This window comes from Pseudomonas sp. TTU2014-080ASC, assembly GCF_001446935.1.
Classification (GTDB): Bacteria; Pseudomonadota; Gammaproteobacteria; order Pseudomonadales; family Pseudomonadaceae; genus Aquipseudomonas.
On record NZ_LKKK01000011.1, the window covers coordinates 1 to 230,686 of the forward strand.

Annotated in this window: 210 protein-coding genes, 7 tRNA genes, 1 rRNA gene and 2 pseudogenes (1 of these 220 cut by a window edge); 132 read left to right on the top strand and 88 right to left on the bottom strand. The window is 57.0% G+C overall.

The window, feature by feature from the left end:
• Positions 1-158: 158 nt before the first annotated feature.
• From rrf to AO726_RS10340, 4 genes are all read left to right on the top strand, one after another.
• Positions 159-274: ribosomal RNA gene (gene rrf / locus AO726_RS10325) — 5S ribosomal RNA — on the top strand.
• Positions 275-505: 231 nt separating this feature from the next.
• Complete coding sequence (locus AO726_RS10330) at positions 506-1,165, top strand: paraquat-inducible protein A (protein WP_058068013.1); 660 nt, start codon at positions 506-508, stop codon at positions 1,163-1,165.
• Positions 1,152-1,775: a paraquat-inducible protein A gene (locus tag AO726_RS10335; protein ID WP_058068014.1), complete on the top strand. Its 624-nt coding sequence runs from the start codon at positions 1,152-1,154 to the stop codon at positions 1,773-1,775. The genes AO726_RS10330 and AO726_RS10335 overlap by 14 nt, the downstream gene beginning before the upstream one ends.
• Positions 1,768-4,071, top strand: coding sequence for a PqiB family protein (locus AO726_RS10340; protein WP_058068015.1), 2,304 nt, complete (start codon positions 1,768-1,770; stop codon positions 4,069-4,071). Before AO726_RS10335 ends, AO726_RS10340 begins: the two co-directional genes overlap by 8 nt.
• Positions 4,072-4,133: 62 nt before the next feature.
• Here AO726_RS10340 and mksF read toward each other — a convergent pair whose 3' ends face one another.
• From mksF to mksB, 3 genes are read right to left on the bottom strand one after another with little or no spacing between them, the layout of a single operon-like run.
• Positions 4,134-6,962: an Mks condensin complex protein MksF gene (gene mksF / locus AO726_RS10345; RefSeq protein ID WP_058068016.1), complete on the bottom strand. Its 2,829-nt coding sequence runs from the start codon at positions 6,960-6,962 to the stop codon at positions 4,134-4,136.
• On the bottom strand, positions 6,959-7,651 hold the full coding sequence (gene mksE / locus AO726_RS10350; protein WP_058068017.1) for an Mks condensin complex protein MksE: 693 nt from the start codon (positions 7,649-7,651) through the stop codon (positions 6,959-6,961). The genes mksF and mksE overlap by 4 nt, the downstream gene beginning before the upstream one ends.
• Positions 7,648-8,898 carry an Mks condensin complex protein MksB gene (mksB, locus tag AO726_RS10355; protein ID WP_058068018.1) on the bottom strand — a complete coding sequence of 417 codons (1,251 nt, stop codon included), beginning with the start codon at positions 8,896-8,898 and terminating at the stop codon, positions 7,648-7,650. The genes mksE and mksB overlap by 4 nt, the downstream gene beginning before the upstream one ends.
• Before the next feature lie 340 nt (positions 8,899-9,238).
• Between mksB and AO726_RS10360 the strand changes: the two genes are divergently transcribed.
• From AO726_RS10360 to AO726_RS10405, 10 genes are all read left to right on the top strand, one after another.
• Positions 9,239-10,333, top strand: coding sequence for a DUF6160 family protein (locus tag AO726_RS10360; RefSeq protein ID WP_058068019.1), 1,095 nt, complete (start codon positions 9,239-9,241; stop codon positions 10,331-10,333).
• A gap of 2 nt (positions 10,334-10,335) precedes the next feature.
• The gene (locus AO726_RS10365) at positions 10,336-11,985 is read left to right on the top strand and encodes a hypothetical protein (protein ID WP_082629138.1); all 1,650 of its coding nucleotides are present in this window, start codon (positions 10,336-10,338) and stop codon (positions 11,983-11,985) included.
• Between the two features lie 10 nt (positions 11,986-11,995).
• Positions 11,996-12,493: a DUF6160 family protein gene (locus AO726_RS10370; protein ID WP_342633118.1), complete on the top strand. Its 498-nt coding sequence runs from the start codon at positions 11,996-11,998 to the stop codon at positions 12,491-12,493.
• Positions 12,494-12,726: 233 nt separating this feature from the next.
• Complete coding sequence (locus tag AO726_RS10375) at positions 12,727-13,824, top strand: carboxynorspermidine decarboxylase (protein WP_058068022.1); 1,098 nt, start codon at positions 12,727-12,729, stop codon at positions 13,822-13,824.
• A 27-nt stretch (positions 13,825-13,851) separates the two neighbouring features.
• The gene (locus AO726_RS10380; RefSeq protein ID WP_058068023.1) at positions 13,852-15,096 is read left to right on the top strand and encodes a saccharopine dehydrogenase family protein; all 1,245 of its coding nucleotides are present in this window, start codon (positions 13,852-13,854) and stop codon (positions 15,094-15,096) included.
• Positions 15,097-15,453: 357 nt separating this feature from the next.
• Positions 15,454-16,287 (top strand): hypothetical protein, encoded by an 834-nt coding sequence (locus tag AO726_RS10385; protein ID WP_058068024.1) that lies wholly within the window; start codon positions 15,454-15,456, stop codon positions 16,285-16,287.
• On the top strand, positions 16,284-16,736 hold the full coding sequence (rimI, locus tag AO726_RS10390) for a ribosomal protein S18-alanine N-acetyltransferase (RefSeq protein WP_058068025.1): 453 nt from the start codon (positions 16,284-16,286) through the stop codon (positions 16,734-16,736). The genes AO726_RS10385 and rimI overlap by 4 nt, the downstream gene beginning before the upstream one ends.
• 87 nt (positions 16,737-16,823) lie before the next feature.
• Positions 16,824-17,456 (top strand): carbonate dehydratase, encoded by a 633-nt coding sequence (gene can, locus AO726_RS10395; protein ID WP_058068026.1) that lies wholly within the window; start codon positions 16,824-16,826, stop codon positions 17,454-17,456.
• An 18-nt stretch (positions 17,457-17,474) separates the two neighbouring features.
• Positions 17,475-18,383 carry a DMT family transporter gene (locus AO726_RS10400; protein ID WP_058068027.1) on the top strand — a complete coding sequence of 303 codons (909 nt, stop codon included), beginning with the start codon at positions 17,475-17,477 and terminating at the stop codon, positions 18,381-18,383.
• 106 nt (positions 18,384-18,489) lie between these two features.
• Positions 18,490-18,852, top strand: a complete 363-nt coding sequence (locus tag AO726_RS10405) for an excalibur calcium-binding domain-containing protein (RefSeq protein WP_058068797.1) — start codon at positions 18,490-18,492, stop codon at positions 18,850-18,852.
• 68 nt (positions 18,853-18,920) lie between these two features.
• On the opposite strand, the gene AO726_RS10410 is transcribed toward AO726_RS10405, so the two are convergent.
• The 4 genes from AO726_RS10410 to AO726_RS10425 form a co-directional block, all read right to left on the bottom strand.
• On the bottom strand, positions 18,921-19,490 hold the full coding sequence (locus AO726_RS10410) for a hypothetical protein (RefSeq protein WP_058068028.1): 570 nt from the start codon (positions 19,488-19,490) through the stop codon (positions 18,921-18,923).
• A 333-nt stretch (positions 19,491-19,823) separates the two neighbouring features.
• Positions 19,824-20,027, bottom strand: a complete 204-nt coding sequence (locus AO726_RS10415; RefSeq protein WP_058068029.1) for a hypothetical protein — start codon at positions 20,025-20,027, stop codon at positions 19,824-19,826.
• A gap of 472 nt (positions 20,028-20,499) precedes the next feature.
• Positions 20,500-21,027: a hypothetical protein gene (locus AO726_RS10420; protein ID WP_058068030.1), complete on the bottom strand. Its 528-nt coding sequence runs from the start codon at positions 21,025-21,027 to the stop codon at positions 20,500-20,502.
• Positions 21,024-21,473 (bottom strand): hypothetical protein, encoded by a 450-nt coding sequence (locus tag AO726_RS10425; RefSeq protein WP_058068031.1) that lies wholly within the window; start codon positions 21,471-21,473, stop codon positions 21,024-21,026. Before AO726_RS10425 ends, AO726_RS10420 begins: the two co-directional genes overlap by 4 nt.
• 229 nt (positions 21,474-21,702) lie before the next feature.
• Between AO726_RS10425 and AO726_RS10430 the strand changes: the two genes are divergently transcribed.
• Together AO726_RS10430 and AO726_RS10435 are read left to right on the top strand one after the other, a co-directional pair.
• Positions 21,703-21,948: a FitA-like ribbon-helix-helix domain-containing protein gene (locus AO726_RS10430; RefSeq protein WP_058068032.1), complete on the top strand. Its 246-nt coding sequence runs from the start codon at positions 21,703-21,705 to the stop codon at positions 21,946-21,948.
• A complete protein-coding gene (locus AO726_RS10435) occupies positions 21,945-22,364 on the top strand; it encodes a type II toxin-antitoxin system VapC family toxin (protein ID WP_058068033.1) in 420 nt (139 codons plus the stop codon). Before AO726_RS10430 ends, AO726_RS10435 begins: the two co-directional genes overlap by 4 nt.
• 84 nt (positions 22,365-22,448) lie before the next feature.
• Here the strand turns inward: AO726_RS10435 and AO726_RS10440 are convergent.
• Positions 22,449-22,525: transfer RNA gene (locus tag AO726_RS10440), tRNA-Met, on the bottom strand.
• Positions 22,526-22,746: 221 nt separating this feature from the next.
• Here AO726_RS10440 and AO726_RS10445 point away from each other — a divergent pair.
• Positions 22,747-24,171 carry an NAD(P)/FAD-dependent oxidoreductase gene (locus AO726_RS10445; RefSeq protein WP_058068034.1) on the top strand — a complete coding sequence of 475 codons (1,425 nt, stop codon included), beginning with the start codon at positions 22,747-22,749 and terminating at the stop codon, positions 24,169-24,171.
• A gap of 3 nt (positions 24,172-24,174) precedes the next feature.
• Here AO726_RS10445 and AO726_RS10450 read toward each other — a convergent pair whose 3' ends face one another.
• From AO726_RS10450 to AO726_RS10570, 24 genes are all read right to left on the bottom strand, one after another.
• Complete coding sequence (locus AO726_RS10450) at positions 24,175-24,474, bottom strand: DUF2845 domain-containing protein (RefSeq protein ID WP_058068035.1); 300 nt, start codon at positions 24,472-24,474, stop codon at positions 24,175-24,177.
• A gap of 18 nt (positions 24,475-24,492) precedes the next feature.
• Positions 24,493-24,786 (bottom strand): DUF2845 domain-containing protein, encoded by a 294-nt coding sequence (locus tag AO726_RS10455; RefSeq protein ID WP_446737424.1) that lies wholly within the window; start codon positions 24,784-24,786, stop codon positions 24,493-24,495.
• Positions 24,779-27,772, bottom strand: coding sequence for a DUF748 domain-containing protein (locus AO726_RS10460; protein ID WP_058068037.1), 2,994 nt, complete (start codon positions 27,770-27,772; stop codon positions 24,779-24,781). Before AO726_RS10460 ends, AO726_RS10455 begins: the two co-directional genes overlap by 8 nt.
• Before the next feature lie 98 nt (positions 27,773-27,870).
• Positions 27,871-28,887, bottom strand: a complete 1,017-nt coding sequence (locus AO726_RS10465) for a class I SAM-dependent rRNA methyltransferase (RefSeq protein ID WP_058068038.1) — start codon at positions 28,885-28,887, stop codon at positions 27,871-27,873.
• Positions 28,888-29,065: 178 nt separating this feature from the next.
• Complete coding sequence (locus tag AO726_RS10470) at positions 29,066-30,244, bottom strand: acetyl-CoA C-acetyltransferase (RefSeq protein ID WP_058068039.1); 1,179 nt, start codon at positions 30,242-30,244, stop codon at positions 29,066-29,068.
• A 93-nt stretch (positions 30,245-30,337) separates the two neighbouring features.
• Positions 30,338-31,216, bottom strand: coding sequence for an oxygenase MpaB family protein (locus AO726_RS10475; RefSeq protein WP_058068040.1), 879 nt, complete (start codon positions 31,214-31,216; stop codon positions 30,338-30,340).
• Between the two features lie 45 nt (positions 31,217-31,261).
• Positions 31,262-33,199: an acetate--CoA ligase gene (gene acs / locus AO726_RS10480; RefSeq protein ID WP_058068798.1), complete on the bottom strand. Its 1,938-nt coding sequence runs from the start codon at positions 33,197-33,199 to the stop codon at positions 31,262-31,264.
• Between the two features lie 102 nt (positions 33,200-33,301).
• Complete coding sequence (gene pgi, locus AO726_RS10485; protein ID WP_058068041.1) at positions 33,302-34,966, bottom strand: glucose-6-phosphate isomerase; 1,665 nt, start codon at positions 34,964-34,966, stop codon at positions 33,302-33,304.
• 112 nt (positions 34,967-35,078) lie between these two features.
• Complete coding sequence (gene panC / locus AO726_RS10490; RefSeq protein ID WP_058068042.1) at positions 35,079-35,942, bottom strand: pantoate--beta-alanine ligase; 864 nt, start codon at positions 35,940-35,942, stop codon at positions 35,079-35,081.
• Positions 35,939-36,739 carry a 3-methyl-2-oxobutanoate hydroxymethyltransferase gene (gene panB / locus AO726_RS10495; RefSeq protein ID WP_058068043.1) on the bottom strand — a complete coding sequence of 267 codons (801 nt, stop codon included), beginning with the start codon at positions 36,737-36,739 and terminating at the stop codon, positions 35,939-35,941. The genes panC and panB overlap by 4 nt, the downstream gene beginning before the upstream one ends.
• Before the next feature lie 256 nt (positions 36,740-36,995).
• Entirely contained in the window at positions 36,996-37,490 is a 495-nt protein-coding gene (gene folK / locus AO726_RS10500; protein WP_058068044.1) for a 2-amino-4-hydroxy-6-hydroxymethyldihydropteridine diphosphokinase, read from the bottom strand.
• Positions 37,487-38,884, bottom strand: coding sequence for a polynucleotide adenylyltransferase PcnB (locus AO726_RS10505; RefSeq protein WP_058068045.1), 1,398 nt, complete (start codon positions 38,882-38,884; stop codon positions 37,487-37,489). Before AO726_RS10505 ends, folK begins: the two co-directional genes overlap by 4 nt.
• A 701-nt stretch (positions 38,885-39,585) precedes the next feature.
• Positions 39,586-41,007, bottom strand: a complete 1,422-nt coding sequence (locus AO726_RS10515) for a sigma-54-dependent transcriptional regulator (RefSeq protein ID WP_058068047.1) — start codon at positions 41,005-41,007, stop codon at positions 39,586-39,588.
• Between the two features lie 73 nt (positions 41,008-41,080).
• Positions 41,081-44,035, bottom strand: coding sequence for a sensor histidine kinase (locus tag AO726_RS10520; RefSeq protein WP_058068048.1), 2,955 nt, complete (start codon positions 44,033-44,035; stop codon positions 41,081-41,083).
• A gap of 56 nt (positions 44,036-44,091) precedes the next feature.
• The gene (locus AO726_RS21170) at positions 44,092-44,268 is read right to left on the bottom strand and encodes a hypothetical protein (RefSeq protein ID WP_058068049.1); all 177 of its coding nucleotides are present in this window, start codon (positions 44,266-44,268) and stop codon (positions 44,092-44,094) included.
• A gap of 129 nt (positions 44,269-44,397) precedes the next feature.
• Positions 44,398-45,354 carry a DUF808 domain-containing protein gene (locus AO726_RS10530; RefSeq protein WP_058068050.1) on the bottom strand — a complete coding sequence of 319 codons (957 nt, stop codon included), beginning with the start codon at positions 45,352-45,354 and terminating at the stop codon, positions 44,398-44,400.
• A 956-nt stretch (positions 45,355-46,310) separates the two neighbouring features.
• Entirely contained in the window at positions 46,311-46,883 is a 573-nt protein-coding gene (locus tag AO726_RS10535; protein WP_058068051.1) for a HupE/UreJ family protein, read from the bottom strand.
• Positions 46,884-46,917: 34 nt separating this feature from the next.
• On the bottom strand, positions 46,918-47,532 hold the full coding sequence (gene ureG / locus AO726_RS10540) for an urease accessory protein UreG (RefSeq protein WP_058068052.1): 615 nt from the start codon (positions 47,530-47,532) through the stop codon (positions 46,918-46,920).
• A 17-nt stretch (positions 47,533-47,549) separates the two neighbouring features.
• Positions 47,550-48,224, bottom strand: a complete 675-nt coding sequence (locus tag AO726_RS10545; RefSeq protein WP_058068799.1) for an urease accessory protein UreF — start codon at positions 48,222-48,224, stop codon at positions 47,550-47,552.
• Positions 48,225-48,229: 5 nt separating this feature from the next.
• The gene (gene ureE / locus AO726_RS10550) at positions 48,230-48,730 is read right to left on the bottom strand and encodes an urease accessory protein UreE (protein WP_058068053.1); all 501 of its coding nucleotides are present in this window, start codon (positions 48,728-48,730) and stop codon (positions 48,230-48,232) included.
• 139 nt (positions 48,731-48,869) lie between these two features.
• On the bottom strand, positions 48,870-49,484 hold the full coding sequence (locus AO726_RS10555) for a TetR family transcriptional regulator (protein WP_058068800.1): 615 nt from the start codon (positions 49,482-49,484) through the stop codon (positions 48,870-48,872).
• Between the two features lie 129 nt (positions 49,485-49,613).
• Positions 49,614-50,336: a class I SAM-dependent methyltransferase gene (locus AO726_RS10560; RefSeq protein WP_058068054.1), complete on the bottom strand. Its 723-nt coding sequence runs from the start codon at positions 50,334-50,336 to the stop codon at positions 49,614-49,616.
• Between the two features lie 117 nt (positions 50,337-50,453).
• Positions 50,454-50,771, bottom strand: coding sequence for a Rieske (2Fe-2S) protein (locus AO726_RS10565; protein WP_058068055.1), 318 nt, complete (start codon positions 50,769-50,771; stop codon positions 50,454-50,456).
• A 58-nt stretch (positions 50,772-50,829) separates the two neighbouring features.
• Positions 50,830-53,130, bottom strand: a complete 2,301-nt coding sequence (locus AO726_RS10570; protein WP_058068056.1) for a TonB-dependent hemoglobin/transferrin/lactoferrin family receptor — start codon at positions 53,128-53,130, stop codon at positions 50,830-50,832.
• A gap of 244 nt (positions 53,131-53,374) precedes the next feature.
• On the opposite strand from AO726_RS10570, the gene AO726_RS10575 reads away from it, so the two are divergent.
• From AO726_RS10575 to AO726_RS10600, 6 genes and pseudogenes are all read left to right on the top strand, one after another.
• Entirely contained in the window at positions 53,375-54,445 is a 1,071-nt protein-coding gene (locus AO726_RS10575; RefSeq protein WP_058068057.1) for a hemin-degrading factor, read from the top strand.
• A 58-nt stretch (positions 54,446-54,503) separates the two neighbouring features.
• Positions 54,504-55,403 (top strand): heme/hemin ABC transporter substrate-binding protein, encoded by a 900-nt coding sequence (locus tag AO726_RS10580; protein WP_058068058.1) that lies wholly within the window; start codon positions 54,504-54,506, stop codon positions 55,401-55,403.
• Between the two features lie 50 nt (positions 55,404-55,453).
• A complete protein-coding gene (locus AO726_RS10585) occupies positions 55,454-56,440 on the top strand; it encodes a FecCD family ABC transporter permease (protein ID WP_162491584.1) in 987 nt (328 codons plus the stop codon).
• A 47-nt stretch (positions 56,441-56,487) separates the two neighbouring features.
• Positions 56,488-57,207: pseudogene (locus AO726_RS10590) on the top strand (heme ABC transporter ATP-binding protein); the annotation flags it as partial.
• A gap of 55 nt (positions 57,208-57,262) precedes the next feature.
• Entirely contained in the window at positions 57,263-58,144 is an 882-nt protein-coding gene (locus AO726_RS10595; RefSeq protein ID WP_058068061.1) for a ChaN family lipoprotein, read from the top strand.
• 233 nt (positions 58,145-58,377) lie between these two features.
• Positions 58,378-59,328 (top strand): alpha/beta hydrolase, encoded by a 951-nt coding sequence (locus tag AO726_RS10600; RefSeq protein WP_058068062.1) that lies wholly within the window; start codon positions 58,378-58,380, stop codon positions 59,326-59,328.
• A 182-nt stretch (positions 59,329-59,510) separates the two neighbouring features.
• On the opposite strand, the gene AO726_RS10605 is transcribed toward AO726_RS10600, so the two are convergent.
• Positions 59,511-59,595: transfer RNA gene (locus AO726_RS10605), tRNA-Leu, on the bottom strand.
• A gap of 113 nt (positions 59,596-59,708) precedes the next feature.
• Between AO726_RS10605 and queA the strand changes: the two genes are divergently transcribed.
• The 6 genes from queA to AO726_RS10635 all read left to right on the top strand — a co-directional run bounded on the left by queA (position 59,709) and on the right by AO726_RS10635 (position 65,774).
• A complete protein-coding gene (gene queA / locus AO726_RS10610) occupies positions 59,709-60,758 on the top strand; it encodes a tRNA preQ1(34) S-adenosylmethionine ribosyltransferase-isomerase QueA (RefSeq protein WP_058068801.1) in 1,050 nt (349 codons plus the stop codon).
• Between the two features lie 14 nt (positions 60,759-60,772).
• Positions 60,773-61,888 carry a tRNA guanosine(34) transglycosylase Tgt gene (gene tgt, locus AO726_RS10615; RefSeq protein WP_162491585.1) on the top strand — a complete coding sequence of 372 codons (1,116 nt, stop codon included), beginning with the start codon at positions 60,773-60,775 and terminating at the stop codon, positions 61,886-61,888.
• Positions 61,889-61,927: 39 nt separating this feature from the next.
• A complete protein-coding gene (yajC, locus tag AO726_RS10620) occupies positions 61,928-62,263 on the top strand; it encodes a preprotein translocase subunit YajC (RefSeq protein ID WP_058068064.1) in 336 nt (111 codons plus the stop codon).
• A 61-nt stretch (positions 62,264-62,324) separates the two neighbouring features.
• Entirely contained in the window at positions 62,325-64,187 is a 1,863-nt protein-coding gene (gene secD, locus AO726_RS10625) for a protein translocase subunit SecD (RefSeq protein WP_058068065.1), read from the top strand.
• A 3-nt stretch (positions 64,188-64,190) separates the two neighbouring features.
• Positions 64,191-65,108 carry a protein translocase subunit SecF gene (gene secF, locus AO726_RS10630; protein ID WP_177330550.1) on the top strand — a complete coding sequence of 306 codons (918 nt, stop codon included), beginning with the start codon at positions 64,191-64,193 and terminating at the stop codon, positions 65,106-65,108.
• A 111-nt stretch (positions 65,109-65,219) separates the two neighbouring features.
• Entirely contained in the window at positions 65,220-65,774 is a 555-nt protein-coding gene (locus AO726_RS10635; RefSeq protein ID WP_058068066.1) for a glycine zipper 2TM domain-containing protein, read from the top strand.
• 57 nt (positions 65,775-65,831) lie between these two features.
• Here AO726_RS10635 and suhB read toward each other — a convergent pair whose 3' ends face one another.
• Entirely contained in the window at positions 65,832-66,647 is an 816-nt protein-coding gene (gene suhB, locus AO726_RS10640) for a type III secretion system regulator SuhB (protein ID WP_058068067.1), read from the bottom strand.
• A 144-nt stretch (positions 66,648-66,791) separates the two neighbouring features.
• Here suhB and trmJ point away from each other — a divergent pair, with 144 nt between their 5' ends.
• From trmJ to AO726_RS10750, 22 genes are all read left to right on the top strand, one after another.
• A complete protein-coding gene (gene trmJ / locus AO726_RS10645) occupies positions 66,792-67,571 on the top strand; it encodes a tRNA (cytosine(32)/uridine(32)-2'-O)-methyltransferase TrmJ (RefSeq protein WP_058068068.1) in 780 nt (259 codons plus the stop codon).
• Entirely contained in the window at positions 67,564-68,340 is a 777-nt protein-coding gene (cysE, locus tag AO726_RS10650) for a serine O-acetyltransferase (protein WP_058068069.1), read from the top strand. The genes trmJ and cysE overlap by 8 nt, the downstream gene beginning before the upstream one ends.
• Before the next feature lie 139 nt (positions 68,341-68,479).
• Positions 68,480-68,971, top strand: coding sequence for a Fe-S cluster assembly transcriptional regulator IscR (iscR, locus tag AO726_RS10655; RefSeq protein WP_058068070.1), 492 nt, complete (start codon positions 68,480-68,482; stop codon positions 68,969-68,971).
• Positions 68,972-69,017: 46 nt separating this feature from the next.
• Positions 69,018-70,232, top strand: coding sequence for an IscS subfamily cysteine desulfurase (locus tag AO726_RS10660; RefSeq protein WP_058068071.1), 1,215 nt, complete (start codon positions 69,018-69,020; stop codon positions 70,230-70,232).
• Between the two features lie 41 nt (positions 70,233-70,273).
• Positions 70,274-70,660, top strand: a complete 387-nt coding sequence (gene iscU / locus AO726_RS10665; RefSeq protein ID WP_058068072.1) for a Fe-S cluster assembly scaffold IscU — start codon at positions 70,274-70,276, stop codon at positions 70,658-70,660.
• Between the two features lie 11 nt (positions 70,661-70,671).
• Positions 70,672-70,995 carry an iron-sulfur cluster assembly protein IscA gene (gene iscA, locus AO726_RS10670; RefSeq protein ID WP_058068073.1) on the top strand — a complete coding sequence of 108 codons (324 nt, stop codon included), beginning with the start codon at positions 70,672-70,674 and terminating at the stop codon, positions 70,993-70,995.
• Positions 70,988-71,524, top strand: coding sequence for a co-chaperone HscB (hscB, locus tag AO726_RS10675; RefSeq protein WP_058068074.1), 537 nt, complete (start codon positions 70,988-70,990; stop codon positions 71,522-71,524). The genes iscA and hscB overlap by 8 nt, the downstream gene beginning before the upstream one ends.
• A gap of 45 nt (positions 71,525-71,569) precedes the next feature.
• Positions 71,570-73,435 (top strand): Fe-S protein assembly chaperone HscA, encoded by a 1,866-nt coding sequence (hscA, locus tag AO726_RS10680; protein ID WP_058068075.1) that lies wholly within the window; start codon positions 71,570-71,572, stop codon positions 73,433-73,435.
• A gap of 2 nt (positions 73,436-73,437) precedes the next feature.
• On the top strand, positions 73,438-73,779 hold the full coding sequence (gene fdx / locus AO726_RS10685; RefSeq protein ID WP_058068076.1) for an ISC system 2Fe-2S type ferredoxin: 342 nt from the start codon (positions 73,438-73,440) through the stop codon (positions 73,777-73,779).
• A gap of 14 nt (positions 73,780-73,793) precedes the next feature.
• On the top strand, positions 73,794-73,994 hold the full coding sequence (gene iscX, locus AO726_RS10690) for a Fe-S cluster assembly protein IscX (RefSeq protein WP_058068077.1): 201 nt from the start codon (positions 73,794-73,796) through the stop codon (positions 73,992-73,994).
• Between the two features lie 93 nt (positions 73,995-74,087).
• Positions 74,088-74,519, top strand: a complete 432-nt coding sequence (gene ndk, locus AO726_RS10695) for a nucleoside-diphosphate kinase (protein ID WP_058068078.1) — start codon at positions 74,088-74,090, stop codon at positions 74,517-74,519.
• A 23-nt stretch (positions 74,520-74,542) separates the two neighbouring features.
• Positions 74,543-75,691 (top strand): 23S rRNA (adenine(2503)-C(2))-methyltransferase RlmN, encoded by a 1,149-nt coding sequence (gene rlmN, locus AO726_RS10700; RefSeq protein WP_058068803.1) that lies wholly within the window; start codon positions 74,543-74,545, stop codon positions 75,689-75,691.
• Positions 75,692-75,702: 11 nt separating this feature from the next.
• A complete protein-coding gene (pilW, locus tag AO726_RS10705; RefSeq protein ID WP_058068079.1) occupies positions 75,703-76,464 on the top strand; it encodes a type IV pilus biogenesis/stability protein PilW in 762 nt (253 codons plus the stop codon).
• Positions 76,464-77,462, top strand: a complete 999-nt coding sequence (locus tag AO726_RS10710) for a RodZ domain-containing protein (protein ID WP_058068080.1) — start codon at positions 76,464-76,466, stop codon at positions 77,460-77,462. Before pilW ends, AO726_RS10710 begins: the two co-directional genes overlap by 1 nt.
• 1 nt (position 77,463) lies before the next feature.
• Positions 77,464-78,573, top strand: a complete 1,110-nt coding sequence (ispG, locus tag AO726_RS10715) for a flavodoxin-dependent (E)-4-hydroxy-3-methylbut-2-enyl-diphosphate synthase (RefSeq protein WP_058068081.1) — start codon at positions 77,464-77,466, stop codon at positions 78,571-78,573.
• 19 nt (positions 78,574-78,592) lie between these two features.
• Complete coding sequence (gene hisS / locus AO726_RS10720; RefSeq protein ID WP_058068082.1) at positions 78,593-79,882, top strand: histidine--tRNA ligase; 1,290 nt, start codon at positions 78,593-78,595, stop codon at positions 79,880-79,882.
• Positions 79,883-79,920: 38 nt separating this feature from the next.
• A complete protein-coding gene (locus tag AO726_RS10725) occupies positions 79,921-80,565 on the top strand; it encodes a YfgM family protein (RefSeq protein ID WP_058068083.1) in 645 nt (214 codons plus the stop codon).
• The gene (gene bamB, locus AO726_RS10730; RefSeq protein WP_058068084.1) at positions 80,558-81,712 is read left to right on the top strand and encodes an outer membrane protein assembly factor BamB; all 1,155 of its coding nucleotides are present in this window, start codon (positions 80,558-80,560) and stop codon (positions 81,710-81,712) included. The genes AO726_RS10725 and bamB overlap by 8 nt, the downstream gene beginning before the upstream one ends.
• Before the next feature lie 102 nt (positions 81,713-81,814).
• Complete coding sequence (der, locus tag AO726_RS10735; RefSeq protein ID WP_058068085.1) at positions 81,815-83,290, top strand: ribosome biogenesis GTPase Der; 1,476 nt, start codon at positions 81,815-81,817, stop codon at positions 83,288-83,290.
• Between the two features lie 126 nt (positions 83,291-83,416).
• Positions 83,417-84,565, top strand: coding sequence for a pyridoxal phosphate-dependent aminotransferase (locus AO726_RS10740; protein WP_058068086.1), 1,149 nt, complete (start codon positions 83,417-83,419; stop codon positions 84,563-84,565).
• Positions 84,553-85,353 (top strand): amidohydrolase, encoded by an 801-nt coding sequence (locus tag AO726_RS10745; RefSeq protein ID WP_058068087.1) that lies wholly within the window; start codon positions 84,553-84,555, stop codon positions 85,351-85,353. The genes AO726_RS10740 and AO726_RS10745 overlap by 13 nt, the downstream gene beginning before the upstream one ends.
• 194 nt (positions 85,354-85,547) lie before the next feature.
• Positions 85,548-85,988 carry a hypothetical protein gene (locus AO726_RS10750; protein WP_152987278.1) on the top strand — a complete coding sequence of 147 codons (441 nt, stop codon included), beginning with the start codon at positions 85,548-85,550 and terminating at the stop codon, positions 85,986-85,988.
• A gap of 76 nt (positions 85,989-86,064) precedes the next feature.
• Here AO726_RS10750 and AO726_RS10755 read toward each other — a convergent pair whose 3' ends face one another.
• The 5 genes from AO726_RS10755 to xseA form a co-directional block, all read right to left on the bottom strand.
• Complete coding sequence (locus tag AO726_RS10755) at positions 86,065-87,120, bottom strand: NAD(P)-dependent alcohol dehydrogenase (RefSeq protein WP_058068089.1); 1,056 nt, start codon at positions 87,118-87,120, stop codon at positions 86,065-86,067.
• Between the two features lie 146 nt (positions 87,121-87,266).
• Positions 87,267-88,922 carry a 2-isopropylmalate synthase gene (gene leuA, locus AO726_RS10760; protein ID WP_058068090.1) on the bottom strand — a complete coding sequence of 552 codons (1,656 nt, stop codon included), beginning with the start codon at positions 88,920-88,922 and terminating at the stop codon, positions 87,267-87,269.
• Between the two features lie 314 nt (positions 88,923-89,236).
• Entirely contained in the window at positions 89,237-90,493 is a 1,257-nt protein-coding gene (locus AO726_RS10765) for a mechanosensitive ion channel family protein (protein ID WP_058068091.1), read from the bottom strand.
• A gap of 166 nt (positions 90,494-90,659) precedes the next feature.
• A complete protein-coding gene (locus AO726_RS10770) occupies positions 90,660-91,484 on the bottom strand; it encodes a peptidoglycan DD-metalloendopeptidase family protein (RefSeq protein WP_058068092.1) in 825 nt (274 codons plus the stop codon).
• 38 nt (positions 91,485-91,522) lie between these two features.
• A complete protein-coding gene (gene xseA, locus AO726_RS10775; RefSeq protein ID WP_058068093.1) occupies positions 91,523-92,902 on the bottom strand; it encodes an exodeoxyribonuclease VII large subunit in 1,380 nt (459 codons plus the stop codon).
• 114 nt (positions 92,903-93,016) lie between these two features.
• On the opposite strand from xseA, the gene AO726_RS10780 reads away from it, so the two are divergent.
• From AO726_RS10780 to guaA, 3 genes are all read left to right on the top strand, one after another.
• Complete coding sequence (locus AO726_RS10780) at positions 93,017-93,568, top strand: hypothetical protein (RefSeq protein ID WP_058068094.1); 552 nt, start codon at positions 93,017-93,019, stop codon at positions 93,566-93,568.
• Between the two features lie 116 nt (positions 93,569-93,684).
• Complete coding sequence (gene guaB / locus AO726_RS10785; protein ID WP_058068095.1) at positions 93,685-95,154, top strand: IMP dehydrogenase; 1,470 nt, start codon at positions 93,685-93,687, stop codon at positions 95,152-95,154.
• A gap of 127 nt (positions 95,155-95,281) precedes the next feature.
• Positions 95,282-96,862 (top strand): glutamine-hydrolyzing GMP synthase, encoded by a 1,581-nt coding sequence (guaA, locus tag AO726_RS10790; protein ID WP_058068096.1) that lies wholly within the window; start codon positions 95,282-95,284, stop codon positions 96,860-96,862.
• An 89-nt stretch (positions 96,863-96,951) separates the two neighbouring features.
• Here guaA and AO726_RS10795 read toward each other — a convergent pair whose 3' ends face one another.
• Positions 96,952-98,445 (bottom strand): GH1 family beta-glucosidase, encoded by a 1,494-nt coding sequence (locus AO726_RS10795; RefSeq protein WP_082629115.1) that lies wholly within the window; start codon positions 98,443-98,445, stop codon positions 96,952-96,954.
• A 460-nt stretch (positions 98,446-98,905) separates the two neighbouring features.
• Between AO726_RS10795 and cfa the strand changes: the two genes are divergently transcribed.
• Positions 98,906-100,021 (top strand): cyclopropane fatty acyl phospholipid synthase, encoded by a 1,116-nt coding sequence (gene cfa / locus AO726_RS10800; protein WP_058068097.1) that lies wholly within the window; start codon positions 98,906-98,908, stop codon positions 100,019-100,021.
• 95 nt (positions 100,022-100,116) lie between these two features.
• Here the strand turns inward: cfa and AO726_RS10805 are convergent, their stop codons facing one another.
• Positions 100,117-100,728, bottom strand: coding sequence for a LysE family translocator (locus AO726_RS10805; RefSeq protein WP_058068098.1), 612 nt, complete (start codon positions 100,726-100,728; stop codon positions 100,117-100,119).
• Between the two features lie 163 nt (positions 100,729-100,891).
• Between AO726_RS10805 and AO726_RS10810 the strand changes: the two genes are divergently transcribed.
• Together AO726_RS10810 and tadA are read left to right on the top strand one after the other, a co-directional pair.
• Complete coding sequence (locus AO726_RS10810) at positions 100,892-102,262, top strand: multicopper oxidase family protein (RefSeq protein WP_058068805.1); 1,371 nt, start codon at positions 100,892-100,894, stop codon at positions 102,260-102,262.
• 2 nt (positions 102,263-102,264) lie between these two features.
• Complete coding sequence (gene tadA, locus AO726_RS10815; protein WP_058068806.1) at positions 102,265-102,747, top strand: tRNA adenosine(34) deaminase TadA; 483 nt, start codon at positions 102,265-102,267, stop codon at positions 102,745-102,747.
• Position 102,748: 1 nt separating this feature from the next.
• On the opposite strand, the gene mltF is transcribed toward tadA, so the two are convergent.
• The gene (gene mltF, locus AO726_RS10820; RefSeq protein WP_058068099.1) at positions 102,749-104,212 is read right to left on the bottom strand and encodes a membrane-bound lytic murein transglycosylase MltF; all 1,464 of its coding nucleotides are present in this window, start codon (positions 104,210-104,212) and stop codon (positions 102,749-102,751) included.
• A 165-nt stretch (positions 104,213-104,377) separates the two neighbouring features.
• Here mltF and purL point away from each other — a divergent pair, with 165 nt between their 5' ends.
• Positions 104,378-108,274 (top strand): phosphoribosylformylglycinamidine synthase, encoded by a 3,897-nt coding sequence (gene purL, locus AO726_RS10825; RefSeq protein WP_058068100.1) that lies wholly within the window; start codon positions 104,378-104,380, stop codon positions 108,272-108,274.
• A 46-nt stretch (positions 108,275-108,320) separates the two neighbouring features.
• Positions 108,321-108,557: a CDGSH iron-sulfur domain-containing protein gene (locus AO726_RS20960; protein ID WP_241492120.1), complete on the top strand. Its 237-nt coding sequence runs from the start codon at positions 108,321-108,323 to the stop codon at positions 108,555-108,557.
• 7 nt (positions 108,558-108,564) lie between these two features.
• On the opposite strand, the gene AO726_RS10830 is transcribed toward AO726_RS20960, so the two are convergent.
• Complete coding sequence (locus tag AO726_RS10830; protein ID WP_058068101.1) at positions 108,565-108,768, bottom strand: tautomerase family protein; 204 nt, start codon at positions 108,766-108,768, stop codon at positions 108,565-108,567.
• A gap of 130 nt (positions 108,769-108,898) precedes the next feature.
• Between AO726_RS10830 and AO726_RS10835 the strand changes: the two genes are divergently transcribed.
• Positions 108,899-109,216: a Nif3-like dinuclear metal center hexameric protein gene (locus tag AO726_RS10835; RefSeq protein ID WP_058068102.1), complete on the top strand. Its 318-nt coding sequence runs from the start codon at positions 108,899-108,901 to the stop codon at positions 109,214-109,216.
• A 44-nt stretch (positions 109,217-109,260) separates the two neighbouring features.
• On the opposite strand, the gene nagE is transcribed toward AO726_RS10835, so the two are convergent.
• The 7 genes from nagE to AO726_RS10870 all read right to left on the bottom strand — a co-directional run bounded on the left by nagE (position 109,261) and on the right by AO726_RS10870 (position 117,710).
• Positions 109,261-110,967 carry an N-acetylglucosamine-specific PTS transporter subunit IIBC gene (gene nagE, locus AO726_RS10840; RefSeq protein ID WP_058068103.1) on the bottom strand — a complete coding sequence of 569 codons (1,707 nt, stop codon included), beginning with the start codon at positions 110,965-110,967 and terminating at the stop codon, positions 109,261-109,263.
• 18 nt (positions 110,968-110,985) lie between these two features.
• Positions 110,986-113,508 (bottom strand): phosphoenolpyruvate--protein phosphotransferase, encoded by a 2,523-nt coding sequence (gene ptsP / locus AO726_RS10845; protein WP_058068104.1) that lies wholly within the window; start codon positions 113,506-113,508, stop codon positions 110,986-110,988.
• Between the two features lie 9 nt (positions 113,509-113,517).
• Positions 113,518-114,540, bottom strand: a complete 1,023-nt coding sequence (locus tag AO726_RS10850; RefSeq protein ID WP_152987280.1) for an SIS domain-containing protein — start codon at positions 114,538-114,540, stop codon at positions 113,518-113,520.
• On the bottom strand, positions 114,537-115,628 hold the full coding sequence (gene nagA / locus AO726_RS10855) for an N-acetylglucosamine-6-phosphate deacetylase (RefSeq protein WP_058068106.1): 1,092 nt from the start codon (positions 115,626-115,628) through the stop codon (positions 114,537-114,539). Before nagA ends, AO726_RS10850 begins: the two co-directional genes overlap by 4 nt.
• 17 nt (positions 115,629-115,645) lie before the next feature.
• Complete coding sequence (locus AO726_RS10860; RefSeq protein ID WP_152987281.1) at positions 115,646-116,389, bottom strand: GntR family transcriptional regulator; 744 nt, start codon at positions 116,387-116,389, stop codon at positions 115,646-115,648.
• 244 nt (positions 116,390-116,633) lie between these two features.
• Positions 116,634-117,137 (bottom strand): L,D-transpeptidase family protein, encoded by a 504-nt coding sequence (locus AO726_RS10865; RefSeq protein ID WP_058068107.1) that lies wholly within the window; start codon positions 117,135-117,137, stop codon positions 116,634-116,636.
• A gap of 15 nt (positions 117,138-117,152) precedes the next feature.
• Entirely contained in the window at positions 117,153-117,710 is a 558-nt protein-coding gene (locus tag AO726_RS10870; RefSeq protein ID WP_058068108.1) for an NUDIX hydrolase, read from the bottom strand.
• A gap of 159 nt (positions 117,711-117,869) precedes the next feature.
• On the opposite strand from AO726_RS10870, the gene AO726_RS10875 reads away from it, so the two are divergent.
• The 5 genes from AO726_RS10875 to AO726_RS10895 are packed head-to-tail and all read left to right on the top strand — an operon-like array spanning position 117,870 to position 121,158.
• Complete coding sequence (locus AO726_RS10875; protein WP_058068109.1) at positions 117,870-118,475, top strand: CoA pyrophosphatase; 606 nt, start codon at positions 117,870-117,872, stop codon at positions 118,473-118,475.
• A gap of 19 nt (positions 118,476-118,494) precedes the next feature.
• A complete protein-coding gene (locus AO726_RS10880) occupies positions 118,495-119,019 on the top strand; it encodes a gamma carbonic anhydrase family protein (protein ID WP_058068110.1) in 525 nt (174 codons plus the stop codon).
• Positions 119,019-119,207, top strand: a complete 189-nt coding sequence (locus AO726_RS10885; protein WP_058068111.1) for a DUF1289 domain-containing protein — start codon at positions 119,019-119,021, stop codon at positions 119,205-119,207. Before AO726_RS10880 ends, AO726_RS10885 begins: the two co-directional genes overlap by 1 nt.
• A gap of 32 nt (positions 119,208-119,239) precedes the next feature.
• Positions 119,240-120,421 (top strand): formate-dependent phosphoribosylglycinamide formyltransferase, encoded by a 1,182-nt coding sequence (gene purT, locus AO726_RS10890; RefSeq protein WP_058068112.1) that lies wholly within the window; start codon positions 119,240-119,242, stop codon positions 120,419-120,421.
• 17 nt (positions 120,422-120,438) lie between these two features.
• Complete coding sequence (locus AO726_RS10895) at positions 120,439-121,158, top strand: SGNH/GDSL hydrolase family protein (protein ID WP_058068113.1); 720 nt, start codon at positions 120,439-120,441, stop codon at positions 121,156-121,158.
• A 33-nt stretch (positions 121,159-121,191) separates the two neighbouring features.
• Here the strand turns inward: AO726_RS10895 and AO726_RS10900 are convergent, their stop codons facing one another.
• Positions 121,192-121,992 carry a cytochrome C assembly family protein gene (locus AO726_RS10900; RefSeq protein WP_058068114.1) on the bottom strand — a complete coding sequence of 267 codons (801 nt, stop codon included), beginning with the start codon at positions 121,990-121,992 and terminating at the stop codon, positions 121,192-121,194.
• A 156-nt stretch (positions 121,993-122,148) separates the two neighbouring features.
• Between AO726_RS10900 and ffh the strand changes: the two genes are divergently transcribed.
• The 6 genes from ffh to AO726_RS10930 all read left to right on the top strand — a co-directional run bounded on the left by ffh (position 122,149) and on the right by AO726_RS10930 (position 126,195).
• Positions 122,149-123,522 carry a signal recognition particle protein gene (ffh, locus tag AO726_RS10905; protein WP_058068115.1) on the top strand — a complete coding sequence of 458 codons (1,374 nt, stop codon included), beginning with the start codon at positions 122,149-122,151 and terminating at the stop codon, positions 123,520-123,522.
• 188 nt (positions 123,523-123,710) lie between these two features.
• Positions 123,711-123,962 carry a 30S ribosomal protein S16 gene (gene rpsP / locus AO726_RS10910; protein WP_009867795.1) on the top strand — a complete coding sequence of 84 codons (252 nt, stop codon included), beginning with the start codon at positions 123,711-123,713 and terminating at the stop codon, positions 123,960-123,962.
• 5 nt (positions 123,963-123,967) lie between these two features.
• Positions 123,968-124,504 carry a ribosome maturation factor RimM gene (gene rimM, locus AO726_RS10915; protein ID WP_058068116.1) on the top strand — a complete coding sequence of 179 codons (537 nt, stop codon included), beginning with the start codon at positions 123,968-123,970 and terminating at the stop codon, positions 124,502-124,504.
• A 5-nt stretch (positions 124,505-124,509) separates the two neighbouring features.
• Positions 124,510-125,262: a tRNA (guanosine(37)-N1)-methyltransferase TrmD gene (gene trmD, locus AO726_RS10920; RefSeq protein WP_058068117.1), complete on the top strand. Its 753-nt coding sequence runs from the start codon at positions 124,510-124,512 to the stop codon at positions 125,260-125,262.
• Positions 125,263-125,302: 40 nt separating this feature from the next.
• Positions 125,303-125,653 (top strand): 50S ribosomal protein L19, encoded by a 351-nt coding sequence (rplS, locus tag AO726_RS10925; protein ID WP_058068118.1) that lies wholly within the window; start codon positions 125,303-125,305, stop codon positions 125,651-125,653.
• A 137-nt stretch (positions 125,654-125,790) separates the two neighbouring features.
• Positions 125,791-126,195: an acyl-CoA thioesterase gene (locus AO726_RS10930; protein WP_058068119.1), complete on the top strand. Its 405-nt coding sequence runs from the start codon at positions 125,791-125,793 to the stop codon at positions 126,193-126,195.
• 13 nt (positions 126,196-126,208) lie between these two features.
• On the opposite strand, the gene AO726_RS10935 is transcribed toward AO726_RS10930, so the two are convergent.
• Positions 126,209-126,883: a hypothetical protein gene (locus tag AO726_RS10935; protein ID WP_058068808.1), complete on the bottom strand. Its 675-nt coding sequence runs from the start codon at positions 126,881-126,883 to the stop codon at positions 126,209-126,211.
• Positions 126,884-127,091: 208 nt separating this feature from the next.
• Between AO726_RS10935 and xerD the strand changes: the two genes are divergently transcribed.
• The 4 genes from xerD (at position 127,092) to thrC (ending at position 131,699) form a co-directional block, all read left to right on the top strand.
• Positions 127,092-127,988 (top strand): site-specific tyrosine recombinase XerD, encoded by an 897-nt coding sequence (gene xerD / locus AO726_RS10940; RefSeq protein ID WP_058068120.1) that lies wholly within the window; start codon positions 127,092-127,094, stop codon positions 127,986-127,988.
• 92 nt (positions 127,989-128,080) lie between these two features.
• Positions 128,081-128,809 (top strand): thioredoxin fold domain-containing protein, encoded by a 729-nt coding sequence (locus AO726_RS10945; protein WP_058068121.1) that lies wholly within the window; start codon positions 128,081-128,083, stop codon positions 128,807-128,809.
• Between the two features lie 112 nt (positions 128,810-128,921).
• Positions 128,922-130,226 carry a homoserine dehydrogenase gene (locus AO726_RS10950; RefSeq protein ID WP_058068122.1) on the top strand — a complete coding sequence of 435 codons (1,305 nt, stop codon included), beginning with the start codon at positions 128,922-128,924 and terminating at the stop codon, positions 130,224-130,226.
• Between the two features lie 63 nt (positions 130,227-130,289).
• Entirely contained in the window at positions 130,290-131,699 is a 1,410-nt protein-coding gene (thrC, locus tag AO726_RS10955) for a threonine synthase (RefSeq protein WP_058068123.1), read from the top strand.
• Between the two features lie 62 nt (positions 131,700-131,761).
• On the opposite strand, the gene AO726_RS10960 is transcribed toward thrC, so the two are convergent.
• The 3 genes from AO726_RS10960 to AO726_RS10970 all read right to left on the bottom strand — a co-directional run bounded on the left by AO726_RS10960 (position 131,762) and on the right by AO726_RS10970 (position 136,612).
• Entirely contained in the window at positions 131,762-132,388 is a 627-nt protein-coding gene (locus AO726_RS10960; RefSeq protein ID WP_058068124.1) for a 2'-5' RNA ligase family protein, read from the bottom strand.
• Positions 132,388-133,587, bottom strand: a complete 1,200-nt coding sequence (locus tag AO726_RS10965) for a CaiB/BaiF CoA transferase family protein (RefSeq protein ID WP_058068125.1) — start codon at positions 133,585-133,587, stop codon at positions 132,388-132,390. The genes AO726_RS10960 and AO726_RS10965 overlap by 1 nt, the downstream gene beginning before the upstream one ends.
• A gap of 136 nt (positions 133,588-133,723) precedes the next feature.
• On the bottom strand, positions 133,724-136,612 hold the full coding sequence (locus AO726_RS10970; RefSeq protein ID WP_058068126.1) for a discoidin domain-containing protein: 2,889 nt from the start codon (positions 136,610-136,612) through the stop codon (positions 133,724-133,726).
• A gap of 243 nt (positions 136,613-136,855) precedes the next feature.
• Here AO726_RS10970 and AO726_RS10975 point away from each other — a divergent pair, with 243 nt between their 5' ends.
• The 3 genes from AO726_RS10975 (at position 136,856) to AO726_RS10985 (ending at position 140,062) form a co-directional block, all read left to right on the top strand.
• A complete protein-coding gene (locus AO726_RS10975) occupies positions 136,856-137,395 on the top strand; it encodes a YaeQ family protein (protein ID WP_058068127.1) in 540 nt (179 codons plus the stop codon).
• A gap of 77 nt (positions 137,396-137,472) precedes the next feature.
• Positions 137,473-139,185, top strand: coding sequence for a single-stranded-DNA-specific exonuclease RecJ (gene recJ, locus AO726_RS10980; protein ID WP_058068128.1), 1,713 nt, complete (start codon positions 137,473-137,475; stop codon positions 139,183-139,185).
• Between the two features lie 130 nt (positions 139,186-139,315).
• A complete protein-coding gene (locus AO726_RS10985) occupies positions 139,316-140,062 on the top strand; it encodes a tellurite resistance TerB family protein (protein ID WP_058068129.1) in 747 nt (248 codons plus the stop codon).
• A gap of 40 nt (positions 140,063-140,102) precedes the next feature.
• Here the strand turns inward: AO726_RS10985 and AO726_RS10990 are convergent, their stop codons facing one another.
• Positions 140,103-141,740 carry a sensor domain-containing diguanylate cyclase gene (locus AO726_RS10990; protein ID WP_058068130.1) on the bottom strand — a complete coding sequence of 546 codons (1,638 nt, stop codon included), beginning with the start codon at positions 141,738-141,740 and terminating at the stop codon, positions 140,103-140,105.
• 159 nt (positions 141,741-141,899) lie between these two features.
• On the opposite strand from AO726_RS10990, the gene prfB reads away from it, so the two are divergent.
• The 11 genes from prfB to AO726_RS11045 all read left to right on the top strand — a co-directional run bounded on the left by prfB (position 141,900) and on the right by AO726_RS11045 (position 151,914).
• Positions 141,900-142,995 (top strand): peptide chain release factor 2 gene (gene prfB / locus AO726_RS10995; protein ID WP_152987283.1). Its coding sequence is split into 2 segments (ribosomal slippage): positions 141,900-141,971 and positions 141,973-142,995, totalling 1,095 coding nucleotides; the frame shifts between segments, so codons are not numbered across the junction.
• Between the two features lie 92 nt (positions 142,996-143,087).
• Complete coding sequence (gene lysS, locus AO726_RS11000; protein ID WP_058068131.1) at positions 143,088-144,602, top strand: lysine--tRNA ligase; 1,515 nt, start codon at positions 143,088-143,090, stop codon at positions 144,600-144,602.
• Between the two features lie 115 nt (positions 144,603-144,717).
• Positions 144,718-145,428, top strand: a complete 711-nt coding sequence (locus tag AO726_RS11005; RefSeq protein ID WP_058068132.1) for a TetR/AcrR family transcriptional regulator — start codon at positions 144,718-144,720, stop codon at positions 145,426-145,428.
• 26 nt (positions 145,429-145,454) lie between these two features.
• Entirely contained in the window at positions 145,455-146,006 is a 552-nt protein-coding gene (locus AO726_RS11010; protein ID WP_058068133.1) for a hypothetical protein, read from the top strand.
• Between the two features lie 17 nt (positions 146,007-146,023).
• On the top strand, positions 146,024-147,319 hold the full coding sequence (locus tag AO726_RS11015) for a flavohemoglobin expression-modulating QEGLA motif protein (RefSeq protein WP_177330551.1): 1,296 nt from the start codon (positions 146,024-146,026) through the stop codon (positions 147,317-147,319).
• Between the two features lie 70 nt (positions 147,320-147,389).
• Positions 147,390-148,136: a TIGR00266 family protein gene (locus tag AO726_RS11020; protein WP_058068134.1), complete on the top strand. Its 747-nt coding sequence runs from the start codon at positions 147,390-147,392 to the stop codon at positions 148,134-148,136.
• Between the two features lie 78 nt (positions 148,137-148,214).
• Entirely contained in the window at positions 148,215-148,511 is a 297-nt protein-coding gene (locus tag AO726_RS11025; RefSeq protein WP_058068135.1) for a hypothetical protein, read from the top strand.
• Between the two features lie 576 nt (positions 148,512-149,087).
• Positions 149,088-149,735, top strand: a complete 648-nt coding sequence (gene adk / locus AO726_RS11030; protein WP_058068136.1) for an adenylate kinase — start codon at positions 149,088-149,090, stop codon at positions 149,733-149,735.
• Positions 149,736-149,879: 144 nt separating this feature from the next.
• Entirely contained in the window at positions 149,880-150,560 is a 681-nt protein-coding gene (tsaB, locus tag AO726_RS11035; protein ID WP_058068137.1) for a tRNA (adenosine(37)-N6)-threonylcarbamoyltransferase complex dimerization subunit type 1 TsaB, read from the top strand.
• A 98-nt stretch (positions 150,561-150,658) separates the two neighbouring features.
• Positions 150,659-151,000, top strand: a complete 342-nt coding sequence (locus AO726_RS11040; protein WP_058068138.1) for a hypothetical protein — start codon at positions 150,659-150,661, stop codon at positions 150,998-151,000.
• A 50-nt stretch (positions 151,001-151,050) separates the two neighbouring features.
• Positions 151,051-151,914 carry a DUF72 domain-containing protein gene (locus AO726_RS11045; protein WP_058068139.1) on the top strand — a complete coding sequence of 288 codons (864 nt, stop codon included), beginning with the start codon at positions 151,051-151,053 and terminating at the stop codon, positions 151,912-151,914.
• Between the two features lie 3 nt (positions 151,915-151,917).
• Here AO726_RS11045 and AO726_RS11050 read toward each other — a convergent pair whose 3' ends face one another.
• Positions 151,918-152,673 carry a hypothetical protein gene (locus tag AO726_RS11050; protein ID WP_058068140.1) on the bottom strand — a complete coding sequence of 252 codons (756 nt, stop codon included), beginning with the start codon at positions 152,671-152,673 and terminating at the stop codon, positions 151,918-151,920.
• A gap of 96 nt (positions 152,674-152,769) precedes the next feature.
• Here AO726_RS11050 and AO726_RS11055 point away from each other — a divergent pair, with 96 nt between their 5' ends.
• Entirely contained in the window at positions 152,770-153,546 is a 777-nt protein-coding gene (locus AO726_RS11055; protein WP_058068811.1) for a class I SAM-dependent methyltransferase, read from the top strand.
• Here AO726_RS11055 and AO726_RS11060 read toward each other — a convergent pair.
• Positions 153,543-154,181 carry a TetR/AcrR family transcriptional regulator gene (locus AO726_RS11060; protein ID WP_058068812.1) on the bottom strand — a complete coding sequence of 213 codons (639 nt, stop codon included), beginning with the start codon at positions 154,179-154,181 and terminating at the stop codon, positions 153,543-153,545. The genes AO726_RS11055 and AO726_RS11060 overlap by 4 nt on opposite strands.
• A gap of 91 nt (positions 154,182-154,272) precedes the next feature.
• Between AO726_RS11060 and AO726_RS11065 the strand changes: the two genes are divergently transcribed.
• Positions 154,273-155,376 (top strand): efflux RND transporter periplasmic adaptor subunit, encoded by a 1,104-nt coding sequence (locus AO726_RS11065; RefSeq protein ID WP_058068141.1) that lies wholly within the window; start codon positions 154,273-154,275, stop codon positions 155,374-155,376.
• Positions 155,377-155,381: 5 nt separating this feature from the next.
• Positions 155,382-158,453, top strand: a complete 3,072-nt coding sequence (locus tag AO726_RS11070; RefSeq protein ID WP_058068142.1) for an efflux RND transporter permease subunit — start codon at positions 155,382-155,384, stop codon at positions 158,451-158,453.
• Between the two features lie 64 nt (positions 158,454-158,517).
• Here AO726_RS11070 and AO726_RS11075 read toward each other — a convergent pair whose 3' ends face one another.
• The 3 genes from AO726_RS11075 to plsB form a co-directional block, all read right to left on the bottom strand.
• Positions 158,518-159,453, bottom strand: a complete 936-nt coding sequence (locus AO726_RS11075) for a LysR substrate-binding domain-containing protein (RefSeq protein WP_058068143.1) — start codon at positions 159,451-159,453, stop codon at positions 158,518-158,520.
• A gap of 400 nt (positions 159,454-159,853) precedes the next feature.
• Positions 159,854-160,063 carry a hypothetical protein gene (locus AO726_RS11080; RefSeq protein ID WP_058068144.1) on the bottom strand — a complete coding sequence of 70 codons (210 nt, stop codon included), beginning with the start codon at positions 160,061-160,063 and terminating at the stop codon, positions 159,854-159,856.
• Positions 160,064-160,067: 4 nt separating this feature from the next.
• The gene (plsB, locus tag AO726_RS11085; protein ID WP_058068145.1) at positions 160,068-162,563 is read right to left on the bottom strand and encodes a glycerol-3-phosphate 1-O-acyltransferase PlsB; all 2,496 of its coding nucleotides are present in this window, start codon (positions 162,561-162,563) and stop codon (positions 160,068-160,070) included.
• 402 nt (positions 162,564-162,965) lie between these two features.
• On the opposite strand from plsB, the gene AO726_RS11090 reads away from it, so the two are divergent.
• Positions 162,966-164,276: an OprO/OprP family phosphate-selective porin gene (locus AO726_RS11090; RefSeq protein ID WP_058068146.1), complete on the top strand. Its 1,311-nt coding sequence runs from the start codon at positions 162,966-162,968 to the stop codon at positions 164,274-164,276.
• A gap of 474 nt (positions 164,277-164,750) precedes the next feature.
• Here the strand turns inward: AO726_RS11090 and AO726_RS11095 are convergent, their stop codons facing one another.
• Positions 164,751-165,305, bottom strand: a complete 555-nt coding sequence (locus AO726_RS11095) for a hypothetical protein (protein ID WP_152987284.1) — start codon at positions 165,303-165,305, stop codon at positions 164,751-164,753.
• Between the two features lie 421 nt (positions 165,306-165,726).
• On the opposite strand from AO726_RS11095, the pseudogene AO726_RS11100 reads away from it, so the two are divergent.
• Together AO726_RS11100 and AO726_RS11105 are read left to right on the top strand one after the other, a co-directional pair.
• Positions 165,727-166,465, top strand: a pseudogene (locus AO726_RS11100) (carbonic anhydrase).
• A 159-nt stretch (positions 166,466-166,624) separates the two neighbouring features.
• Positions 166,625-168,157 (top strand): SulP family inorganic anion transporter, encoded by a 1,533-nt coding sequence (locus tag AO726_RS11105; protein WP_058068148.1) that lies wholly within the window; start codon positions 166,625-166,627, stop codon positions 168,155-168,157.
• Between the two features lie 310 nt (positions 168,158-168,467).
• On the opposite strand, the gene AO726_RS11110 is transcribed toward AO726_RS11105, so the two are convergent.
• Positions 168,468-169,073, bottom strand: a complete 606-nt coding sequence (locus AO726_RS11110; RefSeq protein ID WP_058068149.1) for an inorganic diphosphatase — start codon at positions 169,071-169,073, stop codon at positions 168,468-168,470.
• Between the two features lie 115 nt (positions 169,074-169,188).
• Between AO726_RS11110 and AO726_RS11115 the strand changes: the two genes are divergently transcribed.
• A complete protein-coding gene (locus AO726_RS11115; protein ID WP_058068150.1) occupies positions 169,189-170,316 on the top strand; it encodes a GNAT family N-acetyltransferase in 1,128 nt (375 codons plus the stop codon).
• 121 nt (positions 170,317-170,437) lie between these two features.
• Here the strand turns inward: AO726_RS11115 and AO726_RS11120 are convergent, their stop codons facing one another.
• The 4 genes from AO726_RS11120 to AO726_RS11135 form a co-directional block, all read right to left on the bottom strand.
• Complete coding sequence (locus AO726_RS11120; RefSeq protein ID WP_058068151.1) at positions 170,438-170,968, bottom strand: REP-associated tyrosine transposase; 531 nt, start codon at positions 170,966-170,968, stop codon at positions 170,438-170,440.
• A gap of 269 nt (positions 170,969-171,237) precedes the next feature.
• A complete protein-coding gene (locus tag AO726_RS11125) occupies positions 171,238-172,107 on the bottom strand; it encodes a hypothetical protein (RefSeq protein ID WP_058068152.1) in 870 nt (289 codons plus the stop codon).
• Between the two features lie 207 nt (positions 172,108-172,314).
• Positions 172,315-173,562, bottom strand: a complete 1,248-nt coding sequence (locus AO726_RS11130; protein WP_058068153.1) for a ribonucleotide-diphosphate reductase subunit beta — start codon at positions 173,560-173,562, stop codon at positions 172,315-172,317.
• A 428-nt stretch (positions 173,563-173,990) separates the two neighbouring features.
• A complete protein-coding gene (locus tag AO726_RS11135; protein ID WP_058068154.1) occupies positions 173,991-176,903 on the bottom strand; it encodes a ribonucleoside-diphosphate reductase subunit alpha in 2,913 nt (970 codons plus the stop codon).
• 708 nt (positions 176,904-177,611) lie between these two features.
• Here AO726_RS11135 and AO726_RS11140 point away from each other — a divergent pair.
• Positions 177,612-178,337, top strand: coding sequence for a response regulator (locus AO726_RS11140; protein WP_058068155.1), 726 nt, complete (start codon positions 177,612-177,614; stop codon positions 178,335-178,337).
• Between the two features lie 99 nt (positions 178,338-178,436).
• Positions 178,437-180,044: an ATP-binding protein gene (locus AO726_RS11145; RefSeq protein ID WP_058068156.1), complete on the top strand. Its 1,608-nt coding sequence runs from the start codon at positions 178,437-178,439 to the stop codon at positions 180,042-180,044.
• 5 nt (positions 180,045-180,049) lie between these two features.
• Here the strand turns inward: AO726_RS11145 and AO726_RS11150 are convergent, their stop codons facing one another.
• From AO726_RS11150 to minC, 4 genes are all read right to left on the bottom strand, one after another.
• Positions 180,050-180,685, bottom strand: coding sequence for an RluA family pseudouridine synthase (locus tag AO726_RS11150; protein WP_058068157.1), 636 nt, complete (start codon positions 180,683-180,685; stop codon positions 180,050-180,052).
• A gap of 96 nt (positions 180,686-180,781) precedes the next feature.
• A complete protein-coding gene (gene minE, locus AO726_RS11155) occupies positions 180,782-181,036 on the bottom strand; it encodes a cell division topological specificity factor MinE (protein ID WP_058068158.1) in 255 nt (84 codons plus the stop codon).
• Positions 181,033-181,848 carry a septum site-determining protein MinD gene (minD, locus tag AO726_RS11160; protein ID WP_058068159.1) on the bottom strand — a complete coding sequence of 272 codons (816 nt, stop codon included), beginning with the start codon at positions 181,846-181,848 and terminating at the stop codon, positions 181,033-181,035. Before minD ends, minE begins: the two co-directional genes overlap by 4 nt.
• Before the next feature lie 99 nt (positions 181,849-181,947).
• On the bottom strand, positions 181,948-182,679 hold the full coding sequence (gene minC, locus AO726_RS11165; RefSeq protein ID WP_058068160.1) for a septum site-determining protein MinC: 732 nt from the start codon (positions 182,677-182,679) through the stop codon (positions 181,948-181,950).
• Positions 182,680-182,824: 145 nt separating this feature from the next.
• Here minC and AO726_RS11170 point away from each other — a divergent pair, with 145 nt between their 5' ends.
• The 17 genes from AO726_RS11170 to AO726_RS11250 all read left to right on the top strand — a co-directional run bounded on the left by AO726_RS11170 (position 182,825) and on the right by AO726_RS11250 (position 199,025).
• Entirely contained in the window at positions 182,825-183,751 is a 927-nt protein-coding gene (locus AO726_RS11170; protein WP_058068813.1) for a lipid A biosynthesis lauroyl acyltransferase, read from the top strand.
• A 48-nt stretch (positions 183,752-183,799) separates the two neighbouring features.
• The gene (locus tag AO726_RS11175; protein ID WP_058068161.1) at positions 183,800-184,981 is read left to right on the top strand and encodes a patatin-like phospholipase family protein; all 1,182 of its coding nucleotides are present in this window, start codon (positions 183,800-183,802) and stop codon (positions 184,979-184,981) included.
• 285 nt (positions 184,982-185,266) lie between these two features.
• On the top strand, positions 185,267-186,487 hold the full coding sequence (locus tag AO726_RS11180) for an aspartate aminotransferase family protein (RefSeq protein ID WP_058068162.1): 1,221 nt from the start codon (positions 185,267-185,269) through the stop codon (positions 186,485-186,487).
• Positions 186,488-186,618: 131 nt separating this feature from the next.
• Positions 186,619-187,635 (top strand): arginine/ornithine succinyltransferase subunit alpha, encoded by a 1,017-nt coding sequence (aruF, locus tag AO726_RS11185; protein ID WP_058068163.1) that lies wholly within the window; start codon positions 186,619-186,621, stop codon positions 187,633-187,635.
• Positions 187,636-187,645: 10 nt separating this feature from the next.
• Entirely contained in the window at positions 187,646-188,662 is a 1,017-nt protein-coding gene (astA, locus tag AO726_RS11190) for an arginine N-succinyltransferase (protein ID WP_058068164.1), read from the top strand.
• An 86-nt stretch (positions 188,663-188,748) separates the two neighbouring features.
• Positions 188,749-190,212, top strand: coding sequence for a succinylglutamate-semialdehyde dehydrogenase (gene astD / locus AO726_RS11195; RefSeq protein WP_058068165.1), 1,464 nt, complete (start codon positions 188,749-188,751; stop codon positions 190,210-190,212).
• Positions 190,209-191,558, top strand: coding sequence for an N-succinylarginine dihydrolase (astB, locus tag AO726_RS11200; RefSeq protein ID WP_241492098.1), 1,350 nt, complete (start codon positions 190,209-190,211; stop codon positions 191,556-191,558). Before astD ends, astB begins: the two co-directional genes overlap by 4 nt.
• A gap of 14 nt (positions 191,559-191,572) precedes the next feature.
• On the top strand, positions 191,573-191,860 hold the full coding sequence (locus AO726_RS11205; protein WP_058068167.1) for a hypothetical protein: 288 nt from the start codon (positions 191,573-191,575) through the stop codon (positions 191,858-191,860).
• Positions 191,861-191,870: 10 nt separating this feature from the next.
• On the top strand, positions 191,871-192,866 hold the full coding sequence (astE, locus tag AO726_RS11210) for a succinylglutamate desuccinylase (RefSeq protein WP_058068168.1): 996 nt from the start codon (positions 191,871-191,873) through the stop codon (positions 192,864-192,866).
• Positions 192,867-192,954: 88 nt separating this feature from the next.
• Complete coding sequence (gene ltaE / locus AO726_RS11215) at positions 192,955-193,953, top strand: low-specificity L-threonine aldolase (protein WP_058068169.1); 999 nt, start codon at positions 192,955-192,957, stop codon at positions 193,951-193,953.
• Positions 193,954-194,080: 127 nt separating this feature from the next.
• Positions 194,081-196,705, top strand: a complete 2,625-nt coding sequence (gene alaS, locus AO726_RS11220; protein ID WP_058068170.1) for an alanine--tRNA ligase — start codon at positions 194,081-194,083, stop codon at positions 196,703-196,705.
• Between the two features lie 112 nt (positions 196,706-196,817).
• Complete coding sequence (locus AO726_RS11225) at positions 196,818-198,056, top strand: aspartate kinase (protein ID WP_058068171.1); 1,239 nt, start codon at positions 196,818-196,820, stop codon at positions 198,054-198,056.
• Positions 198,057-198,229: 173 nt separating this feature from the next.
• Positions 198,230-198,415 carry a carbon storage regulator CsrA gene (gene csrA, locus AO726_RS11230; RefSeq protein WP_058068172.1) on the top strand — a complete coding sequence of 62 codons (186 nt, stop codon included), beginning with the start codon at positions 198,230-198,232 and terminating at the stop codon, positions 198,413-198,415.
• A gap of 70 nt (positions 198,416-198,485) precedes the next feature.
• Positions 198,486-198,576: transfer RNA gene (locus AO726_RS11235), tRNA-Ser, on the top strand.
• Positions 198,577-198,658: 82 nt separating this feature from the next.
• Positions 198,659-198,735: transfer RNA gene (locus tag AO726_RS11240), tRNA-Arg, on the top strand.
• Positions 198,736-198,803: 68 nt separating this feature from the next.
• Positions 198,804-198,880, top strand: a tRNA-Arg gene (locus tag AO726_RS11245).
• A 68-nt stretch (positions 198,881-198,948) separates the two neighbouring features.
• Positions 198,949-199,025: transfer RNA gene (locus tag AO726_RS11250), tRNA-Arg, on the top strand.
• A gap of 57 nt (positions 199,026-199,082) precedes the next feature.
• On the opposite strand, the gene bamE is transcribed toward AO726_RS11250, so the two are convergent.
• Entirely contained in the window at positions 199,083-199,607 is a 525-nt protein-coding gene (bamE, locus tag AO726_RS11255; RefSeq protein ID WP_082629116.1) for an outer membrane protein assembly factor BamE domain-containing protein, read from the bottom strand.
• Between the two features lie 319 nt (positions 199,608-199,926).
• Here bamE and mgtE point away from each other — a divergent pair, with 319 nt between their 5' ends.
• Positions 199,927-201,369: a magnesium transporter gene (mgtE, locus tag AO726_RS11260; RefSeq protein WP_058068174.1), complete on the top strand. Its 1,443-nt coding sequence runs from the start codon at positions 199,927-199,929 to the stop codon at positions 201,367-201,369.
• Positions 201,370-201,477: 108 nt separating this feature from the next.
• On the opposite strand, the gene AO726_RS11265 is transcribed toward mgtE, so the two are convergent.
• The gene (locus tag AO726_RS11265; protein ID WP_058068175.1) at positions 201,478-201,798 is read right to left on the bottom strand and encodes an Arc family DNA-binding protein; all 321 of its coding nucleotides are present in this window, start codon (positions 201,796-201,798) and stop codon (positions 201,478-201,480) included.
• Between the two features lie 381 nt (positions 201,799-202,179).
• Here AO726_RS11265 and phnC point away from each other — a divergent pair, with 381 nt between their 5' ends.
• From phnC to phnP, 13 genes are all read left to right on the top strand, one after another.
• On the top strand, positions 202,180-202,998 hold the full coding sequence (gene phnC, locus AO726_RS11270) for a phosphonate ABC transporter ATP-binding protein (RefSeq protein WP_058068176.1): 819 nt from the start codon (positions 202,180-202,182) through the stop codon (positions 202,996-202,998).
• Between the two features lie 74 nt (positions 202,999-203,072).
• Positions 203,073-204,068 carry a phosphonate ABC transporter substrate-binding protein gene (gene phnD, locus AO726_RS11275; RefSeq protein WP_058068177.1) on the top strand — a complete coding sequence of 332 codons (996 nt, stop codon included), beginning with the start codon at positions 203,073-203,075 and terminating at the stop codon, positions 204,066-204,068.
• A gap of 60 nt (positions 204,069-204,128) precedes the next feature.
• Positions 204,129-204,923: a phosphonate ABC transporter, permease protein PhnE gene (phnE, locus tag AO726_RS11280; RefSeq protein WP_058068178.1), complete on the top strand. Its 795-nt coding sequence runs from the start codon at positions 204,129-204,131 to the stop codon at positions 204,921-204,923.
• Between the two features lie 36 nt (positions 204,924-204,959).
• Positions 204,960-205,664 carry a phosphonate metabolism transcriptional regulator PhnF gene (gene phnF, locus AO726_RS11285; RefSeq protein WP_058068179.1) on the top strand — a complete coding sequence of 235 codons (705 nt, stop codon included), beginning with the start codon at positions 204,960-204,962 and terminating at the stop codon, positions 205,662-205,664.
• A gap of 28 nt (positions 205,665-205,692) precedes the next feature.
• Positions 205,693-206,139, top strand: coding sequence for a phosphonate C-P lyase system protein PhnG (gene phnG / locus AO726_RS11290; RefSeq protein ID WP_241492121.1), 447 nt, complete (start codon positions 205,693-205,695; stop codon positions 206,137-206,139).
• Complete coding sequence (gene phnH, locus AO726_RS11295) at positions 206,139-206,750, top strand: phosphonate C-P lyase system protein PhnH (protein ID WP_058068181.1); 612 nt, start codon at positions 206,139-206,141, stop codon at positions 206,748-206,750. The genes phnG and phnH overlap by 1 nt, the downstream gene beginning before the upstream one ends.
• Entirely contained in the window at positions 206,750-207,826 is a 1,077-nt protein-coding gene (locus AO726_RS11300) for a carbon-phosphorus lyase complex subunit PhnI (RefSeq protein WP_058068182.1), read from the top strand. Before phnH ends, AO726_RS11300 begins: the two co-directional genes overlap by 1 nt.
• Positions 207,823-208,707, top strand: a complete 885-nt coding sequence (locus AO726_RS11305) for an alpha-D-ribose 1-methylphosphonate 5-phosphate C-P-lyase PhnJ (RefSeq protein ID WP_058068183.1) — start codon at positions 207,823-207,825, stop codon at positions 208,705-208,707. The genes AO726_RS11300 and AO726_RS11305 overlap by 4 nt, the downstream gene beginning before the upstream one ends.
• Positions 208,704-209,513 (top strand): phosphonate C-P lyase system protein PhnK, encoded by an 810-nt coding sequence (gene phnK / locus AO726_RS11310; RefSeq protein WP_058068184.1) that lies wholly within the window; start codon positions 208,704-208,706, stop codon positions 209,511-209,513. The genes AO726_RS11305 and phnK overlap by 4 nt, the downstream gene beginning before the upstream one ends.
• A gap of 103 nt (positions 209,514-209,616) precedes the next feature.
• Positions 209,617-210,336 carry a phosphonate C-P lyase system protein PhnL gene (phnL, locus tag AO726_RS11315; protein WP_058068185.1) on the top strand — a complete coding sequence of 240 codons (720 nt, stop codon included), beginning with the start codon at positions 209,617-209,619 and terminating at the stop codon, positions 210,334-210,336.
• Complete coding sequence (locus AO726_RS11320; protein ID WP_058068186.1) at positions 210,326-211,471, top strand: alpha-D-ribose 1-methylphosphonate 5-triphosphate diphosphatase; 1,146 nt, start codon at positions 210,326-210,328, stop codon at positions 211,469-211,471. Before phnL ends, AO726_RS11320 begins: the two co-directional genes overlap by 11 nt.
• Positions 211,471-212,034, top strand: coding sequence for a phosphonate metabolism protein/1,5-bisphosphokinase (PRPP-forming) PhnN (gene phnN, locus AO726_RS11325; protein ID WP_058068187.1), 564 nt, complete (start codon positions 211,471-211,473; stop codon positions 212,032-212,034). The genes AO726_RS11320 and phnN overlap by 1 nt, the downstream gene beginning before the upstream one ends.
• Positions 212,025-212,774 (top strand): phosphonate metabolism protein PhnP, encoded by a 750-nt coding sequence (gene phnP, locus AO726_RS11330; protein ID WP_058068188.1) that lies wholly within the window; start codon positions 212,025-212,027, stop codon positions 212,772-212,774. The genes phnN and phnP overlap by 10 nt, the downstream gene beginning before the upstream one ends.
• Before the next feature lie 12 nt (positions 212,775-212,786).
• Here phnP and AO726_RS11335 read toward each other — a convergent pair whose 3' ends face one another.
• The gene (locus tag AO726_RS11335; protein ID WP_058068189.1) at positions 212,787-213,254 is read right to left on the bottom strand and encodes an Lrp/AsnC family transcriptional regulator; all 468 of its coding nucleotides are present in this window, start codon (positions 213,252-213,254) and stop codon (positions 212,787-212,789) included.
• A 247-nt stretch (positions 213,255-213,501) separates the two neighbouring features.
• On the opposite strand from AO726_RS11335, the gene AO726_RS11340 reads away from it, so the two are divergent.
• On the top strand, positions 213,502-216,969 hold the full coding sequence (locus AO726_RS11340) for an indolepyruvate ferredoxin oxidoreductase family protein (RefSeq protein ID WP_058068190.1): 3,468 nt from the start codon (positions 213,502-213,504) through the stop codon (positions 216,967-216,969).
• A 50-nt stretch (positions 216,970-217,019) separates the two neighbouring features.
• Here the strand turns inward: AO726_RS11340 and AO726_RS11345 are convergent, their stop codons facing one another.
• The gene (locus tag AO726_RS11345; RefSeq protein ID WP_241492099.1) at positions 217,020-217,499 is read right to left on the bottom strand and encodes a GNAT family N-acetyltransferase; all 480 of its coding nucleotides are present in this window, start codon (positions 217,497-217,499) and stop codon (positions 217,020-217,022) included.
• A 114-nt stretch (positions 217,500-217,613) separates the two neighbouring features.
• On the opposite strand from AO726_RS11345, the gene AO726_RS11350 reads away from it, so the two are divergent.
• Together AO726_RS11350 and gdhA are read left to right on the top strand one after the other, a co-directional pair.
• A tRNA-Arg gene (locus AO726_RS11350) sits at positions 217,614-217,688 on the top strand.
• A 345-nt stretch (positions 217,689-218,033) separates the two neighbouring features.
• Complete coding sequence (gene gdhA, locus AO726_RS11355; protein ID WP_058068191.1) at positions 218,034-219,374, top strand: NADP-specific glutamate dehydrogenase; 1,341 nt, start codon at positions 218,034-218,036, stop codon at positions 219,372-219,374.
• A gap of 1,153 nt (positions 219,375-220,527) precedes the next feature.
• On the opposite strand, the gene gspM is transcribed toward gdhA, so the two are convergent.
• The 13 genes in view from gspM to gbpA are tightly spaced (at most 60 nt apart) and all read right to left on the bottom strand, a layout consistent with a single transcriptional unit that may run on beyond the window.
• Positions 220,528-221,013 carry a type II secretion system protein GspM gene (gene gspM / locus AO726_RS11360; protein WP_058068192.1) on the bottom strand — a complete coding sequence of 162 codons (486 nt, stop codon included), beginning with the start codon at positions 221,011-221,013 and terminating at the stop codon, positions 220,528-220,530.
• Between the two features lie 3 nt (positions 221,014-221,016).
• Entirely contained in the window at positions 221,017-222,147 is a 1,131-nt protein-coding gene (gspL, locus tag AO726_RS11365; protein WP_058068193.1) for a type II secretion system protein GspL, read from the bottom strand.
• Positions 222,144-223,040, bottom strand: a complete 897-nt coding sequence (gene gspK / locus AO726_RS11370; RefSeq protein ID WP_058068194.1) for a type II secretion system minor pseudopilin GspK — start codon at positions 223,038-223,040, stop codon at positions 222,144-222,146. Before gspK ends, gspL begins: the two co-directional genes overlap by 4 nt.
• Positions 223,033-223,644 (bottom strand): type II secretion system minor pseudopilin GspJ, encoded by a 612-nt coding sequence (gene gspJ / locus AO726_RS11375; RefSeq protein ID WP_058068195.1) that lies wholly within the window; start codon positions 223,642-223,644, stop codon positions 223,033-223,035. The genes gspK and gspJ overlap by 8 nt, the downstream gene beginning before the upstream one ends.
• On the bottom strand, positions 223,641-224,027 hold the full coding sequence (gene gspI / locus AO726_RS11380) for a type II secretion system minor pseudopilin GspI (RefSeq protein WP_275044098.1): 387 nt from the start codon (positions 224,025-224,027) through the stop codon (positions 223,641-223,643). The genes gspJ and gspI overlap by 4 nt, the downstream gene beginning before the upstream one ends.
• Positions 224,011-224,505 carry a type II secretion system minor pseudopilin GspH gene (gspH, locus tag AO726_RS11385; RefSeq protein WP_058068197.1) on the bottom strand — a complete coding sequence of 165 codons (495 nt, stop codon included), beginning with the start codon at positions 224,503-224,505 and terminating at the stop codon, positions 224,011-224,013. Before gspH ends, gspI begins: the two co-directional genes overlap by 17 nt.
• A gap of 2 nt (positions 224,506-224,507) precedes the next feature.
• Positions 224,508-224,942, bottom strand: a complete 435-nt coding sequence (gene gspG / locus AO726_RS11390; RefSeq protein ID WP_082629120.1) for a type II secretion system major pseudopilin GspG — start codon at positions 224,940-224,942, stop codon at positions 224,508-224,510.
• 16 nt (positions 224,943-224,958) lie between these two features.
• On the bottom strand, positions 224,959-226,170 hold the full coding sequence (gspF, locus tag AO726_RS11395) for a type II secretion system inner membrane protein GspF (RefSeq protein WP_058068198.1): 1,212 nt from the start codon (positions 226,168-226,170) through the stop codon (positions 224,959-224,961).
• 2 nt (positions 226,171-226,172) lie between these two features.
• Positions 226,173-227,663, bottom strand: coding sequence for a type II secretion system ATPase GspE (gene gspE / locus AO726_RS11400; RefSeq protein ID WP_058068199.1), 1,491 nt, complete (start codon positions 227,661-227,663; stop codon positions 226,173-226,175).
• Positions 227,660-229,576, bottom strand: coding sequence for a type II secretion system secretin GspD (gene gspD, locus AO726_RS11405; RefSeq protein ID WP_058068200.1), 1,917 nt, complete (start codon positions 229,574-229,576; stop codon positions 227,660-227,662). The genes gspE and gspD overlap by 4 nt, the downstream gene beginning before the upstream one ends.
• A 13-nt stretch (positions 229,577-229,589) precedes the next feature.
• The gene (locus AO726_RS11410) at positions 229,590-230,105 is read right to left on the bottom strand and encodes a type II secretion system protein N (RefSeq protein ID WP_058068201.1); all 516 of its coding nucleotides are present in this window, start codon (positions 230,103-230,105) and stop codon (positions 229,590-229,592) included.
• A 2-nt stretch (positions 230,106-230,107) separates the two neighbouring features.
• The gene (locus tag AO726_RS11415; RefSeq protein ID WP_058068816.1) at positions 230,108-230,614 is read right to left on the bottom strand and encodes a cytochrome b; all 507 of its coding nucleotides are present in this window, start codon (positions 230,612-230,614) and stop codon (positions 230,108-230,110) included.
• 60 nt (positions 230,615-230,674) lie between these two features.
• A protein-coding gene (gbpA, locus tag AO726_RS11420; protein WP_058068202.1) for an N-acetylglucosamine-binding protein GbpA crosses the window boundary here: on the bottom strand, positions 230,675-230,686 show its final stretch. 1,533 nt of this gene lie beyond the right edge of the window; 12 of the gene's 1,545 nt are visible here — the last part of the coding sequence; the start codon falls outside the window, past its right edge; it ends in the stop codon at positions 230,675-230,677.

Consider the following 230,686-nt stretch of genomic DNA (forward strand, 5'->3'; position numbering starts at 1 on the left):
AGTACTAATTGCCCGTGAGGCTTGACCATATAACACCCAAACAATTTGTGGTGTCAGACCGTTGAAGTCGACAACAATCCGAAAATTTGCAGCAACTACAAAGCAATCACATACCCAATTCGGGATAACGCCTTAACCGCGATATCCCAGCTGAATCGCTTGACGACCATAGAGCATTGGAACCACCTGATCCCATCCCGAACTCAGAAGTGAAACGATGCATCGCCGATGGTAGTGTGGGGTTTCCCCATGTGAGAGTAGGTCATCGTCAAGCACCTATACCAAAACCCCCGATCAGGTAACTGATCGGGGGTTTTTCTTTGTCTGGAATAAAATAAGCTTCTGGGCTTGCATGACGAAGTTGCTTTAATGCGATATAGAACAGCCTGCGCTCATTCAGGCTGTATTAAATAGGATGTTTGTCTGCTGCTATGTCCAGGTCCTACGGGTAATCTGGTTAGTTCGCAGCTATGATAGGGAGCACGCCGTCATTAGAGTTTCTTCTATGGCTGAACAGGCATCTTCTGGGCCTATTTCAGAACTTGATCTAAAAACGCTGATTGCTTGCCATGAGTGCGACTTGTTATTGCGCAAGCCGCCTTTTGAGCCGGGCCAGCGGGTCGAGTGCCCGCGTTGTGGGTATGAGCTGTACACACACCGGATTCAGGTGATTAAGCGCAGCATGGCCCTTGTGCTGGCTGCTCTGCTTCTTTATATCCCCGCCAATTTCTTGCCGATCATGCAACTTAGCCTGCTTGGTCAGGCCACCGAGGACACTATTTGGTCAGGTGTCGTGGGGCTGTATGACAGTGGGATGCGGGAAATTGCTGTGCTGGTTTTTCTCTGCAGCATGGCTATCCCATTGCTAAAACTGTTATGTCAGTTCGCTGTGTTGCTGAGTATTCAGCTGGATTTTGGCCGCAGTTATGGCTTGCTGTGTTACCGGATTTATCACCAGTTGCGTGAGTGGGGGATGCTGGAGGTCTATCTGATGGGGATTCTGGTGGCCATTGTTAAACTGGTGGACCTTGCCCAACTGAGTATCGGTCTCGGCCTTGGCTGCTTTGTAGCCTTGTTACTGGTCCAGGTTTGGCTTGAGGTGACAATGTCGCCGCATCAAATCTGGGAAGCCCTGGCAGGGGAGGACGTTCATGAGGGCCATTGATGCAGGCTTGCTGATCTGCCACGAATGTCATCAGATAAACCGCTATGACGTGAACGCTCATAAGCAGTTTTGCAGCCGTTGTGGTGCCCACGTGCATGCGCGTCGCCCGAACAGCTTGGTGCGAACCTGGGCGCTGTTGCTGACTGCAGCGGTGCTTTATATCCCCGCTAACCTCCTGCCCATCATGACAGTCAATTCGCTTGGCAGCGGTCAGTCGGACACGATTATGTCGGGTGTGGTGGAATTGATTCATCTCGGTATGTTTCCGATTGCTGCGGTGGTGTTTATCGCCAGCATTCTGGTGCCGACCTTCAAGCTCGTAGGCATTGCTCTTCTGCTTTATTCGGTACAGCGTCACCAGCCAATGTCGGCACGCCAGCGTATTCTGATGTACCGATTTATTGAGTGGATCGGGCGCTGGTCGATGTTGGATATTTTCGTGATCGCGATTTTGGTTGCCGTGGTCAATTTCGGCAGCCTAGCCAGTATTCTGCCTGGTTACGGGGCTACTGCTTTTGCCAGTGTGGTGGTTCTTACCATGCTGGCTGCTCTTACATTCGACCCACGACTGATTTGGGATAACACGGATCTGGATGACCAGTATGAATGACTTACCAATGGCAAAAGCCCGTCCTGCTTCCAATTGGTCGGCAATCTGGATATTGCCGCTGATTGCCCTTGTGATTGGTGGTTGGTTGGGGTGGCGCGCCTATAACGATGCCGGGATTTTGATCGAGGTGACGTTCCCCAGCGGTGAAGGCCTGCAGGCAGGTAAAACCGAAGTCATCTACAAAGGGATGTCTGTTGGTAAGGTTGTTGAGCTTGAGCTGGACGAGAATGGCAGTCGCCAAGGCGTACGCGCTACGTTGGAAATGAGTAAGAGTAGTGAGCCACATTTGCGCTCCAACACTCAGTTTTGGTTGGTAAAACCTAAGGTGTCGCTGGCTGGTATCAGTGGGATAGAGACTCTGATGTCCGGTAATTACATTGCCGTTACCCCGGGGGATGGTGAGCCTAAGCGCAAGTTTGTTGCCTTGACTGATGAGCCGCCACTGGCAGATACCGAGCCAGGGTTGCACCTGATACTGAAGGCCGACAAGCTCGGCTCGCTTAACCGTGACAGTCCTGTGTTTTATAAACAGATACAGGTTGGGCGGGTGAAGAGTTACAAGCTGATGGATGATCATCAGCAAGTTGAGGTGAAGATATTCATCCAGCCGGAGTTCGCCTCACTTGTGCGCAAACACACGCGATTCTGGAATGCCAGCGGTGTGACGGTACAAGCTGGGCTTTCAGGCGTGTCGATTCGTACTGAGTCTCTGGCGACGATTGTTGCCGGTGGTATAGCGTTTGCCACACCGGAAAACCGCAAAGACAGCCCTCCTACTGATCCGCAGTTTCCGTTCCGTTTGTATGACGACTTCGAGGCCGCTCAAGCGGGGATTAAGGTATCGCTGCAATTAAATGACTTCGACGGACTGGAGCCGGGGCGCACGCCGGTTGTCTACAAGGGGATTCAAGTCGGCTACATGAAGACCTTTAAGATCGGTGACGATCTGACCAGTGCCCATGTCGAATTACTGCTGGACCCCCGCACGGAAGATTACGTGATTGAGGGCACCGAGTTCTGGATGGTCAAACCGTCGATTTCTCTGGCCGGTATTACGGGGCTGGAGGCCTTGGTTAAAGGTAACTACATCGCGGTCAGGCCCGGTAAGAAAGGTGGCGCACCTAAGCGTGAGTTTGTTGCCAGAGCTAAGGCACCACCACTGGATCTTTCTGCTCCGGGTATGCATCTGGCGCTCTACAGTGAAAGTCGTGGTTCATTAGAGGTCGGCAGCCCGATTCTGTATAGGCAGATCAAAGTCGGTTCTGTGCAGAGTATTCAGCTCTCCCGTAATAGCCAGCAGGTGGCCTTTGGCGTACATATCGAGCCAGAGTACGTGCACCTGATCAATATGAGCACGCGGTTCTGGAACTCCAGTGGCATTACGCTTAAAGGTGGGCTTTCAGGCGTTGAGGTTAAGGCAGAGTCTCTGCAGACCTTGCTGGCTGGTGGGATTACCTTTGATACGCCGGATGCCAGTGCGGCGAAAATTACCAAGCGGGTACAGCGCTTCAACCTGTATGAAAGCCAGGACAAAGCTCAAGAGAAGGGCACCATGGTGACCATCCGCGTTCCGACTGGTGATGGCCTGCGCCCGGGTACAGCCATTCGCTACAAGGGGCTGGATGTCGGCAAAGTCGATCAGGTGGAGTTCACCGATGATTTGCAGGCAGTGCTGCTGCATGCCCGCATTACTCAGGTCGAGAAACAGATTGCGCAGGCCGGGACTCAGTTCTGGGTGGTTAAGCCTGAAGTCAGCCTCACCCGTGCAGCTAACTTAGGCACATTGGTGACAGGTCAGTATCTAGAGGTGCGTCCTGCAGCACGGCAGGGCCAGGTGCAGACTAAATTTATCGCTTTGGATGCAGCTCCGACTGAGAGCGTTCGTGAAGAAGGTTTGCGTCTGGTGTTGAGCACGGACCGTCGTGGCTCGATCAAGCCGGGTGTTCAGGTCAGCTACCGTGAGATCCCTGTGGGTAAAGTGACGGGCTACGAGCTTGGCCCAACCTCGGACCGGGTACTGATTCATATCCTGATTGAGCCACGTTATGCGCCGCTGGTTAGGACCGGTAGCCGTTTCTGGAATGCCAGTGGCATTGGTGTTGATGCAGGCCTGTTTAAGGGCGTGAAGGTGCGTACTGAGTCTCTAGAAGCGCTGATCGAAGGTGGAATTGCCTTTGCCTCACCGGATAACCCGGATATGGGCGCGCCAGCATTGCCGGGCCAGACATTCGCCTTGCATGAGGATGTAAATGAGGAGTGGCTGAAGTGGGCTCCGAAGATCAAGCTGGATCAATAATGTCTGCATAAACAAACAGGGCCGCAATTGCGGCCCTGTTTGTTTTTAGCGGTAACACCGGATCAGGCAGGTTCTGCCTCAGCGGTTTGCTCCTGAGTGGCCACGTCGTCGCGGCGGCGAATGTATTTCCAGTCCGCTTCGTCGATGTAGATGCCATTCGGGCCGCTGCCGCCTTCAAGGTCGATGGCGACGTGGGCAGAAACCTGCGGTTTCACCGAGGCCAGAATCGGCACGAAGCCCAACTGCAGACTGGTTTCGATCAGTGCTTGCTGGTTCTTCTCGTCGATATCCGCCGCTTCGTCCAGGTAGTACGGCAGGCGTACTTTACCGGCTTGGTCGCGGTCCATCAGGTGCAGCAACAGGTACATGTTGGTCAGCGCCTTGATGGTCATGGTGGTGCCGTTGGAAGCCGCGCCGTCGATGTCGGTGTGGATAACCGGCTGACCGTGGACCTTAGTGATTTCGAAGGCCAGTTCAAACAGGTCTTTCAGGCCCAGCTGGTTGTGGTTAGCGGCCACAAGGCGGGCCAGATACTCTTTGGCTTCCTCGTTCTTGCTGTCCTGCTCGCTGCTCTGTTGCAGGTCGAACACGGAGAGGGTTTCGCCTTCTTCGTACTGACCGGCGCTGTGGATGATCTGGTCGATATGACGCAGGGCATCTTTGTTTGGCGCGAGGACGATACGGAAGCTCTCCAGGTTGGAAACCTGACGCTTGTTGATCTCGCGGTTGAACAGGGCCAGTTGGTGTTCCAGGTTGTCGTAGTCGCTGCGGATGTTGCGCAGGGTGCGGGCAATGTCGGTCACGGCTGCACGGCGAGCTTTGGCCAGTGTCAGAGCTTCGTCCTGACGGTGAGCGTAGGCGTTGACCAGCAGTTGCAGGCGGCGCTCGACGTCGTCTTCGCTGTCGAACTTGGCCACGCCTTTGAGGCGGATTTGCGCGTAGAGCGCTTCGATCTGGCCGTCGATACGCTGCAGGCCTTGCCACGAGTCCTGGTAGTCATTGAGCAGCGGCAGCAGGTTGTCGAGGCTGTCGTCGACCGGGTCCATATACGGCGTACCGAATGGCAGGTCTTGCGGCAGCAGCTGGCGGCGGCGCAGGGCGTCTTCCAGTGTGCGTTCTTTGGCTTCCAGATCGGCCAGTTGGCGCCCTACCAGTTGCAGCTTGGCGGACAGCTGCTGGACGCGCTCGGTAAAGGCATCGGAGGAGCGTTTGAGTTCGTCTTGAGCGGCTTCCAGCTCAGCCAGCTGGGCCAGTTTTGATGGCTCTTCGGCTGTTAGGGTCTGGCTCTTGCGGAAGTCTTCCAGCGCCTTCTGTGCATCCAGCACGGCCTGATACAGCTGCTCGGCTTGGGCCTTGCTGGCGGCACGGTCGGCGGCGACGCTTTGCTGAGTCTTCAGCTGCTTCAGTTCGCGTTCCAGGCGGTCTTTCTGATCGCGCAGGGCGGCGCGGTCGGCAAGTGCTTGCAGGGTTGGTGGTTCGATCTGCGAGAGGTTGATGGACAGACCCGGCACTTCAAATTGGTCGCCGTTGAAGCTGTCGAGAATCTGCTCCAGCGATTTAACCCAAGCGCCGTGCTCATCCATCTGGATGCCTTTCTCGCCCAGCGGCAGGCTGAACAGCTGACCGTTGAACAAACGCATCAGGCGATCCACATCCTGCTGGCTGAACTCTTCGCGCAGGCGCGAGTAGCTGTTGTTGTCTGCGTGGTCCAGCTGCTGCTTGACCGACTTGAGGCGTTTTTCCAGATCGCGCAGACGCTCATCGAGGTCTTCGGCAGAGAACTGGCGAGATTGGGCCAGAGCACCGGCGAGTTCGTCGTGAGCATCTTTGGCGGCGAGCAGCTGGGCTTCGAGAACCTTGGCGTCCTCAACCAGCGCGAAGCGGTTTTTCAGCACGGCCAGTTCACCCAGCCAGCGCTGGATGTCGCTGATTTCGCGCTCCATGCGCATCAGCTCTTGGGTGCCGCCGCGCTGCTCGTTTTGCAGGCTGTCCTGTTCGTTGCGGTAGTGCTCAGCTTGGATCACCAGCTCTTCGCGACGGGCTCCGGCGTAGTCGTGCCAGGTGCCGAGCAGGGAGTCGAGCAGCGGTGACAGGCGATGCAGTTTGCCGCGCAGCAGATCGCGTTGAGCAACGCCGGAGGACAGCGCCTCAATCAGTGGCCCTGCGGTAACCAGTGCCTGGTAGTCCTGCTCCATGCGGCGTACATCACGGAAGGCCTCTTCGGTGGCGGCGATGTAGTCGACGCTGCCGGAGCGCAGGCTGTGTTCGAAGGCATCAAGGAACAGCTGCTTGAGCTTGGCCGCGGTGATTTCGCGCATGTGCAGCAGGTTGATGAACAGGGCGCGGAAAGTCTTCAGGCTCTGCTCACTGGTGGAGCGCAGCGGAATCAGGGTCAGGTCCAGCGGGATGCTAGTGTGACCGCCGACCAGCAGGCGGCGCAGTTCTTCAGGCTTCAACTCGTAGGCTTTGATGCCTTCGCGTTCAAGGTTGTTGAACAGCTCGCGCTGACGCAAGCAGGTGCCGTTCTTCTGGTAATGATCTAGATCCAGTGTGCCCTGATAGGCGAAGAACTGGTGACCGAAACCGCCGCCGGGGCCGCGACCGGCTACACCGATCACGTGAGGGCCGTGGGGCAGGGCGACTTCAACAAGGATGTAGCTGGTGTCGCTGGCGAAGTAGAACTTACGCGACTGCTCAAGACTGTATTTGCCGAAGCTCATGTCCGACATGCGCGCCAGAATCGGGAATTGCAGGGCGTTGATCGAGGCGGATTTACCCAGGTTGTTGGCGCCGTACACCGACAGCGGGTTTTCCAGCGGGAACAGGCCGAGGCTGTAGCCGGCGGTGTTCAACAGGGCAAAGCGGCGAATGCCAAAGCGTTCCTGGCTCATACATCATCCTCTTGGGCGGCACGTTCTTCGGCCATGGCGCGGGCCAGTGCGTCTTCTTCGGAATCATCCTCCGGGTTTTCCAGGCGGATGATCTCGTCTTCATCGTCTTCGGTTTGCAGTGCGGGTGTCGGCAGCGGCAGGCTGCTGTGCAGGCTGGCGGCCAAGTCGCGGTCTTGCTGCACGCTCAGGCACACATCAAGGAAACGGTGCATGGGGGCGAGGAAACGGTACACGCCGTTTTCTTCACCGGCAAAACCGAGCTGGGTCAGGCGGCGCATGACTTTTTCTTCCAGCTCGTCTTGGGTAGTGACTTCGGCCTGCAGGAACAAGTCGCGGTATTTCTCCAGCAGCGGAGGCAGTTCGTCGCGACCAAGGCTGCCGCCATCCAGTACAGACAGCGGGTCGCGGCCCTGATCGGCCAGGTGCTCCACCAGAATGAAGGTAAACAGGGCCAGACGCTGAGCGGTCTTGTTGACCTGAGCACCCATTTGTTCCGGGATGAAGTAATAAAAACCACGGCTGTCGCAGGTCAGTTCATAACCCAGGGCTTTGAACAGCGCTCGGTACTGGTCTTGAAAATTGGTCAGCTGGGTGTACAGCTCGGGGGTGTTACGGCTGATGTGATAGCCCTTGAACAACTCGCGGAAGATGGGGGCGAGGTGGGAGAGTTCTTTCAGGTCGATATTCATGGTGCGGTGTTCCCGGCCGGCTTGATCAGGGCGTAGGAGCTCAGGCTGACCTGATGCTCGCGGGTTAGGTAGGTCTTGCGCTCAAGGCGGTCACGCTGGAAGCGACCGTCGCGGGACAGGCGCGAGAACCAGTAGAGCAATTCGTCGGTAGCGCCTTCCGGCTCCTGTTCCAGCAGCCAGGTCATCAAATCCGGTAGCGGCAGGGCCTGTTCGCAGCGTTCGATCATCTCCCGTGCCGTGCGTGGTGCGCGTGGCCCTGGCCCCTTGCGGCTGCCGTGGGATTTGGGGAACTGCGCCGGTTTCGGCTCAAAGCGGGCCAAGGCATAGACGTAAGCTTCTACTTGCGAGGCAGTGCCGAGGAAGGTGCTTTGTGGTCGGGTAAACAACGGCATGGCCGCTTGCGGTACGGCATCCAGACCTTTTTTGCGGATCACCGACAGGGCCAGAGCCGCGCCACGGGTTACGGCGTTGTGCCGGCGCGCTTCTTCACGCAGCGGCAGAAGCAGTTCTCGGGCGCGGCGCAGGGTAAGCTGGGCGGTGGTCTGCATTTCCAGAATGCGCGCGTGGGTGCGCAGCAGCAGGTCGTCGTCGACCAGTTGGCCGAGGCGCTGTTGTTCACTGAGCAGGCGCAGCAGGACGTGCTCTACACGGTAAACGCCTTGTTCGAAGGCACCGTCGGCGGCCACCAGTTGGATCATCGGCTCGACGTATTCGTCCCAAGTGGCCAGCACTTCAGCGTAGCGCTGACGCAGTGGAATCTGCCGGTCGGAGGTCTTGGCACGCTCGGCGACGGCGATCAGGGCCTGTTCGTCGTTGTTGAGCTTTTTCAGCACGTCACGCACGCGCATATCAAGCAGGCGTAGTTGTCGGGCCAGATCGGCCGGGTCGCGGACTTCGAAGGCTTCACGGATGTATTCGGCCAGGCGCTCAAGGTGGCGCAGGTAAGCTTCGATCTCCAGGCACAGGCCCAGGCGGTGTTCGCGGCGTAGATAGGAGAGGAAGTCGTGAATCTGCGCGTTCAGCTCGAAGCGGTTCGGGCTTTTGGCGACCGGCACCAAAATATCCAGACGGATCCACTGGTCGAGCAGGCTGGTGATGTCGGTGGGCGTGCCATCCGGAAGCTGGGCGCTCAACTGGCTGCGCAGCTCGATCAGGCTCAGCGTGCCTGTGTCGAAGTGCTCGCAGAGCGGCTCCAGTAACGTCCAGTGTTCGGCAAGGGCGCGCAAAACGCGCTTGGGCTCAATCATTGAATTGGCAGGTTCCAGGCCAGTTAAAGGGAGCGATTGTACTGCATGAAGCGAAGCGTTTTTATGCTTGTATCGATTGATGGTGAATTGAGCCCATATGCAAAGAAAAGGGTGTTTCCTGTGTGTTGTAAGGCAACACGTCTGGCACAAGGGCTGGCGGATGCTGGCAAAGCAGTGTTACCCAGGGTCTGTTGCGATGGGTAACGCGCTCGGGGTGATGCAGCTAAGTGGTTACTGCTGACTCGACTATGGGCGGGGCGGCGAGCGTCGGAGGGATCCTTATAGTGAAGGCACTCTGAGTAGGAGCTCTCAGCCTATAACCTTGGGAAAGGTCTCGCATATGTCCATATCCGCCCGTTTAGGCAAATTTGTCCTGCCATTTTGCGCCGCTGCTGGCCTTTCCTTCAGCGCTCATGCTGCGTTGCAGGAGCTGACTGACGAAGAGCTATCGGAAGTCTCAGGTCAGGCGCTGCTGACGCTGGATGCCCTGACATACGGCGGCTTTGAGTACACGCGGGTCAATCTGGGGGCTGATATTGACCTGCTGATGAATATGGACGAACTGCGCCTGGGCAATTACACCCGCACCGGTGGTGGGGTGGCTTCTGATCAGCCAGCGGACATTCTGATTAACAACTTTGCCCTTGGCCGGGTGCGTAATGCCAACTCGTCAAATGCCTCGATTGAGGCGTTCAAAGTGCGTGATCCCTACATCGAGCTGGCCTTTAAAAACAACAGCCAGGGTGTACGTGAAGTAGCGGGTATCCGACTTGGGTTCGGCCGCTCACAGGGCTATTTGTCGGGTGACATCCTGTCTCTGACCGGTGTGATGGAAGGGAAAATCTATGGTCCGGCTTCGCTGGCCTACGATTTTTATCGCCAGACAGCAGGTTGCGGTATTGCCAACCTGATCAACTGCACGGCGCTGTTGCTGGCGGGGAATACCGAGGTGTATGCAGGTGTTGAGCTGATCCAGAGCGGTACGGGATACAACCTGATTAACGGCCAGAAGATCAGCCGTGCCACACACATCGGTGTGCCTTCGGGGGGCTCCCTGCAAACGGATGAAAGCGGTTTGATCGCTTCGCTGATTCCGACTTTATCCCAAGTCAGTAACTGCCAGGCGCTGGGCCTTGTGACCTGTTTCCCGATTGCCAACTACAAATCCATTTATGTGGGCGATCCGACTAAGACTGACATTGTTCAGGGCGGTGCGCAGGGCGTGTTCTTCTCGCTGCAGAACCAGAACGTACCCTGGCAAGATCTGGCCAATGCCGGAAAATTTGTCGAAACCCAAAGTGGTGCCTTTGCTAACTTCGCCAAGAAAGGTGAAGGTGCGGCTGCTGTTTATCCCTTCTTGCTTAACTTGTATGACGCCTTGCGTGGCACACCTCGTCAGCCTACCTGCATGGGCGCAGCAGGTTCGGGGTGCTGAGCATGGTTAAGGCGCATGGGCTGTGGCTGTTGCTGACGCTGTGTCCTTTGGTGCAGGCCATGCAGGTGCTGGATGACGAGGAAATGTCTGAAGTCAGCGGTGCTGGCATCGGTTTTTTTGCTGATGAGTTTCTCTATGACCAGAGCCAGGCAACCGCTCGGGTTAGCGGACTGCGCGACAGCCAGAACCGTGATCTGACCATTGAGTTTGAGAACCTGTATATCAAAGGCCAGGGCAGTCAGCGTGGGGCCGTGGATACGACGGCGCAGATTGGCTCACCGCTGCATCCGTTCACACTGAAAGTAGTCGGTCAGCAGCAGGCGGCAACCTTGCCTGCGGCCACGCAGGCCATGCAGCTGAAAACGCCGCATTATACCGATCCGCTGAATGACACCCGGACGTACGGCATCTGGTCCCTGTATCAGGGCTGCCTGTTCGGTACTGCTGGCTGTACCGACCCGACCCGTGCGGTTACGCAGGTCAATCAGGAACTGACACGTCTTAATCAGACGCGCACAGAGATATGGAACCTTTACGGTGGTCAGTTTGCCAACTTGAAGGCGGGGATCGACGCCGATATGCCGCTGGTGCTTCAACGCCAGGCCGAGCTGGATGTGAAACTGGTGGAAACTCAGGCGGCTGTCACTCTTTATAAACAGCGACAGCAAGAGTTTGCTCAGGCTGGCAATACGCGTAGTACGGCCTATGCTGCCGCACCGGATTTTTATATGGAGGACGGCTGGTTAACCGTCTATAAGCCCTCGCTGGGGTCGAAGTATCTCTGCGTCAATGCATGCAGTAACCCAGCCGCTCAGGCCTATAACCAGTCCGTTGATGCCTACAACGCTGCTCAGGCTGCTGACACAGCTGCGCTGAACGCCTACAACACCAAAGCCGCTGAATTGCTTAGCGCGCAACAAGCCGTCGGTGCTGCCTGGGAGGTGACACGTAACGGTCAGACACTTACCAAGCGGCAGGCGGATTACAACACCTTCTCCGGCCTGTGTGGCACGCCCACGCAAAACTCACCTACCTGCGTTGGTGGCCGTATCGGTAAAACTAATGCTGACCGGGACACCATCATGATCGTGGTCGGTGCCTTGCAGCAGGGTGGTACTCGGGTCAAAGGTATGGATATCGGCCTGAAGACTCGCTTTAGTTTGCCGTCAACGGCTTACAGCAAGAACAGCAGCGGCAATATCGTTCCGGGGGCAACCACAACCCGGACCGACTTCTTCGCGCTGGAGTTTGAAGGTTTCACCCTGCACAACAGCTACCTGAATATGTGGGGTGCCAATGGCAAGCTGAATCTGGAAACGAGTTTGCAACTGTACGCGGACCGTCTGGTGCTAAGCGCCTGCCGTACCTGTACAGACACCAGTCGTCTGGTGGCCAGCAACGTGTATCTGGATGTCAACCTCGGTCATGGGCGTCTGCAGCCCTTGCAACTGGGGTCGTTGGCCAACGGTGAAATTGAATTGACTCTGCCCTCAGTAACCTGGGCAAATCACGTTGAGTTCTACCGTGACGTGCCGAAAAGCAACATCAGTCTGGGTAACGTGAAAATCGGCAATGTGGATATCGGCTCACAGTCCATTCGCGGTCTGCGGCTGGACTACATGAAAATGACTACCGTGAAATTGCCACGCTGAGGAGATGGACATGTTGAGACAGATTGTCCTGCCTGCTTTATTGCTGCTGGCCATGCCGCTCAGGGCTGAAATGCAAGCCCTGGCAGAAGAGGAAATGCAGGCCGTAAGCGGGCAAGCGGGTGTCAGTCTCAGTGTCAGCCTCAATATTGCCCGTAATCCCTCGCAGACTCGCTGTGCAGGCGGCTGTGGTGCTCGGCTGGCGTTTAAGCCGGGGCTCAGTAATGGCTACATCGTGTTGGACAATATTCAGGGCAGGTTCAGCTTTGATGGCGTCACCCTGGATATCCAGCGCATTAACAGTGGCTATAACGGCGAGGGGGCGCTGTTTAATAAAGATGTGCTGAAAATCGGTCTACGCTCGGCGACTTTTCAAAACGCCCAGTTCACCCTGGCTGGAGCCAACCAAGCGGTGCCGGGGGCCGGGTTTGATCAGCATCACCTGTTCACTTATCAGACTAACGGTAATGTCCGCATGCAGGGCAACCTGTACATCTTTGCTGCACCGTAAGCTCTGCCCTCCAGCAGCCCGGCAGTTTGGGGCTGAGCTGTCATTCTTCCTTCATCTTTATTGGCCCATCCTTGCAGCCCAGCGCATGGGGTGATTACCTCTTGAAAGGGCAGAAGGACAAATTGAGCCATTAAGGCTTTCGATAATCGCCCGGCATAGGCACAATTCGCCTCCATTTTTCAGAGGGGTCAGCTTGCTGATTCCTGTCTGCTTACTTTTGAACGGGCACGCAGATGATCAAAACGCCGTACTACCTCATCGACAAACAGAAACTGCTGGTCAATCTGGAGAAGATCGCCTACGTGCGCGAGAACTCCGGAGCCAAGGCGCTGCTGGCGCTGAAGTGCTTTGCCACCTGGTCGGTATTCGACCTGATGCAGCAATACATGGACGGCACTACGTCCTCGTCACTGTATGAACTCAAACTTGGCCGCCAGAAGTTTGTCGGTGAGACCCACGCCTACAGCGTGGCCTGGGCAGATGATGAAATTGAAGAAATGGTCGAGAACTGCGACAAGATCATCTTCAACTCCATCGGCCAGTTGGAGCGTTTTGCTGACAAGACCGAAGGCAAGATTCGTGGTCTGCGTGTTAACCCGCAGGTGAGCAGCTCCGACTACCTGCTGGCTGACCCGGCCCGCCCGTTCAGCCGTCTGGGCGAGTGGGACCCGGCGAAGATTGAAGCAGTGATGGATAAGATCACCGGCTTCATGTTCCACAACAACTGTGAGAACAGCAGCTTTGAGCTGTTCGACAAGATGCTCACCACCATTGAAGAACGCTTCGGCCACCTGCTGGCCCGTGTTGATTGGGTGAGCCTTGGCGGTGGCATTCACTTTACCGGTGAGGGCTATCCGATTGATCAGTTCTGCGCGCGCCTGAAAGCCTTCTCCGAGCGCTTTGGTGTGCAGGTCTATCTGGAGCCGGGCGAAGCCGCGATCACCCTCAGCTCGTCGCTGGAAGTGACTGTGCTCGATACCCTGTACAACGGTAAGAATCTGGCCGTAGTCGACAGCTCTATCGAAGCGCACATGCTCGATCTTCTGATCTACCGCCTCAACGCCAAGATGGAACCGTGCAACGGCGAGCACACCTACATGGTGTGTGGTAAGTCGTGTCTGGCCGGGGACATCTTCGGTGAGTACCAATTTGATCGTCCGCTGGCCATCGGCGATCGACTGTCGTTTATCGACGCAGCAGGCTACACCATGGTCAAGAAAAACTGGTTCAACGGACTAAAAATGCCAGCCATTGCAGTGCGTCAACTCGACGGGAATGTCGAGCTGGTGCGGGAATTTGGCTTCGACGACTACCTGTCCAGCTTGTCCTGAGCTGGCGGATAAGGAGAGATAGAGAAATTGAAGAAGAACGTTCTTATCATTGGTGCAGGAGGTGTCGCCAAGGTGGTGGCCCACAAGTGTGCGCAACACAACGACGAACTTGGTCGTATCAGTATTGCGTCGCGCAACATCTCCAAATGCCAGGCCATCATCGACAGCGTGCAAGCTAAAGGCAGCCTTAAGCAGCCTGCAGAAATCAAGGCATACGCCCTCAACGCGCTGGATATCGAAGCGACCAAAGCTTTGATCCGTGAAACTGAATCGCAGATCGTGATTAACGTCGGTTCAGCCTTCCTGAATATGTCCGTACTGCGTGCTTGCCTGGATACCGGCGCTGCGTACCTGGACACCGCCATCCATGAAGAACCGGGCAAGATTTGTGAAACGCCGCCATGGTATGGCAACTACGAGTGGAAACACCTGGAAGAGTGTAAGGACAAAGGCGTGACTGCCATTCTTGGCGTCGGCTTTGATCCGGGCGTGGTGAATGCCTATGCCGCACTGGCCCAGCAGAAGTATTTCGACAGCATCGAGTCGATCGACATCCTCGACGTTAACGCCGGCAGCCACGGCAAATACTTCGCCACCAACTTCGACCCGGAAATCAACTTCCGCGAATTTACCGGCCAAGTCTGGAGCTGGCAGAACAGCCAGTGGACCAGCAACAAAATGTTTGAAGTCAAGCGCACCGACGATTTGCCGGTGGTCGGCCAACAGAATTTGTACCTGACAGGGCATGACGAAGTGCACTCCCTGTCGAAACACCTGAACGTACCGAATGTGCGTTTCTGGATGAGCTTTGGTGAGCACTACATCAACGTGTTCACTGTGCTGAAAAATCTGGGCCTGCTCTCTGAGCAGCCAGTTAGAACTGCCGAAGGCCTGGAAGTAGTGCCGCTGAAAGTGGTTAAGGCCGTACTGCCTGATCCGGCTTCGCTGGCACCGGGTTATACCGGCAAAACCTGCATCGGTGATGTGGTCAAAGGCACTAAAGATGGCCAACCGACTGAGCTGTTCATCTACAACGTGGCGGACCACGAAGAGGCCTACGCTGAAACCGACAGCCAGGGCATCTCCTACACCGCAGGTGTACCTCCTGTCGCGGCTGCGCTGCTGGTCGCCCGTGGTGACTGGGATGTGGCACACATGGCCAACGTTGAGCAACTGCCTGCTGAGCCGTTCCTCAAACTGCTGGACGTGATGGGACTGCCAACCCGGATCAAGGACGCCAACGGCGACCGTCCGTGGGATCAAGCTGTCTGATCGGTCGGCGTCATGCGTTCGCGTGACGCTACATGATCCACAACGCCCGCCACTTCGGCGGGCGTTGTCGTTTATGCAGTAGAGGGTATGGCTAGGTGGATGGACGATGCCGTCCATTAAACCCTTTGGCACACATGTCGTCGTTTTATTCACAGTCTGTGGCCGGGCTTGAAGCCGTTGGTGGATAAACCGCTTTGCGGTCTTAGGCCAACCACATGAGTGCATCAATACGACGGTTATCTCTGTTCAGCGCTTCCCGCACGGCGCAAATAACGCGACAATCGCCGACTCATTTACCGTATCGGGCCTTGTTTGCCTTATGAATCGAAACCACTGCCTCAACAAGGTGAGTCCGGTTTGATCAGCGAATTACGCCGCCGCGCCTACCTCAGTGCCATGCAGGTCGCCAGTTGGCTGCCGCGCGTGGAACTGCCGTTTGCTGCGCCGTCCCGCCCAGAACTGCTGCAGCCGATGCCTGAGCCGGAAGCGCCGGCTGTTAATGAGCCGGTTGCCGCTACGGCTAGGCCGTCTGCTGGTGCTACCAACGACAGCCCGGCAAACGGCGAAAACCCGCAAGGGCGCGCGTCGGTTATCGCTGAAGTGCGGGCTAAGATTGAACCGCCCAAGCCCGCTGCAGCGTTGCGCGAAGTGGCTGCTGAACAGCCTGAAGAATCGCCAGCCAAACCAGAGCGCGTCGTACCTGTTCCGCCGCCGCGCTTCGCCCTGCAACTGATGCGTGTCGGCACCTGTGCCGTGTTGGTCGAGTTGCCTACTGGCGAGCCGCTGCAAGGGCGTGATCCTGCCTTCCTGCTGCTTAAGGACATGCTCCGCGCTGCCGGATTACAAGACACTCCGAAGCCCATCGGCGAGCCAGTCCGCTGGCCATTACTGGCGCGTGGTCAGCTGGATCAGGGGCCGCAAGCTGCATTGGACTACGTGCAGACCTTCGTCACGGCGCGACTTGAAGAGCAAGAGCCTTGCATCTGCCTGTGGCTGGTTGGTCTGCCTGCGATGCGCTTCTGTGGCGATGTAAATGAAGACCACTACAACCGCGAGTTGCAGATCGAAGGCCTGGGCGCTGCCTGGGCGTTACCCGGTCTGGAACTGCTGATGGAAGAACCTGAGCGTAAACGCGAGCTGTGGCACGCCATGCAGCGAGTGCGCCAGCGTTGGATGAGCCAAACCGAATGAGTGATGCAATCAGTTTCCGCCCCATGACCGAGGCGGATCTAGACGCTGTACTGAAGATTGAATACGCCGCTTTCAGCCACCCCTGGACGAGGGGCATCTTCACCGACAGCCTCAGCTCATACAGCTGCTGGGTGATGTTTGAAGGCAGCCAGCAAGTGGGGCACGGCGTGATTCAAGTGATCATGGATGAAGCCCATCTGCTCAACATCACGGTTAAAGTCGAAAGCCAGGGTCGCGGCCTTGGCTACAAATTGCTTGAACACCTGATGAGCCAGGCCAAAGCCCAAGGTGCTAAAGACTGCTTTCTGGAAGTGCGCGACAGCAACCAGACCGCCTACCGTCTGTATGAGCGTTACGGCTTTAATGAAGTCGGCCGTCGCCGCGGTTATTACCCGGCAGTCGGTGGCCGTGAAGATGCCTTGGTGATGGTCTGCCCGTTGTTTGACTGACACTGCGCAGCAACATGCGCTGGCGGAAATTTTCTTGTCAAAGCCCGGCGCTGTTTTTATCGTGCCCAGCCAAAAAAGGAGCCGGATATGAGCGATCTGCAACATCTGTTCGACAACAACGCACGCTGGGCTGAATCGATCAAAGAAGAAGATCCCGAGTTCTTTACCAAGCTGGCCCAACAGCAAGTGCCGGAATATTTGTGGATCGGCTGTTCCGATGCCCGGGTGCCAGCCAATGAAATCGTTGGCCTGCTGCCAGGGGATCTGTTTGTACACCGCAACGTTGCCAACGTAGTGCTGCACACTGATCTGAACTGCTTGTCAGTGATCCAGTACGCCGTCGATGCGCTTAAGGTCAAACACATCCTCGTCACCGGCCATTACGGCTGTGGCGGCGTGCGCGCTTCCATGCAGAACAACCAGCTTGGCCTGATCGATGGCTGGCTGCGCAGCATCCGTGATCTGGCTTACGAGCACCGTGAACACCTGGCCACGTTTGAGACGGAAGAGGAGCGTGTCGACCGCCTTTGCGAGCTCAACGTTATCCAGCAGGTGGCGAATGTCAGCCACACCAGCATTGTGCAAAACGCCTGGCACCGAGGTCAGGACTTATCGGTGCATGGCTGTATCTACGGCATCAAGGATGGCCGCTGGAAAAACCTCAATGTAACCGTCTCAGGGATCGAGCAGTTGCCCCCGCAATACCGCTTACTGCCGTAATAAAAAATCGAGACTTACATGAATCATTCGCGCTCGCTGGCGCTGGCGGGCCTGCTGGTCGCCATCTTGTGTTGGGCAGGTAATGCTCTGTTGGCCCGGGCTTTTATGGACGATATTCCGCCGCTGGCGCTGGCTTTTTGGCGGTGGAACCTTGCCTTGCTGATCTTGCTACCTGTGGTCGCAGTGCCGTTGTGGCAGCACCGTCATCAGGTAAGGGCTGCCGGTTGGCGATTGCTCGTCGTGGCTGCATTGGGGATCACCGGTTACAACTCATTTTTGTACACGGCGGCGCACACCACCGAAGCCCTCAATATCACCTTGGTTAACACCTGCATCCCATTGATGACGGTGGTTGCAGCAGGTCTCATCCTTAAAGAGTGGCCCACTCGGCTAGCCTGGCTGGGGATGCTGATTGCTGTACTGGGGCTGCTGATTCTGATCAGCCGCGGCGAGATGAACCGCCTGTTGGCGCTGCGATTTGCCAAGGGCGATTTGATCATGTTGATTGCGGTGGCTGACTGGGCATTGTATTCGGTGTTGTTGCGGTGTTGGTCGAGTCATCTCTATGCGATTCCGCCGTTGGCACTGTTAGGGGTGATGATCTTGCTTGGCGTGGTGCTGCTCGCACCAATTTACCTCTATGAATACAGCCAAGGGGCACGGTTTGTTGTCACTCCCGCCAACCTTGGTGCAGTAGCCTATGCGGCGGTGTTTGCCTCACTGGTGGCTTACCTGTGTTGGAATCATGGCGTGAAGATCATCGGTGCGGGCAAAGCTGCGCTGACCAGTTACTTAATGCCTGTATTCACCGCGATATTGGCTTGGTTGCTGTTGGATGAAGGCCTTAAAAGCTACCACTTGATGGGGGGCGCGCTGATCTTTAGTGGGCTGATGCTGGCTGCGCGCCAGAAGACTGTAAAGTCGTAATCCGTGCAGCTGGGCCTACGCCCAGTTGCACCTGCATTACCCAGATACTGATGGCACGCTGAAAGCTCTTCACGCATTCGCCTATAACAACGACAAAGGGTATTTGATGAAAACGTTACTGATTTTGCTGGTGCTGGGAGGATTGGCTTGGCAGTTCTATTTCAAGCCACCAAAAAGCCCGGTGATCACCAATATCAATGTCGACGGCTCGCAGATGAACCAGCCGCTCATACAGACATCCACCTCATTTTTCAGTGATGCGAGTGCAAAGCTCCGCTCGGGCGTGCAGCGACTCACGGCTTCCTCGCAGCCCACTAGCGAGGCTGCTAGCCGTTATCGCTGTGATGGGCGTAAGCACTGTTCACAGATGCACTCCTGCGAAGAGGCGACTTTCTTTTTGCGTAACTGTCCTAGCGTACAAATGGATGGCGATCACGATGGCGTCCCTTGTGAAAGCCAGTGGTGCTGATCGTCAGAGCGCGTGACAGAAGTGCCTCTAGTACCTAAAGGCACTTCTGCAAAGGCGTGATTAACGCATCAGAACCCCGGCTGTGCGATGCACTCGCCGACCAGTACCACCTCCCCCCATTTAGGATCAATCTCGGTGTCGGAGTACGGCAGCGGCATCACCGCAAAGGTGTCGCTCATCTCCTGCTGACCCAGCACCATGCCGGTGACTTTCCAGATTTCAGCCTGAATCGGCAGGTGGTTCATATTCGGGTTGAGGATCAGCGCCACCAGCCCACCACGTTTGATCTGCCCCTGACGCACGCGCTCAGCCTTATGCACGCGGTAGTTAACTGAGAGATCTTCCGCGTTCGGGTCCAGGCCCCACTGGCGGGTCCAGCCAGCGGCAAACTCGGCAACATCGGGCTGCACCAGAATGTCTTCTGCTTCGACACCGCTGGCCAGATGCATAAAGTCAAAGTGCGTCCAGTTCACCTGTTGGCTGGAGGGTGGGGTGACTTTCCAGTTGCCGTAGTGCGCAATCTTCTTCACTGAGTTGAAAAACGGCGTGTCGATTTCACGCAGCCAAGGGTTATAGCCACGGCTCTCAGAGTCGGCGCGGGGCGTGTAGGTGAGCATCAACATTTTTTCACTGAACATTCGTTTTCTTCCTTATAGCTATGCGAATGCTGGGGAGTGGGAAGCAATGCTTCGCGCGTGGCGGTTTGGCTCAAGTGCAGAGCCAAGCGCGCAAAATACCTAGAGCAAGACCTAGGCCAGACCAGGGTGGTTTTCTAAGTGACTGAAATAGTTTGGATTTTATAAATGCGGCTAGCCCGGCGCTTTTCAGAAAACAACGCGGGTTTGCAATGTGAAAGTCGCAGCGTGTGAATGCGCGACCAAGGTGACAGCGCAAATCTGCTAAAACGACTGCGCTGTAGATTGGAGAGAATTAAGTGAGCAAACCATCCAACTGGCAAAACAACTAGCGTATTAAGGCAGATTAAAAGACAGCCCGCTCGACATAACCTGCACGGCAATAAACCAGCCAATAACGCTCAGCAGCCCCAGTGCGCAGTAACCAACCACGATGCCCAAGGCTATCTGCTTCCACAGACCTGCATATTGCTTGGTCTCTTGCTTATAGCGGAAAGGCCGGTCCCGCTCAGCCCTGATTTCTTCAAAGTCGTCTTTCATCAAAACTGTCCTGATGTGTTGCGGCTTACACCACGAATCGGGCGAGAGAATAGGCCTGCGGTAAAGCGCTATCAAGGGCAGGGATGCGATTTATAGGTGGTTGGAGAGGTTGCGTAGGTAAAGGATTAGGTGGGGGGGAGGCGCTTGTTATAAGTCCTAGATTGAGAGTGGGGACTAAGAGGGCGCTATGCATTTTTCGAGACAAACAAAAAAGGGCTTAGCTTTCGCTAAACCCTTGTTTTGTGTACGCAGTCATTTGAGCTCGATCTATAACCCACTGTTTTAACAGTCTTTACGCTTATCAAATTTCAGCAGGCGTACACGCTGGCATTCAAGCTGCCGGATGCTGGGGTTGTGCCTGAGGCTTTTGAAGGGGGTGGTTACTGAGCGTTTTTAGCGGCATTTACCAGCGTTAAAAAACGACAAACGGTTTATGCCGAAGCTCAGTTTCAAGGCTGTGGGCCTGAGGCGGTCAGTCCATCCGTGCGTAGAACTCAGCGCATATCTTGCCGTCTCGGAGCAGGGCGTAGCCTTCAACAATGCCATAGCGTTTGTCGTAGTCCAGCCCCTCGTCCTGCCTGGCGTCAATTCGGAATGCCCAGAGCTGGTCGTCTTCCTGCAACTGTTGGCAGAAACGCAGCCAGGCATCGTGCAGATGTCCGAAGGGGGCGGCAGGTACGGCGTTGAAAGGGTCTCTGTAAGTCTCCAGCTGCTCGATGCTTTCCTTTGTGAATTGCCGGGTCAGGCTGGCGGGTGTTGCGACCCACTCACGGTATTCAGGTGCGGGCGGGCGGCGGCTGAACACGCCTTCGTAAACCAATATGGAAAACATCAGAGGCCAAAGCATCAGCACGGCTAAAAAACAAGCGGTATTTTCCCACCTGCTCATGGCGTTGACGCTGGGCTCCCGCTTGATCAGCCGTGTATGGCAGTACGCACCACACATCAGCAGCAGACCGGTGAGCACATAAGCACCCAGCCAATACCAGAAAGTGCTCATGCCCCAGCTCCTTTGCGGTTATCAATGCTGTGCTGGCTGCGCACCACGCCGCGCTCTATGTTGAACACCAGTGTTTCGGCATAGCGGCTGGCGAAGCCGGCGTGCACATACTCCATTAGCTCACCTGCGGGGCAGTGCAGCTCACCGCTGAACCAGTGCGCAAATACCCGCTCCGGGTAGCCGGGAAAGAAGTCGTTGAGGGTCGCCTTTGTGCCGTCCTCATACGTGGCATTGATCGCCATCAGATACAGGTGATCCTGCTCAATCCTCCAGTGAGCGGTATAGCGTCGCCAACACCAGGTGCCCATATCAGCAAAGCGGCGTGCGTTGCCGGCCGCACCGGTTTGCCCTGAGCCATTCATGACCCAGAAGCCGCCTAACGGCAGACTGGTCAGCGCCAGCGTGGTGCCTGCATATTCAAGGCTGTCAGTCAGTTGAGCCGTCATTCGCAACTCCTTTTATCCATCAGGCATTCAAATCACATCAACCGCTGTTAGTGCAAACCTACTGCCGGCATAGTAGTAAGTGTTCATCGCCTTTGCAGCTTTGGTCCCGTGCCCAGCCCAACTGTTGTGGCTCAGAGTGGGCATTTGTAGTTCGTCAGTCTGTAAGAGATTAGCTTTGCGTATTGTGTATACTGCAATCAATGATTTCACTGATTGCTTTGGAGGATTTATGGCGAGCATCACTATTCGGAATCTCGATGATGATCTTAAAGCTCAACTGCGCATTGCAGCTGCCAACCATGGCCGCTCCATGGAAGAAGAGGTGCGTGTGATTTTGCGTAGCGTTTTGACTAAGCCGAACCAAGAGGGTGGTTTGGGCAGTCGTATCAATGCACGTTTTGCTGCATTGGGCGGTGTTGATCTGGAAATTCCAGCACGTACGGCTAAGGCCCGGGCCGCGAGTTTTGACGAATGATTTTATTGGATACAAACGTCCTTTCTGAACTGATGCGGGCAAAGCCTGAATCTGCGGTGCTCGATTGGATCAATGCCCAGCCTGTGAGTGAGTTGTTTATCAGTTCGATCAGTGTTGCTGAGGTGCTGTATGGAATCGCCCGGATGCCTGAAGGCAAGCGTAAACAGGGCTTTTTCAATATGGCTAAGTTGATGTTCGATCAGGACTTTGCCGGACGGATCGTTTCATTCGATGCGGATGCGGCGGTTTATTACGCGAGCTTGGCAGCAGACAGTGAGGCGAAAGGAAAGGTGGTCGGAATGGCTGACGGACAAATAGCGGCGATTGCTGCTTTGCATGATGCGCGAGTTTGTACGCGCAATGTCCGTCACTTCGACTATTTAGGTGTCCAGGTGATGAACCCCTGGAACACATAAGGCCCGGTAGACAGGCTGTAGTCACTTTGTAGTCACCGGGACAAATAAAAAAGGGCTTACCTTTCGGTAAACCCTTGTTTTATTTGGTGGCTACGCAGGGACTTGAACCCCGGACCCCAGCATTATGAATGCTATGCTCTAACCAACTGAGCTACGTAGCCGAGTGGCGCGCATTTTCCTTATCTGGAGGGGGGCTGTCAACACTCTTTTGCGATTTTTTTTACGGCTAATCAAATGCTTAGCAAATCAGGTGGTTGGAAGAGGCTATAAGCCAGCCTTCAGGAACATCTGTTACCGATGAAGGATTCCATCCGGGCCCGGACGTAAGACTGTGCTGTGGCCCTTTATTAAATTGGCTCCAAACAATTATGGAGCCATCACTATGCTAGCCCCTGCTGTCAGCCTCTGGATGGATCAGACCGAGCACCTGCGTGTGAGCCGTGAGTCTGTGCGTGCGCCACTGGATGTGGATGTCGCCATCATCGGTGCCGGTTACACCGGCCTGTGGACGGCCTGGTATCTCAAACAGCATGCCCCTGAGTTGAATATTGCGATTTTTGAGGCGCAGCATGTTGGCTATGGCGCATCGGGGCGTAATGGCGGTTGGTTGCTGGGGCGGATTCTCGGTGAAGAGAAGATGCTTGCAGGCTGGCCGGAGCCTGAGCGCGGTGCCTTGATGGCGGAGTTGAAGGGCATTCCGGACAGCGTGGAGCAGGTGCTGGTGCAGGAGGGCATCGACTGTGGCTACCGCAAGGGCGGTGTATTGACCTGTGCCGCGCGTTACCCCGAGCAGCAGCAATGGCTGTTGGATGAACTGAAAGCCCTTTATGCCCATGGCCACAGCGAAGAAGATTACCGCCTGCTCAGCGCCCATGAGTTGAGCCAGCAGTTGCGTATGCATCAGGCATACGGCGCGATTTATTCCCCGCATTGCGCGACGATTCACCCAGCTCAGCTGGCGCTTGGCCTCGCAACGAGTCTGGAGCGCAAGGGGGTGCGTATTTATGAAGACAGCCGGGTTCAGGCGTGGCGTAAGGGCGTACTGACGGTTGCCGGACATCCGGTTTGCGCTCAGTGGGTCGTGCCGTGCGTGGAGGGCTATGCGACTGAGACTAAGGCGCTGCGTGACTATCAACTGACGGTGCAAAGTTTGCAGATCGCCACCGAGCCGCTAAGTGTTTCGCAGTGGGATGAAATCGGCCTGCACAACGGTCAGGCTGCCCATGAGAGTAGTCGGCAGGTTACCTACTTTCACCGCACCCGTGATGACCGGCTGGTGTTTGGGGCGCGGGGCAGTTATCGCTTTGGCGGCAAGTTGCGGGAGCAGTTCCGTCTAACAGAGGACGAAGTAAAGCTGCGCCGTGATCTGATGTTGGACTTGTTCCCGCAACTGGCGAAAACCCCGATCAGTCATGGTTGGGGTGGCAACTTGGGAATGACCCGGCACTTCAGGCCTTACATGCTGTGTGACGAAGCTGGCGGTGTGGCTTGTGCCGGTGGTTATGGCGGCGAGGGCGTTGGGGCTAGCTATCTGGCCGGGCGTACGCTGGCTGATTTGATCCTCAAGCGCGATACGCTGCTCAGCCGTGCACCGTGGGTTGTACGTAACCAGAGCCTGCGCAAAGCGTTGCGGCGTTGGGAGCCTGAACCGTTGCGCTGGCTCGGGTACAGCGCGGTGATTGCGGCGTTTAGCTATGAGGATGCCGTGTTGGCTAATCCGCGCAGTTCGGCGTTGCGGCGTAAGCTGAGCAGCAAGGCAGCGGCTGGTATCAGCCGGTTGATGTCACCGGAGTTCAAGGTGGGATGAGGCTCAGTTGCCGCGTTTGCTGCTGATTTTGCTGAGGCGGCCGCCCTCGAATTTGAGGAAGTAGTACATACCGTTGCGGGGGCCGTAGGTCCACTCTTCGACTTTGACTTCATTTCGAAAGCCATACTCGTCGCCGACTTCTTTGAAGCCAATAAAGTCCTGGCTGACCGGCTCGCCGCATTGGTTGAAGACTTTAGCGCTGGAGTCGCCAAGGCTGACCAAGCCGCTCTCACAGCGCAGGGTAGAGGAGGCGTGGGCTGCCAGTGGCAGGCATAAGGCAAGAGGCAGGAGCAGGGCTTTCATCTGGGGCGTCCTTGGCGGTTAGCGGCTGCGCTTGCGCTCGATTTTGCGCAGCTGTGAGCCTTCAAAAGTGAGGATGGTGAGCATGCCGTTGTCCGGACCATAGACCCATTCTTCAATCGGTGATTCACGGCGTTCGTATTGGCCCAGCGTAAATCCGACCAGATCACGATAGGCGGGTTCGCCGCATTTTTGTTCGACCTCAAAGCGACGGTCACCCACGCTGATTAAAGCGCTGCCGCAGCGCAGGGTGTCGGCTTGTACCGGTGCTGCACTGGCACAAGCCAGCAGCACCAGAAGGCTGGATTTACTCACTGTCCAAGTGCAGCGAAGTGGAAACACTGCCATCGCTGTTGGCCTCGGTTTGGCTGGACTCAATGATCAGCAGGCGGGTGTCCGGCAAGCCGCCGCGCTCGACCAGGTAATCCTTGATTGCGGAGGATCGGGCCACGCCCAGCTGCCGTAGCAGGGTCTGGTTTTGGGCCCAGGACTGAATCACGGCATCGCGCATTTTGCTGATACGTTCTTCATCCGGCAGCTCCTTCCACTCTGCAGGCGGCTGTTGCTTCAGGCGGGTTCGGTAGATGCCTTCGATCAGCACTTCCTTGTCATCTTCATCGACCACCAGTTCGCTGGCATCCGCCGGGACTTTATCGCCGCGGCGCTGAAGGATCTTGTACCAGTTGTTCTGGTACTCACGCTCAAGGCGAGCGGCAGCGACCAGCGGGCCATCGCTGCTGGCGGAGCTTTTACCTTCAATCTCAAGACGCAGCGCCGGGCGCTCTTTAAGGGCGCTGGCCAGGGTGTCCAGGGACTTCTGCGCGGAACCGTTCAGTTCATCGCTGCCTGCAGCAAAGGTAACGCTGCCGAGGTCGACATCATTGCCTCCAGCGACCAAGCCGCCAATGAACTTGAATGGCGCTTGAGCGGCGCGCAGCACCAAGTTACGCAGGGTCTGCCAGACAATCGGCATGACGCTGAACTCAGGGTTGTTGAGGTCGCCTGTGACCGGCAGGGAGATTTCGATATTGCCTTTGGTGTCTTTAAGCAGGGCCACGGCCAGGCGGATCGGCAGGTCCATGGCGTCCTTACTTTCGATTTTGTCGCCGAGCTGGAGGTTTTCCAGCAGCAGTTTGTTCTCGGCGTTCAGTTTGCCTTGCTCGATCTGGTAGTGCAGGTCCAGATTTAAACGGCCCTTGCGGATGCTCAGTCCGGCGAATTTGCCCGAGTAGGGCGTCAGGTTAGCTAGTTCGACGTTTTTGAAGCTGGTGGCGATATCCAGGCTGTTCATCGGATCAAACGGTGTCAGTTTGCCTTTGATGGTCACTGGCGCGTACTTGTCGACCTTACCTTTGATATCCACCGCCGCCGCTTTCGGGCTTTGGTTATCCAGCGTGCCGATCTGTCCGTTCATCTGGCCGATGGCGGTGGCGAAGTTAGGTTGCAGGCTGAAGTCGGCGAAGTTGGCCGAACCGTCCTGAATGCTGATGCCACCAATGCGGATCGGCATGGGCTTCTCTGCGGCGGCCTTGCTGTTGGTGGGGGCCTGAGCAGTACCGGAGCCTTTTTGCTCAATCACCAGTTCGCTGATGTTGGTGCTCATGTCTTCATTGATGATGAAGCGCACATAGGGCTGTTGCAGTTTGATCTGGTTGATCGCCAAGCCTTTGCCGTGCTGATAGTTAATGCCATCCACCTGCACTTGGCGCCACTTCAGCAGGTCGCGGTCTTTGATGGTGTCGAGGGTGTGCAGTTGATTGATCTGCGCCTGGCCGTCGACGCTGAAGGCTAGCGGTTCGGTGCTTTGTAGGTTGGCGTTGAGGTCACTGCTGAGCATGCCGCTGCGCAGCTCCAAGCGCACAAACGGGCTGATATAGGACTGGGCAACGCGCAGGTCGATGTCGCGGGTGCTGACTTTTAGCTTGGCTGTGGTGGGTGTGAGTTGTACCTGGCCTTCGGCCTTGAGTGTGCCGCTCTTGTTTACGCCGGTGTCTATTTTGAGGTCGAAAGGCGAGGTGCCGAGGCTGTCGAAGTCGGTGATGTCGATGTTCAGCGGGGCCAGATCGACAGTGGTTTTGGCTCCGTCAGCACGATCCGCCAGGTGCACGTTGTAGTCGCGCATCTGCACGTCACGCAGGATGACTTGCCAAGGTTTGGCTGGCTCGTTAGCGGCTGGCTCTGTCGCGGCTTGGGCGGCTGCAGGTTCTGCGTTGTCTGCAGTTTCTGTGGTGGCTGGCGCTGCTGCTTGGGCGGTGCTTGGCTCGGTTATAGCGGCCGCTTTGGGCTCTGCTTTGGCGGGTTGGCTGGCGAACAGTTTCTGCCAGTCGAGCTGGCCGTCGGCTTCGCGGGCTGCCCAGGTTTCCAGCTTGTTGCTGCGGATTTTGCCGACTACCACCTGCTGTTTGGCGAGGTCGACGCTGGTTTCGCTGACCTCAAGGCTTTGCACGCGTATCAGCGGTTTGTCCGCCGGGGTCTTGATCGCCAGTGAGGTAACGGCGACCTGAGCGTTGTTGAGCAGCAGCTCAGTGCCTTTGGACAGGTCCACGGTGTAGTCGCTGCTGAGGTTTACCGAGCCGTCTTCCAGTACCAATGGCACGGCGTCGCGCACATATGGCCACACCGCCTTAAGTTTGCCGTCGGTGATTTTCAGACTGCCGCTGGATTTGAACGGGATCAGGCTCAGGGTGCCGGTCCAGTCGATACGCCCGCCGTAAGGGCCGAGCGCCACCAGGTTCATTTCGGCGTTGTCGTCAGGCAGGGTGCTGAGGTTGAACAGTTCGAAGCTCAGGTCGTCGTATAGGAACTCAATCGGCTCGCTTGGACGTAGATCTTGAAAGTGCACATTGCCGGTCGTGAGCTTGATGCGCTCGATCAGCATAGGGAATGGTTCGCTCGGCTCTGCTGGTTCCGGGGCATTGCTGGGCGGAATATTGAATAGCTGGGCGAGGTTGAGGTTGCCCTCTTTATCGAACAGCACCTCGGTTTTCGGGCTGTCCAGTTCGACGTTGGCCAGATGCAGGTAGCGCTTCCAGGCACTGTCGAGTTGCAGGTCGGCGTACAGACGTTCAAAGCCGACTTGTTGTTTGTCAGCCTCGCCAATATTCAGCCCCCAGACGCTCAGCTCAAGGGTGAAAGGATTGAGTTGGATGCGTTGCAGTGAGGCTGGCACTGCTGCGTAGTTCGCAAGCTGCTGATTGGCTACACGCAAAGCAATACCGGGCAGAATCAGAAACCCCAGCAGGCTGTATAAACCCACTGCGATGGCAAGGGCGCTAGCTGCGCGTTTCAATCCTTTTGGCATAAGACGTCGTCACTCCTGTACTAAACCTGCACGGAGTATGGCACGACCTTTGTGTGATGTGATGCACCAATTTGGTCGTGTATTCGGAGCAGATGTATTCAGAATTTCAGAACCAGGGTTTTCAGTGGCGGTTGTTCGTCTTGAGACGGGAAGTCCTTAGCTGGCGTGATTATCTGGCAGTCGCGCACCGGCCGGCCGAGTTTTTCCGCACAGCGCAGGACTTGCGTGCGCCAGTCATCCATCACCACTTTGGCCAGGTTGTTACAGCAGATCAGGGTGCCATCATCGGCTGTGGCCAGAATCGCTGGTTTGAGCAGGCTTTGGTAATCGCGCAGCAGGTCAACCGTGCCAAATGCGCTCTTGGCCCAGGCGGGCGGATCGAGGAACACTAGGTCGAACTGGCGCGCTTCCAGTCGCGGGTAATGCGGCAGTTTTTGTCCGCGTCTCGCGTTAATCGGCAGCCCGGCGAGTTGGCGAATCGCTGGGAAATAATCGGACTGGATGAACTGCATGACAGGTAACTCTGGATTGAGCTGGCCGTTCTCGCGGCCGACGGCCAGATTACCTTCGGCGAAGTCCAGATTGACCACTTCCCGCGCTCCACCTGCAGCTGCACTCAGGCCAACACCGCAGGTATAGGCGAACAGGTTGAGTACGCTTTTACCTGCACTGTGCTGTTTTACCCAGCCGCGCGCGTTACGCAGGTCGAGGAAAAGCAGCGGGTCTTGCCCTGCATGACGGCCGCGCACCCGGTAGTTAAGGCCCCATTCGTGGCCAATCATGTCTTCCAGAGCGGCGGCTTCCGGTTGATAGATGCTGTCTGTACGGTCGATGCGGGAGTTGCTTCGGGAGCGGTCGTTGTAGACCAGTTGCAGCGGCTGTTCGAGGTGTTGACGGACTTCGTCCGCAATCAGTGCAAGATCGTCACTGGAGATGCTGGTGTGAAAACTCTGCACCATCAGCTGCGGGCCGTAACGGTCGACGGTCAGGCCGCTGGCACCTTCCTGGCTGCCGTGGAACAGGCGGTAGCAGTCTGTGCCTTGTGCGTGCAGTTCGCCCAGCAGGTTGTCACGGTTACGCAGGGCGGCGCGCAGCGCCTGATTCAAGGAAGACATGCGAAGCGCCTTGGAATGCAAAAGGAGAAGCGGGCAAGTTTATCAGAGTCGTTTCGCGCTGGTCGGCTGAGTCGGGCCGATTGGGATTGGCCAGATTTGCGGCTGATGCCGAGGCCTGAGTCAAAAGCGGGAATAAAAATGCCGGCACTAAGGCCGGCATTTTCATTGCGCGGAGGTATTAGCGCTCAATAGCCAGCGCTACGCCCTGACCGCCACCGATGCACAGGGTTGCGAGGCCTTTCTTGGCGTCACGTTTGATCATCTCGTGCAGCAGGGTGACCAGCACGCGGCAGCCCGAGCCGCCAATCGGGTGGCCCAGTGCAATGGCGCCGCCGTTGACGTTGACTTTGCTGCTATCCCAGTTCAGCTCTTTGCCCACAGCCAGAGCCTGGGCTGCGAAGGCTTCGTTGGCTTCGATCAGGTCCAGATCAGCCAACTGCCAACCCGCTTTGCTCAGGCAGCGCTGGGTTGCGCCAACTGGGCCGATGCCCATGATTGCCGGGTCTACACCTGCGTTGGCGTAGCTGGCGATTTTTGCCAGAACCGGAAGGCCCAGTTCGGCAGCCTTGCTGGCGCTCATCAGCAGAACAGCAGCCGCGCCGTCGTTAAGGCTGGAGGCGTTACCGGCGGTCACGGTGCCGTCTTTCTTGAAGGCTGGTTTGAGTTTGGCCAGGGACTCGGCCGTGGTACCGGCACGTGGCTGCTCGTCAGTGGCGAAGGCGATTGGGTCACCTTTGCGCTGCGGGATCATGATCGGGGTGATTTCGTCAGCAAAGCGTCCTGCCTCAATGGCGGCGACAGCTTTCTGTTGGGAGGCGGCGGCGAAGGCGTCTTGCTCTTCACGGCTGATGTTGTATTTGTCCACCAGATTCTCGGCGGTGATGCCCATGTGGTAGTCGTTGAAGGCATCCCACAGGCCGTCGGTGATCATGGTATCGATCACTTTGCTGTGGCCCATGCGCAGACCGGTACGGGCACCTGGCATGACGTACGGGGACAGGCTCATGTTCTCCATGCCGCCAGCGATGATCACCTCGGCATCACCACAGCGGATGGCTTGAGCAGCCAAATGCAGGGCTTTCAGGCCGGAGCCGCAGACTTTGTTCAAGGTCAGGGCCGGCACCGCGTGAGGCAGGCCAGCGAGGATTGCGGCCTGACGAGCCGGGTTTTGCCCGGAACCTGCGGTCAGCACCTGGCCGAGGATCACTTCGTCGACCTGAGCTCCGTCCAGTTTTGTTTGTTCCAGCAGGCGGCGGATCACGGCAGCGCCCAGCTCCGGAGCCGGGATATTCGCCAGAGAACCTTGGAAGCTACCAATGGCAGTACGGGTGGCAGCAACGATAACAACGTCTTGCATAACGCGATCCTTACAGTGATAAGCGCCGCCAGGCGCGAAAGAGGGCTATGTTGGCATATCGGGTTGGCGTGCGAACAGCGTCACAAGGGCGACTTAAGTCGCAATTGGCAGCCCCATGCGCCTGCGCGCCCGGTGAACTGCGCCGCTGCGTACGGCCCAGCGTAGGAGTGGGGCAAACTTGTTCACAGAGGCTTGAATCAGGCGGCTGCGTGTCGGGCTGATCTGTTGGCCGAGCATGGATTGTGCCCAGTCCGGTAACAGGTCGATACCCGCCTGCATAAACAGTTTGCCCATCGGTGCAGCCAGTGCACTGGGCGCTGGTGCTGCGAGCAGAATACGAAGAATTTCCAGCGAGCGTTCATCGCACAGTAGTTCTGCTTTCATGGTGTGCAGGTAGGCATTAACTTCACTGCGTGAGCGCGGAACACTTGAGGCCCCTAAACGCTCGGCAACCAGCGCTATCTCATCGTAGTAGCGATCCTGATCGGCACCAGACAAGTGCGGGTTGCGGTAGCGCAAGTGCGCCTGCAGGAAGCTGTAAACCTCCGCCACATGCACCCAGGTCAGCAGATCCGGGTCACTCGCTGCATAAGGGCGGCCATCCGGCGCAGTGCCGGTAACGCGCAGGTGGATGGTTTTGACTTTATCGATGAGCCAGTCGGCATCGGCGCGAGAGGCGAAGGTTGTGCCGGAGACGAACTGGCCGGTGCGGCGCAGGCGGCCGAGCAGGTCTTCGCGGAAGTTGGAGTGGTCCCACACGCCGGCTAGAGCCAGCGGATGCAGGGCTTGCAAGAGCAGGGCGCTGATGCCGCCGATCAGCATGCTGGAGAAGTCGCCGTGGACTTTCCAGCATACTGAGTCCGGCCCGAACAGACCCGGATCGCCTTTGGGGTTTTCGTAATCAATCTGCCCAAGTGCTACGCCGCTGAGGCTTAGCACTTGGCTTTCGATACGGCGGCGCAGCACTTCCATTACACAACAAACTCAATCGGCTGCCGGAGCTGACTCCGGCGTGGTTCAGCGGTTCAGGCGTTGCTCAATCAGGCTGTCGACAACGCTTGGGTCAGCCAGGGTCGAGGTGTCGCCCATGTTTTCCAGCTCGTTGCAGGCGATCTTACGCAGAATGCGGCGCATGATCTTGCCCGAGCGGGTTTTCGGTAGACCGGGCGCCCACTGGATCAGTTCAGGTTTAGCGAAGCTGCCGATTTCCTTGCCTACCAGCGTCAGCAGGTCTTTCTTCAGTTCTTCGCTCAGCTCGATGCCCTTCATCGGGGTGATGAAGGCATAAATGCCCTGACCTTTAACGTCATGGGGATAACCCACGACTGCGGCCTCTGCGACAGCGTCATGAAGCACCAGGGCGCTCTCCACTTCGGCGGTGCCGATGCGGTGGCCGGAGACGTTGATAACGTCATCGACGCGGCCGGTGATCCAGTAGTAGCCGTCTTCATCGCGACGCGCACCGTCGCCGCTGAAGTAGTAGCCCGGGTATGGCTTGAGGTAGGTGTCGATCATCCGCTGGTGATCACCGAAGACGCTGCGAATCTGGCTCGGCCAGCTGCTCTTAATCGCCAGCACGCCTGAGCCCGGACCGTCGATCTCTTTGCCTTGCTCATCCAGCAGCACTGGCTGCACGCCGAAGAATGGGCGGGTCGCCGATCCTGGCTTGAGGTCGGTTGCGCCGGGCAGCGGGGTAATCAGAATCGCGCCGGTTTCGGTCTGCCACCAGGTGTCCACAATAGGGCAGCGGCACTCGCCGACCACGTGGTAATACCATTCCCAGGCTTCCGGGTTGATAGGTTCACCCACGCTACCAAGCAGGCGCAGGCTCTTGCGCGAGGTACTTTCGACCGGGCCAGTGCCTTCGCGCATCAGCGCGCGCAGGGCGGTTGGCGCGGTGTAGAAGATGTTGACCTGGTGTTTGTCGATGACTTCCCAGAAGCGTGAAGCCGTCGGGTAGTTCGGCACGCCCTCGAAGATCAGGCTGGTCGCACCGTTGGCCAGCGGGCCATAGACGATATAGCTGTGTCCGGTTACCCAGCCCACGTCTGCGGTGCACCAGTAGACGTCGCCTTCGTGGTAATCGAAGACATATTTATGGGTCATGGCCGCCATCAGCAGGTAGCCGCCGGTGGTGTGCAGTACGCCTTTGGGCTTACCGGTGGAGCCGGAGGTGTAGAGGATAAACAGCGGGTCTTCCGCATCCATCGGCTCCGGCGGGCAGTCGGCCGACGCTTCACTCAGCGCCTGGTGGTACCAGATGTCGCGGCCTTCCACCCAATTGATCTCGCCCTGCGTACGCTCCACCACAACCACGGTGGAAACATCCGGGCAGCTTTGCAGGGCTTTGTCGATGTTGGCCTTGAGCGGGATGTATTTGCCGCCACGCACGCCTTCATCAGCAGTGATTACGGTGCGGCAGTCGGCGTCGAGAATACGGTCGCGCAGGGCGTCCGGGGAGAAGCCACCGAAGACGACCGAGTGCACCGCGCCGATGCGGGCGCAGGCGAGCATGGCGTAGGTGGCTTCAGGAATCATCGGCATGTAGATGCAAACACGGTCACCTTTTTTCACGCCACGGCTTTTCAGCACATTGGCCAGGCGGCTGACGTTGTGGTGCAGCTTGTTGTAGGTGATGTGGGCGGATTCGCTGGGGTCGTCACCTTCCCAGATAAAGGCGATTTGCTCGCCGCGTTTTTCCAGGTGACGGTCGATGCAGTTGTAGCTGACGTTCAGCTGACCACCTTTGAACCAGGCACCGTTGCCTTGCAGCAAATCGCCGCTGCGTACGCTGTCCCAAGGTTTGTACCAGTCCAGAAAACGTGTGGCTTGCTCGGCCCAGAACGTGTCGGGCTGGTCGATGGACTGCTGATAGAGGTGCAGGTAATCATCATTATTCAGATGAGCACGCTGGCGCACGGCATCTGTTACCGGATGACGGGTAATTTCGAACATGGCGGTGTCCTTGTTTTTGTGTTCCGCGATGTTCATAAGGGTGAACCAAGCAGTTGCTTGGTTCAAGCCCTGTTTGAGATTTTACTGCTTCACTTTCTGGGTTTAACCACGATGACGATCGCGGAAATGGGCAATCAGACCTTGGGTCGAGGAGTCGCTGGCAGGTTCGTCTAACTGGCCAGTTAGACGCTGATAAACGCCTTTGCCCAGCTCTTTGCCCAGCTCAACGCCCCATTGGTCAAAGGCGTTAATGCCCCAGATCGCGCTTTGTACGAACACTTTGTGCTCATACAGCGCTACCAGTGCGCCGAGGTTGGTCGGGTCGATGCGGTTCAGTACCAGCATATTGCTTGGACGATTGCCCGGAATCACCTTGTGCGGTGCCAGACGCTGCACATCGGCTTCATTCAGGCCCTGGTCACGCAGCTCCTGCTCGGCTTCTTCGCGGGTTTTGCCGTGCATCAGTGCCTGACTCTGCGACAGGCAGTTGGCGAACAGCCACTGATGATGGTCAGCCAGCGGGCTGAAGCTGTTGACCGGAACCAGGAAATCAGCCGGGATCAGCTCAGTACCTTGGTGTAGCAGTTGATGGTAAGCATGCTGGCCGTTACAGCCCACGCCGCCCCAGATCACCGGGCCGGTGCTGAAATCGACTGGTGTGCCGTCCTGACGGACTGACTTGCCGTTGGATTCCATATCCAGCTGTTGCAGGTGCTTGGTGAAGTTACGCAGGTAATGGTCGTAGGGCAGAATTGCCTGGCTTTTCGCACCCCAGAAATTGCCGTACCAGATCCCCAGCAATGCCATTAGCACTGGCATGTTCTGTTCCAGCGGCGTCTGGGTGAAGTGCTGGTCCATGGCATACGCGCCGGCCAACAGTTCTTTGAAGTTGGCAATGCCAATGGTCAGAGCAATCGGTAAACCGATGGCCGACCATAGTGAATAGCGTCCGCCAACCCAGTCCCACATCGGGAAGATGTTTTTGGCTTTGATGCCGAACTTGATAGCGGCCTCAGGGTTACTGGTAACGGCAATAAAGTGCTTGTACAGCTCGTTTTCTGGCGCGCCCAAGGCTAAGAACCAGTCTCGTGCAGCTAACGCGTTCTTCAGGGTTTCCAGGGTGCCAAAGGACTTGGATGAGACAATAAACAGCGTGGTTTGCGGATTCAGGCGCGCGGTCAGTTCGCGGAACTCGCTGCCGTCGATATTCGCCAGGTAGTGGCAGCGCACGCCGCGTTGAGTAAACGGGCGCAGGGCTTCGGAAACCAGCTGTGGGCCGAGAAAGGAGCCGCCGATGCCAATATTGACCACGTCGGTGATGGGCTTGTCGGTGTAGCCACGCCACAAGCCGCTGTGAATCTGGGTGACCAGCTCGGTCATCTGATTAAGAACACGGTGGACCTGAGGGATCAAGTCGACGCCGTCGAGCTTCAGGGTGCGTCCGATCGGGCTGCGCAGGGCTGTGTGCAGGGCTGCGCGATCTTCAGTGCTGTTGACCTTGTCACCGTTGAACAACTGCACAATCGACTCATTCAGGTGGGCCTGCTCGGCCAGCTCGATCAACAGTTTTACAGTGGTGTCGTCGATCAGGTTCTTCGAATAGTCCAGCAACAAACCGCACTTGTTCAAAGAAAACCGGGCGAAGCGTTGGGCGTCACTGGCAAATGCTTCCCGCATGTTGAACGTGTTCATCCGTTCACGGTGTTCACGCAGCGCTTGCCAGGCCGGTAAGCGGGTAACGTCATGCGGCTGTTGGTAATAAGCCATGGGGCGGGTTCCTTGTCCTGGCGTGACAATATCTGCAAAAAAGCCCGGTTTTTTAGACCGGGCCTGCGAGTGTAACTGTAGCTGAGAACCTGTAATAGCCTGCCAGTTTCACCTATTGATCGGGATGGCTCAGGTCAATTGTCAAGTTATCAATCAGACGTGTATTGCCCAGATAGGCAGCCAGCAGGATTACCAGATTGCGATCTTCCGGTGTTGCCGGGCGCAGGGTGGTGGCGTCGCAGACCTGCAGATAGTCTGCACGGAAACCGGCGGCACTGTGTTGTGCTTGGGCTGCTGCGATTAGCTTGGCATAGTCGCGTTCACCAGCTTGGATGGCGTCGGCCATTTCCGTCAGGGTACGGTACAGCAGTGGCGCTTTCTCCCGCTCTTCCGGGGAGAGGTAGCCGTTGCGTGAAGACAGCGCCAGGCCGTCCGCAGCACGCACGGTTGCTTCGCCAAAAATCTGAATCGGCATGTTCATGTCACGCACCAGCGTGCGAATCACTGCCAGCTGTTGGAAATCCTTCTGGCCGAAAAACGCCAAGTCGGGCTGGACCATGTTGAACAGCTTGCTGACCACGGTCGCAACGCCCTCAAAGTGACCTGGGCGGCTCTGGCCGCACAAGCCTTCGGATACACCCGGCACGCTTACGCGGGTTTGGCTGTCCATGCCTTGCGGATACATTTCTTCCACGTCTGGCGTGAACAGCAGATGGCAACCGGCATTGACCAGTTTCTCCTGATCTGCAATCAAGGTGCGCGGGTAGGCATCCAGGTCTTCGCTGGGGCCAAACTGCAGTGGATTTACAAAGATGCTGGCGACAACAAAATCGGCGCGTTGTACAGCCTTCTCAACCAAGGCGATGTGCCCTTCGTGCAGATTGCCCATGGTCGGAACCAGAGCGATCTGTTTGCCCTCAGCGCGTGCCTGGGCGACAGCGGCGCGTAACTCACGCACGCTTTTTACTGTGTTCATGCAGAAAACCCGTGTTCGGCTGCAGGGAAACTTTGATCTTTTACAGCTTTGACATAAGCGCTGATTGCCGCACCAATGCTGCCTTGGCCATGCATAAAGTTCTTCACGAACTTCGGCGTGCGACCGCTCAGCGACAGGCCAAGCATGTCGTGCAGGACCAGCACCTGGCCGTCGGTGCCGCTACCGGCACCAATGCCGATGACAGGGATTTTCACCGCTTGGCTGATTTCGGCAGCCAGCTCACTGGGCACGCATTCCAGCAGCAGCATGGCAGCGCCTGCTTGCTCTAGGGCCATCGCGTCAGCGCGCATCTGGCGGGCCTGGGCCTCTTGGCGACCTTGAACCTTGTAACCACCAAGAATATTCACCGACTGAGGCGTCAGACCCAGGTGGGCGCAGACTGGAATGCCACGTTCTGCCAGTTGACGGATCGGCTCTGCCAGCCAGGCTGCACCCTCAAGCTTGACCATGTGAGCACCTGCACGCATTAGTGCTGCGCTGTTGTTCAGGGCTTGTTCCAGGGTTGCGTAGGCCATAAAAGGCAGATCGGTAATGATCAGTGCACCTTTGTTGCCGCGTTTAACGCTGGCAGTGTGGTACGCCATGTCATCAACGCTTACTGGCAGTGTGCTGTCATGGCCTTGCAAGACCATGCCGAGAGAATCACCCACCAGCAGAACGTCCACACCCGCCTCACAGGCTGCATGGGCGAACGTAGCGTCATAGCAGGTCAGCATGGCGATTTTTTCGCCGCTCTGCTTGAGGCTCTGCAGGGTGGTCAGGGTTACATCAGGCATGAAAACTGTCCTCGCTCAGGCGTTTAGTCAGCAGTCGTTATGCTTCGAATCGGCCTGCTTTGGCCTCTTATTGTGCCAGTCGTGTGCAACGGGACGCCTATAGTCCAGATGGGGCGACTGTAAGTCAATCGCATGTGTTACCGCTTTGTTACTTCGTTACCCGCTGCCTGACAGGGCATTTAGCTAGTGAATAGTGGGATGGTGAGTGCCGCTAATCCAAGCGCAACGCACGGTATTAGCGGGGCTTCGGTTGTGCTCAGGGCGCGTTATGCAGACGCTCGAGGCCCTCGAAAGGGCAGGCCGCAAGAAGCTGTATTAACGGCCGGCCATCTGGCAGTACCAGATCGGCGGCCAGCTCTGCCAGTGGATAAAGAACGAAGGCGCGGGCATGTATATGGTAATGCGGTACCACCAAGCGTGGCTCATTCAGCTGACGCTCGCCGAATAACAGGATATCCAGATCCAGTGTGCGCGGCCCCCAGCGTTCAGCTTTGCGGACGCGGCCTTGGTTCTGCTCAATGGTTTGTAAGGCGTCCAGCAGCTGCAGTGGGCTCAGCTCTGTATCTAGTGCGGCTACGGCATTCACGTAGCGCGGCTGGTCGGCCGGGCCCAGTGGGTCACTGATATAGAAGGAGGATTGCCCGCTCAGTTGGGTCTGCGGCAGTTCAGCCAAAGCAGACAGTGCACTGCGCAGCTGCTCAAGCGGAGTTTCGAGATTGCTGCCCAGGCCGATATAAACACGTTCCATCATTCACCGCTGCCGGTGTCGTTACCACTGTCAGCGGTGCGCTTACGTTTGGAGCCGCTGCGTTTACGCTTGCGCGGGCCGCTGGCGGACTCTTCCTTACTGCTCAGCTCGCGGATCATGGCGCGGCGCTCGCTGTCACTGACATCTTGATAGCGCGTCCACCAGTCACCCAGCCCGCCGGTGTTTTCCCCGGCGCTTTCGCGCAGCAGCAGGAAGTCGTAGCCGGCACGGAAGCGCGGATTTTCCAGAAGCAGGTCAGCTCGCTTGCCGGAACGGCGCGGCAAGCGCTCCTGCATGTCCCAGATTTCGCGAATCGGGATGGTGAAGCGTTTCGGGACCGCCAGGCGCTTGCACTGCTCGTTGATCAGATCGTGTGCTGCTTCTTGCATGGCCGGAATCGGCGGCATGCCGCGTTCCTGCAGTTTCAGCACGCGTGCGGGCAGGGCGGGCCACAGCAGTGCCGCCAGCAGGAATGCAGGTGTCACCGTTTTACCTTGCTCAATGCGCAAATCGGTGTTGTCCAGCGCATTTCGGATCAGGCGGTCCGCGTATTCAGGGTTGTGCCGTAGCGCTTCGGCGCTGGCTGGGAACAGTTGGCCAAACAGTCCGTAATCCACCAGCAGGTCGTAGGTGTATACGGCGTAACCGGCCAAAAACAGTTTCAGTACTTCGTCAAACAGGCGGGCGGCAGGGATTTCACCAAGCATGGGGGCCAGTTTGTAGATTGGGGCTGCGGTGTGTTTCTCGATATCGAAATCCAGCTTGGCAGCAAAGCGCACCGCCCGCAGCATGCGTACTGGGTCTTCTTGATAGCGCTGGGTTGGGTCACCGATCAGGCGGATCAGGTGATTACGAATGTCATGCACGCCGTTGGCGTAATCGAGAATCCGCTCGGTGGAGGGATCGTAATACAGAGCATTGATGGTGAAGTCACGGCGCTGTGCGTCATCTTCCAGGGTGCCGTAGACGTTGTCGCGCAAGATGCGTCCGTTTTCGTTGCGCTGTGCCTGGTTGCTGTTCTCTTCTTCGTCATCGTGGTTGGCGCGGAATGTGGCCACTTCAATGATTTCACGGCCGAAATGCACATGCACCAAGCGGAAACGACGGCCAATGATGCGGGCGTTGCGAAATTCGGCGCGGACTTGTTCGGGCGTTGCGCTGGTGGCGACGTCGAAGTCTTTCGGATCAAGGTCCAGCAGCAAGTCGCGGACGCAACCGCCAACCAAATAAGCCTGATAACCGGCATTTTGCAGGCGTTCCACCACACTGATGGCGTAGCGGCTGATTTCTCCACGCTCTATTGGATGCTGGCTGCGGTTCAGTACTTCAGGCGTACTGTGGCCGGCTTTGCCGCGGCGCAAAGGGGTACGAAAGGATTTGAACAGCTTTTTCAGCATGAGAGGCACTGTTTGACGGATTGACTGGCCAGAGTATACGTCGGCCGCATGAATGGCGCGGATTCTAGCATTGAGTCGGGGATTGATACAGGAAACGGCTGGAGAGTGCTGCAGGAGGGGAGATTCTGGAAGCTACTGGGGGAGCCGAAGCTCCCCCCCAAATTGGTGCGTGCTCTTTTTTTATTGTTATTTCGGGCTTGTTGTTTTTGTTTGGTTACCCGTTCCATCCGGTCAAGGATGTTTATAAAAATTCCCAAGTTGGGAATCAGGAGCAAACGGATTGCTTTGGACGCTGATATTGCATTGATCACAGAGTGATCCAACCGGTTCTGGCGCTGCATTAGTGCAGTTTTATTGTTCTCTGCCCGGTTTCGGGGCGAACCCCAAACACACATCCTTTCCAAAAGAATCAGTTAGCTGCGCCTCCGCGTTATTGTTTTTATTGGGCTGGAGCCGATGAATCTTATTTTTATTATTTTATGTGCTGCTTGTTATTGTTGTTGTGCCAGAGATAAAGCAGATCCCATGCCAACTTTTTAAAAGCCTTTAAAAACAAGGGTTTGGAGTTTTTGCTGGTAGGCGCTAGGCATAAAAAAACCGGGCTCTCGTTACCATTAGACCCGGTTTTTGTTACTAAACCTGTATTGGGTAACAGTTTGTGGAACCTCCCTGTGGGGGAGCTGTCACCCGGTGTCACCGTTTCAGTCGGCGGTAACGGTAGGTTTACGCCGTGGAATGCCCAGGCGCTGACGACGTTCCCACAGGCATTTACGGCTGATACCCAGTTTGCGTGCCAGCTCAGTCTCGGTCATGTGGTCTTGGTGCTCGAGGACGAAGTGCTGGAAGTAGTCTTCCAGAGACAGGTCTTCGGTTGGCTCGTTGGCGTCACTGACCATCGAGTTACTTTGTGAAGACGGTGCGGCAAAGTCGTACTCCAGCTCGTCGAGCTCGATATCGATCCCCAGCAGTTCAGCAGAGATGAGGTCGCCTTCGCACAGAATCACTGAGCGTTCGATGGCGTTTTCCAGCTCGCGCACGTTACCCGGCCAGGGGTAGTGGCGGATGGCTTGTTCGGCGCTGGGGGAGAAGGTCATGTTATTGCGACCCTGGCGGGCACTCTGGCGCTGCAGGAATACACGGGCGATTTCCAGAACGTCATCGTCGCGCTCGCGCAGGGCAGGGAGTTTCAGGGCAATGACATGGAGACGGTAATAAAGGTCTTCACGGAACTGGCCGGTTTTCGACAGTGTTTTCAGATCGCGGTGGGTGGCGGCAATCAGGCGTACATCCACTTTCTGCGATTGCACGGAGCCCACGCGGCGGATTTCGCCTTCTTGCAGGACGCGCAGCAGGCGGGCCTGGGCTTCGAGCGGCAGTTCGCCGATTTCATCGAGGAACAGGGTGCCGCCATCGGCGGCTTCAACCAAGCCTGTACGGCTGGCGCTGGCCCCGGTAAAGGCCCCTTTTTCGTGGCCGAACAGTTCGGACTCGATCAGCGTTTCCGGAATGGCTGCACAGTTCACTGAAATCAGCGGCGCTTTGGCGCGGCGGGACAGGTTGTGTAGGGCGCGGGCAACCAGTTCTTTACCGGTCCCGGACTCGCCCTGAATCAAGACATTTGAGTCAGTCGGCGCGACTTTACGGATTTTGCTGTACAGGTCCTGCATGGCGGGGCAGGAGCCGATGATGCCGATTTCGCCCTGAGCGCTTTCCGTGGGTTTATCAGCTGTCGGCTTGGTACTGACGGTGGTGGCAGGGGCTGATTGTGCCTGCTGGTGATCGCGCAGGATGCGGGCAACAGCCTGGAGCATCTCGTCATGATCAAACGGTTTAGCGATGTAATCGACGGCGCCCATTTTCATGGAGTCGACCGCAGAGCGCAGACTGGCGTAGCTGGTCATGATCAGCACCGGGGTGCCTTGAGCGAGCTTGATCATTTCCGTGCCGGGCGCGCCGGGCAGGCGCAAGTCGCTGACGATCAGGTCGAAGCTGGGAATGCTGAAACGCTCCTGAGCTTCCTGAACGGAGCCGGCTTCGCTGACTTCATACTGGTTGCGCTCAAGCAGCCGACGCAAAGCGGAGCGGATGATGGTTTCGTCTTCGACGATCAGAATATGGGGCATCAATACGGTCTCTCGACTTTCTCAAGCACGCCGCCACACAAGTCGTGCATGCAGGCAGGCTTTTCAGTAACAGTTAAGTCGCTAAGGACGTTGCCTCGTTATGTCGCGGTAATGTAACCCTAATCCGGGTCCCGCGTTCCAGTTCGAGGTCTATCGGGCTGTCGATTGTTATTTGTCCATAATGCTCTTCCACAATGGAATAGACCAGTGCCAGGCCCAATCCTGTCCCTTTGCCGGGGTCCTTAGTGGTTAGGAAAGGCTCGAAAACACGGCTCTGGATTGCCTTTGGTATACCACTGCCTTCGTCTTCAACAATCAGATCAACGGTATGTTCGCTGGCCTCACTGCGTACGCGCACTGCGCCATTGGCCTGCGAAGCATCCCGCGAGTTGGAGAGCAGGTTGATCAGGACTTGAGCCAGCCGCTGTGGGTCGCCGATTACCCAATGTTCTGGGTCGCAGAGGTTATAGAACTGCACTTCCAGGCTGCGTCGGTTGAGCGACAGCAGGCCGATGGCATCTTGCGCAACTTGGGCCAGGTTGACAGGGTCTTCTACGTTCTGGTGGCTACCGGAGTGGGCGAAGCTCATCAGGGACTGAACAATACGCGTTACACGTTTGGTCTGTTCAAGGATCTGCTGGCTGATTTCGGTCAGTTCGCTGTCTTCCTCCCGTTCTTCGCGCAGGTTTTGCGCAAGGCAGGCGATGCCGGTAATCGGGTTGCCGATCTCGTGGGCCACACCGGCAGCCAGGCGACCAATTGAAGCAAGGCGCTCGGAGTGGATTAGCTTGTCTTCCAGCAGCTGGGTTTCGGTGAGGTCTTCCACCAGCAGTACCAGGCCACTGTTACCGGGAGCCAGAGGCTCATCAATGGCGGCTTTGTGCAAGTTGAGCCAGCGGGTCTGTCCGGCCAGCGGCAGACTCTGCTTGTGCAGATGCTCGTCAGGGATTTCGATAAACCGCTCAAGCAGGCCGCGCCAGGGTTCGCTAAGAGTGCTCAAGCGGGAGCCTACTACGCGTACCGCCGGGATTTCGGTGAGCTCTTCCATGGCCCGGTTCCACATCAGAATCTCTTGGTCCTTGGCCAGGGAGCAGACGCCCATAGGCAGTTCCTGCAGGGTTTGACGGTGGTAGCGGCGCAGGGTGTCGAGCTCAGCGGCGAGGCCGGTGAGGCGTGATTGATAATCTTCGAGGCGGCTTTCTATAAAGTGGATGTCTTCACTGACGTAGGTTTCGCTGGTGGCTTTGTAGGGCAGGAAGGTTTCGACAATTTCCTGCGCTACGCTCGGGCCCATCAAGCCGGACAGGTTGGCTTCAATGCGATCACGCAGGCGGCGCAGGGCATAGGGGCGGCTTTCATCGAATGGCAGGTGTAGATCGCGCAGCGCTTGTTCCACTTCGCGTTGTGCGGTTTTTGCACCCAGAGGCTTGGCCAGCTGTTCGGCAAATTCTTGCGGAGACACTGCGACCAATTCGCGACGCTGTGGGCGGCGGACGTTATCCACAGCACAGGCTTCGGCGGCGCTTTTTTCTTCCGGGCTGACATCGGTAAACAGCGACACCAAGGTAAAGACCAGTACGTTAGCGGCCAGTGAGCCGATAGCCGCTAGGTGCCAGCTGCTGTCGTCCATCACATAGACGAGGTTCAGCCATGGGACGTAAATACCCTGCAGGTTTCCGAGCATCGGTAACAACATGGTAACGATCCACACTGTTACCCCAGCCAGCAGGCCGGCGATATAGCCACGGCGGTTGGCGTTTGGCCAATACAGTACCGAGAGCACACCCGGGAGGAATTGCAGGGTGGCGACGAAGGCGACAATACCCAGGTTGGCCAGGTCCTGTTCGGCACCCAGGACCAGATAGAAGCCGTAACCGGCCATGATGATCAGAATGATCAGAGCGCGGCGTGTCCACTTCAGCCAGCGGTAGATATTGCCTTGAGCCGGGGGCTGATAAAGCGGCAGGACCACATGGTTGAGGACCATGCCTGACAGCGCCAGAGTGGTCACAATGATCAGACCGCTTGAGGCCGAGAGGCCGCCGACATACGCCAGTAGTGCCAGTGTCGGGCTTTCCAGCGCAATACCGAGGCCCAGCGTGTAGTACTCAGGGTTCGTGGTAGCACCGATTTTCAGGCTGGCCCAGAGAATCAGCGGAATGGCCAGGCTCATCAACAGCAGGAACAACGGCAGGCCCCAGCTGGCGCTGACCATTGCACGCGGGTTGAGGTTCTCGGTAAAGGTCATGTGGTACATGTGCGGCATCACCACCGCAGCGGCGAAAAACACCAGTAGCAGTGTGCGCCATGGGCCTTCCTGCAGCGGCGTGTGCAGGCCGCTGAGCGAGGCTTGGTTTTGTACCAGCCAGCGTTGCAAATCCTGTGGGCCATCGAAGACGACATACAGCGCGTAGATGCCGATGATGCCGATGGCGACCAATTTCACCACTGACTCGAATGCCATGGCGAACACCAGGCCTTCGTGTTTCTCGCGTGTGGCGACATGCCGGGAGCCGAAGAGGATGGTGAAGAGGATGATCAGTCCGCAAAACGCAAGCGCGACCCGTTCCTGAATCGGCTCGCGAGTAAGGATGCCGATGCTGTCGGCAACCGACTGAATCTGCAGGGCCAACAGCGGCAGTACGCCAACCAGCATGAAAATAGTGGTGAGCGCTCCGGCCCAGGTACTGCGGAAGCGGAAGGCGAACAGGTCGGCCAGCGAGGACAGCTGATAGGCGCGGGTGATGCGCAAAATCGGGTAGAGCAAAACGGGCGCGAGCAAAAACGCACCGGAGACGCCGAGGAAACAGGCCAGAAATCCATAGCCATATTGGTAGGCCAGACCAACCGTGCCGTAGAACGCCCAGGCACTGGCGTAGACGCCCAGAGACAGGGTGTAAGTCAGCGGGTGGCGAACCACCCAGCGCGGGATCAGATTACGCTCACTGATCCAGGCAACACCGAACAAGACCAGAAGATAGGCGGCACTGATGGGAATCAGTTGGCTGAGGGTAAAGCTCGTCAGCATTAGGTCAGCTCGGCATGTGGTTATTGGAGTGGGCCGGGGCGATCCGGTTGTATGGCTCAGATTTCATCGGTGTCACGCTGACTTTGCAGAATAAATGTCACCACGATGAGGATCAGCCACAGCAAATAAGGGCGGTACCAGGCGCCGTTGGGATCAACCCACCAGTCCATGATGGCCGGGGAGAACAAATAAATGCCCACGACCAGGATCAGCACCAATCGATAGATATACATGCCGCTTCTCGCAATCAAAGTGTGTCGATGGTAACGGAAGCGAACCGCTCTGCGTAGATTGACAAAACCTGTCGTTGGAACGGTTGAGCCTGCGGGAGGTGCGGGCCGGTGCATCCGGCCCGGTAAACATCAGTCGTGAGATTTAGCTGGTTTCAGCGCGCGCCAGATACGGCTGAAAACGCTCACCACTATTAAAGCCAGCGCACCTGCAATGATGCCGGCAACCAGGTTCAGCAGTGTCGGTGTGAACAGTGCAAGTAGTTCACTGCTTTGCGCGACATGTTGGGTAACGCCGTCAATCCACTGCTGAGCAACCGGAATGCCGTGAGTAAGGATGCCGCCGCCCACCATAAACATTGCGGCGGTACCGACCACAGATAGGGTTTTCATCAGATACGGTGCTGTACGCAACAGGCCTCGGCCGAACGCGCGCAGTGCGCTGGTTGTGACGCCTTCGCCCTGGCGTTGCGAGAGATACAGGCCTGCGTCATCAAGTTTTACGATTCCTGCGACAAGACCGTAGACGCCAATGGTCATGACGATGGCTATGCCAGAGATGACCACAACTTGCTGAGTAAAGCTGGCAGCGGCAACGGTGCCGAGGGTGATGGCAATGATTTCAGCGGAGAGAATGAAGTCGGTACGGATCGCGCCTTTCACTTTCTCTTTTTCAAACGCGACGATATCCACATCCGGGTTGGCTACCGCCTGCAGGCGTTCTTCATGGCGGCTGGCGTCTTCGTCTTTGGAATGCAGGAATTTGTGGGCGAGTTTTTCGAAGCCTTCAAAACACAGATACAGGCCGCCGAGCATAAGCAGTGGAGTCACCGCCCACGGTATAAACGCGCTGATCAGCAAAGCTGCCGGCACCAGAAACAGTTTATTTTTGAACGAGCCTTTGGCTACCGCCCAGACAACTGGCAGCTCCCGGTCCGCTCTGACACCACTGACTTGCTGTGCATTAAGGGCAAGATCATCTCCCAGCACGCCGGCAGTTTTTTTGGCGGCAACTTTGGTCATTGCTGCAACGTCGTCAAGAACGGCAGCAATGTCATCTAGCAATGTGAGCAGGCTCGCTCCGGCCATCGTGGATATCCTTAAAGGCTGTACAGGCAATAGACATACATCTCGGATCATCAAGACCCAAGTGAAGTTTTGCCGGTTTTATACGTGAGTCAACACGTATCAGCCAGAGCCAGGATGGCGCTGGAGCGTGGCGATGCAGCTGGTCAGGGGCTACGTATAAACGTATGTACGCAGGCGGGCCCGTTAGTCAGACGCCCGTAAGGTAGATGAGAGGTTTTACGCAGCGGCCAGATCAGTCGTTGCCTTTACCTGCACCGCTGGTATAAGCGGCAAGGAGGCTACGTAACAGATCCAGGAAAGACATGATGGTGTATCTCAAATTTCAGGAGCGCAAATCATACGCCTGTTCGGCTAGTGAAGGTTTCTTTTTCTGCCAGTCGGGGCATGAAGATTGTCTGAAAAATCCCTGTGCTTCAGCAAAACCTTTGTCGGGACGCCGGTTTTACACAAAGATTGTGGAGTGAGATGTGGATAACTTGGTTGCAAACAGCTGAAGGCTTAGTGCCATAAGCGATAGCGCCGATTGTACGGTTTTTGATCGATTTTGTTTTTTCCACAGAGGCCCCGGATTTCGCGGGGGGCGGAGGTTAAAACTACCCACAGAAAACTTGTCCACGGGAGTTGTGGGTATTCCTGTTGATAAAAGCTGTATGGCTGTCTGAGGGTAAGAAAAAACCTACATTACAGCGAATTGAATAAAAAATGATCAGCTCTCTGGAATGCCCAAAGGGCTCAGTAACTGACGGATACGTCAAGACTAAATCCAGCAAATTCAGGGTATTACACAGGTGGTCAGGGAGGCAGTGGTGCGTTTATCCCTGAATTCTGTGGAGCGCTCTGTGGATAAGCTGAGTGGCACTGTCTGTAAGCACCGAATGGCGGGGGATGCGGGGTGTTGGTTGGTTTTTGTCCAGTGAGCCGGTCCGGGCCACTTTGCGGCGGCCTGGACCTAGGTTTTAGTTAGCGAGCAGCCAAGCTCCGCTGAGGGCAGAGGCTGCGCCCAGAACCCGTACCAGCGGCGCGGCAGCCTGAGGCAGAAGGCGTACCAACAGGTAACCACAGGCATGCAGGGCTGCTGTGGCGACGACAAAACCGATGGCATAGCCCCATGGGCCGCTGGCGACCGGCAGTTCCAGGCCGTGAGCCACGCCGTGGGTCAGGGCAAATAGCGCCGTCAGCAGCAGCGCAATCAACATGGGCAGGCGAATGGCGACTGCAACCAGCAAGCCGAAGGCCAGAACGGAAGCCGCAATGCCGGTTTCCATCAGCGGGATTTCCACCCCGGCAAAGCCCAGCAGACCGCCGATCAGCATGCTGCCGACAAACGTCAGCGGTAGCGCCCAGCGCGCTGCGCCGCTTTGCTGGGCTGCCCACAGGCCGACCGCGAGCATGGCCAGCAAATGGTCAAGGCCAAATACAGGATGGGCCAGGCCTGCCAGCAGGCCTGCATGTTCGTGTCCGGGATGGGCGAAGGCCAATGCAGGGCTAAGCAACAGGGTTAAGCCGAGGATAGATGTGCTGCGCTTCATAAATGTGCTCCTTGAGAGAATGGGGGCTGGTGCTTCAGGCGGCGCTTAACATGCCGTGGCGTTCGATAAAAGCGATGATTTGGTCCAGGCCCTGACCGACTTTCTGATTACTGAACACGAACGGCTTGTCGCCACGCATCTTCAGGGTGTCGCGCTCCATCACTTCCAGTGAAGCTCCGACCATGGGGGCCAAATCGACTTTGTTGATAACCAGTAAATCGGATTTGCAGATGCCGGGGCCGCCTTTGCGTGGCAGCTTGTCACCGGCGGATACGTCAATCACGTAGATGGTCAGGTCGGATAACTCGGGGCTGAAGGTGGCAGAGAGGTTGTCCCCGCCAGACTCGACGATGATCAGGTCTAACCCCGGAAAACGACGGTTGAGTTGATCGACAGCTTCCAGATTGATCGACGCATCTTCGCGGATGGCAGTGTGCGGGCAGCCGCCGGTTTCTACGCCGATGATGCGCTCCGGGGCGAGGGCTTCGTTACGCACCAGAAACTGGGCGTCTTCTTGGGTGTAAATGTCGTTGGTGACCACGGCCAGGTTGTAGCGGTCACGCAGGGCCAGGCACAGGGCCAAGGTCAGGGCTGTCTTGCCTGAGCCGACCGGGCCACCGATGCCGACGCGCAGAGGTTGGCTGTTCATGGGGGAGTCTTCCTTTATCAAGAGCGGAATAAACGGCTGTATTGACGCTCGTGCGCCATACTGGCCAGGGCCAGGCCGAAAGCGGCGCTGCCCCAGTGCGTTTCAGGTAATGTGCTGGCCTGCTGGCGGGCTTGATCGAGCAGGGGAATCAGTTGTGACGTCAGCACCTGCGCCGCCTGCTGGCCCAGCGGCAGGGTTTTCATCAGCACCGCCAATTGGTTTTCCAGCCAGCCCCACAGCCAGGCGGCCAGGGCGTTTGGCGGGCTGATCTGCCAAGCCCGGGCGGCCAGCGCCCAGGCCACGGCCTGGCCTGGTTCTGGCAGTTGGGCGAGCAGTGTGCGGGCGGCTTCATCGAGTTCTGGCAGGCCGCGCAGCAGTTGTTCCAGTGAATAGCCGATCTGCCGGCTTTCCTGATGCAGCTCGCGGGTTTCGCGGCTTGCCCGGTGCTGTTCGGCGAGTTGTTGTAGGCGCGGCCAGTCTTGATCCGCTGCTGCCTGACAATGGGCCAGCAGCAGAGGCGCTTCAAAGCGGGCGAGGTTGAGCAGTAACTGATCGCTGATCCAACGCCGGGCGCTGTCAGTGTCGCTGACCAAGCTGTTATCCACAGCCATTTCCAGCCCTTGCGAGTAGCTGTAGCCGCCAATCGGCAGCTGCGGGCTGGCTAGCCGTAGCAATTGCCAGGCACTGTGCAGATCGCTCACTTACGTGCCCCGAACTTATGCAGGCGTGGGGCATAGCTGAATTCGGCGTCACCGGCGTGGGAGTGGTGATGGCCGCCACCATATGCACCTTGTTCGGGCTGGTAGGGCGCGTCGATCAGTTCGACGTTTGCGCCGAGCTGTTCGAGCATGGCCTTGAGCACGTAATCATCCGGCAGGCGCAGCCAGCCGTCGCCGAGTTGCAAGGCGACGTGGCGGTTACCCAAGTGATAGGCCGCGCGCATCAGTTCAAAAGGGCTGGCGCAGGTGACATGCAGCAGGGTTTCCGGGCGGGCGATGACTTTGACGATACGGCCGTCTTCGGCTTGCAGGCATTCGCCGTCATTCAGGGCAGGCTGACCGCGCTCGAGGAACAAACCGACATCTTCACCGGTGCGGGTGAAGCAGCGCAGTCGGCTTTTGCTGCGGGCTTCAAAGGTCAGTTCGAGTTCGGCATCCCAGTGCGACTGGGGTTCTATTCGTTTGTGTATCACCAACATGGGGCACGTATCCGGCAGGTTAATACCGGTTACAGAGCAAGGGCCTTGCCAAACTAGCGGGGAGTCAGCACTGACGGGCTATGGGGCGGTGTAGAGCGGTTGCATCATGCTGGTGCATGGTTCAAGGTTGTGCACTGTTTTAACTTTTGCTCTGTTTTGGTGCGCTCGCGGCGTCAGGGGCCAGGCCCTGCCAGTGCTTGGCCCCAATAAAGATGAAGCGCAGCTGTTCGATCATCTTGGTTTCAGGATCGGCATAACGAGCCAGTGGGCTACTGGGGGGATCGATCAGCTCCGGTAAGGTGGCAAATACGCTTTTCACCACAAGGTCAGACAGCATGATTTGCGCAGCCTGATCGAGGTGCTCCAGTTTGGCCATGGTGGACAGATCAGCGGCCAAATCAAGAGCGATACGCTCGCGCAGGGTGGCCAGTGCCTTGCGGATCACCAGCGAGCCGCCGAACTGTTCCCGGGCTAGAAACAGGAACTGTGAGCGGTTTGCTGCAACCGCATCGAGAAAAATACGCACCGAGGCGTCGATCACACCGTTGAGTTCGAAACGGTGGTGACGCACCTGGCGAATCGTCTCGCTGAAGGTTTCGCCGACTTCCGCCACCAGCGCCAGGCCCAGTTCGTCCATGTCGGTAAAGTGGCGGTAGAAACCAGTCGGCACGATTCCGGCAGTGCGCGTCACTTCGCGCAGGCTCAGGCTGCAGAAGCCCCGGCCGCTGTCCATGAGGGTGTGCGCCGCGTCCATCAGTGCGTGGCGGGTTTGCAGTTTTTGGCGGGCGCGGGGCAGGTCGGTGTTCAAACTTCCTGACTCATTGGCGTGTGCACGGCCGGGCACTCTAGCAAAGGCACTTCGTCGGCGTCGAACCTGTGTACTTCAGCGATTGAACACGCAGGTCAGGTAACGGTTACTGAAACCATGGCAGAGCATGGAGAAAAGGCGCTTGAACAGGTACAGCGGGTTGCGCAGGTAGTACTGCATAACGGCGTTGCCAACACCTTCTGAGCGGTGCTGTTTCTGTTGGTCCGGTTTTTTCGAAAACAGTCCTTTGAACTGCCACCACTGAATTTGCTCCAGCTGTTCGCCGGGTTGCAGACCGTGCGGACGGAACAGGGCATGGAAGCTGCGCTTACTGAAGTCATGCAGATGGTGCGGGTTACCGTCGAGTGTCGGGGTGATCGGCACAGATGCGATGACGCGGCCATCGCGGGCCAGCAGGCGGTTGATGTTGGCGGCCAGGGCTTGCGGATCAGGCAGGTGTTCGATGGTTTCCAGGCTGACGATGCTGTCGAACGGTTGCTCGCTGCTGAACTGCTCGGCGTTGGCACATATATAAGTCAGGTTCGGCAGTTGATAGTGGGCGCGGGCATAAGCGATGGCGTCCGGGTCGATATCCACACCGGTGATCTGTTTGTCCGGGTTCAGTTCGGCCAGTCGCGCGCTGCCGTAACCGCAGCCGCAGGCCATATCCAGAATGTGCTGGCCGCGAAGATGACGGGAAGCAAACTCATAGCGCTGCATATGAATGAGCAGGCTGTTTTGATCATCCGTGTTCTGCAGGTCCAGGTCTTTGGGATAAATGCGTTCGATGGTGTGCATGGTGCGGTCACTGACAATAAGTCCTGTGACTATATGTCAGTGTTTCGCTGATTCCCATCGTGACGGTACTTTTGTGCTTAATCTGCCGTGCGACTCGGCGCAGAGCGGTTGCGTGCGTCAGGCATCAACCCAGAGGCAGTCGTCCTTTATCTGCACGTCCAGTTTTTGCAGAGCATCGCCTTCGCAGGGGCCGGCGATGCAGTCACCGGTCTCAATCAGAAACAGTGCGCCGTGGCTGGCGCAGCGGATGAGATTGCCGCTGTCATCGAGGAACTGATCCGATTGCCATTCCAAGGGGATTTCCCGGTGCGGGCACCAGTTGCGGTAAGCGTAAAACTGGCCCTGTTTACGCACCACAAAGACTTTGACCCCCGCGACGGTAAACGCGCGGCTCTGACCTTCATTCAGCTCAGCAAGAGCACATACCCGGAACATGACATCCACCTCCACAACAGGCCGGCATTATGCCGGTCTGCTGCGCAAGTGGAAGGGCTTAGTACTGCCAGGATGCAGACACGCGGAAGTTGCGTCCCACTTCGCTGTAGTAGTCATCCGGCTGAGCGAGGTTGCCGGTTGGTACGTCCAGCGCGTTCCAGTACTTCTTGTCGAAGGCGTTGAACAAACCCGCCTGCAGCTTCACGCCGTCCAGCTCCTTGGGCTGCCAGTAAGCCGTCAGATCGACCACGCCGTAGCCCGGTGCCTGGAAGTCGTTGTCGTTCTCGACCTTATTGCGTGCCGCTGCTGTACGCAGCATCAGGTCGCCACCAAACTGTTCCTGCTCGTAGCTAAGGCCGAACAAGCCGGTAATCGGCGCAACAGTGTTCAGACGCTGATTGGTGTTGCGGTCTTCACCGTTAGCCCAGGCAACGGAGCCCCATAGCTTCCAGTTCGGCATAAAGGCCCAGTGAGCGGCCAGTTCGGCACCGTAAATCTGGACCTTGGCGCGGTTACCGGTGCGGGTAACACCCATCGGATAATCCGAGGCGTTCAGACCCAGGCTGGCCAGTTCCTCGGGAGAGGCCGTCAGGTTGCTGTCGATGAAGTTTTTGTAGTGGTTGTCAAACAGGCTGATCGAGCCGCCCAGTTGTTTGTCCCCCAGTTCGGCACCGATCTCGTAGCCGTTGCTTTCTTCCGGCTTGAGGTCGGCGTTACCAAGTCGCAGGTAGCTGCCTTCGGCACCGTAGTTCATGTACAGCTCGGTGGCGTCCGGTGCACGGAAACCTTGTGACCACTGCGCGTAGAGCTTGGCTTTTTCGGCAACTTGCCAGGTCGCCAGCAGGCTGCCGGAAAGCTTGCTATCCGAGGAGCTGCTCAAGGTCTGGTTGTTGTTCGGGTTGGCGTTGTTGTTGAAAGCGCCAGTGGCTTTAGGGTCTTGCTTGTAGTGGTCGTAACGCAGCCCAGGAGTGAGTGTTACTGCACCATCGAGGAAGCTGATTTGGTTATTGGCGAACAGCGCCCACTGTGTTGCTTCGGCCTTCGGCATATCGGCTTGGTTGGTATGCAGGAAGTCACACGAGGCAGGGCCCATGTACATGGGGTTCGATGCGCTGATGGAGAAGCCCGGGCAGTTGTCATAGCCCTTGGAGTTCTGTTCGGTGTTGATGCGATACAGCTCGCCACCCAGGGTCAGCGTGTTGTCCAGCCCGGCAAAGTTATGGCCAATACCGACATTGCCGGATACACCGTAGAGCTCTTTTTCGATCTGGTTGTTACGGCCATAAGGACCGCTTGGGTATTTGTATGGGTTGCCGGGCAGGCCGAAGCGCTGGAAGAGTCGATCCGGCGCACGACCACGGGCATCCATGCTGCGCACGCCATCCTGATCATCCTTACGTTCGAGTTTCTGCCAGTAGGCGATGAGGTTGGCGGTGTCGATCAGGCTATTTTCATCTTCGCTGACAAACCCGTAATCCACCGAAATACGCTGGCGGCGGCTGAGTTCGTTGGTGCCGTTCTGGCCGATCAGGTACGTGCTGCCTTGGCCTGTGCGGGTGTCGATGTCGCGGTTACGCTCAAAGAACTCACCGGTAAAGCCGACTTTGTGGCCACCGTCAAAACGCTGTTGCAGCTTGAACAAGAAGTTTTTTTGGTCGTTATCGGCTGGGTTGGCCTCCGTGCGTTGGCTGCCGTAGAGATTGTCATTGCCGGCGGTTTCCAGCTCATTCCCCTGACGCTTACCGGCTTGCAGCAACCAGTAGGTGTTTTGCACGCGTCCAGCGACAGCGGCATTCAGTCCCCAGCTTTCATCGCCGCTGTCGTAGTCGGTTTTCACAAGACTGCCGAAGTCTTTGCCCGGCTCTAACAGGTCCTCCGGATTAAGGGTGAATAGTTGGACGGAGCCACCCAGTGCGCCGGAGCCGATCTGGCTGGAGTTGCTACCGCGCACGATATCCACCGCTGACAGGGTGTTGAAATCGAAGGTGTCCAAGCCGCCCTGAGCACCACCGGTAGGCCCCTGACTGCGCGCCCCATCGGTCATCCAGGGCACGCGGATGCCGTCGATGGTGGTCAGCACCCGGTCTTTCTCCAGACCACGGATGTTGATGCTTTCACTATTGCGGTTGAACGCAACACCGGGCTCGCTGCGCCGACCCAGATCCTCAAAGCTGCGGATAAAGCGCTTATCCAGTGTTTCTGCGTTGGTGGTTGTTCTTGTCGGAACCGGAGTTTCCACAGCCGAGGCAGAAACCTTTGTGGGAGGGAGCGTTGCGGCATCCTCAGCCAGAGCCAGTGATGGGCTCAGCAACAGCAAAGCCATCCATGGGCGAAGTGCATAAGGCGGGCGGTTAAGCATGTGAGTACTCCATTGCATGCAAGGTTTGGCGATGAAAATCGCGCCAAACAGTAATGGGATTGACATGCATATGCAAACGATTATCAAATAGATTTGCGCTGCGGCTCATTCCCGTCCGCCAGCGTCCGATGTGCTCGGGCATGACCTCCCCGGTCCTTGAAAAAGGGCTGGGGTGGCGTGTGTCAGAAATTCAGGTGGGCTGCATTTGCTGGCCCGTCAATCCGTGATTGAGAAGGAGCTATACATGGAACATTCCCCATCGCTGAGCCGCTCAGGCAGCGCTCTGTACCAAGCTTGGCAGGCGTTGCGTGTCGAAAAACCGCGCCTGCGGGCCCGTGATGCCGCTGCGCATCTGGCTGTCAGCGAAGGTGAGCTGGTAGCCAGCCGCCTGGGGGTAGACACCCTGCGTTTGCGCCCGGAATGGGCTCAGCTGTTACCGGCGCTGGGTGAGTTGGGTTACATCATGGCGCTGACCCGTAACGAACATTGCGTACATGAGCGCAAAGGCTATTACCGCGAAGTGACCGTGACACCCAATGGGCAAATGGGTCTGGTGGTCAGCCCGGATATCGACTTGCGGCTGTTCCTCGGTGGCTGGAGCAGCGTGTTTGCGGTGGATGAAAAAACTGAGAAGGGCGCACAGCGCAGCATTCAGATTTTTGATCGTCAGGGCACTGCGGTGCACAAGGTCTTCCTGACTGAGCAGAGCAATCTGCAGGCGTGGGATTCGCTGGTTGAGCGTTTCAAAGCGGAACAGCAAAGCGATCTGCTGGATCTGCAGCCGTTACCGCAAAAACCAGCGGTTCAGGCCGATGAGTCCATTGATGCAGACAGTCTGCGCAGCGGCTGGGCCAGCCTGAAAGACACCCACCATTTCTTCGCGCTGCTGAAAAAGCACGGCGTGGCCCGGACTCAGGCACTGCGCTTGGCTGGCCGTGAATGGGCCGAGCCTCTGGCGCTGGCTGAGCTGCCAAAAGTCATGGAGCAAGCGGGCGAGCGCCAGGTACCGATCATGGTGTTCGTTGGCAACCAGCATTGCATTCAGATCCACACCGGCACTGTCAGCAACCTGCGCTGGCTGGACAGTTGGTTCAACGTGCTGGACCCGGAATTCAACCTGCACCTGCAAACCGCCGGTGTTACCGAACTGTGGCGCGTGCGTAAGCCCAGCACTGACGGCGTGATCACCAGTTGGGAAGCCTTCGATGTGGATGGCGAGTTGGTGCTGCAACTGTTCGGTGCACGTAAGCCCGGTGTGCCGGAGCTGGAGGCTTGGCGTGAGCTGGCAGAAGAAGCGCCCGCACTCAACGCATGAGTGAAACCGGCTGTGATTCGCTCACAGCCGCTTGCCCATCCTAATCCTGAGAACATCAATGAAAGCGTTGAATGCAGTTATCGCAGCGTGCGCGAGCATCATCTTTAGCGGCTCAGTCCAAGCCGATGAGCCATTGCCCCAGCGTTGGATCACTTCCGGTGGTTCGTTGAGCGAGTGGGTGGTTGAGTTGGGCGGTGAGAGCCGCCTTGTCGGTGTGGATAGCACCAGTCGCCATCCAGAGACCCTGACAAAACTGCCAAGCGTGGGCTATCAACGCCAGCTGGCGGCAGAGGGCATTCTGGCGCTGCGCCCGGATGTCGTGCTCGGCACTGAAGAAATGGGGCCGCCGCCTGTATTGGCACAATTGCGCAGTGCCGGGGTGAAGGTTGAGTCGCTGTCTTCGCAACCTGACCTGCCCAGCCTGCACGGCACATTGCAGCATGTGGGCGAACTGCTGGGCGACAAAGCCCGTGCAGAGCAGGTGTTTGCCGCTTACGAGCAGCGTTTGAAGCAGCAAGAACACTGGGTCGCTGATGTGCAGCAGAAGCAGTCCGCTCCCGGTGTTGTGATTCTGATCGGACACGCTGGCGCCAGCCCGATGGCAGGCGGTAAGAACACTGTCGGCGATTGGCTGGTGGCCCGTGCCGGCGGCCGCAATCTGGCAACCCATGAAGGCTACAAGTCGCTGTCCACCGAAGCGTTGTTGGGTTTGAACCCGGATGTGGTGCTGATTGCAGACCGTCAACTGGCCGGCGAAGCGGCGCAGAAGGCCTTGCTTAGTCAGAATCCGGCATTGGCGGCGACCAAGGCTGCAACAGAAGGGCGCTTGCTGGTGATTGATCCGACCTTGCTGGTCGGCGGCCTCGGTCCGCGCTTGCCGGCTGCCCTGAGTGAAATCTCTGCCGTCTTTTATCCCGGTAGCGAGCCGCTGAAGACAGACACCAAGCCTGCCTTATGAGTCCGCTTATTCGGCCGCGATTGTTGTTTTTCGCGTTAGCGCTACTGCTGTTGGCGTCGCTGTGGGCGTCATTGGCGTTTGGCCCGATCAACCTGCCTCTGCTGGATACGCTCAAAGCTGGCTTGAGGCTGATCGGACTGCCGCTGGCGGGTGACGGGCTGGCTCAGGCCGAACTGATTCTGGGCGAGATTCGTCTGCCCAGAACGCTGCTGGGCGTGCTGGTCGGTGCCGTGCTGGCGCTGTGCGGCGTGGCGATGCAGGGCCTGTTCCGCAATCCACTGGCGGACCCCGGCCTGATCGGTGTGGCCAGCGGTGCAGCGCTGGGCGCATCGCTGGCGATTGTCGGCGGTACCGCGCTCGTTGGCGGATTGCCCAAAGTGTTCGAGCCTTATGTTCTGTCGCTATTCGCCTTTATCGGTGGCCTCGGTGTAACCGCGCTGGTTTACAGCCTTGGTCGCCGTAATGGCGAAACTAATGTGGCCACCATGTTGCTGGCGGGCATTGCCTTCACGGCGCTGTCCGGTGCTGTTATTGGCCTGTTCACCTATCTGGCTGACGACGCCACGTTGCGCAGCCTCACCTCTTGGGGACTAGGCAGCTTGAACGGCGCGAGCTACGCCGGACTGTGGCCGCTACTGATCGTCACGGCTGCGGTTGCGTTGTGGCTGCCGCGTCGGGCAAGGGCGCTGAATGCGCTGTTGCTGGGGGAATCTGAGGCGCGACATCTGGGGTTTTCAGTTGAGCGCGTCAAAGCCGAGCTGGTGTTCTGCACCGCGCTGGGTGTCGGCGCTGCGGTGGCGGCAGCGGGGATGATCGGCTTTATCGGTCTGGTGATCCCTCATCTGGTGCGCCTGATGGTTGGCCCTGATCACCGTGTCCTTTTGCCTGCCTCTGCGCTTGCCGGCGCTTGCTTGTTGCTGCTGGCGGACTTGATTTCACGTTTGGCACTGGCGCCTGCTGAGTTGCCGATTGGCATCGTGACGGCACTAATTGGAGCGCCGTTCTTCCTTTACTTACTCGTGCGGGGGCGAACCTGATGTTACGGGCAGAAAACCTGGCCGTGCAGCGTGGCTCGACTACGGTGCTGGCGGATATCAATTTGGCGCTGCGTCCCGGCGAAGTCTTGGGCGTGCTAGGTCCTAACGGTGCTGGGAAAAGCACGTTACTGGGAGCATTGTGTGGCGAGTTGAAACCGAGCCATGGCCAGGTCTTGCTTGACCATCGTCCAGTGAATGACTGGGTGGGTGCCGAGCGGGCCAAATGCTTGGCGGTGTTACCGCAGACCTCTACGCTGAACTTTGCATTCCGCGTAGAGGAAGTGGTGGGTATGGGCCGCCTACCGCACGCCAGTGGCCAGGCACAGGACGCAGAAATCATCCGGCATGCGCTGGAGGCCGCTGATATTTTGCATCTGCTCGGGCGCAGTTATCTGGCCCTGTCTGGCGGTGAGCGTCAGCGTGTGCACCTGGCGCGGGTGTTAGCGCAACTTTGGCCGGCGGGTACCGAACAGGTGTTACTGCTGGATGAGCCTACTTCAATGCTTGATCCACTCCATCAGCACACAACCTTGCAGGCCACCCGCGCATTTGTTGCTAATGGCGCAAGCGCGTTGGTGATACTGCATGACCTGAATCTGGCCGCCCGTTACTGTGACCGCCTGCTGCTGCTCCATAATGGCCGTCCTCATGCCCTCGGCCGTCCGCAAGAGGTGCTGACGGTGGCCTCCCTGCAGGACTTATTCGGGCTTGAGGTGCTGGTACAACAGCATCCCGAGCGGGGCCATCCATTGATTGTGGCGCGCTGATCCAGCCAATATCCAGCCCATGCGAATGGGCTGTTTCATTAAACAAGGGCTAAGTATGCGTATTGCTTTATTGATGGTGCTGGCGCTGTTAACAGCTTGCCAGGCGTCACTGCCGGCTTTACCTCAGTGGCAGGGACGTGAAGCCTTGCAGCATGAGCAGTTAGGGAAAATCGTTGAACTGCGCACAGGCAAAGAGTTGACCCCGGAGCAGCTGCTGCAACGCTTGGTCGCCGCACCTAAAGTGCTGGTGGGGGAACGCCACGACAATCCAGACCACCACGCGTTGCAGCTCTGGCTGCTGAGGGCATTGGCTACGCAGCGGGAGCAGGGCAGCTTGCTGCTGGAAATGCTTACGCCGGATCAGCAAGCCAAGGTTGATGATGTCCGTGCACTGGCGGCACAAGGCAAAGCACCGCAAGACATGATCGGCGCACTGAACTGGCAGTCTGGTTGGCCTTGGTCGCTCTACGGCCCGCTGGTGCAATACGCGGTGAGCCAACCGTATCCGCTGCTGGCGGCCAACCTTGAGCGCCGCGAAGTGATGGATATTTATAAAAATATCCCGACGCTCACAGGCGAGCATTCGGTGGGTGCTGACGTGCAGGAAGGGCTGTTCGAGCAAATCCGCACATCCCACTGCAACCTCCTGCCAGAAAGCCAGCTGCCGGCCATGCTCGCCGTCCAGCAACAGCGCGACCGCCGCATGGCAAACGCTGTGATCGCAGCGCCACAACCCAGCATCCTCTTTGCTGGTGCCTACCACGTGCGCCGCGACCTCGGCGTACCGCTGCACCTACGCGATTTGCAGGCGGATGAAGGGTTACAGGTACTGATCCTGGCGGATGCGGGCAGCAAGGTCGCGCCTGAGTCGGCAGACTACGTTTGGTACACGGCTGCGCAGCCGGAGCAGGATCATTGCGCGAAGTTTCGGCGTTGAGATTGAGGTAGCAGGATGTATTAGCGATGACTTTAATGACGCCCGGCTTTGGCAGGGGGCAAGACTAAGGCGAGATGCCGCCTTTCAATGGAAGCAGCCTCGGCTGGGTGGGGACACGCCCTTGGCAATATTGCCAATAGGTGGGGGCGTCCAGGCCAATCTTGAATTGCATTTCAGAGTGCTAGGTTGCACTTCAAATGTGATCAAGACCACTTTCCCCTGGAGCTGCAACCATGGAACGACTGAGACATAGCCCCGACAGCCTTACATGCCGCAGCGAACGGACCGGCTTCTATTCGCAGGGCGTCTGGTGTGCTGCTACTTTGCATTGGCCTGCTAAGCCCAGCCCGCATGAATTGCCTGCCATTCTCATGGTTCACGGATGGGGCGGCATTCAGAACGCACTCACAGTGCCCTTCTATGAAGAGTTCACCCGCGCCGGGTATATGGTGATGACCTTCGATTACAGAGGGTGGGGGGACAGTGCAGGGCTTCCCCGTCAGGTTATTTCCGTGCGTGAACGCATGCGCGATGCAGACGCGGCGCTTGCGTTCTTAAAGTCCCAAGCAGGTATCGCCCCAGACAAAATTGTCATCTGGGGTTCTTCCTTCGGTGGCGGCCATGCGGTGGAGCTTGCAGCAGATCATCCCGAGTTGGCCGGAGTGATCGCTCAGGTCCCGATGTTGGATGGCTTGGCGACAGTGTTAGCAGTGCCGGTTCTTCGGCTACTCAGGTTTGGGTTATACATCTTGGGCGATCTGATCAAGCCCGGCCGCCCGGTTTACCTTCCGGTTGTGAGTAAGCTCGGGGATTTTTCATCAATGGACCGGGATGATGCCAACACAGCATTGCTACTGGCCGAGAAGAGTTTGCAGCGCAAGTACGACAATCGTGTCGCAGCGCGATCTTTGATGACCATGGGGCCTTACCGACCGATCAGGCGATTGAAAGATATTAAGGTTCCAACTTTATTGCTGGGTGCCACTGAGGACACAGTGGCGCCATTCGTAGAGTCCGCAATCCGCAGGATTAATAATCCCCAGATCACGGTGGAGACAGTCAAAGCTAACCATTTTGAACCTTATTTTGAACCCGCGTTTAGCGAGGTCATCTGCAAGGAACTGAGGTTTTTGAAAAGCCTTAACCTGTTGAAAGAGCAGAACTGGCAGGAGAGTGTCGCATAGTTAATGCGGGACTTAACTGCAGAGGACGGCAGTGGCGTATTACTAGAATGTCAGCGGATCGTTGTTTAGAAGATGGTCTGAAAGGACAAGGCTAAGTAAGTCCTGCGTGTTCCCGCTGCATGTTTTCAGATTACGTCAGACGAAAAAAAGGCCTTGCAATGCAAGGCCTTTCTTCAATTTCGTGGTGCCCCGGGGGAGACTCGAACTCCCACTCCTTTCGAAAACGGATTTTGAATCCGCCGCGTCTACCGATTCCGCCACCGGGGCACGATGGCGGCGCAGTATAGGGATGCCTTACGGGTTGGTCAATGCATTACGTGGCTAGATTTTACGTTTTCCGGTAAGCTTCGCGACCCTGCTAGATGACCTCCTGCCTGATCATGCGCGTTGCCGACTTCCATTTCGAACTACCAGACTCCCTGATTGCCCGCCATCCGCTTGCCGAACGGCGGGCTAGCCGCTTGCTGGTGTTGGATGGTCCGACGGGTGAGCTGGCCCATAAACATTTTGGCGACCTGCTGGAATACCTGCGTCCCGGTGATCTGATGGTGTTCAACAACACCCGTGTGATACCGGCACGCCTGTTCGGGCAGAAGGCTTCGGGCGGTAAGTTGGAAGTGCTGGTTGAGCGTGTGCTGGATACGCATCGCGTATTGGCTCATGTGCGGGCGAGCAAGTCTCCCAAGCCAGGCTCGGTCATTCTGATTGATGGCGGTGGTGAGGCGGAGATGGTGGCCCGACACGATTCGCTGTTCGAGCTGCGCTTCACTGAGGAGGTCCTGCCGCTGCTGGATCGTGTCGGTCATATGCCGCTGCCCCCCTATATAGATCGTCCAGATGAAAACGCTGACCGTGAGCGTTATCAGACTGTCTATGCCGAGCGTGCCGGTGCGGTTGCCGCGCCAACAGCCGGCTTGCACTTTGATGCTGAATTGTTGGCTGCGCTTGAAGCCAAGGGCGTTCAGCGCGCATTTGTGACATTGCACGTAGGCGCGGGTACGTTCCAGCCGGTGCGCGTGGAGCGTATCGAAGATCACCATATGCACAGCGAGTGGCTCGAAGTGAGCCAGGACGTTGTGGATGCCGTCGCCGCCTGTCGCGCGCGTGGTGGCCGGGTGATCGCCGTGGGTACAACCAGTGTGCGCTCGTTGGAAACAGCTGCCCGTGACGGCGAGCTGAAAGCGTTCAGTGGTGATACCGATATCTTCATCTACCCCGGACGTCCGCTGCATGTCGTCGATGCACTGGTGACTAACTTCCATTTGCCGGAGTCCACTTTGCTGATGCTGGTTTCAGCATTCGCGGGCTACCCGGAAACCATGGCGGCCTACAACGCTGCAGTGGATAACCAATACCGATTTTTCAGCTACGGTGATGCCATGTTCATCACCCGTAATCCCGCGCCACGCGGGCCAGAGGAACAGCTATGACACGCACCTGTCGCATGTCTTTTGAATTGTTGGCGACTGACGGCAAGGCCCGTCGTGGTCGTCTGACCTTTCCCCGCGGCGTGGTCGAAACCCCGGCCTTTATGCCGGTCGGCACCTATGGCACGGTCAAAGGCATGCTGCCCCGTGATATAGAAGGCATCGGTGCGCAGATCATTCTGGGCAACACCTTCCACCTGTGGCTGCGCCCGGGAACGGAGGTGATTAAACGCCACGGTGATCTGCATGATTTTATGCAGTGGCAAGGCCCGATCCTGACGGACTCCGGCGGTTTCCAGGTGTTCAGCCTCGGCGCGATGCGCAAGATTAAGGAGGAGGGGGTTTACTTCGCCTCCCCGGTAGACGGCGCCAAAGTGTTTATGGGGCCGGAAGAGTCGATGCAGGTTCAGCGTGATCTGGGCTCTGACATAGTGATGATTTTTGACGAGTGCACACCGTACCCGGCCGAGTTCGACGTGGCCAAACGCTCCATGGAGCTGTCGCTGCGTTGGGCCAAACGCTCTAAAGAAGCCCATGCGGATAACACTGCTGCGCTTTTCGGGATTGTTCAGGGCGGTATGCATGAAGAGTTGCGCATGCGTTCCCTGGAAGGGCTGAACGAAATTGGTTTTGACGGCTATGCCATTGGCGGTTTGTCAGTGGGCGAGCCGAAAGAAGAAATGATCAAGGTGCTGGATTACCTGCCGCCGCGTCTGCCGAGCGACAAGCCGCGTTACCTGATGGGCGTCGGTAAGCCGGAAGATCTGGTGGAAGGGGTGCGCCGCGGTGTGGATATGTTTGACTGCGTGATGCCAACCCGTAATGCCCGAAATGGTCACCTATTTATTGACACTGGCGTGCTGAAGATCCGCAATGCTGTGCACAAGCATGATGATTCGCCGCTGGATCCGACCTGTGATTGTTACACCTGCAAACATTTCTCCCGGGCATATCTGCATCACTTGGATAAATGTGGCGAAATGCTCGGTAGCATGCTCAACACCATCCATAACTTGCGCCATTATCAGGTGCTGATGGCTGGTTTGCGTGAGGCAATTCAACAGGGTACATTGGCCGCCTTTGTCGATGCCTTCTACGCCAAGCGTGGGCTTCCAACCCCTCCGCTGGATTGAACTCCAATCGAATCAAGACCCTTATAACAGGAGTGTTACATGAGCTTTTTTATTCCCGCGGCATACGCTGAAGGTGCTGCTCCGGCTGCTGGTGCTGCCGGTACTGGTTTTGAGTGGGTATTCCTGCTCGGCTTTCTGGTCATCTTCTACCTGATGATCTGGCGTCCGCAGGCTAAGCGTGCGAAAGAGCACAAATCCCTGATCGGCGGCCTGCAAAAGGGCGACGAGGTTGTTACCAGCGGCGGCATCGCCGGTAAAGTTTCCAAGGTTTCCGATGACTTCGTAGTAATCGAAGTGTCTGACACCGTTGAACTGAAAATCCAGAAAGTAGCCATTGCAGCATCTCTGCCGAAAGGCACGCTGAAGGCTATCTAAGCGACAGACTTTTACCATCGACGGGGCGCTATTTGCGCCCCGCTTCATAACGGGCGGTTCCATGCTGAACAAATACCCATTGTGGAAATACATTCTGATTCTTGCCGTACTGGCGATCGGTCTGATTTATTCCGCACCCAACCTCTATCCGGATGATCCTGCCATTCAGGTCAGTGGTGCCAGCACCGCGCTGAAAGTTGATGACACTGCATTGAGCAAGGCCAGTAACGCCCTTGAAGCAGCTGGCATCGCTGTTAAAGGCAGTGAGGTGAGCGACCGGGGCGGCCTGCTGCGTCTGACGCGCATGGCTGACCAGCTGCCGGCCAAGGACATTGTCCGCAAGGCCATGGGCGACGATTACGTCGTGGCATTGAACCTTGCGCCGACCACGCCGGACTGGCTGCGCTCCGTTGGCGCAAGTCCGATGAAGCTGGGCCTGGACCTTTCCGGTGGTGTGCACTTCCTGCTGGAAGTGGATATGGAAAAGGCCATTACTGCACGCTTGAAAGTGTATGAAAGTGAAGTAAAAACCCTGCTGCGTAAAGAGCGCATCCGCTACCGTACCCTGCCTGCGCAGGAGAACGGCTTCCAGCTGGGATTCGCCGACAGCGATGCGCTGGATAAGGCCCAGGTGCTGATTCGCAAAGAATTTACCGATTTCGATATGACCACTGCTGCTCGCGGTGGCCAGCAAGTACTGAGTCTTGCTCTGACTCAGGCTCGCCTCAGTGAGATTCGCGAATACTCGATCAAGCAGAACCTGACCACCGTTCGTAACCGTGTGAACGAACTGGGCGTGGCTGAACCGCTGGTTCAGCGTCAGGGTGCCAACCGTATTGTGGTTGAGCTGCCAGGCGTACAGGACACCGCAGAAGCCAAGCGTATTCTGGGTAAAACCGCGAGCCTGGAGTTCCGTCTCGAGGCTGAGATTGATGCCTCACGCGCCACCACAGAATCCTTTGGTTTCCGCCAGGAAGGCCGCCCGCCGGTTGCACTGGAGCGTAGTGTGATCATCACGGGGGATCAGGTAACTGACGCCCAGGCCAGCTACGACGAAAATGGCCGCCCGCAGGTGAACATCCGTCTGGATGGTCACGGTGGTGAGCTAATGTCCCGTGCTACGCGCAACAACGTGGGCCGCAGCATGGCGGTAATCTTCATTGAGCAGAAGCCGGTTACTCAGTACACCAAGCAGGTTGTTGACGGCGTTGAGCAGGAAGTAGCAGTTCAGTCGTTCAAAGAAGAGAAGCAGATCATCAGCCTGGCAACTATCCAGTCGCCGCTGGGTAGCCAGTTCCGTATCACCGGTCTGGATGGGCAGGGCGAGTCTTCTGAGCTGGCGCTGTTGCTGCGTGCTGGTGGCCTAGCTGCGCCGATGTACTTCGCTGAAGAGCGCACCATTGGCCCTAGCCTGGGGGCTGAGAACATCAGCAAGGGTATCGAGTCCACCTGGTGGGCGATGGTGTTCGTGTCGGTGTTCATCCTAGTTATCTACAAGTTCTTCGGCTTGCTGGCTACCGTCGCATTGGCATTCAACCTGGTGTTGTTGGTTGGACTGATGTCGGTGATCGGTGCCACGCTGACCTTGCCGGGCATCGCCGGTATCGTGCTAACGCTGGGTATGGCGGTGGACGCCAACGTGCTGATCTATTCGCGTATCCGTGAAGAACTGAACAATGGTTTGTCGGTGCAGCGCGCGCTCCATGAAGGTTTCGACCGTGCTTACTCCGCGATTATCGACAGTAACCTCACCACTCTGTTGGTGGGCGGCATTTTGTTTGCGCTGGGGTCCGGGCCGATCAAGGGCTTTGCCGTGACAATGTCGTTGGGGATTCTGACATCCATGTTTACGGCGATCATGTTCACTCGCGGCATGGTTAACCTGATCTTCGGTGGTCGTAACTTCAAGAAACTGTGGATCTGACCTATGGCCATTATCAAATCAACCATTCGTTTCATGGCGATTCGCAACGTTGCGTTCGCCATTACCCTGGTGCTCAGCGTAATCGGCTTGGGGGCATTGTTTGCCAAGGGGCTGAACTTCGGCCTCGACTTTACCGGCGGTACGCTAATTGAGTTGAAGTACGAGCAGGCAGCTGACCTGGAGCTGATCAAGCGCGAGCTGGGGCAGTCGGGTTATGAGGCTGTGGTGCAAAGCTTTGGTGCGACCACTGATGTACTGGTGCGTATGGCGGGCGATGATCCGCAGCTTGGCACCAAGGTGGCTGAGGCGCTGCGCAAGATTGATCCGGACACCCGCTTTGAGGTTAAACGCGTCGAGTTCGTTGGTCCGCAGGTTGGTGAAGAGCTGCGCGATCAGGGTGGTTTGGCTGCGTTGCTGGCTTTGGGCGGGATCATGCTGTATCTGGCTTTCCGCTTTCAGTGGAAGTTCGGCGTCGGAGCGGTGGCCTCGTTGGCGCACGATACGATCATTACTCTTGGAATCCTGGCGTTCTTTGAGATTCCGTTCGACCTCACGGTGCTTGCTGCTGTGCTGGCGATGATCGGTTACTCGCTGAACGACACCATCATCATCTATGACCGTATCCGTGAAAACTTCCGCGTACTGCGCAAGGCTGATCTGATCGAGAATATTGATGTCTCGGTCACTCAGACACTGCTGCGTACCATGGCGACTTCGTTTTCCACTGCGCTGGCACTGATTGCGCTGTTGGTCTTTGGTGGCGATACCCTAGCTAACTTTGCGCTGGCGCTGCTGGTTGGTGTTGTTGTGGGTACGTACTCCTCGGTTTATATCGGTGCAACCGTGCTGATTTGGCTGAAGCTGCGGGTAGAAGACCTGATTCCGCCAGTTGCTACCGAAGAGGTGGATGAGCTTCCTTGACTTAGTACGCTTAGTCCGTTTGTCGGCAAGGGGCCGGGTAAGTTGTGAACTTGCCCGGCTTTTTTATGCTCAAAGCTGGGCAAGGCAACTTTGTAGTTCAAGGAGCTTGAGATGAATAAATCAATGTTGGCGGGTGCTGTGTTGGGTGCTGTGGGTGTTACAGCTGGCGGCGCTGTAGCCACATACAACATTGTCAAGGCGCCTGAATATGCGCAAGTGCTGGCAGTGAAGCCGGTTATGGAAACCATCAAGACTCCCCGTGAGGTGTGCAAGGATGTCCCTGTTACGCGGCAGGCGCCGGTGAAGGATCAACATCAGATTGCCGGCACTGCAATCGGTGCTGTGGTGGGAGGTTTGTTAGGGAATCAGGTGGGTGGAGGCTCAGGTAAGAAGATCGCTACAGTGGCCGGTGCAGTCGGCGGTGGTTACGCCGGTAACAAGGCCCAGGAGCATCTGCAGCAGAAAGATACTTATACAACCACCGAAACCCGTTGCAGCACCGTTACCGATACCAGTGAGAAGTTGGTCGGGTATGACGTGAAGTACGAGCTGGACGGTAAGGTCAGTCAGGTGCGTATGGCGCAGGATCCGGGGAGGCAGATCCCGGTGCGCAATGGCCAGCTGGTACTGGCGGAAGAAACCTCGGCAGCAGCACCTGCGCAGTGAGAGCTTAGATGTCAGACATAAAAAAGCGCCCGTACGGGCGCTTTTTTATTGGGTTTCTCAGCGCTTCAGCGAAGCTGAAAGATGTGGCTGAATCGCTGTCAGTACCGCTTTGAAGCATTTGGTGTTGCCTGCAACGATCTGGCCTTTCTCAAGGAATTCGTGACCGCCACTGAAGTCGCTAACCAAGCCGCCTGCTTCCTGAATCAGAAGGGCGCCTGCACCCATGTCCCACTCGGACAGGCCAAACTCCCAGAATGCATCAAAACGGCCAGCTGCTACGTAGGCCAGATCTAGGCTGGCTGCGCCTGCGCGACGGATGCCCGCGGTCTGGCCAACCAAGGCGCGGAACATGCCCAAATAGTTTTCCAGGTTGTTCATCTGGCTGTCGCGGAACGGGAAGCCGGTACCCAGCAGGGCGCCTTCAAGGCTCTTGCGGTTGCCTACGCGCAAGCGGCGGCCGTTCAGGGCTGCGCCACGGCCACGGCTGGCGGTGAACTCTTCCTGGCGAACCGGATCCAGCACAACCGCGTGCTCCAGGCGGCCACGGTATTTGCAGGCGATGCTTACTGCGTAATGAGGAATGCCGCGCAGGAAGTTGGTGGTACCGTCCAGCGGATCAATGATCCACAGGTAGTCAGCGCCGTCGCCAGAGCCTTCGCTCAGGCCGCTTTCTTCACCAAGAATGCCGTGGTTTGGGTAGGCCTTGCGCAGAGCCTGGATAATCAACTGCTCAGCAGAACGGTCGATTTCGCTGACATAATCCTTCGCTTCTTTCTCGTCTACCGAAATAACGTCCAAGCGTTCGGTTGAGCGAAAGATCATTTCGCCGGCGCTACGGGCCGCGCGCAGCGCGATATTCAGCATAGGCTGCATGGAGGTTCACCTGGGGCTTTAAAGAAAGCCGATCATTCTATCAGAAAAGATAGATTTATGAAGTGCTGGGGATGGGCTGAATAGCGCAAGATGAACTGCTTCTGTAAGATTTGTGCCCCTGAACCCTGTTTGTGAGCGTCTGCGGTGCTGGAAAATATTCGTGTCGTCCTGGTTAATACCAGTCATCCGGGAAATATCGGCGGTGCTGCCCGTGCTATGAAGAACATGGGGCTGTCGCGTCTGGTGTTGGTTGATCCGGTTGAATTTCCCAGTTCTGAAGCCGTAGCGCGTGCCTCGGGGGCTACTGATGTGCTGGATTCGGCGCAGGTTGTGGCAACCCTTGAAGAGGCCTTGGTGGGCTGTAATCTGGTGTTGGGCACCAGTGCCCGTGATCGTCGCATTCCCTGGCCATTGCTGGATCCGCGTGAGTGTGGTGTCGCCACCTGTGAGCAAGCTGCGCAAGGCGGTGAGGTGGCGCTGGTGTTTGGTCGTGAGTACGCCGGGCTGACCAATGAAGAGCTGCAGCGTTGCCATTTTCACGTGCATATCCCGTCTGACCCTGAATTCAGTTCGCTGAATCTGGCTGCTGCGGTTCAGGTGTTGGCCTATGAGGTGCGCATGGCTTGGCTGGCAGCCAATAATCAGCCGAGTAAGCAGCAAAAATTTGAGGCAACCGCAGTGCACAGTTCGCAGCCGGTGACGGCGGATGAGCTGGAATCTTTTTATGCTCACTTGGAGCAGGCGTTGGTGGAGATTCGTTTTCTTGACCCGGCCAAGCCGCGCCATCTGATGACGCGGCTGCGGCGTCTATATGGGCGCAGTCAGGTGAGTAAATTGGAAATGAATATATTGCGCGGGATTCTGACCGAAACCATAAAAGCCGTGCGTGGCGAATTGCCGGGGCAGGAGAAAGCAGATGTTTGAGCGTATGCGTGAAGATATTCGCAGCGTATTTCACCGTGATCCGGCGGCGCGTAATGCCTTTGAAGTGGTGACCTGCTACCCAGGTTTGCATGCGGTTTGGCTGCATCGCATTGCTCATTCGTTGTGGGGGCGTGGCTGGAAGTGGCTGGCGCGACTGGTGTCCAACTTCGGTCGCTGGCTGACAGGTATTGAAATTCATCCTGGGGCCAAAATTGGCCGTCGTTTCTTTATCGATCATGGAATGGGCATCGTCATTGGCGAAACGGCCGAGATTGGTAATGACGTTACCCTGTATCAGGGCGTGACGCTGGGTGGTACCAGTTGGAATAAAGGCAAGCGCCATCCGACGCTTGAAGATGGTGTTGTGGTCGGTGCTGGGGCCAAGGTGCTGGGGCCCTTCACTGTAGGGGCTGGGGCAAAAATCGGTTCCAATGCGGTAGTCACCAAGGCGGTTCCGGCGGGTGCGACGGCAGTCGGGATTCCGGGGCGTATCATTGTTAAGTCGGATGATGAGCAAGAGGCCAAGCGCCAGGCTATTGCTGAGAAGTTTGGCTTTGATGCCTATGGTGTGGGGCAGGATATGCCAGACCCGGTTGCTCGGGCCATTGGTCAGCTGTTGGATCACCTGCAGGTAGTAGATGAGCGTCTTGAAGGCATGTGCGGGGCGCTTAAGGGGCTTGGTAGCGACTACTGCGCCGGTGAGTTACCGCAGTTGCGCAACGAGGATTTTGAAGGTGTTGTCAAAGAGGTTGCCAAGCCACAAGGCTGATGACGTGTGGGCGCACGTCTTGTTATGATATGCGCCCTTCATGCAGTCTAATCCCGACTAACGCAAAGGGTCTTATAGTTGACTTAAATGCTCGGGAATTGCATAATCGCAGCCTGTTGCGATCACGCGGTAATCCCTCATGCGATTAACCACTAAAGGCCGTTACGCCGTCACTGCCATGCTTGATCTGGCGCTGCATGCTCAGCGCGGGCCGGTTTCCCTGGCAGATATTTCCGAGCGACAGGGTATTTCTCTTTCCTACCTTGAACAGCTCTTCGCCAAGCTGCGCCGTGGCAACCTTGTTTCTAGTGTGCGTGGGCCGGGCGGCGGTTATCAGCTCTCCCGCGATATGCGCCGAATTCAGGTGGCTGAAGTGATTGATGCCGTCAATGAGTCGGTGGATGCCACGCGTTGTCAGGGGCAGGGTGACTGCCATGCTGGCGATACCTGTCTGACTCACCATTTGTGGTGTGATTTGAGTCAGCGGATTCATGAGTTTCTGAGTGGCATTAGCCTGGCTGATCTGGTTACTCGCAGTGAAGTGCAGGAAGTTGCCCTACGTCAGGATCAGCGCCGTTGCAATACTGCAATGCCGAACCTGGACAAGATTCAAACGTCCGCCGTTGATTAAGAGCTGGACGTAGGCCGATGGCCTGTACCTGATTAGGAGAAAGTTGATGAAATTGCCGATTTATCTCGATTACTCCGCGACCACACCGGTTGATCCGCGAGTGGCCCAAAAGATGAGTGACTGCCTGCTGGTTGACGGTAATTTCGGTAACCCGGCTTCCCGTTCCCACGTTTTTGGCTGGAAAGCGGAAGAAGCGGTTGAGAATGCACGTCGCCAGGTCGCCGAGCTGGTCAATGCGGACCCGCGTGAAATTGTCTGGACATCTGGTGCTACCGAGTCTGACAACCTTGCGATCAAGGGTGTTGCTGAGTTCTACAAGTCCAAGGGTAAGCACCTGATTACCTCCAAGATTGAGCACAAGGCTGTCCTCGACACCATGCGCCAGCTTGAGCGTGAAGGCTTTGAAGTGACCTACCTGGATCCGACCGAAGACGGTTTGATCACTCCTGCAATGATCGAAGCTGCATTGCGAGAAGACACCATTCTGGTGTCCGTTATGCACGTAAATAACGAAATTGGCACCATCAACGATATCGCTGCGATTGGTGAGCTGACTCGCTCCCGTGGCGTGTTTTTCCATGTTGATGCTGCACAGTCCACCGGTAAGGTTGAGATTGACCTGAACACGCTGAAGGTTGATCTGATGTCGTTCTCCGCGCACAAAACCTACGGCCCGAAAGGTATTGGTGCGCTGTATGTACGCCGTAAACCGCGTGTTCGTCTGGAAGCCCAGATGCACGGCGGTGGTCACGAGCGCGGTATGCGCTCCGGCACCTTGGCTACTCACCAGATCGTGGGTATCGGCGAGGCTTTCCGCATCGCCAAAGAAGAGATGGCGCAGGAAAACCAGCGCATCAAAGCGCTTAATGAGCGTTTCTTCAAACAGCTGGAAGATATGGAAGAGCTGTACGTCAATGGCAGCATGACTGCCCGCGTGCCGCACAACCTGAACCTCAGCTTTAACTATGTCGAAGGTGAGTCTCTTATCATGGCGCTCAAGGACCTCGCAGTTTCTTCCGGCTCGGCCTGTACTTCGGCCTCGCTGGAGCCTTCCTACGTGCTGCGCGCGCTGGGTCGTAACGACGAGCTGGCACACAGCTCGATCCGTTTCACCTTCGGCCGTTTCACCACTGAAGAAGAAGTTGATTACGCCGCGCAGAAAGTGCGCGAGGCGGTTACCAAGCTGCGTGAACTGTCGCCGCTGTGGGATATGTTTAAAGAAGGTGTGGACCTGTCCAAAGTCGAGTGGGCTGCACACTAAGGCTGCCGGTGAGCAGCCCCTGATGAGAGAGGAATACCAGCATGGCTTACAGTGACAAGGTCATTGACCACTACGAAAACCCGCGCAACGTCGGCAAGATGGACGCGGCTGATCCGGACGTCGGTACCGGCATGGTCGGCGCTCCGGCGTGTGGCGACGTAATGCGTCTGCAGATCAAGGTTAACGAGCAGGGTGTGATTGAAGACGCCAAGTTCAAAACCTATGGCTGCGGTTCTGCAATCGCTTCCAGCTCCCTCGCCACCGAGTGGATGAAGGGCAAAACCCTGGATGAGGCGGAAACCATTAAGAACACTGAGCTGGCTGAAGAACTGGCTCTGCCGCCGGTGAAGATTCACTGCTCCGTGCTCGCAGAAGATGCCATCAAGGCAGCTGTTCGCGATTACAAGCAGAAGAAAGGCCTGCTCTGAGGAGGTAGTCGATGGCTATCAGCATGACTGAAGCGGCTGCTGCCCATGTGCGTCGTTCCCTTGAGGGGCGCGGTAAGGGTGTAGGCATTCGTTTGGGTGTTCGCACAACGGGCTGTTCCGGTTTGGCCTATGTGCTTGAGTTCGTTGACGAAGCCGCCAGCGAAGATCAGGTATACGAAGCCCATGGCGTGAAAGTCGTCATCGACCCGAAGAGCCTGGTTTATCTGGATGGTACGGAGCTTGATTTCGTCAAAGAGGGGTTGAACGAAGGTTTCAAGTTCAATAACCCGAACGTGCGTGGCGAGTGCGGTTGCGGCGAAAGCTTCAATGTCTGATCTTCGTACCGGCAGCCCCTGCCATTTCGCCTTGTTTGACCTGCAGCCGTCGTTTCTGCTGGATTTGGATCAGCTCGGTACGCGTTATCGTGAGCTAGCGCGTCAAGTGCATCCCGATCGTTTCGCCGATGCTTCTGAGCGTGAGCAGCGCCTGGCGCTGGAGCGTTCGGCCAGCCTGAATGAAGCTTACCAAGTGCTGAAAAGTGCCCCTCAGCGTGCCCGCTATCTACTCGCCTTGAAAGGCGGTGAGTTGCCGCTGGAAGTAACGGTGCATGATCCGGACTTCCTGCTGCAGCAGATGCAGTGGCGCGAGGAGCTGGAAGACCTTCAGGAAAGTGCCGATATCGCCGGTGTCAGCCAGTTCAAGCGTCGGCTCAAGCAGGCGCAGGAAGCGCTCAATGAAAGTTTTGCGGCTTGCTGGGAAGATGCAGCGCAACGTGAAGAGGCCGAGCGCCTGATGCGTCGCATGCAGTTTCTGGACAAGCTTTCCCACGAGGTGCGCCAGCTGGAAGAGCGCCTCGACGATTAATGCCCCCGCGCCACGCTGCGCCCCTGATTTAAGCACTGAATCAACATGGCCTTACTGCAGATCGCTGAGCCCGGACAAAGCCCACAACCCCACCAGCGCAAGCTGGCGGTCGGGATTGATCTGGGTACTACCAATTCCCTTGTTGCCGCTGTCCGAAGCGGCCTGAGCGAACCGCTTGCTGATGCCGAGGGGCGGGTTATTCTGCCGTCCGCTGTGCGTTATCACGCCGATCGCATCGAAGTCGGGGCGAGCGCCAAGGCTGCGGCCTCCAGTGATCCGCTCAATACTGTGTTGTCGGTCAAGCGTCTGGTCGGACGTGGGCTGGCGGACGTGAAACAGCTGGGCGAGCAGTTGCCTTACCGGTTTGTTGAAGGTGAGTCGCACATGCCCTTTATCGAAACCGTGCAGGGGCCGAAAAGCCCGGTGGAGGTTTCGGCGGAAATCTTAAAGTCGCTGCGCTTGCGCGGCGAAGCTGTGTTGGGCGGTGAGTTGGTGGGGGCGGTCATTACAGTGCCCGCCTATTTCGATGATGCTCAGCGTCAAGCCACTAAGGATGCTGCACGACTAGCGGGGCTGAATGTATTGCGCCTGCTCAATGAGCCGACTGCTGCTGCGGTGGCTTACGGTCTGGATCAGAAAGCCGAAGGGGTGGTGGCAATTTACGACCTTGGTGGCGGCACCTTTGATATCTCCATTCTGCGTCTGACTGGCGGTGTGTTTGAGGTTTTAGCTACTGGAGGCGATACCGCGCTGGGTGGTGATGACTTTGATCACTTAGTTGCGAGCTGGATCGTCGAGCAGGCTGGTCTGTCTACCGATTTAAGCCCTAGTGAGCAGCGTGCTTTGCTGGCTGTGGCTTGTGCTGCAAAAGAAGCGCTGACCGCCGCAAATAGTACCGACGTTGCTTATGCGGGTTGGAGCGGTGTGTTGACTCGCGAAGGTTTCGATCAACTGATCGATCCACTTGTTAGTCGCAGCCTGAAAGCCTGTCGCCGTGCCGTGCGAGATGCAGGTATAGATCTGGAAGACGTTAAAGCCGTGGTCATGGTCGGCGGTTCGACCCGTGTGCCACGTGTGCGCCAAGCGGTGGGCGAGCTGTTTGAGCGTGAGCCGCTGACCGATATCGATCCGGATCAGGTGGTAGCTGTCGGTGCTGCGATCCAGGCTGATGCTCTGGCTGGCAATCGCCGTGGTGAAGGCGAAGAATTGTTGCTTCTCGATGTGATCCCGCTGTCCCTTGGTCTTGAGACCATGGGGGGGCTGATGGAGAAGGTCATTCCGCGCAACACCACTATTCCGGTAGCGCGAGCTCAGGATTTCACCACGTATAAAGATGGCCAAACCGCCATGATGATTCACGTCCTGCAAGGTGAGCGTGAGTTGATCAGTGACTGCCGCTCTCTGGCGCGTTTTGAACTGCGCGGCATTCCGCCGATGGTGGCGGGTGCAGCTAAAATCCGTGTGACCTTCCAGGTGGATGCGGATGGTCTGTTAAGTGTATCCGCGCGTGAGCTGACATCTGGCGTAGAGTCCAGTATTCAGGTTAAGCCGTCTTATGGTCTGACCGATGGTGAGATTGCCCGCATGTTGCAGGACTCATTCAGTAATGCCGGAGAAGACAAGGCGGCGCGCGTACTGCGTGAGCAGCAGGTCGATGCCCAGCGCCTTTTGGAGGCAGTCGAGGCAGCATTGCTGGCTGACGGTGAGCGCTTGTTGAGTGAGGAGGAGCTTGTGGCGATCCACGCACAGGTGGAGGCGTTACGCGACCTGATGGGTGGTACTGATGGTCTGGCCATTGAGCAGCAGACCAAGCGACTGACTCAGGTTACCGATGCCTTTGCTGCGCGCCGTCTGGATGCCACCGTGAAGGCGGCCCTGGCTGGTCGTAATCTAAACGAGATAGAGGAATAAGCATGCCCCAGGTCATTTTTCTGCCTCACGCAGTGTTGTGTCCGGAAGGGCTGGTCGTTGAAGTTGAACCAGGTACTTCTATTCTTGAGGTGGCCCACGATAACCACATCGAGATTGAAAGTGCCTGTGGTGGTGTGTGTGCCTGCACCACCTGTCATTGCATCGTTCGCGAAGGTTTTGATTCGCTAAGCGAGCTGGATGAGCTGGAAGAAGACATGCTCGATAAGGCGTGGGGGCTTGAGGCTCAGTCCCGCCTGTCCTGTCAGGCGATTGTCGGGGACGAAGACCTGACCGTTGAGATTCCCAAGTATTCCCTCAATCACGCTGCTGAAGCGCCCCATTGAGTCGAGGAGTTGTAATGAGTCTGAAGTGGGTTGATGTGCTGGAAATTGCCATTCAATTGGCTGACTCGAAACCGGACGTGGATCCGCGTTACGTCAATTTCGTCGATCTGCATAAGTGGGTGGTGGCTTTACCTGGGTTTGATGACGACCCTCAACGATCAGGTGAGAAGGTGCTAGAGGCGATTCAGGCAGCTTGGATCGAAGAAGCTGACTGAAGGCTATTAGGCCACCCACCTACGCTTTTGACCTGAACCCGCGTATAATTCGCGGGTTTAATTTTTGCTAAATCACTGTTTTTGGAGTTTTCCATGGCTGTTCAACGTACTTTCTCCATCATCAAGCCGGATGCCGTTGCTAAAAACGTTATCGGTGAGATCACCAGCCGTTTCGAAAAAGCCGGCCTGCGTATCGTTGCTTCCAAAATGGTACAGCTGTCCGAGCGCGAAGCTGCTGGCTTCTACGCTGAGCACAGCGAGCGTGGCTTCTTCAAGGATCTGGTTGCATTCATGACTTCCGGTCCGGTTATCGTTCAGGTTCTGGAAGGCGAGAACGCAGTTCTGGCTAACCGCGAACTGATGGGCGCTACCAACCCGAAAGAAGCTGCCCCGGGCACCATCCGTGCTGATTTCGCCGTTTCCATCGACGAAAACGCTGTTCACGGTTCCGACTCCGAAGCTTCTGCTGCTCGCGAAATCGCTTACTTCTTCTCTGCAACTGAAGTTTGCGCACGCATTCGCTAAGCGAAATGGGTGAGGGTGAGGCCATGACACAATCGACCGGTAAGACCAACCTGCTGGGTTTAACCCAGGAAGAGCTGGAGCAATTCTTCGAACAGATCGGGGAAAAGCGCTTCCGTGCCGGTCAGATCATGAAGTGGATTCACCATTTTGGCGTGGATGATTTTGATGCCATGACCAATATCGGCAAAGCCTTGCGCGAAAAGCTCAAGGCTTCTGCCGAGATTCGCGGCCCGGAAGTGGTCAGTGAAGATATTTCTTCTGATGGCACGCGCAAGTGGGTTGTGCGGGTGGCATCGGGCAGCTGCGTGGAAACCGTGTACATCCCGCAAGGATCACGGGGCACTCTGTGTGTTTCATCCCAAGCAGGCTGTGCTCTGGACTGTAGCTTCTGCTCCACGGGCAAACAGGGCTTCAACAGTGATCTGACTGCCGCCGAGATCATCGGCCAGGTGTGGATCGCGAATAAGTCCTTCGGCACCATCCCGGCTAAGATCGACCGCGCCATCACCAACGTGGTGATGATGGGGATGGGCGAGCCACTGCTGAACTTCGATAATGTCGTCGCCGCCATGAAAATCATGATGGATGACCTCGGTTACGGCATTTCCAAGCGTAAAGTCACGCTGTCTACTTCGGGCGTTGTACCGATGATCGATAAGCTGGCTGAGGTGATCGACGTATCTCTCGCTCTGTCGCTGCATGCGCCGAATGATGAGTTGCGTAACAAACTGGTACCGATCAATAAGAAGTATCCGCTGGAAATGTTGCTCGCGGCTTGCAAGCGCTATATCTCGCGTCTGGGTGAAAAGCGGGTGCTGACCATTGAGTATACCTTGCTCAAAGACGTTAACGATACGCCGCAGCATGCCGACGAAATGATCGCCTTGCTTAAAGACGTACCCTGCAAGATCAACCTGATTCCATTTAATCCGTTCCCTCATTCCGGTTACGAGCGGCCGAGCAATAATGCGATCCGCCGTTTTCAGGACTTGTTACACAAAGCAGGGCACAATGTCACAGTCCGTACCACACGCGGCGAAGATATTGATGCAGCATGTGGGCAACTGGTCGGGCAGGTCATGGACCGTACCCGCCGTAGCGAGCGTTATATTGCTGTTCGTCAACTGAATAGCGAAACTGACGCCGCGAGTTCTGCTGCCAATCGAACCTGAGGGAGTGCGCCATGACTTTGCGACCTGCATTAATGCTGTTGGCCGCCAGTCTGTTGGCCGGTTGTGTCTCAACCGGTACAAATCTTGATCCGTTAAAAACCGACAAGGGTCGCCAGGAAGCCCGGGATGCTTTCATGCAGCTTGGCTTGGGTTATTTGCGCAATGGCGATACCGAGCGGGCAAAAGTGCCGCTCAAGCAAGCGCTGGATCTAGATCCGTCCAGTGCCGATGTTCATGCAACATTGGGCTTTGTGTTCCAGACAGAAATGGAACCAGCACTGGCCGAGAGCCATTTCCGCAAGGCGATATCGCTCAGTGGTGGTGAAGCCCGCATGCTTAATAATTATGGTGGTTTTCTATATGAGCAGAAGCGCTATAAAGAGGCGTTTGATGCTTATCTGAAAGCCTCCGAAGACACGCTGTACCCCGAGCGTTCGCGGGTGTTTGAAAATCTTGGTCTTACCGCGTTGCAGCTTAATCAGCGGGATCAAGCTAAGGTTTACTTCGAACGGTCGTTGCGTCTCAATTCGCGCCAGCCACGGGCTTTGCTTGAAATGGCTCAACTGTCCTATCTGGATAAAGAGTATGTGCCTGCGCGAGGCTACTATCAGGGCTATGTCGCATTAGCTCCGCATAGTGCAGCCAGTCTTTTACTTGGAATTCGCCTGGCAAAGGTTTTTGAAGAGCGCGATGACGCCGCGAGTCTCGGTCTACAGTTAAAACGACTCTATCCGGCTACCCCGGAATATCAGCAATACCTGTCGGAGCAATAATGAAAACGGCGCAACCAGAAACTGTGGCTGTTTCCCGGGTGAATCCTGGCGAGACCTTGCGCAAAGCGCGTGAGGCTCGGGGATGGGCGGTTGCTGAAGTCGCCGCTCAACTGAATTTGACTGTACAGCGCCTGAATGAAATCGAGCAGGGCGCGTTTGAGAAAGTCCCGGGTCTGACATTCGCCCGTGGCTATGTGCGCACCTACGCCAAGCTGTTGGGACTTGATCAGGCTGAGCTCGTTCGCGAGTTTGATGCATTCACCGGATCCTCAGCTGTTGAGAGCAGTGTGCACAGCCTTGATCGCATTGAAGAGCCGCGCAACATTTCTCAGCGTGTGCTCAAGGTGGTCAGTGTTATTGCACTGGTTGGCCTGGGGGGGCTTAGTTTTTACTGGTGGCAAGATCAGGCTGAACGACGTGAGCAGAGCATGGCCACAACCAGCTTGGAGCACGTCGAAGTAGAGGGAGCCGACGGCACGACTCAGATTCATCCGCTCGATGAACCGGAAGATCAGGCTGTCGAAGAGGCTCAACAAGAAGCTGAACAAGAGCAAGTGCTAGCCGATCCTGATGTCGAAGCGGGCAGTGAGACCAATACAGATGCCACTGACCCCGCGGTAGCTATAACAGCTCCAGAGGTGTCAGCTCCAGCAGCAGTATCGACAGTCGCTGAACAATCCAACAGTGTTCCCGCCGCCGCTCAGGCAACAGCTCCTGTGACCACTCCTGCACCTCCAGTACAACTGGCAGCAGGTGAGGCATTGATCGATCTGGCGTTTACCGCTGATTGCTGGATTCAGGTAAAAGATGCGACTGGCAAGATTCTCCATGCGTCCCTTAAGCGCAACGGTGAGAGCTTTCAGATCGCCGGTCAGGCACCGCTCGAGTTGCGCCTTGGCTATGCTCGCGGTGTCAGTGTTCGTTTGAATGGTGCAGAAGTGGATGTTGCGCCCTTTATCTCTGGTGAGACTGCACGTCTGAAATTGGGTGGGCAATAACATGCACGGTGAGTCACCGATCAAGCGCCGCGTTTCGCGCAAAATCTGGGTGGGTTCAGTACCAGTAGGTGGTGATGCACCGATCTCGGTTCAGAGTATGACCAACAGCGACACGCATGATGTTGCTGCCACCGTCGCTCAGATCCGTCGTCTGGAAGCAGCAGGTGCCGACATCGTCCGGGTTTCTGTACCGGATATGGATGCTGCTGAGGCCTTTGGCCTGATCAAACAGCAGGTCAATGTGCCGCTGGTGGCCGATATTCACTTCGATTACCAGATTGCCCTGCGCGTGGCGGAATTGGGTGTGGATTGCCTGCGTATCAATCCGGGCAACATCGGTCGTGAGGACCGCGTACGCGCTGTGGTCGAGGCGGCTCGTGACAAAGGCATTCCGATTCGAATTGGGGTCAATGCCGGCTCGCTCGAAAAGGATTTGCAGAAGAAATACGGTGAGCCTACGCCGCAAGCGCTGGTTGAGTCAGCGTTGCGACATGTTGAACATCTGGATCGCCTGAACTTCCCGGACTTTAAGGTCAGCGTAAAGGCTTCTGACGTGTTTATGGCTGTTGAGGCTTATCGTCTGCTGGCCAAGCAAATTGAGCAGCCACTGCACTTGGGAATTACCGAGGCGGGCGGTCTGCGTTCCGGTACCGTTAAATCCGCTGTAGGTCTTGGTATGTTGCTGGCTGAAGGGATTGGCGACACGATCCGCATTTCGCTGGCTGCAGACCCGGTGGAAGAGGTTAAAGTCGGCTTCGATATTCTCAAGTCACTGCGCCTGCGTTCCCGTGGCATTAACTTCATTGCCTGCCCAAGCTGCTCGCGGCAGAACTTTGATGTGGTTAAGACCATGAATGAGCTGGAGCAACGAGTTGAAGACCTGCTGGTGCCAATGGATGTGGCCGTCATTGGCTGCGTGGTGAACGGACCAGGTGAGGCCAAAGAGGCCCATATCGGCCTTACAGGCGGCCAGCCCAACCTGATTTACATTGATGGCAAACCGGCTCAAAAGCTGACCAACGAAAACCTGGTCGATGAGCTGGAAAAACTGATTCGTGAAAAAGCAGCGGCCAAAGCGGCTGCTGACGCTGCTGTTATTGCGCGCAGCTAAGACGCGTTAAGGAATTTAAGTGAGCAAGCCTTTGCAAGCCATTCGTGGCATGAACGATATCCTGCCTGATCAGACGCCACTGTGGCGCTATTTTGAGGGCACTGTGGCTGGTCTGCTGGATGGCTATGGTTATCAGCAGATTCGCATGCCTATCGTCGAGTTCACTGAGCTATTCAAGCGCTCCATTGGTGAAGTGACCGATATTGTCGAAAAGGAAATGTATACCTTCGAGGATCGCAATGGCGATTCTCTGACCCTGCGCCCGGAAGGGACCGCAGCATGCGTGCGCGCGGTGCTGGAGCATGGCCTGGCCGGCGCTGGCCAACAGCAAAAATTGTGGTACATCGGCCCGATGTTCCGCCACGAGCGCCCTCAAAAGGGCCGTTATCGTCAGTTCCATCAGATCGGGGTCGAAGTATTCAATATCGACGGCCCGGATATTGATGCCGAGTTGATCCTGCTGACTTGGCGTCTGTGGGGTTTGTTGGGTATTCGCGACTCGGTCAAGCTGGAGCTGAACAGCTTGGGTACCAGCGCTGCCCGCGCGGTTTACCGTGACGCACTCGTCGAGTTTCTGACTGCCAATGCGGATCAGCTGGATGAAGACAGCCGTCGCCGTATGCTCACCAATCCGCTGCGTGTACTGGACAGCAAGTCGGCGCAAACCCAGGCCATTCTGGTCAACGCACCGAAGCTGGCAGACTACCTGGATGAAGATTCCCGCAACCATTTCGAAGGACTTAAAGCGCGCTTGGATGCAGCAGGTGTGCCTTATGTGGTCAACCCGAAACTGGTTCGTGGCTTGGATTACTACAGCAAAACCGTGTTTGAGTGGGTGACTGATCAGCTCGGCTCACAGGGCACTGTCTGTGCTGGTGGCCGCTACGATGGCCTGGTTGAGCAGATGGGCGGCAAGCCGACTACCGGTGTTGGTTTTGCAATGGGTATCGAACGATTGGTGCTCTTGCTCGAAACCTTGGGTAAAGTGCCGGCTGAAATCGCTCGCTCAGTTGATGTATATATGTGTGCCTTTGGTGAGCCTGCTGAACTCGCAGCGTTGGCTCTGAGCGAGAAGTTGCGTGACCAGTTGCCGGGGCTGCGTTTGCAGGTCAACGCCGGTGGTGGGAGTTTTAAAAGTCAGTTTAAGAAAGCCGACAAGAGCGCAGCGCTGTACGCACTGATCCTCGGTGAAGATGAACTGGCTCAGCAAGTAGTAGGTTGCAAGCCGCTACGTGGACAGGGCGAGCAACAAAATATTGCCTGGTCGGATTTGGCCGATCATCTGGCGGCTTGTGCCAAACAGGTCTGAGCACCTGCTATAGAGATACAGCGAATAGGAGTGTTGGGGTGGTTTCGCGTACTGACGATGAAGAGTTGGCGGTAATCAAGGATTGGTGGCAGCGTAACGGCAAGCCATTGCTGACAGGTGTGATCATTGCACTGGCGGCAGTACTTGGCTGGAACGCTTGGCAGTCATACCAGGCCAATCATGCTTATGGAGCCTCAGCACTCTATCAGCAACTGCTGGAAGCTGCGCTTGACCCTAGTGGCAAGCCAGACGCCGGTAAAGTTGCAGAACTGGCCAATACCCTGAAGAAGGATTACGCCGGTACAGCTTATGCCCAGTACGGCAGCCTGTTCGTAGCCAAGGTTGCTGTTGATGCAGGAAAGCTGGATGACGCAGCGACTGAGTTGAAGACAATTGTCGATAAGCCAGCTGACAAGAGTCTGGGCGAGATGGCGCGTCAGCGCCTTGCTCGTGTACTGGCCGCGCAGGAGAAGGCCGAAGATGGCCTGAAGCTGTTAGATGGTGAGGCCATCTCGGCGTTTGTGGCCAGCCGTGAAGAGCTGAAAGGTGACCTGTTAGTGCAACTGGGCCGTGCTGACGAAGCCCGCGCTGCGTATGAAAAAGCCAAGGCTGCACTGGCTGATGATGCAGCTGTGGGTGGTCTGCAAATGAAGCTAGACGACCTGGCCAAAGGGGATGCATAACGTGATGCGTTGGAAGAATGCCGCACTGCTGGCCCTGGCCGTAATGGCTGTGGGTTGCAGCAGCAATAGCAATAAGGAGCTGCCCCCAGCCGAGCTGCCTAAATTCACCGAAGAAGTGCGTCTGGATAAAGTCTGGAGCCGCTCGATTGGTGAAGGCCAGGGCGAAACGTTCAACATGCTGGTTCCGGCCATCGATGGCGAGCAGATTTATGCTGCTGACGTAGAAGGCCTGGTTGTGGCAATGAACCGCACCACCGGTAAGGTGCTGTGGAAGCAAGATTTGGAGCTGCCTGTATCTGGTGCTGTAGGTGCAGGGTATGGTCTGGTCGTGGTCGGTACCCTCAAGGGTGAGATCATCGCGCTGGACAGTGCAACCGGTGAGGAAAAGTGGCGTTCTCGTGTAACGAGCGAGGTTCTCGCTGCTCCAGCGCTTAATGGTGATGTTGTTCTGGTTCAGACTCAGGATGACCGCCTTATTGCGCTCGATATGTATACCGGCAATCAGCGCTGGATTTTTGAGAACACTCCGGCTGTGTTGACGTTGCGCGGCACTGGCAGTCCAGTTCTGACTAACCGTCTGGCGATTGCCGGCCTCTCAACCGGTAAGGTTATCGCTCTGGATGCTGAGCGTGGCGTTCCGGTTTGGGAGCAGCGTGTTGCTATCCCGCAAGGCCGCTCCGAGCTTGAGCGTGTTGTGGATATCGACGGCGGTCTTCTGCTGTCTGCCGGTACTCTGTATGCCGTCAGCTATCAGGGCCGCGTAGCGGCGCTGGACTTCGAAAGCGGTCAGATTCTCTGGCAGCGTGAGGCTTCCAGCTCGGTGGGTGTCGCTCAGGGTTATGGCAGCGTTTACGTAAGCCTGGCCAACGGCACTGTAGAAGGCATTGATGAACGCTCTGCGTCTGCTCTGTGGAGCAACGATGCGTTGGCCCGTCGTCAGCTGTCTGCCCCGGAAGTATTTTCCAGTTATGTAGCGTTCGGTGATCTGGAAGGCTATCTGCATTTGGTCAGTCAGGTAGATGGCCGCTTTGTGGGGCGTACCCGGATCGACAGCGATGGCCTGCGTGCCCGCCCGCTGGTAGTGGGTGACATGCTGTATGCCTTTAGTAACAGCGGCAAACTGGTGGCGTTGACCATCAAGCATTAATTCGCTGAAGCCCGTTGAGGGTACTTCAACGGGCGTTGAGTCATGGCCGCTGCCGCAAGCAGCGGCTTTTGTATTTTCTGAAATAACGAAGTGGAGAGCCTGATGGTTCCCGTAATTGCCCTGGTGGGTCGCCCGAATGTGGGCAAATCCACCCTGTTTAACCGCTTGACCAAGTCCCGTGACGCTATTGTCGGCGACCTGTCTGGTCTGACCCGAGATCGCCAATACGGTGAGGCCAAGTGGCAGGGTCGAACCTACATCGTCATCGATACCGGTGGTATTTCCGGGGATGAAGAGGGTATTGACGCCAAGATGGCTGAGCAGTCGCTGCAAGCTATCGAAGAGGCTGATGCTGTTCTGTTTCTGGTGGATGCACGTGCCGGTCTCTCGGCCTCTGATCAAATGATCGGAGAACACCTGCGTCGCCGTAACAAGCGCAGTTTCCTGGTGATCAACAAGGTCGATAACCTCGATCCTGATCTGGCTCGTGCTGAGTTCGCCAGCATGGGCATGGGTGAGTCCCTGGCGATTGCCGGTGCCCATGGCCGTGGTATCACCCAAATGCTTGAGACGGTTCTGGGTTCTTTCCCGAAAGATGCTGAAGAGCCGGAAGAGGGTGAGGAAGAGGATGAAGTTCTCGAAGGTCAGGAAGCCAAGCGTATTCCGGGGCCGAGCGAGAAAGACGGGATCAAGCTGGCGATTATCGGGCGTCCTAATGTCGGTAAGTCGACGCTGGTCAACCGCATGCTGGGCGAAGAGCGGGTCATTGTGTATGACCAGGCCGGTACAACCCGTGACAGTATCTACATTCCGTTCGAGCGTGACGGTGAGAAGTACACCTTCATCGACACGGCCGGTGTGCGCCGTCGTGGCAAGATTTTCGAGGCAGTGGAAAAGTTCTCAGTGGTGAAAACCCTGCAGGCTATTCAAGACTCGAACGTCGTGGTCTTCGTTATGGATGCCCGCGAAGGGGTGGTTGATCACGATTTGAACCTGCTGGGCTTTGTTCTGGAGAGTGGCCGTGCGCTGGTAATTGCCCTGAACAAGTGGGATGGCATGGAGCCGAGCGAGCGTGACTATGTGAAGACTGAGCTGGAGCGCCGGCTGTTCTTTGTCGATTTCGCCGACATTCACTTTATCTCCGCTTTGCATGGCACAGGTGTCGGCAATCTTTACAAGTCGGTACAGGCCTCGTTCAAGTCTGCGATTACCCGCTGGCCGACCAGTCGTCTGACGCAAATTCTTGAGGATGCGGTCAGTGATCACGCTCCACCTATGGTCAATAACCGCCGTATCAAGCTGCGTTATGCCCACTTGGGCGGTGCTAACCCACCGCTGATCGTGATTCACGGTAACCAGGTGGATGCAGTACCGAAGTCGTACGTTCGTTACCTGGAGAACACCTACCGACGTGTTCTGAAGCTGGTGGGTACGCCTATCCGTATTGAGTTCAAAGGCAGTGACAACCCGTACGAGGGTAACAAGAACACGCTGACAGACCGTCAGGTGAACAAGAAGCGCCGTTTGATGAGCCACCACAAGAAGGCTGAGAAAAAACGTAAGGACAAGCGTAAGTAAGCCGACAGGCCACTACACGCAGCGCTCTATAAAGGCACCTTCGGGTGCCTTTTGTGCATCTGGTGGATGGGCTATTCTGCGGGCTTGTCAGTATTCAGCGCAGAGACGCTTCAGGGATTAGCCGTAATGATCACCAGTAAGTTGCCTAATGTCGGCACCACTATTTTTACCCGTATGTCGCAGCTCGCTGTGGAAACTGGCGCGCTGAACCTGTCTCAGGGCTTTCCGGATTTTGATGGCCCGCAAGGGCTGCGTGACGCGGTCGCTGCGCACATTTCTGCCGGGCACAACCAGTACGCACCGATGACAGGTTTACCTGCCCTGCGTGAGCAGGTCGCAGCGAAAATCGCCCGTTGCTACGGTGCGAAAGTTAGCGCCGATACTGAGATCACCATCACGCCGGGGGCGACTGAGGCGATTTTCTGTGCGATCCAGGCAGTGATTCACCCCGGCGATGAAGTGATCGTTTTCGATCCCAGCTATGACAGTTACGAACCGTCCGTTGAACTGGCGGGCGGTCGCTGTGTGCATGTGCCAATGACGTTGCCGGATTTTCGTATCGACTGGCAGAAACTGCAGGATGCGCTCAGCAGCAAAACCCGCATGATCATTATCAACAGCCCACACAACCCCAGTGGTTCGCTGATCACCCGCGAAGAGCTGGACCAGCTGGCAGCACTGATCCGTGGGCGTGAAATCTATCTGATCAGTGATGAGGTCTATGAGCACTTGCTGTTTGACGGTCGCAAGCATGCCAGTGTGTTGGCCCATGAAGAGCTGTACCAGCGCGCCTTTGTAGTCAGCTCATTCGGCAAAACCTATCACGTCACCGGCTGGAAAACCGGCTATGTGGTTGCGCCGCCTGCGTTGAGTGGTGAACTGCGCAAGGTGCATCAGTACGTCAATTTCTGTGGTGTTACTCCGCTGCAGTGGGGGCTGGCGGACTATATGGCGGCTCATCCTGAGCATGTGGACGAGCTTCCGGGTTTTTATCAGGCCAAGCGCGATGTGTTCTGCGACCTGCTTGAGGGCTCCCGTTTCACCTTTAGCCGCGCGCCTGGCACTTATTTCCAGGTGGTGGATTATTCCGCCATTCGTGACGATCTCAATGATGTCGACATGGCTGAATGGATGACCCGTGAACACGGCGTTGCTGTCATTCCGGTATCGGTTTTTTATCAACAGCCGCCAGAGAATATGCGTCTGGTGCGTTTGTGCTTTGCCAAACGTGAGGAAACCTTGCGACAAGCAGCGGAGAAGCTATGCGCGATTTAAAGGAATTGAGCCAGTTGCCTGATCTTGAGGTGGCACTGCTCCAGACTGAGCTGGCGTGGCATGACCCGCAGGCTAACCGTGAGCACTTTGAGGCGTTATTCGCTCAGGCTAAAGGCGCTGACTTGATACTATTGCCAGAGATGTTCACCACTGGTTTTAGCATGGAGTCCGCAGCTCTGGCTGAGCCGGAAGACGGTCCGAGCGTGCAATGGCTGCAGCAGCAGGCTCAGGCTGTTAATGCAGTGATTATGGGCAGCCTGATTATTCAGGCCGCCGATGGTAGTTACCGCAATCGTCTGATCTGGGCACGCCCGGAAGGCACCTATGCGCAATACGACAAGCGCCACCTGTTCCGCATGGCTGGCGAACACAAGTATTACAGCGCGGGTGATGAGCAAGTGGTGGTCGAGCTCAAGGGTTGGAAGGTGCGCCCGTTGATCTGCTACGACCTGCGCTTCCCAGTGTGGAGTCGCAGTGCCGGTGATACCGATCTGCTGATTTACACCGCCAACTGGCCCGCAGCCCGGCGTAATCACTGGAACCGCCTGTTGCCAGCCCGTGCCATCGAAAACCTGTGTTACGTCGCTGCGGTGAACCGGGTAGGAACTGACGGCAAGGGTTATCCCTACAGCGGCGACAGCCAGTTGTTGGACTTCCAGGGTGATTACCTGATTGCGCCGGATACTACTGATGGGGTTCTGCGCCACACCCTGAGTGCCAAAGCGTTGGCTGATTACCGAGAACGCTTCCCGGCATATCTGGATGCTGACATATTTGAACTTCGTTAACAGAGTTAGCTGAGTTGGGCGGTGTTGTAAGGCTGTAGAGAGTTGAGAAAGGGGGCGGATCTGAGTGCAACACGGTTATTGAATTGAGATAGTTTCAGTTTTGTAGTGACAGTATCAAATTGCGAGCTGCTGCAAATTACTCTGTATTTAGTTACATCTATAATAGCTGTTGACTATTATCTAGGGTTATCGACATGGAACGTCATCAAGAAACTGGCGAGGCACTGGAGTCTACTGATATTTCAGACTCTCCCAGCTTGTATCGAACTTCGGCTGTACTCATAGCTAGTATTCTTGGAGGGCCATTAGCTGGGGCTTGGATCATTGCACATAATTTGCAGTCAATGGGGCAGGCTCATCGAGTTTCTTCTGTTTGGTGGACTGCCTTAGGGTTGATAGCAGTGGGGTTGGGCCTGGCTTTTATTGTCCCTGAAGAAGTACCAGGGGTTGCGTTTGCCATTGCGATTGCCTTCGGTATGCATGAGTTGTCCAAGTTTTACATGCAGGAGTATTTAAGATTGCATATGGAGCGGGAGGGGGCATTTGTGAGCAACTGGTGGGCTGTTCCTGTAGGTATATGTGGTATTTTGCTTCAGTTGGCGGTAATTGGTGCACTTGTATTGTTGGATATATAACTACTTATATTGAGCGCTATCGTGATCAATAAAGAAGCCCGCTCATGGCGGGCTTCTTTGTGTCTGCGATAAGTAATCAGGCAGACTGCTTCAGCGTCGCCATATCAATCACAAAGCGATACTTCACATCACTCTTGAGCATGCGCTCGTAAGCCTGGTTTATGGACTGCATCGGGATCATCTCGATATCCGAAACAATGTTGTGCTCGGCACAGAAGTCCAGCATTTCCTGGGTTTCGGCAATGCCGCCAATCAACGATCCGGCAATACGGCGGCGTTTGAAAATCAGGCCGAAGACATTGGGTGAAGGATGGGGAGAGTCCGGCGCGCCGACTAGGGTCATGGTTGCATCCAGTTTTAGCAAATTCAGGAACTGGTTGAGATCATGTGGGGCCGCCACGGTGTTGAGGATAAAGTCGAAGCTGTTGGCGTGTGCTGCCATTTCCTGCGGGTTCTTCGATACGACCACTTCTGCTGCGCCCAAGCGCAGTGCATCTTCCCGCTTGTTTGGGGAGGTGGTGAACAGGACAACATACGCGCCCATCGCTGCAGCGATTTTAACGCCCATATGGCCGAGGCCGCCCAGACCGACAATACCGACTTTCTGGCCCGGGCCGACTTTCCATTGGCGCAGTGGCGAGTAGGTGGTGATGCCTGCGCATAGCAGCGGGGCCACAGCGGCCAGGTTGTCTTTATGGCGGATATGCAGCACGAACTTCTGATTCACCACGATGCTGCTGGAGTAGCCGCCGAGGGTGTTTTCTCCCCCAAACACCGGGCCGTTGTAGGTGCCGGTGAAGCCGTTCTCGCAGTATTGTTCAATGCCTTCTGCGCAGGGCGAGCAGTGCTGGCAGCTGTCGACCATACAGCCAACACCGGCGATATCACCCACTTTGAAGTGTTTGACGTTGCGGCCAATGGCCGTCACGGTGCCAACAATCTCGTGGCCAGGAACGGATGGGTACAGGGTGTTCTTCCATTCATTGCGGGCCGTGTGCAAGTCCGAGTGACATACACCGCAGTAAAGAATATCGATCGCTACGTCATCTGGTCCGACTTCGCGTCGCTGAATTTCAAGGAGCGCCAGTGGAGTATCCGGTGATTGAGCGGCGTAAGCGAGGGTCTTGCTCATAAGTGTCTCCTTGGCAAATTGACAGGAATGAAAAGGCTAGCACCTGGACTTATGCAATACCGATTGGCCCGCATATTTTTTGGTTATCCCACGTACGAAAAAGGGGACCGAAGTCCCCTTTCATAGGTATCACTAAAGCGCTTTGCTTAGGCCTGAGCCAGCGCTCGGTTCAGTGCGCTGAACAGTGCGCGGAAGCTGGCTGTGGTGATGTTTTCATCAATACCCACGCCATGCAGAGCGCGGCCACCGTTCACGCGCAGTTCAATGTAGGCTGCGGCTTTAGCGTTAGTGCCTGCACCAATGGCGTGCTCGGAATAGTCCATGATCTCAACGCTGACTGGCAGGCCTGCTACCAATGCTTCCAGCGGGCCTTTACCGGTGCCGTGCCACTTCTGTGTTTCGCCGTTGCTGAGCACTTCAACATCAACCGTGCTGTTGCCGTTTTCTTCCTGGAGGCGATGACTCTTCAGGGTGTACGGTGTTTCAGCCTTCAAGTACTCGTTGACCAACAGCTCATAGATTTGGCCTGCGGTCATTTCAAGGCCAAGGCGGTCGGTTTCTTTCTGCACAACCTGGCTGAACTCGATCTGCATGCGACGCGGCAAGCTGATGCCATATTCCTGCTCAAGCAGGAAGGTGATACCGCCTTTACCTGACTGGCTGTTGACGCGGATAACCGCTTCGTAATCGCGGCCGATATCAGCTGGATCGATTGGCAAGTACGGCACTTCCCAGATGGCATCCGGCTTCTGTTGAGCAAAGCCTTTGCGGATCGCATCCTGGTGCGAGCCGGAGAATGCTGTGTGGACCAGGTCGCCAACGTACGGGTGACGTGGGTGAACCGGCAACTGGTTGCAGTCCTCGACCACTTTGCGCACGGCGTCGATGTCGGAGAAGTCCAGCTCAGGGTTCACGCCTTGGGTGTAGAGGTTGAGCGCCAAAGTCACCAAGCAGACGTTGCCAGTGCGCTCACCGTTACCGAACAGGCAGCCTTCAACGCGGTCAGCGCCGGCCATTACTGCAAGTTCGGAAGCCGCTACGCCAGTGCCACGGTCGTTGTGGGTGTGCACGCTGATCAACACGCTGTCGCGCTTGTCGACGTTACGGCCGAACCACTCAACCTGGTCGGCATAGTTGTTCGGTGTGGCGCACTCGATGGTGGCTGGCAGGTTGAGGATCAACTTATTGGCCGGAGTCGGCTGGAATACGTCGATCACAGCGTTGCACACTTCCACTGCAAAGTCGGTCTCGGTGGAGCTGAACACCTCAGGCGAGTACTCAAAGCCCCATTGGGTTTCCGGTGCAGCTTCGGCCAGGCGCTTGATGGTCTTGGCAGCAGCGATGGCAATCGCTTTCACACCGGCTTTGTCTTGGTTAAAGACGATTTTGCGGAAGGCCGGGGCGCAGGCGTTGTAATAGTGAACGATGGCTTTTTTCGCGCCTTTGAGGGATTCGAAGGTACGTTCAATAAGGTCGTCACGGGCCTGGGTCAGTACCTGAATGGTGACGTCATCCGGGATGTGGCCGCCTTCGATCAATTCGCGGACGAAGTCGAAATCAGTCTGCGAAGCGGACGGGAAGCCTACTTCGATCTCTTTCAGACCCACTTGAACCAGGCACTTGAAGAAACGCATTTTCTTCTCGGCGTCCATGGGTTCGATCAGCGACTGGTTACCGTCACGCAGGTCGGTGGACAACCAGATCGGCGCTTTAGTGATGATCTGATCAGGCCAAGTGCGATCCGGGAGGCTGATCTGAGTAAACGGACGGTATTTGCTGGATGGATCTTTAAGCATGCTCATGGCTAATCCTTAAAACTCGGCGCTTGTGGCAGCCGCTAAACAATTCGGGAAATCGGATAGATCTGGGGCTGAGAGTTAGCCACGCAGTCGCTGGCTTACCAAACATAGATTGGCATGTTGGCGCAGCAGAAAGAGGGTATGAGTGTTTTTCATGGCGCTAACCCTAAACTTTGGGGTTAAAGCTGGCAAGCAATGCTTGAAAATTGGTAATTAATATCCTGAAAGCGAATTTTTAGCGATATTAATGGCGCTTCGGTGCGGGTTGCTTGTGAAAAATTGCGGGCGACTTATAAGGTTGTCGCCCGCAATGCATATTAACCTTGGGAAGTTGGAGCCATGGAGGCTTTCAGTTCGCGCATATCTGCCCCGCTCGGGGACTGGAAAACGCGCAGGCCAAACTCTGGAAGGATGGCCAGCAGGTGATCAAAGATATCCGACTGGATGGCTTCATAGGGGCCCCAGGCTACTGTCGAGGTAAAGCAGTACAGCTCAAGCGGCAAACCCTCTGCAGTAGGCTGCATCTGGCGGACGAGCTGAGTCATGCCCTGATGGATGCCTGGGTGTTGGCGCAGATAGTGCTCAACATAAGCACGGAAAGTACCAATGTTGGTCACGCGGCGGGTATTTGCTGGTTCTTGTGCTGCTTCAGCTAACTGGCTGTTCCAGCTTTCCAGCTCGCTTTTTTTGTTGCTCAGGTATTGCCCCAGTAGCAGGAATTTCTGCAAGTGGGCGATTTCGTCCGGGCTGAGAAAGCGCACGCTGGTCTGATCCAGATAAAGGCTGCGTTTGATTCGGCGGCCACCGGACTCCTGCATGCCGCGCCAGTTTTTGAACGGATCGGTAATCAGGCGCTTAGTTGGAATGGTGGTGATGGTCTTATCCCAGTTCTGCACCTTGACGGTGTGCAGGGCGATATCAATCACATCGCCATCTGCATTGAGCTGTGGCATTTCAATCCAGTCACCGACACGCACCATGTCGCTGGATGAAATCTGCACGCTGGCCACCAATGACAGCAAGGTGTCTTGGAAGATCAACATCAGCACCGCAGCCATCGCACCCAAACCGGACAGCAGGATCAGTGGTGAGCGGTCGATCAGGCTGGCGATCATCAGAATCGCGGCGATCGCGAAGACCACAATCTTGATGACCTGAACGTAACCTTTAATAGGCTTCAGATGTGCGTTGGGGCGGCGGTCGTACAGTGAATTAATGATGGTCAGTACAGCGCTGATCGCCAGTGCGATAGACAGCACAATGAAGGCACTGCAGACGTTTTCAGTAACCGTGACAACGACTTTTGGCAGGTTGGGGATCAGGTTTATGCCGCCAGTGATGATCAGGGCCGGAACAATATTGGCCAGACGCGCGATGACCCGCGAATCGTAGATCAGTTGATCCTGGCCGATCGGTGTGCTTCTGAGGGCGCGGTAAAAACCTCGAACCAGAATGCGCTTGACGATGAAGTTGCCGATCCAGGCGGCCAGCAGCAACAAAGTCAGTGTGGTCAGGGTGTAGAGCTCCGGATATTGCTGAAGCCATGTCAGGGATTCGTTGTACAGTTCTTTCATGCTGCTCGTGTCGCTCCTGTAAGCAGGGTCCATTAATTCACATGCCGCTCAGGCCAGGCAGCCATAGAGTCAATTGGTCTGTCAGGGTGGTCTGCATGTTTCAACAGGCCACCATAACAAACCCGGCAAGGTTATAGGCTCGGAGTGTCAGTTGTCTGACAGAGTGCTAGGGCTTAAAGGCGCCGATAAAAATCGCCGGATCAACCCGCGCATCATTCAGGCTTACGTTCCAGTGCAGATGTGGGCCGGTGGCTCGACCTGTGGAGCCAACTTTGCCGACAACTCCGCCGCGGGCAACGTCGTCACCGACTTTCACATCAATGGCCGACAAATGGCAGAACATGCTAATCAGTCCCTGGCCGTGGTCGAGAAACACCGTGCGGCCATTGAAGAAATAGTCGCCTACCAGAATCACCTTGCCAGCTGCCGGTGCTTTGATCGGTGTGCCTTTACTGGCTGCGAAATCCAGACCGGAATGCGGGTTACGTTCCTCTCCATTAAAGAAGCGGCGCAGGCCGAAGGGGCTGGAAAGCGGACCGTTGACCGGGCGATCAAACAGCAAGTTGCTGGGTTGGCGCGGGCTGAATTGCTGATAAGCGCGTGTTTGCTCGGCCAGCTCGCGCTCAATGCGGCGCAGGTTGTCCTGATTGGGGGTGACCTGCTGCTGGTTCTTAATGGTGATGCGTTGTTCGCTGTAGTGCTTGCCGGCGACCTGAAAGCTCAATTGCTGACCATTGTTCACGCTGATTTGCTGTACGCCGGGCTTCACGCTCAGGGGGATACCGACAATGGCGATCCAGCGCTGCTGATCTTCATGAATAACAAGCACCGGCTTACCCTGATAAGTGACTGAGGGGGCGCTGGCTGCCGGGCCCAGATCAACAACTGCCACACCTCCGGGAACCGGCTTGTTAAGCAGGCGGCTGATGAAACCATCAGCATGGGCGGGTAGGGCGAGTAACAAGGCAACGGCTAAAACACAAAAACGCATACATCATCCTGTGCGGCTGACTTAGCAGCCGGTTTCGATCAATCCAGCAGCGACAAATTGGCGGGCTGCAGGTGGTTGTCTTCGACGCGAACATCCAGTTCGCCCTTGCTGAGGCGGGCTTTTAGGCGCTGCCCGGGTTGGGTGTCCGCTGCGTCGCGGATAGCCCGGCCTTTGTCGTCCAGCAAAATGCTGTAGCCACGTCCCAGTGTCGCCAACGGACTGACCGCATGCAGGGTCTGAACCTGGCTGTTGAGACGCAGCTGCCGCGCCCGCAGACCTTCGAACATGCTGCGGTACATTCGTTCCGTAAGAGTGTCCAGACGTTGCCCGAGTAGCTTCAGATCCCGCTGCGGGTGCAGGCTGAGCAGGCGGGTTTGCAGGTTGTGCAGGCGTTCCCTGCGTTTGCCTGATTGCATCTGCATGGCGCGGATCAGGCGCATGTCCAGATCATCCACACGCTGAGCGTGTTGGCGCAGGCGCTCGCCGGGATGGCGCAGGCGCCGTTGCAGACCGTCCAGGCGCATGCGTTCCCGCTCCAGGCGGTGTTGCATGCGCATGTGCAGGCGGCGCTGCAGGGTATAGAGGCGCTGTACCAGCTCGCTGTTATCCGGGGCCAGCAGTTCCGCAGCGGCGGAGGGCGTCGGCGCGCGGACATCGGCAACAAAGTCGGCAATCGACACATCGGTCTCATGGCCGACAGCGCTGACAATTGGCGTGACACATGCGGCAATGGCACGAGCCACAGGCTCTTCATTGAAGCACCAAAGGTCTTCCAGCGAACCACCGCCACGGGCCAGGATCAGGGCGTCGAAGCCCTGTTTGTCCGCCAGCTCGAGTGCCCGGACGATCTGAGCGGTGGCCTCCCGGCCTTGCACCGCGGTCGGAACCAGATTCAGTTCTACTTGCGGGGCTCGGCGGCGGAACACGCTAATAATGTCGCGAATCACCGCGCCGGTCGGTGAGCTGATAATGCCGATGCGCTTAGGATGCGTCGGCAGGGCAATCTTGTTCTCGGCAGCAAACAGACCTTCTGCGCTGAGCTTTTCTTTCAGCGCTTCGAATGCCAGGCGCAAGGCGCCGTCACCCGCTGGCTCGACCGTATCCAGAATCAGCTGGTAATCGCCACGGCCTTCAAACAGTGACACCTTGCCGCGCACCTTGACTGCCAACCCGTCGCGCAGGGCCTGGCGCACACGCAGGGCGTTTTGCCGGAACAACGCACAACGCACCTGTGCCTGACTGTCTTTTAAGGTGAAGTAGATGTGCCCGGAAGCCGGTTTGGCCAGGTTGGAAATTTCGCCTTCAACCCAGATGTTGGTGAATACGTCTTCCAGCAGCAGGCGCGCGCGGCTGTTGAGTTGGCTGACGCTGAGCACCTCGCGGTCGAGGTTCAGGCGTTGGAATGGGTCTTTGATCATCCGTGCATAGTAATGACTTTGCGAATGCGGCCAAAGGGTTCAAATTGATTCCTTGTCTTGACCGGGCGATTCAGCGGATTAAGCTGCGCGCTCTTTACCCGAGCAGAACGCGTCATGAATCAGCAGCAAGCCATCATCGTTCCGCAGATTTCCAGCTTTCCCAGCCATGAGGCTGCGGCGCTGAAACTGGTGCGTTGGCTCACCCGGCAAAACATCATTGAAGCTGAGTTGAGCACATGTGGGCGCACTGGCCGGCATATGGGATACGGGATTGCTGCCGGGGCGCGCAAGGTGGTTGAGCGACCTGAGCTGCTGCCATTCGGCCAGGCAGTTCATGGGCTAGAGGTCATCTACCGGCGTTGTATCTATACACCGACCCGTGATTTTCACGAAGAAGCGGGGTGTCCTGAGTGCCGTCAGGAAGTGGGTGAGGCCTTGTTTGAAAGCCTGGATGAGTGGTTTCCGGGGCATACGGACAACTTTATCTGCCCACTGTGTGGGCACGAAGATGACATTAACGGGTTTCTGTTCCTGCAGTCCTGCGCTTTCTCGAACCTCGGTTTTATCTTCAATAACTGGGCAGATGCCGTCTTTAAACCGAACTTTTTGCAGCAGATCGCCTCAGTGTTAGGATTTTCGGTGAGGGTTGTTCGGGTCGATCTCTAAGTAACTGGACGAACGTAAGCGATTTTTCCTATGTAAATCGACACTTTGCGTTGAGTGAAGCGAGAGGTCTGGTTATAATGGCGCGCTTCCAATTTTCCCGTCTGGGAGCCCCCGCCATGCTGCGAATCAGTCAAGAAGCACTAACCTTCGACGACGTTTTACTTATCCCTGGTTATTCCGAAGTTCTGCCGAAGGATGTCAGCCTCAAAACGCGCCTGACCCGTGGCATCGAACTGAATATCCCTCTTCTATCTGCTGCAATGGACACCGTTACTGAAGCCCGTCTGGCTATCGCCATGGCTCAGGAAGGTGGCATCGGCATCATCCACAAGAACATGACCATTGATCAGCAGGCTGCCGAAGTCCGCAAGGTCAAGCGTTTTGAGTCTGGTGTGGTGAAAGACCCGATCACCATTGAAGCAGACGCAACTGTCAGTGATCTTTTCGACCTGACTCGCCAGAACAACATCTCCGGCGTTCCGGTTCTGCACCACGGTGATCTGGTAGGTATCGTTACCTCCCGTGACGTGCGTTTCGAAAGCAACATGAACGCCAAAGTGCGCGACGTGATGACGCCGAAAGAGCGTCTGGTCACCGTCAAAGAAGGCGAAGACAAGCAAGTCGTGCGCAAACTGCTGCACAAGCACCGCATTGAGCGAGTGCTGATCGTTGACGATCAATTCCGCCTCAAAGGCATGATGACCGTTAACGATATCGAAAAAGCCAAAGCCTACCCGCTGGCCAGCAAAGACGAGCATGGCCGTCTGCGTGTTGGTGCTGCCGTTGGTACTGGTGCTGACACTGGTGATCGGGTTTCCGCACTGGTAGCCGCTGGTGTTGACGTGATCATTGTTGATACCGCGCACGGTCACTCCAAAGGCGTAATTGACCGCGTTCGCTGGGTTAAGCAGAACTTCCCTGAGGTTCAGGTGATCGGCGGCAACATCGCTACCGGCGCTGCTGCCCGTGCACTGGCTGAAGCCGGTGCGGACGGCGTTAAAGTCGGTATCGGTCCAGGCTCCATCTGCACCACCCGTATCGTTGCCGGTGTTGGCGTGCCGCAGATCAGCGCTGTTGCCAATGTTGCAGCTGCACTGGCCGGTACAGGCGTTCCGCTGATTGCGGACGGCGGTATCCGTTTCTCCGGTGACCTGTCCAAGGCCATCGCTGCCGGTGCTTCGGCTGTGATGATCGGCTCTATGCTGGCCGGTACTGAAGAAGCTCCGGGCGAAGTCGAACTGTTCCAGGGGCGTTCCTATAAGGCTTACCGCGGTATGGGTTCGCTGGGCGCAATGGCTCAGGCGCAAGGCTCGTCTGACCGTTACTTCCAGGACTCTTCTGCTGGTGCCGAGAAACTGGTTCCGGAAGGCATCGAAGGTCGCGTGCCGTACAAAGGCGCAATGGGTGCCATCGTGCATCAGCTGATGGGTGGCCTGCGTGCCTCTATGGGCTACACCGGCTGTGCCACCATCGAAGAGATGCGCACCAAGCCTGAGTTTGTACGTATTACCGGCGCGGGTATGGCCGAGTCCCACGTACACGATGTGCAGATCACCAAAGAAGCGCCGAACTACCGCGTCGGCTGAAAAAGCGCCGGATAGTGGGTTCGGTTTACTGCCGAAGCCTCTATCTGGCGACATACAGAATATTGAGTACTCGGGGCTGTCTGATTCAGCCCCGTGTCATTTGTGAATCCCGCTACGAGAGACGGCCATGGCTCATCAAGACATTCACGCTCACCGTATCCTGATTCTGGATTTCGGTTCCCAGTACTCCCAACTGATTGCCCGCCGTGTGCGTGAAATCGGTGTGTATTGCGAACTGCACCCTTGGGATATGAGGGACGCGGACATTCGTGCTTTCGCACCGCGCGGCATCATCCTGGCCGGTGGCCCAGAGTCGGTGCACGAAGCCAACAGCCCTCGCGCACCGCAGGCCGTGTTTGACCTTAATGTGCCTGTGCTGGGCATCTGCTACGGCATGCAGACCATGTCCGAGCAGCTGGGTGGCAAGGTTGAAGGTTCTGACCTGCGCGAATTTGGCTACGCCCGTGTGGATGTTGTTGGTAAGAGCAAGCTGCTCGATGGCATTGAAGACCATGTAGACACCGATGGCGTTCTGGGCCTGGATGTGTGGATGAGCCACGGTGACAAAGTCACCAAGATACCGGAAGGCTTCCATATTCTGGCCAGCACCCCGAGCTGCCCGATTGCTGCCATGGCTGACGATTCTCGCCAGTACTACGGCGTGCAGTTCCACCCGGAGGTGACCCACACCAAACAAGGCGGCCGTATCCTGTCCCGCTTTGTGCTGGAAATCAGCGGCTGTGAAGCTCTGTGGACACCGTCCAACATCGTTGAAGACGCCATTCGCCAAGTGCGCGAGCAAGTAGGCGATGCCAACGTCCTGCTGGGCCTCTCCGGTGGTGTGGATTCCTCCGTTGTAGCCGCACTGCTGCACAAAGCGATCGGCAGCCAACTGACCTGTGTATTTGTGGATAACGGCCTGCTGCGCCTGCACGAAGGTGATCAGGTTATGGCCATGTTCGCTGAAAACATGGGCGTAAAAGTGATCCGTGCCAATGCTGAAGAGAAGTTCCTAAGCGCCCTGGCTGGTGTCAGCGATCCAGAGCAGAAGCGCAAGATTATCGGTGCCAAGTTCATCGAAGTGTTTGATGAAGAGTCGAGCAAGCTGGAAAACATCCAGTTCCTCGCTCAAGGCACCATCTACCCGGACGTGATCGAGTCCGCCGGCGCCAAAACTGGCAAGGCCCACGTGATCAAGAGCCACCACAACGTCGGTGGCCTGCCGGAAGACATGAAGCTCAAGCTGGTCGAGCCGCTGCGTGAACTGTTCAAAGACGAAGTGCGCAAGATTGGTCTGGAACTGGGCCTGCCGTACGACATGGTTTACCGTCACCCGTTCCCGGGGCCGGGCTTGGGAGTGCGCATCCTCGGCGAAGTGAAGAAAGAGTACGCCGACCTGCTGCGTCGTGCGGATCACATCTTCATCGAAGAGCTGCGCAACTTCGATTGGTACCACAAAACCAGCCAGGCCTTTGTGGTCTTCCAGCCGGTTAAGTCTGTGGGTGTAGTAGGTGATGGCCGCCGTTACGCCTGGGTTGTTGCCCTGCGTGCAGTGGAAACCATCGACTTCATGACCGCTCGCTGGGCGCACCTGCCGTATGAGCTGCTGGAGAAGGTGTCTAACCGCATCATCAACGAAATCGAAGGCATCTCCCGCGTCACCTACGACGTGTCGAGCAAGCCGCCAGCGACTATTGAGTGGGAGTGAGTATTTGGCCTGGGCCATCACTCATTAACGAGTAGTACAAAAATGCCCGCGCTAATGCGGGCATTTTTGTTTCTGTGCAGCTGGGAACGCTAAACCACGGCATTCATCTGCGCCGCGCGGCGATACCATTCGGCGCTGAGTTTTGGCGTACGTTTTTGAGTCGCGAAATCGACATGTACAAGGCCGAAACGCACGCCGTAGCCGCCTGTCCATTCCAGATTGTCGAAGGCACTCCAGGCGAAGTTGCCTTTGACGGGCGCGCCTTCAGCAATGGCTCGCTGCAGGTTGGTCATGACTGCACGCAGGTACATCAGGCGATCTGTATCCAAGACACGGCCATCTGCGGTGAGTGTGTCGTCGGCGGCGCAGCCGCTTTCGGTGATGTAGATGGCTTTTGGATTCCAGATAGCATTCACCAGTCTTGGGCCCCAATACATGACTTCTGGAGAGAAGCTATGCCACCGCGAACCCATGCGCGGGTGTGACAGGGATGTGGGGATCTCGATAAAGCCTTGTTGGTTGTCGGCGGTTTCGATGTAGTACTTCGGGACGTAAATATTCACCCCGACAAAGTCCAGAGGGCTGCCAATGGCTCGCATGTCCTCATCGGTAAAGCTGGGGGCGTCGGCCCCTGCGCTGGCCAGATAGTGGTCGTCGTATCGGCCGCTGAGCATGACGTCGAGGAAACGGTCGTTGTAGCGTTTGGTGGCGATTTCAGCGGCGCGCACGTTCGCCGGTGTGTCGCTGACCGGCACTCCGGCGAACAATACGTCCGCTGGGCCAATTTGGATGTCTTTGGGGCCTGCTGCGCGCATAGCTTGTACGCTTAAACCGTGAGCCAGCACTGCATGGTGGGCGACCTGATTAAGCTCGCGGTTAGAGAGTTTGAGGCCCGGCGCGAGTTCGATGCGCTGTTCCTTGCCCTGAACCAGGATTGAGGTGCCCTGATGGCCCATGTCCACGAAGTTCTGCAGCTCGTTCAGGGTGAAGAAGTGCTTAACCCGATCTCCCAAGCGGCTCGCCACAACGGCGGCGTAGTCCGCAAAGGCTTTGGCGGTATCCCGCGATTGCCAGCCACCCTTGTCTTGCAGGGCTTGCGGTAAGTCCCAGTGGTAAAGCGTGGCAAAAGGTTCAATGCCTGCTTCCAGTTGGGCATCGACCAAGCGCGAATAAAAGTCCAGTCCGGCTTCATTCAGTTTGCCAGTGCCGTTAGGAAACAAGCGTGGCCAGGCGATAGAGAAGCGGTAGGCGTTGGCCCCTAGCTCGCGGATGATCTGGATGTCTTCCCGGTAGCGGTGGTAATGGTCAATGGCGACGTCTCCGGTGTCTCCGTTGGCCATTTTTCCGGGCGTATGAGCATAAACATCCCAGATGGATTGCCCTTTGCCGTCAGCAGTGGCGGCTCCTTCAATCTGATAGGCCGCAGTGGCTACACCCCAGCGAAAGCCTGTCGGAAAGCCCCGCCGGTTTAGGGCGGGTGTCGGCGCGGCCTGCGCGGGTGATGTGTTACGCGTTTGGGCGCTGGCCAGACCCGCAGCGCTGGCGCCTGCAAGGAAAACAAATGCGCGTCTGTTCAAGGTCATCATTGCGTCCTTATTCACAGTAAACGTGTCGATGTAAAAGATACGTTGGTGCTAATGCAGTCGTACAGCAGTGGAAATGGGCGAATTTGACTTAACTCAAACAGTGCTTTGGTCGGTGTGTGCAAATCTGGAACGAAGTTGCTCAACGGCCTCAGCCCCATGCTAGTAGGGGCAACAGCTCACGCTGTGGGGGCACGGGAATCCTGAGATGGTGTGGCGGTCTACACCTCACGTGGGGTTACGCACTTTAATCAGCTATATATCGTGAACTGTGTCTGAGGCGCGGGAGTGTATTGCAAGCGTCCCTGACTGAACGCACACAGATGAGTCCAACCACTGTTTAGAAGGGGAAGTAGTTGGACAGTGCTGGCCTTGGCGTGAGGCATTAGTTCACCCGACTCTGCTGTTATCACATTGTTCAAGTCGTGCCTGAGCACGCCTTTTCAGGAGGGTAACGAAGATGGAAGCAAGGCTGCAAAAACGAGTAGAGGAGTTGTTTACGGAAGCAGACGTTGTGGTGGGTGGTGAACGCCCGCAAGACATCCAAGTTCACGATCCGCACTTCTATTCTCGGGTTCTGGCGCAAGGTTCGCTTGGGCTGGGCGAGAGCTATATGGATGGCTGGTGGGATGCAAACCAGCTTGATGTCTTTCTATATCACTTAGTCCGTGCCCGGCTGGATGAGCGCGTGCATGGCACTGGCGAGGTCTGGGATGCGCTCAAGGCCAAACTGCTCAACTTGCAGGCCGGCAAGGGCAGCTATGAGGTCGGCAAGCGACATTACGATTTGGGTAACGACCTTTACCAAGCCATGCTTGGCAAACGTTTGGTCTATAGCTGCGGTTACTGGCGCAATAGCAATGATCTGGATGCTGCGCAGGAGGCCAAGCTCGATCTGATCTGTCGCAAATTGCAGCTTAAGCCCGGTATGCGCGTGCTGGATATTGGTTGTGGCTGGGGTGAGGCACTCAAGTTTGCTGCCGAGCGATACGGTGTTGAAGGCGTAGGCATCACCATTTCTCAGGAGCAGGCTGTGTTTGCTCAGGAGCTGTGCCAAGGCTTGCCGGTAGAAATCCGCTTGCAGGATTACCGCGACCTTAACGAGCAGTTTGATGCGATTTTTTCTATTGGCATGTTTGAGCATGTCGGGGTCAAGAATTACCGGGACTACTTCGAGGTCGCCCGGCGCTGTCTGCCTGAGCATGGGTTGTTTGTCTTGCACAGCATCGGAAGTAACGTGAGTAGTGATCACACTGATCCCTGGATTGCCCGCTACATTTTTCCTAACTCCATGTTGCCTTCAGCTGCGCAGATCACATCAGCAATGGAAGGCTTGTTTGTACTGGAGGACTGGCACAACTTTGGCACAGATTACGATCTGACTCTGCAAGCCTGGCGAAACAACATTGATGCGGCGTGGAACACGCTCGATGCCAGTTACGATGAGCGCTTTCAGCGTATGTGGCATTTCTACTTGGCCGGTTCCATGGCCGCGTTCCGTACACGACACGCGCAGTTGTGGCAGTTAGTGCTTTCACCTGAGGGTGTTCCGGGCGGGTATCAGGCTCCGCGCTGAAACGCCGCGCTGGGGATAAAGTCGTGAAAATGCAGCGCGATCTGCTGGAGGATGTTGATGTGATTACTACGGGCTGAATTGAGTGATCCGGCCTGCTAGACCTGCCATGCCATGTAGCAGGCCAGTCCGATAAAGATCACTCCCACTGTAATGTTGAAAGCAATGTTGTGTTTCCTGAGCCAGTTGCTGACCAGCTTCATTCCGAATGCGTACAGCAGATGCGCCAGCAGTGTGCACGCCAGCAGGAGCACCAGTAGTAGAGCCATTTGAGGGGCAATGTCACGGCTCGGATCGATAAATATTGGGAAGAATGAGGTAAAAAACAGCAGCGTTTTAGGGCTGGCGAAGGTTACCAGTGCACCATGTCTGAATGCGCGGAGCCCATGTTTGCTGTGCTGGCTATTCTCAATCTGCATTTCAGTGTGGGCATGTTTCAGGCTGAGATAGCCGAGGTAGCCGATGTAAAGCGCACCCACATATTGAAGAGCCCTGAACAGATGCGGGGATGCACTCAGAGTGGCGCTGAGTCCGCCAAGGGCCAGAGCTGCCATGGCCAGCATGCCGAGTTGGATGCCGAAGATCACCGGTAAGGTTCGCCGCCAGCCAAAGTAAACGCTGTACGTGATGACGCTGAGTGTTCCGGGGCCGGGTGTCGCAGCAGCAATTGTGCAGGTGAGCAGGTAGGTAAAAAGGGTCGCTGTATCCATTAGCTTCTCCGGAGGCTTCCAGCGTGCCTGGAAGACTAATTGATTTGTCTCTTATGCGACATCCTGCTGGGTCGTCATGCGCGCTGCTAAATGAGATCATGTTGCAATTGTCAGGCTACTGGTGGCCTTGACCCTTGCTGAACAGATCGGATTTCGGACCTTTATGCACGTTACTCGCAGACAAATGCTGGTTGGGCTCGCCGGACTTGGTGTTATCGGGTTGGGGGGCGGCGGTGTGCGCTATTGGTTGGGGCGGCCAGAGAATGTCGCAACCCATGATTACGAGCTGATCGCAGCTCCGTTGGATATGGAGCTGGTGCCAGGGCATGTAACTCAGGCGTGGGCTTATGGTGGAAAAGCGCCTGGTGTTGAACTGCGTTGCCGTCAGGGTGAGCGGCTGCGGGTGCGTTTTATCAACAAGCTTGATGTTGAAACCACCATTCACTGGCATGGTATCCGCTTGCCGTTGGCGATGGATGGGGTGCCCTATGTCTCACAGGCACCGGTCAAGCCGGGTGAGTATTTTGATTACGACTTCATTACCCCGGACGCCGGTAGTTACTGGTATCACCCGCACACTGCCAGTGGTGAACAACTCGGTCGCGGATTGGTAGGAGCGCTGATTGTTGAGGAGCGCGAGCCTACAGGTTTCACCTATGAGCGCACGCTGAATCTGAAAAGCTGGCATGTGGATGAGCAGGGCGCATTCACCGATTTCAGCGTTCCCCGAGAAGCTGCGCGGGGCGGTACACCGGGGCGTTTGAGCAGTGTAAATGGTGTGCATGCTCCGACTCTGGAGTTGCCTGCCGGGCAGGTGGTGCGCCTGCGCATACTGAATCTGGATAACACCCTCACTTATCGTCTCAATCTGCCGGGGGCCGAGGCCCGCGTGTATGCACTTGACGGTAATCCGGTCGAACCGCATAGCTTTCCGAAGGAGTACTGGATCGGGCCGGGGATGCGTATTGATATCGGGCTGAAGGTGCCAGAAGCCGGAACTGAATTGCCGCTGCGTAATGGGCCGCTGCGTTTGGCTACGCTGAAGTCGGTCGCCTCCACTGATCCCGTGGCTGACTGGCCGCCTGCGCTACCGGCTAACCCGATAGCCGAGCCTGATCTGGCAACGGCGCAAACACTGCGTTTCAATTTCGAATGGGCTGGTGCCGTATCGGTTGGGTTGGAGCAGGGCGCTGCGCATAGTTTCTGGCAGATCAATGGTCAGGCTTGGGATATCAACGATAAGACCTGCGCTGACCGCCCCATCGCCCGTCTTGAACTGGGCAAAAGTTACATCTTTGAGCTGCGTAATCTGTCCCAGTATCAGCACCCAATTCATTTGCACGGTATGACGTTCAAAGTGCTCAGCTCAGATCGCAAACGCATCACGCCGTACTTTACCGACACCTACCTACTGGGCAAGAACGAGCGTGCGAAGGTGGCTTTGGTGGCGGATAATCCGGGCGTCTGGATGTTCCATTGTCATGTCATTGACCATATGGAAACCGGTCTGATGGCATCCATTGAGGTCGCTTGATTGTGCGTCAACCCCTGATTATTGATCGTAGTCGTGATGCGTTTTTCATGGCTGAGGCTCTGGCGCTGGCTGCCAAAGGTGCCGAGCTGGGCGAGGTGCCTGTCGGGGCGGTGCTGGTGCAGGAGGGCGAGATCATTGGGCGTGGCTTTAATTGCCCAATTTCGACAAGTGATCCCAGTGCACACGCCGAGATGGTGGCAATCCGTGATGCGGCTACACATTTGCAGAATTACCGACTGCCTGGTTGCACCCTGTATGTGACGTTAGAGCCCTGCAGCATGTGCGCTGGATTGATTGTGCATGCGCGGGTGCAACGGGTGGTTTACGGTGCCACCGAACCCAAGGCAGGGGTGGTGCAGAGCCGTGGCGAGTTCTTTCAGCAGGGGTTCCTCAATCACCGGGTGCTGGTTGAGGGCGGGCTGATGGCAGAGGAGTGTGGGGCGATTCTCAGCGCTTTCTTCAAGCGCCGTCGCGAGCAGCGCTGATTCAGAGTGGCGTGGTCTGGGTGGCCGGTGGGCGCTTATCGATGCCCGGCACGTGCAGGGTACCTTCTGCGACTTGCGAACCCTCAAGCTGCGGCTGAGTAACCCAGGTCAGAATGTCGTAATAACGGCGGATGTTGCGTACGAAATGCACAGGCTCACCGCCCCGGGCATAGCCGTAGCGGGTTTTGCTGTACCACTGTTTTTGCGATAGACGTGGCAGGATTTTCTGCACGTCCAGCCACTTGTCCGGATCAAGGCCTTCGGCCTTAGTCAGTTTGCGCGCGTCATCCAGATGCCCGCTGCCGATGTTGTACGCCGCCAGAGCAAACCAGGTGCGGTCCGGCTCTTGAATGCTTTCCGGCAGTTGATCTCTGACCACTTTGATGTACTTGGCACCGCCGTTGATGCTCTGCTTCGGGTCCAGGCGATTGGAGACGCCCATGGCCTGCGCGGTACGCAATGTCAGCATCATCAATCCGCGAACCCCGGTTTTGGAGGTGGCGGTGGGTTCCCAGAGGGATTCCTGATATCCCATGGCCGCCAGCATGCGCCAGTCGATGCCGTGAGTGGCACCGGCTTCCTTAAAGTACTTCTCATACCGGGGTAAACGCTGCTGCAGGTGTTGGGCAAAGGTATAGGCACCGACGTATCCCAAAACATCCACGTGGCCGTAGTAACGGTCCTTGAGACGTTGCAGGCTGCCATTGGCAATTGCGCGCTCAATGAAGGCGTTCATCTCATCCAGCAGACTGGTGTCTTCCCCCGGTGCGGTGGCCCAGGCCAGATTGAGTGCATCGCCGAGGTCGAAGGCGACGCGCACGTTGGGGAAATAGACCTGATTCATGGCCAGCTCGTTGGAGTTGATGAGGGTCAGATCGATTTGTCCCTCATCAACCATGCGCAGCAGGTCGACGACCTCTACGGCTGACGATTCTTCGTAGTTCAGTTCGGGGAATTGCAGTTTGAGGTTGGCCAGTTGTTCGGCGTGTACGCTGCCCTTGAGCACCATGATGCGCTTACTGATGAGATCTTCGGGGCGTGTGGGGCGGCGTTGGCCCTGACGGTAGATGATCTGTGGTGTCACTTCCATATAAGGCAGTGAGAACCGCGCTTTCCCAAGGCGGGCCGGGCTAGCGACTAAGCCAGCGGTGGCCAAATCGGCACCTTTTTCCCGGTTCAGGCTGCTGAAAATGTCATCCAGATTATCGGCGCTCTCGATTTTCAGCTCGACGCCCAAATCGTCGGCAAAACGCTTAACCAGCTCGTATTCGAAGCCGGTTTCACCGTTGCGGTCCTGGAAATAAGTCGATGGGCTGTTCCGGGTGATCACCCGCAGCACACCTTCCTCCTTTATACGCTCAAGCGTGCTGGGTGGAGGTTCAGCACAGCCCTGAAGCAGTAGGAGGATCCCGATCGCTGACAGCCAGCTGGCACAGCGCGTACGGAATACAGATTGGGAAAACATCAGTGCAGTATACGCAAAGGATGTGACACGCCATATCTCGACAGTAATCCGTATCTCTGCTACGCAGCAGGACACGATCCCTTGTCTTCACAGGTGCCATCAGCGTTGCATTTTAGGCTAGAATGCACGGCCTCAAAGTACACCCCTTCCCAGAGGCTGTCCCCGATGTTGATCCTGCGCGGCGCTCCCGCCCTTTCTGCTTTCCGTCACGGCAAACTGCTTGAGCAGCTGACCAGCAAAGTCCCTGCCGTTACCGGCCTGTATGCCGAATTCGTGCATTTTGCCGATGTTACAGGCGTGCTGACTGCCGACGAAGAGCGGGTTCTGGCCCGTTTGCTGAAGTACGGCCCAAGTGTTCCGGTTCAGGAGCCGACTGGCCGCCTGTTCCTGACCATTCCCCGTTTCGGCACCATTTCTCCGTGGTCGAGCAAGGCCAGCGATATTGCCCGCAACTGTGGTCTGGCAAAAATTGAGCGCATTGAGCGTGGTCTGGCTTATTACGTCAGCGGCGAGCTGAGCGAAGCAGATGCTCAATTGGTCACTGAATTGCTGCATGATCGCATGACTCAGGTTGTACTGAGCAATATGGAAGGTGCTGCTGCACTGTTCAGTCACGCGCAACCTAAGCCGCTGACGGCTGTGGATGTGTTGGGTGGTGGTCGTGCTGCGTTAGAGAAGGCCAACGCAGATTTGGGGTTGGCACTGGCTGAAGATGAGATCGACTATCTGCTGACCAGCTTCCAGGGGCTGGGGCGTAATCCTCACGACATCGAGCTGATGATGTTTGCGCAGGCCAACTCTGAGCACTGCCGCCACAAGATTTTCAATGCCAGTTGGGATATTGACGGCGAAAGCCAGGAAAAATCCCTGTTCGGTATGATCAAAAACACCTACGAGATGAACCGCGAAGGTGTTCTGTCGGCCTATAAAGACAACGCCTCGGTTATCGTTGGCCACGTCGCCGGTCGCTTCTTCCCGAACCCTGAGACCCGTGAATACGGTGCTACTCAGGAGCCGGTACATATCCTGATGAAGGTGGAAACCCACAACCACCCAACCGCCATTGCACCGTTCCCCGGCGCCTCCACTGGCTCAGGCGGCGAAATCCGCGATGAAGGTGCAACCGGTCGTGGTTCCAAGCCAAAGGCAGGTCTGACCGGTTTTACCGTATCCAATTTGCAGATTCCGGGCTTCGAGCAGCCTTGGGAAGTGCCGTACGGCAAGCCTGAGCGCATTGTGACCCCGCTGGACATCATGATTGAAGGCCCGCTGGGTGGCGCAGCATTCAACAACGAATTCGGTCGTCCGGCACTGACCGGCTACTTCCGTACGTTCGAGCAGGCGATCCAGACCCCGCGTGGTGAAGAAGTCCGTGGCTACCACAAGCCGATCATGTTGGCTGGTGGTCTGGGCAACATCCGTGAAGAGCACGTTCAGAAGGGCGAAATCAGCGTCGGCGGCAAGCTCATCGTATTAGGCGGCCCGGCCATGCTGATCGGCCTGGGCGGTGGTGCGGCTTCGTCCATGGCTACCGGTGCCAGCTCTGCTGACCTGGATTTTGCTTCGGTACAGCGTGAAAACCCGGAAATGGAACGTCGCTGCCAGGAAGTGATCGACCGTTGCTGGCAGTTGGGCGACAAAAACCCGATCAAGTTTATCCACGACGTGGGCGCAGGTGGTTTGTCCAATGCCTTCCCGGAATTGGTTAGCGATGCCGGTCGCGGCGGCCGCTTCGAGCTGCGCAATGTGCCGAACGACGAACCCGGCATGGCACCCCACGAAATCTGGTGTAACGAGTCCCAGGAGCGCTACGTTCTGTCGGTAGATGCTGCTGACCTTGAGCGCTTCAAGGCCATCTGTGAGCGCGAGCGCTGCCCGTTCGCAGTGGTGGGTGAAGCCACCGAAGAGGCTCATTTGACCGTTTCCGACAGTCACTTTGGCAACAAGCCTGTGGATATGCCGCTTAACGTGCTGCTGGGCAAGCCGCCACGCATGCACCGTTCAGTCACCCGTGAAGCTGAACTGGGCGATGACTTCCGTGCCTCCAGTGTGGCCATCGATGAAGCCGTCAAGCGTGTTCTGCATCACCCGGCCGTAGCCAGCAAGAGCTTCCTGATCACCATCGGCGACCGCACCATTACCGGTCTGGTGGCTCGCGATCAGATGGTCGGCCCATGGCAAGTGCCTGTGGCTGATTGTGCTGTGACTGCGACCAGCTTTGACGTCTACACCGGCGAGTCCATGGCCATGGGCGAGCGTACGCCGCTGGCACTGCTGGATGCTGCTGCATCCGGGCGTATGGCGATTGGCGAAACCATTACCAACCTGGCGGCTTCGCGTATCGAAAAACTTGGCGACATTAAACTGTCCGCCAACTGGATGGCCGCTGCCGGTCACCCAGGTGAAGATGCCCGCCTGTACGAAACCGTGAAGGCGGTCGGTATGGAGCTGTGCCCTGAGCTGGGCATCACCATTCCGGTGGGCAAGGACTCTATGTCCATGAAGACCCGCTGGGAAGACGCCGGTGAAGAGAAAACCGTTACCTCTCCACTGTCCCTGATCGTGACTGGCTTTGCGCCAGTCAGTGATATTCGTAAGACCCTGACTCCGCAATTGCGCATGGATAAGGGTGATACCGACCTGATCCTGATCGACCTCGGCCGTGGCCAGAACCGTATGGGGGCGTCGATCCTCGCTCAGGTGTACGGCAAGATTGCCGACAAGGCCCCGGACGTGGATGACGCAGAAGACCTGAAAGCATTCTTCGCGGTGATTCAGGGGCTGAATCAGGATGGCCATATCCTGTCCTATCACGACCGCTCCGACGGTGGCCTGCTGGTGACAGCACTGGAAATGGCCTTCGCCGGTCATTGTGGTCTGGATCTGACTCTGGATGCGCTGGCGGATGACCGCAACAGCGTTGCCGATGTGCTATTCAACGAAGAGCTGGGTGCCGTCATTCAGGTTCACCAGGGTGCCACCGAAGAAGTGCTGGCACAGTTCAGTGCAGCCGGTCTGGGCGACTGCGTGGCCGTGATTGGCCAGCCGGTAAACAGCGACAAGATCAGCATCCGCTATAACGACCAGCCGGTATTTAACGGCGAGCGTCGTCTGCTGCAGCGTGAATGGGCGCGCACCAGCTATCAGATCCAGCGCCTGCGTGATAACGCCGAATGCGCTGATCAGGAATTCGACGTGCTGCTGGACGAAGAAAACCCAGGACTGAGCGCCAAGCTGTCTTTCGACGTCAATCAGGACATCAGCGCGCCGTATATCCGCACCGGTGTACGTCCGAAAATTGCCGTTCTGCGTGAGCAGGGCGTTAACGGCCAGGTGGAAATGGCAGCTGCCTTCGACCGCGCCGGTTTCAGCGCCATCGACGTGCACATGAGTGACATCCTCAGTGGCCGCGTGACCTTGGATGAGTTCAAAGGCCTGGTTGCCTGCGGAGGCTTCTCCTACGGTGACGTACTGGGGGCCGGTGAAGGCTGGGCCAAGTCCATCCTGTTCAACCGCCGTGCCCGTGATGGCTTCCAGGCGTTCTTTGAGCGTAAGGACAGCTTCGCCCTGGGCGTGTGCAACGGTTGCCAGATGATGAGCAACCTCAGCGAGCTGATTCCGGGTACCGAGTTCTGGCCGCACTTCGTGCGTAATCGCTCCGAGCAGTTTGAAGCGCGCGTGGCGATGGTGCAGGTGCAGGAGTCGGCGTCGATCTTCCTGCAAGGCATGGCCGGTTCGCGTATGCCAATCGCTATCGCTCACGGTGAAGGCCATGCCGAGTTCGAGAACGAAGAGGCGCTGTTGGAAGCAGATCTGTCCGGTTGCGTATCGCTGCGTTTCGTCGACAACCACGGCAAAGTTACTGAGACCTACCCGGCCAACCCGAACGGCTCGCCGCGCGGTATCACCGGTCTGACCAGTCGTGACGGTCGTGTGACCATCATGATGCCGCACCCGGAGCGGGTGTTCCGTGCTGTACAGAACTCCTGGAAGCCGGACGAGTGGCAGGAAGATGCAGGCTGGATGCGCATGTTCCGTAACGCCCGTGTCTGGGTTGACTGAGTAAGGGGCGCGGGCTGTGGATAAGCCTGCGCCGATTCTGCCCGAGGTGCGCCAGGTTAAACCTGGCGACACCTTGTTGCTGTGCCGCTGTGGGCGTTCGCCCCAGCCTCCTGATTGCCCCCCAAACTGCCCGGATACGCTTGAGCTGACGATACAGCGTGAACAGCTTTTATTGCTGTGTCGGTGCGGCCTCTCAGAAAATCTTCCATATTGCGATGGTAGGCATAACCGCCCTGTTGATGGACTGTCTGCACGGTTGCAGCGATTTTTGAAGGGGCAGTGAGTGCCCGTCACTTACTTTCTTGAGCAAACTGTTGCTTAAGGGTAATGCCGCCGTGGCCCCAGTTTTCAGTCGGGACTTCTTCAATCACGATATTGGTCCATTCAGGTCTTTTATCCATGACGCGCTCCAGTGTTTCAGTGAACTCTTTGATGACCTGAGCTTTTTGAGCATCGGTAGTGCCTGGGGTGAGACGCAGTGTGATGAAAGGCATGGTAGTAATCCTGATGATAGAAACGGAACTTCAGATTGGGTGAAGGCGAGAGCCTTGTTCATCTTCTGCTCAAGGCAGATGCCACGTTTTGCGCTATGGGTTGTTTCAGGTTTTCTGATTTGAGGTGTAAATGTACAAGCTGAGTTTCTATGTACCTGAGAGCCATCTGGAGGCAGTCAAGGCGGCTGTCTTCAAGGCAGGTGCGGGCCATATCGGTGCTTATGACCATTGCTGTTGGCAAACGCTCGGGCAGGGCCAGTTCCGTCCGCTGGATGGTAGTCAGCCGTTTATCGGGCAAACCGGTACGGTTGAGCAGGTGGTTGAGTGGAAAGTTGAGATGGTGGTTGCGGATGAGTTGATTCACGACAGCGTGCGGGCACTTAAGGCTGCCCACCCATATGAAACACCCGCTTATGAGGTGTGGCGTCTGACCGATATGGTGTTCTGATGCCATGTGCACGGCTGGCGCTGTCCAGCCGTGCGGGGGCGGGGTTAATGGTTTGTCAGCTTGATCAGGGCCTTGCCCAGCGCATCGGCCTGTTGGCCTACAACCAGATGGCTGATGCCGTCTTTCAAATGAATTATGCCGAGCAGGCCCAGCGCTTTCAGGCGTTCCTCATCCATTGCGCTGCTTGCGTCGAATTTCACCCGTAGCCGGGTCATCGCCACACTCTCGATATGTCTGACGTTATTGGCCCCTCCCAATGCGGCCAGCCAGTGTTCGGCGGTTTGAGCGGGCACTTCAGGCATGTCTGGCTTTGTCTCAGGCTCAACAGTAGAGACTGGGGTCGCCTGTTTCGTATGAGGCAGTGCGCGGCGGATTTCATCCGCGATGCTGTCCGCTTGCGGCCCAACCACGACTTGCAGCGAGCCACTTTTACCGGGCTTTACCACTGCCAGAGCTCCGAGGCTGCGCAGTTGCGCTTCTGAGGCTTGTTCCCGGTTGAGCAGCTGCAAGCGTAAGCGTGTGGTGCAGGCATCGACCACTAGCAGGTTATCGGCCCCACCCAGTGCGTGGATGTAGGCTGGAGCACGCTCCAGTTGCGCCAGCTCAGAGCGGGTATCGTCGTGAGTGCTGACTTCTGCGACCATTTCGCGGCCCGGTGTTTTCAGGTTGAAGCGGCGGATAAAGAAGTCGAAGACAAGGTAATAGATAACGGCGTAGGCGAGTCCCAATGGAAACAGCATCCAGCCGTTGGTGGATTTGCCCCAGCCCAGTGCAAGGTCAATGGCACCGCCTGAGAAGGTGAAGCCCAAGCGGATGTTCAGCAGATCGGTCAGTGCCATAGACAGGCCGGTCAGCACTGCGTGGATCAAGTACAGCAACGGTGCGAGAAACATAAAGGCAAACTCGACCGGCTCAGTTACACCGGTAAGAAATGCCGTCAGTCCGGCAGACAGCAGCAGGCCGCCGGTGAGTTTGCGCCGCTCCGGGCGGGCATTACGGTACATGGCCAGACATGCGGCAGGTAGCCCGAACATCATCATCGGGAACATGCCGGTCATAAACTGCCCGCCCTTGGGGTCTCCGGCAAAGTAGCGGGCCAGGTCGCCAGTGATCAGGCGGCCGGTTTCAGGGTCGGTGAAGCTGCCAAAGACGAACCACACCAGGTTGTTCAGGATGTGATGCAGTCCGGTGACGATTAGCAAGCGGTTAAGTACGCCAAAGGCGAATGCGCCCAGACTGCCGCTTTCCAGCATCAGCTGGCCCAGTTCGTTGATTCCTGCCTGCAGTGGTGGCCAGGCGTGGCCAAAGATCACTCCCAGAATCACAGCGCTGAGGCCGGTGATAATCGGCACAAAGCGGCGTCCACCAAAGAACGCCAGGTATTCTGGCAGCTGAATGTCCTTGAAGCGGTTGTACAAGGCACCAGCAGTGAGCCCTGTGATAATCCCGGCCAGCACCCCCATGTCGATACTCGGGTCCAGCAGCTTGAGTACGGCCACCATGACCAGGTAACCGATAGCGCCTGCCAGACCTGCTGTGCCGTTATTGTCACGGGCAAATCCGACGGAAATGCCGATGGCGAAGATCAGGGCAAGGTTGGCGAAGATCGCCTGGCCTGCGTCATGAACCAGAGGAATATTCAGCAGGTCAGTGTCACCCAGCCGCAGCAACAGACCGGCGATGGGCAGAATCGCAATTGGCAGCATCAAGGCGCGGCCGAGGCGTTGCAGGTTGTCCATTATGGCGGGCATGGCAATCTCCTTATTGTCTTAAGCCAGTGGCCAGAATTCGCGGCATTTTTCCCGGATCGCGCGGGCACTGCTCAGGTTGAGCAGTTCATGGCTGCGTTGGCGGCAATCAGCTGCATTGAGCTGGCGTACGCGTTCTTTGATCTCCGGAATCAGGTTGGGGCCTACCGACAGTTCCTCCACTCCAAGCCCGATCAGAACTGGCGTCGCCAATGGATCAGACGCCAGAGCTCCGCACACACCCACCCAACGGCCGTGGCGTGAAGCGGCTGCGCAGGTTTTTGAGATCAGCCGCAGCAGTGCCGGGTGCATGGCGTCAATACGCTGAGCTAAGCCAGGATGGCCTCGGTCCATCGCCAAGGTGTACTGCGACAGATCGTTGGTGCCGATGGAGAAAAAATCGGCATGCTGGGCCAGCTGGTCCGCCAGCAGAGCAGCGGAGGGCACTTCTATCATCACCCCCAGTTCTGGCAGTTGCTTAATGCCGAGCTCATCCGCCAGTCGGATCAGGCGCTGGCGGATGCTGATCAGTTCATCAACTTCACTGACCATCGGCAGCATGATGCGTAGCCGGTGTTCACTCTCAACTTTGAGCAGGGCGCGCAGCTGTTGGTCGAGTAGGGCGGGGCGGGCCTGTCCTAGTCGGATGCCGCGAAGGCCCAGTGCCGGATTTTCTTCTGCGGGTAGTGGCAGATAACTCAGGTGTTTGTCGCCGCCGACGTCGATGGTGCGGATGATCACCTTGCGCTTGCCAATGGCCTCCAGCACGGCCTGATACGCCGCTAGCTGTTCGCTCTCGTCGGGGGCGTCTTTGCGGTCGATAAACAGAAACTCGGTCCGCAGCAGGCCGATACCATCGGCGCCGCGCTTGAGTGCCTCTTCGGCTTCGTGGCTGGAACCAACATTGGCTGCAACTTCAATGTGGCGGCCGTCTTGGGTGAGGGCTTCGCGATGGGCTTCGTTTTGCTGACGCTGGCGCACCAGTTGGTTCTGTTGCTCTGCTTCAGCAATCTGCTGCAAACGCTCAGCTGTAGGCTTCAGCTCAAGCAGGCCTTCATCCGCATTCAGTACAACGATCTGGCCGCTTTCCTGCTGCAATAGCTCGGGCCCAAGCGCGACCAAACAAGGGATTCCTTTGCCTCGGGCCAGGATCGCTACGTGGGAGGTGGCACCGCCTTCGGCCATGCAGATACCGGCAATACGTGCATCGACCATTGGCCCCAGGTCGGATGGGGTGATTTCGTGGGCGGCCACAATTGAGCCGGGAGCCAGGTCCAATGTGGCGGTATCGCTGAGGAGTACCCGTAGCACGCGCTTTTTCAGGTCCAGCAGATCGTTGGCTCGCTCTGAGAGCAGGCGATTGTCCAGGGATTTAAGGATGGAGCGCTGCATTTCAATAGCGCGGTCCCAAGCATGGGCAGCATCCACACCTTCATCAATCAGTAGATCGGCGGCGTCCAGCAGCGCCGGATCTTCCAACAGGGCGTAGTGAGCGGTAAAGATCGCTGTTTCGTCCGGATTATCGAATTCGTGATTAAGGTTCAGGTTGGCCTGAATGTCATTGCGAACCTGCTGCAGGGCAAAATCCAGCGCCAGATGCTGCTCTCTCGGGTCTTCTCGGCCGTTTTGCACAGGCAGGGCAATGTCATCTACGCGCATAAGTGGGCCGCTGACCTGGCCTGGAGAGGCAGTGACGCCTTCAAGAGTGTTGGGGCGGGCGGGTCTGGATGGGCGAGGGGGGACAGCGGCATTGATGGGTTCGGCGACATGGTCGCCGCTGGGAGTGCTGATGACGCTTTGCAGTGCCTGCAGCGCTTGCTGGCAATCTTCGCCGCGGCAGATGATCAGCACTTCATCACCTTCAGCAATGCCCAGCCCCATGATGCCGACAATGCTGTCGGTTTTTGCCGTGCGCTCGCTTATCTGCAGTTCAATCACACTGCTGAAGTCGGCGGCTGTCTGGCGGATCAGCGCAGCGGGACGGGCATGCAGTCCGCCTTTATGGGCCACTAGAGCTGTGCCGCTGGCGGTCAGGCTGTTCTCGATTGACTCCTCTGGGCTGCTGCTGGATGAGTCTTCATCTTTGCGGCTGAGCAGCAGTAATGGCGCGCCAATCTTCACTGGTTGTGTAGTCAGCGGACGAATTTGATACCCCTCGGTGCCGTTGAGCACCATCACGGTGATCAGGCTTTTGCAGCTGAGGGCGATGCGGTCCATATCAAAATGCATCAGCGGTTGGCTTTCGCGGACCTGATCGCCTTCGCTGACTAAAACATCAAAGCCCTGGCCTTTCAGTAGCACCGTTTCCAGCCCTACATGCATTAAGATTTCGATACCTTGCTCGGTGCGCATACCGATGGCATGGCGGCTACGGGCAACGTGGGTGATAACTCCAGCGCAGGGGGCGTGCAGACAGTCGTTGGTGGGGTCGATGGCGATTCCTTCGCCGAGGCTGTTGCTGGAGAAAACCGGGTCAGGCACGCGGTTGAGCGGAACTAATGGGCCGCTCAGTGGTGCCTTGAGGGCCAGATTCTTGTTGTTCATAACGAGGCCTCAATGGGTGCGGGTGACTTTGCTCAGGTGTTTCGGGGTGTCTGGGTTCATGCCGCGGGCTTGAGCGAGGTTGGCGGCCATGACGTAGAAGCTCTGAATCGCCAGAATCGGATCGAGCAGCGGGTGGGCGGCACATACTAAGTCTAGGTCGCGTTCGACAATGTCATCCGGTGCGGCCAGCAGAACCTTGGCACCGCGCTGGCGCATGTCGGCGGCCAGCGCCAGTAGGCCTGCCTGTTCCGGGCCGCGTGGGGCGAAAATCAGCATCGGGTAGTGCTCATCCACCAGCGCCATTGGGCCGTGACGGACTTCTGCACTGCTGAAGGCTTCGGCCTGAATGGCGCAGGTCTCTTTGAACTTCAGTGCAGCCTCCTGAGCGATGGCAAAGCCAGTGCCGCGTCCGATCACCAGCAACCGCTGGCTGTCACGCAGGGTCGCAATGGCTGGACTCCAGTCCAGTTTTGCGGCCAGCCTTAGGTCATCCGGAAGGCGCTCACCCGCAGCCAGCAGGTTGCTGTCGTCGGACCAGTACGCAACCAGGCGGGCGGCGGCGCTAAGCGTGGCGATAAAGCTTTTGGTGGCCGCGACACTGATTTCCGGGCCTGCACTGAGCGGCAGGGTGAGTTCGCTGGCTGCTTCCAGAGGCGAGTCCGGCGCATTGACCAGCGACAGACTCAGCGCACCGCGCTCACGTAGGGTGCGCAGAGTGTCGATGAGGTCCGGGCTCTGGCCTGACTGAGAGAAGGCCACGGCAACCTGACCGGCTGCACGTAAGGGGGCGCGATGCAGGGTCACAAGCGACATGGGCAGTGAGGCCACCGGCACGCCGAGCAATTGCATGCTCAGGTAGGCAAAGTAGTTGGCGGCATGGTCAGAGCTGCCGCGGGCAACGGTCAGGACAACAGCTGGCTCTGACTGTCTCAGGCGCTGCGTGAGGCCTTGCAATATCGGGTCTATAGCCTTGAGCTGGCGGCTGACAACGTCCGCACAGGAGAGGGCTTCTTCCAGCATAAGTGAGGTCAATGAGTGGCTCCTTCCACGAAAACAGCTTGCAATTGTAAGTGTCTGTCCAGTTGCACAATGTCCGCCCAGGCACCCGGCTCCAAGCGGCCACGGTCAGTCAGGCCAAGATAATCGGCAGGGAATTGCGAGAGGCGTTGTGAGGCTTCACTTAAGGGCAGGCCGATCTGCACCAGATTGCGCAGCGCCTGATCCATGGTCAGGGTGCTACCCGCAAGCGTGCCATCAGCCAAGCGGACGCCGCCTAAGCATTTGTTGACGGTATGGCTGCCCAATTTGTATTCGCCATCTGGCATGCCTGCTGCCGCCGTTGAGTCGGTCACGCAGTACAGGCAGGGGATTGAGCGCAGTGCTACGCGAATCGCACCGGGATGCACATGCAGCAGATCTGGTATCAGTTCGGCATAGCGGGCGTGGGCCAGTGCTGCCCCGACAATGCCGGGTTCACGGTGATGCAAGCCGCTCATAGCGTTGTACAGATGGGTGAAGCTGGTGGCTCCGGCCTCCAGAGCGGCTACGCCGTCTTCATAGCTGCCGAGGGTGTGGCCGATCTGCAGGCGAACGCCGCGCGCGGTCAGTTCTCGGATCAGCGGCAGGTGTCCGGCAATTTCGGGGGCAATGGTGATCACCCGAATCGGGGCGCGGCGCAGCAGGTCGTCCACTTCGTCCAGCAAGGCAGCGTGAGCAAAGTTAGGTTGCGCGCCGAGTTTTCCGGCGTTGATGTAGGGCCCTTCAAGGTGCACACCCAGTACCCGTGCGCCGCCCTCCAGCGGTGCTTTGCAGAATTCGCCGAGCTGGCTGAGAACTGCAGCAATCTCGGCTTTGGGGGCGGTCATAGTGGTGGCGAGTAAAGAGGTGGTGCCAAAGCGGCGATGGGTGCGGGTAATGCTGGCGTAGGCATCGCGGCCTTCCATGATGTCGCGACCGCCACCACCGTGTACGTGCAGGTCTATAAAACCGGGGAGCAAATAGGGCGCGTCGTTATCGTCCGGGTTGCAGGGCGTGCCTTCGATGCGCTCGATGCGCCCGTCGGCTATATGCAGGCGTCCGGCGATCCAGCCCTGTGCGGTGAGTATGTTGCCTTCGAGCATAGCGGCTCCGTGGGGGATCAACGCCGCAGCTCTGCGACGAAATCGTAGTAATCGTTACGGCAGTAAGTTTCTGTCAGTTCTATTGGCGTGTTGTCTTCCAGGAAGCCGGTCCGGGTCATCAGCAGCATGGCGGTGCCAGGCTCGATACCGACCATTCGCGCATCGGTGGCTGAGGCATTGATCGCGCTGACATGTTGAAGCGCTCGCACCACCGGGCGGCCGATGGCGTCAAGGTATTCATACAAAGAGTCGCCGATGGCCTGCGGGTCAGGCAGCAAACGTGCTGGAATGGTGCTCAGCTCAATGGCCATCACCACGCCGTCTGCTTTGCGCAGGCGCTTCATGCGTACCACTTTTTCGGTTGGCGATAGGCTCAGGCGGATCAGTTCGGTATGGCTGGGATGGTCAATGCTGCGTTTGATCCAGCTGGAGCTGGGCTTAAAACCTTTGCGCCGGAGCATCTCGCTGAAACTGCTCAGGCGTGAAAGGGGCTGCTCCATGCGTGGGGTGATGTAGGTGCCTGAGCCTTGGTTGCGGCGAATCAGGCCTTGGTCGAAGAGAACTTCCATGGCCTTGCGAGCGGTGACGCGGGAGATTCCGAGCGCTTCACTCAGGTTGCGCTCCGAAGGCAGTGCCTCTTCTGCTTTCCATTGGCCGGCGTGGATAGCGTTTTCGATATTGCGGGCCAATTGCAGGTACAGCGGGGTGTGGTGGGTGCCGTCAGGGCGAAGCGTCAGTAACAGATCGATCGCATGTTTCATGGGCGCGCCAGATCCTTCTCGGCAGTGTTGTGGTCGTCGAAGCTAATACCACTCCAATACCAGGTCAATGCCAATTTTTCTGATTTGATGATGTTGGAATAGGCGTGCGAGAACTGCTTCTTGTTTTTGGTTCTAAGTGTCTAAATCAAGTGTTTGATCGCTAAAAGAAAAACGCCGCCCTGGGAGCAGAGCGGCGTTTTCAAGAAGGCAGGTTAAGGCGACAGCTGGTATTAGGCTGGTGTGATTAGGGTCTGATTTCGATCAGGGTACCGTCTTTGACCAGATTCCAGACTTCGCGCATGTCGGTGTTCTTCATGGCGATACAGCCCTCTGTCCAGTCCAGGGTATGGAAATACCATTCCGGGTATTCCTCATCCAGCGGGGTGCCGTGGATCATGATCATGCCGCCGGCCGAGACCCCCTTGCTGCGGGCTTGGGCCTGATCGCGGGCGTTGGGATAGGAGATGTGCATGGATAGGTTGAAGTTGTCGCTGGGCTTGCGCCAGTCAATCCAGTAGAAGCCTTCGGGCGTACGCATATCACCCTCACGCTCTTTGGGACCTTTAGGCTGCTTGCCCAGGGAGATGCGGTAGCTTTTCAGCGTATTGCCACGGCTGAGCAAATGCAGTTTACGTTCAGATTTGACCACCAGAACTTTATCGATAACCGAGCCCCTGAGAGTGGGCGTCGTAGTGGCCTGGGCCGTCAGGCAGAGGCTCATGCAGATCAGTGCGAACAACCAGCGCATTGTAGATTCCGTGGTTCAGGTAGTTTTTTTGTAGTGCCCACGCAGTGCAGCAAGTGGCTCATTACGGACTGGAAATTGGTGATGGTGTCGATCAGAAAAGTAGCATTCTAAGGTACGGCCGATGGTAGGAAAAGCCAGCTCTGACCAGGGGATCTCGTGTTCGTGAAACAGCCTGACATCGAGGCTTTCTTCTCCGGCGCTAAAGTCCAAGTCCACCAGCTCGGCGCGAAACAGCATATACACCTGATTGATATGTGGCAGGTCGAACAGGGTATAGAGGCTCAGATTGCGTACACGGGCGCAGGCTTCTTCATGGGTTTCCCTGGCCGCAGCCTGTTCTAGGGTTTCACCGTTTTCCATGAAGCCGGCAGGCAAGGTCCAGAATCCCAGGCGGGGCTCGATGGCGCGACGACACAGCAGCACTTGCTCCTCCCAGATTGGCAGGCAGCCGGCGATGATGCGCGGGTTTTGATAGTAGATGGCGCCGCACTGGCTGCAAACGTGGCGCAGACGGTTGTCCCCGGCGGGAATAAGCTGGTGGATCTGGCCACCGCAGTTGCTGCAAAACTTCATGTGCGATCCTCTGTGCGTACGTCGCTATCTTGGCTTGAGGCCCGGGGGGCGACAAGTGGCGGTCGTCCTGCCGTGGATCATGCTTGGGAGGAAGCCAGGGCTGGGCCGTACATGGGTTTCATGCCATTATCCGTACACTTAAAAACGCTGAGATTCTCCATGCTGGATGATTTGCTTCATCGCTTGCGCAATTACAGCCCCCATCTCTTGCCGTTCAATCAGGATTATCCCGAGGCTGCCGTGTTGGTGCCGATAACCCGCAGTGACGACCCAGAGATTGTGCTGACGCTGCGTGCCAGTGGCCTATCCACCCATAGTGGTGAGGTGGCCTTTCCTGGCGGGCGTCGTGACCCTGAGGACCTAGATCTGGTGCATACAGCCCTGCGTGAGGCGCAGGAGGAAATCGGTCTGCCGCCAGGGTTAGTGGAGATGGTTGCGCCATTGAGCACGCTGGTGTCCCGGCACGGTATTCAGGTGACTCCGTATGTCGGAGTTGTTCCGGACTTTGTTGAATATCAGCCCAATGACGGCGAAATTGCCGCTGTTTTTGCGGTACCCCTGACGTTTTTCCGTGCGGATCCCCGGGAAACGACCCACCGAATCGACTATCTGGGCCGCAGTTGGTATGTGCCGAGTTATCGCTTTGGTGAGTATAAAATCTGGGGGTTGACTGCAATTATGGTGGTCGAGCTGGTCAATCTGGCTTTTGATGACGTGCATATTGATATGCACCAACCGCCTGAACATTTCATCAAGCTGTCCTGAGGCAGCCGAGGAATTACGCATGAAGTACAGCCTGGGGCCGTCCCGTGTAGAGACTCATCCTGAAAGCTGGGTTGCACCCAATGCAACGCTGGTGGGTAAGGTGAAGCTTGAGCAGGGCGCAAGCGTGTGGTTTAACGCGGTGCTACGTGGGGATAACGAGCTGATTCACATCGGTGAGAACAGTAATGTGCAGGACGGTTCGGTGATGCACACCGACATGGGCTTTCCGTTGACGCTGGGCAAAGGCGTGACCATAGGCCATAAAGCCATGCTGCATGGTTGCACCGTGGGTGACTACAGCCTGATCGGCATCAATGCGGTCATCCTCAATGGCGCAAAAATCGGCAAGCATTGCATCATCGGGGCAAATACTCTGATCGCCGAAGGTAAAGAGATTCCGGATGGCTCGCTGGTAATGGGCTCGCCGGGTAAGGTGGTGCGTGAGTTGAGCGAGCCGCAAAAGAAAATGCTTGAAGCCAGCGCTGCTCATTACGTCCATAACGCACAGCGCTATGCCCGTGATCTGGCCGAGCAGGGGGAGTGATGGAACAGGAACGTCCGGTGGCCTCACCCTGTGTGCATGTGTGTGCACTGGATGACCACGATATCTGTACCGGCTGCCAGCGCACGGCAGCCGAAATTACCCAATGGGGTCGTATGGACAACACGGAGCGCCGGGCGGTGCTGATGCGTTGTCATGAGCGTGCCAAGGCCCAGGGCATTCTGCTTTAACCTGTTATTTATTGATCTGCTGAGGAATATCCATGTCCCGTATTGGAACCCCGTTGTCTCCAAGTGCAACCCGTGTACTGCTGTGTGGCTCGGGTGAGCTGGGTAAAGAAGTGGTGATTGAGCTTCAACGCCTTGGGGTGGAAGTGATTGCGGTTGACCGTTATGCCAACGCACCGGCCATGCAGGTTGCTCATCGCAGCCACGTGATCAACATGCTGGACGGCGACGCCCTGCGTGCCGTGATCGAGCAGGAAAAACCGCATTACATCGTTCCTGAGATTGAAGCCATCGCCACCGCCACGCTGGTTGAGCTGGAAAACGAAGGCTATACCGTGATCCCTAGCGCCCGTGCCGCACAGCTGACCATGAACCGTGAAGGTATCCGTCGCTTGGCTGCCGAAGAGCTGGGGCTGCCGACTTCGCCGTACCGTTTTGCCGATTCCTTTGAGGAGTGCAAGGCGGCGGTCGAGGCTATTGGCTTCCCGTGCCTGATTAAGCCGATCATGAGCTCTTCAGGTAAAGGTCAGTCGGTTCTGAAAAGCATTGATGATCTGCAAACTGCCTGGGAGTACGCCCAGGCCGGTGGCCGTGCCGGTAAAGGCCGGGTGATCGTGGAAGGTTTTATCGATTTCGATTACGAAATCGCGCTGCTGACCGTGCGTCATGGCAGCGGCACCAGTTTCTGTGCGCCGGTCGGGCACCGTCAGGTCAAGGGCGACTACCAGGAATCCTGGCAGCCACAGCCGATGAGCCCGAAAGCGCAGGCTGAGGCCGAGCGCATTGCCTTGGCTGTAACAGGCGCGCTGGGTGGTCGTGGTCTGTTCGGTGTTGAGCTATTCGTCAAAGGCGATCAGGTGTGGTTCTGCGAAATCTCCCCGCGTCCGCACGACACCGGTCTGGTGACCCTGATTTCTCAGGATCTGTCCGAGTTCGCCCTGCATGCCCGCGCAATCCTTGGCTTGCCGATTCCGGTGATCCGTCAGTTCGGTCCATCTGCATCGGCTGTGGTGCTGGTTGAGGGTGAATCCACGCAAGTCAGCTTCGGTAATCTCGGCGCAGCCTTGGCTGAGCCAGACACCATGCTGCGTTTGTTCGGCAAGCCAGAAGTCAGCGGCCAGCGCCGTATGGGCGTTGCACTGGCTCGTGACGAGTCGCTTGAGCTGGCGCGCGCTAAGGCAACCCGCGCCGCGCAAGCGGTTAACGTCGAGCTGTAAGGCGTTAGCTCCGTTCCGTGCGAACGTATGTCTGGTGGGCGAAGTTGTTGGTGCTGGCTCCGCTGGCTCTTCCTTTAGCCGTCTATACGCGTCGCACGGCACTGCGCCTGCCGCCTGCTGAAGGTCCGCAGACTGGTGTGGCGGGGGCTGAAAAGACTGGCGAGCCTTTGCGCTTGCTGGTGCTGGGCGAGTCAACGGTAGCCGGAGTTGGTGTCACTATCACCAGTTTCGCGTTGGCTGCGCAGTTGGCAGAGGCGTTGACTGCGCGCACTCAGCGCCCTGTTTGTTGGCGGGCGTGCGGTGAAAACGGGATCACCGTTGCGCAGGCCCGTTCACGACTTCTGCCAGAAGTGTTGGATCAGCCTACTGATTTGGCACTGCTGGTGTTCGGGGTCAATGACACCACCCATCTCACGTCTGTGCATCGTTGGGTTGCCGAACAGGCAGCGCTGGCCGAAGCGTTGCACGCTCGGGGCGTCAAGGTTGCTTTCAGTGGCGTGCCCCCTCTGCAGCATTTTTCGGCATTGCCATGGCTGCTGAGGTATCTACTTGGAGGGCGTGGTGCCTTGCTGGATACCGCGCTTAAACGGTTGGCCGGCAGGCTGGGTGTGCGCCATATGCCGATTCAGCTGGAGTTCTCTCAGGCTTATTTAGCTGAGGATGGCTTTCACCCGTCGGCGCTTGGTTATCGCGTGTGGGCGCAGAATCTGGCTGAAAGGATGTCCGAGGACGTGTAAGTGGGGAAGTGGCGGGCAGCGCCCGCCCTTGACTCAGACGTGCAGGATAAATTCGCGAACCAGCTTGCTGCCGAAATAAGCCAGCATCAGCAGGCAGAAGCCAATCAGTGTCCAGCGAATAGCCTTGTGACCGCGCCAGCCTAGTTGATGGCGGCCCCACAGCAGTACAGCAAACAGAACCCAAGCGAAGCAGGAGAAGAAGGTCTTGTGCGCCAGATGCTGGGCAAACAGGTCGCTGACAAACAGCGCGCCGGATAGCAATGACAGCGACAGCAGAATCCAGCCCGCCCATAAAAAGCCGAACAGCAGACTCTCCATGGTTTGCAGGGGAGGGAAGTTTTTGATCAGGCGCGACGGATGCTTATGTTTGAGCTGATAGTCCTGCAGTAACACCAGCAGTGATTGGAATACGGCAATGGTCAATAGCCCATAAGCTGTAATCGAGAGCAGGATGTGGGCGAGAATTCCCGGCTCCTCATCAATCAGCTGGGTTGTACCTACTGGCATGAATTGGGCGGAAAGAACGGTTAGCAGTCCCAGCGGGAACATCAATACCAGCAGGTTTTCCACGGGGATTCTGGAGCATGCCAGCAGAGTAATGAGAATCATCGCAGCGGCAATCAGGCTGGCTGCGTTGAAAAAGTCCAGTGACAGGCTGTTACCAGCAAACATCTGCATCGACAGGCTGCCTGCGTGCAGCAACAGCGCAAGGATACCGACTGAGATCAGCAAGGGTTTATTGATCGGCTTGCCTTGTTTCAAGTGCAGGCCCTGGTAAATGGTCGCGCCGGCATAAAGGCAAGCGGAGGCGAGGCTAGGAAGCAGAGAATCCATAAATCGTAATCTGACAAACCTGAAAAGAAATCAGTGTGGCATACAACGCAAGTCTCACGAAAGCGTCAGGCGGTGTCCGATGTCACGAGTCTTCGCTATAATCCGCGACCTGTTGCAAGCCCACCCTCGGCTCCGGAGAGTCTGAAAGGAACGCGCATGTTCGAAAATTTAACTGACCGCCTCTCGCAGACCCTGCGAAATGTAACTGGCAAAGCCAAACTCAGCGAAGACAACATCAAGGATACGCTACGCGAAGTGCGCATGGCCTTGCTGGAAGCTGACGTTGCTCTGCCTGTGGTCAAGGACTTTGTTAATAAGGTCAAAGAGCGTGCCGTCGGCACTGAAGTGTCGAAAAGCCTGACGCCTGGTCAGGCGTTCGTGAAGATCGTCCGTGCCGAGCTTGAAGAGCTGATGGGCGCAGCTAACGAAGATCTCGCGTTGAATGCGGCACCACCAGCTGTTGTACTGATGGCAGGCCTGCAGGGTGCAGGTAAGACCACCACAGTAGGCAAGCTGGCCCGCTTCCTGAAAGAACGCAAAAAGAAGTCCGTACTGGTGGTGTCGGCTGACGTTTACCGTCCGGCTGCGATTAAACAGCTCGAAACCTTGGCTGGCGAAGTTGGCGTAACCTTCTTCCCGTCTGATATCAGTCAGAAGCCGGTGGCGATCGCTGAGGCGGCAATCCGCGAAGCCAAGCTCAAGTTCATTGATGTGGTGTTGGTCGATACCGCAGGTCGTCTGGCCATTGATGCCGATATGATGGCTGAAATTCAGGCACTGCATGCGGCTATCAAACCTGTCGAAACCTTGTTTGTGGTTGATGCCATGACCGGCCAGGACGCCGCCAATACGGCTAAGGCGTTCAACGATGCGCTGCCGCTGACGGGTGTGGTGCTGACTAAGGTCGACGGTGATGCCCGTGGCGGTGCGGCACTGTCTGTGCGCCACATCACTGGCAAACCGATCAAATTCATTGGTATGGGCGAGAAAAGCGAAGCGCTTGATCCGTTCCATCCGGACCGTATCGCCTCTCGCATCCTTGGTATGGGGGACGTGCTCAGCTTGATTGAGCAGGCCGAGCAGACCCTGGATCGTGAAAAAGCCGAGAAGCTCACGAAAAAACTGAAGAAGGGTAAAGGCTTCGATCTTGAAGACTTCCGCGACCAGCTTCAGCAAATGAAAAACATGGGTGGCCTCGGCGGGCTCATGGACAAACTGCCCCAACTGGGCGGCATGAATCTGGCGCAAATGGGTAATGCCCAAGGTGCGGCAGAGAAACAATTCAAACAAATGGAAGCCATCATCAACTCGATGACTCCGGCTGAGCGTCGCGATCCCGACATCATTAGCGGTTCGCGCAAGCGCCGAATTGCCATGGGTTCGGGGACTCAAGTGCAGGATATCGGTCGCTTGATCAAGCAGCACAAGCAGATGCAGAAGATGATGAAGAAATTCACTGCCAAAGGTGGCATGGCCAAAATGATGCGCGGCATGGCTGGAATGATGCCGGGTGGTATGCCCAAGCTGTAACTGGCAGTAATACGGGTTGCTGCTGTGATGTGGTGCACGCCACTTCACGGTTGCAGCCTGCATATCGCGGGGCTTTTAAAAAGAGATTTGCAAAAGCCCGGATAATCCTTAGAATATGCGGCCTTTCGGGCCTAGCGCCCTATGCTTGCATTTTTGTTTTGCAGCAACGACTACAGGAACGAAGTTCAATGGTAACCATCCGTCTTGCCCGTGGCGGCTCTAAAAAGCGCCCATTTTACCACCTGACCGTGACCAACAGCCGCAATGCGCGCGATGGTCGCTTTGTAGAGCGCATCGGTTTCTTCAACCCGATCGCTTCGGGTGCAGAAGTTAAGCTGTCCGTAAACCAAGAGCGCGCTGCTTACTGGCTGAGCCAGGGTGCACAGCCGTCTGAGCGTGTTGCTCAGCTGCTCAAGGAAGCTGCTAAGGCTGCTGCCTAAGCATTATGAGCATGACGCCAGCTCCCGCTGAGGAACTCGTAGTCCTCGGCAAGATTGTTTCGGTGTATGGCGTGAAAGGTGGCGTGAAGGTGTACTCCTTTACTGAACCTTTGACTAACGTGCTCAATTACCCTCGCTGGACGCTTAGGCGTGAAGGCGAGGTTAAGCAAGTTGAGTTGGCCAGTGGACGTTTGCACGGCAAAGTCCTGGTAGCCACGCTGAAGGGCCTTGATGATCGCGAAGTGGCTCGTACCTTCGCCGGATTTGAGATTTGTGTACCCCGCAGTGAGCTGCCGGATCTGAGCGACGGCGACTACTACTGGTATCAGTTGGAAGGTCTTAAGGTCATCAATCAAGACGGGCAGCTGCTCGGCAAAGTTGATCATCTGTTTGAGACCGGTGCCAACGATGTAATGGTGGTTAAGCCTTGCATCGACAGTTTGGATGATCGTGAGCGCTTATTGCCCTATACCGAGCAATGTGTGTTGTCGATTGATCTTGCTGCCGGCGAAATGCGGGTTGACTGGGATGCGGACTTCTAAGCCTGATGGCCAATTTGCGCGTTGAAGTCATTACGCTGTTCCCGGAAATGTTTGCCGCCATTAGTGAATATGGCATCACCAGCCGGGCGGTGAAGCAGGAGCTGTTACAGCTGACCTGCTGGAATCCGCGCAGCCACACCACTGACCGTCACCACACTGTGGATGATCGGCCCTTTGGTGGTGGCCCAGGGATGGTGATGAAGATCAAGCCGCTTGAAGATGCTCTGCTTGATGCAAAGCAGGCTGCAGGTGGTGCGGCAAAGGTAATTTACCTGTCGCCGCAAGGTCGCCAGCTGACACAGTCAGCCGTACGCGAACTGGCTAATGAGAGTGCCTTAATTCTCATTGCAGGCCGCTACGAAGGCATTGATGAGCGTTTCATTGAGACGTACGTCGATGAAGAATGGTCGATCGGGGATTACGTCCTGTCCGGCGGTGAGCTTCCGGCCATGGTCCTGATCGACGCGGTAACGCGCCTATTGCCTGGTGCATTGGGTCATGCCGATTCAGCCGAGGAGGACTCCTTTACGGATGGACTGCTCGACTGCCCGCACTACACCCGACCTGAGGTGTACGAGGGAAAACGTGTTCCTCAAGTGTTGCTTAGTGGCAACCATGAACACATCCGGCGTTGGCGTTTACAGCAGTCCTTAGGTAGGACCTGGGAACGTCGCGCTGATCTTCTGGATAGCCGCTCGCTTTCTGGAGAAGAGAAGAAGCTGCTGGAGGAATACATCCGCCAGCGGGACGATAGTTAACGTATCGATGACCGGCTAAGGCCTGTCTTAGGAGCGCAGCATGACCAACAAGATTATTCAGCAGATCGAAGCTGAACAGATGAACAAAGAAATCCCGGCTTTTGCTCCGGGTGACACCGTAATCGTTCAGGTTAAAGTGAAAGAAGGCGACCGTCAGCGTCTGCAGGCTTTCGAAGGTGTTGTTATTGGCAAGCGCAACCGTGGCCTGAACAGTGCGTTCACTGTTCGTAAAATCTCCAACGGTGTTGGCGTTGAGCGTACTTTCCAGACTTACAGCCCGCTGGTTGACAGCCTGACTGTTAAGCGTCGCGGTGACGTACGTAAAGCCAAGCTGTACTACCTGCGTGACCTGTCTGGTAAGGCAGCTCGCATCAAGGAAAAACTGAACTAAGTTCAGTCTTCCGACAAAAAGCAGCCTACGGGCTGCTTTTTGCGTTTCTGGGCGGTGGAAATCTAGTCGTGGACTTGGCTGCCGTATCAACTGTTTGGCGGGCAGGGAAGGTCGCACGACTTATCAGGTGTAATGCAATGACCCCAAGAGAGCAGGAAATTCAGCGCCGCTGTGCGCTGTCTGAAACCCGTGTCACTAAGGCAGTTTTTCCGCCGACGACCAATCACCACAACACCTTATTTGGCGGGACCGCGCTGGCCTGGATGGACGAGGTGTCCTTTATTGCTGCAACCCGTTTCTGTCGCCTGCCTCTGGTTACGGTTTCTTCGGACAGAATTGACTTCAAGCACGCGATTCCAGCGGGATCGATTGTCGAGTTAGTCGGGCGCGTTGTTTCTGTGGGTAATACCAGCCTGAAGGTCGAGGTCGAAGTCTTTGTAGAGAGTATGAGTAGCGACGGGCGTGAACGTGCCATTCATGGCATCTTTAGCTTTGTCGCTATCGATGAAAACAAAAAACCAGTGCCGGTATTACCGGTTTGACGGTGTTAATGCCCTAACGGTTTAGGGTGACTCTCAATGAGGCTTGGGACAGGTCGATATCATGCAGGCTCAGATTGCCGAAGGACTGATTCTGTCCGGCTCCTGCCACGCGGATATTGTCGAACTTCAGTTCGCCAATCGAGCTGGGCAACCTGACATTGACCGAGCCGTCGGCATTGATAGTTGAGGTGAGTTTACTGATGTCGTACTGAACATCTTTCATCGAGACTTCGGCTTCAAGGTTGTTGAGGACCGGCATCACCAGTTTGCTGAGTTTTGCAACGGTGCTCAGGCCGCTTCCGCCTTCAGCTTGCAAGAGCAATCCCTGCAATGCGTCGTCTAGGCCCTGGGCACTAACTTCGCTCATTTCAAGATCGCTCAGCGGGCGCAGGCCTGAGAGGTGATCCTGCTGGCTGAACGCGGTCTCGGTGTCCGGCGTGCTGGCATAGATGATCTGGAATGGGCTGAGCAGTGCGGCCACTAGCGTTGCAGCCAAGCGCAGATTGGTCTGTTTACTCAGGGCTTTCTTGAGTTGTCGCTCGGTAAGCAGGCCCTGCTCGATCAGGATTTCACCCAGCCGTTTGTTGCTGGTTAGCTGAATGGTAATGGCGGCGTCAAGTTGTTGCCGGGTGATCAGACCTTTATTGATCAGAATCTGGCCAAGACGAGAGTGCTGATGTTTGGACATCGGAAGGGCCTTGTTGTGCAGTAATAGCATGATGCAATCATCGTCCGGCCTTGCTGCTTTGTCACCGAACCAAGGATAGGGTATTGCCTGAAATTTGATCAAAATGCTTATAAAAAGTAAGGCTTTTAGTCGGGCTGAAGTTCTACCGGACTAGATTGAATGAGAGCTCTGATGGACACTGCCCCGCACTGTCTGCTGAGAAATACTGATGTCCGCAATTGATCACCCCTTAATTGACCGTTTTCTTGAAGCACTGTGGCTGGAGAAAGGCCTTTCAGCTCATACCCGCGCGGCTTACCGAAGTGATTTGGCTTTGTTTAATGGCTGGCTCGAGCCCAGAGGTGTGGGGCTCAGAGAGGCAGGCCGCGAGGTGATTCTCGATCATCTAGCCTGGCGTATGAATGAAGGTTACAAGGCACGTTCTACAGCACGCCTGCTGTCGGGTTTGCGGGGCTTCTACCGCTATCTTTTACGCGAGCAGCTGATTACTCAGGATCCCACCTTGCAGGTGGATCTTCCGCAGCTAGGACGACCATTGCCTAAGTCGCTGTCGGAGGCTGATGTTGAGGCGCTTTTAGCTGCGCCTGACTTAGATGATCCGGTGGGGTTGCGTGATCGAGCAATGCTGGAGGTCCTGTACGCCTGTGGTTTGCGGGTGAGCGAACTGATCGCACTGACCTTTGAGCAGGTGAACCTGCGTCAGGGCGTATTGCGGGTATTCGGTAAGGGCAGCAAAGAGCGCCTGGTTCCGTTGGGTGAAGAGGCGATTAGCTGGATAGAGCGTTACTGCAAGGAGGCGCGGCCATTCTTGCTGGATGGCAAACCGAGCGATGTGCTGTTCCCAAGCTTGCGCGGCGAGCAGATGACCCGTCAGACCTTCTGGTACCGGATCAAGCACCAGGCCAAAGTGGCGGGGATCAGCAAGAGTCTGTCGCCGCATACGCTGCGTCATGCCTTTGCCACCCATTTGCTCAACCATGGTGCAGACCTGCGCGTGGTGCAGATGCTGCTGGGGCACAGTGACTTATCCACAACTCAGATTTACACGCACATTGCCCGTGCGCGCTTACAGGAGCTTCATTCCCAGCACCATCCGCGGGGGTGATGTTGCCGTTTGTGTCGCTGTTATCGGCCTGACGGGGCTTCTATGGTAGGCTGTGAGGATTTAACGAATGGCTCATTGCGACAGGAGAGTTTATGTTTTCAAAGCGCTTTGCACTGGCATTGGCTATGGGGCTGGTCAGTAGTGTTTCTGTCGCAGCCACTCCGGATGAAGCGATCCGCAAGACACTCAATGCTCTGGACCCTAATTTGCCGGTTCAGGCGATCGCTGAAAGCCCGATGAAAGGCGTTTACCAGATTGAGCTTAGCGGTGGTCGTCAGCTTTACACCAGCGCCGATGGCCAGTTTCTGTTGCAGGGGTATATGTATCAGGTCAAAGACGGTAAGGCCGTCAACCTGACCGAAGCAGCAGAGAGCCGCGGTGTTGCTAAAGAGATTGCAGCCATTCCTGCCTCTGAAATGGTGGTCTTTCCTGCTAAGGAAACCAAAACGCACATTACGGTCTTCACCGATACAGATTGTGGCTATTGCCAGAAGCTTCACTCAGAAGTACCTGAGTTGAACCGTTTGGGCGTGGAGGTTCGCTATGTGGCCTTCCCGCGTCAGGGGTTGCAGAGTGACGCAGCCAAAGAGCTGGTCAGCGTTTGGTGCGCCAAGGATCGCCAGCAGGCCATGAACCTGGCTAAAACCCGCCAGCCGGTTCCGGAGGCAACCTGTGACAACCCGGTTGCTAAACAGTATGAGCTTGGGCAGTTGGTTGGCGTATCCGGAACACCTGCGATTGTTCTGGCCAATGGCAGGCTGATTCCGGGGTATCAGCCTGCACCGCAACTGGCCAAGGTGGCGATTGAGGCTGGTAAGTAACCAGCCCGAGTTGTCGATTGACTAATAAACAGCCGCTTCGTAATGTGCGGCTCTTTTTCGACGGCCGGAGCTTGCTCCGGCCGTTTTATGCAGTACGGATGGGGAGTTCAGTGTGAAACCGGTCAAAGTAGGCATCTGTGGGTTGGGAACCGTTGGTGGCGGTACCTTTAATGTGCTCAAGCGCAACGCCGAGGAAATTGCTCGCCGTGCTGGGCGCGGTATTGAAGTGGTGCATATTGCTATGCGCTCTCAAAACCCTCAGTGCGATATTACCGGTACGCCGACGACCGCTGATGTTTTCGATGTCGTTAATAACCCCGAAGTCGAAATCGTTGTTGAGCTCATCGGCGGTTATACCGTGGCCAAGGATCTGGTGATCAAGGCGATCGAGAACGGCAAACATGTAGTGACAGCCAACAAAGCGCTGATCGCCGTGCACGGTAATGAAATTTTCGCCCTGGCCCGTGAGAAGGGGGTGATTGTTGCCTTTGAGGCCGCTGTTGCTGGCGGTATCCCGGTGATCAAAGCGATCCGTGAAGGTCTGGCGGCCAACCGTATCAACTGGCTGGCTGGGATCATCAACGGCACCGGTAACTTTATTCTGAGTGAAATGCGTGAGAAGGGCCGCACCTTTGATGACGTGCTGGCTGAAGCGCAGGCGCTGGGTTATGCCGAGGCTGACCCGACTTTTGACGTTGAAGGCACTGATGCCGCGCACAAGCTAACCATCCTGGCTTCGATCGCGTTTGGTATTCCGCTGCAATTTGAAAAGGCTTACACCGAAGGCATCACCAAGCTGACCACTGCTGATGTGAACTATGCAGAAGCGCTGGGCTATCGCATCAAGCACCTCGGTGTAGCACGTCGCACTGAGGCTGGAATCGAGCTGCGTGTTCACCCAACGCTGATCCCGGCTGACCGCCTGATCGCCAATGTTAACGGTGTGATGAATGCGGTGATGGTTAACGGTGATGCGGCAGGCAGCACGCTGTTCTACGGTGCTGGTGCCGGTATGGAGCCGACTGCTTCTGCCGTAGTAGCTGATCTGGTCGACGTGGTGCGGGTGATGACCTCTGATCCAACCAACCGCGTTCCGCACCTGGCCTTCCAGCCGGACGCATTGTCGGATCATCCGATCCTGCCAATCGAAGCCTGCGAAAGCGCATACTATCTGCGCATTCATGCCAAGGATCGCCCAGGCGTACTGGCCCAAGTGGCAAGCATCATGTCGGCTCGCGGTATCAACATCGAGTCGATCATGCAGAAAGAAGTTGAGGAGCAGGATGGTCTGGTGCCGATGATTCTCGTCACTCACCGCGTAGTGGAAGCGCAGATCAACGAAGCCATCAATGCCCTTGAGGCGCTTGATGACGTTGTGGGCAGTGTTGTGCGCATCCGCGTAGAGCAGCTCGGCTAATTACCCGATAACCGCAGGTGATTGCACCTGCGGTTTAAAGTTTCGAATCAAAGGTTTGCTTCTATGCGTTATATCAGTACCCGTGGTCAGGCCCCGGCCCTGAATTTTGAAGACGTGCTGCTTGCTGGTCTGGCCAGCGACGGCGGCCTGTATGTGCCGGAAAATCTGCCGCGCTTTACTCAGGAGGAGATCGCCTCCTGGGCTGGCCTGCCGTATCACGAGCTGGCGTTCCGTGTTATGCGCCCGTTTGTTGAAGGCAGCATTCCAGACGCTGACTTCAAGAAAATCCTCGAAGAAACCTACGCAGTGTTTGCCCACAACGCTGTGGCACCGTTGCGTCAGTTGAATGGCAATGAATGGGTGTTGGAGCTGTTCCACGGTCCGACCCTGGCGTTCAAGGACTTTGCCCTGCAGCTGCTCGGCCGCCTGTTGGATTACGTGCTGGCCAAGCGCAACGAGCGTGTGGTGATCATGGGGGCGACATCCGGTGATACCGGCTCGGCTGCGATTGAAGGCTGCAAGGCGTGCGAGAACGTCGACATCTTCATCATGCACCCGCACAACCGTGTGTCTGAGGTGCAGCGTCGCCAGATGACCACCATTCTGGGCGACAACATTCACAACATCGCCATCGAAGGCAACTTCGATGACTGCCAGGAAATGGTCAAGGCCAGCTTTGCTGATCAGGGCTTCCTGAAAGGTACTCGCCTGGTTGCAGTGAACTCGATCAACTGGGCGCGGATCATGGCCCAGATCGTTTACTACTTCCACGCGGCACTGCAGCTGGGTGGCCCGGCGCGCTCCATCGCGTTCTCGGTGCCGACTGGCAACTTCGGCGACATCTTTGCCGGTTACCTTGCGCGTAACATGGGCCTGCCGATCAGCCAACTGATCGTCGCCACTAACCGCAACGATATCCTGCACCGCTTCATGAGCGGCAACCAGTATGTGAAGGAAACTCTGCATCCGACGTTGTCGCCATCGATGGATATCATGGTTTCGTCCAACTTCGAGCGTCTGTTGTTCGACCTGCACGGTCGCAATGGCGCTGCTATTGCTGGTCTCATGGATACCTTCAAGCAGGGCGGCGGTTTCAGCGTGGAGCAAGATCGCTGGACTGAAGCGCGCAAGCTGTTCGACTCGCTGGCTGTTGATGATGAGCAGACCTGCGAAACCATCGCTCAGGTGTACAAAGAGTGCGGTGAGCTGCTGGATCCGCACACTGCCATTGGTGTACGCGCTGCCCGCGAATGCCGCCGCAGTTTGGCTACACCGATGGTGACGCTGGGTACTGCACATCCGGTCAAGTTCCCGGAAGCGGTTGAAAAGGCAGGTGTGGGTCAGGCTCCGGCACTGCCAGCGCATCTGACCGATCTATTTGAGCGCGAAGAGCGTTGCACTGTGTTGGCTAACGACCTGAAAGCCGTGCAGAGCTTTGTTGCTCAGCACGGTAATCGTGGTAAGCCGCTCTAAGTAGCGTTAAATAGAAAAGGCCGGTTACCGTGAGGGACCGGCCTTTTTTGTGCCTTCCATTTTTAGTTTGAAGCTGTCAGTGCCACCGTATTTTCGTAGCGTAAAGGGCCGTGTTGTTCTTGCGCTTCGTAGGTGGCGAAGTGAATGTCCTGAACCGTCATTCGTAACGGCGTCGAAGGTATCTGTTGCAGGCGTTCGATGAGGTGTTCGCGTTGCACGCTCTGGCGATACAGGCCCAAGGTCAGGTGTGGCACGTAATGCGTTTGGCGGATTTCATTACTGAGAGTATCCAACTTATCCCTGATCGCTTGCAGGTGTTGGCCTGGGTCAGTAACCCGCAAGTAAGCGGCGCTGCTGAAACTGTCTGCGCGGCCAATTTCCAGTTCGAATGACGGGTAATGCAGTGGCTCCAGCGCTGCACGTTGTGCGCTTAACTGACCATGCGTGAAGTCATCATCATGTTGCTGGTCGTCAGCCATAAAGCCGCAAACAAACAGGGTGATATGTGCCTGGCGCTGGCCATGTGGGTGCAGCCAATCGCCGAGGACTTCACGCGCTTGCTGGATGCGCGACAGCACTGCCGGTTCGTTAACCGTGATTACCCAAACACCGTAACGCCTACGGCCTTTATGCCATTCAGGGTAATCCCGCAGCTCGCAGGCGAGGGTGTGTTGCCAGTTGTGCGGCATCAGATTGCGCCGCTGCTTTTCAACTGGCTGATCTGCTCCGGGCTGTAGCCCAATTGGCTGAGGATGCTGTGGTTGTGCTCACCCAGCTCTGGGCCGATCCATTCAACTTCACCCGGCGTATCGCTGAGTTTAGGTACGATGCCTGGCATTTTGAATGTCTTACCATCCGGCAGTTTGCTGGACAGGAGCATGTCCCGAGCCAGAAATTGCGGGTCGCTGAACATATCTTCCACGCTGTAAATACGGCTGGCCGGCACTTCCGCCTGCTGTAGGGTGGCCATGACCTGATCCAGTGGCAGGCTGTTGACCCAGCGATCAATCACGCCATAGAGCTCGTCCCGGCGTTGGTCACGGCCATCGTTGCTGGCCAGGTCCGGCGCGTCTGCCAGATCATTGCGGCCGATGGCCTGCATAAAACGTTTGAAGATCGCATCACCGTTGGCGCCAATCTGAACGTGCTTACCATCTGCGCTGGTGTGGATGGAGGAGGGTGTAATGCCGGGCATGATGTTGCCGGTGCGCTCGCGGATAAAACCCATGACGTCGAATTCGGGGACCATGGATTCCATCATGGCGAAGATGGCTTCGTAGAGCGCCACATCCACCACCTGACCTTTGCCACCGTTGACTTCGCGCTGCCGCAGGGCCATTAGCGCACCAATGACGCCCCACAGTGAGGCAATAGAGTCGCCGATGGAGATGCCGGTGCGTACTGGCGGACGATCCTCGAAACCTGTGATGTAGCGCAGCCCGCCCATGGATTCGCCGACAGCGCCAAAGCCTGGCTGATCCTTCATCGGGCCGGTCTGGCCGAAGCCGGACAGGCGCACCATAACCAAATTAGGGTTTAACGCATGGATCACATCCCAGCCCAGGCCAAGTTTTTCCAGCACGCCGGGTCGGAAGTTTTCGATCAGGATGTCTGCATCCGCGAGCAGCTTTTTCAGAATGTCACGGCCGGATTCGTGCTTGAGGTTAAGCGTGAGGGATTGCTTATTACGCGCCTGAACAAACCACCACAGTGATGTGCCTTCATAAATCTTGCGCCACTTACGCAGCGGGTCACCACCATCGGGGGATTCGACCTTAATGACCTCAGCACCAAATTCGGCGCAGATTCGCGAGGCAAACGGCCCGGCGATCAGCGTGCCCAGTTCAACCACTTTCAGGCCTGCGAGGGGTTTGTTAAGCGTTGCCATCATGACTCCGGTGAAGATTAGCTTGGAGCATTATGCCATTGGCTCAGCACCGGCATATTGAAATGCTGGCAGCAGCATAAAGAACGGGTGCCATCAGGCACCCGCTTTAGTGACAGCGTAGGGTTAAGTTTAGGCGCTAGCTGCAGGCACCCTCATCATTCCAGACCCTGCCGCTGCCTTCGCCTCCGGTGAAGGAGGGGTTGCCTGGCTCGTTGCCTTGAGTCCACCAGCGGGCAGTGTAAATGTGGCCTTTGTGGCTCACTTTATTGCCGCCTTGGTAGGCCGTTTTGGCGCTCCATGGAGTTTGACACCCAGACGGTTGCTCCCCGGTTTCTGCGCTGACCGTCACGGTGTGCTCTTTGAATACGCTCTGTTTGCCGTTGCTGAGTTCAAGTTTGAAGCGGTAGCTGGTGTTCTGCGAGGCCTTAGGAGCGATGAATGACAGTTCTGGACCGGTGGCCTTGAAGCTCAGGTTTGGACTGACACTCCAGCGGTATTGCAGGGGTTGACCTGTCGGCTCGCTGGAGCCTGAGGCATTCAGAGTCACCTGCTGCCCGGCTTTGGCACTGGTTACGCCGCTGATCTTGGCTATCGGCAGGGCTGGGGCAGTGCTGTTCTCGCACGGGCCCATGTCTTTCCAGACCTTGCCGCTACCGTCTGCACCAGTTACAGCTGGATTGCCGGGCTCGCTGCCTTTGATCCACCAGCGGGCCATATAGAGGCGACCTTTGTGCTGGACCAGGTCATTTTCCGAATAGGATTTTTTGGCGTCCCACGGGGCGGAGCAGCTAGTGGCTGTAGCACTGGCTTTTACCAGTACATCGTGGCTGGTGGTGCTGGTCTGTTTGCCGTTACTCAGCTTCAGGGTGAAACGGTAGCGAGTGTCTGTGTTTAGTTTGGGAGCGATGAAGTTCAGGAGCGGGCCGTCGATGCTGAAGTCTACGTTTGGCGAGGCCTTCCAGGTAAAGTCCAGGGCATGGCCTTTAGGGTCCGTTGATGCAGAAGCGTCCAGCGTTACCTGTTGCCCTGCATTGGCTTCTTTAGCGCCGTGGATCACTGCTGTTGGCGGCAGTACGGTTTCCATAGGGCTGAGACTCGCAGATTTTACTTCATCGTCAGCGCTGAATTCGCCACTGGAGAGCAAGGTCCACGGGCCGTCAGCACTTGCGCCGGCAAACACCTGGTAGGCCTTAATGTTGCCGTTCATGCTCTTATCCTGACGGGGCAGGTAGTGCAATTGAGAGAAACGTGTCTCCTGACCTAGGTCGATCACCAGTTGGTGGGGATAACTTGTGCCGTTTGCAGAGGCCCAAAAGGTCGCCGTGCTACCGTCGAAGATGTTGCTGGCAGCCGCCCCGCTCATGGTGCTGCTGGCTGAGTGGATCTGCCAGTTACGCGGCAGTGATTTGCCATGGGCATCGGCCAGGTGCAGTTCAGCGATGCTGGCAGTTGGCGAGCCATCTATCGATGAGTTGGCGACCAGTCGAACATAGCGGGCCTGAACCGTTTCGTTTTTTTGCGCATACGCCTGGCCGTCGACAACCATATTGATAAAGGCCTTGTTCGGCTCACCCTGTAGAGCCAGGTACCAACGCCCCGCTTGCGGGTTGTCGACCGACAGTACGGCATTACCGCTTAACCTCGAGCGATAGTCGTAGTCACTGCTGCTGGGTTGGCTGCCCTTTTTCAGGAGGAATTGGACTTTGTTCATCGACTCGTTAAGCGGGCCCTGCATTGTGCTTAACAGTAAGCGTTGGGTGCCAGCCGGTACGTCCAGCGTGAAATGGCGGACTTGGTTTTTAGCCAGATCCAGGGTTGTGTGCAGTAGTGATGTTGGTTGTTCATCTTCCAGGGGAACCACTGCGGGGGCGTAAGCTGAAGCCTTTGCCGCGTTTTCGCGCCAGACGCGCGCCATGTTGGCTGTTCGTGCATCCCCAAGCGGCACGCCTTGTGTGTCTAGTACATCGGGGTTGGAGTAGTAGGGGACTTGGTTGCCGCAGAGAATGGTCTTCACGCGTCCGTTGGAGTAGCCAAATCGGTAGCTTGAGCCGTCAGAACAATGGTGGCCGCCTATGTTATGAGCGACTTCATGACGAAAGACGATAGGCCGGTTGATGTAGTTAATCGAATAGCGGCCATTCACGTTGCCCCAACCGACTGCAGTGTCTTGATCAGGAATGCCGCTCACAAAGCTTGCGACCAAGTCAGGGCTGTACTGGCGGATGCCTTGAGCAAACATGCTCCGGACCTGCTTGAGTGAGCTTGTGGTGATGGGCATATCATTCGGGACAATCTGCACACCTACCAAGCGTAAGCGAACCCCCTCAACCAGCGACTGCTTCAGCGAGCGGTTCACTGCAACGACTTGAGTCAGGGCATAGGCTTCAGGGTCACCAATAAACTCGGCAGATTTATTCGAGAAACCGGCCAGCAGGTCGATCACAATCTCGCCTAAGCGGCTGCGGTCGACTTGATAACTAAGCTGCCCGGTGCGTGACAGGCGTTGGCTGGGTTGAGCGTCCTGCGGTTCGTCGACCGAGTCGTGAGCGTGCTCGTTGGGCATGGCGCCAGTGAAGCGTAGCAGCGTCTGTTGCCCGTCCGCAGTGCCACGAATAATGGCGTTGGCCTGTGGCATCAGGGCGATAAAACTGCCGTCAGGGCGGCTGGCGATGATCGCGTCATCTTCCACTGGCTGACTACGTTTGAGCAAAATGGTTTTACCGACCATGACCTGCATGTCTGCGTACTGATCTGTTGGGCTTGGTATTAGGTTGCGGATACTCAGACCGGTCTGTTGGCGCAGCAACTCGGTAGCGACCTCGCCGCCAGTGCGGGTGTTATTGTTGAGAGCGGCGAGGTTCAGGAAGTTGCCCGTCATTACGATTTGGTTCTGGGCGGCTTGGATTGGCTCGGGTTGCACGTGTGCCAGCGCGTCGCTGCACAGCGGAATGAAGAGAGCAGCTGTAAGTCCGGCGCTGCGAAGGCCGGTGGCACGGGCGAGTGCACTTAAGGTGAAACGATGCATGGCAATTCCTGTTGCATACGGCCACACCTTTGCTGATCGCAATCGACAAAGCTGGGCTGGGTTAGTGTTCGTTTGGAAAGTGCCGGCGCGGGCATCTTAGGCAGGGGACGTGCCTGTGTATATCGGCTGCAGGTCTTTTAGTATCCGTACGAAGAGGGGGAGAGCGACGTAACGGGGCGGCAACTTTCAGGTATTTCGCGGTAGACTTGCGCCCCTTATCTGATCAATCAAGAAGCTCCGTCCATGGCCCTGCCGTCTACCACCTACAAAATCGAACTGAACCTGACTGACATGGATCGCAATGTTTACGAAAACTTGCGTTTCACGGTGGCCCGCCATCCTTCGGAAACTGAGGAGCGGCTGGCAGCGCGGCTGGTGGCTTATGCGTTGTTCTATCACGAGCAACTGGCGTTCGGTCGCGGCCTTTCCGATGTGGATGAGCCTGCGTTGTGGGAAAAAAGCCTGGATGACCGTGTGTTGCACTGGATTGAAGTTGGTCAGCCGGACAGCGAGCGTATGACCTGGTGCTCGCGCCGTACTGAGAAGTTCAGTCTGGTGGCCTACGGCAACTTGCGCGTGTGGCAGACCAAAGAGTTGGATCCAGTGCGCACCCTGAAAAACATCAACGTGGTGGCCCTGGGGCAGGAAGCGCTGGCTGCGCTGGCCGAAGACATGCCGCGTTCCCTGAGTTGGAGTGTGATGATCAGCGACGGTGAGATGTTTATCACTGATGAACGCGGTCAGCACGAGCTGCCGTTGGAGTGGCTGATCGGCGAACGTTAATTTCGCTTTAGCGTCATTTAAGTGCAGGTCCATCTTAAGCTGGTGCTTGCACTGTCTGTTTTGCTCCCGGAATTCCCATGCGTATTGAACACCGCCCGCTGCCCGCTGATCTGCCCGACCTTGGGCCTTTACCGCCGTTACTGACTCGTCTATACGCCGCCCGTGGTGTCAGGTCTGCCGATGAGCTGGATAAAGGACTGGCGCGGCTGATTCCTTATCAGCAGCTCAAAGGCATGGATGCTGCAGTCGATCTCTTAGTGCACGCGCTGGAACAGGGGCAGCGCATGCTTATCGTAGGTGACTTTGACGCCGATGGCGCAACCGCCAGCAGTGTTGGTGTGCTGGGTTTACGCATGCTGGGCGCGGCGCATGTGGATTATTTGGTACCCAATCGTTTTGAGTACGGCTACGGCCTGACGCCGGAGATTGTTGCCGTAGCCCTTGAGCGCGAACCGCAGCTGCTGATCACCGTGGACAACGGTATTTCCAGTGTTGAAGGTGTCGCGGCAGCCAAGGCGGCTGGTTTGAGGGTGTTGGTCACTGACCACCACTTGCCCGGCCCGGAACTGCCTGCAGCCGATGCCATCGTTAACCCAAATCAGCCGGATTGCGGTTTCCCCAGTAAGTCGCTGGCAGGCGTCGGCGTGATGTTTTATGTACTGCTGGCGCTGCGTGCGCGTTTGCGGACGATGGGGTGGTTTACTGCGCAGCGTCCTGAGCCGAATCTGGGTGAATTGCTGGACTTGGTCGCGCTGGGCAGCGTAGCCGATGTGGTGCCGCTGGATGCCAATAACCGCATCTTGGTGCATCAGGGGCTGGCGCGTATTCGGGCCGGTCGGGCTCGGCCGGGATTGCGGGCGATTCTTGAAGTCGCTGGGCGAGATCACCGGCGCATCACCTCCACAGATCTAGGTTTTATCCTGGGGCCACGGTTGAATGCGGCGGGACGTCTGGATGACATGGCGTTGGGGATCGAATGCCTGCTCTGCGAAGACCCAGACCTAGCCCGTGACATGGCCGTGCAACTGGATGAGCTCAATCAGGACCGCAAGGCCATTGAGCAGGGGATGCAGCGTGAGGCGTTGGCTCAGCTCAAGGACTTGCCGCTGGACGATATGCCGTTTGGCCTGTGCCTGTTTGAGCCAGATTGGCATCAGGGCGTGATAGGTATCCTGGCTTCGCGTCTGCGCGAGCGTTATCACCGCCCGACTATCGCCTTTGCTGACGCTGGTAATGGCGAACTCAAAGGCTCAGCCCGTTCAGTGCCGGGGTTCCATATCCGTGATGCGTTGGACGCGGTCGCAGCAAGGCATCCGCAACTGATCAGCAAGTTTGGCGGCCATGCCATGGCTGCAGGACTGTCCTTGCCGGAGTCGCATTTCGGGGCCTTTGCCGTGGCCTTCGATGCAGAGGTGCGGCGGCAGTTGACGGAGGATGATCTGACCGGCCGGCTGTTATCGGACGGTAGCTTGTCGATCAACGAATTCCACCTGCCACTAGCCAAGGAACTGCGCAATGCCGGGCCTTGGGGGCAACACTTCCCAGAGCCGCTGTTCCACGGCGTATTCCAGTTGGTTCAACAGCGCATTGTTGGTGAGCGTCATCTTAAGGTCGTTCTCAAAACCGAGTGCGGCAGTTTGCAGTTAGATGGTATTGCCTTTGGGGTCGATCGGGATGTGTGGCCCAACCCTAACGTGCGTTGGGTCGAGTTGGCCTACAAGCTGGACGTCAATGAGTTTCGTGGACAGGAAACCGTGCAGCTGATGATCGCTCACATCAGTCCCAGGTAATTTCATAACCTGCAGCACGAAAGAAATAGCCGAATCTGCAATTTTTAGAATCACACTGTCATCTGGGGCAGGAAACCCAGACGACTACAATGACTCTCATATACGTAGTTACCTACAGAGAGTGCATGTGATGAATACCCGTGGATTGCTTGATCAATTGCTCAAATCCGGCCAAGACCTGCTGCAGAAGAAAGGTGCCAGCGGCTCCGGTGGTCTTAGCGGTGGCTTGGCAGGTGGGCTCGGTGGCGCGCTGGGAAGCGTACTGGGTAATTCTGGTAAAAGTGACTTGGGCTCCGTACTTAAAGGTGCGGGTGGTGGTGCTTTGGCAGCCGGCGCATTGGGCATGCTGTTAGGTAATAAAAGTGCCCGCAAAGTAGGTGGTAAGGCGTTGACCTATGGTGGCCTGGCGGCACTGGGTGTAGTCGCTTACAAGGCCTACAACAACTGGCAGGCACAGCAGAGCGCTGCCAAACCGATGGAGCTGCAAACGGTCGACCGGATATCAGGCCCGCAAGTAGAAGAGCACAGTCAGGCAATCCTCAGGGCTCTGGTTGGGGCTGCAAAGGCTGATGGGCATGTGGATGAGCGTGAACGTCAACTGATTGAGGGTGAGTTCACCCGCCTGACTGGCGACGCAGAGCTGCAGCGCTGGCTTCAGACTGAGTTGAATAAGCCGCTTGATCCTGCTGAGATCGCCCGCGCCGCCCGCACGCCGGAAATTGCTGCAGAAATGTATGTTGCCAGTGTCTTGATGGTGGACGAGGAGCACTTCATGGAGCGCGCTTATCTTGATGAGCTGGCGCGCCAACTCAAGCTCGATCCGGCACTGAAAAGTGAACTGGAAGCGCAAGTCCGGCAGGAACTCGTGGCGGGCTGATCACCCTGATCTGGCGACCTGCAGCGCGGTCGCCAGTGATTCAATCAGGCTGGTCCGAGTGAAAGACCACGCGGTTACGCCCGGCTTTCTTAGCCCTGTACAGCGCCTTGTCCGCTAGCTCCAGTGTGGCGTCCAGTTGCTGGTTGTCAGCAGGCCAGATCGCTGCACCAATGCTGCAACCGATCTGTACCGTACACCCATCCAGTTGAATTTCCTGGCCCAGCACCTGTAGCGTCCGTGTGGCTACCATTTGCGCCTGTTCCTGTGCAGAGTTAGCGGTCACCTGCAACACCATCAAGAATTCGTCCCCGCCCAGTCGTGCCACTAGGTCGCCTTCGCGCAGACAGCTGCGCAAGCGCAGGGCCACCTCTTTGAGCAACTGGTCACCTGCGGCGTGGCCATACTGGTCATTGACTGGTTTAAACCCATCTAAATCGAGATAGAACACAACCAAACTGTTCTGGTGCGTGTGGCACAGTTGTTGGGCTCGTGCCAGATAACCCTCCAGTGCAATGCGGTTTGGCAGTCCGGTCAGTGCGTCGTGATGCGCTAGGTTCTGCATCGCACCAAGGGCGCTTTGTTGCAGGCGCAGGCTCTCAACCAAATGGCGAATGGATTGACTGAGTCGGACAATCTCACTGGTCCCCTTGAGGTCGGGGATTACACTGACCTTACCTGCGCTGAGTCGGTCAGCTGCTCGGGCAATGCGTCGCAAAGGACGGGTGAAATAGCCAGCCAGAAACCACCCTAGCAGGGCAAACAGAATGGCCAGCAGGCTGCCCCATAGCAGGATATTGCGCGTCATTGCGTAGGCCGGCTCATAGGCTTGGTTCAGCGGCTGGCGTGCAACTACAGTCCAGCCCAACCCCTCGTAGTTCCTGTAGCCCTTGCTAGTTGCCACTCCGGTTAGGTACTCCTGCCCATCTGGCCAGCGCTGGGTAAACCACTGAGGCTGTGTTTGGTCTGGAGTTTTCATGCCCGACAATGCCAGCGGTTGGCCGATCATGTCTTGCGGGCCTAATAGAACCGTCCCGTCTTTGCTGAGTATAAAAAACTCAACATGGCGGTTTTTTTGAATCGGCTCAAGGATGGCGAGTCGCACCTCGTTAGCCCATTCCCATGACAAGTGGGCGGCAAGAACACCTGCGAGCGCGCCATCGTCGTTACGCACCGGAATACTGATGTCCACGAACTTCATGGCTTCGCCGGTAGGGTTGGGCAAAAGTTTGGCCAGTAACACCGCTTCGTGTACGTCGCCGATAAATACGCCTTTAAGTGCTTCCTGATACACCGGTCGCTGCGAGATGTTAGCGCCTTCCAGTACGCGGTTGCTGGAGGCCAGAACCTGACCGTTCGCATCCGTGAAACCGATCCAGGCAATGCGAGGGAAGTTGATCTTGAGTTCGTCCACCAAGACGCGCACTTGGTCAATGTCATCCGGGCGCTTTAGCACTTCCAAGTGGCTGATTACAGTGAGTATGGACGCTCGCGTCTGCATGTCAATGTCAAGGCGTTCAACCATGGTGTTGGCGAGTTCGCCCAGATTTTGCCCCACACGCTGTTCTATACGCTTGCTAGCATCGTGCTCAATGATGGAGCCCAGTAGCCAGCTCAGGCTGAATACCAGCACCGCAATAATGAGAGCGAAGCGCGTGCGAAGACTGTGCGAGTGAAACATGCCACGACTCTTATAAAAAAAGGTAATAGAGAGGCCGCATTATAGAATGAGGTGTGGACGTTTGTACTGAGTTGGCGCGCGATTCCTACTGCAGAGGAGTCCTTATTGCGGGTATAATCGTCGGCTTTTCGAAAGTTTGACCAGCGAGTGCTGCCAGCCATGGAAATCAACCCGATCCTTAACACCATCAAGGACCTGTCCGAGCGCACCCAGACCATTCGGGGGTATCTTTGACTACGATCAGAAGAATGATCGCCTTGTCGAAGTAAACCGCGAGCTCGAAGACCCAAGCGTCTGGAACAACCCTGAATACGCCCAGAATTTGGGCCGCGAGCGTGCCCAGCTGGCACTGATCGTTGAGACCATTGACGACCTCACCGGTAGTCTGACTGATTCCCGCGACCTGCTTGATATGGCAGTCGAGGAAAATGACGAAGGCGCGGTCAGTGATATCGTCACTGAGCTTGAGCGACTACGCGACATTCTGGAAAAACTCGAGTTCCGTCGCATGTTCAGTGGCGAAATGGACGAGAACAACGCGTATCTGGATATCCAGGCCGGCTCCGGCGGCACTGAGGCTCAGGACTGGGCCAACATACTGCTTCGCATGTACCTGCGCTGGGCCGACAAGCGCGGTTTTGACGCCACTATCATGGAACTCTCCGAGGGTGAGGTGGCAGGCATCAAAGGTGCAACCGTGCACATCAAGGGCGAATACGCTTTTGGTTGGCTGCGTACTGAAATTGGTGTTCACCGCTTGGTGCGCAAGAGTCCGTTTGACTCCGGCAACCGTCGTCACACCTCGTTTACTGCGGTGTTCGTATCGCCTGAAATCGATGACAACATCGAAATCGAGATCAACCCGGCGGACCTGCGCATCGACACCTACCGTTCATCCGGTGCCGGTGGTCAGCACGTAAACACCACCGATTCGGCGGTGCGTATCACCCACGTGCCGACCAACACTGTGGTCAGTTGCCAGAACGAGCGTTCCCAGCACGCCAATAAGGACACCGCCATGAAAATGCTGCGGGCCAAGTTGTACGAACAGGAAATGCAGAAGCGCACCGCTGCGTCCCAAGCCCTTGAGGACAGCAAGTCGGATATCGGGTGGGGGCATCAAATCCGCTCCTACGTGCTTGATGCTTCGCGCATCAAAGACTTGCGCACCGGTGTTGAACGCAGCGACTGCGACAAAGTACTGGATGGTGATCTCGACGAATACCTCGTGGCGAGCCTGAAACAGGGGCTTTGAGTGCCACCAGATGGCAAGCGGCAGTCAGACGGCTGCCGCGAACCTGCCGGGCTAAATGCCCAACCAACGATTTACAGGACATTTAAACGACCATGAGCGACCACAACGACCAGCAGCCTCTTTCTCATGAAGAACGGCAACAGGAAGAAAACAAACTGATTGCCCAGCGCAAGGAAAAACTTGCAGCTGTCCGTGAGCAGGGCAATGCCTTCCCCAACGACTTCCGCCGTGACAGCCTCTGCGCCGACTTGCAGCAAAAGTACGAAGGCAAGACCAAGGAAGAGCTGGAAGCTGCCGCTATTCCGGTCAAGGTCGCCGGGCGCATTATGCTCAACCGTGGCGCGTTCATCGTTATTCAGGACACCTCTGGCCGTTTACAGGTTTATGTAAACCGCAAAACTCTGTCACCTGAGCAGCTTGAAGCGGTCAAACACTTCGACCTGGGCGATATCATCGCGGCTGAAGGCACTTTGGCCCGCTCCGGCAAAGGCGACCTGTATGTGGATATGCAAAATGTCCGCTTGCTGACCAAGTCCCTGCGCCCGCTGCCGGACAAGCATCACGGCCTGACCGACACCGAACAGCGCTACCGCCAGCGTTACGTAGACCTGATCGTTAACCAGGAAGTACGTGACACTTTCCGTGTGCGTTCCCAGGTGATTGCCCACATCCGCCGCTTCCTCAATGAGCGTGGTTTCCTTGAAGTGGAAACCCCGATGCTGCAGTCGATCCCGGGCGGAGCTTCGGCCAAGCCGTTTGAAACTCACCACAATGCGTTGGACATGCAGATGTTCCTGCGTATCGCTCCGGAGCTTTACCTAAAACGTCTGGTGGTCGGTGGTTTCGAAAAGGTCTTTGAGATCAACCGCAACTTCCGTAACGAAGGGGTGTCGACCCGCCACAACCCTGAGTTCACCATGCTCGAGTTCTACCAGGCGTATGCCGATTATCAGGACAACATGGACCTGACCGAAGAGCTGTTCCGCGAGCTGGCACAAGCTGTTCTGGGCACAACCGATGTGCCGTACGGCGATAAAGTCTTCCACTTCGGTGAGCCGTTCGTCCGGTTGTCGGTATTTGACTCGATTCTCAAGTACAACCCGGACATCAGCGCCGACGACCTGCAGAACATCGACAAAGCCCGCGAAATCGCGAAAAAAGCCGGTGCCAAGGTGTTGGGCCACGAAGGGTTGGGCAAGCTACAGGTGATGATTTTCGAAGAGCTGGTTGAGCACAAGCTGGAGCAGCCGCACTTCATCACCCGTTACCCGTTCGAAGTCTCGCCACTGGCGCGTCGCAGTGATGATGATCCGAGTGTGACCGACCGCTTTGAGCTGTTCATCGGTGGTCGTGAGATCGCTAATGCCTATTCCGAGCTTAATGATGCTGAAGACCAGGCTGAGCGTTTTATGCAGCAAGTTGCTGAAAAGGACGCTGGCGATGACGAAGCCATGCACTACGACGCAGATTTCGTGCGCGCTCTTGAGTACGGTATGCCGCCGACTGCCGGTGAGGGGATTGGTATCGACCGTTTGGTCATGTTGTTAACCAATTCACCCTCAATTCGTGATGTCATTCTGTTTCCGCACATGCGACACCAGGGTTGACTGAAAAAGCCGCCTTCGGGCGGTTTTTTCTTTCCGGGATAGGGATTTTTTCGGTAATTGGCTGACTAAGTACGTAATCAGCCGTAAGTACCACTGACAAGGGAAGGTCATTGAAATGTCCAGCACCGCTCAAGCAAGTAACACCGTAGTAGCCAGCGTCGTTTCGGATAGTGTTCATTATCTGGGCCGCAAAGCCAGCCGTCGCGGCAGTGAACAACGTCGACAAAACATCTTGGATGCAGCCATGCGCATTATTGTGCGTGATGGTGTCCGGGCAGTGCGTCATCGCGCTGTCGCAGCCGAGGCTGCTGTCCCATTGTCCGCGACTACCTACTATTTCAAGGATATCAATGATCTGATCACTGATACGTTCAACCAGTTTGTCGAGCGCAGCGCTGCACACCTCGAACAATTCTGGGCAGGTATCGAAGATCTTCTTCAACAGTTGGTTGATCAGTTGGATGGCTCGGTGGAGTCGCGCAAGCGCCTTGCCGATGAAGTGGCGCGCGTCTCGGTTGAGTATGTAAAGGATCAACTGCTCAACCACCGCCAACTGTTGCTGGCTGAGCAAGCCTTCATGCAGGAAGCGCTGATCAATCCACGTCTTTACGAAGTTGCGCACGCTCACCGCAAGCTCATCCTCAATGGCGTGACCCGCTTTTTTGAGGTTCTGGGTTCCAAGCACGTTGAGCAGGACGCCAAGCTGATGACCGCCATTATCCTGCGTATGGAATACATGGGGCTGCTGGATGGTGTCGAAAAGCTGGATACTGACGAAATGGTGACTACGCTCAAGCGTTATATGTACCTGGTTCTTGGTTTGTGAGGTACTAAACCTAAAAGGAGAACCCGATGAACACCTGGCGCGCGCTGCTTGTCGTGTGCTTTACGTTGCTCGGCGGCTGTTTGGTCACCTTTCGTGAACCTATTCCAGCTAATGAAGCGGCCCCAATTCCCCTGCTGGGGGAGTGGACACGTAAGAATGAGTGGGGTGAGCAGGTGTTCCTCGAAGTGACCCGTGCGGGTTCCAATCTGTATAAAGCCCGCATTTATGATGCCGAACAGGCCGAGGCGGGCCAGGACAAGGAATACGGCTTTACCGTGGCCCATCACGGCAGGCGCTGGTATGTTTCAGCGGGCCTGCCGAAAAGCATGGGTGCCAATTTTGCCATCGCAGGTTTCGAACTGACGGCCAATAACGAGCTTGTTCTATACAATCTGGACGTTGACCGAATCATCAGGGAAATCGAGCGCGGTGCTCTCAAGGGGGATACCTACGAAAGCTCCGGTGGAAATGGGGCGCTTATCAGTAGCCCGTTACCCGTTGTCTTCACATTTCTGGACGACCCGGCCAATGCGGATGTATTCATAGAAGTCGCACGCTATCAGCGCGCAGGTGATTAGCGGTTAATGGGGTACGCATGAATAGTCTTAGCGGGCTGGATGACTACCAGCTCACCGTCCGAGCATTGTCTGACCGTATTGTTGAAGCGCAGACCCCGATCCGGGTGCTGGATGCTGTGAAATGGGATGACAGCATTCGCCTGGATTTTCTCAAGCACAAAGGTAAGAAGCTGCCCGCAGTTGACCGTGATTATTACCTCGGTCGGCCGTTGGCGTTTGATGCTGCCGCCAAAAAGCTTGAGTTTCAGAATATTGAGCGGGATATCACCCGTCAGTTGGGGCAGTTCAGCCCTGTTGGACAAATCATGCGCCGGATGTGCCGCGAGTATCGGATGGTTATCCGCATGCTCGAAGCACGCGGCACTGATGACTTTGGCCTGATCAGTCAAGACCTTTACGGCGCAGCATCTGACGCATTCCATGCCGGTGATCCCACCTTGGCGGATCTGGGGATGATGTTCTCCGACTTCCTCAATAACATCGATAAACGCGGTGACTTGAAGGATGAGCCGAAAACCCTGACGGCCAAGGATGCCGTGGAGATTCTGCAAAGCCGCCTGAATAAAGTGTTCGGTGAAAATGAAGACACCATCCGGGTCTTCGAGTCGGACGGTATTATTGCTGACGCAGCGGCCGGGGCGGACTACATCAAAGTGCGCAGCGACGCCATGTTCAACGAGCGTGATGTCAAAGCTCTGGAAGTCCATGAAGGGCTGGTGCATGTGGCGACCACGCTTAATGGCTTGAATCAGCCGATCTGCACCTTCCTGGCCAAAGGGCCGCCCTCATCAACAGTGACTCAGGAAGGACTGGCTATTCTGATGGAGGTGATTGCATTCGCCTCATATCCTACCCGGTTGCGCAAACTGACTAACCGCACTCGCGCTATTCATATGGCCGAAGAGGGGGCGGATTTTGTTCAGGTGGCGGAGTTCTATCTGGGGCAGGGGTTCTCGCTGGAACAGAGTTACAGCAATGCCAGCCGCGTTTTCCGAGGCTCCAGCAGCACGGGACTGCCTTTCACCAAGGATTTGTCCTACCTGAAGGGCTTCATCATGATTTACAACTACATTCAGCTGGCCGTTCGCAAAGGCAAGCTGGAGCAGATTCCGCTGTTGTTTTGTGGCAAAACCACCCTGGAAGACATGCGCACGCTGCGCCAACTGGTCGACGAAGGATTGGTGGTGCCGCCCAAGTACTTACCGCCGCAGTTCAGCGATCTGAACTCACTGTCAGCGTGGATGTGCTTTTCCAACTTCCTCAACAACCTCAGCCTGGATCGGATCGAGGCGGATTACGCCAATATCCTCTAACCCCATTATCAGCCCATGGCTGCCGGATAACGGCTGCCATGGGCTGAGTGCTTTTCAGCGGAGTCATCCCATGAGCAGTCATTCGCTTGATTATGTGATTCAGGGCAGTTCAGCCCAAAGTGTGGAAATCGGCCTTGATCCTGGCGAGACAGTGATCGCCGAAGCAGGGGCGATGAACTACATGACCGAAGGCGTGCGCTTTGAAACGCGCCTGGGTGATGGCTCGAGCAGCGGTGTCCTGAGTAAGTTGTGGAGTGTCGGCAAGCGCATGCTGACAGGCGAGTCACTGTTTATGACCCACTTTACCAATGAAGGTAAAGGCAAAGCTCAGGTCGCATTTGCTGCACCGTATCCGGGAACTGTGGTGCCGGTAGAACTGGGTGAAGTCGGCGGCACGCTGATCTGCCAGAAAGACGCCTTTCTGTGTGCGGCCTACGGCACTCGGGTCGGTATCAGTTTCAGTAAACGTATTGGCGCGGGGTTTTTCGGTGGTGAGGGGTTCATCCTGCAGAAGCTGGAAGGTGATGGGCTAGCCTTTGTACATGCGGGTGGCGCGGTGATTCGCAAAGAGCTGAACAACGAAACGTTACGTCTGGATACTGGTTGCCTGGTCGCATTCACCTCCGGCATCGATTACGACATTGCTCTGTCGGGGGGGTTGAAAAGCATGCTGTTTGGCGGTGAGGGGATCATAATGGCCACCCTTAAAGGCACTGGCACTGTATGGATACAGAGCCTGCCATTCTCACGTTTGGCCCAGCGTATTGCAGTCGCCACAGCCCGCCCGCAAGGTGAGGTGAGGGCAGGCGGGCAATAGCATGCGACGCCATACAGCTTTTCAAGCGCTTGCAATTGCCGCAAGCTGCGCCGCTGATTTCACATTTGGGTATTTTTCATGAGCCAGTTGAATCCAATTCCTCTGATCCTGACCGCTGTAGGCAGCATCTGCGGCACAGTGGCTGTGCTGGGTTATTACGGTTATCTGCATATCGCCAAGCCGGAAGACGCACTGCTGTTGGCTGAGTTCACCATGCTGAAAACCGTACCGGGCGAGGATTACAAGGTATCCCTCAAGCCGGCTAGGCAGATCGCCCAGTGTATCGATGGTGTTTTGGTGATGTTTGATACTGAAAACAAAGGCTTAAGCGGCGTTCTGGTGGATGACCGCAAACAGGCAGTGCGCTGTAACTAATAGGCCGTGTGCGCTGCAGTTGGCCTCTTGACATAAAATAGCTTGCAGTGCACCTGCTTTTGATCATTTATTGATCAGTTTTTGAGGCGTTTTTGCGCGTCCGATTGTCGCACTCTTGTCGGTACTGGTATGCCCTTAACGATGTTTCAGGGCATTTCGCGAGAGCAGCATCACATTCGCTAAGCGACAGGCAGCGTATAGCCGTTTGTCTGGTAGTTGAGAGGCCACAACTGTCACCTGGTGTGGCTGAGCATTAGCACTCAAGGGCTTTGCGACAGGCCTTTGGGCTACCAGCAGAGCTGAGCTAAGTCTGTGGTTCGGGAAAATTCAGTTGCCTTGGTAGTCTGATACGTAGGGCTTGAACCCTGCTATGGCGCAGTTGTGCGTCCGCTTATCTGCTTCTTTTGCACAGAGGCATATCCTACTTAGGGTGGCTTGTGCGGCTTGGGTGCGCTGTGTATCTTGATCGACCTTTCGGTGCGCGGACCTGTGGTCGGTGCTGCCAAAAACATTCTGAGATTGGCCCCAAGAGGCGAGTCCGACGATCTTCTATACACATTATTGAGGAGCACATCGATGCGCGTGATTCTGCTGGGGGCGCCCGGTGCCGGCAAAGGTACTCAAGCTGGATTTATCACCAAGAAGTTTGCGATCCCGCAAATCTCCACAGGCGACATGCTGCGCGCTGCAGTCAAGGCTGGCACTGAGCTGGGTCTGATCGCGAAAGGCGTTATGGAGAGCGGTGGCCTGGTTTCTGATGATCTGATCATCAACTTGGTTAAAGAGCGCATTGCTCAGCCTGACTGTGCCAATGGCTTTCTGTTTGACGGCTTCCCGCGCACCATTCCTCAGGCAGAAGCCCTGAAAGAAGCCGGTGTGACGATCGATCACGTGGTTGAAATCGCTGTCGATGACGAAGAAATCGTTGGCCGTATTGCTGGCCGTCGCGTTCACCCGGCTTCTGGCCGTGTGTATCACACCGAGCACAACCCGCCGAAGGTTGAAGGTAAAGACGACGAGACTGGTGAAGAACTGATCCAGCGTGAAGACGACAAAGAAGAAACCGTTCGTCATCGTCTCTCGGTCTACCACTCTCAGACCAAGCCGCTGGTTGATTTCTACCAGAAACTGGCTGCTGCAGAAGGCACCCCGAAGTACAGCTCGATTGCTGGTGTGGGTTCGGTTGACGAGATCACTGCCAAGGTCTTCGCTGCACTCAGCTAAGTATCTGTGCAGTAACGAGACGGCTCGCTTCGGCGGGCCGTTGTCGTTTTAGTCGGGTGCGGATGGGGCATACATCCGCAAAACTGGAAAAAACAGCGCTAAACCGTTTTAATGCCTCCCCATTTTGCGACCTGCCCAAACACAATGACCACGTTGCTGGCCCTCGACACTGCCACCGAAGCCTGTTCTGTCGCCTTGCTGCATGAAGGCCAGATACTCAGTCACTATGAAGTGATTCCGCGCCTGCACGCCCAGCGCCTGCTGCCAATGATCAAACAGCTGCTGGCTGATGCCGCAGTACCGATGTCGGCACTTGATGGCATTGCCTTTGGCCGTGGCCCGGGTGCTTTTACCGGTGTACGCATTGCGGTTGGCGTGGTCCAGGGGCTGTCATTTGCGCTGGATCGTCCGGTGTTGCCTATCTCCAATCTGGCTGTGCTGGCCCAGCGTAGCCTGCGCGAGTATGGGGCAACACAGGTTGCAGCGGCGATTGATGCGCGGATGGATGAGGTTTATTGGGGCTGCTACAGCGCCGAGCAAGGTGAAATGCGTTTGCAGGGCTGCGAAGCCGTGCTGCCGCCCGAGCAGGCGATGCTACCGCGCGATGCCAGTGGTGACTGGTTCGCCGCCGGGACTGGTTGGGGGGCTTACGCTGAGAGGATTGCCCTGTCTGTTTCTGCCAGCGATGCGAAGATGCTGCCACATGCTGAAGACCTGTTGACGCTGGCGCGTTTTGCCTGGGCGCGGGGCGAGGCGGTGAGCGCAGATCAAGCCCAGCCGGTATACCTGCGTGATCAGGTGGCGACGCCCAAATCACCGGTTTAAGTGGACGTAAAGACGAGCAGGTTGCTAAGAGTGATCCGTGCAGCTAAATTGCCTGATCTATCGTCCCAATTTGATTGTGTGGCTTCGGAGCCGAATTGATGCGTATCGACAGCTTTATTTCCTCGTACACGCCAGAGCGCAGTCCCCGTCCGGGTTCTGCGGTCACGCCTTTTCGTGAGGCGCAGCGTGAGGTTGAGGCGCGTCGCGAGCAGCCGGCTGCACCGGCGAGTACGCAGGGATTTGAGAGCGTTGCCCAGCCGCGTACGGTCGAGGCCAGCAATGCCAGTGTTGAGATGCTTTCGACGCGACAGACCGACAACCTGTACCAGCCGCCTCTGCACAACCGTGCCGCTCAGGCCTTGGCCAGCTACGCTACCACAGCAAGTTTCGTTAGCGATCTGGATGCCCACGAAGTCATGGGGCTTGATCTCTACGCCTGATTGGCGTCCCCTGTAGCCCCCTTTGCTGCCGTTACGCGAGCGATCCTGAGTTGACTCTGCCTTACTATATTGGTTGCCCGTCGTGGAACGAACCTGCCTGGCGCGGATTTCTGTATCCCGAAAACGCCTCCCCCAGTGATTATCTGAGGTACTACGGCCAAGTATTGAACGCCGTAGAGGGCAACACCACGTTTTATGCACAGCCTTCTGCTGACACGGTTGCCCGCTGGGCAGAGCGGATGCCCGTGCATTTACGCTTTTGCGCGAAACTGCCGCGCACCATCAGCCATAGCGGTGACTTACGCGAGCAATTGGACGCTGCTGCTGACTTTCGCCGTCTGCTTGCGCCCTTGGGTGAGCGTGTTGCGCCATTCTGGCTGCAGCTTTCAGCTAGTTTCGGTCCGCCGCGTCTGCCTGAGTTGGCCTGTTTTCTAGATGACTGGCAGGGCGGTGAGTTGGCGGTCGAAGTGCGCCATCCGGGTTTTTTCGATAAAGGGGAGGCCGAGCGCAGTCTAAATCGCCTGTTGCATGGTCGCGGGATTGAGCGGATTTGTCTGGATTCGCGGGCGCTGTTCAGTTGCACCTCTCGTGAGCCCGCCGTACTGCACGCACAGTCGAAAAAGCCGCGCCTGCCGTTGCGACCCACGGCCTTTAGCCAGTCGCCACAGCTGCGTTTTATCGGCCATCCTGAGCTTGCGGAAAACGATCCGTTTATCACGCCCTGGCTGAGCAAAGTTGCTGCCTGGATTGAAGAGGGGCGTACGCCTTACGTTTTTTTGCACACCTCGGATAACCGCCGTGCGCCTGAACTGGCGCTGCGCTTTCACCGGCAGCTGATGGGTTACCTACCAGGATTGGCGGATTTACCGGCTGTTCCGGGTGACGGCGCAAGCGAGCAATTGGGGTTGTTGTAAGGCTTAGCGCTGAGCCAGCAGCAGGTCGGCGGCCTGGCCGCTGCGGCCGTCGGCAAATTCGAAGCTGCCAAGCTGGGCGATCTTGTCGTAAGCGCCCAGCGCAATATCCACGTCACGTGCATGTAAGTGGATTGAGCTGACGCCGGCCTGGCGCAGTGTTTGCGTAGTCTGGCGACCTTGGCCGTCGAAGCTCAGCAGGCTCAGCCGTTCAAACACGGCATCCAGCGCATCAATGCGACCGTCGCCATTGTCGTCATATTTGCTCAGTTCGGCAAAACCGTTGGCGGCACCGTTCTGATCGCCAAATAGCTCACGGCCATCGTCAATTCGGCCATTACCGTTACGGTCTAGCGCTAGCAGAGCATCATCGCCGACCGGCACACTGATCTGATCGCGTTTGCCATCGCCATCCAGATCGAATGACACCGAGCCGGATAGGCCGCTGGTGCGGAAACCATTGCCTGCCAAATCCAGGGTCAGCGGGTCTGTGACCTGCGGCTGCTGATTGATGCTGACATTCAGCTCAAGCTCGCGCTGGCTGACCATTGCTTCAAACGTGACAACCTGATCCGTTTCAACTGCATCCGTGCTGTTTTCGGCTGATGCGGCCGTGGTGGGCGAGGTGTCCTCGTCGATATTCAGGGTGCGGCGCAGAATCTGGTAGTCCAGAGACGTGCTCTTTTCGTTGTCCAGCGCCTCATTGATACTCGGTCGTGCGCTGGATTGGGCGCTACGGGGGGCGGAGAGGGTATCAAACATATTCAACCTGCTGTGGCGTGCTCTGGCAAAATGCACCGTTTATGGGTTATCGGCCGCACTTGTGGCGAGTTGAGCAAATTTTGGGCAGATATTTTCATGAGTGACGAACGGCCTAAGGCCCTTATCTCCATGCAGGCTCTGACCTCCGCGCAGCAGTCGGAGGCTAGTGATTGGGCGCAGCGCCTGGGTATGCCGCTGGATGTTGACAGTGAATACGCACTGCAGCTCGGTCCGGAGGGCCTGCAGCTGGTTGAGTTGGGGCCGCAGGCACCCGGCCCAGTGCGGGTGGATTTTGTTGAGGGTGCGGCAGCCCATCGTCGTCTGTTCGGCGGCGGCAGTGGGCAGATGATCGCTAAAGCAGTTGGCGTGCAACCGGGTGTTCGCCCGCGTGTGCTGGACGCCACGGCAGGTTTGGGGCGTGATGCATTTGTGCTGGCCAGTCTGGGTTGCCCGATGACCCTGATTGAGCGTCAGCCCTTGATTGCTGCGCTGCTTGAGGATGGTCTGGCGCGGGCCGCGAAAAGCCCTGAAGTTGCGCCAATCGCGGCGCAGATGCAGTTGCTTAAAGGCAATGCGATTGAGTTGATGAAGAATTGGCAGGGCGAGCCGCCACAGGTGATCTACCTCGATCCGATGTTCCCGCACCGAGACAAGAGCGCCTTGGTGAAAAAAGAGATGCGCCTGTTCAGGCCGTTTGTGGGGGATGATCTGGATGCGCCTACTTTGCTTCAGGCTGCGCTGGCTCTCGCTACGCACCGCGTGGTGGTGAAGCGTCCGCGCAAGGCACCGATTATTGAAGGTGCCAAGCCCGGTTATGCGCTGGAGGGTAAATCCAGCCGTTACGACATTTATCCGAAAAAGAAGCTGGCTTAAGGCCGGAAGGCACGCAGAAAGACGCTGACAGCTTCCTCGACATTCTGTCTGGCGACTTCCTCGGCGGGCGGTTCGTGTTCCAGCCCCATCAGCAGGCGGAAGTTGCAGCCGCCTTTGATCAGGCAAAAGAACTGATCCGCCGCGTTGCGTGGGTTGCTGATCCGCAACTTGCCGGTTTGATCGGCGCGACGCAGCAAGTCCTCCATGCCACTGAGCAGGCGTTGCGGCCCGGCTTCATAAAAGAGTTTGGGCAGCTTTGAGTTCTGTGCCGCCATGCTCATCATCACCCGGTGCAACGCCAGGGATTCGCGGCTGTTAATCAGTGCGTAAAAGCTGTGGGCGATGGCCAGCAACACCTCTTCCAGTGGCGCGCTTTGATCTTGTTCAAACAATTTTTCCGGCAGTTGCGCTGTGCACTGTGCCTTGATGGCGGCGGCAAACAGCGTTTCTTTGTCGGAGAAGTGGCTGTAGACCGTGAGTTTGGAGACGCCGGCTTCGGATGCAATGGCATCCATGCTGCTGCCGTCATAGCCCTTGATCAGAAAAAGTTTTTTAGCCGCATCAAGAATGGCTTTGCGTTTAGCCAGGTCTTTTGGGCGGCCTGGGCCACTTGCGGGCAAAAAATTATCGGGCATCGGCATTTATTAATACTGGACTAGTGAGTTTGGTATTTTTACTATACTCGCCGGTACAAATATTCCAAGGCCTCTTGAAAGGTTATTCATCATGTTCCGTCATGTTCTGTGTGCAGCTGTACCTCTGAGTCTGATTTTGATGCTCTCTGCATGTGGGGGCGGTGAATCTGACGCTGTTGCTGTTCGTCCGGCGATGGTGGTGCAGCCGAAGCTGGCGGGTGAGCTGATGGATGCCTATCCCGGAGAGGTGCGGGCACGCTACGAGCCGGATCTGGCCTTCCGTATTGGTGGCAAAGTGGCCAAGCGCATGGTGGATGTCGGGGCGCGGGTGAAGAAGGATCAGCCGCTGGCGGAGCTGGACCCGCAAGATATGCGCTTGCAGCTGGAGTCGGCCCGCGCGCAGATGGCGGCGGCCGAGGCCAACTTGAAATTGGTGCGCGCCGAGCGTGACCGCTACAAGACCCTGCTGGACCGCAATCTGGTCAGCCGCTCGCAATTTGATAACGCCGAGAACACCTATCGTGCGGGCGAAGCACGGTTGAACCAAGCTCGTGCGGAATTCAAGGTGGCCAGCAACCAGGCGGGTTATTCGGTTCTGCGGGCCTCGCAGGATGGGGTGATTGCCCAGCGTCTGGTGGAAGTTGGTCAGGTGGTGAGCGCAGGCCAGACGGTCTTCACCCTGGCAGCGGACGGTGAACGCGAAGTCCTGATCGGTCTGCCTGAGCAGGCTTTCGAACGTTTCAAAGTAGGCCAGGCGGTTGCGGTTGAACTGTGGTCGCAGCCGGATAAGCGCTATGAGGGCCGCATTCGGGAAATGTCGCCGTCTGCCGATCCGCAGTCGCGCACTTTTGCTGCCCGCGTGGCGTTTGCTGAGGCTAAGGTGCCTGCTGAGTTGGGGCAGAGTGCCCGGGTTTTTATCGCCCATAAGGAGCAGGTGCCGCTGGCTGTGCCGCTGTCGGCGGTGAGCGCGGAGAAAGACAAGCCGTTTGTCTGGGTGGTTGATCCGCAGGATTCCACCATCAAGCGTGCCTATGTGCGTATTGGCCCATATGGCGAGAAGACGGTTCCGGTACTGGAGGGTCTGAGCCCGGATGACTGGGTGGTTGCTGCTGGCGGGCAAGTACTGCGTGAGGGGCTGAAAGTACGTCCGGTGGATCGCGAAAACCGTGCCGTTCAACTGGCAGGCAAGGAGTAATCCCGATGGATTTCAACCTGTCTGCGTGGGCGCTGCGTAACCGCTCGATCATTCTCTATCTGATGCTGTTGCTGGGCATCGTCGGGGCGATTTCTTACACCAAGCTCGGTCAGAGCGAAGACCCGCCCTTTACTTTCAAAGCCATGGTGATTCAAACCAACTGGCCGGGTGCCAGCGCAGAAGAGGTGAGCCGTCAGGTCACCGAGCGGATTGAAAAGAAAATCATGGAGACCGGTGAGTACGACAAAATTATCTCGTTCTCCCGTCCAGGCGTATCCCAGGTCACCTTCCTGGCCAGTGATGACATGCGCTCTTCGGAGGTGCCGGAGCTGTTCTATCAGCTGCGCAAGAAAGTCAGCGATATCCGCCACACCCTGCCGCAAGGGATTCAGGGGCCTTTCTTCAATGATGAATTCGGCACCACGTTCGGCAATATCTATGCGCTGACCGGCAAAGGCTTCGATTATGCGGTTCTCAAGGATTATGCCGACCGAATCCAGCTGCAGCTGCAGCGGGTTAAGGATGTAGGCAAGGTCGAGCTGGAGGGCTTGCAGGACGAGAAAATCTGGGTCGAGCTGTCCAACACCAAGCTGGCTACTCTGGGGCTGCCACTTAGTGCAGTGCAGCAGGCGCTGGAAGAGCAGAACGCAGTCGCTGCTGCCGGTTTCTTTGAAACCATGTCGGATCGCGTGCAGCTGCGTGTAACCGGCCGGTTTGAGACGGTAGAAGAAATCCGCAATTTCCCGATCCGCGTGGGCGACCGGACCTTCCGTATTGCCGATGTAGCAGAAGTTACCCGTGGCTTTAATGATCCACCCGCACCGCGGATGCGTTTTATGGGTGAAGACGCGATCGGTCTGGCTGTGTCCATGAAGCAGGGCGGCGATATTCTCGTGCTGGGCAAAGCCCTTGAAGCTGAGTTTGCGCGTATTCAGGAAACCCTGCCGGTGGGCATGAACCTGAGTAAAGTGTCGGATCAACCTGCTGCGGTTAAGGCCGGTGTCGGTGAGTTTGTGCGGGTGCTGGCTGAGGCCGTCATCATCGTGCTGTTGGTGAGCTTCTTCTCCCTTGGCCTGCGCACCGGTTTGGTTGTGGCGCTGTCTATTCCGCTGGTATTGGCGATGACCTTTGCCGCCATGTACTACTTCGGCATTGGCCTGCACAAGATTTCCCTGGGCGCGCTGGTGCTGGCGCTGGGGCTGTTGGTGGATGACGCGATCATCGCGGTTGAGATGATGGCGATCAAAATGGAACAGGGGCTGGATCGGATCAAAGCCGCCAGTTATGCCTGGACCAGCACCGCGTTCCCGATGCTGACCGGCACTCTGATCACGGCTGCAGGCTTTTTGCCGATTGCCACTGCGCAGTCTGGTACGGGTGAGTACACCCGCTCGATCTTCGAGGTGGTCGCCATTGCCCTGCTGGTATCGTGGATTGCAGCGGTGATGTTCGTGCCGTATCTCGGTGCCAAGCTGCTGCCTGATCTGGCTGCTATTCACGCAGCCAAACATGGCGACGGTCACAACCCTTATGCAACGCCGTTCTACCGCCGTGTCAGGGGCGTGATTGAGTGGTGCGTGCGCCGTCGTAAGACGGTGATTGTCTTGACCATCGCTCTGTTCGTGGCTTCCATCTTCCTGTTCCGTTTTGTTCCGCAGCAGTTCTTCCCGGCGTCCGGGCGCATGGAGCTGATGGTGGATTTCAAACTCAGCGAAGGCTCGTCACTGAAGGCCACTGAAGAACAGGTGCATCGCTTCGAGAAGATGCTTGAAGGACGTGAGGGTGTTGATAACTACGTGTCCTATGTCGGCACCGGGTCTCCGCGTTTCTATCTGCCTTTGGATCAGCAACTGCCTGCGGCCAGTTTTGCCCAGGTGGTAGTACTGGCCAAGAGCATTGATGATCGCGAGAAGCTGCGTGACTGGCTGATCAAAGCCCTGCCGGAAGAGTTCCCGACTGCACGCACCCGTGTGGCGCGTCTGGAAAACGGCCCGCCTGTAGGTTATCCGGTGCAGTTCAGGGTTTCCGGTGAGCACATTGATGAAGTGCGTCGTCTGGCGCGGATGGTGGCCGACAAGGTTCGCGAGAATCCTCATGTCACCAACGTGCACCTGGATTGGGAAGAGCCGAGCAAACTGGTGCGTCTGAACATTGATCAGGAGCGTGCCCGAGCGTTGGGTGTAAGTACCAAGGACCTGTCCAACTTCCTGCAAAGTACCCTGACTGGCTCGCCGGTCAGCCAGTTCCGTGAGGACAATGAGCTGATCGATATCCAGCTTCGCGGCACTTCTGTGGAGCGCGATCAACTGAGTTTGCTGCCAAGTCTGGCGGTGCCGACCGACAACGGCCGCAGTGTGCCGCTATCGCAAATCGCCACGCTGGAATACGGCTTTGAAGAGGGCATTATCTGGCATCGCAACCGTTTGCCGACGGTGACGGTGCGGGCTGATATTTATGGTGAAGAGCAGCCTGCTACGCTGGTTAAGCAGATTCTGCCGAACCTCGACTCCGTGCGTGCCGAGCTGCCCGATGGCTTCCTCCTGGAAGTGGGCGGCACAGTGGAAGACTCCAGCCGCGGCCAACGCTCGGTTAACGCCGGTATCCCGCTGTTTATTGTGGTGGTCCTGAGTCTGCTGATGATGCAGCTAAAGAGCATGTCGCGCTCGGCGATGGTGTTCCTCACTGCGCCGCTGGGGCTGATTGGGGTAACCCTGTTCCTGCTGGTATTCCGTCAACCGTTCGGCTTTGTGGCCATGCTAGGCACCATCGCGCTCTCCGGCATGATCATGCGTAACTCGGTGATTCTGGTGGACCAGATCGAGCAGGACATCGAGGCAGGTATGGACCGCTGGCGGGCGATTATTGAGGCGACTGTGCGCCGTTTCCGGCCGATCGTATTGACTGCTCTGGCAGCCGTACTGGCGATGATTCCACTGTCGCGCAGTGTGTTCTTCGGGCCGATGGCTGTAGCGATCATGGGTGGCCTGATCGTTGCCACTGCGCTGACTCTGTTGTTCTTGCCAGCGTTGTACGCAGCCTGGTTCCGGGTTAAGGAAGAAGAGCGACAAACACTCTGAGCCATCAGGGAACGCCCATAAAAAGCCAGATCATTGATCTGGTTTTTTATGGGCGGTTGCTTACTCAGGCTTTCAGCGAGCTAGTGCGAAATTTGCTGGCATTGATGCGGAAGCATTCCTTCAGGTCGGTCAGGCTGAAGTGTGGTTTGCTTTCGTTGCGCCAGCACATCCCCAGCGAGCCGCGCGCCTCCAGCTCAAAGCCAGTGTCGACGATCATGCCCTTCTGGCTGAACTGCTCCGTCACCCGCTCCGAAGCCACTGTCAGCAAGTCGGTGGTCTGCAGCATCCACAGGTTGGCCATCAGTGAAGACGACTCAATCCGGTAGCGCAGCGGCCGGCTACCAGCAGCCGTGATCGCGGCGTCGAGGCGAGCGCGAATCGGCGAGCCTTGCGGCCAGACGATCCATTCGTAGTCATTAAGGGCATCCCAGTTGACGATCTTGCGCTGAGTCAGTGGGTGCTCCGGCCGGCAAATAACCCTGATGCCTTCGCTGCTGAGCATCTCGTTGTGCAGGCTGGGGCGGGGTTTGTAGTTATCCAGTCTGCCGATGACCAAGTCATGCTCGCCTTGCTCTAAGCGCTCGAGCAACTGATACATTGGGGCTTCGTTGAGCTCGATGCTGGCCCGTGGATGGAGATTGAGAAAGTCACTGATGCTTTCCGGCACCAGATGGGTAGCGGTGGCCGGAGAGGTGCCGATGGATATCCGAAATGCGTTGCCATGGGTGATGGCTTTAAGGGTTTCCTGCGCACGCTTCATTTCGCCAATTACCCGTTCGGCGTGGATCAGCAGCATGCGTCCGTGTTCCGTGGGCCTTAGACCACGGCTGTGGCGCTCATAGAGGGGCGCGCCAACGGCGTCTTCCAGTTCCTTGAGCCATTTTGATAGTGAGGGCTGGGCGGTAAAGCTCAGGCGGGCGGTTTCACTGATACTTCCTGTATCCGCGAGCTTGAGCAGTAACTCCAAGTGTTGCACGCGTAATCGACGAGTCCATTCCATGTTTCGTGCATTCCATTGTCAGGATGAGCGCATCGGAAAATAGTATTTTTCCTATTGCATAGACTCTTCCGATAATACTCCCGATCCGACTCGTTATGGGCGCTCATTACTTCTGCAGGGCGTTTTACGGGCAAGTGCACTCAAGATCGACGCCGATTTTATCGGGATATCGCCGCGCCTCTCCTGGCGCCTATGCGGTAATCCCTGCATCGTTTGGTCTCGCCGAAACAGGCAGATATGAGCCTCTGCACTGTGGCAGCAGCGCGATGTACGCCTTTATCTGAATGAGATGGGGCTGAGCAAGCCTTTCTGGTCTTGGCATGCAGTACTTCGCAGCCTTCAAACTGGCGGAAGAGAAGAACCGCCACCGTGCCGAGTTGCGTAAAGCAGGCGCGGCAGCTTACTGATTCAGCTCTTGCAATGCCCGTCGCACCATGGAGGCATAGGCGGCGGGTTTCAGTGCGTACAGCTCCGACGCAACCCAGCTCAGCCAGCGTGGGCCGAGCTGTTCCTTGGCGGCTAACAGGCGTTGCGCCTCGGCTTCAGCCCGGGACTGGTTGGCCCGGTGAAATTCGGCGCGGCTGGTCGGTTCCTTGTGGTCACTGCACATAGGGTCACTGAGCTGCTGGTGCTGGCTCAGGTGTCTCCTCGTTGCGGTCCATGGCCACTTGCTGGATCGACAGGCGAATCTCTGCCGGCAGTACACGTTTGGCTGCACCCTCCACCAGCTCGCTGAGCTTAGGATGATGGCTGAGTTTGCCTGCTTCGTCCTGACGCAACACACCCTGGCTAAGCATGCTTTTGATGAAATGGCGGAACAGGTTTTTGTCGAAGAACTCAGGTGCATTCAGGCCATGCAGAATTGACAGGCGCTGAGCCATCACAGTGCAGAGGTTTTCCAGCTCTTCTGCGCTGATGCTGTTCTGTCCAGCCTTGAGCAGCAGGGCAGTGGCCATATAAAAACGTTGCAGCGTCTGCACAATGGCGCGGGACAACAGCGTCAGCATCACAAATTCGCGCGAGCTTGGCGCTGGGCGGGTGTACACCTCTTCATTGAGTTTGAGCAGTCCCTGCTCGACAAAGGCGTTCAGCCACTGATCGACCACTGCATCCAGTTCATCCAGGCTCCAGCGGATAAACAGCTCCGACTGCAGATATGGATACAGCGCGCGGGTGTACAACAGGATCTGCTCGCGGCTCATGCGTGAACTGCTTTGGAAGAAACTGGCAAGCAGCGCGGGCAAGGCAAAAATATGCAGCACGTTGTTGCGGTAGTACGTCATCAGGACGGCATTCTGTTCGTCCAGATAGAAGATATTGCCCAGCGCATCCTTTTGCTCAGCGAGCAGGTCCATGCGTTTGACGTACTCGATCAGCGCCTTGCCATCGCCTTCCGGCAACGTGGTATGGGGTGAGTAGGGCACCTTGCGCAGCAGGGCCAGGTACATATCCAGCACCCGTTCCAGGCCGCGGTTATCCAGCGCCAGCTTGCTGGTCGACAGCATGGCCAGAGCCACCAGATTCACCGGGTTGACGGCTGCCGCCTCGTTCAGGCGCTGAGCTACGTGGTCGCCCAGGTTATTGGTGACGTGGTTCAGCCATTCAGGGCGGTATTGATCGCCGTAGTCTTGGTCGCGCCAGCCCGGTTGCTGCTGATCAAGGAATTCAGCCAGTTTGATCGGCTCGCCGAAGTTGACCCAGACCTGACCGAAGCGCTGCTTGAGTGCGCCGATGACTTTGAAGATGTCGAAGATCGATTCTTTCTTCTTCGCTGCGCCGCGCAGTTCACCCAGATAAGTGCGGCCTTCCAGTACGCGCTCATAACCGATGTAGACTGGCACAAACACGATAGGCAGACGATTACTGCGCAGGAAGCTACGCATGGTGATCGCCAGCATGCCGGTCTTCGGTTGCAGCATGCGCCCGGTACGGGAACGGCCGCCTTCGACGAAGTACTCCACCGGGAAGCCTTTGCTGAACAGCGTGTGCAGATACTCGTTGAACACGGCGGTGTAGAGCGGGTTGCCTTTGAACGTGCGGCGCATAAAAAACGCACCACCACGACGCAGCAGGCCGCCGATCACCGGCATATTCAGGTTGATGCCCGCAGCAATGTGCGGTGGAGTCAGGCCGCTGCGGAACAGCTGATACGACAGCAGCAGGTAGTCGATATGGCTGCGGTGGCAGGGCACATAAATGACTTCATGGCCCTGGGCGACATCCTGTACAGCCTCAATGTGATTGACCCGGATGCCGTCGTAAATCTTGTTCCAGAACCAGCTCAGGACCAGCTCAAGGAAGCGGATCGCGGTGTAGGTGTAATCTGAGGCAATCTCGTTGCCGTAGCGCAGCGCCTGGTTTTCCGCTTTTTCCAGGGTGATGTTCTCGCGCTGGGCTTCATCTGCAATGGCCTGACGTACCAGTGGAGCATGCACCAAACCTTTCACCAGATTGCGCCGGTGGGAAACGTCCGGGCCGATAACGGCGGTCTTCTGGTTGCGGAAGTGCACCCGCAGAATCCGCTGCACCATGCGCAGCGTGCGCTCGTGGCCTTTGTCCTGAGCGATCAACTCACGCATCTGGATTGGTGTGGAGAACTGCACACGGGTTTTGCGCCCCAGAATCAGAATGCTAACCAACTTGCGCAGGCGACCCGTTACGGCCCAGCTATCGGCAAACAGCAACTTCCACGCGCTGGTTTCACGGTCCGGAGACTGGCCCCAGAACACACTGACGGGAATGATCTGAGCATCGTCTACCGCGTTCTGACTCAAGGCGCTGACTAGGCGTTGCAGGGTTGGCGAGCTGCCGCGCTTGTCTTTGCGGCCCAGCCAACCGGCCTCTTCAGTCAGGTAGAAGAACGCAGCCGGTTCCTCATGCGTGCCGACCGTAACCGGCAGCACCGGACGGGGCAGGCCGGCCTTGCGGCACTCGGTATCGACCACCGCCAGATCGCTCAGCGACGGCTGCTGCAGCACATAAAATACCGGCTTGCTGCGGTCGAGTTTGAGGGTAAAGGCGGACTGATTGATGGTTTCCGAACGCACCCAGAGGTAAAGCAGGCGGCGCAAGGTGCCAAAAACGAGGCGGCGGAACGGGGATCGGGTCATACGTGTTCAGTGGCTATGCAAACGAGCAACTGCTCGGGAGGGCGTAGTGTGCCGGATCAGCCCGCGTGCGGCAAAAGTCTTGGCAGGTCTGGTGGAACAAAAGTCATTTTTATCCGCCATAGCGGTTTCAAAGAGCAGATTTGGGCGGATTGACATCACGTTAAATGAAATTTTTGTAATGTTCACAATTGTGACTTGTCTGTTGCGCTACACCAGTAATTACGCGGAGTTCCGTGCCACTTGTCTTATATTTTTAGCGTCTAAAAATAGGTCGTGTAATCAAATTTACATATAAAAGAAACTGATCTGAAATATCGCATCGCCAAGATCCACCTCCAACACGAACGAGTCCACAACGCTCGGGTGTTTGCCAACACTTAAAAGTAAACAGAGGAATCTTCGATGCTCCGTAAGCACTTCGCCGGTTTCGCAACCAGCGCTCTGGCTCTGGCCGTTTCCGCCCAGGCTTTCGCCGGTACTGTCACCACTGACGGTGCCGATCTTGTGATCAAAACCAAAGGTGGGCTGGAAGTAGCGACCACTGACAAAGCGTTCGCCTTCAAACTGGGCGGTAAGCTGCAATGGGACGCTACCAACTTCGACGGCCTGATGGCCGGCGCTGAAAACAAGCCGTTCGACGATACCTTCAACACCTTCATCCGTCGTGGTGAGATCGGTATGGAAGGTGTTGCCTATACCGATTGGGATTGGGGCATCCGTCTGAGCTACGATGATTCCGCCGACGGCAGCGAAACCACCGTCGACCGTGCTTTCATCGCCTATAACGGCTTTGACTTTGCTGCCATCACTGTAGGCCGTTTCGGTGTTGACTACGGTCTGGAAAACGCCACCAGCTCGTCATGGATCACCGCCATTGAGCGTCCGTTTATGTACGACTTCCTCAACGGTGATGAGGACACCAAGTTCGGTGTTAACGCCAAGCACTCCGGCGACAACTACGGCCTGATGGCTCAGGTTGCCAGCTACGACGATCGCCATCGTGAAACCGAAGGCAATGACGAGCGCTTCGGCTACACCCTGCGCGCGCATTGGGCTCCGTATCTGCAAGGCAACGACGTGGTTCACCTGGCGGCCAACTACCACAACAGTGAAGCCGACGATGACCGTTCCCGCGTCCGTACCCGTATGGGCATCCGCAGTGACGAAGACTTCCGCCTGACCTTGGGCGACGTGACCGTAGCTGACAAAGACAACGAGTGGGTGCTGGAAGCTGGTGCGCAGTTCGGTTCCTTCCGTGCACAAACCGAGTACTTCCAGCGCAACATCTCCGGTGAGAACAACGCGGGTGCCAAGGCCGATTCGGATGTCAGCGGCTACAACCTGCAGGTCTCCTACATGTTCGGCGCACAGCGTGGCTATAAAGGCAGCGACGGCAAGTGGGACAAGCCGACTGACATGAAAGGTACCTGGGAAGTATTCGCCCGCTACGAGCAAGCCACCGTTGACTCAGACGCGGCTGCAGTGCCAGGCAACCTTGGGCTGGCCGGTATCGTCGCCGAAGATGTTAACGATGAGTTCAAGGCCAGCGCCTTCGTGGTCGGTGCCAACTACTTCATTAACCCGGCGGTGCGCGCCAGCCTGAACTACATCGACTACGAAGTAGACAATATCAACACCAACAGCACCGTAGACGGCAAGCGTGTTCAGGATGACGGTAAAGCCATCGTAGGTCGCCTGCAGTACGTGTTCTAAGGTCACACCCTTCATTACGTTGCTCCCTCAACATTTGTTGACCCCGCTCCGGCGGGGTTTTTTTATGGATAAATGCCTGAGGCATCTCTATATCCCAATCAAACTGGCCCAGCTTAAAGGCTATGCCTGATGCAACCCCTAAGCAGCTTTGCAGTACTAGGAGAAGGCAACAGCAACAACAGTCGCCTGTTTTTAGAACCAATCCACAAGCGCAAAGGCTTTATGAGCGTTTGGGGTTTGTTGAGGTTGGGGAAACAGCGGTGCATGTGAAGATGTGTTGGCAAGGGTTTGGCAGTGAAACTTGCTGATTTCTGTGCTTGCCTATGAAGTTGGAGGGTCGTTAACAAGCTACGTAGTAACTTCTTTCGGCCGGAAGCTCAATTTCAGTTCAGAGAAAATACATCTGTCCCCCAGTATTTCTGGCAACCCGAGGAATCTGTTTGTCGACAGCTACGCGGCGAAACCCCTGGGAGGTTAAAACAGCGCGTAGCTGAATGGGGTTTTGTTGATCCGTGCAGCGAGCACACGATCCGAGTAGTAGCTCTGGCCTATGGCTTCCAACTTGGTCTGAATCATTTCTTCAAGGTTGCTGTCTTCGTCTGTTGGGAAGACGCCTAAGGCCCAGATTGAGCGAACATTCAGTTGTGATTCACGGATTCGGGCAACTTTGACCAGGTCGGCTGCCATATTCGACAGGCAGTTGCCGGTCTGCGCGTGCTGCTTCATCTCCAGCGCAATATAGCGATCCAGTGCCCAGCCCTTTTTCCGAATGATGAAGTCAGGTTTGAAATAGCTTCTGTGCTTTTCCTTGCGCCAGTCGTATTCCAAAGGATATTCGCGCAGCCACTCCGGTTCAGATTCGTGTTCTGTCAGAAAGCGGGCAAACTCAATTTGAAACCATACTTCCCAACCGGTGATGGACTGATTGGCAATCACCCGCAATGCGGACTTGATGCTGGCGCGTTTGAAGAAGTCCTCAACCAGGTTCTGCATGTAGTCGAAATCGGTCTGAGGTTTTTTCATCGTCATACTGAGTGCCACCTCAATTACTTCGTGCGCGAGTTAATCAACGCTGCGTCTTTTATAAACCCAGGGCGAGCGAACGCCATTACACCTGAGCATTTCATGTTCTGGCTATCGCCATGTCTGGAACATTTGTCGGGTTAAAACGGGGCGAGAGTGTCACTTCTTTGCGGAGCAAAGGCGAGGCTTTTCAGGGCAGATTTGCCCTTGATTTACAGATTTTGGACTCACGTAAGTCCCATCTAAGTATCCGCTGAAAGGCCTGTTTCAGAGCCTCTTGATTAAGTTTTGCTTAAGTATTTCTCACTAAAGTGGGCGGTGAGTCAGTGAAGACTATTCGTAATGGCTTACGCGAGTTGATCAATCCTCGCGGGCAAGCTTTTCACAGATAAATGCCCTTACGTGTCTACCTCCAGGAGGACGAATCATGCCCCCCAAGTGCCCACGCAAAACTAGCCCGGATGCCGCTGCTGAGAGCGCAGATGCAGCTTTAAAACATATCGTCGATGGGTTTCTGCGCTTTCATCACGAGGTGTTCCCAGAACAGAAAGAACTGTTCAAAAAACTCGCTACCGCGCAAACACCCCGCGCCATGTTTATTACCTGCGCAGACTCGCGCATTGTCCCGGAGTTGATCACGCAGAGTTTGCCGGGCGATTTGTTTGTCACTCGCAATGTGGGCAACGTCGTGCCGCCCTACGGTCAAATGAACGGCGGTGTTTCCAGTGCAATTGAGTACGCCGTGTCGGTGTTGGGCGTACGGCACATCATTGTCTGTGGTCACTCCGACTGCGGCGCGATGCGTGCAGTACTCAACCCGGCAATCACTCACCAAAATACCGACTGTTGCGGCCTGGCTGCGCCATGCCGAGGTGGCGCGTACCGTGGTTGAAGACAACTGCTCATGCGGCAGTGAACACGAGACTATGGAGGAGTTGACCCGCGAGAACGTTATCGCTCAGTTACAACACTTGCGCACTCATCCTTCAGTTGCATCGGGTATTGCCGCTGGGCAGCTGAGCATCCACGGCTGGGTGTACGACATTGAGACCAGCCATATTGAGGCCTACGACGCCGGCAAAGGCCTTTTCTTGCCATTGGCCATGACGGAGCAGGTTCCCAGCGCTACACCGAGGTACCGCGCTGAAGCCTGTGGCCTTCGTTAACGCCCATGGCACATGCACTCCGCAGGGAGTGCGGCTTTTTAGCTGATTTGAATTCCCTGACTGTCGGCACCTCTGCTGAGGGATTTTGCCGATGTACCAGCCAGGGCTATGTGTCCACGGCCAGGGGAATGGCCGCGCGACAGAATATGGAGAGTTTCTGTGAACATGACACAGTTAAAAGCGGTCTTGCCGCGAGAGTTATTGGCTTCTGTGGTGGTATTTCTGGTGGCTCTGCCGTTGTGCATGGGGGTTGCCATTGCCTCGGGAATGCCGCCTGCCAAAGGCCTGATTACCGGCATCATCGGCGGTCTTGTGGTGGGCTTTCTGGCAGGTTCGCCACTGCAGGTGAGCGGCCCGGCGGCGGGCTTGGCAGTGTTGGTGTTCGAGCTGGTGCGCCAGTACGGCGTGGCCATGCTTGGCCCCATCCTGCTGCTGGCGGGCTTGCTGCAGCTGCTGGCCGGCGGCTTGCGCCTGGGCGGCTGGTTTCGGGTAACTGCACCGGCAGTGGTGTACGGCATGTTGGCGGGGATTGGTGTGCTGATTGTGCTGTCGCAAGTACACGTGATGTTTGATGCGTCGCCGCTACCTTCAGGTATGCAAAACCTGCTGGCGTTTCCGGCCACTCTGGGCGCGGCAATGCCGCAGGCAAACTCAAGCGTAGGCTGGCAAGCCGGTCTGCTCGGCTTGGGCACCATCGCATTGATGTGGGGCTGGGAACGCCTGCGGCCGCAAAAGCTGCGTTTTATCCCCGGCGCGTTGTTGGGAGTGGCCTTGATGACCCTCATCAGCATGTGGCTGGCACTGCCAGTTGATCGGGTCCAGGTTCCGGCAAACCTGGCAGATGCCATCGACTGGATTCGTCCGGATGATCTGGTAAAAATGGCCGATCTGACGCTGTTGGTGGCTGCATTTGCCCTCGCGTTTATTGCCAGTGCAGAAACATTGCTATCGGCTGCCGCCGTTGACCGTATGCACAGCGGCCAGCGCTCCGACCTCGACCGTGAGCTGTCAGCGCAGGGTATCGGCAACATGCTTTGTGGTGTGCTGGGCGCATTGCCGATGACAGGCGTGATTGTGCGCAGCTCAGCGAATGTCCAGGCCGGCGCGCAGACCCGTTTGTCTGCGATCCTTCATGGCATCTGGATCCTGGCGTTTGTTGTGCTGTTGAGCAGTGTGTTGCAACAGATTCCGGTTGCCAGTCTGGCGGGTGTTTTGGTGTACACCGGCATTAAATTGGTGGATTTCAAAGCCGTTAAAAAACTTGGGCAGTATGGCCGCATGCCGATGTTTACCTACGCGGCTACTGCGTTGGCGATCGTCTTCACCGACCTGCTAACCGGCGTGCTGCTAGGCTTCGCCCTGACCCTGATCCGACTGGCATTTAAGGCGGCACGGCTGAACATCAATCTGGTGGAACTGAACAAATCCGGTCATATGGAGTTACGTCTGCGAGGCGCCGCGACCTTCCTCAAAGTGCCTGCGCTGGCCAGGGCGCTGGCTTCCGTTCCGCCAGGCACAACCCTGCACGTGCCAATGGAAAAACTCAGTTATATCGACCACTCGTGTCTGGAATTGCTTGAGGATTGGAACAAAAGCAATGCAGCTCATGGCTCGAAGCTGCTGATCGAAGAGCGGCGTCTGAAGCGGCGGGTTGAAGGCAGGCTGTGGAAAAAAGCAGGAGCTGGGGCGTAGCGGGGTGTTGTTGGGATAGCCAGGCTGTTTTCTGCTCGGGGTGAAAAGGGGCTTGTAGTGGTCAACTAATCTCGGCCACATAATTAAAGTTTTTCTCCGCAATGGAGGGTGGTAGCCCGCCATTTAATTGGAGTGGTCGTATTCAGTTGTAACGATGCATCAAGCACTGGCTGAAGTCGTGTTGAGCTCGTAGCGTTGACATGTAGCCAACTGAAGGCATCAGAACACTACAGTGTGCATTTCTGTGGCGAGTTAATCGGCACAGAAAAGCCCCGCTAACGGGCGGGGCTTTGTGCAACTGCGCTTCGAATCAGTCGTTCTTCTTATAATTATCCAGCGCTGTCTGAATCAGCTTCTTGGCCTCAGCCGCATTACCAAACCCATTTAGCTCAACTTTCTTGCGGCCTTCCGGCAGGTTTTTGTAGACCTTGAAGAAGGCTTCGATGCGCTGGAGTTCGATGGCCGGGAGGTCGTTGATGTCTTGGATGTTGTCGTAGGTCGGGTCGATATCGCTGCTGGGCACGCCGATGATTTTTTCGTCAGCTTCGCCGCCGTCGATCATTTTCAAATAGCCGATAGGGCGGAATTTGATCATGACGCCGGGGTGCAGGCTTTCGCGGGTCAGGACCAGGCCGTCGAGCGGGTCGTTGTCGCCGCCGAGGGTGCGTGGCAGGGAGCCGTAGTTGGCCGGGTAGACAACTGGCATGGATTGGAAGCGGTCGACAAACACCAGACCTTCTTCGTTAATCTCGTATTTAGTGAAGCTGCCAGCGGGGATTTCCACCGCCATGTGCACGTCGTTTGGCGCATTTTTGGCTTGTGCGGCGTGGAACGGATGCACAATGGATTTCTCTGCCATGGCGACGCCGCTACCGAGCATGAGTGCGACACCTAAAGCGAGCAGGGACTTTTGCATGATGACTCCTTGGTGAGTGCTTTTGCGTTTAAGTTGGCACGCGTATCTTGCTGGGCGATTGTTAGAGATATATTTCAGCGCCATGCGGGCGTGATTTTTAGAGTGGGATAAGCCGGTGCCGCTGATATCTGTTGATTCACTCAATACCCTTACCGCGCAGGAGTGGGATGGCCTGTGTGCCAGCCCGCAGCCGTTTTTACGTCATGCGTTTCTGACTGCGCTGGAGGACAGCGGCAGTGTCGGCGGGCGCAGTGGCTGGCAGGTCGCTCATGCGCTGTGGCAAGACGAACGCGGTCGTACGCTGGCGGCGATGCCGGGCTATGTAAAAAGCCATTCCTTTGGTGAGTATGTGTTTGATCATGGCTGGGCGGATGCCTGCCATCGCGCCGGTATTGGCTATTACCCGAAGTTGCTGGGGGCGATTCCGTTTTCGCCGGTGACGGGAGCGCGGGTGATCGGTGATCCGGCTGCGGCGGCTCAGTTGTTGGATGCGCTGACGGCGGATCTACCGCAGCGTGAGTTAAGCAGCTTGCATATCAATTTCACTACGCCTGCAGAGGCTGATTTGCTTGCCGGGCGTGAGGGCTGGTTGCAGCGCTTGGGCTGTCAGTTTCATTGGCACAACCGTGGTTACCGGGACTTTCAGGACTTCCTCGATACCTTGAGTTCGCGCAAGCGTAAGCAGATGCGCAAAGAGCGCGAATCGGTGGCGGGGCAGGGCATTAGTTTTGACTGGCGTGAAGGGCATCAGCTGACTGAAGCCGAGTGGGATTTTGTCTATCTCTGTTATGCCAATACCTATCACGTGCGCGGACGTTCGCCGTATCTGACGCGGGCGTTTTTCAGTCTGCTGGCGGAGCGCATGCCGGAGATGATCCGCGTGGTATTTGCCGTGCAAAGCGGCAGGCCGGTGGCGATGGCATTTAGTTTGGTCGGCGGCGATAGCCTGTACGGGCGCTATTGGGGCTGTCTGGATGAGTTTGACCGACTGCACTTTGAGACCTGTTTTTATCAGGGCATGGAGTATGCGATCAGTCAGGGCGTTAAGCGTTTTGATGCGGGTGCGCAAGGTGAGCACAAGTTGATTCGGGGCTTTGAGCCGGTGCTGACGGAGTCCTGGCATTACCTTTGCCATCCGGGGTTGCGGGCTGCGGTTGCGGAGTTTTTGCGGGAGGAGCAGGCGGGCGTACGGCGTTACGCCGAACAGGCCCGCGAGATGTTGCCGTATCGCAGAGAAGGCTAAGCCTGCTTGCCGCGGCTGAAACTGCCGCCACAGATATGCCGGTTTCGTAGGTTGGATGATGTTCTATTTATCCAGCCGCGGCGGTTTAGGTGCACCGGTGCAATTGAGTGATACGAGCCGATTATTCGCCGTAGTTTTCGGATTGAAATAAAGGGTCGGTGTGCCAGTCGACGGGGTAGATGCCCATTTCTACGGCGCGGTGAAAGGTCGAATACGGCCAGTCGGCCAGATGTTGCACGTGACCGTGTTTGAGCGGGTTGTAGTGGATGTAATCGAAGTGGCGTTGGTAATCCAGATCGTCACGGATCAGGTGTTCCCAATAGCGGCGTTGCCAGATGCCGCGTTCGTTGCGGCGGTATTGGTTTTTGGTTCGGTGTTCGATAGCGGGCAGGCGTTTAGCGAAAGCGAATTTTATGGATTTCCAGCGCTTGGCAAAGTCGGCATCGCCCGGTGGTAGTGTCCACATGCAGTGCATGTGATCGGGCAACACGACCCAGGCATCAATATGAAAGGGATGCCGCTCCCGGGTAATGCGCACGGACCAACGCAATAGATCAATTTCCCGAATCAATAAATCGTCCGAGCGATTCCGTAAGTTGACGGTAAAAAAGTAAGTCGCCCCAGTAACACGGGCGCGGCGGTAGTTGGACATTGTGAATGCTCCACGGCAACAGAGGGCCGGGACGTTGATGGAGCAGGGCGGTGGTATCCATCAGGCGATTCATAAAAGCGCGGTTTTGCGGAAAGCGTTCCGCAAAATATTTAAATCCCAACAGTCAAGCCATATACAACCAGTGAGAATTTCGCGTTTCAACGTAGGGTGGATGACGCTTTTTTCATCCACCAAAATTGCATGTGCGACGCAAGTTATGTGGTGGGATTGCGTGCGTAATGGTGGATAAGCCTTCGGCCTTATCCACCCTACTTGCTTTCGTCGATTACTTTTTGGAAATTTGGTATAAACTCTTTTACTATTTTGCTGTAGTTGCAGTATTTGGTAATTGAGCTTTTAGAGAGCTTTATTGATTCAGCTAGTTTTTCTTCAGCATCTGAAGTCTCATTGTTTATTGCAAGTATTAGTGATTCGTTGAATTTTGATACGGCTTTCTCATGCTTGTTGTTAGAGTAAAATAATGCCGCCTCTATGTATGGTTTTGAGGCATTTGGACTGTCGGTTAATGCTTTGTATAGGGCGTAGTTAGAAAGGCTGTACGGTCCGGTTATGCCTTTCTCAAGATCTTTCTCGAAATACTTGCCTGCTACATTTATTTCATTCGCATGGAGGAGGAGAAAACCTATATTGTTAGGGCTGTGGGCTTGAAAGCGTATTGTTTTTTTGCGTAAAAGAATTGTGAAAATAAAGAGAGATATAATAATTAGCGCAATGCTTTTGGTGGTGTCGTTGAAGATTTGATCTGTTTTTGTATTTGGTTTTGAGAGTTTGGTGCCTTTTGTGGTTTTGCTGCGAATGTTGATGTAGGGATTTTCTTTCTTTTTGGTTTTGACAAGAATCTCAATTTTTATAGTTTCTTTTGTGAATAAATTATCTGTCTTTATGAGTATCTTTTCTTTGTTTTCTGATATTGTTACCAATGGATTTGCTGATTTTGATTCTGCTGGGATAGAAAACTCTTGTATCGCGCCCCCTTTGAACACTACCTCGGCCTGTATTGAGTGTTGTGTTTGAGAGCCAGTATTTATTATTTCTAGTTTTGTGAATTCGATATTTTCATTTTCGAGGCGAAAAGAGCTGGTTGATGTATATGTGTACTCTATTTTGTTTTTTGCCAAGGTTTTTCTGTGGTTATGTATTCTACTGCTGCGCCACCGGCAATAGTTACTATCAGTGTCATTAGGGCGCTTAGTAATAGATTTTTTAGTGTCATAAGATAAATGTTTCTCTCAATAAAAACCCCGCACTAGGCGGGGTTCTTATTGAGTTCTGCCCCTACATCCAAGACGGGTGTAGATTGAACTTACTGTAGTGGCGCTTTGGAATCAATCCCAGCTCAACGCCCCACCAGTTTGATACTCAATCACGCGGGTCTCGAAGAAGTTCTTCTCCTTCTTCAGGTCCATGATTTCGCTCATCCATGGGAATGGGTTGGTGGTGCCTGGGTATTCTTCTTTCAGGCCGATTTGGGTCAGGCGACGGTTGGCGATGAATTTGAGGTAGTCCTCCATCATGGCCGCGTTCATGCCCAGCACGCCGCGTGGCATGGTGTCACGGGCGTATTCGATTTCCAGCTGAGTGCCTTGCAGGATCATCTGGGTGGCTTCGTCTTTCATTTCGGCATCCCACAGGTGTGGGTTTTCGATCTTGATCTGGTTGATCACGTCGATACCGAAGTTCAGGTGCATGGACTCGTCACGCAGGATGTACTGGAACTGTTCGGCGGTGCCGGTCATCTTGTTGCGGCGGCCCATGGAGAGGATCTGGGTGAAGCCGCAGTAGAAGAAGATGCCTTCCAGTACGCAGTAGTAAGCGATGAGGTTACGCAGGAACTGGCGGTCGGTTTCCGGGGTGCCGGTGTTGAACTGCGGGTCGGAAATCGAACGGGTGTATTTGAGGCCCCAGGATGCCTTTTTAGCAACGCTCGGGATCTCGTGGTACATGTTGAAGATTTCGCCTTCATCCATGCCCAGCGACTCGATGCAGTACTGGTAGGCGTGGGTGTGGATCGCTTCTTCGAAGGCCTGGCGCAGGATGTACTGGCGGCACTCCGGGTTGGTGATCAGGCGGTACACGGCCAGTACCAGGTTGTTGGCAACCAGGCTGTCGGCAGTGGAGAAGAAGCCGAGGTTGCGCTTAACGATGCGGCGCTCGTCTTCGGTCAGGCCATCAGCGCTCTTCCACAGGGCGATGTCGGCGTTCATGTTTACTTCTTGCGGCATCCAGTGGTTGGCGCAGCCGTCGAGGTATTTCTGCCAGGCCCAGTCGTACTTGAACGGTACGAGTTGGTTGAGGTCGGCACGGGCGTTGATCATCTGCTTGTCGCCCACGTGCACGCGAGCGCTGGCGCCTTCCAGATCGTCCAGGCCTTCCTGGATGTCCAGCTCGTTCAGCGCGGCTTTAGCGCGGGCTACGGCGTCGGAATCACTGGCGTCGATGGCGCGGGCTTCCTCTACGGAGCCTGCTGCCTGATTGTCCAGCTTGTCCAGACCGGCTTCTACGTTGGCCTGTTGTGCGGCTGCCTTGGGGGCAGCGCCTTCTTCGGGTTTATCGAATTCATCCCAGCTCAGCATGATGCGTCCTCCTGATCGGGTGCCGGTTTGAACCGGTCATAAAATATAGGTGCATGGTGTGCACGCAAAAACAAAATTCGGTGGTCATCGAGCTGCTGCGCGTCGGCATTACGGCGTTAGAAATCGGCTCGGATTGCTCATTTACAACCCGTAAACTGCGCATCCTCGCCGCTTTCTGCCTTGTACTGCTCTAGCTCGCTAGCTCTTGATCTGTAGCGTCTGCACGGAAAGAAGGGCAGTGACGCTAGGTAAATCTTTCAACTACACATTTAGTTCATTAGACCTTAGCGATCTCACCAGCGTGGAGCTGAGCGAGTGAGCGCTAGGCACCTGCTTCGTCGAAGCCCCTGAGCGTACTTATGTACGTGATGGGGTTCGGCGGAGCAGGTAACAACGCGCGCGCCGTTCAGCTACGCGCGTTCACCACCTTATTGGCAGGCTTCGCAGTCTGGTTCATCGATAGCACAGGCCTTTGGCACTGGAGCCGGACCTGCACTGGTGAACTCATTGCTCGGCGCCTGTGGCTTAGCTTGCAACCCTTCGGTGCCTGCGCCACTGGATACGGCGTTGAGTTTGCCGGTGTTGATGGTGGACTTCTCGGTGCTGGTGGCGGCCAGGGCACGGAGGTAGTAGGTGGTTTTCAGGCCACGGTACCAAGCCATGCGGTAGGTCACGTCGAGTTTCTTGCCCGATGCGCCAGCGATGTAGAGGTTCAGCGACTGAGCCTGATCGATCCACTTCTGGCGGCGGCTGGCAGCGTCCACGATCCACTTGGTTTCAACTTCAAACGCGGTGGCGTAGAGGTCTTTCAGGTCTTGCGGGATGCGCTCGATCTGCTGCACGGAGCCGTCGTAGTACTTCAGGTCGTTAACCATGACCGAGTCCCACAGACCGCGTGCTTTGAGGTCGCGGACCAGGTACGGGTTGATCACGGTGAACTCGCCGGAGAGGTTCGACTTCACGTACAGGTTCTGATAGGTCGGTTCGATCGACTGCGATACGCCGGTGATGTTGGCGATGGTGGCGGTCGGTGCGATGGCCATGATGTTGGAGTTACGGATGCCTTTCTTCACGCGCTCGCGGATCGGTGCCCAGTCCAGGGTTTCGGTCAGGTCGACGTCGATGTACTTCTGGCCACGCGCTTCGATCAGGATCTGCTGGGAGTCGAGCGGCAGAATGCCTTTGCTCCACAGCGAACCGTCAAACGTCGAGTAGCTGCCGCGCTCGTCAGCCAGGTCACAAGAGGCCTGAATGGCGAAGTAGCTGACGGCTTCCATCGAGCGGTCGGCGAACTCAACAGCAGCGTCGGAGCCGTACGGGATGTGCTGCAGGTACAGTGCGTCCTGAAAGCCCATGATGCCCAGACCAACCGGACGGTGCTTGAAGTTGGAGTTACGGGCCTGCGGTACGCTGTAGTAGTTGATGTCGATAACGTTATCGAGCATGCGCACAGCGACGCGGATGGTTTTCTCCAGCTTGGCGGTGTCCAGCTTGCCGTCAACGATGTGGTTCGGCAGGTTGACGGAACCCAGGTTACATACGGCGATTTCATCGGCGTTGGTGTTCAGGGTGATCTCGGTGCACAGGTTGGAGCTGTGAACCACGCCAACGTGCTGCTGCGGGCTGCGCAGGTTGCACGGATCTTTGAAGGTCAGCCATGGGTGGCCAGTCTCGAACAGCATCGAGAGCATTTTGCGCCACAGGTCTTTGGCCTGAATGGTTTTGAACAGCTTGATCTTGCCGTATTCAGTCAGGGCTTCGTAGTACTCGTAGCGCTCTTCGAAGGCTTTACCGGTCAGGTCGTGCAGGTCCGGTACTTCGCTCGGGCTGAACAGGGTCCACTTGCCGTCATCGAATACGCGCTTCATGAACAGGTCCGGAATCCAGTTCGCGGTGTTCATGTCGTGGGTACGGCGGCGGTCGTCACCGGTGTTCTTACGCAGCTCGAGGAATTCCTCGATGTCCATGTGCCAAGTTTCCAGGTAAGCACATACAGCGCCTTTGCGCTTGCCGCCCTGGTTTACCGCTACGGCGGTGTCGTTGACGACTTTCAGGAACGGTACAACGCCCTGGGATTTGCCGTTGGTGCCTTTGATGTAGGAGCCCAGCGCACGCACCGGCGTCCAGTCGTTGCCCAGACCACCGGCAAACTTGGACAGCATGGCGTTGTCGTGGATGGCGCCGTAGATGCCCGACAGGTCATCCGGAACAGTGGTCAGGTAGCAGCTGGAGAGCTGCGGACGCAGGGTGCCGGCGTTGAACAGGGTCGGTGTGGAGGCCATGTAGTCGAAGGACGACAGCAGGTTGTAGAACTCGATGGCGCGGGCTTCTTTGTCTTTCTCTTCGATAGCAAGGCCCATGGCCACACGCATGAAGAAGACTTGAGGCAGTTCGAAACGGATGCCGTCTTTGTGAATGAAGTAGCGGTCGTACAGGGTTTGCAGGCCCAGGTAGGTGAACTGCTGGTCGCGCTCGTGGTTGATCGCCTTGCCCAGTTTTTCAAGGTCGAAGGAGGCCAGTTTCGGGTCGAGCAGTTCAAACTCGATACCTTTAGCAACGTAAGCAGGCAGTGCCTTAGCGTACAGGTCAGCCATTTCGTGGTGAGTCGCGCTGGTGGCGACACCGAGGAAGCCCAGGCCTTCAGCGCGGATGTTGTCCATCAGCAGGCGGGCAGTCACGTAGCTGTAGTTTGGCTCGCGCTCAACCAGGGTACGGGAGGTCATCACCAGGGCGGTGTTAACGTCGCTCTGGGCTACGCCGTCGTACAGGTTCTTCAGGGTTTCTTTCTGAATCAGCTCGCCATCCACTTCGGCCAGACCTTCACAGGCTTCGCGGATGATGGTGTTCAGGCGGCCCATGTCCAGCGGCACCAAGCTGCCGTCGTTTTGGGTAACGCGGATGCTTGGGTGCGGCTGGGCGATGTCGCCAGCTGCGTTGGCGCTCTTACGCTCTGCGGCGCGGGCTTCGCGGTAGATCACGTAGTCGCGGGCAACTTTCTGCTCGCCTGCGCGCATCAGGGCCAGTTCAACCTGATCCTGAATTTCTTCGATATGGATGGTGCCGCCGGATGGCATGCGACGTTTGAAGGTCGCAGTAACTTGTTCGGTCAGGCGGGCAACAGTTTCATGAATACGCGACGAAGCGGCAGCGGTGCCGCCTTCAACAGCGAGAAAGGCTTTGGTGATGGCAACGGTGATCTTGTCATCGGTGTAAGGCACAACGGTGCCGTTACGCTTGATCACCCGCAACTGGCCCGGAGCAGTAGCGCTCAGGGTGGCGTTGTCATCGCTGGCCTGCGGCGCGGTGGCCTGCGGGTTCTCGCGGGAAGTGTCGGTCTGCATGAAGGTCTCCATGGTTCTGTAATTATCTGTGTGCGTTACCGCAGAACTGGGTGGTAGCGCTCATTCCATTTTTAACAATGCCGTCGCCCGGCTCGTGCCGTGCTTCGGGGATTTGCAAATTTGGTCAGGCTGGCACGGTGTTCTGGCCATCCTGGCTTTTAAGTCACAACGCAAGGCGTTTCCGCCTGAACCACTATATCTAGTAGTACTACCCACTCGGGGCCACTGCTTTGTTTCCCTCGGCTGCCTGTTGGGCTCTGCCGAGCATTGTCCTGCGATTACCGTGCAGGGGACTTGCCTAAAGAGCGTGTCGGGTTTCCGGTGACAACCTGGGATCAGGCCGTGTGCGCGTCATTCTTCTTGTGTCCGGTTACCTAGCTATACCCAATATATGGTGGGTGTCGCGTAATTGGCATACAAGATAATGCGCTAATTGGGGTAATGCAAGTTAGTAAAACACGAACAACCTGTGGATAACTTGTGCGTGTATTGTGGGTGGAGAGGAGGGCATGCTGGCTAGGCCGCATACTTGCTGGGCTATGCCGTCCATCGTAGTCATTTAGTACAGTTTGGGCTTTTTACCGGGCTGGTTAAGCCAAAAGGTTTGGATACTATATCTAGTGTTTTGGCAAGGGTGTGCAGGGCGCTATGCAGGCTGCCTCGCATTGATACAATGCGCGTCGTTCTGGCGCTGTCAGTGGAGGTCGTGTGGAACAGCAGGCGTGGCACATTCTGATTGTTGAGGACGACCAGCGTCTGGCTGAGTTGACCCGTGAATATCTCCAGAGCAATGGCTTGCATGTCTCCATCGAAATGGATGGTGCCAAAGCAGCTGCGCGTATTTTGCAGGAGCAGCCTGATCTGGTGATTCTTGACCTGATGCTACCGGGTGAGGACGGTTTGTCCATTTGCCGGGCGGTACGTGGCGAGTATGAAGGGCCGATCCTGATGCTGACGGCCCGTGATGACGATATGGATCAGGTGCTGGGCCTGGAAATGGGCGCAGATGACTACGTGTGTAAGCCGGTTCGTCCGCGGGTGTTGTTGGCCCGTATCCGTGCACTGCTGCGACGTTACGAAGGTGCCAGCGAAGAGGCTGTGACTGATCGTCGCCGTCTGCAGTTTGGCCCGTTGGTGGTGGACAGCGCCATGCGTGAAGCCTGGCTGAAAGAGCAGAGCATCGAACTGACCAGTGCTGAGTTCGATCTGCTGTGGCTGCTGACCTCCAATGCCGGACGCATCCTTTCCCGTGAGGAAATTTTCAGTTCATTGCGCGGCATTGAGTACGACGGCCAGGACCGTTCCATTGATGTGCGCATTTCCCGCATCCGCCCGAAGATTGGTGATGATCCGATGCACCCGCGTCTGATTAAGACCGTGCGCAGCAAGGGGTATCTGTTTGTGGCCGAGGCGGCGGAAGCTCTTGTTCTCTGAGCGCCAGCTGCGGCGTTTGGCTGCTGTTTGGGCGGCGCTGCGATTGCCTTCCTTTAATAGGCGAGCTGTTGTGGCTGTGCCTGCCTGGCAGGTGCGGGCATGAACTCCATCTTTCTGCGCATTTATGGCGGCATGCTTACCGTGCTGGTGCTGGTCGGATTACTCGGCATCAGTGCGTTGCAGCTGCTTAACGAAGTGCGCGTTGATCAATACCGCGAACGCCTGGCGCAGGGCACGTTCCGGTTGATGGCCGATAATCTGCATCCGATGGTGGATGTGGAGCGGCGTCGGGCCATGTCGGTGTGGGGGCGTTTGCTGGGGATTCCGCTGCGGATTGAAAAGCTGGAATTGGCCGAGCTGGATACCCGTGACCGTGCGGCGCTGCGTCGCGGCAAGGTTCTGGTCGAACAGACTGGCGAGCACGAGGCCAGTATCTACAGCCAGCTCTCGCTGGATGAGCCGCTGGTGCTGGTCGGTGAGGTGCAGCAGATCAGTGAGCAGTTGCTCAGGGCCATCAGTTTTCTGGTGATTGATGAGTTGGTGCGTTATCCGTGGGGTGATCAGCCGAAGCGGTTGGCAGCGCTGCATAAAGACAAGCAGTTCGGCTTTGAAATGCGGCTGGTGCGTTTGGGGGAGGCCAATCTTGACCCTGATCAGCGCCGCCGGGTTGATGAAGGTGACACGGTGATGGCACTCGGTCGCGGCGGCGACAGTGTCTATGTGTATTCCGGAATTGTCGAAACACCGTGGGTGCTGGAAGTCGGCCCCATGTATCAGATGAACCCTTATCCGGTTCAGTGGCTGGTGATTATCGGCTTACTCGGGCTGTGCCTGATTGGTCTGATGGTGTACCTGCTGGTACGGCCTCTGGAACGCCGTTTGCGCGGGCTGGAGCGGGCTGCGAGCAAGATTGCCAGCGGTAAGCTGGATGCCCGTGTGCCGACGCTGGAAGGTGAGGTGGACTCAGTGGGGCGGCTGGCGGCTTCCTTTAATGCCATGGCGGAACACCTGCAGCGCTCACTGACCATTCAACGTGAGATGGTGCGGGCGGTGTCCCATGAGCTGCGCACGCCGGTGGCACGTTTGCGCTTCGGTCTGGAAATGGTTGCTGATGCCGAGACCGATCAGGCCCGGCACAAGTACCTGGAAGGCATGGACAGCGATATTCAGGATCTCGACAAGCTGGTGGACGAGATGCTGACCTATGCGCGTCTTGAGCAGGGCTCACCGGCGCTGAGCTTCCAGCCAGTTGATCTGGCTGAGTTGATTGCTCAGGTGATTGCCGAATTGTCGCCGTTGCGCGCCAGTGTCTTGGTTGAGTGTGGGCCGTGCCGTGAAGCACCGGAAGGGGGCGCGCTGGTTGAGGCGGAGTTCCGCTATTTGCACCGTGCTCTGCAAAATCTGGTGAGCAACGCCATGCGCCATGCTGAATCCCGCGTGCGGGTGAGCTTCAAGATCGGCCCGAATCGCTGTCGGCTGGATGTGGAGGATGACGGCCCCGGTGTGCCGGAAGAAGCATGGGAGCATATCTTCACGCCGTTTCTACGTCTGGATGACAGCCGTACCCGTGCCTCTGGCGGACACGGTTTGGGCTTATCGATTGTGCGGCGGATTACTTACTGGCACAGCGGGCGGGCGGCGATCAGCCGTAGTGAAGAACTGGGGGGCGCCTGCTTCAGCCTGATCTGGCCGCGTCGCCAGCCCTGAGCATTTCAGAACGGTGCGGGTGACTCAAAACGCAGGCGTTCGCCGGTTTGTGGATGCGTCAGGCTGAGCATGCTGGCGTGTAGGCACAGGCGCGGATAAGCCGCCAGCGCTTCGGGATGGGCATACAGGCCGTCGCCCAGCAGCGGGTGACCAATCGACAGCATATGCACACGCAGTTGGTGTGAGCGGCCGGTGATCGGTGTCAGTTCGACGCGGCAGTGGTTGTCGTAACGCTCAAGGATGCGCCAGTAAGTCAGGGCGTGTTTGCCCAGTTCGTGATCCACTACGTGGCGCGGCTTGGTTGGTGGGTCGTAGCGCAGGGGCAGGTCGATGCTGCCGCTGTCTTGCTCGGGCTGACCCCAGCACAGTGCGGTGTAGGCTTTTTCGGTTTCGCGGTCGTGGAATTGCCGGGACAGCTCGCGGTGGCTGTCGGCGTCGCGGGCCAGCACGATGATGCCAGAGGTTTCCCAGTCTAGCCGGTGCACGATGCGGGCTTCCGGGTAGCCGTTTTCCTGCAGGCGGGTGACTAGGCAATCGCGGTTATCTTCGGCGCGGCCGGGCACGGACAGCAGCAGGGTAGGCTTGTTGATCACCAGCAGGGCGGCGTCCTGGTGGATGATTTCGACATTCGACAGCGGCATGGGTATTCCACAAACGGAAACGGCGGCCAGGGCCGCCGTTTCAGGTTATCAGAGCCTGTCTGCTGCCTTGGCAGGCATGGCAGACAGGTTCGCCGATCAACGATCGGGCAGGGTGATGTTGAGTTCCAAAATGGAGCAGTTGCCCTGGTTCTCCAGTGCGACCTGAACCTGTTCAGAATCAATGTTTACGTACTTACGAATCACTGCCACCAGCTCTTGCTGAAGTGCTGGCAGGTAATCGGGCTGGCTACGCTGGCCACGCTCGTGGGCAACAATAATCTGCAGACGCTCTTTCGCGATGGCAGCAGGAGTTTCCTTCTTGCGTTCACGAAAGAAGTCAAAAATATTCATTCACGACCTCCGAACAAGCGTTGGATGAATCCTTTCTTCTGAACGTCAAGGAAGCGGTGAGGAACTTCTTTGCCGAGCAGTCGTTCAACAGCATCACTGTAAGCCTGACCTGCGTCGCTCTGCTCATCAAGGATGACCGGCACGCCCTGGTTGGAGGCTTTGAGTACGGCTTGCGACTCTGGGATAACGCCGAGCAGGCGGATCGCAAGGATTTCCTCAACGTCTTCAACGCCGAGCATTTCGCCTTTGACAACGCGCTCGGGGTTGTAGCGGGTCAGCAGCAGGTGCTCTTTGATGGGCTCTTTGCCTTCTTCGGCGCGGCGCGATTTGCTCGCCAGCAAGCCAAGCATGCGGTCAGAGTCACGTACGGAGGAGACTTCCGGGTTGGTCACGACAATTGCTTCATCAGCGAAGTACATGGCCAAGTGGGCACCTTTTTCGATACCGGCCGGAGAGTCACAGATGACGAAATCAAAGTTTTCGCTCAGTTCGGCAATAACCTTGGCTACGCCTTCCAAGGTCAGCGCGTCTTTGTCGCGGGTCTGGCTGGCGGCCAGCACGTAGAGGTTTTCCAGGCGCTTGTCTTTGATCAGAGCCTGGGTGAGGGTGGCTTCGCCGTTGACGACATTGACGAAGTCGTACACGACGCGGCGCTCGCAGCCCATGATCAGGTCGAGGTTACGCAGGCCAACGTCGAAGTCGACGATGACAGTCTTGTGGCCGCGCAGGGCGAGGCCGGTACCGATGGCGGCGCTGGTGGTGGTTTTACCAACGCCACCTTTGCCTGATGTAACAACGAGGATCTTGGCCAAGGTGATTCACCCCAAAATGTAGAAAAAAGCTGGCAATCCGTTACCTTTCGCAGGCTCCAGGTGCCTTGTTGGTATGCCGAAAAGTGGCGAAAGTATCCGTTAAAGACGTTTTATGTTCAACACGTCGCCGGATAGGAATACGTGGACAGCGTGTCCCCAGTGGGGATCTCGCCTCAAGTCCTCTGCTACTTTGTACTGCCCGGCGATGGACAGCAGCTCTGCGCCCATCTGCTGACAGAAGATGCGGGCTTTCTGATTGCCTTTGACTCCGGCAAGTGCCCGGCCACGCATGGGTGCATATACATGGATGTTGCCATCGGCCAGAAGTTCGGCCCCGGCGCTGACGGGCGCAAGAACAACCAGATCACCACCTTGGGCATACACCTGCATGCCGCCACGTACCGGGCTGGTAATAATCTTGGTGGGTTTGACTTCGGGCTCGGCCGGTTTTTCCGGCTTTGCAGGTGCCGGAGCAGGATCGATCAGGCGTTCACGGGCACCGGACGGTGGCAACACAGGCAGGTCGAGGGCGTTGGCGGCTGCGATGTCGCTTTCGCGGTTGGCGCGGATGGCGAGAGTGCGCAGGCCATGCTTGCGGCACACCTCCATCAATTCGCTCAGGTTAATCTCGCCTTCGCCTTCTGGTAGCTTGTCCAGAGCCAGTACCAGCGGGGTGTTGCTGAAAAAGGCAGGGGCTTGAGCGACTTTGCTGCTCAGTTGCTGGTCAAGTCGCCCCAGGTCATTGTGTGCCAGCTCCATAACGGTGATGGCTAGCATGCTGCCCTTTAATTGAAAGACGGGATCTTGGTCGAGTAGATCGGCTTGGCTCATGGTCTGCCTGATACAGCTGGGTAAAAGTAACGGACTTATAACGACAACGCAGCGTGGCCGCAAGTTGCGCGCAGTGTTAAAGCAGGCTGCGGGCAAAGTCCTGATAGAATGCCGCGCTTTGTTGAGTGCATCGGACCTGATTGTTATGGATCGTCCTGTTTTTCGTACAGAATTCTTGCATCCGCGCTACTGGGGGCTATGGCTGGGGCTGGGGCTGTTGTGGCTGATTGTGCAACTGCCTTATCCGCTGTTGCTCCGGCTGGGGCGTTTGCTGGGCCGGGTGATGCTGATCGGTGCAGGCTCGCGGCGGCGAATTGCTCAACGTAATTTGGAGCTGTGCTTCCCACAGCTTTCCAGAGACGAGCGCGAGCGCCTGTTGAAGGAGAACTTTGCTTCCACTGGCATCGCCTTCTTCGAAATGGCCATGAGTTGGTGGTGGCCAAAGGCGCGTCTGGCCAAGTTGGCGCATATTGAAGGGCTGGAGCATTTGCAGCAGGCTCAGGCAGAAGGCCAGGGCGTCATTCTGATGGCACTGCACTTCACCACACTGGAAATTGGCGCAGCGCTGCTGGGGCAGGTGCACACGATTGATGGTATGTACCGTGAGCACAGTAATCCTCTGTTTGATTTTGTTCAGCGTCGCGGGCGTGAGCGTCATAACCTGGATGCCACGGCCATTGAGCGGGAAGATGTGCGAGCCATGCTCAAGGTGCTACGCGCTGGTCGGGCGATCTGGTATGCGCCGGATCAAGACTACGGGCGCAAGCAGAGCATTTTTGTCCCGCTGTTTGGGATTCAGGCCGCAACTGTCACTGCCACCACCAAGTTCGCCCGTTTAGGTCGGGCGCGGGTTTTGCCGTTTACCCAGGAGCGTTTGGCCGATGGCTCGGGGTATCGGTTGGTGATTCATCCGCCGCTGCCTGGCTTCCCGGCTGGCAGCGAGGAAGAAGATTGCCTGCTGATTAATCAGTGGGTGGAGCAGGCTGTCTCGGCATGCCCTGAGCAGTATTTGTGGGCGCACCGGCGCTTTAAAACGCGGCCTGAGGGCGAACCAAAGTTGTATAAGAAGTAGGGGCTGTCTGAGGTCTTTCTAAAGGATACAAAGCCGAGGAGTGGTTTTATGCAGGACCCTGCTTCAGTCACTCAGCCGGTTACCACCGGGCTTATCCTCTCTGGCGGTGGTGCCCGTGCGGCCTATCAGGTCGGGGTGCTGGCTGCGATTGCTGATTTGCTGCCTGATTCCCGTAATCCTTTCCCGGTGATCGTCGGCACCTCGGCTGGCGCGATCAATGCGGTCAGCCTCGCCTGTGGTGCTCTGGATTTTGCAGAGGCTGTGCGCCGTCTCAAAGAGGTCTGGCAGAACTTTCATACCCATCAGGTTTATCGCAGTGACTGGCCTGGCGTTCTGCGTCAGGCCAGCCGTTTTATCGGGCGCAGCCTGCTGGGGCTGGGCAAGGAAGTGCCAGTGGCGCTGTTGGACAGTTCACCGCTGGCTGAGCTGTTGAGCCAGCACTTGGATTTCAGCGGCATCGCCGCAGCGGTGCGTCAGCGCCAGTTGCGTGCGGTAGCGGTGACCGCGTTCGCTTATGAGAGCGCCCAGGCGATGACCTTCTATCAGGGGCGTGCAGCGATCAATCCCTGGTTCCGTCATCGCCGTGTCGGAGTGCCAACCCGGCTGGGGCTTGAGCATCTTCTTGCCAGTGCATCGATCCCGCTGATCTTCCCACCGGTCAAAATCGGTCGCGAATATTTTGGTGATGGCGCAGTGCGCCAGGCAGCGCCGATCAGCCCGGCGCTGCATTTGGGCGCCAGTAAGGTGCTGGTGGTCGGGGTCAGCAACAATGAAGCAGGGCCGCCGCCGTGCACTCCGGCTACGGGGCGCTTACCCACGCTGGCTCACATCGGTGGGCATCTGCTCAACAGCACCTTTATCGATAGCCTTGAAAGCGATATCGAGTTGCTGGAGCGTTTGAACTATCTGGGCAGCCTGATTCCGCCCGAAAAGCGCAGGCCCGGTCTGGGGCTTGAGCCTGTTGAGGTGCTGGTGATTGCCCCAAGTCAGCCGCTGGATCAGATTGCAGCGCGGCATCAGCATGAAATGCCGAGGGCGTTGCGCATGTTTTTGCGAGGCCCCGGCGCGACTAAAGACGGCGGCGCTGGTGTGATGAGTTATTTGTTGTTTGAGTCCAGCTACTGCCATGAGCTGATCGAGCTGGGTTATCAGGATGCCATGGCGCAAAAGGCACGCTTGAGCACGTTTTTGCAGTTGGACAGTGCCGTGCCTGAACCGGCGTTATTCTAGCGTCGGTAGGAGAAGTGCCTGATCTTCGCTCGGGACTGCGTTGTACAGAACCTAAGGCCCAATAAATTTGCTTTTTCTGCTCCTGATGGCTGCACCAATGGCCGTCTCAGGATTTAAACTGCACGCCTTCGATGCTTTATGTCGCTTTTGCGTAAGTGCAGTTCCCGCAAGTGAAGTGCGCTGTAAGAAGTTGTCGCATAGTGGCAAGGCCCGCCCGAATTCAACCCATACAATCCTTCGTACCGCTTGCCCTGCAGGCAGGTGTTCCTTTTCAGGAGAGCAGAAATGTCCGTTCAGCACGACACGGTGCAACGCGCCGAATTTGATCAGGTGATGGTGCCTAACTATGCACCTGCAGCTTTTATCCCCGTTCGCGGCGAAGGTTCGCGCGTGTGGGATCAGAGTGGTCGTGAGCTGATCGACTTTGCTGGCGGTATCGCGGTGAACGTGCTGGGCCACGCGCATCCGGCGCTGGTCAAAGCGCTGACCGAGCAGGCTGGCAAACTCTGGCACGTGTCGAACGTGTACACCAACGAGCCTGCACTGCGCCTGGCTAAGAAGCTGGTAGACGCGACCTTTGCGGATCGCGTGTTCTTCTGTAACTCCGGTGCTGAAGCTAACGAGGCTGCGTTCAAACTGGCGCGTCGTGTGGCGTTCGACAAGTTCGGTGAAGACAAGTACGAGATCATCGCAGCGACCAACAGCTTCCACGGTCGCACGCTGTTTACCGTGAATGTTGGCGGTCAGCCTAAGTACTCCGATGGTTTTGGCCCGAAAATTCAGGGCATCACCCATGTGCCATACAACGATATCGAAGCGCTGAAAGCAGCCGTTTCTGATAAGACCTGCGCCATTGTGCTGGAGCCTGTGCAGGGGGAGGGGGGCGTACTGCCGGCTGATCTGGCGTATCTGCAAGCTGCCCGTGAGTTGTGCGACAAGCACAATGCTCTGCTGGTATTCGATGAGGTTCAGTCGGGCATGGGCCGCTGTGGCGAGCTGTTTGCTTATATGCACTACGGCGTTATCCCGGATGTGCTGTCCAGTGCCAAGAGCCTGGGTGGTGGCTTCCCGATTGCAGCCATGCTGACCCGTGACGAGTTCGCCAAGCATCTGGCCGTCGGTACGCACGGCACCACCTACGGCGGTAACCCGCTGGCGTGCGCGGTGGGTGAGGCAGTGATTGATATCGTCAACACGCCCGCTGTGCTGGACGGTGTTAAAGCCCGTCATCAGATTTTTAAAGCGCGTCTGGAGCAGATCGGTGAGCAGTACGGTCTGTTCAGTGAAGTGCGCGGCCTGGGCTTGCTGATCGGTGCGGTGCTGTCCGACGCCTGGAAGGGCAAGGCCCGCGAGGTGCTGGATGCAGCCGTAGCGGAAGGTTTGATGGTGTTGCAGGCCAGCCCAGATGTGGTGCGCTTTGCCCCAAGCCTGGTGGTTAGCGAAGCGGATATTGAGGAAGGCCTGGAGCGCTTTGAACGCGCTGTGGCCACGCTGACTCGCGTCTGACAGTCAGCCGGGCAGCGCGAACGCCGCTGCCCGGTTGAATTGTGCTCACTCTGGGATGGGATGGGCCTGCGCGGGAGCTTTGAATTGTTCAGGGTTTCTTGTTTACGGTTTATCAATTTAGGAGTGACAGCATGCTGGTGATGCGTCCCGCGCAAATGTCCGATCTTGCGCAAGTGCAGCGCCTTGCCGCAGACAGCCCGGTGGGGGTGACTTCGCTGCCGGATGACGCTGGTCGTTTGGGTGAGAAGATTGCCGCTTCAGAGGCATCCTTTGCCGCCGAAGTCAGTTTTAACGGGGAAGAAAGCTACTTCTTCGTACTGGAAGACAGTGACACCAAGCAGTTGCTTGGCTGTTCCGGGATTGTCGCCTCTGCGGGTTATTCCGAACCTTTCTACAGCTTTCGCAATGAAACCTTTGTTCATAACTCCCGCGAACTGAAGATCCACAACAAAATTCACGTGCTGTCGCTGTGTCACGATCTAACCGGCAACAGTCTGTTGGTCAGTTTTTATATCGATCACTCGCTGGCCAATACGCCTTGGGCCGAGCTCAATTCCCGTGGTCGATTGATGTTTGTCGCTAATCATCCCGAGCGCTTTGCCGATGCGGTGGTGGTGGAGATCGTCGGCTACAGCGATGAAGCCGGTGATTCACCGTTCTGGGATGCGGTTGGGCGCAATTTCTTTGATATGAACTACGCCGAAGCTGAGCGCCTGTGCGGTCTTAAGAGCCGTACGTTTTTGGCTGAGTTGATGCCGCATTACCCAATCTATGTGCCGCTGCTGCCGGATGAGGCGCAGGAAGTCATGGGCCAGGTACACAGCCGCGCTCAGGTCAGCTTCGACATTCTGATGCGCGAAGGCTTCGAGACAGATCACTACATTGATATTTTCGATGGCGGTCCGACCCTGCATGCGCGGACCTCCAGCATTCGCTCGATCGCGCAGAGCCGCGTGGTACCGGTGCGTGTGGGCGAGCCGGAGAAGGGCGGGCGGGCGTATCTGGTGTGCAGCGGTCAGTTGCAGGATTTCCGCGCGATCGTGGCCGAGCTGGATTGGGTGCCGGGACGTCCGGTCGTGCTGAGCGCGGCGGCAGCGGATGTTCTGGGTGTTGGCGAAGGCTCCAGCGTGCGTCTGGTTGCGGTTTAAGGAGTTGTCCATGATTGTCCGGCCTGTACGCAATGCAGATCTTCCGGCCCTGCTTGAACTGGCGCGTAGCACCGGTACGGGGCTGACCACGCTGCCGGCTAACGAAGAGCGTCTGGCTCATCGTGTTGGGTTGGCTGAGCGGGCGTTTACCGGTGATGTATCGCGCGCCGATGCGGATTACCTGTTTGTGCTGGAGGATGACAGTGGCGCGGTGGTGGGTATTTCTGCCGTTGTTGGCGCTGTGGGCTTGCGCGAGCCCTGGTACAACTACCGGGTTGGCCTGACGGTCAGCGCCTCGCAGGAGTTGAACATCCACCGGCAGATTCCCACCCTGTTTCTGGCTAATGACCTGACCGGCAATTCCGAGCTTTGCTCATTGTTTCTGCATGGCGATCACCGCAGTGGTTTGAATGGTCGCCTGCTGTCCAAAGCGCGCTTTCTGTTCATCGCTGAATTCCCTGAGCTGTTTGGCGACAAGGTGTTCGCCGAAATGCGCGGTGTTTCTGATGAGAACGGCCTTTCACCTTTCTGGGAATGCCTGGGCCGGCACTTCTTCAAAATGGAGTTTTGCCAGGCGGATTACCTCACTGGTGTCGGCAACAAGGCCTTTATCGCCGAATTGATGCCCAAGTTCCCGCTCTACACCTGCTTCCTTTCCGAGCAGGCGCGGGAGGTGATTGGCCGCGTGCACCCGGATACTGAACCGGCACTGGCGATGCTCAAAGCGGAAGGATTTAGCTATCAGGGCTACGTCGACATTTTTGATGCCGGTCCGGCCATTGAGGCTCCTACGGGGAAGATTCGGGCAGTGCAGGACAGTCAGGTGTTGCCGCTGGCCATTGGTGAGCCCGGTGAAAACGCCGAGGCTTGGTTGATCCACAACCGTCAACGCGCCACAGCCAGAATAACCGCAGCCCCAGCCAAGATGGTTGACGGTGCGCTGCTGGTCTCGGCGCAAACAGCGGAGCGTCTGCAGCTGTCTGCTGGTGATGCGGTGCGCGCAGTGACGGTGTCGGCGCGCAGCTGAGCAGGCTCAGAACATCGTGAGGCAAGCAGTGCCGAACTGCATTCGTCGGTCTTAATCGGGCAGTTTTTTGCTGGGAGTGGTAACGCATGAGCACGCATTTTATTGCGGGAGTCTGGCATGAAGGTGATGGCGAGGAGCTGACCTCGCTTAACCCGGTCACTCAGACCTGTATCTGGTCGGGGCGCGCAGCAGCGACAGCGCAAGTGGATGCTGCCGTGCAAGCGGCTCGTGCAGCGTTTCCGGCGTGGGCCGGGCAGGCATTGGAACACCGCATTGCGCTGCTTGAAGCCTTTGCCGAGCGCCTTAAAGCCCGTTCCGCCGAGATGGCTCAGTGCATTGGTGAGGAAACTGGCAAGCCGCTGTGGGAAGCTAGCACCGAAGTCACCAGTATGGTCAATAAAGTCGCTATCTCAGTGCAGAGCTATCGAGAGCGAACCGGCGAAAAGAGTAGCTCGCTGGCAGATGCTACGGCGGTCCTGCGGCACAAGCCGCATGGCGTGGTGGCTGTATTTGGCCCGTACAACTTCCCCGGCCATCTGCCCAACGGACATATCGTCCCGGCGCTGCTGGCGGGTAATACCGTAATCTTCAAGCCTAGCGAGCTCACGCCTAAAGTGGCTGAGTTGACCGTGCAGTGCTGGATTGAAGCGGGATTGCCGGCTGGTGTGCTCAATCTTCTGCAGGGCGCGAAACAGACAGGCATTGATCTGGCCGCCCACAGCGGTATCGACGGTCTGTTTTTTACTGGTTCAAGCCAGACCGGCAATTTGTTGCACAGCCAGTTTGCAGGTCGTCCGGAGAAAATTCTGGCGCTGGAAATGGGGGGCAATAACCCGCTGGTGGTGGAGCAGGTGGCTGATAGAGATGCCGCCGTTTACTGCATCATTCAGTCGGCCTTTATTTCGGCCGGGCAGCGCTGCACCTGTGCGCGCCGCCTGTTAGTTCCCAAAGGTGAGTGGGGCGATGATCTGTTAGCCCATCTGGTTGAAGTGTCGGCCAGCCTCAAGGTTGGCAGTTTTGACGCGCAGCCTGCGCCGTTTATGGGTTCTGTGATCTCTTTAGACGCCGCCCAGCACCTGCTCAAAGCCCAGCAGCATTTGCTTGCGCGTGGTGCACGTCCGTTGTTGGAAATGACACAACCGCTGGCCGGTTCGGCCCTACTGACACCGGGCATCATTGATGTAACCGACGTGCAGGACCGGCTCGATGAGGAGTTCTTCGGACCGTTGTTGCAGGTGTTCCGCTACAGTGATTTTGATCAGGCCATTGCCGAGGCCAACAACACCCGCTTCGGGCTGGCTGCTGGTTTGCTCTCTGATTCGCGTGAGCGTTACGAGCAGTTCTGGCTGCGTAGCCGGGCCGGTATCGTCAACTGGAACAAGCAGCTCACTGGGGCTGCTAGCAGCGCGCCGTTTGGCGGTGTCGGGGCGTCGGGCAATCATCGTCCGAGCGCCTATTACGCCGCGGATTACTGTGCTTATCCGGTGGCGTCGCTGGAGTCTGAAAGCCTGTCCCTGCCTGCCACGCTGACACCGGGAGTATGCCTGTGAGCCGTGCCTTTGAAGTGAATTTCGACGGCCTGGTCGGGCCGACCCACAACTATGGCGGCCTGTCTTACGGCAACGTTGCTTCACAGAGCAACAGTCAGGCCAGTTCCAGCCCGAAGCAGGCGGCCCAGCAGGGCTTGGCGAAAATGAAGGCCCTGATGGACATGGGCTTCAAACAGGGTGTATTTGCGCCGCAGGAACGCCCGGATGTCGCTGCGCTGCGCAACCTGGGCTTTTCCGGCAGCGATGCGCAGGTCATTGAAAAAGCAGCCAAGCAGGCCATGCCGCTGCTGGTGGCCAGTTGCTCAGCTTCCAGCATGTGGACCGCCAATGCCTGCACTGTCAGCCCAGGGGCAGATACGGCAGACGGTCGCGTGCACTTCACCGCAGCCAATCTGAACTGCAAGTTCCACCGCAGCATTGAGCACCCGACCACCAGTCGCATCCTCCAGGCCATGTTTGCTGATGAGCAACACTTTGCCCATCACCCGGCGTTGGCAGCGGTCAGCCAGTTTGGCGATGAAGGGGCGGCTAACCACACGCGCTTCTGTAAGAGCTATGGCGAGCCGGGTGTCGAGTTCTTTGTCTACGGTCGCAGTGCCTTTGATGCGCGTGTGCCCGCACCGCAACGCTATCCGGCGCGGCAGACGCTGGAGGCGTCCCAGGCTGTGGCCCGTCTGCATGGTTTGAGTGACGATCAGGTGGTTTATGCGCAACAGTCGCCAGCGGTGATTGATCAGGGCGTTTTCCACAATGATGTGATCGCGGTGGGCAATACCGATCTGCTGTTCTATCACCAGGATGCCTTTCTTAAGACCGATCAGGTTCTGGATGAGCTGAGCAGTAAGATGGCGCGCGTCGGTGGAACATTTCAGGCGCTGTGCGTACCACGTGATGCGGTCACAGTGGATGACGCGGTGAAGTCCTACCTGTTCAACAGTCAGCTGTTGCAGCGCGCGGATGGCCGGCAGTTGCTGATCGTGCCGGAAGAGTGCCGGCAGAATACGAACGTCTGGAATTACCTGCAGCAGCAGGTAGGGCCGGCTGGCGCGATTGCTGATGTGCAAGTGTTCGACCTGAAACAGAGCATGCAAAACGGCGGCGGGCCCGCGTGCCTGCGCTTACGTGTGGCGCTGCGGGAGGCTGAACTGGCCGCTGTCAATCAGAGTGTGATCCTGACCCCAGCGTTGCACGCTACGCTTAGTGAGTGGGTGGAAAAACATTATCGGGACCGCTTGAGTGAAGCTGATCTGGCTGACCCTCAGTTGCTCACCGAATGCCGAACAGCATTGGATGAATTGACTCAGATCCTTAAACTGGGCTCGGTTTATCCTTTTCAACTTGTTTAATTGAGTACTTATTAATGTCTGATGCCCTGCAACTGATCCTTGAAGACACCGACGGCACCCAGCTGGAGACCTCCTGCACACGCTTTGCGGTGCTCTGGCAAGGCCAGGAAATCTGGATCCAGCAAGTGGGTAACAACCAGCTGATGATCGGTGTGGATGTTGAGGAAGGCGCTACGGAATACGCCAACCTGCTGCTGCGCCCGCTGGCTACTAACCTGGTCAGCCTGGAGCTGGAAATGGAGCCAGCGGGGCTGGCCGAAGATGACGATCATGTCCACGGCCCGGACTGCAACCACGACTGAGGACACGCTTATGCTAGCCCTTGGCAGATTGCTTGAACTGACGCTGGCCGGTCATGAACCGGCGGCGAAGATCCAGCTGACCCCCGAGGGTTCGCGTTTGCGTTGGCTGACAGAGGGCGCGCTGGAAGTCACGCCACCGGCGGCTGTCGACAGCGGATTGGATCTGCTGTTGTCCGCCGGTATTCACGGTAACGAAACCGCGCCCATCGAGTTGCTTGACCGCCTGCTGCAGGACATCGCCAGCAGTCGGATCAAACCCCGCTCGCGGATTCTGTTCCTGTTCGGCAACCCTGAAGCGATGCGCAGAGGGGAGCGTTATGTCGAGCAGGACATCAATCGCCTGTTTAATGGCCAGCATGATCTGCACTCAGGCCCCGAGGCGATTCGTGCCAGTGATCTGGAGCACGTTTCGGCAAGCTTCTTCAATGATCCTCAGCGCACGCGGCTGCATTACGACATGCACACGGCCATCCGCGGCTCTCGAATTGAGCAGTTCGCCCTGTATCCGTACCAGCAAGACCGCCCGCGCAGCGAGGTGGAACTGCAGCGCTTGCGAGCGGCCGGCATTGATGCCGTGCTGCTGTACAGCAAACCGTCGGTCACTTTCACGGCCTATACCTATTCGCAGCTCGGGGCGGAGTCTTTCACGTTGGAACTCGGCAAGGCCCGGCCATTTGGTCAGAACCAAATGGTTAACCTCGATTTGCTGGAAGAACAGTTGAAAGCCCTGATCGAAGGGCGTGACACGCCGCCAATCGAGCGCCCTGAACTGAAGCTCTTTGCGGTTGCCCGTGAGGTCATCAAACATTCAGACGACTTCATTTTGCACCTGCCGGTGGATATCGAAAACTTCACCGAACTGCCTCAGGGATATCTTCTGGCAGAAGATATCGCCAGCATGCGCTGGGTGGTCGAAGAGCAGGATGCGCGCATTATTTTTCCTAACCCAAAGGTCAGAAATGGTCTTCGTGCAGGCATTCTGATAGTCCCTACAAGCCTGGGCTGACTGCGCTGCAATTGTTCTTTCCAAGTGTGCTTGTTTGTCCGATCGGGCAGCTTTAGCATGGGTAGTCCCACCTGCTGAGGACCATGCAATGCCTCTCATCGATCTGCGCAGCGATACCGTCACCCAACCCACTCCAGGCATGCGCGAAGCCATGCAGCGCGCCGAGTTGGGCGATGATGTGTACGGCGAGGACCCCACTGTTAACCGTCTGGAACAGTATCTGGCTGCTGAGCTGGGCTTTGCCGGAGCGCTGTTCGTGCCGACAGGCACCATGAGCAACCTGCTGGGGCTTATGGCGCACTGCGGGCGAGGGGATGAGTACATCGTTGGCCAGCAAGCCCACACCTATAAATATGAAGGCGGCGGGGCGGCTGTGTTGGGCTCAATTCAGCCCCAGCCTATTGATGGCGAGGCCGACGGTTCTCTTGATTTGGCCAAAGTTGAAGCAGCCATCAAGCAGGATGACTTTCACTTTGCCCGCACACGATTGCTGGCGCTGGAAAACACCATGCAGGGCAAGGTGCTGCCACTGTCCTATCTGCAAGCTGCCCGTGAGCTGACTCAGCGTCGCGGGCTGGCCCTGCATTTGGATGGGGCGCGACTATTTAACGCGTCGGTAAAGCAGGGCGTGCATGCCCGGGAAATCGCACAGTATTTTGATTCGGTATCGGTTTGCCTCTCTAAAGGCTTGGGTGCACCGATTGGTTCTGTGCTGTGTGGCAGTGAAGAGATCATCGCCCGAGCCCGGCGTCTGCGTAAGATGGTGGGGGGCGGTATGCGTCAGGCTGGCATTCTGGCGGCCGCAGGCCTGTACGCTTTGCAGCATCAGGTGGAGCGATTGGCGGATGACCACGCCAACGCACTGCGATTGGGTCAGGGGTTGGCTGAGTTGGGTTACGAAGTGGAGCCGGTCCAGACCAACATGGTCTACGTGAACATGGGCGACCGCGCGGCTGAGCTGAAAGCATTTGCTGCTGCTCGCGGCATCACCCTTAGTGCTGCACCGCGCCTGCGTATGGTGACGCATCTGGATATTTCTGCTGAAGCCGTTGAGCAAGTTATCGCCGCATTCGCTGCATTTCGATAATATTGATTCAATTTGAGCGGCATATAGCCACTCTCTATCAATAAAGGCACTAGCCCCATCGCGCAGGGCCGATATAATGCGGCCCTTTGCCGGCTTTGTCGTGGCCGCAGGTTTTTGGAAGATTCCTATGAAAAGCGCTGAAATCCGTGAAGCCTTCCTCAGCTTCTTTGAACAGAAGGGACACACCCGTGTCGCCTCCAGCTCCCTGATCCCGGGCAATGACCCGACCTTGCTGTTCACCAATGCGGGGATGAACCAGTTCAAAGACTGCTTCCTCGGCTTGGAAAAGCGCGCCTACACCCGCGCCACCACCAGCCAGAAGTGCGTCCGTGCAGGCGGCAAGCACAACGACTTGGAAAACGTTGGCTACACGGCACGTCATCACACCTTCTTTGAAATGCTCGGCAACTTCAGCTTTGGTGACTATTTCAAGCGTGACGCCATTCATTACGCTTGGGAGTTTCTGACCAGCGACAAGTGGCTGAACCTGCCCAAGGAAAAGCTTTGGGTAACGGTCTACGCCACCGACGACGAAGCCTATGACATCTGGCACAAAGAAGTTGGTATCCCAGCTGAGCGCATGATCCGCATCGGCGATAACAAGGGTGCGCCATACGCTTCCGACAACTTCTGGGCGATGGGTGATACCGGCCCGTGCGGCCCTTGCACCGAGATTTTCTTCGATCACGGCGATCACATCTGGGGCGGCCCACCCGGCTCGCCAGAGGAAGACGGTGATCGCTACATCGAAATCTGGAACAACGTGTTCATGCAGTTCAACCGCACGGCTGACGGTGTTCTGCATCCGCTGCCTGCGCCGAGCGTTGATACCGGTATGGGCCTGGAGCGCATCAGCGCTGTACTGCAGCACGTTAACTCGAACTACGAGATCGACCTGTTCCAGAACCTGCTGAGTGCGGCGGCCAAAGCTATTGGTTGTGCCAATGAAGGTCAGGCTTCTCTGAAAGTGGTAGCTGACCACATCCGTTCTTGCAGCTTCCTGATTGCTGACGGTGTAACGCCTTCCAACGAAGGCCGTGGCTATGTACTGCGCCGCATCATTCGCCGCGCCTGCCGTCACGGAAACAAGCTGGGCGCCAAGGGCAGCTTCTTCTATCAGATCGTGGCTGCACTGGTCGCCGAGATGGGCGAAGCCTTTTCGGAACTCAAGCAGCAGCAAGCTCACATTGAGCGTGTACTGAAAACTGAAGAAGAACAGTTTGCTAAGACTCTGGAGCAGGGTCTGAAGATCCTTGAGCAGGACCTGGCCGAGTTGAAAGGCAGTGTGATTCCAGGTGACGTGATCTTCAAACTGTACGACACCTACGGCTTCCCGATGGACCTTACCGGCGACATCGCCCGTGAGCGTGAGCTGACGCTGGATGAAGAAGGTTTTGAGCGCGAAATGCAGGCTCAGCGCGAGCGTGCCCGTTCTGCCAGTGCCTTCGGCATGGACTACAACGCGCTGGTCAAAGTCGATAGCGACACCCAATTCCTCGGCTACGCCGGCACCAGCGGCAGCGGCAAAATCATTGCCCTGTTCAAAGATGGCGCTGCGGTCGACAGCCTGAATGAAGGCGAAGAGGGTGTGGTGGTGCTGGATCAGACCCCGTTCTATGCCGAGTCCGGCGGTCAGGTGGGTGATTGCGGTTATCTCGAAAGTGCAGGCGTGCGCTTTGATGTGCGTGACACCACCAAAGCGGGCGGTGCTTTCCTGCATCACGGTGTAGCAGTTAAAGGCGGGTTGAGCGTTGGCACATCGGTCAAAGCTGAGGCGGACTCTTCTGTTCGTCAGGCCACTGCGCTGAATCACTCTGCGACTCACCTGTTGCACGCTGCACTGCGTCAGGTTCTGGGTGAACACGTTACCCAGAAAGGCTCGCTGGTCAACAGTCAGCGCCTGCGTTTTGACTTCAGCCACTTCGAAGCGGTAACTGCTGAACAGATCAAAGCGCTGGAAGACATTGTTAACCGCGAAGTGCGTGCCAACAGCGATGTAGAGACTCTGGAAACCGATATCGAAACCGCTAAGGCCAAAGGCGCCATGGCGCTGTTCGGTGAGAAGTACGGTGATCAGGTCCGCGTACTGAGCATGGGGGGTGACTTCTCCGTCGAGCTGTGTGGCGGTACTCACGTTAAGCGCACGGGTGACATTGGTCTGTTCAAAATCATCAGCGAGGGTGGTGTTGCCGCCGGAGTTCGTCGTATCGAGGCCGTTACCGGTGCAGCAGCTCTGAATTATCTGAATTCTGCTGAAGAGCAGCTAAAAGAAGCTGCAACGCTGGTCAAAGGTAACCGTGACAACCTGCTGGATAAGTTGGGTGCAGTCTTGGAGCGCAACCGCCAGCTGGAAAAAGAACTGGAACAGCTCAAAGCCAAAGCAGCCAGCGCTGCCGGTAACGACCTTGCCGGTTCTGCCGTCGACATTAAAGGTGTCAAAGTGCTCAGTGCACGCCTGGATGGTCTGGACGGCAAGGCACTGCTGGCCATGGTGGATCAGCTCAAGAATAAACTGGGCAGCGCGGTGATCCTGCTGGGTGGCGTACAGGATGACAAAGTCGTACTGGTTGCCGGTGTGACCCAAGATCTCACAGCCAAACTGAAAGCAGGCGACCTGATGAAGCAGGCCGCAGCAGCGGTAGGCGGCAAGGGCGGTGGTCGTCCTGATATGGCCCAAGGTGGCGGCACTGACGCAGCGGCGCTGGATGGTGCGCTGGAGTTGGTTAAAGGGTTCGTTGAGCAAGGCCTCTGAGGCTAATCTCGACAAGCAGGTGCCAAGGCCCGATGCACGCCCTGTGGGCCTTGGTAAGTGGTTCGAGTTGTATGTTTAATGGGCGCCCTTCACGGGCTGAGGCAGCTTTGAAATGGCTTTGATCGTACAAAAATTCGGCGGCACCTCTGTCGGCACTGTTGAGCGCATTCAGCAAGTGGCCGAGAAAGTGAAGAAATTCCGCGAAAACGGCGACGACATTGTGGTTGTGGTTTCCGCCATGAGCGGTGAAACCAATCGCCTGATCGATCTGGCCAAACAGGTCAGTGATGGTCAGCCGGTACCGCGTGAGCTCGACGTAATGGTTTCCACCGGAGAGCAGGTCACTATTGCCCTGCTGTCCATGGCGCTGGCCAAAATCGGTGTGCCGGCGGTGTCTTACACCGGCGCGCAGGTCCGTATTCTGACCGACAGCTCCTTTAACAAAGCGCGTATTCTGCATATTGATGATCAGAAGCTGCGTGCCGACCTGAGCGCAGGTCGCGTTGTTGTAGTGGCTGGCTTCCAGGGTGTGGACGAGAAAGGCAACATCACCACGTTGGGTCGTGGCGGCTCAGATACGACAGGCGTCGCTTTGGCGGCTGCACTGAAGGCGGACGAGTGCCAGATCTATACCGATGTTGATGGTGTCTACACCACTGATCCACGTGTGGTTCCACAAGCGAAACGTCTGGAAAAGATCACCTTCGAAGAGATGCTGGAAATGGCCAGCCTCGGTTCCAAGGTATTGCAGATCCGTTCGGTGGAATTCGCCGGCAAGTACAACGTACCGCTGCGCGTACTGCACAGCTTCAAAGAGGGTCCAGGCACCCTCATTACCCTTGATGAAGAGGAATCCATGGAACAGCCGATTATCTCCGGCATCGCCTTCAACCGCGACGAAGCCAAGCTGACAATCCGTGGCGTACCGGACATCCCGGGCGTAGCGTTCAAAATTCTCGGCCCGATCAGTGCCGCGAACATTGAAGTCGACATGATCGTGCAGAACGTTGCCAACGATAACACCACCGACTTCACCTTTACTGTTCATCGCAATGATTACAACTCGGCACTGGAAGTATTGGACAATACCGCCCGTGAACTGGGTGCCCGTGAAGTAGCAGGTGATACCAAGATCGCCAAGGTATCCATTGTTGGTGTTGGTATGCGCTCTCACGCAGGTGTTGCCAGCCGCATGTTCGAAGCGTTGGCCAAGGAAAACATCAATATCCAGATGATCTCGACTTCGGAAATCAAGGTTTCCGTTGTGATCGAAGAGAAGTACCTGGAGCTTGCTGTTCGTGCCTTGCACACTGCCTTCGAATTGGATGCCCCTGCCACACAAGGTGAGTGATCCTGAAAGGCGCGTTGACTCGCGCCTTTTGTCTTTTTAGCGCCAGGTTTTGGAGCTTTGTTTCCACTAAATACTGGTCAAAATGAGACGAATAGCTCAATCTGCTAGGGTTGAGCTTTTGTCTTACACTTTGCAGATTGTTGTTTTGAACTGATATCCGTAAGGAGAATGGAATGCTGATTCTGACTCGTCGGGTCGGAGAGACCCTGATGGTCGGTGACGAAGTCACTGTAACTGTGCTGGGTGTGAAGGGTAACCAGGTACGTATTGGCGTAAATGCCCCTAAAGAAGTCGCGGTTCACCGTGAAGAAATCTACCAACGCATCCAAAAAGAAAAGGATGACGAACCAAACCTCTAATTTTATTGAATTTTTTTAAAATTCAGCTTTGCAAACGGGGAAAAGATGGTTATTATGCGCCCCGTGTTGCGGAGAGGTGGCCGAGTGGCCGAAGGCGCTCCCCTGCTAAGGGAGTACACCTCAAAAGGGTGTCGGGGGTTCGAATCCCCCCTTCTCCGCCATTATTCAGTGTTGTAGACGCTGAATTCAGATAAGCGCTAAGGTGCTAGCTGAAACAAGAAATCTGCAATACGCATCAGATGTGGACTCATAGCTCAGCTGGATAGAGTACTCGGCTACGAACCGAGCGGTCGGAGGTTCGAATCCTCCTGAGTCCGCCACATTGAATGGCTTGCTAAGGCAAGCCATTTTGTTTCAACCAGCGGTAATCTGGTCTAAAAGTACCAACGGACTCATAGCTCAGCTGGATAGAGTACTCGGCTACGAACCGAGCGGTCGGAGGTTCGAATCCTCCTGAGTCCGCCATCTTAGATGGCTTGCCTAGGCAGACCATTTTGTTTCAACCAGTGGTGATCTGGTCTAAAAGCGCCAACGGACTCATAGCTCAGCTGGATAGAGTACTCGGCTACGAACCGAGCGGTCGGAGGTTCGAATCCTCCTGAGTCCGCCATACAAGGCTTGCAGATGTGCAAGATTGAAAAGGGCCTGCAGAAATGCAGGCCCTTTTTTATTGCCCGCTTTTCTCTGTGCGGGCTTTCCTGGTGTTGCCTTTAACGCACCCGTTCTCATCAAAGCTGATGCTGAGCTGTTTGCTTTTCTTACCCCTTTTGCTCGATTGATAGATGTAGCGGGTATGACCATTGTGATCCCTGATGCTGTCGGGTTGGCCTAGACTGCTTTCAACTTCGTTGCGGGTCATTCCGGGGTGGATCTGTTTGCGAATAAGGGCGCGCCGTTTCTCTTCGCTGCTGAGGGCTTGGTCGCAGGGTGAGTCCTGACCGCTGACGATGGTAATGGCGTTCGGTTTGCGCGTTCGATCGGTGTTCTGTGGCGGTGGTGAAGTGGGGCGGACGCTGCCGGGTGGCGGGTTGTAGAAGGTCTGTGCCTGTGCCTGCTGGTCAGTATTGCAGCCGAACTGCGTGAAGGTGATGTGTCCCTGTTCATTCTCGCAGCGCATGACTGCGGCCGCTTGAGCAACGGGTGAGATGAAAAGAAGGGTATAGAGTGCGCAGCAGTAGCCTAGTCTTGTCATTGTTGTCCTCCTCTGTGGCGGTCCGATTGTCGAGAGGGGGCGGGTTTATGAGTATCAGACGTGTCTTGCTTCGGCCGGTCTGCGTCGCAGATGCTGAGAGATAATCCTGCTCAAGAGACTCGTGCAAACACTTGTTTTGCGTTCATTTTTGTCACAACTGAGCAGCCGGGCAGTGTTATCATTCGCCTGTCAGCCCCGCCGGGGCTTGTGGAAAACCACCATGGACTTACCCAGTAGTTACTTAAATTCTCGACATCGCAATCACGTGTTGTTTGATTGACCCTCTTCGGCGTGCCCGCCGCTGGGGGCGGAGCGTGCCATGACTGAAGTAGAAGCAAAAAAACCGCAGGAAAGCCTGCAGGATCGCCTGTCACAGGTCATTGACCTGTTGCATCGTCACAAGGTGGTTGAAGACCTGACGCACCGTCAGGAAGGCGCTCATCATGAGCGTGTGGAGAACCTTGTCCATCGTCAGAACCTGGCTGAACTGCAGCGCAAACTCGATGAGCTGCACTCCGCTGACGTTGCCTACATTCTTGAAGCCTTACCATTGGAAGACCGTCTGGTGGTCTGGCAGATGGTTAAGGTCGAGCGTGACGGCGACATTCTTCTTGAAGTATCCGATGCGGTCCGTGAAACCCTCCTTGCGGACATGGATGATCATGAAATCCTGGCCGCTGCCAGGGAGATGGATGCGGATGAGCTGGCTGACCTGGCTCATGAGCTGCCGCGGGATGTTGTTCACGAGCTGATGGAATCCCTCGATGCGCAGCAGCGTGAGCGGGTGCGCTCGGCGTTGTCGTACGACGAGGATCAGGTCGGTGCGCTGATGGACTTCGAGATGGTGACCATTCGTGAGGATGTCACGCTGGAAGTGGTGTTGCGTTATATCCGCCGTCTTAAAGAGCTGCCAGGCCAGACAGACAAACTGTTTGTGGTGGATTACGACGGCGTGCTGAAGGGCGTGCTGCCGATCAAGCGTCTACTGGTCAATGATCCGGAAAAGTTGGTTAGCGAAGTGATGGCGACCGACCCGGTGAGCTTTAAACCGGATGAGGACGCATATGAGGCGGCTCAGGCGTTCGAGCGTTATGACTTGGTTTCTTCGCCAGTTGTGGATAAGAACGGCAAGCTGATCGGTCGTCTGACTATTGATGAAATGGTCGACTTGATCCGTGAGGAAAGCGAGAGCGAAGTCCTCAACATGGCGGGTCTGCGCGAAGAGGAAGATATTTTCGCATCGGTCTGGAAGTCTTTCCGCAACCGTTGGGCTTGGCTTGCGGTGAATCTGGTCACGGCATTTCTGGCCTCTCGGGTTATTGGTCTCTTCGAGGGATCGATTGAGAAGCTGGTAGCGCTGGCTGCACTGATGCCGATTGTTGCGGGTATTGGTGGTAATTCAGGTAATCAGACGATCACAATGATCGTCCGCGCGATGGCTTTGGATCAGGTAACAACAGGCAACACCTCCCGTCTCTTGCGCAAGGAGCTGGGCGTAGCGTTGATAAACGGTATCGTCTGGGGCGGTGTGATCGGGGCAGTGGCGTATGTGCTGTATGACAGCTGGTCGTTGGGCTTGGTGATGACGGCGGCGATGACCCTGAATCTGTTGTTAGCTGCGTTGAATGGCGTATTGATTCCGATGACGCTGACCAAGCTGGGGCGTGACCCGGCGATGGGGGCCAGTGTGATGATTACGGCTGTGACCGACAGCGGGGGCTTCTTCATCTTCCTCGGGCTGGCTAGCTTGTTTCTGTTGTAATGATAAATGCCGGGCTGAGGTCTTTTGGTATGCATAAAAAAACCGCCTTGATTGGCGGTTTTTTTATGCACTTGTGAAAGCTGGGTCGGCTTTCAAGATCCGGCGGGTTTAGGAGTTCTCAGATGCAGCCAGCTCGGTGTCGTGAGCAATCAGAGAAACCAATGCGTTCTGCTGACGACGGGATAGTTGGCGGAAGCGTTGCAGCAGCTCTTTTTCGTGCAGAGACAGCTCAGGGCTGTCCAAGCGTACGTTGACATCATCACCCAGAGCACTCTCTTGGAGCATGCTTTGCTCAAGACGGGCAATGATCTCAGAGTTCATGCTGCGGTGGTGGTTGCGGGCTACATCCGCGATACGCTCGCGCATGCCATCAGGCAGGCGAACAACGAATTTGTCTGCGGTACGGCTGGAATAGATTGCTTGTTTCATAGGGCGCGTACATTAACCGGTTAGTTAGTAAACGAAGCTGGCAATTGAATACTTCATTGTCAGCATTGTGACCGCCAATCGCATCAACCGTTCAGCTTGTGGCTATGAAATACCTATGATTACCACGCTCTCGGGACAGTTATTTGGCGTCAAATACATGCCATCATTGTGCCCATATTGAAGGCTTTTTGCTAGCTCCAATTGTCTGAAATGAGCCTTGTTCGACAAAAGTACGATCTCTCGTTTTTCAGGCCCGGATGCATTGATCGTCATTGAAGTGTCATGGGCTGTTAATCGCACTGACACAGGATCTGCCTACTTTGGTCTACACCAAGCGCGGCTATAAGCCAGCGCGTATGACCAATAAGGGGAGACCACTCAATGGGTGCTGTGATTCGGGTCGACAATCTGAGCAAAACCTTTGGCGGTAAGCAGGCGCTGTTTGGCTTGGAGCTGTCGGTCGAGCCGGGTGAGATGGTGGCGCTGATTGGGGCCTCAGGCTCTGGCAAGTCCACACTGCTGCGGCATGTAGCCGGGTTAGCCTGCTGCGACCGCACTGGTGGCGGCAGCATTGAGGTGCTGGGCCGGCAGGTTCAGGAGGACGGTCGCTTAAGTGGCGATGTACGCCAACTGCGTTCCGATATCGGTTACATCTTCCAGCAATTCAATCTGGTTGGCCGCCTCAGTGTGCTACAGAACGTGCTGCTTGGCTATTTGGGGCGCACGCCGCGCTGGCGTGGCACGCTGGGTATTTTTACTGCCGAAGAAAAGCAGTCTGCTCTGCGTGCACTGGAACGGGTGGGGTTGGCTGGTCTCGCCCAGCAGCGGGCCTCGACGCTTTCCGGCGGTCAGCAGCAGCGTGTGGCGATTGCCCGTGCCCTGTGCCAGCGCGCCAAGGTAATTCTGGCCGATGAGCCGATTGCCTCGCTCGATCCTGAGTCCGCACGCAAGGTCATGCAGATTCTTGCAGACATCAATCGCGAGGACGGCACCACGGTGGTGGTCACGCTGCATCAGGTGGATTACGCCATGCGCTATTGCCAGCGCGCAGTGGCGCTTAAGTCGGGACGGATTCATTACGACGGCAAAGCCTGTGAGCTGTATACCGACTTCCTCAACGATCTCTATGGTGCCGAGCTGACCGCTGAAGCCTTGGCGCTCCAGGCTCCGCTTGCCGCCCATTCCTCTAAAGCTGCCTGACACTGAGCCGCAGTCGCTATCGGCGCTTAGATCTATTGCCACACATAACTACACCTGTACCAGGAGTACTTTGCATGTTTAAAAAAGCGAGTCGCGTTCTTGCTGTTTCTACGTTGCTGGCAGGCTCCGTTTTTGGGGTTGCTCAGGCAGAACAGCAGATCAACTTCGGCATCATTTCCACCGAGTCCTCTTACAACCTCAAAAGCATGTGGGACCCGTTTTTGGAGGATATGAGCAAGAAGACCGGCTACAAGATCAACGCATTCTTTGCTCCTGACTACGCCGGGATTATTCAGGGCATGCGGTTCGATAAAGTCGATGTGGCTTGGTACGGCAACAAGTCTGCAATGGAAGCAGTTGACCGTGCCGGTGGAGAAATCTTCGCACAGACCGTAGCGGCCAACGGTGCAGAGGGTTACTACAGCCTGCTGGTTGCGCATAAAGACAGCCCTATCAACTCGGTTCAGGACATGCTCAAGAACAGCAAGAGCCTGACCTTTGCCAACGGCGACCCAAACTCCACTTCCGGGTATCTGGTACCTGGCTATTACGTGTTCGCGCAGAACAATGCTGACGCCAACACCATCTTTAAGCGCGCGCTAATCGGCAGTCATGAGGTCAACGCGTTGTCGGTGGCCAACAAGCAAGTGGACGTCGGTACGTTCAACAGTGAAGGCATGGAGCGTCTGGAAATCACAGCGCCGGATAAAGCTGCTCTGTTGAAGGTTATTTGGACTTCGCCGCTGATCCCGGCAGACCCGATGGTATGGCGTAAAAACCTTGATGAGGGTACCAAGGCCAAATTGCGCGATTTCTTTATGTCTTATGGCAGCAACGAGCAAGAGCTGAAAGTGCTTGAGGCACTTCAGTGGGGCAAGTTCAAAGTTTCCAACAATGATCAGTTGTTGCCAATCCGTCAGCTTGAGCTGTTCAAGATGCGTACCGATGTGGCTAACAACGACAAGCTCAAGGCAGACGACAAAGCTGCTCAGCTGAAGAAGCTCGATGACGAGCTGGCCAAGCTTGAAAAGCGCATGTCTGAGATCACCGCTGCCAAATCTGCCGGTTAACCACGCTTTGCGGCCTGTGCAAACGGGCCGCTCTTTTTGCTGTTCGATAGAGATGTGCTTATGACCACTCTGACTAATGCTCCGTCAGCGCAAATGACGGGCAAGCGTTCATGGATGCAACTGATTGGCTGGGGCCTGCTTCTGGCTGTGCTGGCCTGGTCATGGGAAGGGGCGGAGATGAACCCGCTGGCGTTGGTGCGTGATGCCGGCAACATGGCGACCTTTGCTGCCGACTTTTTCCCGCCGGATTTCAGCAACTGGGAGCTGTATCTCAAAGAGATGATCGTCACGGTGCAGATCGCCTTGTGGGGCACTGTACTGGCGATTATCTGCGCCATTCCACTGGGCATCATGAGCTCAGAAAACATCGTCCCTTGGTGGGTCTATCAGCCAGTGCGGCGGGTGATGGATGCCTTCCGCTCCATCAATGAAATGGTCTTCGCCATGCTCTTTGTAGTGGCGGTTGGGTTGGGACCGTTTGCCGGTGTGTTGGCGCTGTTTATCGGCACCACGGGTGTGCTGGCCAAGTTGTTTGCTGAAGCAGTGGAGGCGATTGATCCGGGCCCGGTTGAGGGTGTCCGGGCGACTGGTGCGAGTGCTCTGCAAGAGGTGATCTATGGGGTTATTCCACAAGTGCTGCCACTGTGGATTTCCTACGCGCTGTACCGCTTCGAGTCCAACGTCCGTTCAGCCACCGTGGTTGGCATGGTCGGGGCGGGTGGCATCGGAGTGATTCTCTGGGAAGCGATTCGTGGCTTCCAGTTTGGCCAGACCTGCGCCCTGCTGATCGTGATCATTTTGGTGGTGAGCCTGCTGGACATCCTGTCCCAGCGCCTTCGCAAGCAATTTATCTGATGGAGAGTGGGTGTCTGCGGACGCCTTTAATTAGCCATGAACTTGTCTAGACAACCTGAGCCGCTGTACCGCGAGTTGGCGACTGTATTGCGCGATGAGCTGGTGTCGATGAAGGCGGGCGATTACCTGCCGCCTGAAATGGAGCTGGCAGCACGCTTTTCAGTAAACCGCCATACCTTGCGTCGTGCCATGGATGAGCTGGTGCTGGAAGGTCGCCTCCTGCGTCAGCAGGGCAAAGGCACCCGTGTGCTGCCCAAACCGATGATTTATCCGATGCAGGCTGACAGCACCTACAGCGCGTCACTCTCTGCCCAAGGCCACCAGGTAGAGGCCCGGCTGCTGGAGCGCCGCCTGCGTGGTGCTAACCACGAAGAACGTGAGCAGCTGGAGTTGGAGGAGGGTGCAGAGCTGGTTGAGATCACCACCTTACGCCTGATTTCCGGACAGCCGGTAAGCCTGATTCGCCATGCCTTCCGCATCGAATATGCCACTGAACTGTCAACCTATCAGGGCGGATCATTGCGCAAACACCTGAGCCAGAGCGGTTTGGCGCTGGTGCGCAAGTCCAGCCTGATTGGAGCTCGCCTGCCCACTCAGGAGGAGGCCAACCGCCTACTGATGCCCCGTCACGCTCCGCTTCTTAGCGTGCAAACCCTTTCCTGTGATGCCGCTGGCAGGCCGGTGGAGCTGTCGCTCTCAACCAGCCGTGCTGACCGCTTCAAATTCCAGCTAGCCCTTTGATGGAGGCATGTTGATGACCTGCAATGAGCTGCACAGTGACCCGCAGATTGCGGCCCGCCAGGGCTGGATGCGAGTTCTTGCCCGCGCCGGCAACCAATTGGCGACCTACCAAGATGCGCTTAAAGACGTTGATTACAACCTAATCCGCGCTCCGGAAATCGGTATGACCTTGGTGCGCGGGCGTATGGGGGGAACCGGCAGCGGCTTCAACCTTGGCGAAATGACGGTTACCCGCTGCGTGGTGCGCCTGAGTGATGGCCGCACGGGATACAGCTATGTGGCTGGCAGTGACAAGCAGCATGCCGAGTTGGCCGCGTTGGCGGATGCGCATTTGCAAGGCAGTGACCAGCAGCAGTGGATCTCGCGCCTGATTGAGCCCCTGCAAGCCGCGCAGAAGGCGCAGCAGGCAGCCAAGGCTGCTGAAACCGCAACTACCCAGGTTGAGTTCTTCACCCTGGTCAGAGGAGAAGATTGATGAACCCGGCGAACAGTTCGCAATGGCTGCAACTGGCCTTTAACGATCCGGTTTTGGATGCGCAGACCAGTTTCCGCAGCGCACTCAAAGCATTGGCTGAGCCGGGTTTGGTGCAGCCGCTGGACCGTGCGCAGGCACTGGACAGCCTGCATCCGGCCACCTACGCCCTGTGCCTGGCATTTCTTGATGCGGACACGCCGCTGTGGCTGGCCCCTTGTTTTGATAGCCCGGCGGTGCGCGCCAATCTGTCTTTCCACTGCGGCTGCCCGATCGTGAGCGAGCGTGAGCAAGCCCTGTTTGCCCTGCTGGATGAATCCGAACTGGGCGATCTGTCGGGCTTTGATAACGGCAGCGAACGCTACCCGGATCAGTCCTGCACGCTGCTGGTACAGCTCGCAGCACTGAGCGGCGGGGCCAACTTGAGCTGGCGCGGACCCGGCATTGAAGAAGTGCGTCCGGTGGCAATTCCGGTGGGTGACGAGTTCTGGCAACAGCGCCGTTCGCGCAATGCCTTTCCCCGTGGACTGGACGTGTTCTTTGCGTCTTCTGAGCAGGTGATTGGCCTGCCGCGCAGCACTCAGGTGCTTAACACCACAGAGGAGGCCGCCTGATGTACGTAGCCGTGAAAGGTGGTGAACGCGCCATCGACAACGCCCATGCGCTGCTGGCGAAAAAACGCCGGGGCGATACTGCAATTCCTGAACTGAGCGTCGAGCAGATTCGCGAGCAAATGCCCCTGGCGGTGGCGCGGGTCATGACCGAAGGTTCGCTGTACGACCCGCAATTGGCAGCGCTGGCGATCAAACAGGCGGCCGGTGATCTGCTCGAAGCGATCTTCCTGCTGCGCGCCTACCGCACGACCTTGCCGCGCTTTGGTGCGAGTGTGGGCTTGGACACCACGCAGATGCAGATCGAACGCCGCATCTCGGCCACCTTCAAAGACCTGCCGGGCGGCCAACTGCTCGGACCAACGTTCGATTACAGCCATCGCCTGCTGGATTTCACCTTGCTGGCCGAAGGGCAGCATCCAGGGCCGCAAATCAAACCTGATGCTGAATTGTCCGTGTGCCCGCGTGTGCTGGATTTTCTCGCCGATGAAGGCCTGATGCAGCGTGAGGCCGATGACGGCCAGCCCGTGCCGGACATAACCCGTGAGCCGTTGGATTTCCCCACCAACCGTGCACAACGTCTGCAAGCGCTGGCCCGTGGCGACGAAGGCTTCCTGCTGGCGCTGGGCTATTCAACCCAGCGTGGTTATGGCCGCAATCACCCGTTTGCCGGTGAGATTCGGATCGGTGAAGTGGAGGTCTGGCTGGAGCCGGAAGAACTGGGTTTTGCTGTGCCGCTGGGCGACATCGAAGTCACAGAGTGCGAGATGGTCAACCAGTTTGTCGGCGGCAAAGGCGTGGATGCGCAATTCACCCGTGGCTACGGCCTGGCCTTTGGCAACTGCGAGCGCAAAGCCATGGGCATGGCGCTGGTTGATCGTGCCCTGCGTGCCGACGAATACGGCGAAGAACGCGAAGGTCCGGCGCAACAGGAAGAATTTGTGCTGATGCACTGCGACAACGTCGAGGCCGCGGGCTTTGTCTCGCACCTGAAATTGCCGCACTACGTTGACTTCCAGTCCGAACTGGAACTGATCCGCAAGATGCACAAGCAAGCCGCTGAGGAGCAACCGGCATGACGCTCACTACACAGATCACGTCCGCTCAGACCACAGAAAACGGCTACAACTTCGCCTATCTGGACGAGCAGACCAAACGCATGATCCGCCGTGGCTTGCTCAAAGCCGTAGCCATTCCCGGTTATCAGGTGCCCTTCGGTGGTCGCGAGATGCCGCTGCCGTATGGCTGGGGCACCGGTGGCATGCAGCTGACTGCCGCAATTCTGGGCGCTGACGATGTGCTTAAAGTGATCGATCAGGGGGCGGATGACACTACCAATGCTGTGTCGATCCGCCGCTTTTTCGCCCGTACCGCAGGCGTTAAAACCACCATGCGTACACCAGAAGCGAGCGTGATTCAGACCCGTCACCGCATTCCGGAGACGCCGCTGCGCAACGATCAGATTCTGGTTTACCAAGTGCCGATCCCGGAGCCGCTGCGCTTTATCGAGCCATCGGAAACCGAGACCCGCACCATGCATGCGCTGGAAGATTACGGCGTGATGCATGTGAAGCTGTACGAGGACATCGCCACTTTCGGCCATATCGCTACCAGCTACGCCTACCCGGTGACAGTTGATAACCGCTACGTGATGGACCCGTCGCCAATTCCGAAATTCGACAACCCCAAGCTGAACATGAGCCCGGCGTTGATGCTGTTTGGTGCAGGCCGCGAGAAACGCCTGTACGCCGTGCCGCCGTATACCAAGGTGGTCAGCTTGGACTTTGAAGATCATCCCTTTGAGGTTCAGCGCTGGGAGGAGAGCTGCGCGTTCTGCGGCAGCCACGACTCCTACCTGGATGAGCTGATTGTCGATGACGCAGGCACCAAGCGTTTTGTCTGCTCCGACACCGATTACTGCATGCAACGCCGTGATGCCATAGAGGAGGGCGTGCAATGAGTGCTGCCGAGAAACTGCAGGTGCAAACCGACACCGCCGAAGCGCTGTTCAGCGTACGTGACCTGACCCGTTTGTATGGGCCGGAGAAGGGCTGTCAGGGCGTCTCGTTTGATCTGTATCCCGGCGAGGTGTTGGGCATTGTCGGTGAGTCCGGCTCGGGCAAGTCGACGCTGCTCAGTCTGCTCTCCGGGCGCTGCCCGCCCGATCGCGGCAGCGTCAGCTATCGCGACAGCAACGGCCAGTGGGTTGACCTGTACAGCGCCAGTGAAGCGCAGCGCCGCACGCTGCTGCGTACCGAGTGGGGCTTTGTTGAGCAGAATCCGCGTGATGGCCTGCGTATGGGCGTGTCGGCCGGTGCCAACATTGGCGAACGCCTGATGGCTCAGGGCGTGCGCAATTACGGCGAGCTTCGCGCTGCAGGTCTGGACTGGTTGAAGCAAGTGGAGATTGATCCGGCCCGCATCGACGACCTGCCGCGCACCTTCTCAGGTGGCATGCAGCAGCGTTTGCAGATCGCCCGCAACCTCGTCTCCAGCCCGCGGTTGGTGTTTATGGATGAGCCCACCGGTGGTCTGGATGTGTCGGTGCAGGCGCGTCTGCTTGACCTGCTACGCGGTCTGGTGCGCGAGCTGGACCTGGCGGTGGTGATCGTGACTCACGATCTGGCTGTCGCGCGACTGCTGGCCGACCGCCTGATGGTGATGCGCCGTTCCCATGTGGTGGAGGCGGGGCTTACCGACCAGATTCTGGACGACCCACAGCATCCGTATTCGCAGCTGTTGGTGTCTTCCGTCCTGCAACCCTGACCTGATTCCGCCATGGCTGTTTCTTAAAGCTGTAACAGCCAGCGCGGACAATAAGTTCCTCCCGTGCTGCTGCCGTTCGCAGCACGGAATAAGTGAGGTTTATATGAATAACCTGATTGAGGTCAGCGGCCTCAGCAAAACCTTCACCCTGCATCAGCAGCACGGTGTGGTGCTGAATGTATTGAGTGACCTGAATTTCTCCGTCAGTGCCGGTGAGTGTCTGGTGCTGCATGGTCAATCCGGTGCAGGCAAGTCGACTTTGCTGCGTACCTTGTATGGGAACTATCTGGCCGCCGGCGGCAGTATCCGCATTCTGCACAACGGCCAATGGGTTGAGCTGGTGGATGCAGAACCGCGCCAGGTTCTTGAGGTGCGTCGGCAAACGCTGGGCTACGTCAGTCAGTTCCTGCGGGTGATCCCACGGGTTTCGACGTTAGATGTGGTGATGGAGCCTGCACTGGCCCGAGGCTGGACCAAGGAAGCCGCAGAAGAGCGGGCCAAGAGCCTGCTGAGCCGTCTGAATATTCCGCAAGCCCTGTGGCAGCTTGCACCGGGAACCTTCTCCGGCGGTGAGCAGCAGCGCGTCAACATCGCCCGCGGCTTTATGGTGAATTGGCCGCTGATGCTGCTGGACGAACCGACCGCGTCACTGGATGACGTTAACCGCCAAGTGGTGCTGGAACTGATCGCTGAGGCTAAAGCTGCCGGCAGTGCGCTGATCGGCATCTTCCATGACCGCACTGCCCGTGAGGCAGTCGCAGACCGCTATCTGGACATGACCCCAGAGCATTCCAAGCAGCAGGAGTACGTGTATGCAGGCTGAACAAATCCTGACCAATGCGCAGGTGGTTACCGCCAATGAAGTCTTCGTTGGCACAGTGGTGCTGCGCGATGGCCTGATTGCCGAGGTGCAGCCGGGAATCAGCCATGTTTCACAGGCGCAGGACCTCAATGGTGACTACCTGTTGCCGGGGCTGGTCGAGCTGCATACCGATAATCTGGAAAAGCACATGGCGCCAAGGCCGGGCGTAGACTGGCCGTCTCGTTCTGCTGTGCTGACACACGATGCGCAGATTGTGGCGGCGGGCATCACCACGGTGTTTGATGCGCTTTCCATCGGCGATGTGAACCCACGTGGCCGGCGCATGCTGCAACTGCCAGCCATGATGGAAGCCATTGCAGCGACGACCGCAGCTGGTCAGACCCGTGCTGACCACCACCTGCATCTGCGCTGCGAAGTGTGCCACCCGGACACCTTGCAGATTTACCGCGACTTTGTGGAGCACCCGATGGTGCAACTGATCTCCGTGATGGACCACTCGCCAGGTCAGCGCCAGTTTGCCAATGAGGCTAAGTACCTTGAGTACTACATGGGCAAGTACCAACTGAGTGAAGAGGAAATGGCGGTGTTTGCTGCCGAGCAGAAGGCCAACTCGATTGAGTACAGCGACCGTAATCGGCGCAGCATTGTTGAGGATTGCCACAGCCGCGGCCTGTCGGTAGCCAGTCATGATGATGCGACCTTGGCCCACGCCCAGGAGTCCGCTGGCTTTGGCATGTCCATCGCGGAATTTCCGACCACCATGGAAGCGGCCAAAGCCAGTCATGATCTGGGCTTGTGTGTGCTGATGGGCGCGCCAAATATCGTGCGTGGCGGCTCGCACTCGGGCAATATTGCCGCCTCTGAGCTGGCCCAAAAGGGTGTGTTGGATATCCTTTCCAGCGACTATTACCCGGCCAGCCTGCTTCAGGCTGCTTTCATGCTCGCTGAGCAAGACAACGACTACGATCTGCCCAAAGCCATCGCCACTGTCAGCCGTAATCCGGCCAGGTCGGCAGGTTTGACCGACCGCGGCGAAATCTGTGTCGGGCTGCGTGCGGATCTGGTGCAAAGCCGGGTGCATGAAGGCCAGCCGGTGATTCAACAAGTGTGGAACAAAGCGAAAAGGGTGTTCTGATGGGCGGCCGTTTGATCTATCTGATGGGGCCCTCGGGTTCAGGAAAGGACAGCCTTCTGCAAGCTGCGCGTGAGCGTTTGGCCGAGCATGGATGCCGTGTGATTCGGCGGGTGATTACCCGCTCCAGTGAAGCGGTCGGGGAGGATGCAGTCTCCCTGACACCGGATGAGTTCGAGTTGCAGGAAGCAGCCGGTGAGTTCGCCCTGAGCTGGCGCGCCAATGGTCTGGCTTACGGTATTCCCAAGCAGATCGACGAATGGCTGGCGGCCGGGCTGGATGTGTTGATTAACGGCTCGCGTGGCTATCTGGCCGAGGCGCGGCAGCACTATCCGCAGCTGATTCCGGTGCTGCTGACAGTCGACAATGAGGTGCTGCGTGAGCGCCTGATCCGCCGCCAGCGGGAAACTCCGGAGCAGATCGAACAGCGTCTGGCGCGTAATGCGCTGTTTGATGCGCAAGCGGCAGAGGCTGACGGTTTGTATGTGCTGGACAACTCCGGTGATCTGCAACTGACCGCTGACCGTCTGCTGGCTTTGCTCGGGACCAACCGTGCATGCGCCTGACCCTGCTTGGCAGCGGTGATGCCCGTCAGGTCCCGGTCTATAACTGCCAGTGCGCAGCCTGTGAGCGAGCCCGATTGCAGCCTGCGTATCGGCGTGGGCCGTGCTCGGCGCTGATTGAGTGCGGCAGCCAGCGCTGGCTGATCGACTCTGGTTATACGGACTTGTGCGAGCGCTTCCCGCCGCACAGTTTCAGCGGCATTCTGCAAACCCATTACCACGCTGACCATGCGCAGGGGCTTTTGCATCTGCGCTGGGGGCAGGGGCTGGTTATTCCTGTGCATGGCCCGGCAGACCCGGAAGGGTTAGCCGATCTGTATAAGCATCCCGGTATTCTGGATTTCAGTCAGCCGTTCAGCGCCTTCGAGCAGCGTCAGTTGGGTGAGCTGAGCGTCACCGCGTTGCCGCTGAATCACTCCAAGCTCACTTTCGGCTATCTGCTTGAAGGGGCCGGACGCTGCATTGCCTACCTGACTGACACCATCGGCGTCCCGGCCGATAGCGCAGCTGTCCTGACCCGTCAGCCTCTGGATCTGTTGGTGCTGGACTGTTCCATGGCACCGCAGCCGGTCGCCCCGCGCAATCACAATGACCTGACCCGGGCGCTGGAAACCATCGAGCTGCTGCAACCCGAACACGCCGTACTGACCCACCTCGGTCACAGTTTCGATGCCTGGCTGATGGAAAACCTTGAGTGCCTACCGGCCAATGTCAGCCTGGCGTGGGATGGTCGCGTGCTGTGACCTGACCGCCGCCTAATCCAGCGGCAGTTCAGTGGTGCGTTTGACTTCGCTCATGGCGATATGGGTGTGCGCCTCCAGCACATGCGGCCGTTGCAGCAGGTGGTCGCGCAGAAAACGCTCGTAGCTGGCGATGTCCTTCGCCACCACCTTGAGTTTGTAATCCGACGCTCCCGCCATGGTGTAGCACTCCATCACTTCCGGGTAGCCGACCACGGCTTTCTCGAACTCTTCCAGATTGCTGCGGCCGTGGGCTGAGAGCTTGATATCGACAAACACGATGATGCCGAAACCCAGGCGCTTGTGGTTGAGCAGGGCGACTTTGCGTTCGATATAGCCTTCTTCCTGCAGGCGGTTGATGCGCCGCCAGCAAGGTGACTGGGACAGCTCGACTCTCTCAGCGATCTCGGCAGCGGAGAGGTCGGCATTGTGTTGCAGCAGACGCAGAATCCTGCGGTCGGTATGGTTGAGTGGTTCTTGCATGATCGTTCCCTGATTTTTGTATTTGTTGGATTAATCATGCTCAGTATTGGCCTTTATTTCGAAAAATAGAAAGAAAATATCTCCAATCCCGGTCCATATTTATAGGCAGGTTTGTGTCGGCCCCGGCCTGTTAGCGGGTGCCACATTGCAGCAGCCGTGATCTGAGCGGTGATCCCGTTCAGGCCCATAACCGGAAGATGCCTACAAGGCTCTTTCCAGCTCTAAAAATAATAAGAGGAGCGCCACTATGTCTCTGGCCGAGATCCGCCTGGATGACAAGTACCGCCTTGCAACCGGACACCTGTACCTCACCGGCACCCAGGCCCTGACCCGCCTGCCGATGCTGCAAAAACAGCGGGACACGGCCCACGGCCTGAACACCGCCTGCTTTATTTCCGGCTACCGTGGCTCGCCTTTGGGCAATCTTGATAAGAGCCTGTGGGACGCCCGCGAATACCTCAAAGAGAACCACATCCACTTCCAGCCCGGCATTAACGAAGAGCTGGGTGCCACCGCCGTGTGGGGCAGTCAGCAGACCAACCTGTTTCCCGGTGCCCGCTACGACGGCGTGTTTTCTATGTGGTATGGCAAAGGGCCGGGTGTGGATCGCTGCGGTGATGTGTTCAAGCACGGTAACTCCGCTGGCGTATCCAAACACGGTGGCGTGTTGCTGCTGGCCGGTGATGATCACGGCTGCAAATCCTCGACGATTGCTCACCAGAGCGAACATGCGTTTATCGCCGCGTCGATCCCGGTACTCAACCCGTCCAACGTCCAGGAATTGCTCGATTACGGCATCATCGGCTGGGAGTTATCCCGTTACAGCGGATGCTGGGTGGCGCTGAAAACCATTGCCGAAAACGTGGATTCGTCTGCTGTGGTGGAAGTGAACCCGCTGCGTATTCAGGTGAAGTACCCGGAGGATTTCAAGCTCCCCGAAGACGGTGTGCATATTCGCTGGCCTGATCCGCCGCTGGCCCAAGAGGCACGTCTGAACACCTACAAAATCTACGCGGCGCGGGCTTTCGCTCTGGCTAACAAACTGGACAAGGTGATGTTGGACTCGCCCAACCCTCGGCTGGGCATTATCACTACCGGCAAGTCTTATCTGGATGTGCGTCAGGCTTTGAATGATCTCGGTCTGGACGACGAGCTGTGCGCCCAGATTGGCCTGCGCGTGCTGAAGATCGGCATGAGCTGGCCGCTGGAGCCGGTGGCCGTGCACGAGTTTGCCGAGGGGCTGGACGAGATTCTGGTCGTTGAAGAAAAGCGCAGCATTATCGAAGACCAACTCACCGGCCAGCTCTACAACTGGCCGGTGGGCAAGCGTCCGGTGGTGGTTGGCGAGTTCGATGAGCAGGGCAACTCGCTGCTGCCTAACCTTGGCGAGCTGACCCCGGCGATGATCGCCCGGGTCATCGCCAAGCGCCTTGAACCTATCTACACCAGCCCGGTGATTGTTGAGCGCCTTGCGTTTCTTGCGGCCAAGGAAGCTTCGCTGGCCGCGCCGAAACACAGCACCGTGCGTACTCCGCATTTCTGCTCGGGCTGCCCGCACAACAGTTCCACCAAAGTGCCAGAAGGCAGCCGTGCCCAAGGCGGTATCGGCTGCCATTACATGACCCAGTGGATGGACCGCAGCACTGACACCTTCACCCAAATGGGCGGCGAGGGCGTGACCTGGATTGGTCAGGCACCGTTTACCGACACGCCCCACGTATTTCAAAACCTGGGCGATGGCACCTACTTCCACTCCGGCCAATTGGCGCTGCGGGCGGCGGTGGCGTCTGGGGTGAACATCACCTACAAAATTCTCTACAACGACGCGGTGGCCATGACCGGCGGCCAGCCGATTGATGGCGAGCTGCGTGTCGATCAGCTCAGTCAGCAGGTGTTTGCCGAAGGCGTGCGGCGCATCGCGCTGGTCAGTGACGAGCCGGAGAAATACCCGAGCCGCGCTACCTTCGCGCCGATTGTTACCTTCCATCACCGCCGTGAGCTGGACGCGGTTCAGCGTGAGTTGCGCGAGTTCAAAGGTGTATCGGTGATTATCTATGATCAGACCTGTGCCACCGAGAAACGACGCCGGCGTAAACGCGGCAAGATGGTTGATCCGCAGAAGCGCGCCTTTATCAACGCGGCTGTCTGTGAGGGCTGCGGTGATTGCAGCGTGAAGTCCAACTGCCTGTCGGTGCTGCCATTGGAAACCGAGCTGGGTCGTAAACGCCAGATCGACCAGAACGCCTGCAATAAGGATTACGCCTGCATGGATGGCTTCTGCCCGAGCTTTGTCAGCGTCCACGGCGGCAGCCTGCGTAAGCCGGAGGCTGTGGGCTTGGGCGCGCTGTTTATTGCCGTGCCGGAGCCGCGTCAGCCATCCCTTGATCGCCCTTGGAACATTCTCCTACCCGGTGTTGGCGGCAGTGGTGTGACCACTGTTGGCGCGCTGTTGGGCATGGCGGCGCATATCGAAGGCAAGGGCTGCTCGGTGCTGGATCAGGCCGGTCTGGCGCAGAAGTTTGGTCCGGTGGTGACTCACATCCGTATCGCTGCACAGCAGGACGATATCTATGCGGTGCGTATCCCCGCAGGCGAAGCTGATCTGTTGCTGGGCTGTGATCTGGTGGTGTCCGCCAGCGAAGATGCGTTGGCCAAGCTCAACGACAAAATTGCTCATGCCGTGGTCAACAGCCACGAAGCGCCCACTGCCGAGTTCACCCGCAACCCGGATGCGCAGGTGCCCGGCTCAGCTATGCGTGAAGCTATTAGCGAGGCCGTCGGTGTCAACAAAACTCACTTTGTGGATGCCACTCGCCTGGCGACCCAACTGTTGGGCGACAGCATCGCCACCAATCTGTTTATGCTGGGTTTTGCTTACCAGAAAGGTTTGGTGCCGGTGTCGGCGGAGGCGATCAACAAGGCTATCGAACTGAATGCGGTTTCAGTTGAGCTGAATCAGCAGGCCTTTCTCTGGGGCCGTCGTGCTGCCCATGACAGTGCTGGGGTTGAGCGCCTGATCAAAGCCGATACGGCCGAGGCTCCGCATTGTGAAACCCTCAGTGATCTGCTGACCGACCGCATGCAGCGTCTGCGCGACTACCAAAATCCCGCGTTGGCTCTGCATTACCGTGAGCAACTGGAGCGGATCATTAAGGCTGACACTGACCCTGAACAGCGCCTGAGCAAGGCTGTAGCGCGTAACTACTTCAAGGTGCTGGCTTATAAAGACGAGTACGAAGTTGCTCGGCTCTACAGCGATGGTAGCTTTGTCCGGCAACTGGCGGCGACGTTTGAAGGGGACTACCGCCTGGAGTTTCACCTGGCTCCGAGTTGGCTGAGCAAACCGGATGCGAAGACCGGCGAGCCACGTAAGCGCACTTTTGGTCCGTGGATGCTCAAGGCGTTTGCGCTTTTGGCGAAGTTCAAGTTCTTGCGTGGCTCGCTGCTGGATCCATTCGGGCACAGCGCTGAGCGCAAAGAAGAGCGCGAGCTGATTGCTGAGTATGAAGCGTATCTGGACTTTATCCTCACCTACCTCAAAGCCGACAATTACGGCGATGCGGTTGAGCTGGCCAGTTTGCCGGAGCAGGTTCGCGGTTACGGTCACATCAAACAACGCAATCTGCAGAAGGCCAAGCTTCAGAGTGCAGAGCTGAAAGCCCGTATGCAGGTGCAGAAAGTGAATGTGGTGCAGCTGTTTGAGCCTGCGGCATAAGGTCGCAAAGGAGGGGGTGGCGCCGGGTTGCACCGGTGCCACACTGCAACTTATTTCAGGGGCAACATCAGGCTGTAGCCATGCAGTTTGAAGCCCAGGTTTTCATAAAAGCGGTGCGCCTCTTCGCGCTTATGATTACTGGAAAGTGCAACCTTGTAGCACCCCCAGCTTGTGGCGCGTTCAATGGCTTTTTGCATCAGTGCCTGGCCAATGCCAAGCCCGCGTGCGTCGGCGTCTACCACCACATCTTCGAGGATCGCTGAGCGGGCGAAATTGTGCGAAAGGTGCTCGATCAGGTTGATGGTGCAGGTACCCAGCACCTGGCCGTCGCGCTCGGCGACCAGAATCTCGCGGTGTGTAGAATGTTCAGCCAGACGCAGGGCCAGAAGTTTGCTGTCCACAAGTGGCTCATCTGAAGCCAGCTGTTGCAACAGCCGAGCCAGCGCCGGAGCATCCTCGCTGCAGGCGCAACGCAGCTCAACGGTTGTAAAAGGTGAATCCGGGACACTCTCAGCTGTTGTAATGGTCATGACGATTTCCTCGCACGTTTTGCCCCAAGTATGTGCAGCAGTGATGGCAGCTGCATGACAAATTCGTCTGGTCTGGTAAGATGCGGGCCGCTGTGGGCCAAGCAAACGGCCAGTGTTCCCATAGTTCAATGGATAGAATAAGCCCCTCCTAAGGGCTAGATACTGGTTCGAATCCAGTTGGGAACGCCATCTCCAGCACGTAGGCATGCAAATGCCTGCTCCCCTTATTCCGTGAACCCAGAGCCCATAACCTTGTTGTTCCAGCTGCCTGCTGGGGGACTCATGAGTGCCCTGAATAAGGACCAGGAAAGCGTATGCACTTTTATGCACCTGATGCGGGGGTAGAGGGTGTTTTTTTGGTGCTTGTTGTAAGCCTGTAAATATCTGTTTTATTGCGGATTTTTATATATTTGCACCAAAAAGTTTCGGTCAGGCGACATTTTGCACTGTTGTGGTACAAAGCTGACTGTTAAAGTGCTGCGCGATTTTTTACACGATAAGCCCAAGCCAAATTGGGCAATTTAGAGGTACCACATGAGCGAATCTGTCGAGCTTTTCCTCGCCCGTTTGAAGCAGCGGGATCCCAACCAGCCCGAGTTCCATCAGGCAGTTGAAGAGGTACTGCGATCGCTGTGGCCATTCCTTGAAGCCAATCCTCACTATCTCAACGCCGGTATTGTTGAGCGCATGGTTGAACCCGAGCGCGTAGTGATGTTCCGTGTTTCGTGGGTTGACGACGCCGGCCGTGTGCAAGTTAACCGTGGTTATCGTATTCAGATGAACAGCGCAATCGGCCCATACAAGGGCGGTCTGCGTTTCCATCCGTCGGTAAACCTGGGCGTGTTGAAGTTCCTGGCTTTTGAACAGGTCTTCAAAAACTCCCTGACCTCGCTGCCAATGGGCGGCGGTAAAGGTGGCTCTGACTTCGATCCGAAGGGTAAGAGCGAGAACGAAGTGATGCGCTTCTGCCAGGCGTTCATGAGTGAGTTGTACCGCCACATCGGTGCGGACCTCGACGTGCCTGCCGGTGATATCGGCGTAGGTGGCCGTGAGATCGGTTACATGTTCGGTCAGTACAAGCGCCTGGCTAACCAGTTCACCTCCGTTCTGACCGGCAAAGGCATCACCTACGGTGGCAGCCTGATTCGTCCGGAAGCGACCGGCTATGGCTGTGTGTACTTCGCTCAGGAAATGCTCAAGCGCATCAACAAGGGCTTTGAAGGTAAGCGCGTAACCGTTTCCGGCTCCGGCAACGTGGCTCAGTACGCTGCGCAAAAGGTCATGGAGCTGGGCGGGCTGGTGGTATCCGTATCCGATTCCGAAGGCACCCTGCATCTGCCGGACGGCATGACCGAAGAGCAGTGGTTGTACCTGATGGACTTGAAGAATGTTCGTCGTGGTCGCCTGAGCCAAATGGCTGCCGAGTTCAAACTCAACTTCCTGCCAGGTCAGCGTCCGTGGAACTTGCCGTGCGACATCGCACTGCCATGCGCGACTCAGAACGAGTTGAACGCTGACGATGCCCGTGCACTGCTGAAAAACGGCTGCTTCTGCGTGGCAGAAGGCGCGAACATGCCATCCACGCTGGAAGCGGTTGATCTGTTTATCGAAGCAGGCATTTGCTTCGCACCGGGTAAGGCCTCCAACGCCGGTGGTGTGGCTACCAGCGGTCTGGAAATGAGCCAGAACGCCATGCGCCTGAACTGGAGCGCCGGTGAGGTTGATGAGCGTCTGCACAGCATCATGCAGAACATTCACCACGCGTGTGTACGTTACGGTGAAGAGCCGGACGGCAGCATCAACTACGTGAAGGGCGCGAACATCGCGGGCTTCGTAAAAGTTGCGGATGCCATGCTGGCGCAAGGCGTCGTTTAAGAACCAGGTAGAGCGCCGGGCCACAAGCCGGGCGTGATGCTAAAGAAAATACCCGCTTACAGAGCGGGTATTTTTTTGTCTGGGATTTGGGATGTGTAGTTCCTTGAGAACGGGTTTCGCCCTTCTCGGGCGAGTCCCTTTTGTCAGTCTCGACAAAAGGAACCAAAAACGCTTGCCCCTGCATCCGGCCCTGCGCTTCGCTCCGGGTTCGTGCCCGTAATCACCGCTCCAGAGGCCCGCAGCGAAGGGCCATCCATGGCCCATCGCTGCTTTCGCGGCATCCATGCCGCTCAACCTCTTCCACGGCAATTCCGGTCACCCTCCTGAAGGGGCGGTTGGCGGTGTTCTTACGATAGGCGAACTACTTACGAACCGCTGGTGGATAAGCTGCTTTGCAGCTTTATCCCTCCTAGCCTCCACGAAACTCCTGAGAATTCAAGGTCGTGCGAGCACCGCCCGAATCCCCATCAGTAGGCCAAACGCAGGTGCTGCGTAGGGGGCGAGCCGCATGGATGCGGCGAGAGTCATAAAGGGCCATGGACGGCCCTTGTATGGCGACCCCGGAGCAGTGCCGGAGTGCGGGAAGTTTCGCGCAGCGAAACCCGGATGCCGGGGTGCATTTCTTTTGCTTACTTTTCTTTGTGCAAGCAAAGAAAAGTGAGGCGTCCGTAATGGACGCGACCCGGAGGTGAAGGCAACTCGGTGCTGAGAGTTATCTCAGTTTGCTCGACTGACGTGTCAGGGCTTGATAGTGGGTTTCGCCCTTCTCGGGCGAGTTACTTTTGTCAGCGACAAAAGGAACCAAAAACGCTTGCCCCTGCATCCGGCCCTGCGCTTTGCTGCGGGTTCGTGCCCGCAATCACCGCTCCAGAGGCTCGCAGTGAAGGGCCGTCCATGGCCCATCACTGCTTTCGCGGCATCCATGCCGCTCAACCTCTTCCACGGCAATTCCGGTCACCCTTCTGAAGGGGCGGTTGTTGGTGTTCTTGTGCTTGTCGGCTATTTAAATGTCGGTGTGTAAATGCTCCGGCCATTGGTGGGTAAGCTGCTTTGCAGCCTTACCGCACCCTACAGATCGTGTGCGGTGTGTAGGGTGCGGTAAGCCCGCAGGGTTATCTACCGTGCGGTGGCACGGACGATATCCGGGCGATGGTTACTGAATCTCCACCTGCAACTGCGCGGTTGCGATGGCGTTGGAGGCGACCTGAAGGGATAGGGCGGTGACCTGCACCTGCTTTTGCTCAAGCTGGTCGATCCACTGGATCAGGTTGTTGAGCGGGCCTTCGAGGGACAGGCTGATGCGTTCCGGGGTTTCGTTGTCCATGCGCTCCAGGTTGAGTCCTGCGAGGTTGCTGGAGCGGGCGATATGACCGGGCAGGGTGCTGGCAGTGAGGCTGGTGTCGTCATCCGAGGTGATCTCTACGGGCAGCTGTTGCAGTTGTTGCTGCAGCAGGGCAGCCTCGCTGAAGCGTTCCCGGGCTTCTAACAGGGACTGCTGTTGTGGTTGCCATATCAGCGTGTAAAAGCCCACAAGCGCGAAGAACGCGGCCAAGCCAAGCAATGCGTGCTGTTCGCGCTTGGCCAGACGCTGCCAGTGGGGCTGAAGGCGGCTCAGCAGGATGGGTTTAAGCGAAGGCATGGATTATTCCCTGATCTGAAAACGAGCACTGACGCCCTGAATATCGCGGACAGATGAGTCAGTGCTGGCATCGAGGCCTTGGGCGATAAGGCCCTCACGCAGTTGTTGAAGGTCTGAGAAGGCGGCTGCGCTGACTTGCAGGCTCCAGCCATCTTCGACCTGATAATCCAGACGTTGCACCTGAGCCAGAGCACCGTGGCTGCTGCTCCAGAGATGGGCTAGATCGGACAGGCGCAGGGCGACGCCTTTGTAGTGCGGGGCGTCATTCTGCTGGTGGGTGCGAATGTAGCCGGCGAGGTCATCCAGCGGACCGGCTGCCGGGAAGCGCTGCCGCCAAAGTGCATCGCTCTCGGCTTGAATTTGATCGCTTTGCTGATTCAGATAGGTGCTGAGGAAGAGGTTTTGCAGCACTGCCGCACCGGCTGCAATGGCCAGCGCCACCGCGACACCTCGCCAGGCCGGTGGCTGCGGTGCCTGCTGGCGGAACTCACCCTGAAGCAGGTTAATAGCTTGGGCCGCCCCCTGACTGAGGAGCGCCCACGGACGCTCCTCAAGTTGCCAGTTGATGTTTTGTTCTCCGGGCAATGACGGTGCGTGTTCACCTTGCCAGTACAGGTCGGCCGGTAACAGCGCCTGGAACCCTGCCAGCTCAGCATCAGCCAGCGCCATGCGCACAGGCGTGTGGCCGCCGAGCAGCCAGCGATTGACCAGCAGCAGCGCGCGCGGCTGATCCACAGGCAGGCAGTCCGCATCAAGGTAGGCGCAGAGCGGCTGCAGGTTTACCTCGGCCAGTTGTGCCAGACAGCGTTTCAGGGCGTCGCGGTTGATCGCAGCGACGGCGCAGTGGCTTTTGTCGCGCAGAGGGCCGTGGGCCAGGTGGAGGTTTTCGAGTTCTTCGATCACCTGTTCTTCCACCGCGTTGCTCAGGGCTTGGCGCAGCCAGCGGCCACTGCGGGCGGGCACGCTGACGTGGTGATAGCTGGCCATTTCCATCGGCAGGATCAGGCCTGGTCGGTGGCCACTAAGCTGTTCCCCGGCCTGCGCCAGAGTGCCTTGTTGCAACGGGCCGTCAGCATGCCACCAGTAGCAGTAGGGCGATTGTGCGTCGGGCAGAAGGTAGAGCCAGTGACTCATTTAGGTTCACTCAATTGCGGTGGGGTAAGCGGCTCGGCGCGTTGCAGGGTGCGTTGGCGCACCTGCACGGTTTTGCTGTTGATCAGGCTCAGGTCACTGACCAGGCGCAGTCGCTGTTGGTCGTATTGCACGGTGATGGTGGCGCGGAACTGGCGGCTGTTGACTCCCAGGCCACTGGGGTTGATATCGCGGCCCTGCAACATTGGATTGGAGAGGAAAGCCGACAGGGTTGGATAGCCTTTTTCCGGGCGCGATTTGGCCAGAGTACGGGCGGTTGCCGGGTCAATCCCTTCGATGCAGGCGAGGATTTCGGCAGGTGCGGTGTTGACGTTGATCACGCTGGGGTCAAACGCCTCAACCAGTGGGCTCAGTTGCTTCAGCTCCTGACGGCTCACCTGCGGCAGGCGGCGCAGCTCACTGAGGCTGCCCAATTGTCGGAGCGTGCCGTCGCTTTCAGTCTGAGTGGACAACTGAGCCGGGTCATGGGCGCGAATGCCTTGTTGGGCCAGCAGACGCTGATAACGGGCGCGGGCACTGCGGTTTTTGTCCTGGCTCAGGCTGTTCAGGTTCAGGCGGGCGCTGAGGTCTTCAATCTGGACATGGATGGTTGAACCCTCCACCTTCAGCAGTGGCGCGGCTTGTGCCCATTTCTGTCCGAGGTGAGTGACCATCAGGCCACCTTCACTGTGGGCGTCTTCCAGCAATTGCTGGTGCGCCCAGCTCTCACCGCTTAAGGCCAGCTGCCAGATTGCTTGCTGGGTTTGCAGGTTGGCGCTGTTGTGCAGGTTGACGCGTTGGCGGGCGAGGATATTGCTGACCACCAGCACCGCCAGCGCAGTAATCATCAGTACGCTGAGCAGTGCAACCCCCATTTGCTGGCGCTGCTTACTCATCCAGTTCCTCCTGTTCGATGGCATCACCGGGCAACAGGATCAGGCGGCGGATGTCCGGGTAACCGGGCGCATTCAGTTGCAGCTCGATGGCTGTCGGGAGTGTCAGACGCTCGGAGCCGCTGGGCCAGAATGGGTGGGCTTCGCCGTTGTCGTCGATAAAGCTCAGGCCAACCAGTTCCACATCCTGCATCAGCGTCTGTACGCTGCCAGCGCCTTGTTCAGATTCTGGCGCTGAAGTCAGGGATTTGGTTTCGCGCAGCCACTGGCCGTTCAACCAGCTGTGGTTGACCTGAAGCAGGTCGCTGCGGGCGCTATCCCGCGGATTTCTCCAGCCACCACGGACCAGCGCCAGGCCGTTGGGCTGGCTGACCATGGCCTGGCTGTGGCTGGGATCGTCGGCCAGCGGCAGGTGCCGGGCTTGGACCAGATCCCGCTCGAGGATGCTCAGGGCCCGTTGCAGGCTGCGTAACTGAGTGGCGTGCAGGTCCAGGCGATTATCGCTGCGCATTACCTGATCCAGCAGTTGCCAGGTGGATAAGGCCAGTAGGCTGAAGATGGCGAGGGTGACAATCACCTCCAGCAGGGTAAAGCCACGCTGTTTCAAGGTCGCACCTCTATCAGAGCGTTCAGCTGGGCGCGGCTGTATTGCCGGGCCCGTTGCAGGTTGGCTTCAGCGGCTACCGCCACTTGCACCTGCAGCAGGTTGGGGAACGTGGTGGGTTTGATGGTGCAGAACAACCACCACTCGCGGCCGCCAAAGTGGATGCGCTCCTGGCTGGGGTGTGAGTCGGTCGGACGGATGCCAGTGCGCAGCTCGTTCAGGCGGTTATCCGCGATCCAGGTAGCCAGGGTGCGTTCGGAAAGTGCGCTGCTGGTCCGGGTGATGTGTTGCAGAGCGCTGAATAAGGCCAGCGACAGGGTGGCAAAAATCACCAGGGCGACCATAACTTCAAGCAGGGTGAAGCCACGTTCAGTTGAGCACTTCAAGTTGCACATCTCCGATACCGTCGCTGTACAGGCTGACCAAACCGTTGCTGCCCTGTTCAATCCAGAGGGTGAAGACACTGGTTTCATCGCTGGAGAGCATCAGCACCTGGGGCAGGCCCGCGGCGACATCGTCGGCATCCAGGGTACTGTCAGCTTCGCTAACCTCCAGCCGCAGGCGCAGTGCGCGTGGCAGCAGGTGCAGGCGAAAGCGCTTGTCGCGCCGCCACTGGTTATGTGCGTCGAGGTACATCACGCGGTAGCCATCCGGTTCGATACGCAGGCCGTAATCGGTGAAATTCAGCACCGCGTCCTGGCGCAGGCTCTGCACCAGTTCTTGTAGCTGACGAGCTTCGTAGCGGGCCAGACGACCTGCCGAGGCCGGGCTGATAAGGCTAATCATGCCGGCGCTGATGGCGATCAGCATGATCACTACCAGCAACTCCAGCAGGGTGAAGCCCCGTTCGTGGTGCTTGTTCACCCTTACTTTTCCCAGTTGCCGATTTCGGCGTTCAGGCCTTCGCCGCCCATCTTGCTGTCGGCTCCAAAGGAGTACAGGTCATAGGCATTACTGTGGCTGCCTGGCTGGCGGTACTGGTAAGCGTTGCCCCACGGATCAACCGGCAGGCGCTTGAGGTAGCCGTCTGGGTTCCAGTTGCGCGCCGGTGGGGTGCCGTTCGGCTTGCTCACCAGCGCCTGCAGACCTTGCTGGCTGGAAGGGTAGTGGTGGTTGTCGAGTTTGTAGATGTCCAGCGCCATAGTGATGGCGTTGATGTCGGCCTGAGCAGCGGTGACTTTGGCCTGATCGGGACGGCTCATGATCTGCGGCACTACCAGTGCAGCGAGCACGCCGAGAATGACGACCACCACCATGATTTCGATCATGGTGAAACCACGTTGTTTACGTTGTGTATGCACGGTGCGAAATCCAGTGTCAGGTAATCAGTTGGTTGAGGCTGAGGATCGGCATCAGGATCGCCAGCACGATGACCAGAACCGAGGCACCCATGAACACCAGCATCGCTGGCTCAAACAGGCCCATCAGCAGCGCAATGCGCCCGGACAATTGTTCTTCTTGTTGTCGTGAGGCCCGTTCGAGCATGTTGTCCAGCTCGCCGGAGCGTTCTCCGCTGGCGATCATGTACAACATCATGGGTGGGAAACTTCCGTTAAGTTCCAAGGCTCTGGTCAGGCTGATACCTTCGCTTACGCCCTTGACGATGTCTTTCAGACCGGTACGAATATTCTTATTGGCGACTACTTCGCTGGCGATTTCCAGCGCGTCCAGCAACGGCACGCCACTGCGTCCGAGTATCGCCAGAGTGCTGACAAAACGGGTGCAGTTGCTGGCCCGGATCAACTCGCCGAGCATCGGTAGGCGCAGCAGCAGTTCGTCCCAGCGAGCACGCCAGGTGGGTTGGCGCAGCAGGGCGCGAAAGCCCACGATCAACCCGGCGCATAGGGCCAGCAGCCACACACCGTTGGCCTGTAGAAAACTGCTGGCGGCAACCAAACCCCGGGTCAGCAGTGGCAGGTCCTGGCCGCTGTCGATAAACACCTTGATCACATCCGGGACGACGAAGCCCATCAGGAAGCCGACGATGCTGAGCGCCGCGACCATCAGAATGCTCGGGTAGAGCATGGCCAGCTGGATTTTCTGTCGGGCTGCCTGACTGCTATCGGTGTAGTCGGCGAGGTTCAGCAGCACCTGATCCAGATGCCCGGAGCGCTCACCAGCGGCCACGGTGGCGCGGTACAGATCAGGAAAGGCGCGGGGATAATCGCCCAGCGCCCGGGCCAGGCTGTGGCCCTCCAGCACCCGGCCACGAATAGCCAGCAGCATGCTTTTCACTGCTTGCCGTTTGCTTTGCGCCGCTACCGCAGCAAGGACTTCTTCCAGCGGCAATGCTGCTTGCACCAGCGTGGCAAGCTGGCGCGTAAGTAGAGCCAGTTCAGCGCTTTTCAGGCGTTTACCTGTGGTGGTGCGGGTGCCGGGCGTGCGAGTGTTGCGGGTGGCTGCGACCTTCAGCGGAATCAGTTGCCGCTCGCGCAATATTTGCCGGGCTTGTCGGTTGCTGTCGGCCTCCAGCACGCCGCTGCTTTTTTTGCCTGAGCCATCCATGGCCAGGTATTCGTAGGCTGCCATGGTTAATCCCTCTGGGTGACGCGCAACAGTTCTTCAAGGCTGGTCAAGCCTTGCAGCACCATGCGCTGGCCGTCTTCGAAGAGACTGGGGCTGTGTTTGCGGGCATGGGCTGTGAGTTGGTGTTCACCGGCACCGGTATGGATAAGCTGGCGCAGGGTGTCGTCCAGAAGCACCAGTTCGTAGATGCCACGGCGACCGCGATAGCCGGACTGCTGGCATTTGGCGCAGCCGACCGGGTGATAGATTTGTGGTGCCTGCTGTTGGTCGACGCCCAAGCGTTCGCAGGCCAAAGGGTCAGCCGGGTGAGCTTCTTTGCACTCCGGGCAGAGCAGGCGCACCAGGCGCTGAGCCAATACGCCGAGCAGCGAGGTGCACAGCAGAAACGGCTCAATTCCCATATCGACCAAGCGAGTAACGGCACCAATGGCGCTGTTGGTGTGCAGGGTGGACAGCACCAAGTGCCCGGTGAGCGATGCTTGCACGGCGATTTCAGCGGTTTCGCGGTCGCGGATTTCGCCGACCATCACCACGTCCGGGTCCTGCCGCAGGATGGCGCGCAAACCGCGGGCAAAGGTCATGTCGACCTTGGCGTTGACCTGGGTCTGGCCGATGCCAGTAAGGTGGTATTCCACCGGGTCTTCAATGGTCAGGATGTTGCGCTCAAGGCTGTTGAGGCTGGCCAGCCCGGCGTACAGCGTAGTGGTTTTGCCGGAGCCGGTGGGGCCGGTTACCAGCAAGATGCCGTGGGGTTTGTGCAGAGCCATTTGCAAGCGCTCGCGCACCTGCGGGTTGAGTCCCAGACGATCCAGATCAAGGCTGCCGGCCTGCTTGTCGAGCAGGCGCATCACCACCCGTTCTCCATAACTGGAGGGCAGGGTGGAGACCCGCACATCCACCTCGTGCCCGGCAATGCGCAGGGCAATGCGGCCGTCCTGCGGGATGCGTTTCTCAGCAATATCCAGCTTGGCCATGACCTTGATCCGTGACACCAGCAGCGCTGCCAGTTCACGCCGTGGGCGCAGTACTTCGCGCAGCAGGCCGTCGATACGCAAGCGTACTGAAAGGTGCTCTTCGAAGGTTTCTAGATGCACGTCGGAAGCTTTGCTCTTTACCGCCTCACCGAGGATGGCGTTGATCAGGCGGATGATCGGTGCGTCATCCTCCTGCTCCATCAAGTCAGTGGTTTTCGGCAGCTGATCGGCCAGGTTGTCGAGGTCGAAGGCTTCGTCGAAATGTTCGCCCAAGCCGTCCGCCACCTGCCGTGCATCATTCTGACCGTCGCGGTAATGGGCTGCCATGCGCAGGGCAAAGGCTGCCTCATCCAGCACCTCACTGCGCAACGGCGCGCCATTCACCCGGCGCACTTCAGCAATCACAGACCATGGCGTGTTGGTGCGGCAGTAAAGGGTGCTACCGCCTGCCTGCTGCTCAAGGATCACCCCATGGCGGCGGGCGTAGGCAAAGCTCAGGCGGGTGGCAGGCGTCTGGCTCATGGACGTTTGCCTGCCGGTTGGCGAATGTCGATCAGGCCCTGATCGCCAGCGCTATTCGGGTCAAACATCTGATGCGGATCTTGCGGCAGGTGGCTGTCGGTCTTCTTGCCGTTGAGGCGGATCGAGCGCAAGTTGTTGTATTTCTGTGCGCTGAGAGTGTCGGCATTAACCGTGTCGCGCAGCAATGTCGGGCGCAGGAACACCATCAGATTGGTCTTTTCGGTAACCTCCTTGGTGCTGCGGAACAGCGTGCCTACCCACGGGATATCTCCCAGCAGCGGCACCTTGCTGACTTGCAGCTTGAAGTTGTCTTTGATCAGCCCGCCGAGCACGATGATCTGTCCGTCGTTGGCCAGGATGGTGCTCTTCACCGAGCGCTTGTTGGTGATCAGATCGCTGGTGCTGACGCCCGGTGGTGCCGCTGCAATCTCGGAGCTTTCCTGTTCAACTTGCAGGCGCAAGAAGTTGCCTTCGTTGATATGCGGCGTGACCTTGAGGTTGATGCCCACATCCTTGCGCTCAACCGTGGTGAACGGGTTGCTGGCTCCAGCGGTGTCGGTGGTGTAAGAGCCGGTTTGAAACGGCACGTTTTGCCCCACTAGAATTTCTGCTTCTTCATTGTCCAGAGTCAGCAGACTTGGGGTCGACAGCAGGTTGTTGTTGGAGTCACTGGACAGCGCCGAAATCAGCGCGCCGAAGTTGCTGCTGCCGATGCCGATCAGGGTGCCGTCCGGCATGCTTGGGCGTTTGTCTGAACCCAGGTTTTCCAGCAGGGTGCCGATGGACATACCTGCGCCGTTGAAGTTAGTGATCCCGGCCCACTTGCCATCGGCCCCGGCCCACTGCACGCCAAGGGCTTCGTTGATGTCGCCACTGACTTCGACAATGGCGGCTTCCACCAGCACTTGGGCGCGGGGTTTATCCAGCTCGTTGATGATGCTTTCGAAGGTGGCCAGTTGAGCTGGGGAGGCCATCAGCACCAGGGCGTTTTGGCTTTCATCGGCACTGACCAAAACCTGATTGTCCTGGCCTTGTCCCTGGCCGTTACGAGTGCCTGATTCCATGCGCTTGCCGATGCCGCTGAGCAGCTCTTCGAGTTTTTTCGCATCGCTGTGGTTGAGGCGGCGCACGCGGGCGTTTTCCGCCACGTTATTGGGCACGTCGAGGCGCTGAGCCAGCTGCTGCATCTGCTGGCGCAGGGAGGCTGGGCCGACCAGAATCAGGCTGTTGCTGCGGGTGTCGGCAATCGCCTGCTTGTTCTGTTGCTCGCCCGAACCGCCGCTCAGGCTGTCGTTAAGTGTTTTGGCAATGTCACTGGCCCAGGCATGTTTGAGCTCCAGAATGTTGTATTCGCGGCCACCGGCTACATCCAGCTGCATCACCAGTTGGCGCACACGCTGGACGTTGTCAGCGCTGTCGGAAATAACCAGTGCGTTGGAGGTGGTAGACGGTGCCATGTAGGCATCTGCAGCCACCAGCGGGCGCACCGCAGCGGTGATCTCGTTGGCGTTGGCGTTGTGCAGCTCAATCACTTCGGTTACGAACGCGCCGGCGCTGGCTTTACCCGGCACGTAGGCTTTGGTCTTGGCTTCAGCCACCGGCAGGATCAACACCTTGTCGCCCTGATCCATGGCGGCGTAACCCTGGCTGCGCAGCACGGTGAGGAACAGTGAATAGATGCCTTTCTGATCCATCGCCGTGTTGGATTGCACGGTGACTTTGCCGCTGAGCTGCGGGTCCAGAATCATGGTTTTGCCGGTAATCTGGCCGACCTCATTGATCAGGTCGCGCAGCTCGGCGTCCTTCATGTTGAGGGTCCACTGCTGCGGGTGTTCGGCTTTTTCGGCAGCATTAACAGAGCACAGCAGGGTGCTCAGGGCCAGCAGTGGCCCGGCGATAAATGTTCGTTTCATGATGTATGCAAGGTCACTGGAAAGGTTGAAACAGACGCCCGGAAGAGACGTCGGCGGGCTGTTGATCAGGCTCGGAGCTGGGTGTCAGCAGGTTGGAACGGGGTACGTTCAGCGGTAGTGTCTGTTCGCTGCCCAAGCGTTGGATCAGGACCCGGGAAGCGTCGATCTGGCGCAGCACGCCGCCTCCGGGAAGCGTTTCGCCAATGCGATAAAAACGGCTGCCTTCAGGGGAGGCGATCAGGGCGCGGGATTGCTCAGCGACACTCGCCTGCAGGATTGCGAGCAGGGTCAGGGGAACCTCAGGAATGCTTTCGCCGGAATCCTGCGGCATTAGTCCGAATAACTGGGCGATGGCCAGCGGGTCAGGGGTTGCGCGTGGTTCGCTGACAGGTGCAGGCGGGGCAACATTGGCCTCTGTTTGCAGGCTGTTCAGCTGCTGCCAGGCGTCCAGTCCGAGCCAAGTCAGCCACGCCAGCAGAAGCAGGGCAGTGAGGCCCAGCAGCAGGTTACGCAGATTAAAACCGGGCACCGTCACAGGCTCATGCGCTTGAGGATTTTGTCCCCACAGAGATGGTGGGCGATCACCGCACCGACGTGGCCGACAATCAGCACCGCCATGGCGATGCAGGCGTATTTGTGCTGGGTGTTGAAGAACCGGGTGAGTGCCGGGTCCTGCAATGGTTGGGGCAACTGCACCAGACCGAAGATGTTTATCGGGCGGTCCATCATCAGCACGCCGGTGATGAGCGTCAGCGCAGTGACAACGTAGAGCATCAGGTGTCCGCTCTTGGCCAACAGGCGCAGGCCACGGTGGCTGTCATCAGTGTGGTTGCGGCGATCAAGTGCACACAGAATGCGCAGGACAAACAGCGGGATCAGCAGCGTAGTCAACGAGACGTTGATAAAGGCGATAGCACTGCTGACATTGGCGGACAGGCTATACAGGGCGTTGGCGAAGCCGCTCAGGGTTGCCCAGATCATGATCGTGGCAAAGCTCCAGTGCAGCAGCACATGCAGTTTTGAGTAGTGGCGAGTCATAGCAATACCGGACAGAAAGGGCATGGCACACGAGGTGCCATGCCAAGGGGAGGGCAAGGGTTACTTACGTTC

Coding starts and splice junctions, on each gene's coding strand:
- AO726_RS10330 (WP_058068013.1), top strand. CDS start 506: ATGGCTGAACAGGCATCTTCTGGGCCTATTTCAGAACTTGATCTAAAA.
- AO726_RS10335 (WP_058068014.1), top strand. CDS start 1,152: ATGAGGGCCATTGATGCAGGCTTGCTGATCTGCCACGAATGTCATCAG.
- AO726_RS10340 (WP_058068015.1), top strand. CDS start 1,768: ATGAATGACTTACCAATGGCAAAAGCCCGTCCTGCTTCCAATTGGTCG.
- mksF (WP_058068016.1), bottom strand. CDS start 6,962: ATGAGCCAGGAACGCTTTGGCATTCGCCGCTTTGCCCTGTTGAACACC.
- mksE (WP_058068017.1), bottom strand. CDS start 7,651: ATGAATATCGACCTGAAAGAACTCTCCCACCTCGCCCCCATCTTCCGC.
- mksB (WP_058068018.1), bottom strand. CDS start 8,898: ATGATTGAGCCCAAGCGCGTTTTGCGCGCCCTTGCCGAACACTGGACG.
- AO726_RS10360 (WP_058068019.1), top strand. CDS start 9,239: ATGTCCATATCCGCCCGTTTAGGCAAATTTGTCCTGCCATTTTGCGCC.
- AO726_RS10365 (WP_082629138.1), top strand. CDS start 10,336: ATGGTTAAGGCGCATGGGCTGTGGCTGTTGCTGACGCTGTGTCCTTTG.
- AO726_RS10370 (WP_342633118.1), top strand. CDS start 11,996: ATGTTGAGACAGATTGTCCTGCCTGCTTTATTGCTGCTGGCCATGCCG.
- AO726_RS10375 (WP_058068022.1), top strand. CDS start 12,727: ATGATCAAAACGCCGTACTACCTCATCGACAAACAGAAACTGCTGGTC.
- rimI (WP_058068025.1), top strand. CDS start 16,284: ATGAGTGATGCAATCAGTTTCCGCCCCATGACCGAGGCGGATCTAGAC.
- can (WP_058068026.1), top strand. CDS start 16,824: ATGAGCGATCTGCAACATCTGTTCGACAACAACGCACGCTGGGCTGAA.
- AO726_RS10400 (WP_058068027.1), top strand. CDS start 17,475: ATGAATCATTCGCGCTCGCTGGCGCTGGCGGGCCTGCTGGTCGCCATC.
- AO726_RS10405 (WP_058068797.1), top strand. CDS start 18,490: ATGAAAACGTTACTGATTTTGCTGGTGCTGGGAGGATTGGCTTGGCAG.
- AO726_RS10410 (WP_058068028.1), bottom strand. CDS start 19,490: ATGTTCAGTGAAAAAATGTTGATGCTCACCTACACGCCCCGCGCCGAC.
- AO726_RS10415 (WP_058068029.1), bottom strand. CDS start 20,027: ATGAAAGACGACTTTGAAGAAATCAGGGCTGAGCGGGACCGGCCTTTC.
- AO726_RS10420 (WP_058068030.1), bottom strand. CDS start 21,027: ATGAGCACTTTCTGGTATTGGCTGGGTGCTTATGTGCTCACCGGTCTG.
- AO726_RS10425 (WP_058068031.1), bottom strand. CDS start 21,473: ATGACGGCTCAACTGACTGACAGCCTTGAATATGCAGGCACCACGCTG.
- AO726_RS10430 (WP_058068032.1), top strand. CDS start 21,703: ATGGCGAGCATCACTATTCGGAATCTCGATGATGATCTTAAAGCTCAA.
- AO726_RS10435 (WP_058068033.1), top strand. CDS start 21,945: ATGATTTTATTGGATACAAACGTCCTTTCTGAACTGATGCGGGCAAAG.
- AO726_RS10445 (WP_058068034.1), top strand. CDS start 22,747: ATGCTAGCCCCTGCTGTCAGCCTCTGGATGGATCAGACCGAGCACCTG.
- AO726_RS10450 (WP_058068035.1), bottom strand. CDS start 24,474: ATGAAAGCCCTGCTCCTGCCTCTTGCCTTATGCCTGCCACTGGCAGCC.
- AO726_RS10460 (WP_058068037.1), bottom strand. CDS start 27,772: ATGCCAAAAGGATTGAAACGCGCAGCTAGCGCCCTTGCCATCGCAGTG.
- AO726_RS10465 (WP_058068038.1), bottom strand. CDS start 28,887: ATGTCTTCCTTGAATCAGGCGCTGCGCGCCGCCCTGCGTAACCGTGAC.
- AO726_RS10470 (WP_058068039.1), bottom strand. CDS start 30,244: ATGCAAGACGTTGTTATCGTTGCTGCCACCCGTACTGCCATTGGTAGC.
- AO726_RS10475 (WP_058068040.1), bottom strand. CDS start 31,216: ATGGAAGTGCTGCGCCGCCGTATCGAAAGCCAAGTGCTAAGCCTCAGC.
- acs (WP_058068798.1), bottom strand. CDS start 33,199: ATGTTCGAAATTACCCGTCATCCGGTAACAGATGCCGTGCGCCAGCGT.
- pgi (WP_058068041.1), bottom strand. CDS start 34,966: ATGGCTTATTACCAACAGCCGCATGACGTTACCCGCTTACCGGCCTGG.
- panC (WP_058068042.1), bottom strand. CDS start 35,942: ATGAACACAGTAAAAAGCGTGCGTGAGTTACGCGCCGCTGTCGCCCAG.
- panB (WP_058068043.1), bottom strand. CDS start 36,739: ATGCCTGATGTAACCCTGACCACCCTGCAGAGCCTCAAGCAGAGCGGC.
- folK (WP_058068044.1), bottom strand. CDS start 37,490: ATGATGGAACGTGTTTATATCGGCCTGGGCAGCAATCTCGAAACTCCG.
- AO726_RS10505 (WP_058068045.1), bottom strand. CDS start 38,884: ATGCTGAAAAAGCTGTTCAAATCCTTTCGTACCCCTTTGCGCCGCGGC.
- AO726_RS10515 (WP_058068047.1), bottom strand. CDS start 41,007: ATGCCCCATATTCTGATCGTCGAAGACGAAACCATCATCCGCTCCGCT.
- AO726_RS10520 (WP_058068048.1), bottom strand. CDS start 44,035: ATGCTGACGAGCTTTACCCTCAGCCAACTGATTCCCATCAGTGCCGCC.
- AO726_RS21170 (WP_058068049.1), bottom strand. CDS start 44,268: ATGTATATCTATCGATTGGTGCTGATCCTGGTCGTGGGCATTTATTTG.
- AO726_RS10530 (WP_058068050.1), bottom strand. CDS start 45,354: ATGGCCGGAGCGAGCCTGCTCACATTGCTAGATGACATTGCTGCCGTT.
- AO726_RS10535 (WP_058068051.1), bottom strand. CDS start 46,883: ATGAAGCGCAGCACATCTATCCTCGGCTTAACCCTGTTGCTTAGCCCT.
- ureG (WP_058068052.1), bottom strand. CDS start 47,532: ATGAACAGCCAACCTCTGCGCGTCGGCATCGGTGGCCCGGTCGGCTCA.
- ureE (WP_058068053.1), bottom strand. CDS start 48,730: ATGTTGGTGATACACAAACGAATAGAACCCCAGTCGCACTGGGATGCC.
- AO726_RS10555 (WP_058068800.1), bottom strand. CDS start 49,484: ATGGACGCGGCGCACACCCTCATGGACAGCGGCCGGGGCTTCTGCAGC.
- AO726_RS10560 (WP_058068054.1), bottom strand. CDS start 50,336: ATGCACACCATCGAACGCATTTATCCCAAAGACCTGGACCTGCAGAAC.
- AO726_RS10565 (WP_058068055.1), bottom strand. CDS start 50,771: ATGTTCCGGGTATGTGCTCTTGCTGAGCTGAATGAAGGTCAGAGCCGC.
- AO726_RS10570 (WP_058068056.1), bottom strand. CDS start 53,130: ATGCTTAACCGCCCGCCTTATGCACTTCGCCCATGGATGGCTTTGCTG.
- AO726_RS10575 (WP_058068057.1), top strand. CDS start 53,375: ATGGAACATTCCCCATCGCTGAGCCGCTCAGGCAGCGCTCTGTACCAA.
- AO726_RS10580 (WP_058068058.1), top strand. CDS start 54,504: ATGAAAGCGTTGAATGCAGTTATCGCAGCGTGCGCGAGCATCATCTTT.
- AO726_RS10595 (WP_058068061.1), top strand. CDS start 57,263: ATGCGTATTGCTTTATTGATGGTGCTGGCGCTGTTAACAGCTTGCCAG.
- AO726_RS10600 (WP_058068062.1), top strand. CDS start 58,378: ATGGAACGACTGAGACATAGCCCCGACAGCCTTACATGCCGCAGCGAA.
- queA (WP_058068801.1), top strand. CDS start 59,709: ATGCGCGTTGCCGACTTCCATTTCGAACTACCAGACTCCCTGATTGCC.
- tgt (WP_162491585.1), top strand. CDS start 60,773: ATGTCTTTTGAATTGTTGGCGACTGACGGCAAGGCCCGTCGTGGTCGT.
- yajC (WP_058068064.1), top strand. CDS start 61,928: ATGAGCTTTTTTATTCCCGCGGCATACGCTGAAGGTGCTGCTCCGGCT.
- secD (WP_058068065.1), top strand. CDS start 62,325: ATGCTGAACAAATACCCATTGTGGAAATACATTCTGATTCTTGCCGTA.
- secF (WP_177330550.1), top strand. CDS start 64,191: ATGGCCATTATCAAATCAACCATTCGTTTCATGGCGATTCGCAACGTT.
- AO726_RS10635 (WP_058068066.1), top strand. CDS start 65,220: ATGAATAAATCAATGTTGGCGGGTGCTGTGTTGGGTGCTGTGGGTGTT.
- suhB (WP_058068067.1), bottom strand. CDS start 66,647: ATGCAGCCTATGCTGAATATCGCGCTGCGCGCGGCCCGTAGCGCCGGC.
- cysE (WP_058068069.1), top strand. CDS start 67,564: ATGTTTGAGCGTATGCGTGAAGATATTCGCAGCGTATTTCACCGTGAT.
- iscR (WP_058068070.1), top strand. CDS start 68,480: ATGCGATTAACCACTAAAGGCCGTTACGCCGTCACTGCCATGCTTGAT.
- AO726_RS10660 (WP_058068071.1), top strand. CDS start 69,018: ATGAAATTGCCGATTTATCTCGATTACTCCGCGACCACACCGGTTGAT.
- iscU (WP_058068072.1), top strand. CDS start 70,274: ATGGCTTACAGTGACAAGGTCATTGACCACTACGAAAACCCGCGCAAC.
- iscA (WP_058068073.1), top strand. CDS start 70,672: ATGGCTATCAGCATGACTGAAGCGGCTGCTGCCCATGTGCGTCGTTCC.
- hscB (WP_058068074.1), top strand. CDS start 70,988: ATGTCTGATCTTCGTACCGGCAGCCCCTGCCATTTCGCCTTGTTTGAC.
- hscA (WP_058068075.1), top strand. CDS start 71,570: ATGGCCTTACTGCAGATCGCTGAGCCCGGACAAAGCCCACAACCCCAC.
- fdx (WP_058068076.1), top strand. CDS start 73,438: ATGCCCCAGGTCATTTTTCTGCCTCACGCAGTGTTGTGTCCGGAAGGG.
- iscX (WP_058068077.1), top strand. CDS start 73,794: ATGAGTCTGAAGTGGGTTGATGTGCTGGAAATTGCCATTCAATTGGCT.
- ndk (WP_058068078.1), top strand. CDS start 74,088: ATGGCTGTTCAACGTACTTTCTCCATCATCAAGCCGGATGCCGTTGCT.
- rlmN (WP_058068803.1), top strand. CDS start 74,543: ATGACACAATCGACCGGTAAGACCAACCTGCTGGGTTTAACCCAGGAA.
- pilW (WP_058068079.1), top strand. CDS start 75,703: ATGACTTTGCGACCTGCATTAATGCTGTTGGCCGCCAGTCTGTTGGCC.
- AO726_RS10710 (WP_058068080.1), top strand. CDS start 76,464: ATGAAAACGGCGCAACCAGAAACTGTGGCTGTTTCCCGGGTGAATCCT.
- ispG (WP_058068081.1), top strand. CDS start 77,464: ATGCACGGTGAGTCACCGATCAAGCGCCGCGTTTCGCGCAAAATCTGG.
- bamB (WP_058068084.1), top strand. CDS start 80,558: ATGCATAACGTGATGCGTTGGAAGAATGCCGCACTGCTGGCCCTGGCC.
- der (WP_058068085.1), top strand. CDS start 81,815: ATGGTTCCCGTAATTGCCCTGGTGGGTCGCCCGAATGTGGGCAAATCC.
- AO726_RS10740 (WP_058068086.1), top strand. CDS start 83,417: ATGATCACCAGTAAGTTGCCTAATGTCGGCACCACTATTTTTACCCGT.
- AO726_RS10745 (WP_058068087.1), top strand. CDS start 84,553: ATGCGCGATTTAAAGGAATTGAGCCAGTTGCCTGATCTTGAGGTGGCA.
- AO726_RS10750 (WP_152987278.1), top strand. CDS start 85,548: ATGGAACGTCATCAAGAAACTGGCGAGGCACTGGAGTCTACTGATATT.
- AO726_RS10755 (WP_058068089.1), bottom strand. CDS start 87,120: ATGAGCAAGACCCTCGCTTACGCCGCTCAATCACCGGATACTCCACTG.
- leuA (WP_058068090.1), bottom strand. CDS start 88,922: ATGAGCATGCTTAAAGATCCATCCAGCAAATACCGTCCGTTTACTCAG.
- AO726_RS10765 (WP_058068091.1), bottom strand. CDS start 90,493: ATGAAAGAACTGTACAACGAATCCCTGACATGGCTTCAGCAATATCCG.
- AO726_RS10770 (WP_058068092.1), bottom strand. CDS start 91,484: ATGCGTTTTTGTGTTTTAGCCGTTGCCTTGTTACTCGCCCTACCCGCC.
- xseA (WP_058068093.1), bottom strand. CDS start 92,902: ATGATCAAAGACCCATTCCAACGCCTGAACCTCGACCGCGAGGTGCTC.
- AO726_RS10780 (WP_058068094.1), top strand. CDS start 93,017: ATGAATCAGCAGCAAGCCATCATCGTTCCGCAGATTTCCAGCTTTCCC.
- guaB (WP_058068095.1), top strand. CDS start 93,685: ATGCTGCGAATCAGTCAAGAAGCACTAACCTTCGACGACGTTTTACTT.
- guaA (WP_058068096.1), top strand. CDS start 95,282: ATGGCTCATCAAGACATTCACGCTCACCGTATCCTGATTCTGGATTTC.
- AO726_RS10795 (WP_082629115.1), bottom strand. CDS start 98,445: ATGACCTTGAACAGACGCGCATTTGTTTTCCTTGCAGGCGCCAGCGCT.
- cfa (WP_058068097.1), top strand. CDS start 98,906: ATGGAAGCAAGGCTGCAAAAACGAGTAGAGGAGTTGTTTACGGAAGCA.
- AO726_RS10805 (WP_058068098.1), bottom strand. CDS start 100,728: ATGGATACAGCGACCCTTTTTACCTACCTGCTCACCTGCACAATTGCT.
- AO726_RS10810 (WP_058068805.1), top strand. CDS start 100,892: ATGCACGTTACTCGCAGACAAATGCTGGTTGGGCTCGCCGGACTTGGT.
- mltF (WP_058068099.1), bottom strand. CDS start 104,212: ATGTTTTCCCAATCTGTATTCCGTACGCGCTGTGCCAGCTGGCTGTCA.
- purL (WP_058068100.1), top strand. CDS start 104,378: ATGTTGATCCTGCGCGGCGCTCCCGCCCTTTCTGCTTTCCGTCACGGC.
- AO726_RS10830 (WP_058068101.1), bottom strand. CDS start 108,768: ATGCCTTTCATCACACTGCGTCTCACCCCAGGCACTACCGATGCTCAA.
- AO726_RS10835 (WP_058068102.1), top strand. CDS start 108,899: ATGTACAAGCTGAGTTTCTATGTACCTGAGAGCCATCTGGAGGCAGTC.
- nagE (WP_058068103.1), bottom strand. CDS start 110,967: ATGCCCGCCATAATGGACAACCTGCAACGCCTCGGCCGCGCCTTGATG.
- ptsP (WP_058068104.1), bottom strand. CDS start 113,508: ATGAACAACAAGAATCTGGCCCTCAAGGCACCACTGAGCGGCCCATTA.
- nagA (WP_058068106.1), bottom strand. CDS start 115,628: ATGCTCGAAGGCAACATACTCACCGCACAGGGCTGGATCGCCGGACGC.
- AO726_RS10860 (WP_152987281.1), bottom strand. CDS start 116,389: ATGAAACATGCGATCGATCTGTTACTGACGCTTCGCCCTGACGGCACC.
- AO726_RS10865 (WP_058068107.1), bottom strand. CDS start 117,137: ATGCGCTGGTTGTTCGCACTGATCTGCATGAGCCTCTGCCTGACGGCC.
- AO726_RS10870 (WP_058068108.1), bottom strand. CDS start 117,710: ATGAAGTTTTGCAGCAACTGCGGTGGCCAGATCCACCAGCTTATTCCC.
- AO726_RS10875 (WP_058068109.1), top strand. CDS start 117,870: ATGCTGGATGATTTGCTTCATCGCTTGCGCAATTACAGCCCCCATCTC.
- AO726_RS10880 (WP_058068110.1), top strand. CDS start 118,495: ATGAAGTACAGCCTGGGGCCGTCCCGTGTAGAGACTCATCCTGAAAGC.
- AO726_RS10885 (WP_058068111.1), top strand. CDS start 119,019: ATGGAACAGGAACGTCCGGTGGCCTCACCCTGTGTGCATGTGTGTGCA.
- purT (WP_058068112.1), top strand. CDS start 119,240: ATGTCCCGTATTGGAACCCCGTTGTCTCCAAGTGCAACCCGTGTACTG.
- AO726_RS10900 (WP_058068114.1), bottom strand. CDS start 121,992: ATGGATTCTCTGCTTCCTAGCCTCGCCTCCGCTTGCCTTTATGCCGGC.
- ffh (WP_058068115.1), top strand. CDS start 122,149: ATGTTCGAAAATTTAACTGACCGCCTCTCGCAGACCCTGCGAAATGTA.
- rpsP (WP_009867795.1), top strand. CDS start 123,711: ATGGTAACCATCCGTCTTGCCCGTGGCGGCTCTAAAAAGCGCCCATTT.
- rimM (WP_058068116.1), top strand. CDS start 123,968: ATGAGCATGACGCCAGCTCCCGCTGAGGAACTCGTAGTCCTCGGCAAG.
- trmD (WP_058068117.1), top strand. CDS start 124,510: ATGGCCAATTTGCGCGTTGAAGTCATTACGCTGTTCCCGGAAATGTTT.
- rplS (WP_058068118.1), top strand. CDS start 125,303: ATGACCAACAAGATTATTCAGCAGATCGAAGCTGAACAGATGAACAAA.
- AO726_RS10930 (WP_058068119.1), top strand. CDS start 125,791: ATGACCCCAAGAGAGCAGGAAATTCAGCGCCGCTGTGCGCTGTCTGAA.
- AO726_RS10935 (WP_058068808.1), bottom strand. CDS start 126,883: ATGTCCAAACATCAGCACTCTCGTCTTGGCCAGATTCTGATCAATAAA.
- xerD (WP_058068120.1), top strand. CDS start 127,092: ATGTCCGCAATTGATCACCCCTTAATTGACCGTTTTCTTGAAGCACTG.
- AO726_RS10945 (WP_058068121.1), top strand. CDS start 128,081: ATGTTTTCAAAGCGCTTTGCACTGGCATTGGCTATGGGGCTGGTCAGT.
- thrC (WP_058068123.1), top strand. CDS start 130,290: ATGCGTTATATCAGTACCCGTGGTCAGGCCCCGGCCCTGAATTTTGAA.
- AO726_RS10960 (WP_058068124.1), bottom strand. CDS start 132,388: ATGCCGCACAACTGGCAACACACCCTCGCCTGCGAGCTGCGGGATTAC.
- AO726_RS10965 (WP_058068125.1), bottom strand. CDS start 133,587: ATGGCAACGCTTAACAAACCCCTCGCAGGCCTGAAAGTGGTTGAACTG.
- AO726_RS10970 (WP_058068126.1), bottom strand. CDS start 136,612: ATGCATCGTTTCACCTTAAGTGCACTCGCCCGTGCCACCGGCCTTCGC.
- AO726_RS10975 (WP_058068127.1), top strand. CDS start 136,856: ATGGCCCTGCCGTCTACCACCTACAAAATCGAACTGAACCTGACTGAC.
- recJ (WP_058068128.1), top strand. CDS start 137,473: ATGCGTATTGAACACCGCCCGCTGCCCGCTGATCTGCCCGACCTTGGG.
- AO726_RS10985 (WP_058068129.1), top strand. CDS start 139,316: ATGAATACCCGTGGATTGCTTGATCAATTGCTCAAATCCGGCCAAGAC.
- AO726_RS10990 (WP_058068130.1), bottom strand. CDS start 141,740: ATGTTTCACTCGCACAGTCTTCGCACGCGCTTCGCTCTCATTATTGCG.
- lysS (WP_058068131.1), top strand. CDS start 143,088: ATGAGCGACCACAACGACCAGCAGCCTCTTTCTCATGAAGAACGGCAA.
- AO726_RS11005 (WP_058068132.1), top strand. CDS start 144,718: ATGTCCAGCACCGCTCAAGCAAGTAACACCGTAGTAGCCAGCGTCGTT.
- AO726_RS11010 (WP_058068133.1), top strand. CDS start 145,455: ATGAACACCTGGCGCGCGCTGCTTGTCGTGTGCTTTACGTTGCTCGGC.
- AO726_RS11015 (WP_177330551.1), top strand. CDS start 146,024: ATGAATAGTCTTAGCGGGCTGGATGACTACCAGCTCACCGTCCGAGCA.
- AO726_RS11020 (WP_058068134.1), top strand. CDS start 147,390: ATGAGCAGTCATTCGCTTGATTATGTGATTCAGGGCAGTTCAGCCCAA.
- AO726_RS11025 (WP_058068135.1), top strand. CDS start 148,215: ATGAGCCAGTTGAATCCAATTCCTCTGATCCTGACCGCTGTAGGCAGC.
- adk (WP_058068136.1), top strand. CDS start 149,088: ATGCGCGTGATTCTGCTGGGGGCGCCCGGTGCCGGCAAAGGTACTCAA.
- tsaB (WP_058068137.1), top strand. CDS start 149,880: ATGACCACGTTGCTGGCCCTCGACACTGCCACCGAAGCCTGTTCTGTC.
- AO726_RS11040 (WP_058068138.1), top strand. CDS start 150,659: ATGCGTATCGACAGCTTTATTTCCTCGTACACGCCAGAGCGCAGTCCC.
- AO726_RS11050 (WP_058068140.1), bottom strand. CDS start 152,673: ATGTTTGATACCCTCTCCGCCCCCCGTAGCGCCCAATCCAGCGCACGA.
- AO726_RS11055 (WP_058068811.1), top strand. CDS start 152,770: ATGAGTGACGAACGGCCTAAGGCCCTTATCTCCATGCAGGCTCTGACC.
- AO726_RS11060 (WP_058068812.1), bottom strand. CDS start 154,181: ATGCCCGATAATTTTTTGCCCGCAAGTGGCCCAGGCCGCCCAAAAGAC.
- AO726_RS11065 (WP_058068141.1), top strand. CDS start 154,273: ATGTTCCGTCATGTTCTGTGTGCAGCTGTACCTCTGAGTCTGATTTTG.
- AO726_RS11070 (WP_058068142.1), top strand. CDS start 155,382: ATGGATTTCAACCTGTCTGCGTGGGCGCTGCGTAACCGCTCGATCATT.
- AO726_RS11075 (WP_058068143.1), bottom strand. CDS start 159,453: ATGGAATGGACTCGTCGATTACGCGTGCAACACTTGGAGTTACTGCTC.
- AO726_RS11080 (WP_058068144.1), bottom strand. CDS start 160,063: ATGTGCAGTGACCACAAGGAACCGACCAGCCGCGCCGAATTTCACCGG.
- plsB (WP_058068145.1), bottom strand. CDS start 162,563: ATGACCCGATCCCCGTTCCGCCGCCTCGTTTTTGGCACCTTGCGCCGC.
- AO726_RS11090 (WP_058068146.1), top strand. CDS start 162,966: ATGCTCCGTAAGCACTTCGCCGGTTTCGCAACCAGCGCTCTGGCTCTG.
- AO726_RS11095 (WP_152987284.1), bottom strand. CDS start 165,305: ATGACGATGAAAAAACCTCAGACCGATTTCGACTACATGCAGAACCTG.
- AO726_RS11110 (WP_058068149.1), bottom strand. CDS start 169,073: ATGCAAAAGTCCCTGCTCGCTTTAGGTGTCGCACTCATGCTCGGTAGC.
- AO726_RS11120 (WP_058068151.1), bottom strand. CDS start 170,968: ATGTCCAACTACCGCCGCGCCCGTGTTACTGGGGCGACTTACTTTTTT.
- AO726_RS11130 (WP_058068153.1), bottom strand. CDS start 173,562: ATGCTGAGCTGGGATGAATTCGATAAACCCGAAGAAGGCGCTGCCCCC.
- AO726_RS11135 (WP_058068154.1), bottom strand. CDS start 176,903: ATGCAGACCGACACTTCCCGCGAGAACCCGCAGGCCACCGCGCCGCAG.
- AO726_RS11145 (WP_058068156.1), top strand. CDS start 178,437: ATGAACTCCATCTTTCTGCGCATTTATGGCGGCATGCTTACCGTGCTG.
- AO726_RS11150 (WP_058068157.1), bottom strand. CDS start 180,685: ATGCCGCTGTCGAATGTCGAAATCATCCACCAGGACGCCGCCCTGCTG.
- minE (WP_058068158.1), bottom strand. CDS start 181,036: ATGAATATTTTTGACTTCTTTCGTGAACGCAAGAAGGAAACTCCTGCT.
- minC (WP_058068160.1), bottom strand. CDS start 182,679: ATGAGCCAAGCCGATCTACTCGACCAAGATCCCGTCTTTCAATTAAAG.
- AO726_RS11170 (WP_058068813.1), top strand. CDS start 182,825: ATGGATCGTCCTGTTTTTCGTACAGAATTCTTGCATCCGCGCTACTGG.
- AO726_RS11175 (WP_058068161.1), top strand. CDS start 183,800: ATGCAGGACCCTGCTTCAGTCACTCAGCCGGTTACCACCGGGCTTATC.
- AO726_RS11180 (WP_058068162.1), top strand. CDS start 185,267: ATGTCCGTTCAGCACGACACGGTGCAACGCGCCGAATTTGATCAGGTG.
- aruF (WP_058068163.1), top strand. CDS start 186,619: ATGCTGGTGATGCGTCCCGCGCAAATGTCCGATCTTGCGCAAGTGCAG.
- astA (WP_058068164.1), top strand. CDS start 187,646: ATGATTGTCCGGCCTGTACGCAATGCAGATCTTCCGGCCCTGCTTGAA.
- astD (WP_058068165.1), top strand. CDS start 188,749: ATGAGCACGCATTTTATTGCGGGAGTCTGGCATGAAGGTGATGGCGAG.
- AO726_RS11205 (WP_058068167.1), top strand. CDS start 191,573: ATGTCTGATGCCCTGCAACTGATCCTTGAAGACACCGACGGCACCCAG.
- astE (WP_058068168.1), top strand. CDS start 191,871: ATGCTAGCCCTTGGCAGATTGCTTGAACTGACGCTGGCCGGTCATGAA.
- ltaE (WP_058068169.1), top strand. CDS start 192,955: ATGCCTCTCATCGATCTGCGCAGCGATACCGTCACCCAACCCACTCCA.
- alaS (WP_058068170.1), top strand. CDS start 194,081: ATGAAAAGCGCTGAAATCCGTGAAGCCTTCCTCAGCTTCTTTGAACAG.
- AO726_RS11225 (WP_058068171.1), top strand. CDS start 196,818: ATGGCTTTGATCGTACAAAAATTCGGCGGCACCTCTGTCGGCACTGTT.
- csrA (WP_058068172.1), top strand. CDS start 198,230: ATGCTGATTCTGACTCGTCGGGTCGGAGAGACCCTGATGGTCGGTGAC.
- bamE (WP_082629116.1), bottom strand. CDS start 199,607: ATGACAAGACTAGGCTACTGCTGCGCACTCTATACCCTTCTTTTCATC.
- mgtE (WP_058068174.1), top strand. CDS start 199,927: ATGACTGAAGTAGAAGCAAAAAAACCGCAGGAAAGCCTGCAGGATCGC.
- AO726_RS11265 (WP_058068175.1), bottom strand. CDS start 201,798: ATGAAACAAGCAATCTATTCCAGCCGTACCGCAGACAAATTCGTTGTT.
- phnC (WP_058068176.1), top strand. CDS start 202,180: ATGGGTGCTGTGATTCGGGTCGACAATCTGAGCAAAACCTTTGGCGGT.
- phnD (WP_058068177.1), top strand. CDS start 203,073: ATGTTTAAAAAAGCGAGTCGCGTTCTTGCTGTTTCTACGTTGCTGGCA.
- phnE (WP_058068178.1), top strand. CDS start 204,129: ATGACCACTCTGACTAATGCTCCGTCAGCGCAAATGACGGGCAAGCGT.
- phnF (WP_058068179.1), top strand. CDS start 204,960: ATGAACTTGTCTAGACAACCTGAGCCGCTGTACCGCGAGTTGGCGACT.
- phnH (WP_058068181.1), top strand. CDS start 206,139: ATGAACCCGGCGAACAGTTCGCAATGGCTGCAACTGGCCTTTAACGAT.
- AO726_RS11300 (WP_058068182.1), top strand. CDS start 206,750: ATGTACGTAGCCGTGAAAGGTGGTGAACGCGCCATCGACAACGCCCAT.
- AO726_RS11305 (WP_058068183.1), top strand. CDS start 207,823: ATGACGCTCACTACACAGATCACGTCCGCTCAGACCACAGAAAACGGC.
- phnK (WP_058068184.1), top strand. CDS start 208,704: ATGAGTGCTGCCGAGAAACTGCAGGTGCAAACCGACACCGCCGAAGCG.
- phnL (WP_058068185.1), top strand. CDS start 209,617: ATGAATAACCTGATTGAGGTCAGCGGCCTCAGCAAAACCTTCACCCTG.
- AO726_RS11320 (WP_058068186.1), top strand. CDS start 210,326: ATGCAGGCTGAACAAATCCTGACCAATGCGCAGGTGGTTACCGCCAAT.
- phnN (WP_058068187.1), top strand. CDS start 211,471: ATGGGCGGCCGTTTGATCTATCTGATGGGGCCCTCGGGTTCAGGAAAG.
- phnP (WP_058068188.1), top strand. CDS start 212,025: ATGCGCCTGACCCTGCTTGGCAGCGGTGATGCCCGTCAGGTCCCGGTC.
- AO726_RS11335 (WP_058068189.1), bottom strand. CDS start 213,254: ATGCAAGAACCACTCAACCATACCGACCGCAGGATTCTGCGTCTGCTG.
- AO726_RS11340 (WP_058068190.1), top strand. CDS start 213,502: ATGTCTCTGGCCGAGATCCGCCTGGATGACAAGTACCGCCTTGCAACC.
- AO726_RS11345 (WP_241492099.1), bottom strand. CDS start 217,499: ATGACCATTACAACAGCTGAGAGTGTCCCGGATTCACCTTTTACAACC.
- gdhA (WP_058068191.1), top strand. CDS start 218,034: ATGAGCGAATCTGTCGAGCTTTTCCTCGCCCGTTTGAAGCAGCGGGAT.
- gspM (WP_058068192.1), bottom strand. CDS start 221,013: ATGCCTTCGCTTAAACCCATCCTGCTGAGCCGCCTTCAGCCCCACTGG.
- gspL (WP_058068193.1), bottom strand. CDS start 222,147: ATGAGTCACTGGCTCTACCTTCTGCCCGACGCACAATCGCCCTACTGC.
- gspK (WP_058068194.1), bottom strand. CDS start 223,040: ATGAGTAAGCAGCGCCAGCAAATGGGGGTTGCACTGCTCAGCGTACTG.
- gspF (WP_058068198.1), bottom strand. CDS start 226,170: ATGGCAGCCTACGAATACCTGGCCATGGATGGCTCAGGCAAAAAAAGC.
- gspE (WP_058068199.1), bottom strand. CDS start 227,663: ATGAGCCAGACGCCTGCCACCCGCCTGAGCTTTGCCTACGCCCGCCGC.
- gspD (WP_058068200.1), bottom strand. CDS start 229,576: ATGAAACGAACATTTATCGCCGGGCCACTGCTGGCCCTGAGCACCCTG.
- AO726_RS11415 (WP_058068816.1), bottom strand. CDS start 230,614: ATGACTCGCCACTACTCAAAACTGCATGTGCTGCTGCACTGGAGCTTT.